Source organism: Kribbella soli, from assembly GCF_004331345.1.
In the GTDB taxonomy this organism is placed as follows: Bacteria; Actinomycetota; Actinomycetes; order Propionibacteriales; family Kribbellaceae; genus Kribbella; species Kribbella soli.
On record NZ_SJJZ01000001.1, the window covers coordinates 1 to 226458 of the forward strand.

Genomic DNA, 226458 nt, shown 5'->3' on the forward strand with positions numbered 1-226458 from the left:
GGGTGAAAAAGATGCCCAATGCCTGTGAACGGGGATACTTCAATTTCGGCATTGACTTTCGGCACGCTGTTGAGTTCTCAAGAATCGGACGCACACCGCAGCTTGGCTTTGCAGCCAGGCTCCCGGGGCAACCTGCATTACTTTACCGGATCAGATCCACCGAGTCAAGACCCAATTTTTCTGACCCTCCACCCGCGTCCAGTCGACCGACCCGAGTCCGAGGACACGTTTCGGCTGCTCTAGCCTTGGGGGGTTCGGAGCGGCCGGCCGCTTTCGCGTCCCGCGCTTCGCTCCAACAAGAAGAACATTACGTGGCCCGCAGGTGACCGGTCAAATCGGCTCCCGGTGTGCTGAATCACAGGCTTGTAATTTGCCTTCGGCAACCCGGATGTGGGAGTGGAGGCCACCCCACACCGGAGCCGTCAGCCCTGTGGCTGCGACGCCAGAACCCCTGCAAATGAACGCTTCCCACGGCGCAGCACCAGCACGCCACCCGGCAGCAGGTCCTCCGCGGCCGGCACGTACTCCGCGTCCTTCACCTTCTCGTTGTTCAGGTACGCGCCGCCTTCGGCGACCGTCCGCCGTGCGGCCGACTTACTCGCCACCAGGCCCGACTTCACCAGCAGGTCGCCGTACGTCGGCATCGGTTCGCCGGCGCCCAGCTCAAGGTGCGGTGCTTCGCGGAGTGCTGCCACGAGCGTCGAGCCGTCGAGCGACCCCAGCTCCCCCTGGCCGAACAAGGCCTTCGAAGCCTCCTGCACCCGCCGAGTCTCCTCGGCCCCGTGGACCAAGGTCGTCACGTCCTCCGCGAGCACCCGTTGCGCTTCCCGAGCCTGTGGCCGTTCCGCAGTCGCCTGCTCGAGCGCGGCCATCTCCTCCGCCGTACGGAACGTGTAGAACCGCACGAGCTGCATCACGTCGCGGTCGTCGCTGTTGAACCAGAACTGGTAGAACGCGTACGGCGTCGTCAGCTCCCGGTCCAGCCACACCGTGCCGGACTCGGTCTTCCCGAACTTCGTCCCGTCGGCCTTGGTCACCAGTGGCGTCGCGAGTGCATGCGCCTTGCCGGTGTCGGCACGACGGATGAGCTCGACACCCGCCGTCAGGTTCCCCCATTGGTCGCTGCCACCGGTCTGCAACGTGCAGTTGTGCCGCCGGTACAGCTCGAGGAAGTCCAGCGACTGCAGCAGCACGTAGCTGAACTCCGTGTAGCTGATCCCCTGCTCCAGCCGCGCCTTCACCACTTCGCGGCCGAGCATCCGGTTGACCGGGAAGTGCTTCCCGATGTCCCGCAGGAAGTCGAGTGTGTTGAGGTCCTTCGTCCACTCGTAGTTGTTGACGATCCGGGCCGGGTTCGGCAGCGACTCGTCGAAGTCGACGAACTTCTCCACCTGGCCGCGGACCTTCTCGACCCACTCGTGGACGATGTCCTTCGGGTTCAGCACCCGCTCGGACGTCTCCTTGGGGTCGCCGATCAACCCGGTGGCGCCACCAACGAGCCCGATCGGGTTGTGGCCGGCCAGCTGGAGCCGCCGCAGCGTCAGCAGCTGCAGCAGGTTGCCCATGTGCAGGCTGGGCGCGGTGGGGTCGAAGCCGACATACGAGGTGATCGGTCCCGCCGCCATCGACGCCCGGAGGGCATCTGGATCGGTGGAGTGGGCGATCAGGCCACGGCTCTCCAGGTCGTCAAGCACCTGAGTGCGGCGTTCGGTCACTAGTTCTCTCCTCGAGTACGTCGGTCAGTACTAGTGTCCCGTACGCGTTGGGGCTTGAGTGATAGCGGTGTCCAGGTGCGTGCATCGGGGTGCTTGGTCAGTGGCCTCGATGCGGAGCATCGTGGGCGCTGGGCAAGTGCCGCGAGGTGCGTGCCTGGGCGCCGATAGCGCCAAGCTCCAACGCGTACGGGACACAAAATGTCCTGTCCGACGAGGTAGGGCGACTCAGGTGGGTTCGGGACGCGTCAGCACCGAGCGGAGCTGTGGACGGAGCGCATGTCCGTCCGGCCCTTGCACCGTGACAGCGGTCGGCCGGTGTGGGTCGTGGGCGCCAGGGTCCGGGTTAGGGACCGGCAGACCGTGCGACAGGACCTGCTCGGCCGGGGTGAGCTGGCGGATGCCGATGGCGAGCACGTGGTCCGGATGCGTCTGCGCGAAGTCGCCGTACAGCTGGGGGTCGTGCTGGCCGTCGTCGCCGACAAGCACCCACCGGACGTTGGGGAACTCCCGCGCGAGCCGGCGCAGGGCGGTCCGCTTGTGCTCCTGGCCGCTGCGGAACCAACCGGTGTTCGTCGGTCCCCAGTCCGTCATCAGCAACGGCCCCGGTGGGTACCCGTGCCGTGCGAGGAAGCGAGCCAGCGTCGGTGCGGTGTTCCACGCTCCTGTGGACAGGTAGAACATCGGAGCGCCCGGGTGGTCCGCCAGCAACTCCTCGTACAGACCGGCCATACCTGGTACGACGCGGCGCGCCTGCTCGTCGCGGACGAACGTGTTCCAGGCCGCGATCAGCGGACGCGGCAGCATCGTCAGGATCACCGTGTCGTCGATGTCGCTGACCAGACCGAACGTGGCCTCCGGATCCGGGACGAAGATCCGCGCCCGCGCCTGCCGGTCGCCGTGGACGCCCAGGACGATCTCGTGCCAGCCCGGCGGCAGCACCACCGGCACGTTCAGGTCGATGAACCCGCCGCGATCGGTGACGGTCTCGAACGTCTGCCCGCTGACGGTCACCGTCACCGGCACCTTGGTCGCCGGCGCGGTCACGAACACGCGCCAGCCGCGCATCACCTGGTCCTCGTCGTACCGCGGCTGGTTGCGCGGGTCGCGTCCAAGCACCACGCGGGCCAGCACCCGGACGAACTCGGTGTTGCCGTAACCGACCTGCGGGATGATCCGCTCCTGCCAGCCACGACGCCGAAGTACCGCCTGCACCCCGAGGTTGAACCAGTCCTCGAGACGGGACGAGTAGTGCGGACGGGCCATACCAGAAACCTACCCGCCGCACGGGCCGCTAGTCGCCCTGCCTCGCGGTCCGCGGACACGTTTGCCGCGTCCTTCACGAACTGTCGGCGCTCTCCCCTACCGTCTCCCCATGACCGCTATCGGAATGTGCTTCCCGCGTACCTACCCGGCCGCGCTCGTCACGGACGTGGCCCGGCGGCTCGACCGTGGTGGCGCGGACGAGCTGTGGATCATCGAGGACTGCTTCTACACCGCCGGCCCGTCGCTGGTGTCGGCCGCGCTGACGTCGACCGAGCGGCTGACCGTCGGTCTCGGGATCGTGCCGGCGGTCGCCCGCACGGCCGCGGTGACCGCGATGGAGTTCGCGACGCTGGAGGCGCTCGGGCCGGGGCGGTTCCTGCCCGGCATCGGTCATGGCGTGCAGTCGTGGATGGGCCAGATGGGGGTTCGGCCGAAGTCACCGCTGACGGCGCTCGAGGAAGTGACCACCAGCGTCACCCGGCTGCTCGGCGGCGAAGAGGTCAGCTTCGAGGGCAAGACGGTCGTCCTCGACAAGGTGAAGCTGGACGCGCCGCCGGCGGAGGTGCCGCCGATCCTGCTGGGTGTCCAGGGCCCGAAGTCGATGGCGCTCGCCGGCCGGGTCGCGGGCGGTGTCGTGCTGGCCGAGCCGGCGACCGCGCCGTACGTGCGTCAGTCGGTGGAGTACGCCGGATCGCCCGAGGGGTTCGTGGTCGCGGTGTTCGCGGCGATGTGCGTGCGCGCGGACCGCAAGTCGGCGTACGAGTGGACCGCGCCGTGGCTCGGGTGGCGGATCGGTGAGCGGCCGCCGCAGCTGACCGCGTTGCCGTTCTTCGACGAGATGACGAAGCTGTACGACGAATCGGGCGAGGCGGGCCTGGTGGGGATGCCGAGCGACTGGTGGACCGCGATCGGGGCGGTCGGGACGCTCGACGACGCGGCCGCGCATCTGGAGACGCTGGAGGCGGCCGGGGTGCAGCACGTCGGTCTGTTCCCGGATCCGGAGGTGGAGCACGGGCTGCCGCAGCTGGATTACGTGCTCGAGCTGGCGAACCGCTAGGCGCGCTTTTTCGGGACGTGCGGGCGGTACGGCGAGACGGTCGGGTCGTCCGGGATCCAGAAGCGCCATGGGCGGTCGGCTGCCTCGCGCAGGCCGACGCGTGGTCCGGTAGCTGGTTCGCCGTCGAAGCCGGGGCCGTCGAGCAGCTCGATGGGTGAGTTCTTCGCCAGCAGGTCGGTGCCGTTGCCTTCACGTTCGATGCCGAGGGCAACACACAACCGCGCCGGACCGCGCGCAAGATCGCGATCGGATTTCTTCGAGGCCGGTTGGTTGCGGCGGAGGCGGGCCAGTTCGATGCCTTCGATCACCTCGCCGGCCCGGAGGAGGACAGCGGACGGCTGTCCCTTCGGGCCGGCGACGACGTTCATGCAGAAGTGCATGCCGTAGGTAAAGTACACGTACAGGAATCCGGCCGGTCCGAACATCACCGCGTTGCGGGCGGTCTGACCTCGGTACGCGTGCGATCCCGGATCGGTCGGCCCGTCGTACGCCTCGACCTCGGTCAGCCGAACCGCGACTGACCCCTCGGAAGTGGTGCTGCGCAGCACCATCCCCAACAGCCTGGGCGCCACCTCCAGCACAGGACCAGCCAGCAGAGAACGGCGCATGCGCAGCACTTTAAGCGAGACGAGTGCTGTGCTCCCCGGCGCGGGTCCGCAACTCCGCAAGTTGTTCAGCCACCCGCTCCTGCGCCGTACCGCCGCGGGTGTTCCGCGAGGCCAGCGAGCCCTCGACCGTCAGGACCGAGCGGACCGAAGGAGTCAAGTCCGGCGAGATGGCAGCGAGGTCCTCGTCGGTCAGGTCCCAGAGCTCGATGCCGCGCTTCTCACACTCCTGGACGCAGGCGCCGGCCAGTTCGTGCGCGACCCGGAACGGGACCTTCTGACGGACCAGCCACTCCGCGATGTCGGTCGCCAGCGAGAAGCCCTGCGGCGCCAGCTCTTCGAGACGGTCCGCGTTGAAGCGCAGCGTGTGGATCATTCCGGTGAACGCGGGCAGCAGCACCTCGAGGGTGTCGATGGAGTCGAAGACCGGCTCCTTGTCCTCCTGCAGGTCCCGGTTGTACGCGAGCGGCTGCGCCTTCAGCGTCGCCAGCAGACCGCTCAGGTTCCCGATCAGCCGGCCGGCCTTGCCGCGGGCGAGCTCGGCGATGTCCGGGTTCTTCTTCTGCGGCATGATGCTCGACCCGGTCGAGAACGCGTCGTCCAGCTCGACGAACCCGAACTCCTTCGTCGCCCAGAGGATCACTTCTTCGGCCTGCCGGGACAGGTCGACCCCGATCTGCGCGGTGACGAACGCGAACTCCGCGACGAAGTCCCGCGAGGACGTCCCGTCGATCGAGTTCGCCGAGGAGTTCGTGAACCCCAACTCGACAGCGACGAACTGCGGATCCAGCCCCAGCGAGCTCCCGGCCAGGGCTCCCGAGCCGTACGGCGAGTCCTCGGCAACCCGAGCGTCCCAGTCGGCGAGCCGATCCAGGTCCCGGATCAGCGGCCAGGCGTGGGCGAGCAGATGATGCGACAGCAGAACCGGCTGCGCGTGCTGCAGATGCGTCCGCCCCGGCATCGCCACACCTAGGTGCTGCGACGCCTGATCCGCCAGCGTGTTCACTTGCTCCACCAGCAACCGGCCGATGATGCGGCCGTGGTCCCGCAGGTAGCTCTTGAACAGCGTGGCGACCTGGTCGTTCCGCGACCGCCCCGCACGCAGCCGCCCACCCAGCTCGGCACCGAGCCGAACGAGCAGACCGTGCTCCAGCGCGGTGTGCACGTCCTCGTCCTCCGCAGCGGGGAGGAACTCTCCGGACAGCACGTCGGCCAGCAGCGCGTCGAGACCGGCCAGCATCGCGGCCAGGTCATCGTCCGTCAGCAGCCCCGCGCGGTGCAGCACCTTGGCGTGGGCCTTAGACCCGGCGATGTCGTACGGCGCCAGCCGCCAGTCGAAGTCCGTCGACTTGCTCAGCGCCGCCAACGCGTCGGCGGGTCCGCCCGAGAACCGGGCCCCCCACAATGCCGAATCCCGGGCGCCGCTCTCTCCAGTACTCAAGACACTTCCTCTACTTCGGTTCGCGGGCTGCGAGGGACAGGAAACGGGCGGCCAGGGCCTCGCCGCCGGTGGGGTTGCGGGAGACGACCATGACGGTGTCGTCGCCGGCGATGGTGCCGAGGACGTCGTCCAGCCCCACGTGGTCGATCGCCGACGCGAAGTACTGGGCCGCCCCCGGCGGGGTTCGCAGGATGACCAGGTTGGCGCTGCCCTCCGCCGACACGAGCAGCTCGGACGCCACCCGGGCCAGCCGAGCTTCGAACGCAGCAGCCTCACCGGCACGCGGCGTACGGTCGCCGCCTTCGCCCGGTACGGCGTACACGAGCTGGCCTGACGAGTCGCGGACCTTCACCGCACCGATCTCGACCAGGTCCCGTGACAGCGTCGCCTGCCCGACCACCAGCCCGGACGCGGCGAGCAGGTCAGCCAGTTCGGTCTGCGACCGCACCGGCTGCCGCCCGAGCAGATCGACGATCCGCTGCTGCCGCGCGGTCTTGGTGGTCGGTACGGCGATGCTCATCCGCTAAAGCTCCTTGCCAACAGCCACGACAGCAGCGCCTTCTGCGCGTGCAGCCGGTTCTCGGCCTCGTCCCAGACGACCGACTGCGGTCCGTCGATCACGGCCGCCTCGATCTCCTTGCCACGATAGGCGGGCAGGCAGTGCAGGACGATCGCATCCGGCTTCGCCTTGCCGAGCAGTTGCTCCGTCACGGCGTACGGCACGAACGGCGCCTCACGGTCGGCGGCCTCGGACTCCTGCCCCATCGACACCCAGGTGTCGGTGGCAACGACATCGGCACCGTCGACGGCCGCGATCGCATCCTCCGTCCAGGCGACCGATCCGCCGGTCGTCTCAGCGATTGCCGCGGCGCGCACCAGCACCTCCGGGTCCGGCTGGTAGTCCGCCGGCGATCCGATCACGACATGCATGCCGGCGGTCGCGCCGCCCAGCAGGTACGAGTTCGCCATGTTGTTGGCGCCGTCGCCCAGGTACACCAGCTTCAGCCCGGCCGTCGACCCCTTGTGCTGCCGCACGGTCTGCAGGTCCGCGAGGATCTGGCACGGGTGGAACTCGTCGGTCAGCGCGTTCACGACCGGCACCGACGACGCGGCCGCCATCTCCTCGATCCGCGCCTGACCGAACGTCCGCCACACGATCGCCGCGACCTGCCGGTCCAGCACCCGCGCCGTGTCGGCGATCGGCTCGCCCCGGCCGAGCTGCGACGTCTGCGCGTCGATGACGAGCGGTACGCCGCCCAGCTCCGAGATCCCGACCGCGAACGAGATCCGCGTCCGCGTCGACGTCTTGTCGAAGATCACCGCCACGGTCTTCGGACCCTCGAGCGGCTTGTGCCCGTGCCGGTCCCCCGCGAGCTGCGCGGCCAGCGTCAGTACCTCGTCCTGCTCGACCGGCGACAGGTCGTCGTCACGAAGGAAGTGTCTGACGGTCATCACGCCTCCACCTTGTCGAGCAGCCCTGGAAGGGCCGCGACGAAACTGTCCGCATCAGCCTTGCTGAGGATGTACGGCGGTGCCAGCCGCAACGCGTCCGGGATCGGATTGTTCACCACGAACCCGGCCTCCAGCGCCAGCGCCGCGACCTGGTCCGACACCGGCTTGGTCAGCTGGATCGCGAGCAGCAGCCCGCGACCCCGGACGCCCGCGATCAGCGGGTGGTCGAGCGCGATGATCGACGACGCGAGGTGGTTGCCGACGGCATTCACCTGCGCGAGCAGGCCGTCCCGCTCGATCACGGTCAGCACCGCCAGCCCGGCGATCGCCGCGACCGGGTTGCCGCCGAACGTGGTCCCGTGGTTCCCCGGCTGCAGCAGGTCCGCGGCCGCGCCGAGACCGATGCACGCACCGATCGGAATCCCGGCCCCGAGCCCCTTCGCGACGGTCACCAGGTCCGGCGTGATCCCCTCGGCCTCGTAGCCGAACCAGGTCCCGGTCCGCCCGATCCCGGTCTGGATCTCGTCCATCCACAACAGCGCGCCGTGCTGCTGGGTGATCCGCCGCGCCGCCTGCAGGTATCCGGCCGGCGGTACGACGACGCCGTTCTCGCCCTGGATCGGCTCGAGCACCACGGCCGCGGTCTGGTCGTCGACCGCCGCGGCCAGCGCCTCGGCGTCGCCGTACGGGACGAACTCGACGTCACCCGGCAGCGGCGCGAAGGCCTCCCGGTACGCCGGCTTCCAGGTGATCGCGAGCGCGCCCATCGACCGCCCGTGGAAGGCGCCGACGGTGGAGACGATCTTGGTCCGCCCGGTACGCCGGGTGATCTTGAACGCGGCCTCGTTCGCCTCGGTGCCGGAGTTCGTGAAGAACACCTTGCCCGGGACGTCGAACAGGCCGAGCAGCTTCTCGGCCAGCGCGATCTGCGGTGCGGAGGCGAAGAAGTTCGAGACGTGGCCGAGGGTCGCGAGCTGCGACGTCACCGCGGACACCACGAACGGGTGCGCGTGCCCGAGGCAGTTCACCGCGAGCCCGCCGAGCAGGTCGAGGTACTTGTTGCCGTCGGCATCCCACAGGTAGGCGCCCTCGCCGCGGACCAGCACCCGCTTCGGCGCGCCGAACGTGTTCATCAGCGCACCGGAGTACCGCTCGGTGAGCGCTGCCTGCGTGCCGTCGACGGTCAGCAGTTCGGTCATGACGGGATCACCTGGGTTCCACTTCCGGCGTCGGTGAAGATTTCCAGCAGCAGCGAGTGCGGCACACGGCCGTCGATGACGGTGGCTCGGGAGACACCGGACTCGACCGCGCGCAGGCAGGCTTCCATCTTCGGCACCATGCCGGACGCCAGCGACGGCAGCAACTCCGCGAGCTCGTCGGTGTCGATCTGGGTGATGATCTCGTCGCTGTCCGGCCAGTTCCGGTACAGCCCGGCGACGTCGGTCAGTACGACGAGCTTCTCCGCACCGAGCGCCGAAGCCAGCGCCGCGGCCGCGGTGTCCGCGTTCACGTTGTGCGCCTGACCGTCCTCGTCCGGCGCGATCGTCGACACCACCGGGATCCGGCCGGCGTCGATCAGGTCGACCACCGCCTCGGGCCGCACCTCGACAACATCGCCGACCAGCCCGATGTCGACCTGCTCGCCGTCGACCAGCGCCGTACGGCGTTCCGCGGTGAACAGGCCGGCGTCCTCACCGGACATCCCGACCGCGAACGGGCCGTGTGCGTTCAGCAGCCCGACCAGCTCCCGGCCGACCTTGCCGACGAGCACCATGCCGACGACGTCCATCGCCTCGGGCGTGGTGACCCGGAGCCCGCCGCGGAACTCGCTGTCGATGCCGAGCCGGCCGAGCATGTCGCTGATCTGCGGCCCGCCGCCGTGCACGACGACGACGCGCACCCCGGCGTACCGGAGAAAGACGATGTCCTCAGCAAACGCTCTCTTGAGTTTCTCGTCGACCATCGCGTTCCCGCCGTACTTCACCACGACGGTCTTCCCGTGAAACTGCTTCAGCCACGGCAGGGCCTCGGTCAGTACGGCGGCCTTCTCGACCGCGTCCGCGTGCGTCGTGGTCATGAGGAGTACGCCGAGTTCTCTTCGACGTACGCGTGTGAGAGGTCCGTGGTCAGGACCGTCGCCGACGCGGGGCCGGCGTGCAGGTCGATCAGCACGTCGATCTCCAGACCGCTCAGGTCCGCCTCGGAGCGGTCGACGCCCTTGCCGCCGGCCTTGCAGATCTGCGCGCCGTTCAGGGTGATGTCGAGCAGCGACGGGTCGAACGCGGTGGGGGCGTTGCCGACCGCCATCGCGATCCGGCCCCAGTTCGGGTCGGCGGCGAAGAACGCGGTCTTGCACAGGTTGTCCTCGGCAACGATCTTGGCGGCGGCCAGCGCCTCCGCCTCGGTCGCGGCGCCCTGCACCGTGATGCTGACGTGCTTGGTGACGCCCTCGGCGTCGGCCTGCAACTGCTTCACCAGGTCAGCAGCCAGGGCCGTGAGGGCCACCTCGAACGCCTCGGGGGTGACCGTGACACCGGACGCGCCCGAGCTGAGCAGCAGGACCGTGTCGTTGGTCGACGTACCGCCGTCGACGTCGAGCCGGTTGAAGGTCTTGCCGACCGCGTTCCGCAGCACGTGGTCGAGGTGCGGCTGGTCGAGGACGGCGTCGGTGGTGATCACGCTGAGCATCGTGGCCATGTTCGGGGCGCACATCCCGGCGCCCTTCGCGAACCCGCCGATGCTCCAGCCGTCCGCATGCTTGAGCACAGCCTGCTTCGGCACGTTGTCGGTCGTCATGACCGCGGTCGCCGCGGCCAGACCAGCCTCCGCGTCGTCGCCCAGAGCCGCGACGGCTGCATCGATTCCGGGAAGCAGCTTGTCCATCGGAAGCCGCTCGCCGATCAGGCCTGTCGAGCAGACCCCGATCTCAGCTGCCCCGACTCCGAGCACCTCAGCCAGCTTCTCAGCGGTCTTGTGCGTGTCCTGGAAACCCTCCGGTCCGGTGCACGCGTTCGCACCGCCGGAGTTCAGCACGACGGCCTTCAGCTTGCCGGCGGTCAGGACCTGCTGCGACCAGAGCACCGGCGCGGCCTTCACCTTGTTCGTGGTGAAGACGCCGGCTGCTACGTCAGCAGGGCCGTCGTTGACCACGACGGTGAGGTCCGGCGTACCGGCTGGTTTGATCCCGGCGATCACCCCGGCCGCGCGGAAGCCGGCCGGCGCGGTAACCCCGGCGCTCCGATCGACTTGAGTGGCTGGGGTAACTGCGACGGTCACGGGGCTACTCCTACGAGGGGCAGGGCCAGGGTCTCGTCGAGACCGGTGGCCAGGTTCATGCACTGCACGGCGGCGCCGGCTGTGCCCTTGGTGAGGTTGTCCATCGCGGCCACGACGACGGCGCGGCCGGCGCGCTGGTCCAGGGCGATCTGCAACTGCACGGTGTTCGCGCCGAGGGTGGCCTGCGTCTGCGGCCATTGCCCCTCGGGCAGCAGGTGGATGAACGGCTCGTCGGCGTACGCGTCCTCGTAGGCCTTCCGGAGCGCGGCGTAGTCGGTGCCATCGGCAACCGGTGCGCTGCAGGTGGCGAGGATGCCGCGAGCCATCGGCGCGAGCACCGGCGTGAACGAGACGCTCACCGGCCTGTCGGCGTACGGCGTCAGGTTCTGCTCGATCTCCGGCGTATGGCGATGCACGCCACCGACGCCGTACGCCGATGCGGATCCCATCACCTCGGCGCCGAGCAGGTGTGCCTTCGGGGCCTTGCCCGCGCCCGACGTACCGCTGACGGCGACGACCACCAGCTGGGTGGGGTCGACGAGCCCGTTCTGGACGGCGGGGAGCAGGGCCAAGGTGGAGACGGTGGGGTAACACCCCGGTACGGCGACCCGGTTCGTCCCGCGGAGCTTGTCCCGTTGACCCGGGAGCTCCGGAAGCCCGTACGGCCACGCGCCGGCGTGCTCGCCGCCGTAGAACTCGACCCACGCCTCGGCCTCGATCAGCCGGAAGTCCGCGCCGCAGTCGATCACGGTGACGTCATCTCCGAGCTGCTCGGCAATGACGGCGGACTGTCCGTGCGGCAGGGCCAGGAACACCACGTCGTGACCGGCGAGATTCTCCGCCGTGGTCTCGACCAGGATGCGCCCGGCCAGCGGCACGAGGTGCGGGTGGTGCACGCCGAGCGCCGTACCGGCGTTCCCGCCGGCGGTCAGGGCGCCGATCTCCACCTCTGGGTGGCTACTCAGCAACCGGAGTAGCTCGCCCCCCGCATACCCGCTGGCACCGGCCACCGCCACCATCACACTCATATGAATGAGTATGCCACGCCCCGGATGAATATCCAATCCCCCGCCATCCCCCTCGTACCCCAAATCCAACTTTGAGAACCCACCAACCACTTTTCCGCCCGTTTCGTGGTTGGTGGGTTCTCAAAGTTGAGGTTGGCGGGTGTGAGCGGGGTCATGTCACAGGGCGGCGGTGGGGCGTGTCCTCGGGGTGACTACGGACTTCGGAGGGTGAGATGGCGCGGGTTGGGATGGTGCATCGGCGGTCGTTGGTGGTGCGGTTGGTGGAGTGGGGTAGCCGGCGGAAGTTCCGGAAGGTGCCGGACCCGGTGAAGGTGGCGTTGCACAACCGGCGGGTATTGCTGTCGACGACGCTGATGGAAGCCACTGCGGAGCGGTGGAAGGCGCTGGATCCGGAGCTGAAGGCGCTGAGTGTGATGGTCGCGTCGGCGCGGATCGGGTGCAGCTGGTGCATGGACTTCGGGTACTGGGAGTTCCATCACAAGGGTGTCGATCCGGTGAAGCTGCGCGATGTGCCAAGGTGGCGGCACAGCGGCGTCTACACGGATCTGGAGCGAGCGGTGATGGACTACACCGAAGCGATGACAGCCACTCCGCCGGAGGTCACCGACGAGCAGGTCGAGCGGCTGCGGCAGGACCTCAGCGAGGAGCAGCTGGTCGAGCTGACCGCGATCGCGGCGCTGGAGAACTACCGCTCGCGGATCAACGCCGCCCTCGGACTCACCAGCCAGGGCTACAAGGAGTTCTGCGAACTGAGGCCGGTCCAGTGACCGACGAGCAACTGGCGCGCGAGTTCGCCGAGCACCGGTCCGTCCTGGTCGGGGCGGCGTACCGGGTCGTCGGCAGTGTGAGCGATGCCGAGGACGTGGTCCAGGAGGCGTGGTTGCGCTGGTCCGCTATCGATCACGACGACATCCGCGACCCGCGGGCGTACCTGATCCGCATCACCACGCGACTGGCGCTGAACCGGTTGCGCGAGCAGAAGTCGCGGCGGGAGCAGTACGTCGGCCCATGGCTGCCGGAGCCGCTGGCGACCGACGACGACCCGGCGGCCGCGGTCGAGCTCGCGGACTCGGTCAGCATGGCGATGCTCGTCGTACTCGAGACCCTCTCGCCGCTCGAACGCGCCACGTTCGTGCTCCGCGAGGTCTTCGATCTGCCGTACGACGAGATCGCGGACACGCTCGGCCGGTCCGAGGCCGCCGTACGGCAGCTCGCGCATCGGGCCCGCGGACATGTGCACGCGCGGCAGCCGCGGCATCACGTCGACAAGGCGCGCCACGACGAGCTGACGATGCGGTTCATGCAGGCGGCCGGGTCGGGCGACTTCGAGCAGGTGGTCGCGCTGCTCGCACCGGACGCCGTACTGATCAGCGACGGCGGCGGGAAGAAGAAGGCCGCGCTCCGGCCGATCCACGGCGCGGAGAAGATCGCCCGCTGGCTGTTCGCGGTGATCGCGGAGAACCCGGACTTCGAGATCCGGATGGGGACGCTGAACGGCGAGATCGCCTATATCGCGTACGACGGCGACGAGCCGGACACCGTCGCGTTCCTCAAGACCGACGACGGCCTGATCAGCGAGCTGTACCTGATTCGGAACCCGGACAAGCTGGAGCATGTCCAGTGAGCCGACCGTAGACTATCTGCAACTCAGTCGCAGATGGAGGTGCGGTGAAATACCTGGTGACGGAACCTGAGGAAGCGCTCGGTCCGGGGTTGCGGGCGGATCTGCTGGACACCTGGGTCGCAGCCACGAACGCAGGCGGCGCGGTCGGGTACACCGCGCCGGCGCCGGTCGAGCAGATCGCGGAGAACCTTGACGGCGCCCTCGGCCGGGTCGCGGCCGGAATGGATCTGCTCGGCGTGCTTCACAACGGTGAGCGGTACGTCGGGATGGGCATGCTGGTGAACCGCGGCAGCGCGCTGCAGGCGCACTGGCGGACGGTGCTACGGGTGATGGTCCACCCGGAGAGCCAGGGCACCGGCGCCGGCCGGATCCTGATGGAAGGTCTGCGCGGGTCCGCCGTCGACCTGGGCCTCGAGCAACTGCAGCTCACCATCCGCAGCGGCCTCGGCCTGGAGAAGTTCTACGGCCCCCTCGGCTACCGCGTAGTCGGCACCCACCCCCGCGCAATCCGCGTGTCCCCGACCGACTACCGCGACGAAATCACGCTGGTCTTGGATCTCTGATCATCTTTGGGCCCCCACCAACCATTTTCGAGCAGCGGAAATGGTTGGTGGGGGCCCAAAGATGATCACTTGCGGGTGCGGGCGAGGGCTATGAGGGTTGCGCCTAGGGCGGCTAGGAGGGTGCCGAGGGTGAGGATGATGGCCGGGGGGCCGCCCGTCGGCGGGAGTTCGGCGCGGTTGAGGGTGCGGGGGTTGTCGGTGGGCTCGGCGCCGACGGTGAACTTGACCGGTGCGGTGACCGTCTCGCCGGTTTCGTCGGTCCGCTCGTACGTGACCTTCGCGGTCCCGGTGAAGGCGGCGACCGGCTTGAGCGTGACGGTGCCATCCGTGCCGACCGACCAGGTGCCCGCGCCGTTCGTGACGCTCTTCGCGCAGGTGCCGGCCGGTGTACGCAGGCAGACCGAGCTCGGCTTGATCGTGCCGCTGTCGTTGAGCAACGGGTTCACCGCGATCGGATTGCCCGGCGTACCGGTTGCCGTGTCGGGTGCCGCCTTCGCGAGCAACGGTCCCGCGACCGTGACGTCGAGGAGCGCGGTGTCCGACGTACCGTTCGCATCGGTGACGCGGTAGGCCAGCGCCCGCGTCGTACCGACGAAGTCCTTCGCCGGCGTGAACCTGACCGAGTCGCCGACCACGAACGTGCCTTCGTGCGGCACGGTCACGGACTTCTTCTCCTTGCCGTCCGCCGGATCCCGCAGTACGACGGAACTCGGGCGGAGCGGCGCCGACGGGTCACCGGCCTTGTCGTTGGCGAGCACGTTCACGTCGACCGCCGTACCGAACGCCGTCTCCGCACTGTCGTTAGTGACGACCGGCCGCACCGGGACGACCGTCACGGTGATGGTCGCACGGGCCGAGTTCTGGTTGCTGTCCTTCACGTCGTACGCCGCCGGTCGCGCGGTGCCGGTGAACGTCGCCTCCGGGGTGAACGTGACCTTGCCGCTCGCGACGACGTACGTGCCCTGCCCCGCGATCGTGACCCGGTCGACCAATGCACCACCCGGCCCGACCAGCAGTACCGAAGCCGGGTCGAGCGTCGCGCCCGGCCCCGGCTTGTCGTTCGCGAGCGGGTCGATCGTCACCGCGACGTGCTGCTTGGTCCGTGCCTCGTCCGGTACGGCGACCGGACGCGCCTGCACCGTGATCGTCAACGCACCGGATCCGACCGTGCCGTTGCGGTCGGCAACCTGATACCCGACCGGGACCGCCACCCCCGCGAACCCGTCCACCGGCGCGAACCGGATCGCACCGGACGGCTGCACCGTGAACGTCCCCTCCCCCGGCACTGCCAGCACTGCTAGCGGATCGCCGTTCACCGGATCGATCAGCCGTACGCCGCCCGCGTCGAGCGGCGCACTCGCATCGCCGGGCTTGTCGTTCATCAGTACGGCGACCGTGATCGCGGCCTCGTACGGCGTGGTCGCCGCGTCGTCCTTGATCACCGGAACCACCGGCGCGACCGTCACCGTGACCGACGCGCTCGCTTTGTTCCCGGTCGTGTCGCTGACCCGGTACGCGACCGACACGACCCCGCGGTACGCCGGCTCCGGGTCGAACGTGATCTTCCCGGACTTCACCGTGAACACGCCCTGCCCCGGAATCACCGCCTTCGGTCCCCACGTCCCGCCGTACAGCTGGACCGACGCCGGATCGAGCTGCGCGCCCGTCCCCGGCTCGTCGTTCGCCAGCGGATCGACGGTGACGGTCACGTTCTGCTTGGTGCCGACCGGATCCGCGACCGCCTTCGGTCCCTTGCCGACCGTCAGCAGCAGCAGGCCTTCCGCGGTCGTGCCGTTGGCGTCGGCGATCCGGTACGTCGTCGGCGTCGTGACGCCCTGGAATCCCTTGGCCGGCGTGAACTTGACCGCGCCGTACGCATCGACTGCGTACGTTCCTTCACCGGCACGTGTCATCGTCTTGCCGTAGTGACCGGCCGCGTCCTTCAGCACCACGCTCGCCGGCTTCAGCGGCGCCGACGCGTCACCGGGCTTGTCGTTCGCCGGCACGTTCACCGTGACCGCATGCCCGTACGGCGTGATCGCGGAGTCGTTGACCGCGACCGGGTTGACCGGTATCACGGTCATGCTCAATGTCGAGGTCGCGAAGTTGCCGTCCGAGTCCGCGACCCGGTACTGCACCGGACTCGCCTTGCCCCGGAACGCGGGCAGCGGATCGAACTCGATCGACCCACTCGGCAGCACCGCATAAGTGCCCTGCTGAGGAACCGTCACCTTCTTGGCCGACCCGTTCAGCCCGACGGAACCCTTGTCGAGCTGCGCGTCAGTGCCCGGCCGGTCGTTGGACAGCACGTTCACCGTCACGGTCACGTTCTGCAGCGTCGACGCGTTGTCGGCGATCGCGACCGGCGGCTGGCCGACGGTGACGGTCAATCGAGCGGTCGTCTTCGTTCCGTTGCTGTCGGCCACCTGGTACGTGATCGGCGTACCAGGACCGCGGAACGTCGCTCCCGGGTCCGCGCGAACCGCTCCCCCGGCCGCGGTGTAGACGCCTTCGTTCGGGATCCGCACCGCTGCCTTCAGCACCCCGTCGGCCGGATCGACGAGCAGCAGACTGCCCGGCACCAGCGGCGCGGTCGGGTCGCCCGGCTTGTCGTTCGCGAGCACCTGCACCGTGACGCTCTTGCCGTACGGCGTCCGCGCGGCGTCGTCGGCCGCGACCGGGGTGATCGGCGTGATCGTGACCGTGATCGTCGACCGCGCCGTCTGACCGAACAGGTCGGCGATCCGGTACGTCACCTTGGTCGCCGTACCGGTGAAGCCCGGCAACGGGTCGACGGTGACCGTGCCGTCCGGGTTGACCCGGTAGTCGGCCTGCCCCGGGATCTTCACGAGCTTCTTCAGCGAGCCGTCTGCCGGATCCACCAACGTGAGGCTGCGCGGATCGAGTGCCGTCCCGAGACCGGCCTTGTCGTTGGCGAGCGGCGTGACCCGCACCGAGAGGTTCTGCTTTCCGGTCGCGGTATCGGGTGCCGCGGTCGGCGCAGGCGGCTTGGCGACCGTGACGGTCAGCGTTGCCGTGGTCGTCGTACCGTTCACGTCCGAGACGCGGTACGTGACCGGCGTCGCGGCGCCGGTGAACTTGGGCAGCGGGTCGACCTCGACCTTCCCGTCCGCCTTCGTCGTGTACGTCGCCTGACCGGGGATCACGAGGGTCGCGGTCGGCAGCTTGGTGGTCGGGTCGATCATCCGCACGGTGCTCGGAACCAGCGGCACCGACGGATCGCCGGCCGTGTCGTTCGACAGGACCGGCACGCTGACGTTCGTGTCGTACGCCGTACCCGTTGTGTCGTCGGACGCGTCGGGCTGCACCTTCGTCACCCGCGCGGTCAACGTCGACTTCCCGATCGCGTCGTTGCTGTCGGCAACCTGGTAGCCGACCGCGGTCGCAGTGCCGCTGAACGTCGGCAGCGGCTCGAACAACACCCCGCCGTCGGCCTTCACCGAGTACTTGCCCTGGCCGGCGATGACGAGCGACAGCACGGGCTGCGTGGGCGTCAGCAGGCGCACGCTGCTGGGCTTCAGCGCAGCACCCGTCGGCCCTGGCTTGTCGTTCGCGAGGACCGCGGCCACCACGGAGCGGCCCTGCAACGTGGTGATCGGGTCCGGGTTCGCGACCGGCGGGCCGGGGGCGGCGACGGAGACGGTCAGCTCGGCGCGCGCCGCCGTACCGTTCTTGTCGAGCACCTGATAGGTCACCGGCGTACCGACTCCGGTGAAGCCGTGCAGGGGCTGGAAGGTCACTTTGCCGGCGGCCACCAGGTAGGTGCCTTGCCGGGCGACCGTCAGCTTGTCGACGAGCTTCTTGCTGACCGGGTCGAGGAGCCGCAACGTCGCGGGCACGAGCGGCGCGTCCGGCGACCCCGGAAGGTCGTTGTCGAGCACGGGTACGACGAGGTCGGTGTCGAACGCGGTCGAGACCGAGTCACCGTTGGCGGTCGGCGTCACCGGCGTGACCGCGACGGCGAGCGTGGACTCGGCCGTCTGGTGGGTGGTGTCGGTGACGCGGTAGCCGATCGACGTACCGACGCCGGTGAACTGCGGTTTCGGGACGAAGTCCACGCCGCCGTCGGGCTTCACGACGTACTGGCCCTCGCCCGCGATCACGACCTTCTTCTTGAACGCGGCATCGGCCGGATCACGCAGTACGACGGAACCGGGCACGAGCTGCACGCCCGCGGCCGCGCGGTCATTGGCGAGCGGCTTGACGGCCACGCTGACGTTCTGCGGCGTGGTCACCGTGTCGGGGGTCGCGACCGGACGATCCGGGAGGGACACCGTGACGGTCAGCTTGGCGGTGGCCGCCGTACCGTTGCTGTCGGCAACGCGGTAACCGACCGGTTTGGCCGCTCCGACGAAGCCAGGCACCGGTTCGACGCGGACGGTGCCGTCGGGCTTGGCGACGTACTTCGCCTGGCCGACAACATTCACCATCTGCACGCACTTGTTGCCGTCGACGAGGCAGAGAGTCGCGGGCGCCAGCGGCGTACTCGGGTCGCCCGGCTTGTCGTTGCCGAGCACCGGTACGACGATCGCTGTGTTGAACCCGGTCGTCGCCGCGTCGTCGGTCAGGACCGGCGGTGGCGGCGGTGTGATCGCGAACGGGTAGTCCTCGACCTCGCCCGCATCAGCCGCGCCGGTCGGCTTCTCGACCTGCGCATCGGTGTACCCGACCCGCACCCGCGCGTACGACGCTCCTGCCTTCGGGGCGAGCTCGGACCACCGCAGCGTGACCGTCGTCTGCTTGGCGGCGAACGCGGCGCAGGCCCGCTCGCCCGCGTCGAAGGCTCCGTTGCCGTTGACGTCGATCCACGCGCACGCCCGCCCGGCCTTCGACGGACCGGCCAGCTGCAGGTCGGCCGTGTACGTCGTCTGGTTGGTACGAAGCGGTGTGAAAACGACACCGTCGTCGGCCTGATCCGGTGTCGCCGGGCCGGTCGTGCCGTTCGCGACGCCGGCGTTGTCCTCGGTGACATCCTTGCCGAGCTGTACGTCGCTCAGCACTGACCACGCCGCCCCGTACGACGCCGGTGCGTCGCCGAAGTCCTCGGGCGCGGACGCGAGGAGCGAGAACGCGTCACCGGACGATCCGTTGTTCAGCGCGGGCAACTTCGGATGCTTCGTGAACAGCGCCGACACGTCGAAGCTGACCTTGGTGACAACGCCGTTGACGCGAACCGATCCGCAGGCAGCGGTCGCGGAGGTGTCGAGGCCGGACGGGGACTTGGTGTTCACGCAGTTCGGGCCGGCGTCGTGGTTCGCGGCGGTGATCGTGTCGCTGGTCACCGAGAGGTTGTTGCCCTGTCCGAGTTTCGTGAGGCTGAGTCCGGCGGTGGTGAGCTTCAGGACCGAGTGCAGTTCGGACTGTGCGGTCGTCTGGCCGTTCACGGTCCGGGTGACGGATCCGCCGAGGCCGCCGAGGTGCAGCACCGGGTTGCGGACGGGCTGGGAGAACGCGATCGTCACCGTGCCGCGGTCGCCGCAGCCGCCGGTGGACGCGCAGTCGCCGGTGTTCACCACCACGTCCTGCGCCGGTGCGTCCTTGCCGATCGCGGGCTGGTAGGTGGCCGGCCCGACGGTGCGGAAGCCGGCCGTCGTCGGGTCGCCGAGCTCGGTCAGCCCGCTCGCGGTGATCGTCTGCCGGAGCCCCGAGCCGGGCATCACGGTGGTAGCGCTGTCCGTGAAAGGCGCCGTTGGCACCTGGTAGGCGGTCGCGGTCAGGGTGCCCAGGCTCAAGAGGCCGGTGGCAAGAAGAATGGCCCCCGGTCGGGTTGCCCGCATGTGTCCCGCCCTCCCGAGCAATTCAGGTGCATTGCTGCGGCCGCGTGGCGGGCGGGCCTGCGTAGACGTTAACGGTCTGCGCAGACTCAATGTTACGGGAGAATCACTCTCCGAGGTCGTAGATCCGGACCTTGCCGACGCTGTGTCGTCGTACGGCGAGCTGGTCGAGCGCCGGCGCAGCGGGTCCGTTGCGCGTGTCGGCGTACAGCCAGCGAACGCCGTACTCGTCGCGCAGCCTGCGCAGCACCTCGGCGGTCGGTGCGGTGAGGGCCTGGTTGGTGAGGGCGACACGGTCCGGCCACGGTGACGGCTGCTCGGTGTAGCGGCGGCCACCGTCGCCCTGCTTGGCCATCGCCTGGTTCGTGTAGGCCCAGCCCTCGATCAGCGTGCGGCGGCCGGCGATCCCGCTGACCAGGTACCCCCGGGCGTCGCATCCTGGCGCGGGCAGGCCCGCCGGACGGCACCAGGTGTTCGTCGCCACCACGTCGGTCGGCGCGGAGTGCTGCCCGAGCCAGAGCGCAGCCTCGGCCTCGTCCGGGTACACCCACCACCGCGCCGCCCGGTACGTCGGCGCCTTCTCGGTGTCACCACGTACCGCGCTCTGCAGGAAGGAGCTGATCGGTGCCGTCGAGAGCAGCACCAGTACGACGAACATGCCGCCACCGGCTTGTCGCAACGTCAGGCGCCAGACGAGCAGCAGGAAGAGCGTGATCCCGAGGACGACGAGCAACATCCGGGTGCTCAACCACAGCTGGCGACCGGTCGACGCCGCCGGCACACCACGCGCCCAGACGATCAGACCGGCATAACCGATCGACAGGACGAACGCGGCGATCGCAATGGGGACCGGACGACCAGAGGCGCGCGCACTGGTCGCTGCGAACCAGCCGGCTCCGGCCAGGCTGAACGGTGCCGCGGTGTAGACGAAGTACGACTCGCTCACCGACGGGTGGTCGATCAGCAGGTAGCCCGCCCACCCCGCGATCATCGCGCCGAGCAGGAACCACGCGATCGGGTCCTTCCTGCCGACGACGCCGAAGCCGGCCCAGGACATCGCCTGCAGAGTCAGCAGCAGTCCGAGCAGCAGGCTCAGCGTTCCGATCACCTCGCCGTGCGCCAGCGCCGGCAGGATCAGTCCGCCGTCGCCCGGCTGCGTCTTGTCGCCAGTGGCAGCGGTGTAGACGGGCAGCGACTTCAGTACGGCGAGAAACTGCAGCCGCGACCCACTGGTGCTGCCGGCCACCGTCAGGAAGGTGATCGCTCCGACGACGAGCAGTGCGACCGTCGTGCCTATCAGGCGCCACGGGAGCCGTCGCGTTGTCACTAGTAGGTACAGGGCAGCAAGGCCAACGCCTGCTACCAGCAACGGGAGCACGGTCGGCTTGGAGCCGCCGCCGACAACAGCGACCGGCACGATGAGCAGCCAGAGCCAGTGGCTGCCGTCCTTGAACAGCAGGTTGATGAGGAGGATGGATGTGGTGACAGCCGCGACCATGCCGAACGTTTGCGACGGGCTGAGCAGGCTGACTGGTGGTGCGAGGTTGACGCTCGTGTCGACCAGCAGGAACAGCTGCGGCGCAGCCAGCGCGAGTGCGGCGAGCACGCCGGTCCACCAGGTGCGGCTGACGACACGGGCGAGTGTCGCGCAGACGAGCAGCGAAACGACCAGCCACGGCAGGACCCAGAGCCGGAACAGCACGACCATCGGAGTGAGCCGCGTGACGTCGACAGCCGCGGCCATGTCGGCGTTCGCGAACCAGTGGTACTCGAGCCGCTCGTTGACGACCTGCGGGATCTGGGGCGGCACGGTGCGGGTCAGCTCTTGCACCATCGACAGGTGGTACAGGAGGTCGGGGTAGTACGCCTCGCCGTACGGCGGCATCGGGTGGTACGCCATCACGCCGAACGTGGCTGCGCCGACCATCACCGCCGCGGACACCGCCAACCCGACCGTCCACGCAACTGGTAGCGGTCTGGGCTCGGCGATCCGGAAGTACTGCCGCCCGACGAGAGCGAAGCCGATCAGGACGAGCGCCGGCCACACGATCAACCAGCGCTGCCAGCCGAGCGCGGTGAAGATCGCCCAGCCGATCAACTGCCAGGTCGCGCCGACGACCGACCCGAGTCCGAGGTCCTCAGCCCAGTTACCGGTACTGCGCCACGCGGCCCGCAACAGCAATGTGCCCGGCAGCGCGATCGCTCCGGCGAAGTAGACGGCGTACTTGACGAGCGGACCGAATCCGACGTCGCCGAGCGATACGAACCCACCGACCGCCACCAGGATCGGCAGCAGCCACGGGGCAGCCCGCTTCATCTGTTAGAGGGCGTCTTGGAACCCAGCGCCGCCGCGAGCAGGTGCCCGCCGAGTGCCGCGCAGTAGGCGCTGGGTTTCAAGACGCTCTCTCGGACTGAGTGCTTTCGTGAACGGGCTCCTGATGCCCGTGGTCCGTCAGGCTGTCGTATCCGACGAGGAACTGCGGTCTGCGCTGGCTCGACTGGAACAAGCGGGCGACGTACTCACCCAGCAGGCCGAGGCACAACAGCTGGATCGCGCCGATCACGCTGACCGCGAGGACCGTCGACGTCCAGCCGGGGATGCTCCGGCCGGTCAGCTTGATCACCAGCGCGCCGACCACGAACAGCCCGGACATCGCGCCACCGAGCAGACCCAGCCAGGTCGCCAGCCGCAGCGGCGCCGCCGAGAACGCGGTCACGCTGTCGAACGCGAGCCGGACCATCTTGGAGAAGCTGTACTTCGTCGAGCCGGCGGCCCGCTCCGCCCGGACGTACTTGACCTCGGCGCTCGGGAAGCCGAGCCACGGGATCACCAGACGGAAGACCCGGCCGTCGTCGGGGAGCGCGTTCACCGCGTCCACCACCCGGCGGGTCACCAGCCGGAAGTCGGCCGCGTCGAACGGGATGTCCTTGCCGACCAGGCGGCACATCAACCGGTAGTACAGCCGCGCCGACGTACGTTTCGCCCAGGAATCGCTCGAGCGGTCGGAGCGTACGCCGTACACGACGTCGACGTCCTGCTCACGGACGGCTTGCAGGAACTCGGCGACGACCTCCGGCGGATCCTGCAGGTCGGCGTCGATCGTGACGACGTACTGGCCGCGGGCGCGGCGGAAGCCGGCCGACTGGGCGGCCTGGTGACCGCTGTTGCGGAGCAGGCGGACGACCCGGAGCTGCGGCCAGACCTTGGCGGCGTCGAGGAGCAGCGCCGCAGTGCGGTCGCGGCTGCCGTCGTCGACGACCAGCAGTTCGTAGGTGATCCCCAGGCCGTCGAGCAGCGGGTGCATCCGCTCGAAGAACATCGGCAGCACCTCTTCCTCGTCGTACATCGGTACGACGACGGAGAGCTCGGGGTGGGTGTCCCGCATCGGCTGCCTTTCGGATCCTGGTGGGCTCTGACCTTACTAGCGCGGTCAGGAGGAGATGGCCACGGCACCGGTTCGGCGCGGGTCGCCGACGGCGAGCAGGCCCTCGGCGGGGTCCCAGAGCGCGGCCGCGACGCCACCGAAGTACATCGAGTGCGGCGGCATCGGGCGGGTCGGGAGCGCGGTCGACCCGGAGACCGGCAGGTCGTCCTCGTAGTCGACGACCACGTCCTCGCGGACGCGGACGTGCAGCCGCGGGTGCTCGACGGCCTCGCGGAGCCGCAGACCACCATGGGTGTACAGCGCGTACACCTGGGCGAGCGCGGTCGGGATGCGGTCGGATCCGGGTGAACTGATCGCGAGCACGGCGCCGTCGCTGTCGCGGCGGGCCACGCTCGGGGCCATGTTCGACGTGAGCCGGGTGCCGGGCGCGAGGCTGTGCGGGCCGCCGTGCAGGAGCTCCTGCTCACCGAGCGCGTTGTTCAGCCAGATCCCGGTGCCAGGCGTGAGTACGCCGGACCCGTAGCCGGACGAGACCGTGATCGCGCACGCGTCGCCCTCGTCGTCGACGACCGAGACGGTCGCCGTACTCGGTGAGGTCAACGCGCGGAGGTCGCCGGCCGCGGCGAGGTCGAGCAGCCTCTGGCCTTCCAGCTTGCGCACGTCCTCCTCGTCGAGCTCGGCGAGCCGCTGCCCGAGTACGGCGTACTGGACCTCGATCAACCGCTCCAGCTCGGACTGCCGCCAGCTGCCGTCGGACGGTACGCCGTCGAGCAGCGAGAGCATCGCGGCGACGGCTACTCCCCCGACCGCGGGCGGCGGGTTGGTGGCCAGGCGCCAGCCGTGCTGGTTGACGACGAGGGCCGGGCGTACGACGGCCTCGTACGCGGCCAGGTCCGCGGCGGTGAGGATGCCTTCGTTCGCGGCCATGTCGTGGATCAGGAGTTCGGCGAGCTGGCCCGTGTACATGGTCTCGGCGCCGTCGCGGGCGATCAGTTCGAGCGCTTCGGCGAGCTCCGGGATCACGACCGTACTGCCCGCCTTGATCACCACGCCGTCCTCGTCGTGCACGACGGCGTGGCTCGGCTGGTGCCAGCCGAAGACGATCTCGTGCGTGTAGCCGAGGTAGTAGCCCGAGGTCCGGCTCAGCGGGAAGCCGTTGCGGGCGACGTCGATCGCGGGCTGCACGACCTCGCGCCACGGTGCCTTGCCGGAGCGGCGGTGGGCGAGGTCGAGGGCCTTCATCCCACCGGGGGTGGCGACGGAGCCGTGGCCGACGGTGGTCGTCGTACCGCCGCCGTAATCGGTGGTGATGTCCCAGACGCCGCGACCGAACCGGTCCGTCGGCAGGCCGCGGCCGGGCATCTCCACCCAGCCGTCGATGGTGACCGCGTCCCCACCCGCGACCTGCAACGTGACGAACCCACCCGAGGCCGGCGACACCACCCCGATCTCGTTCACCATCGTGACGAGCGTGGCGGCAATCGCGGCATCTACGGCGTTGCCGCCCTCGGCAGCCACTCGCACCCCGGCGTCCGCGGCCGCCGCATTAGGCGCCGCCACCGCCACCCGCGGGTGACTGCCTTTCATGTCAGCCGACCCGTTGGACGGCGCCGAAGCGGTCGACGGTGACCTGGACCGCGGCCTGGCGGGCGTCGGCGACCTCGTTCTCCTTCAGCGTCCGGTCCGGCGCCCGGAACCGCAGCGCGAACGCGAGCGACTTCTTGCCCTCGCCGATCTGCTCACCGGTGTACACGTCGAACAGCCGAACCGACTCCAGCAGCTCGCCCGCGCCCTCGGCCAGCGCCGCTTGCACATCGGCCGCCGCGACCTCGGCCGGGACGATCAACGCCACGTCCTCCTTGGCCACCGGGTACGACGAGAACGGGTGCGCGGTGATCGACTCCGGACCCGCCGCGATCAGCGCGTCGAGATCCAGCTCGACCGCACTCGACCGAGCCGGCAGGCCGAACGCCTGACAGACCTTCGGGTGCAGCTCACCCGCGTGACCGACCACGGTGCCTTCGACCGAGAACTCCGCACACCGGCCCGGGTGCCACGGCGCGAGCTCCACGTTCTTCACGACCGGCTCGACACCGACCACCGACGCGATCAGCCGCGCGATCTGTACCGCGTCGGCCCACCCGGCCGGGCGGCCCTTGCCCCACCAGCCGGTCGGCGTCAGCGCACCGGTCAGCACCACTCCGACGTGCAACGGCTGGTCCGGGAGCGCGTCGTACAGCGACTGGATCTCGGCGTCGCTCGGCCGTTGCGCGACCGACGGCAGCGGAGCGGGCTTCGTCTCCGCCTTCGGCAGGAACACCAGGCCGGTCTGGAAGATCGCCAGGTCGTTCGCGCCACGGCCGACGTTGCGCTCGGCGGTCCGGAGCAGGGTCGCGAGCAGGGTCGTCTGCATCGACGGCTCTTCGTCGGAGATCGGGTTGACGAGCTTGACCGTCGTACGGCGGACGTCGTCGGCCGGGACGCCCATCGCGTCGAAGTCGGCGTCACCCGTGAACGGGTACGACACCACCTCGGTCAGCCCCGCACCGACGAGGGCGGTCGCCACCCGGCGGCGCCGGCGCTGCGATACCGTCAGCCCCTGCCCACCCGGCGCGGCCGGCAGGACCGACGGCACATTGTCGAACCCGAACAGCCGGATCGCCTCTTCGGCGAAGTCGTTGGGGTCCCGAAGATCCGGCCGCCACGACGGCGGGGTGACCGTCAGCAGATCGGCGCCCTCGACGTGGGTGGACCCGACGGTGGTGGCGCCGACCTCGGCCAACGCCGGAGCGTGCACACCCGCGGCCAACGGAGCCGCGACCGCATCCGCCGCAGCAGCCTCGACCGTGCAGCCCACCGAAGTCAGGTGCCGAACCGTCTCGTCGAGCGTGATCACGGCACCCGCAACGCGGGCAGCGTGGTCGGCGCGGAGCGTGACCGGGGCCGGCTTCGGGTGGGTGTCGACGACCGTCTCGTCCGGGAGGATCGTGCCGCCCGCGTACTCGGCGAGCAGGTCCGCGACGCGCTGAGCGGCGTACCGCGGCAGGTTCGGGTCGACCTCGCGCTCGAACCGGCGCGACGCCTCCGACGACAGCTTGTGCCGGCGCGACGCCCGCGCGATCACGATCGGGTCGAAGTGCGCGGCCTCGATCACCACGTCCGTGGTGGCGTCCGAGATCTCCGTCGACGCACCACCCATCACACCGGCGACACCGATCGGACCGGAGTCGTCGGTGATCAGCAGGTCCTCGGCGTCCAGCTCACGCGTCTGGTCGTCCAGCGTCATCAGCTTCTCGCCGGCGTTCGCCCGCCGTACGACGATCTCCCCGGACAGCCGCGCCTGGTCGTAGGTGTGGATCGGCTGACCCAGCTCGAGCATCACGTAGTTCGCGACGTCGACCCCGATCGAGATCGGCCGCATCCCGGACGCGAGCAGCCGCTTCTGCATCCATCGCGGCGACAACGCCTTCGCGTCGATCCCGGTGACGGTCCGCGTGACGAACACACTGCACGCCTCGGCGTCATCCACCCGGACCGGGTAGCCGTTGGCACCGGACCCGTTCAGCGTCAGGTCGGCCGGGTCCTTCAGCTCCACGCCGTACGCCGTCGCCGCCTCGCGCGCGACGCCCCGGATCGACAAGCAGTACCCACGATCCGGCGTCACCGCGATGTCCAGTACGTCGTCCCGCAGCGATAGCAACTCGATCGCGTCGTCTCCCGGTGTGCCCTCGCCCGGCTCCAGGACGACGATGCCGTGCATGCCGTCGTCACCGAGACCAAGCTCGGCGCTCGAGCAGATCATGCCGTTCGACACGTGCCCGTAGGTCTTCCGCGCCGAGATCGCGAACCCGCCGGGCAGCACCGCGCCCGGCAGCACGACGACCACGAGATCGCCGACCTCGAAGTTGTGCGCACCGCAGACGACCCACTGCGGCTCGTCCTTGCCGATGTCCAGCGAGCACCAGCGGATCGTCTTGCCGTTCTTCTGCGGCTCGTTCTCGTACGTGAGCACCTTGCCGACCACGAGCGGGCCGGTCAGGTCGGACTCCTCGACGGTCTCCACCTCGAGGCCGGCCCGGATCAGCTTCTCCGCGACGTCGCGGCCGGTGACGTCGCCCGGCAGGTCGACGTACTCACGAAGCCATGACAGTGGGACCCGCATCAGATCTCCATCCCGAACTGGCGGCTGAACCGCACGTCACCTTCGACCATGTCCCGCATGTCCTCGACGCCGTTGCGGAACATCAGCGTCCGCTCCAGGCCCATGCCGAAGGCGAAACCGGAGTACCGGTCGGTGTCGATGCCGTTGGCCTGCAGGACCCGCGGGTTCACGACGCCGCAGCCGCCCCACTCGATCCAGCCCTCGCTGCCACAGGTCCGGCACGGCCGGTCCGGGTTGCCGACGGACGCGCCGCGGCAGACGAAACACTTCAGGTCCACCTCGGCCGACGGCTCGGTGAACGGGAAGAAGTTCGGCCGCAGCCGCGCCTCCAGGCCCTCACCGAACATCGAGACGACGAAGTGGTCGAGCGTGCCCTTCAGGTGCGCGAGCGTGATGCCCTCGTCCACGACCAGGCCCTCGACCTGGTAGAAGACCGGCGTGTGCGTCGCGTCCAGCTCGTCGGTGCGGAACACGCGGCCCGGGCAGATCACGTAGATCGGCGGCTTCCGGGTCAGCATCGACCGCGCCTGCACCGGCGACGTGTGCGTCCGCAGGACCTTGCCGGAGCCGGCCGGCTCGACGAAGAAGGTGTCCTGCATCTGCCGCGCCGGGTGGTCGGGCTGGAAGTTCAGGGCGTCGAAGTTCAGCCACTCGGCCTCGACCTCGGGGCCTTCCGCGACATCCCAGCCGAGCGCGGTGAACACGTCCGCGACCTGCTCGGAGATCAGCGACAGCGGGTGCCGCGCGCCGAGCTGCGGGGTGTGCCACGGCAGCGTCACGTCGACACGCTCGGTGTCCAGCATCCGCTCCTCGTGCTCGGCCTCGAGCACCGCGAGCCGGGACGCGAACCCATCGTTGATCGCCTTCCGGGCCGCGCCGATCCGCTGACCGGCCTCTTTCCGGGCCTGCGGCGGCAGCGCGCCGATCTCCCGGTTGGCGAGCACGATCGGCGACTTGTCGCCCAGGTGCACGGTCTTGGCCTCCTGCAAAGCAGCCAGATCGGCCGCCCCGCTGAACGCCGTCAGCGCCTCGTCGCGAGTCCGCTCCACCTCTTCGGCATGCAGCGGCGTCACTTCAACCGGGTCGTAATCAGTGTTGGGACCGGACATGGCTCGCTCTCAATTCGGAACTACTGCGGATTGCAGTCTAGAAACCCGAACCCCAAGACCGTGAATCGGCTGTCCACAACCACCGCCCTGTCCGAGAGGTCGGGGAGGATTTTGCTCCCGAATCGGCACAAAATCCTCCCCAACCCAGCGACACGGCGAGCGGCGGCGTTGTCCCTCGTCATGTCCCGCCAGCGACTGGCAGAGCGCCAATCGCACGGTTGGCGGTTCGCGAGACGCCTGGACGAGCGAGGACAGGTGGCGATGGCGGGTGACGACGACCCCGGACTTCGGCTCCACGCGACGCGAATGCGGTACTGCGACATGGATCCTCTCGTCCCGCCAGCTCCCGGCAACGCCGTACCTGCGGAGCGCGGTCGGACCCGTCAACGCCGCGTTCGGACCACAAGACAGCCACGCCGCCCACATTCTCGTTTCCCACGGCAGCGGGGACAGCGAGCTTGGGGAGGATTCCTTCCCAATTCGGGACGAAAATCCTCCCCAAGCCGGGGTTAGCCCAGGCGGTGGCGGGCGCGGATGACTCCGACCAGGATTCCGGCGGCGGCTAGGAGGGCGCCGATGCCGATGGGGAGGAAGACGGTTGGGTAGTCGACGACTGCGGCTGGGTCGGCCCAGGGCTCGTGGCCCGGTTTGGGCTCGGCGAGGAGCAGGTAGACCGCTCCGGCCACGTCGTACGCGGTCGAGAGGACGATGGTCAGGATCGCGAGGCCGCGGGCCCACTTCAGCACGCGACGGTTCCCGCGCGACCGGCCGAACAGCATGGTGCCGAGCGCGAACGGGAGCAGCATCAGCATCGACATCAGGACCAGGTTCGCGACCCCCTGATCAGACACGAACCCTCCAGCGGAGCGCACGCACCGCCCAGACCAGGGCCAGCAGACCGATCAGAAGGACCCCGAAGCCGATCGGGAAGAAGAACCTCGATCCGTCGTCCCAAAGACCGGCCGGCTCGTAGGTGAACTGGTCGACCGCACCGGCCAGCAGGTAGATCACCATCAGGATCGTCATCAGCCCGCCGGCCGTGACTCCGGTGACCGGCGCGACCACTTCCGTGCGAACCCTCTCGCGCCGGACGAGGCCGACCATCACCACAGCGGCCACGGTCGGGCCGACGATCGCGGCGATCCACGCCACCACGACCAGCGGGAGGTGGTCCTCTTTGTCGACCCCGCTCAGATCGACCAGCGTGTACGCCAGGAACGACAGAACTGTGCACAGCGCCACGGGCGCGATCGCCAGGCGCGCCCGCAGCGCGACGCGCTCCAGCCGGATCCGTCCGAGCGCGACGGACAGCAAGGCGAACGGGACCAGCACCAGCGCGGCCCAGACCAGCAGGTTGAAGGCGGATTGCTCGGTGCTCGCGTACTCCGGCTGAATGCGCGCGAGCTCCCGCTTGGTCAGACCGGATCGGCCGGCCCAGACGAGGTCGGCCGGGTCCATGTCGTCGATCCGTGCGAGATTCGCCTCGGCCGCGATTCGGCGTACGGCGGCGTGCTCGCCGGACTCCCGCATCAGGTGACCGACCGCGCAGTGCCGGCCGTCGGTGTCCACGAAGTACGGCGTACTGCGCAGGGCGGTGTCGTTGCGTGGGAAGGCACGGCTCTTGCGGTACTCCCGCAGTACGTCGAGATTCCGCAACCGCTCGGGATCGGCAGACGAACGGTGGCGGATCTGGAACTCCGCCGACCAGAGATGGATCCGGGTCGGCAGGTCGATCAGCCACCGTCGCGTCATGCCTGAATGCTGTCAGTGCACGGTGTCAGTGCACTGCGTCATCCACGGCCGGGGCCGTCTCCTGCACCTTCTTCTCGCCCTTCGGGAGGACCGCCAGGGCCACAACCGCCCCGGCGATCGCACCGATCGCACCGACCGTCATCGCGATCGACATGGCGTCGACGAAGGCATGCTTGGCCGCGCCGAGGAAGTCCGGGCCGAGCGCCAGCGTGTCGGCGATCGACTTGCGGGCCGCTTCCGGAACGGAGTCCGGCAGGGCCGACGAGTACGCCGCGGCGAGCACACTGCCCAGTACGGCGACCGACAGCGCGGCACCCGTCTGCTGCACGGTGTCGTTCATCGCCGAGCCGACACCGCGGTGCTCCGCCGGAACGGCCTGCATCAACAGCGTGTACGCCGCCGGGCCGGCCAGGCCACCGCCGATCCCCATCACCAGCAGGCCGATGATCAACAGCCCGTACCCGCTCGTGTCGGACACCTGCGTCAGGATGCCGAAGCTGCCCGCGATGATCAGCAGACCGAGCGAGATCAGCGTCCGGTCCGCGACCTTCTTCCCGAGCGTCGCCCCCAGTCCGTTGAACAGCGCCGCGGACAGTGCATACGGGATCAACGCCAGGCCGGCCTTCAGCGGCGTGTACCCGAGCGCGAACTGCAGGTACTGCGTCAACGCCAGCAGCAACCCACCCGCGGTGAACGACAGCAGCACGATCGAGAAACTCGTACCACTGAACCGCCGGTCCTTGAACAGGGCCAGCGGCACCATCGGATGCGCGCTCCGCTTCTCCCACACCGCGAACGCGGTCAACGCGACCACACCGACCGCGAGCGCGCCGAGCACCCGGGCGGAACCCCAGCCGTGCAGCGGGATCGAGACGATCGCCCAGACGATCGACGCCATACCGACGATCGTCAGGACGGCGCCCGCCGGGTCGACGTCGCGGGCCGGACCTTTCGACTCCGGGATGATCGCGAGCGTGCCGATGATCGCCAGGATCGCGATCGGCACGTTCAGCAGGAAGATCGAGCCCCACCAGAAGTGGTTCAGCAGTACGCCGCCGACCGTCGGGCCGGCCACCACGCCCACCATCGCGACCATCGACCAGCCCGCCATCGCCTTGCGCTGCTCCTCCGGCGGGAACACCGTGAACAGCAGCGACAGCGTGCTCGGCATCAGCAGCGAGCCGCCGACACCCATCAGGCCGCGGCACGCGATCAGCTGCCACGGGTTCTCGGCCAGGGTCGCCAGCATTGACGCCAGGCCGAACACGACCAGCCCGAGCAACAGCATCTTCCGCCGGCCGAACCGGTCGGACAGGCTTCCGGCGGTCAGCAGCAGCCCCGCGAACGCCAGGATGTACGCGTCGATCACCCACTGGATGTCCGCGGGGGTCGCGCCCAGATCGCGCATCAGCGACGGGATCGCCAGGTTGAGGACGGTGTTGTCGACCACCAGCACCATCAGGCTCAGACACAGGATCATCAGGATCCACCAGCGCCGGGGATGTCCCTCGGTGCCGGAGGCTTCGGACTCGAACGGTGTACTAGTCACTCGCACACTGTACGACGATCTCGTACGGTGTGCGAGTCCTTTGTAGGATGGACCTCATGAAGGACTGGATCTGGACGCGGGAGCGCAAGGCCGCGCCCGCGCGGGAGACACTCAGCCGGGACCAGATCGTGGCCGCGGCGATGGCGATCCTCGACACCGAGGGCGTCTCCGGGCTGAGCATGCGGAAGCTGGGCACCAAACTCGGCTCCGGCGCGACCAGCCTCTACTGGTACGTCGACACCAAGGACGACCTGGTCGACCTGCTGATCGACGAGGTCTGGGGCGAGATCGACGTACCCGAGCCGGAGCTGGCCGGGTGGCGGGCGGGTGCACTGCTGTTCGGGCACAGCCTGCGGTCCGCCGTACTGCGGCACCCGTGGCTGCCCGAGGTGATGTACACCCGCCCGAGCATCGGCCCGAACGCGATGTCGATGGGCTCCCGCGGGCTGGTGCTGTTCGGAGCCGCCGGCTTCTCCGAGCACGAGATCGACCTCGCGATGGGCAGCGTGATGTCGTACGTCCTCGGCACGGTCAGCGCCGAGGTCGCCACCCGCGAGATGGTCCGCAAGTCCGGCCGCTCGGAGGAGAACTGGGTCACCGACATCCTCGAACAGGCCCAAGCCGTGGCCGGCGACTACCCGGAAATGCAGAAGTCGGTCCGCCGCCGCACCTCGATGGACCTCGACTCCGGGCTCACCGAGAACTTCGTCTTCGGCCTGGACGCCCTCCTCGACGGCCTCCAGGCCCGCGTCAAGAAATAGATCCCCTGCTCAGCTTGTCAGGCCGAACCAGGGTCCCTTGGCCAGCTCGTCTTCCAGCACCTTGCGGTCACCTTCTCCAGCGACGTGCCCGGTCAGTTCCCGGGCCTGATCCAGCTCGGCGCGTGCGGCGGCCGGCTGTCCGGTCGCCGCCAGCGCACGGGCCAGTGCTTCCCGCGCGAACGGCTCGTCCCAGTCGGCCATCTGCTCCGGGAACGCCTGCACGAGTTCGAGACAGCGGCGTGCGTGCTGCAAGCCGATCTCGGTCCTGCCGATCCGCAGCGCGACCCGCGCGATCAGGTGCTCGCCACGGGCGTGGTTGGCCTCGTTCCCGGCTTCGAGCCAGTGCAGACAGGCGGCGTAGGCGCCGTACAGCAACCGCTCCTGGTCCTCCGTCGGACTGGTCTCGTCGATCTGCTCGAGCAGGTCCCAGGTCTCGTTGTTCAACTCGACCCCGAAGTACCTGTGCAGCTCACGTCCCTCGACGAGCTCGGTGGCGACCTTCTCCATCAACTCGGGCCAGCTCGCCAGGCCGTACTCACGGGCGATCGTCAACTGCGCGTCCCGCAACGTGAAGCCGGCCTCGTCGTACGCCGGGTGGTGTACGCGGGCCCGCTCGATCGCATCCGGCCGCCCTTTGGCGACCGCCTTCCGGAGCTCCTTCGCCCGGGCGCGCAACTGACTGAGACTCGCCTTCGCGGGCAGCGGCATGGTCGACATCGACAGTCCTTCCAGGACAACCCGCTCCGCTGAATCAGGCCGTCCCGAAGGGTCAACCGGCCGACACAAGTACTGCTCTCATCATCCAGGTGCACTCGGTGCTTGCCGCGAAGAGGAGGCGCCCTGGTGCGCGCTACCCCAACGCTGACACGCCCCCCAACCCAACGTCAACCGCGCCCGCCGCCGTGCCAGGGACACACGGCCCGGGCCGCGACACAGGATGATCGGGTTGGTGGCGGCACGGCCCCTCGCGGGCCCTGTGATGTGCAAGCTCGACAGGTAGTACACCGGCGAGACACTGTACACACGAACACGTTCACGCTCAGGTGCACTACCCAGCCACCCGACACATCCTGTCCAGCTGCAGATCACACCAAGTCCGACGCCGCCCTGGAACCCGTCGACCACCCACACATCAGGAGAAGAGCCGAAATAACCTGTGCGCCGCCACCACGACCTGTTCAAACGCCCGGTAGGTGGATCGGGTTGGTCCAGGCGCGGGCGCCGGTTGCGTCTTCGGTGGTGATTCGGCAGTGGGTGTTGCGGAACAGGTGCAGGGGGAACGTGCACTCGGTGAGGTTGGCGCCTTGGATCACCTCGGCGCCGGGGTGGCCGCCAGATAGGAGGATCTTGGTGGCGGGTGAGCAGTGGACGGTGATCTCGTCGCCTTCGATGCGTACGTCGTACAGCTCGGGGCCTGTGCTGGAGTAGAAGTGGCCGGCCTTCAACGCGGTCAGGAGGGCATCCGGAGCGAGAGTTTCGGCGCGGACGTGGATCCAGGCCTGGCAGGGCAGCGGGTCCTGGGGTTGCAGGTGGGCGTCGTCGGCGGCGTACGTCGTCAGTCGGTGACCGCGGTTCAGGAGGACATCGGTGAGGTGCCAGCTGTCGCCGCGGTTCTCGCGGTCGGCGAGGGCGTTGTAGACCTCGACCGAGTGGGCCGCGTCCAGGCTCTCGGCATCGACGACCGTCAGCAGCGACGCCGACGGGTGCGCCATCCCGACCCACGCCCCCGCGGCCCGCGCACGACGCGCCAGCTCGGGGCCGGTCTCCGTCTCCCCCGGCGGCGCGAAATCGAGCGGCAGTCCGACCGCCACGATGTGCCACGCCTGACCCGCCTCGGTCCGCGGCGCGTGCAACTCGGCGCCGATCAGCGTGGTGAATCCGTCCGCCCGCAGCTCCCGCGTGTCCGTCATCGGGAACCCGTACTCCGCGCGGAAGTGATCGGTGATCGCCACGATGTCGTACCCGGCGTCCCGATAGACCTGCGCGGTCTCGGCCGGCGACAAGGCTCCGTCGGAAAGGTTCGAGTGCGTGTGCAGGTTCCCGCGCCAGAACCGCCCCGGGAGATCGAAGATCATCGGCGCTGCGCCCGGGCTGAGGCGTACAAGCAGATCGCGGCGGCGGTGGCCAGGTTGAGGGACTCGGCGCGGCCGTAGATCGGGACCTTCACCGAGTGGTCGACGAGGGCGTTGATGCCGTCCGGCAGGCCGTGGGCCTCGTTGCCGAACAGCCACACGGTCGGCTTCGCGAGCGTGCCGTCGTCGATGCAGGTATCCAGATCGGTCGCGCCGTACCCGTCGGCGGCGAGCACCTGCAGCCCGTGCGCACGCCAGGTCTCCACGGCCGCGACGATGTCGACGTCCGTGCTGATCGGCACGTGGAAGATGCTGCCGACGCTGGCCCGGACCGCCTTCGGGTTGTGCGGGTCGACGGACTCCGACGTCAGTACGACGGCATCGGCGCCGGCCGCATCCGCCGTACGGATCAAGGTGCCGACGTTGCCGGGGTCGCGGACCTGGACGCCGGCGGCGACGAGCTGGAACGAGCTGTCCGGCAGCGGAACGGTCACCAGCGAGCAGACCGCGACGACCCCTTGCGAGGTGACGGTCTCACTCAAGCTCTCGACGGCGGCGCGGTCGACCTCGAACCACGGGACGCCGGCCGCCGCGGCGAGGTCGTAGAGGTCACGATGCCGGGTCGCCAGCGCGGGTTCGGCGTACACCTCGATGACGAGCTCGCGATGCTCGAGGGCCTCCCGGACCGCCTGTGGGCCTTCGACCAGGAATCGTCCGATCTTGCGCCGGAACGCACGAGTGGCGAGCCGCCGGGCCTGTTTGATCCGCGCGGATTGCGCGGTCAGCAGACCGGGACTCGCCACTTGCTTGCTTACTTCAGTGGTCTGCGGCTCAGGCCGCGGCGTCGCTCTTCGGCGCGTTCACGTCGGTCGGCAGGGCGGCCTTGGCCAGCTGCACGAGCGCGGAGAACGCGGCCGGGTCGTTGACGGCGAGGTCGGCGAGGATCTTGCGGTCCACCTCGACCTCGGCCAGGCGCAGACCCTGGATGAAGCGGTTGTAGGTCAGGTCCTCGGCGCGGACCGCGGCGTTGATGCGCTGGATCCACAGCTTCCGGAAGTCGCCCTTGCGCGCCTTGCGGTCACGGTAGGCGTAGACCAGCGAGTGGGTGACCTGCTCCTTGGCCTTGCGGTACAGCCGCGAGCGCTGGCCGCGGTAACCGCTGGCCTGCTCGAGTACGACCCGGCGCTTCTTGTGGGCGTTGACTGCCCGCTTCACGCGTGCCATGAGGTGTTACTCCTTGTATTTCTGCGCCGGAGACAGGATTGCCCACGCGGCGGGGGATGTTCGGGAGGGGCGAGGCGGAGGCCTCAGATGCCGAGAAGCTTCTTGGCCTTCTTGACGTACGCCGGGGCGACCTCGACGGTGCCGGACAGGCGGCGCTTGCGCTTCGAGGACTTCGCCTCGGCGAGGTGGCGGACACCGGTCTGCTCACGGCGGATCTTGCCCGACCCGGTGACCCGGACGCGCTTCTTCATCCCCGAGTGGGTCTTCATCTTCGGCATGGCTGTTGTGCTCCTGATTTTCTTCGTTGACTCGATCGTCGGTACGACGGGCTCCGGCTGCCTCGGGCGGCCGGAGCGTTCCGTCACTCCGGGTCGAGGTTGTCGGCCGGACCCTTCGGCTTCTTGGTGACACCGGCGGCGCGTTCGGCCTCGTGGGCCTGCACCTGCTCGGCGCGCTCCTGGCGCTCGGCCTCTTCATCGGCCTCCCGCGCGGCCTTGCGCTCTGCCTTCTCGGCTTCCACGTCCACGCGCGCTTCGGACTTCTTCTTGTGCGGTCCGAGCACCATGATCATGTTCCGGCCGTCCTGACGCGGCGAGGACTCGACGAAGCCGAGCTCGGTGACGTCTTCGGCCAGCCGCTGCAGCAACCGGAACCCGAGCTCGGGCCGGGACTGCTCACGTCCGCGGAACATAATGGTGATCTTGACCTTGTCCCCGGCCTTCAGGAACCGCACTACGTGACCCTTCTTGGTCTCGTAGTCGTGCGGGTCGATCTTCGGCCGCAGCTTCATCTCTTTGATGACGGTGTTGGTCTGGTTCCGGCGGGACTCGCGCGCCTTCTGCGCGGTCTCGTACTTGTACTTGCCGAAATCCATCAACTTGCAGACCGGAGGCCGGGCGGTTGCGGCGACCTCGACCAGGTCGAGATCGGCTTCCTGGGCCAGCCGAAGTGCGTCCTCGATCCGGACGATGCCTACCTGCTCACCGTTCGGTCCGACCAGCCGCACCTCGGGAACGCGGATGCGCTCGTTGACGCGCAAATCAGTGGTGATGGGTCCTCCTGGGTTGAACTCGTACTGGGTGCCACCTCGCAATCACCGCGAGCCCCCTGAAAAACACGAAGGCCCTCGTGCGATCACACGAAGGCCCAATTCCCAGATGCACGTCGCCCCAACCCTGCGGCTGGTACGCCGTACTGTCGCTGTGATCCTCCGGATGTCCTCCAGTGGCTCTCAGCGTGACCGGGACCCGCCGACTGTTCATCGACTGGGTGGGAGGTGGCCCTCCGCTTAGACTCGAACCACTGGCGGTCCTGAACTATTCCGCTCAGGGGTCACCAATGGACCGGGTCGGTCGCCATGCAAGAGTAGCAGCATGACCGACGCAGATGCCACCTCACAGCCTGACCCCCTCTCGACCGCGTCCCGCGACATCGCCGAGGTCCCCGCCGTGGAGATCATCTCCACCGCCGCGCTGCACCTGATGAGCGCCGCCGCCGTCAACCTCGGCCTGGCCGCGGACCTCCCGAACCACAAGGACCTCGACGAGGCCCGCTCGCTGATCGACTCGCTGGCCGGCCTCCTGGACGCCGCCGCTCCCTCGCTGGGCCACCACCACGCCGCGCCGTTGAAGGACGGCCTCCGCTCCCTCCAGCTCGCCTTCCGCGAAGCCAGCACCATCCAGGACGAGGCCGGCCAGGGTCCCGGCGAGAAGTACACCGGCGCGGTGTACCCCTCGGCCACACAGAGGTCTTGAGTCAGGGGTCTTGAGGCAGGGGTCTTGAGGCAGGGGTCTTGAGGCAGGGGTCTTGAGCTGGAGCGCGCTCCAGCTCCTAGCGTCGGGGAGATGGACTACAAGAATCTCGGAACGACAGGTCTGAAGGTCAGTGAGCTCTGCCTGGGCGCGATGATGTTCGGCGACCGGACGGACGAGCAGGACAGCCGGAAGATCCTGCAGAAGTTCACCGACGTCGGCGGGACGTTCATCGACACGGCCGATGTGTACGGCGCCGGCGCGTCGGAGGAGGTGCTCGGACGCTGGCTGAAGACGCAGCAACGCTCCGACTACGTCATCGCCACCAAGGTCTGGGGACGGGTCGGCCCGCGGCCGACGGATCAAGGACTGTCCCGCAAACACATCCTCGACGCGATCGACGCGAGCCTGCGGCGCCTCGGCACCGACTACGTCGACCTCTACCAACTCCATCTCTGGGACGACAGCGTGCCGCTCGCCGAGTCGCTGTCGACACTGGACGGCCTCGTGCGGGCCGGCAAGGTCCGCTACATCGGGGTCAGCAACTTCCGCGGCTGGCAACTGCAGAAGGCCGTCGACCTGTGCGCGCAGAACGGCTGGGAGCCGCTGTCCAGCCTCCAGCCGCTCTACACCTTGCTGGACCGATCGCCCGAGTGGGAGCTGCTGCCGGTCTGCAGGAACGAGGGCCTCGGCGTCATCACCTGGTCGCCCCTGCGTTCAGGCTGGTTGTCCGGAGCGTTCCGGCGCGGCATGACCGCACCGCCCACGGACAGCAAGGTCACCACGCCTGGCACCCATTCCTGGGACCGCTACGCCAATGAGCACACGTGGCACGTGATCGACGAACTGACGGCGGTCGCGGCCGAGACCGGTCGCACCCTCCCCCAGGTCGCTGTCCGCTGGCTCATGCAGCGTCCGGGCGTGACCGCACCGATCATCGGTCCGCGAACGCCGGAGTACCTGGACGACCTTCTCGGCGCCGCGGAGTTCTCGCTCGCGCCGGAGCACCAGGAGCGGCTCGACGTCGCCAGCCGGCCGGAGTCGGTCCCTTATCCCTACTTCTTCGACTGACCCGCTTCTCCGCGGTAGTGGGCGATCTTGTCGTCCAGTACGCCGAGCGCGAGGTTCATCTTCGCGATCTCACCGTGCAGCCGGGACCGGTGCTCCTCGAGCAGCTCGACCACACCGGTCGGGCCGCCCGAGCGGTCCCGCAACCGGCCCATCAAGCGCTGCAGGTCGCTGATGCCGAGTCCGGCGTTGCGCAGGCACACCAGAAGCCCGACCCAGGCCATGTCATGGTCGCTGTAGACGCGGCGGCCCGTGGTAGTTCGACGTACCGGACCGAACAGTCCGAGACGTTCGTAGTAGCGCAGGGTGTCCAAACTCAGACCGGTGCGCTCGGACGCCTCGGCCGGTGCGTACGTAGTCATGAGGTCCATCCTGTGTCCTGGAGTGCGCTCCAGGTCAACTACGGTGAGGCGTTGTGACTCATGACGGCGTGCCGGCTCCGGTGGCGAAGCTCGATGCGCGGCAGTTGCTGCGGGACGTCAATCAGGCGACCGGTGCCGGGCTGGAGTTCCTGGGGCAGGCGGGCCTGGGCGAGGTCGGTGCCGCGTTCGTGCGGTGGCCGGACGGGCGGGACGGCGTATTGACGCGCGGATACGGTTCCCTCGCCGACCTTCGGCGTACGGCGGAAGCTCTCGAGGCAGCGCGGCGGGGCGGGCTGGCTGTCCCGCAGTACCAGCTACTGGCGGACCTGCCGGATGGCATCGGCATAGTGCAGGAGCGGCTGCCGGGCCGGCCACCGGAGACGGTCGACCGCGCGTTTCTGGAGTCGATGATCGCCCTGACCGACCACTTCACCGGCCTGGCACCCGACCTGCCGGTCCCGTCGATGTACCTGCTCGAAAGCGGTCCCGGCTTCTGTCTGCACGAGTCCCTCCAGCGGTACGACGACCGCACCCGGAGGCTCCTGGACCGGATCCACGAGGTCGGCCGGGACGAGCCGAGCGGCATGACCGGCGACGACCTGGTGCACCTCGACTTCCACGCCAACAACGTGCTGACCGACGCCGGACGGATCACCGGGATCGTCGACTGGGACGGCATCGGCCGCGGCGACCGCCTGTTCGCGCTGGTCACCCTGCGGTTCGACGCCCACGTCCGTCTCCCCGACGCGGACCTGACCTGGTACGACGAGCTCCTCGAGCGCACCCTCGACCCCGCCGTACTGCGCCTCTACTGGGCCCACATGTCCTTGCGCCAGGTCGACTGGTCCATCCGCCACCACACCCCCGCCGACACCACCCAGTGGCTCGACTTCACCGAAACTCGGATGAGCTGACAACCCTTTTCGGGCCTGGCCGAAACGGGCTCGAACCAGATGCCGGCGGCCCTGCCAGCGAACTAGTTTCGGTGGTGGGTCTTCACTCGGGGGGCCCTTGAGGTTAAGGGGAAACCATGCGCAAGATTGCGATGAGCGTGGTCGGGATCGCCGCTGCTGTGATCGGTACGGGCGCGGCGCTGGCGCCGACGGCGAACGCAGCCACGACCGGGACGACGGCGTCCTGCCCGTCGGGTGCGGTCTGTCTGCGGGAGCCCAACGGCAGCATTCTCAGCAAGAACATCTGGTACAGCTACGGCGCGCACAACCTGTCGAACGTGACCGGCACCAAGGTCCTGATCAACAGCCAGACCGGGGGCGCGGGCTTCGCCATCTGCAAGGGCTACAACGGGACGAACTGCTACCCGGTGCAGCGCTACACCGGCGCGTACCTGCCGTACGACTTCACCCCGATCAACTCGATCGTGCTCGTGAAGTAGTTCGACAACAGGAACCGGCTCCGACCTTGCAGGGTCGGAGCCGGTTTCGCTGTGGTCAGAGGCTAGCCCTTGACCGCGCCTTCCTCGACGCCCTTGAAGAAGAAGCGTTGCAGGGTGGCGAAGACGATCACGATCGGGATGAACGCGATCATCGTGCCGGCCGCGATCAGCCGCGGGTTGTTGCTGAACGTGCCGGACAGATACTGCAGGCCGACGGTCAGCGTGTACTTGTTCGGATCGGTCAGCACGATCAGCGGCCACAGGAAGTCGTCCCACGCGCCGATGAACGCGAAGATCGCGACCACGCTGATCGTCCCGCGCACCGACGGCAGGCCGATGTACAGGAACCGTTGCCACGCGTTCGCCCCGTCCACGACCGCGGCCTGGTCGACTTCGACCGGCAAGGACCGGAACGCGTTGTACATCAGCAGCACGTTCAGCGCACCGATCATTCCGGGCAGTGCGACACCGAAGAGCGTGTTCGCCAGCCCGAACTCCCGGACCGTCACGTACTGCGAAATGATCGTGACCTCACCCGGCAGCACGAGTGTCGCCAGGAACAGCCCAAGGACGATCTTGCGGCCGCGGAACTGCAACCGGGACAACGCGAACCCGGCCAGCGACGCCCCGATCACATTGCCGCCGACAACCAGAAAGGCGACCACGAGCGAGTTCCGAGCGTAGTCCCAGACCGGGATGGTGTCGGTGACCTCCTTGTAGTGGTCGAACGTCGGCTGCGCCGGCAGCAGCCGCGGGATCCGGGTGTAGATGTCCTCCCCGGATCCCTTCAGCGACGTCGACAGCTGCCAGAGGAAAGGCCCGATCGTGATCAGCAGCACGAAGACCAGCAGCAAGTACCGCGCGACCTTCTCCCGCGGCGACACCGAGTTGAACCCTGACGAACGACGCCGCCGTACGGACTTCGGCGCCTCTGGCGCGACGGCCGGCCGCGCCGGATCGGTGACAACGCTCATGCTTCGGCTCCCCGGCGGTTGAGACGGGCCAGCACCAGCATCGGTACGACGGTGACGAAGAACAGCACGATCGACAACGCGGACGCGTACCCCAGGTTGCCCTCGAAGCCCTGGCTGTACTGCTGGATCAGCATCACGACCGAGTTGTCCCGGCCACCCGGACCGCCCTTGCCGCCGCTGAGGATGAACAGTTCGGAGAACACCCGCAGCGCCGACACCGAGATCAGGATCGAGATCAGGATCATCGTCCCGCGAACGCCGGGAATGGTCACGTGTACGAACCGCCGCAGCGGTCCTGCACCGTCGACCGCGGCCGCCTCGTGCAGCTCACGCCCGACGTTCCCGAGGGCGGCCAGGTAGATGATCATGTAGTACCCGAGCCCTTTCCAGATCGTCAGACTGATTGCGCTGAGCAACAACAACCACTGGTCGGACAGGAACGGCAGCGGCCCGGAGATGACGCCGAGCTTCTCGGCCAGTCCGTTGACCAGGCCGCGGTCGTCCAGGATCCACTGCCAGATCAGCGCCACCACGACCGCCGACGCCACCACCGGGGTATAGAACGCGGTCCGGAAGAACGTGATCCCGGGCAGCTTCTTCTCCACCAGTACGGCGAGCAGCAGTGGCAGGACGGTCAGGAACGGCAGACAGACCACCATGTAGATGACGCTGTTCAGCAGCGCCCACCGCAACTGTTCGTCGTGCAGCAGGGTCTCGAAGTTCTTCAGCCCGACGAAGTGGCCGCCGCCGATCGGTTTGGCGTTCGTGAACGACAGGATGACGGTGTTGATCGACGGCCAGAGGTTGAACACGAGCAACCACACGAGTGCTGGGATCACCAGCACCCACGGGGTGAACCAACGGTTGTAACGCATCACTGAGTAAGTAGCTGGTTGGCCTTGGCCACCGCGGCGTCAAGAGCTGCCTGGGACGAGATCTTGCCGGAGATCGCCAGCGAGATCTGCTGCCCGATGAAGTCGTTGGTCGCGCCGCTGATCACCGGCGGCTGCAGCACCTTGGCCTTGGCCAGCGACTGGAACGCGAGCACCTTGGCGTCACTTTCCGGCGTGCCGTCGGACTTCGAGAAGTACGGGTCGGAGGCGGACGCCTTGGTGGACGGGAAGATGTTCACGATCTTCGCGAACGCGGCCTGGTTCTCGGCGTTGGTGACGAACCGCGCGAGCGCGATCGCCGCGGCCTGGTTCTTGGTCTTGGCCGAGACCGACAGACCCTGCACGTACAGCGGCGGGGTGTCGAGCGCGGGCGACGGAACGACCTTGCCCTTCAGCGACGGGTTGTCCTTGTTGAAGTCCTGGATCGCGTTGCCACCACCGGTGGTCCAGGCGACCTTGCCCTGGGTGAAGAGCTTGGAGTTGCCCAGGTACTCGTTGGTCAGGATGTCGCGCGGCATGTACCCGGCCTTGTAGGCGTCGCGGTACTTGTCCAGCAGCGCCGCGGCCTCAGGGGTGTTGAAGGTGAACTTCTTGCCGTCGTCGGAGAGGATCTTGATCCCGGCGTTGGTGAAGTCACCGATGCCCGGCAGCCGGCTCATCAGGTATTCCTTGCCGCCGGTCTTGTCGTGCATCGTCTTCGCGGCCGCGAGCAGCTCGTCGAACGTCTTCGGCGGGTTCTTCACGTCCAGGCCGGCCGCGGCGAACTTCGTCGCGTTCCAGTAGTCGATGTCGGTGTTCAGGTACCACGGGTAGCCGAACGTGCCGTCCATGCCCTGGTACTGGTACGCCTGCACGCCGCCCTCGACGTACTCCTCGTTCAGCTTCGGGTCAGCGGCGGCGACGTCGAGCAGCATGTTCTGCTTGGCCAGGCTGAGAGCGAAGTCGGGCGGCAGGTTCGTCACGTCCGGCAGCGAGCCGGCCGACGCCTGGCTCAGCACCTTCTTGTCGTAGCCGTCGCCGGGCTGGTCCAGCCAGGTGACGTGCGTCCCCGGGTACTTCGCCTCGAACGCCTTGATCACGCCTTCGACGTACGACGTGAACTTGGGCTTCAACGCCCAGGTCTGGAAGCTGACCTCACCGGTCACCTGGGCGTTGGCGTCGACGGTCGGCTTGGCGCCGCCGCTGCTGCCGGAGTCCTCGGAACCGAGGCCGCAACCTGCGAGGGTGAGGGCGGCGGCGGCAAGACTTGCCACGAGCGCCGGACGGCGTCTACGCATGGGATCTCCTGGAATTGATAAACCGGTATAGCTCCCGAACTATCCACATCGTAGAATCCGCTGTCAAGGGCAGGAGGTACCACGATGGTTAGACCGACGATCGCTGACATCGCGACCAGGGCCGGGGTGTCCAAGGGTGCGGTGTCGTTCGCGCTGAACGGGCGGCCGGGGGTCAGCGACGCGACCCGGGAGCGGATCCTGAAGATCGCCGAGCAGATGAGCTGGCGGCCGCACAGCGCGGCGCGCGCGCTCGGGGCGTCGCGGGTCGACTCGGTCGGGATGGTGATCGCACGCCCGGCCCGGACGCTCGGGGTCGAGCCGTTCTTCGCGCATCTGCTGTCCGGCGTGCAGTCAGGGCTGTCGGCGGAGTCGATCTCGCTGCAGCTGCTGATCGTCGAGGACACCGCGGCCGAGATCGAGGTGTACCGGCGATGGGCGTCGGAGCACCGGGTCGACGGCGTGATCCTGGTCGACCTGACCGTGAAGGACCCGCGGGTCGACGAGCTCAAGGCACTCGAGCTGCCGGCCGTGGTGATCGGCGGCCGCGGCGGCAAGGGCGCGCTCGCCTCGGTCTGGGCCGACGACCGCGACGCGATGCTCTCGATCGTCGAGTACCTGGCCGCCCTCGGCCATCGCCGGATCGCCCACGTCGCCGGTACGCCGATCTTCCAGCACACGCAGCGCCGGATCCGGGCCCTCCGCGACGCCGCGCCCCGGCTCGGACTGCTCGACGCCCCCTCGCTGACCACGGACTTCAGCGACGCGGAGGGCGCCGCGATCACCCGCAAGCTGCTGTCCCAGTCCGATCGCCCGACCGCGATCGTCTACGACAGCGACGTGATGGCGGTCGCGGGCCTCGGGGTCGCGATGGAGATGGGCGTCTCGGTGCCCGGCGACCTGTCGATCGTCGCGTTCGACGACTCGATCCTCACTCAGCTCATGCACCCGGCGCTGACGGCCCTGTCCCGCGACACCTTCGACTTCGGCCGCCAGGCCGCCGAGGTCCTGCTCGAAACCATCGCTGACCCCGCCACCGTCATCAACCGCCGCACCTCCGACCCGGTCCTCACCGTCCGCGAGTCCACCGCACCCCCGGCCTGATGCGGACACCTCAGTTGCTCTTCCGGCCTAAACCGATTTAGCATCCTCGGCATGGCTTCGGAGACCGTCACGCCCCGGTTCGGTGCGAACTATGTTCCCTCGGCGGGATGGTTCTACAGCTGGCTGGACTACGACCGCGACGCGGTCCGGCGGGACTTCGCGGACCTGGCCGGGATGGGTCTGGACCACGTCCGGGTCTTCCCGATCTGGCCGTGGATCCAGCCGAACCGGGCGATCATCCGCGAGCAGGCGATCGCCGACCTGCTGGACACGATCGACGCCGCTGCGGAGCACGGCCTGACCGTCGCGGTCGACCTGATCCAGGGGCACCTGTCCAGCTTCGACTTCCTCCCGTCGTGGGTGCTGACCTGGCACAAGAGCAGCCTGTTCGAGGACAGCACGGTCCGCGACGGTCTCACGGCGTACGTCGATGCCGTGGCGCGCGCGGTCGCGACGAAGCCGAACGTCTTCGCGATCACGCTCGGCAACGAGGTCAACAACCTCTGGCCGGACAGCCCGACCACGCCCGAGACCTCGACCGCGTGGGCTCAGGAACTGCTGACGACGGTGAAGAAGGCCGCACCCGACGTACTCGCCCTGCACTCGGTCTTCGACGACGCCTGGTACAAGGGCGACCATCCGTTCCACCCCGTCGACGCGGTGGACCTGGGTGACCTGACCACTGTCCACTCGTGGGTTTTCAACGGGGTCTCACGAGTGGACGGTCCCCTGGGTCCGGCCACCCTCACCCACGCCGACTACCTGATCGAGCTCGCCAAGGCCACGGCACTCGAGCACGACCGTCCCGTCTGGCTGCAGGAGATCGGCGTACCGGGACCCGACATCCCCGTCGACCTGCAGGCCGAGTTCACCCGGCGGACCGTCGAGACCGTCCTGCCGAACCCGGCCCTGTACGGCGTGACCTGGTGGTCCTCGCACGACATCGACCGGCGGCTGCTCGACTTCCCGGACCGCGAGTACGACCTCGGCCTGTTCACCGTCGACCACCAGCGCAAACCGGCCGCGCAGGCGCTCGCGGACGTGATCGCCGAGGTGCGCGCGAACGGCGTGACGCAGCAATCACCCGCCACCACGCTGACCGCGCCGATCAACCTCCGCACCGAGCCGGCACGTCGCGCGGAAGTTGCCCCCGGCAGCGAGTTCCACCTGCAGTGGGTCGATGCCCGCAGCAACGGACCGGTACGGATCGCCCTGCCCTAGGGAGACTTCGCGATCAGTACGTCGATGCCGTCGAGGATGCGGGCGAGCCCGAACTCGAGGTCGTCGTCGAGGTCGTCCTCGTACTCCTGGTTGAGGTAGAGCGACACCAGCGTCGGATACCCGCCCTCCATCAGCCGCGGGACGAGGAACTGGCCGACCTGCTCCGACTGCACCGGCGTGCGATCGCTCGCCCCGAGCTGCCGCGCCAGGCCGGCGTAGTTCCGCGCGCACCCGTCCAGCAGCATCAGGCACCCGAGGTTGTCGTGCTGACTGAGCCCGGTCTCCGCCAGCGCCGCCAGCATCACCTCGACCCAGCGCAGCAGGTTGGGAGTGACGGGCGCGCCACGGATCGGTACGTCGAGCAGCCACGGGCGGTCCTCGTACAACTTGACCTGCGCATCCACCCACGCGATCGCCGCCGCGCGCCAGCCGGACGGCAGCTCCGGCGGCAGCCCGACCGCCTTGTCGTGGACCAGGACGATCAGCTCTTCCTTGGACCGGACATAGCGGTACATCGCGTTCGTGGTGACGCCGAGCTGCGCCGCGATCCGCTGCAGCGAGACCGCCTCGAACCCGTACCGGTCACCGAACTCGATGCCGGTGGCGACGATCTGCTCGATCGACAGCGCCGGCTTCGGCCCGCGCCGCTGCACCGGCAGCACGCCCCACGAGAGGGCGAGCCCCGGCGGCAGGTCCGCACGGTCCTCGGTCATACCTCCCATCCTGACGTACACCGGACCACGCCGAACAGGGGAGCTAGGTCTACCTCGGAAACGGGACCTGAGCACCGGGATCCGAAACTGTTCAACCCATACGCTGTTTCACACCAGGACCTCACCTCAGGACCCGCTGAAAGGACCACCTCTCATGAACACGATCCTCGAACCCCTGTTGACGCCCGACCAGGTGCAGCTCACCGACGCCGATCGCCGCGCAGCGATCAGCAAGCTCGAAAGCGCCGTACGGCAGGCAGCGCTGACCCCGTCCCAGGCGACCGACCGCCAGGCGCAGGTCCTCGCGGCCCGGACTCGCGGCGAGCTGCGGAACATCATGTCGGGTGTCGCGAACGCCGCCCCGCCCCGCGGGCTGACCGTGGCGCTCCAGGCCTTCACCGGTGTCTGGCTGGTCGCCTGCGTGGTCCAGTTCGTGGTCTGGCTGGCCCTGGCGGTCCTCGGTCACTTCGACGGCCCGTGGTGGCTCTGGTCGGACCTCGGTCTCGGCGCGATCGTGGCGATCCTGTGGTGGACCAACGAGTCCTACCACCGCAAGAACGACGTACTGGTCGCACCGTGAACGACACCGTGAGCACGCCAGTGCGACTGGATGATGTCCGGAAGGTCTACGGCACCGGACCCGGCGCGGTCGACGCGCTGGCCGGTGTGACCTACGGCTTCGCCGCCGGCAGCTTCACCGCGGTAATGGGCCCGTCCGGCTCCGGCAAGAGCACACTGCTGCATTGCGCGGCCGGCCTCGACACCCCGACGACCGGTGACGTCCAGCTGGCCGGCAGGTCGCTGCAGGGCCTCGACGAGACGTCGCTGACTGAGCTGCGCCGCGAGCACGTCGCCTTCGTCTTCCAGTCCTTCAACCTGATGCCGGCGCTGACGGTGCGGCAGAACGTCGTACTCCCGATGACGCTGGCCGGCAAACAGCCGGACGACACCTGGGTGACCGAGGTCATCCAGCGGGTCGGTCTCGGCGAGCGCGTCAAGCACCGGCCGAGCGAGTTGTCCGGCGGTCAGCAGCAGCGGGTGGCGATCGCCCGGGCCCTCGCCGGACGGACCGCGATCACGTTCGCCGACGAGCCGACCGGCGCGCTGGACACCACCACCGCGCTCGAGGTTCTCACGCTGCTCCGCGACCAGTCCCGCCGGCTCGGTCAAACGATCGTGATGGTCACCCACGACCCGGTCGCGGCTTCGTACGCCGATCGTGTCGTCTTCCTCGTCGACGGCCGGATCGTGTCCGAGGCCGTCCACCCCACCGCCGCGGCTGTCGCCGCCGAGCTCGCCCAGCTGAGCGCCGGCCGCCTCTCACCCACGGAGAGCTGACCCATGTTCCGCCTCGCCGTCACCACCCTGCGCTACCGGACCGCCGCCTTCCTCGCGATCTTCGTCGCGGTCCTGCTCGGCGGGGCGCTGCTCAGCGCCGCCGGCGGTCTGCTCGAGACCGGGCTGCGCCTGAACGCCCCACCCCAACGACTGTCCGCGGCCCCGATCGTGGTCACCGGCGACCCGGCGTACCACCCACCGAACGGCAGCGGCTCCGCCGCCTTCCCGGAACGCCACCGCGTCGACCCGGCCGTACTCACCAAGCTCGCCACCACGCCTGGCGTCGCCAAAGCAATCCCCGACCGCTCCTTCCCCGCCATCGTCACCTCGACCAACGCGGGAACCGCCCAGAGCGCGGGCTCCGGTTTGCTTGCTGGGCATGCGTGGACGTCTGCGGCACTGACTCCCTACGCGTTGATCGCCGGCCAGGCACCCCGGGCGGGGCAGGTCGTGCTCGACCAGCGCCTGACCGGCACCGCGAAACCGGGTGACCACGTGACGGTCACGGTCAGCGGGACGCCCCGGACCTACACCCTCGCGGGTATCGCGGTTGCCCAGCACCAGGTCGACGTACCGTCGGTCTTCTTCGCCGACGCGGACATCCCGGCGGGTGCGGATGCGATCGGGGTGTTTCCCGCGGACGGTACGCCCGTACGGGAGCTCGCGAAGCGGCTCGACCTGCCGACGGGCGTGAAGGCGTACACAGGGGACGAGCGCGGCGTCGCGGAGTTCTCCGGGATCGCGACCGGTCTGCCGCTGATCATCATGTCCGGCGTCTTCGGTGGGATGGTGGCTGTGGTGATGGCGCTCGTGGTCTCGGCCACGATCGGGCTGTCGGTGCGTCAGCGCCGCCGCGAACTGGCGCTGCTCCGGGCCAGCGGCGCGACCCCGCGCCAGGTCGGCAAGATGGTGATCGCCGAGACGATGGTGGTCGGTGTGATCGGGCTGGTGCTCGGGCTGCTGTGCGGCCGGATCGCCGGTACCTGGATCTTCGGGATGCTGGCCGACGGCGGGATCGTGCCGACACAGCTGCGGTTGGACCAAGGCCCGCTGCCGTTCGCCGGCGCTGCCGTCCTCACGTACGCCGTACTGCGGTTGACCGTCGGTTTCGCCGCCGGACGGGCCGCCCGGATCCGCCCGATCCAGGCGCTGGCCGAGGCCGCCGTACCGAACGTGGCGCTGAGCCGGGTACGAATCCTCACCGGTCTCGTCTTCGCCGGTGCGACAGCGGCGATCGCGTTGTCCACGCCGTTCATGGGCCCTGCCAACGCTGCCGCGATCGGTGGGCCGGCCGGCCTGACTGGGTCGATCGCGGTCGCGATCCTCGCACCGCTGGTGATCCAGCGGGCGCTGATCCCCCGCATCACGCGGCTGGTCGAGAAGCGTGGGACCAGCGGAACGCTCGCGGTGATCAACCTGCGGGTCCGCGCGGTGCAGTTCGGCGCGATCCTGGTCCCGATCACCATTGCCACGGCGATTGCCATCGGCAACATCTATTCGCAGACCACACAGCAGCGGGCCGCTGTCGACGCGTTCACCGAGAACCTGTCCGGCGATGTGGTGATCACGTCCACCGCGGGCGGCATCCCGGCGTCGCTGACCGACTCGGCGCGTTCGATGCCGGGTGTCACCGCAGTGTCGGAACTGGTCCGCAGCAAGGGCTGGATCGAGGAGCCGTACGACAAGTCGCACACCAGCGACGCCTGGCCGCTGCTCGGCCTGAGCGGCCCGGTCTACACGGGGAAGGTGAAGCAGGGTTCGCTGGACGACCTGACCGGTGACACCGTGGCGCTCCCGCCGGGTACGGCGAAGAAGCTCAAGGTGGGCGTCGGCTCGGAGATCGGCCTGCGTCTCGGTGACAACGCCCTGGTCAAGGTCAAGGTGGTCGCCCTTGCCGAGGGACCGTCCGGCTACGAGTCGCTCTTGCTGCCCGCACAACTGCTCGCCGCCCACACGACCAGCGGCCTGCCGAGCCAGCTACTGCTGAAGACCGACAACAAGCTGCACCGAGACCTGTCGAAGTGGCCGGGTACGTCGATCGGTGGACGCGAACTGCTCGGCGAAGGCTTGGACACCGGGCTCGGCGTGGACGCGTGGATCGGCTATCTGCTCGCCGCCATCGCGGTCGCGTACACGGCCATCGCGTCGATCAACACGATTTCCGTCGCGGTACTGGACCGGCGGCGCGAGTTCGGTCTGCAGCGATTGACCGGGTCGACGCGGCGCGACGTCTCCCGGATGCTCCGTCTGGAGGGTCTGCTGATCGCGGCGCTCGGACTGGTCGCCGGGCTGGTCACCGCGGCGTTCACCGTGTTCCCGATCGCAATGGCGACCCGCGGCTGGCCCATCCCGTCCGGACCGGTGTGGATCCTGGTCGCCTGGATCGCGGTCGTCCTCCTGCTGGTACTCCCGACCACGGCGATCACTGGCCGGATCGCGATGCGTCCGAAGCCCATGGACGCGCTCAGCTCACCAGTCGGCTGATCTTTCCGGAAAGAAAACGTCACCTGGCGACGAATTCTTTCCGGAAAGCGGTCGTGATCGGCCGGCTCAGCTGGTGGAGGGGTCTGAGCCGGCCGGTTCGATCCACGCGTAGCCGCCGTCTTCCAGGCGCAGCACCTGGAAGCCGGCGGCCAAACGCCGTACGTCGTCGGTTTCGATCACGCCCGCGGCCGGGCCGGCGATGTCCAGCACGATCGCGGCCGCGCCCTCCTGGATCGCCGCGGTGGCGACCAACTGCGCCTGGGCCGGCATCGGGCGCGCCTCCGGACTCCAGCGGGTCAGGGCCTCGGTGCCCGTGAACGCGAGCAGCGCGTTCCGCCCGTCCTGCCCCTGGAGCAGCGCGACGGCCATGTCCGACGTCTTGTCGTGCGCCAGCCCGTTCTCGTCGTACTCGACCTCGCCGAGCATCGCGACCACCGGCACCAGTAGCCGTGCCTTGGTCAGCGCCGCCAGCACCGCTCCCCCGTCGCCGTCGGTGAGCGCAGCGGCCAGCGCCGGGTCCGCCGACCCGTCGTCGTTGTCGAAACCGGTGAAGGCCAATCGCCGCTCTGGTGGTTGCACGGCGCTCATTCTCCCCGGACCGCGGTTTCAGGGGTGCGTCAGGGCTGTTCCCCTCTTGGATCACGCGCCAATTGTGCGAGCCTGGGTATGTGCCTGACTTCGACGTTTCGACGATGCTCCCGCTCTGCGTAGGCCTCACGCTGCTCGGCCTGATCGGCTCGTGGTTCGCCTGGCGACGCCGCGGGATCGCCGCCGGCACGCGCGGTGTGGCTTGGTCCCTGCTCCCGGTCTCGCTGTACCTGACCGGCCTGCTGGAACTGGTCTGGGACGTGGTCCACTCCGCCGTGAGTTGGGTCACGCACCTGATCTTCAGCCCGACCGTGTGGGCCGGAGTCGCATTGTTCGGCGTCTCGGTCGTGCTGTACGTCGTTTCCGGCGTCGCCCGCGGCCGCAGTCCGAAGGCACCCAAGGAAAAGAAACCCGCCTCGCCCGCGGGTGAGCTCACCGCCACAGGCCCCGCGCCTGCGTCGGCCGCTCCCGCCAAAGCTGCCAAGCCGTCAAAGGGGAAGGCGAAGCAGCAGGAATCGTCGGAGTTCGACGAGATCGAGGACATCCTGAAGCGCCATGGAATCAACTGACAAGGCCCTTGACCAAGGCCCGAACCCCCTGACCATCGACTCCCTGCTGGACAACGTCCAGGCCGGTGCGCCGCGCCTCGGCCGGACCAGACTGATCGGTATCGACGGCCCCGCCGGATCCGGCAAGACCACCGTCGCCGCCGCCTTCGAGGCCCGGGCCAAGGCCCGCGACCTGAACACCTACGTCATCCACATGGACGACCTGTACGACGGCTGGGCCGGAGCCGAGCGTGGCTTCGCGCTGCTGCGCGACCACGTCCTGCAACGGCTGGCCGACGGCCGCGAAGGACGGTACCGCCGGTACGACTGGTACCAGGGCGCGTACGCCGAGCTGCACGTCGTACCGAACACCGTGGACCTGCTGATCGTCGAAGGCGTCACCGCCTGCGACCGGGGCGCCGCGCACTGGCAGGCGCTGCGGCTCTGGGTGGAGACGTCGAACGAGGTCCGCCTGGACCGCGGCATCGAACGCGACGGCGAGGCCCTCCGCGACCACTGGCTGGAGTGGATGCGCTGGGAACGCGACCACTTCGCCGAAGAGGCCACCCGCTCCCGCGCCCACGTGATCGTCGACGGCGACCCGTCGACGCCCTTCGACCCGGCGCTCGAACTCGTCACGAAGTCGGTCGCGCTACCGCCTCACGACTCAGCTGCTTCCTAGTCCGTCCCACGACCACTGCGGGACGGGCTGGTCGTCGGCGATGTCGTCGGCATGGTGGCGGTACATCGTGTTGAAGGTCGCCCAGGCGAAGTAGTCGTGCAGCACGGACCGGGTGCGCTCGTCGTCGATGCCGGCCGCGATCACCGCCTCGTCGAAGCAGGCGATCGCGCGGTGGTTCATCTCGTCGTGCTCGCCGTTCCCGGCGTGCCGGCGCTGCACCGACGCCTCGTCGCCGTACGCCTCGGTGTAGGCAGGCGGTCCCCCCAGCGCCTCACCCCAGTACGCCGCGAGTCGCTCGGTGTGATCCGGCCGCGCCCCATCGTGGAACGCATGACTGACGACCTCGTCAGCCATCACCCGCTCGTGCCACTCAGCCGCCAGCCGCAACATGCCTTCGGCCCCACCCGCCGCTTCGTAAACGGTCTCCATACGGCCCAACGGTGCCGCAATCGCCACGACCTGACAATGGCCTTGGTCAGATGCCCCCGAGGCGGCGGCGGACGAGGTTGCGTTCGGGTTCGGAGCCGGCCAGGGCGAGCGCCTGTTCGTAGGCGGTGATTGCCTCGGGCAAACGTCCGAGGCGTTGCAGCAGGTCGGCGCGGGCCAGCGCGAACGGGTGGTAGTCCTGGAGCCGGGGTTCGGCGGCCAGCTCGTCGAGGAGTTCGAGACCCGCCTCGGGCCCGTCGCGGAGCGCGATCGCGGCGGCGCGGTTCAGTGCGATCACCGGCGAAGGGTCGAGGTCCAGGAGGACGTCGTACAGCTGGACGATCTGGGGCCAGTCGGTGCTCTCGAACTCGGCGGCCTCGTCGTGGACCGCGTTGATCGCGGCCTGGACGCCGTACGGTCCGGGCGGGCCGCCGGTGAGTGCGGTGACGACCAGGTCGCGGCCCTCGGCGATCATCTCGTGGTCCCAGCGGCTGCGGTCCTGATCCTCGAGCAGGACGATCTCGCCGTCGGGTCCGGTGCGGGCGTCCCGACGGGCGTGGATCAGCAGCATCAGCGCGAGCAGGCCGGTGACCTCGCGCGCCTCGGGGAGCAGGCGGTGCAGGATCCGGGCCAGGCGGATCGCCTCCTCGGCCAGGTCCAGGCGTTGCAGGTACGGTCCGGAGCTGGCGGCGTACCCCTCGGTGAAGACCGAATAGATCACCTGCAGTACGCCGGGCAGTCGCTCCGGCAGCTCGTCCGGGCCGGGGACGCGGAACGGGATCCGGGCCTCCCGGATCTTCTTCTTCGCCCGGACGATCCGTTTCGCCATCGTCGCGGTCGGGACCAGGAACGCCCGCGCGACCTCCGGCGTGGTCAGGCCGGCCAGGCACCGCAACGTCAGCGCGCCGCGGTCCTCGGCGGCGAGCGCCGGGTGGGTGCAGGTGAAGAACAGTTGCAGCCGCTCGTCGGGCAGTTCGTTCCCGGTCGCCTGAGGCGTGGGGCGGTCCGCCTCGACCTGGAGGATCGCGAGTTTGGCGGCGTACACCTGGTCCCTGCGCAGGCGGTCGACCGCCTTGCGCCGGGCGGTGGTCATCAACCAGCCGCCCGGGTTCGGCGGTACGCCGTCGATGGGCCAGCGCGTGAGCGCCGCCTCGATCGCCTCCGACGTGACCTCCTCGGCCAGGTCGAGGTCCCCGAACCGCCGGGCCAGCGCCGCCAGCAACCGGCCGCGCTCCTCCCGGAAGACCGCCTCGACCTGCTCCATCAGAAGTCGGCGATCGGGCGGACGACGACCGAGCCGCCCCCTCGTGATCCCGGGCACCTCGCGGCCCAGTCGAGTGCCACGTCCAGGTCCGGTACGTCGATCACGTAGAACCCGCCGAGCACCTCCCGGGTCTCCGCGAACGGGCCGTCGGTCACGGTCCGCTTGCCGTCGTTCGCAACCTCGACCCGGGTCGCAGTGACCAGGTCAGCCAGCGACTCGGACGCAACCACCACGCCCGCGTCGGTGATCTCCTTGTCGAACCGCATCCAGTCCTCCGGCTCACACCCCACCGGCGTGTCCTGCAGGTCCAGCTCGCCGGCGTTGATCAGCAGCATGTACTTCACGTCGTACCTCCTGTCAGCGTGTCTACAGCATCACTACGAACGGGGTCGCCCCCGATGGACCGGTCCGTCAGGATTGGGTCATGAATGTTTTGCCTTCGGGTGAGCAGTGGGTCCTTCGCGGCGGCGGGTACGAGGGGACGGTGGTGAGTGTCGGCGGCGGGCTGCGCGAGCTCACGTACGACGGGCGCCCGGTCCTGCTCGCGTACGGCGAGGACGAGGCGGCGCATGCCGGACTCGGACAGCACCTGTTCCCGTGGCCGAACCGGATCACGGACGGGCAGTACACGTTCGACGGCGTCGACCAGCAGCTGTACCTGACCGAACCGGCCCGCCAGAACGCGATCCACGGCCTCACCCGCTGGGCGAACTGGCAGCGCGTCGACGACGGCTCCGATCCGTCGACGGTGGTCGCCGGGCACCAGTTGTTCGGCCAGCCCGGGTACCCACACCAGCTCGAACTACGCCTGAACTACCACCTCACCGACCGTCTCACCGTGACCGCCACGGCCACCAACATCGGCCGGACGTCAGCGCCGTACGGCTATGGAGCGCACCCCTACCTCAGCGTCGGCCGCCTGATCGACGAGTGCGTCCTTGAGTTCACCGCGGCGCAGCGCCTCGAGGTATCGGCGGATCGGATGTCTCCGACGGGCCTGACGCCGGTCGACGGATCGCCGTACGACTTCCGCGAGGGCCGGCTGATCGGGTCGACCTCGATCGACAACGCGTTCACCGAGCTGAACAGCGAGTGGTCGGTGTCGCTGACCGATCCGGACACGGGCGCACGGTCGGTGCTGACGAGTGACACGCCTTGGATGCAGCTGTTCACCGGGGAGGCGGTCGGACGTACGGCGCTCGCGGTCGAGCCGATGACCTGCCCACCGGACGCTTTCCGCACCGGTCAGGACCTCGTCGTACTCAAGCCCGGCGACTCACACTCGACTAGCTTTCAGGTGTCCGTCTAGACGGACCGGCGCCGTGTTCGCGGGCGACCGCTGCCAGCTGCTTGGCGGCGCGGCTCGCCCGCGCACCCTCGGAGGCCTGGACCGCGAGAATGCCGATCCGGTTGTCATCGGCATCGAACAGCTGCAGCCACGCGTCGCCCGGCCGGAACCGCAGCGCGGTGACCTCTGACCACTGCAGCGTGTACGACTTGAACACGTTCCGGATCCGCAGCCGATCCGCGTACGCCGTGACGCGCAGCGTCGTCATCCGGTACAGGATCCACAGGATCGCCCCGAAGAACGCCAGGAGGGTGAGCCGCTGGAACCAGTCGAACGACCCACGGTCCTCCGGCGACAAGCGGAACCAGATCACCCCGAACACGGCGATCAACGACAAGCCCATCCCGGCCGCCATACCCGCAATGATCCGCGGGTGGAACGCGAACAACCGGCCCCCTGGCTTCGTTGCGGACATCGCGGCGGCGGGTTTCAGATCCGGCAGGCGTGGATGTCGGTGGTGAGGATCGCGCGGGCGCCGACGTCCCAGAGCTGGTCCATCAGGCGCTGCGCGTCGGCCCGCTTGACCATGACCCGGACGGCGACCCAGCCCTGCCGGTGCAGCGGCGAGACGGTCGGCGACTCCAGGCCGGGCGCGACCGCGGTGGCCGCGTCGACGTCTTCGGCGCGGATGTCGTAGTCCATCATCACGTAGTTCCGCGCGATCAGGACGCCTTCGAGCCGGCGGACCAACTGGTGCAGGCCGTTCGCCGGGGTCTCGACGCCGTGCCGCTTGATCAGCACCGCCTCGGACTGCAGGATCGGCTCCCCGAACACCTCGAGCCCTGCCTGGCGCAGCGTCGTACCGGTCTCGACGACGTCCGCGATCACGTCCGCGACGCCCAGTTGGACGGCCGACTCCACGGCACCGTCCAGACGCACGACCGCCGCGTCGACACCGTTCTCGGCCAGGTGGTCCTGCAGTACGCCGGCGTACGACGTGGCGATCCTCTTCCCGGCCAGGTCCTTCACGGAGTCCGCGACTCCGGGCCGCCCGGCGAACCGGAACGTGGACGAGCCGAACCCGAGGCCCATGATCACGTCCGCGTCCGCGTGCGAGTCCAGCACCAGATCGCGGCCGGAGATGCCGACGTCGAGCGTGCCCTCGCCGACGTACACGGCGATGTCACGCGGGCGGAGGTAGTAGAACTCGACCTCGTTGGCCGCGTCGGTGAGGGTGAGGTCCTTGGTGGTCCGGCGCTGCTTGTAGCCGGCTTCGACGAGCATCTCGGTGGCGGCTTCGCTCAGCGAGCCCTTGTTCGGTACTGCGACGCGCAGCATGGCGACTGCCCTTTCTGGGAGGTGTGAACCGGTGATCTGTGGGATGGGCTCCTACAGATGTCGGTACACGTCCTCGAGGTCCAGGCCGAGCGCGTGCATCATCACCTGGGCGTGGTAGATGAGCTGCGACAGCTCCTCCGCGGCCCGGTCCTTGCTCTCGTACTCGGCAGCCATCCAGGACTCGGCGGCCTCCTCGACCAGCTTCTTACCGATCGAGTGCACACCGGCGTCCAGCGCCGCCACGGTCCCGGAACCTTCCGGCCGTGTCGCCGCCTTCTCACCCAGCTCGGCAAACAGCTCCTCAAAACTCTTCATCGCGCGCCCAGCCTACGGGTCCCGCTCACGCTCCCCGCTGCCAGGTCCGCTAGCCGGACTGCGCGAGCGCCTCGGAGAGCCGCCGCGGGGGCGAGTGGGCGTCGACGTACCAGTTGTGGCGCTCGGAGAGCAGGCCCTTGACCATGGCGTAGTCGATGGTGTCCTCCGGTGTGCGGAGGTGGTACGGCGGTGGGTAGAAGGCGTCTCCCAGGAGGGCGACACCGTCGGCGAGGACGATGACGGAGTCCGGGGCGTGATTTCCGCCGACGTGCCGGAGTACGACGTCGGTCGGGAGGGTGAGGGTGTCGTCGAAGGTCTGGTTCGGGAGGACGATCCGGAAATCGGTCCAGTCGGGGACGGCTAGGGCGCGGGCTCGGAAGCTCGGGGCGAGCTTGGGGTTGGCCTCGACCTGGTCGTGGAGGTAGCGATGGCTCCAGGGGCGGGCGGCCTCGATCGTGAGGAGTTCGACGGCGGTCGCGTGGGCGATGACGGTGACGTCGGACCAGGCGCAGGCGCCCCAGGTGTGGTCCCAGTGGTGGTGGGTGTAGACGAGCCACTTCGGCGCGGGCAGGCCGGCGGCGGCAATCGCCGTACGGACGGCTCTTGCGTGCTCGGGGCTGTTCCCGGCGTCGACGAGGACGCTGCCGCGGTCGTCGGCGATCACGGCGACGGACGGGCGGATCGCGTCGGGATCGGGGTCGTGCGGGTAGATCCAGACCCGACCCGCCAGGTGCTGCAACATGCCGCCGACGATATCCGCGTCGCAGATGATGGGCGGATGCAGAGTCCTCGGAGAGTGCGCGAGTTGGGTGTTGTCGTCGGAACCCTGCCCACGGGGCCGCTCAACGCGATCACCGACGTACCTGGGGTTCGGGTCGGCCAGACGACGATCACGGGCGACGGGCTGAATACTGGGGTGACAGCGGTTGTCCCGGACGGCTGGGCGGAGACGCTGCCGGCCGCGATTGCTGTCGGCAACGGGTACGGGAAGCTGGTCGGCTCGACACAGCTGGACGAGCTGGGCGTCATCGAAACCCCCATCCTCCTCACCGGGACGCTCAGCACGTTCCGCGTCGCCGATGCACTGCTCACCTGGCTCCTCGACCGCGACCCGCGCGCGACCAGTCTGAACCCGATCGTCGGCGAGACCAACGACGGCTACCTCTCCGACATCCGCCGCCGCCCGCTCACCCCGCTCCACGTCCACACCGCTCTGGACACCGCCTCCCGCGAACTCCCAGCCGAAGGGTGCGTGGGAGCCGGCACCGGCACCTGCGCACTAGGTTTCAAGGCAGGAATCGGCACTGCATCGCGCTCCGTGCTGGCGGAACCCGCCCATGGTGCAGGGTCCGCCGAACACACCGTTGGTGTACTCGTGCAGGCGAACTTCTCCGGCCTGCTGACTGTGCTCGGGCGCCCGGTCCCCGCACGACCGATCGATGCGGACGGCAACTCCTGCATGATCGTGGTCGCGACCGACCTCCCGCTCGACTCCCGGCAGCTCGGACGGCTCGCGCGCCGGGCGATCTTCGCGATGGGCCGAGTCGGCTCCGACTACGCCCCCGGCAGCGGCGACTACGCGATCGCCTTCACCACCGCCCGTACGCCGAACTTCCCCGACCGCGACCTCCGCCCACCATTCCAAGCATTAACCGAATCAGTCGAAGAGGCGCTCCTCAACTCCCTCACCATGGCCCACACCACCACCGGCCACCAAACCCGCACCGCCCACGCCGTACCCCACGACCGCATCGCGAACCTGAGCCATCTTTGAGCACGCACCAACCATTTTCGGAGTCGCGAAGTGGTTGGTGGGTGCTCAAGGTCGATCGGCGAGTACGGGCGTGGGTTGGGTGCGGCGCTGGCTTTGGTGGGTGAGGGCGGATCCGATCAGCGTGCCGAAGGCCAGTAGTGCGGCTGCTGTGCGGATCAGATGCGCGAGCTGCCAACGATCGCGTACGGCGGCCCAGTCGGCCGGCGGGTTCTGCACGGACCACGCGGTCTGGTCCGAGTTGATCGGCAGGTTGATCGCGAGCGTCGTCGCGAAGACAACGACGAACAGCGCGACCGCCACCAGCACCATCCGCCGATCGTTGCCCCGGGCCCTGATCGCCAGCACCACCGTGGTGACGATCGCCGGGATCAACGTCACCGAGGCGAGCGTGTCCAACGCGTCCAGCTCGACCAGTCGGACCTGCGTGTAGACCGACGCTCCGAACCCACGCAACGAGTTCTCCAGCACCAGCACACACACCAGAAACCCGGCAAAGACCCCACTGAACAACAGGCTCAGCCCACGAACAACCCGCGTCATTAGTACGCCACCCCAACCGGCTGACAGACGCTCGCCGGGTTATCTAGCGCCGCTAGCATCAGGTGCGCGACGTCCGCCCGCGAGATCGTGTAGCCCCGCGTCACCGTGCCGCCGACAGCCGTCCGGTAGGTCCCGGTCAGCGCCTTGTTCGTGAGTTTCGGCGGCCGCACGATGGTCCAGTCCGTCGTACTGCTCATGATGTCCGCCTCCATCACCCGCAGATCGGCGTACACATCGGCCGCGAACGCGTTGATCATCGGATAGAGCAGCCGCCGATTGAGGAAGCTCTCATCAGCCGGCACCGGCCCGAGCGGCGCGGCACTCACCGCGACAAAGCGCCGTACCCCGACGGCTTCCATCGCCGCCAGCATGGACCGCGTGCTCTCCGACGCGACCGGCCCGTCCTTCCGCCCGCGGGCCCCGACCCCGGAGATCACCGCCTCGCTCCCGTCCACGGCGTCCCGCAGCGGCTCCGCCGCATTCAGGCCGTCCACGCGGATCACCTCCAGCGCCGGATGCTCCACCTCGTACGCCGACGACGTACGCACCACTGCCGTCACCTTGTGCCCCGCATCGAGCGCTTGCCGTACGACGTGACCGCCGATCCCGCCCGTCGCCCCGAACACCGTGATCCTCATCCCGACCGCCTCCCTGAAATCTTCTCTGTGATTCATATAGTATGGAACTCATAAGATATGGAACAGATACAGGGAGGTGACATGCGCCACCGCCGGCGGACCGGGAACGAGATCAAGGCCGCGCTCCGCGACCTGCGGATCCAGCTCGCCCTGCTGAACCATCAGGTCGGCGGCGAGCTGGCACTGAAGGACATCGACCTCGACTGCCTCGACGTACTCGCCCGCAGCGGTCCGCTGACGCCGAGTGCCCTGGCCCGTCAGGCCGGACTGCACCCGGCGACCCTGACGGGCATCCTCGACCGACTCGAACGCGCCGGCTGGATCGCCCGCGACCGCGCCGGGGCAGACCGCCGCAGTGTCACCATCCGCGTCCTGCCGGACCGCGGCATGGAGGTGTTCCGCCTGTACCAGCCGATGATCGGCGCGATGGACGACCTACTGGCCGGCTACAGCGAGGCCGAGCTCGACTTGATCGCCACGTTCCTCCGGCGGAGTGCCGAGGCCTGCGAGCGTGTGCTGGGGCGCTCAGTTCAGGAGTAGAGGTCGGACAGCGTGCGGCCGAGGTTCGCCAGCTCGGCTCGCAACTCCGCGGGCTCCAGCACCTCGACCGCGTCCCCGAATCGGCAGAGGGAGACGGCCGCGTTCGGGATCGACTCGATCGGGATCGTCACCACCACGCTCCCGTCGGCCTCAGGTTCGGTGGCGGCGACGGCTTTGACGAGCGCCGGGTACGAGACGTCGTACATCTTCGCGGCCAATCGTGTGGACACCCGGATGACGGCCTCCGCGGTGTAGCGGACCTGGTCGAAGCCCTCCAGGTGGTCCTGCCAGAACTGCTGCAGCTCGAACCTCTCGTCGCGCTCGAACTGCTCGTCGGTCGGCGTCAGTTCGAGGATGTTGGAGACGCGGTATGTGCGCAGTCCGCCGGGGGTGGAGGCCACGACGTACCAGCTGCCGTTCTTCAGCACGAGTCCGTACGGTTCGAGGACGCGCTCGACTTCGCGCGGCTCCTCCCAGCGTCGGTACAGGACCTTGATGCGGCGGTCGTGGAGTACGGCGTCGGCGACCGCGGAGAGCTGTGGTGAGGCCTCGGCGTCCTGGTACCAGGCGGGCAGGTCGAGGTGGAAGCGGTTCTTGAGCCGGCCGGCGCGATCCCGCTGATCGGGCGCTAGCGCTGCTAGCAGTTTGAGTTCGGCCGCGCTCGTCTCCGCGGTCAGCCCGAGCGCGGCGGCCGCGCCCGGCATGCCGACGAGGAACAGCGCGGCGGCCTCTTGTTCGGTGAGGCCGGTGAGGCGGGTGCGGTAGCCCTCGACCAAGCGGTACCCGCCTGCTCGGCCTTGGTCGGCGTACACCGGGACTCCGGCCGCGGCGAGCGCCTCGACATCGCGGTAGATCGTCCGCAGCGACACCTCGAGCTCGTCGGCCAGCTCGCGCGCGGTCAACTGCCGGCGCGTCTGCAGCAACAGCAGGATCGACAGCAGCCGGCTCGAACGCATACTCCGAGGTTAGTCCTTATGACTGCCATGGGTTGTCAGGTTTTGCTCGCAGGCTGGGCGGTATGACGACTTGGACCAAGGTGACCGGCGACTTCGACTTCCTCAACGGGTACTTCGACGTCCACCACCGAACCCTGAAGAAAGCCTTCGCGGGCTGCGACGAATGGCTCGAGTACGACGGAACGACGACCGCGCGCACGTACTTCGACGGGCAGATCAGCATCGACGAGATGCGGTTCCCGACGAAGGGGTCGTACGGGCTGTCGCTGCGACTGTTCGACCCGGTCACCGAGCAATGGAGCATCTGGTGGGTCAGCAGCACCACGATGCAGCTGTACCCGCCGGTGCACGGCGGCTGGGCCGCCGACGGTTCACGCTGCCGGTTGGTCGGCGAGGACTCGCACGAAGGGCGGCCCATCCTGTGCAGCTACGAGTGGTCCGACATCACCTCGGAGACCGCGCACTGGGAGCAGGCCTACTCCGACGACGGTGGCGAGACCTGGGAGACCAACTGGACCATGGACTTCACCCGGCGCCACACTCCCCCGCCCGCGCTCGACGTACCGAAGCTCACCGACGACTTCGACTTCCTGGTCGGCCGGTGGTCCTTCCACAACCGCCGCCGGCGCCCGGTCCTCGGCGAACCGTACGAGTGGTACGAGCACGACGCGACGATGGAAGCCACTACGTACTTCGACGGCGCGATCAGCCTCGACGAAGGCTGGTTCCCGAGCGAAGGCTTCCGCGGCGCGACCTTCCGTCTCTACGACCCTTCCACGAAGGCGTGGTCCATCCACTGGATCAACAGCCAACGCGGCCGCCTGGAAACCCCCGTCATCGGCTCCTTCTCCCCCGACGGCACCGGCACCTTCGAAGGCCCGGACGAATGGGACGGCAAACCCATAGACGTCCGCTTCCTCTGGACCCCCGGCACCGACAAAGCCGCCTGGGAACAAGCCTTCTCCACCGACAACGGCAAAACCTGGACCACCAACTGGCAAATGGAACACACCCGAACCGACTGATGATTCTGGCCTCCCCGCGGAACCGGAGAAAGGACGGCGCTCACGCGGGGGGCCAATTCGCTGTGGTAATCTCAACGTCGCAGGCGCGGGTTCAATCCCGGTCGTAGGGCGCAGCGGCAAGCAAGCCGAAAGGGCAAGGCCCACCTACTTCAAGACCGAAGAGGGAGCGCCATGCCCAAGCTCGAAACGTACAAGAAGCAAGCGAAACTGCTCGTTCGCTGGCACCGCGACGGGAACTTCTCGATCGGCGGTCGCATCCGACAGCTCGCGCGCTATCGCACGTTGTCCGACCGCGAAGCACTCGCATTGAAGTTTCCCCTCACCGAAGCCCAAGAGATCATCGCCCTCGAAGCGGGCTGCGCCAGCTGGGCCGAACTCAAGGCGAGCACGGAAGCGGCCCCGCCCACCAGCGAGCAGCCGGAGACTCAGGACACGGCAGTCGCGAGCGCCAACCCGGTGCTGTACGTCGCCGACGTCGATGCCTCGGCCACGTTCTATCGGGAGCAGCTCGGCTTCCGGCTCGACTTCTTGCACGGCAACCCGCCGTTCTACGGCTCGGTGTCGCGCGGCGGCGCGACCTTGCACCTGAAGCTCGTAGACGAGCCGGTGTTCGCGGCCGGTGCCGCGGAACGAGAAGGGCTCATCATGGCGTTCGTCGATACGCCGAACGTCCGCGAGCTTTACACGGAATATCTGGCCGCTGACGCCGAGATCGTGCAGAAGCTGACCAAACAAGCGTGGGGCGGCACCGACTTCATCGTGCGCGACCCGGACGGCAACGCGATCGCGTTCGTCGGCTGAGGCTCGACGCGACCGAGGCATGACCGAGGGCTACACCTTCAGTTGGCGGACTGCGGCGAGGGTTGAGAGGGCTGCTTGGGTGGCTTCGTAGCCTTTGTCTTCGCGGCTGTCGGGGAGGCCTGCTCGGTCCAGGGCCTGGGGGTCGTTGTCGCAGGTGAGTACGCCGAAGCCGATGGGGACTCCGGTAGTGACGCCGACCTGCATGAGGCCGTCAGTCGCCGCCTGGCAGACGTACTCGAAGTGCGGGGTGTCGCCCCGGATCACCACGCCGAGGGCGACCACCGCGTCGTACCCGGACTTCGCGGCGTGCAACGACGCGACGGGAAGCTCGAAGGAGCCGGGGACGCGGATGACGGTGTGGTCGGTGACGCCGGAGTCCTCCAGCGCGCGGAGGGCGCCGGCGAGCAGGCCGTCGGTGACCTTCGGGTGCCACTGGGCGGCGACGATCGCGACCCGGGCGTCTTCCACGCGGGTTACCTCGATGGTGGGTGCTCCACTGCCCGACATCAGCCGGCTCCGTTCTCTTCGGTCAGCAGGCCGCCCGGCAGGTGATGGCCCATTCGATCGCGCTTGGTGCGCAGGTACCGCAGGTTGTGCTCGGTCGGGTCGATGGAGATCCCGCGGCGCTCGACCACGTCGATGCCGTACCCCTGCACGCCCGCCAGCTTGTCGGGGTTGTTGGTCAGCAACCGCACTTCCTTGACGCCCAGATCGGCCAGGATCTGCGCACCGGTCCCGTAGTCGCGCGCATCCGCCGGCAACCCGAGGTCCAGGTTCGCGTCCACCGTGTCCCGGCCCGCGTCCTGCAGCTCGTACGCCTGCAGCTTGTGCAGCAACCCGATCCCCCGCCCCTCATGACCGCGCAGGTACACCACGACACCGCCCTCGGCCGCAACCTGCCGCATCGCCTCGTCCAGCTGCGGCCCGCAGTCACACCGCAGCGACCCGAACACGTCGCCGGTCAGGCACTCCGAGTGCAGGCGCGCCAGCGTCGGCCCGTTCCCGATCTCGCCGCGTACCAGTGCGAGCTGCTCCGACCCGTCCACCGTGTTGCGGTAGCCGTGGGCAACGAAGTCGCCGTACTGCGTCGGCAGCATCGTCGTCGCGACCCGCTGGATCTGGGACTCCGTACGGCGCCGGTACCGGATCAGGTCGTCGATCGACACCAGGACCAGCCCGTGCTCGTCCGCGAACGTCCGCAGTTCGAGCCCGCGCTTCATCGTCCCGTCGTCGTTCACCAGCTCCGAGATCACCGCGGCCGGCGTCAACCCAGCCATCCGCGCCAGGTCGATCGACGCCTCGGTGTGGCCGGGACGGACCAGTACGCCGCCCTCGCGACCGCGCAACGGGAACACGTGCCCCGGCTGCACCAGGTCGTACGGCTCCGAGGCCGAGTCGGTCAGCACCCGGATCGTCCGCGCCCGGTCGGCGGCCGAGATCCCGGTGGAGATCCCGTCCCGCGCGTCGACGGAGATCGTGTACGCCGTCCGCATCCGCTCCCGGTTGTGCGGCGTCATCAGCGGGATCCCGAGCCGGTCGAGCTCCGAGCCCTCCATCGGCACGCACACCACGCCGGAGCTGTACCGGATCAGGAACGCCAGCAACTCCGGCGTCGCCTTGGACGCGGCGAAGATCAGGTCGCCCTCGTTCTCGCGGTCCTCGTCGTCGACCACGATCACCGGCCGGCCGGCGCGGATCTCGTCAATCGCATGCTCGATCGTGTCGAGCTTCAGCACGTCACCCATCTAACCCACCACCACCGGCTCAGGAGCTTGGACCCGCTCACGGTTCTGAATCTTCCACCACGACACGAACCCGACGACGCAGAACAGCCCGTACACGATGTACATCGTCGCCGACGGGTAGAACTTCGCCTGCACCAGCAGCGGTACGCCGACCACGTCGACGGCGATCCAGATCAGCCAGAACTCGACGAAGCCACGCGCCATCCCGTACGTCGCCAGGATCGACCCGGTGAGGATCCACGCATCCCACTGCGGGCCCCACGATCCGAGCTCGCGCAGAACGAAGTACGAGATCGCGTACAGGACCACCGCGATACCGCCGAGCTCGAGCCGCTCGCGCGCGGACGCCCAGCGCGGCTGGACGCCCGTGGCGGCGCCGCCGTGGCGGGTCTGGTACCAGCGGTACCACCCGTAGAGGCTGACGATCGCGAAGAACACCTGGCGGCCGGCCTGACCCCAGAGGTCCTTGTCCTGCGGGGTGTCGAAGATCCCGCCGACGAAAACTGTGAACAGCAAGACGTTGCCGACGATGCCGACCGGCCACGCCGACACCAGCCGGCGCATGCCGAACAGTGCGCTGGCCAGACCGAACACGTTGCCGACGATCTCCCGGACCAGGACCTCCGAGCCGGCGATCGTCACCGTCGAGTGCAACAACCAGTCGATCGGGTTCACCGCACGCCTCCGTTGTCCTTCACGATGTCGTCCTTCAGGATGTTGTCCTTCACGTTGCCTGCGGCAAGAAGTCTTTCGACGTACTTCGCGATCACGTCGACCTCGAGGTTGACGGTGTCGCCGACCTTGTTACCGCCCAGCACGGTCAGCTCCAGCGTGGTCGGGATCAGGCTGACCCCGAACGTGCCGGACGCGTCGTCGACATCGGTCACGGTCAGCGAGACACCATCGATCGCGATCGAGCCCTTCTCGGCGACGTACTTGAGGATCTCCGGGGACGTCGCGATCCGGACGTCCTCCCAGTGCTCCCCCGGCGTCCGGCCGGCGATCGTGCCGGTGCCGTCGACGTGGCCCTGGACGATGTGCCCGCCGAGCCGCTCGTGCGCGGCGACGGCCCGCTCGAGGTTGACCGGGGAGCCCTTCTGCAGACCGCCGAGGCTGGTCCGCTGCAGCGTCTCGCGCATCACGTCCGCGGTGAACGTGCCGCCGCCGTACTCCACCACCGTCAGGCAACAGCCGTTGACCGCGATCGAGTCGCCGTGGTCGGCGTCCTCGGTCACCTTCGGGCCGCGAATGGTGAGCCGCGCGGAGTCGCCATCGAGCAGGTCCAGGGACTCGACGGTGCCGAGTTCTTCGATGATGCCGGTGAACATCTACTTTCCTCCCAGAGGAACCAGGGTCAGCCGGACGTCGTCGCCCAGGCGGGTGACGTCCGCTAGCTTGAACCGCCGCAGGTGGTCGATCGATTCCGCGCCGAGGTCGCCGACCGCGGCGTACCCGGAACCGAGCACGGCCGGGGCGACGTACGCGACGATCTGGTCGACCAGGCCGGCGCGCAGGAACGCGGCGGCCAGGGTCGGGCCGCCTTCGAGCCAGAGGTGCCGGATCTGCTGGTCGTCCAGCTGCCGGAGCACCTCGGCGGGATCGTGGGTCGGCAGCAGCAACGTCTCCGCGCGGTCGTTGCGGACCCGCGCGGTGGGTGGGATCTCACGGTCGCCGACGACCACCCGCAGCGGCTGCCGCGCCGCGGGTACGTCGTTCTCGTCGCGGACCGTCAGCTCGGGGTCGTCGTCCAGCACCGTCTGGGTGCCGACGGCAATCGCATCGCACTCGGCCCGCTGCCGGTGGACGTCGGCGCGCGCGATCGGACCGGTGATCCACTTACTGGTCCGGTCCGGGGCCGCGGACCGTCCGTCGAGCGTGGTCGCGAACTTCCAGGTGACGAACGGCCGCCCCGTCCGGACACTGTGCAACCAGACGTAGTTGACCGCTTCGGCCTCGGTCTGCAGGACGCCCTGCACGACGTCGATGTTCTTGTTCCGCAGCTTGGCGGCGCCACCGGAAGCAGTCCGGTTCGGATCGGGTACGGCGTACACGACGCGCGCGACCTCGGCCTCGATCAGCGCGTCCGCGCACGGACCGGTCCGGCCGGTGTGGTTGCACGGCTCGAGCGTGACGTACGCCGTACCGCCGCGGGCTCGTGCTCCGGCCATCCGGAGCGCCTCGACCTCCGCATGCGGGCCGCCTGCAACGGCGTGGAAGCCCTCGCCCACCGGATGCCCGTCGCGGCCGGTGATCACGCACCCGACAACCGGATTCGGATGGGTGCTGCCGGTACCTTTCGCAGCCAACTCGACAGCACGCCGCATCCAGGCGATGTCGATCGGCGACGCGTCGTTCACTTCTCGGGCCCCTCGTCGTCACGGACGCACTCCGGGGCCTCGACCGGCACGTCTGCTCCGTCGCCCTACCGTCCGGACCACTGGTCCGGCCCGGTCTCGCGGTCCGTCACCGGACCTCTCGCCGCCGCGTCCCGTGGGCTGTGCAGTCCACGCTCCGCGCCGTCGGGCGCCAGAGCACACCCGCCGACCGCGTGCGCCTCCCATCCGGACTTTCACCGTCGGTCCTGGAATTCCACCAGGTCAACCGATCGCCAAACCGCAGCGACCGGGTCGCGGACTGTTACCGCCGGCTCGGAATTACACCGACCCCGGAGCACGCGAGTGGGTTCACTCGTGCTTCAAGTATGCCCCTCCCCGCAACCCACACCACGACCCAGGTCACATCGTGAGCCGTCCCCGGACCCAAGTGCCACGCGGCGGGGGCGGTGAACAAGGTATTTCCTGTTCACCGCCCCCGCGGGGTGACACCTGGGTGCGCTCGGCCGCGCTGCGGAGCTCGGTCGGGCAGTCCTCGGACCCTGTACCTTCTTGCCGGTGGAGGCGTTTGCTGGGCGGTATCGGCTGATCGACCTGATCGGAACCGGCGGGATGGGTTCGGTCTGGCGCGCCTGGGACCTGCGGCGCTCGGCCTACGTCGCGGCCAAGGTTCTCGGCCAGCACGACGCCGGCACGCTGCTGCGCTTCGTCCGGGAGCAGTCGCTGCGGATCCAGCACCCGCACGTCGTCGCCCCGCACGGCTGGGCCGCGGATGACGACAAGGTCGTGTTCGCGATGGACCTGGTCCGCGGCGGCTCGGCCGCCACCCTCCTCGGCGATCACGGGCCGCTCCCGCCGACGTACGTCGCCGTACTGCTCGACCAGCTCCTGCATGCCCTGTCCGCTGTGCACGCGGCGGGTGTCGTGCACCGCGATCTCAAACCCGCGAACCTGCTCCTCGACGCGACCGGCACCGGCCGTCCCCATCTGCGCCTCTCGGACTTCGGTGTCGCCGGCCTGATCGACGAGCCGCGGATGACGCGGAACAGCACGATCCTCGGCACCCCCGGCTACCTCGCCCCCGAGCAACTGTCCGGCGCCGACCCCGACCCCCGCCAGGACCTGTACGCCGTCGGCGCCGTCGCCCACGAACTCATCACCGGCGACCGCCCCACCCCCACCGGCCCCCTCGCACCCGCGGCCGGCCCGTTAGCCGCCTTCATCCACACCTGTACGGCGACCAACCCCTCAGACCGCCCCGCCACAGCCCACGCCGCCGCCCGCCTCCTGTCCGAATCCGGCGCCCTCCCACCCGCGGGCACCCTCCCCTGGACCACCCACCCCGACGCCCCCGAAGTCTTCGACCAACTCCCACCGCTCCCACCCACCTGGACCCCCACCGGCCCAGCCCACCCCCCAACACCCCCTCAGCCCGCCAGCTCAGTCGCCCCCGCCAGCTCAGTCGGCCCCGCCAACTCCACCCGGTCAGGCAGGTCCACCCAGCCTCTCGGGGCGGTCGGGTCCGTCCAGCTCACCGGAACCACCGAGCCCGCCGGAACCAGCCGATCCACCGGTCCTGCCCAACCCGGCGGGCCCACCGGTCCTCCCCAACCCAGTGAGACGGAGCGGTCGGTAGAGGGGTCGCGGCGAGGGCTGGTGTGGTTGGCGGTCGTTAGTTTTGTGGCGGCTGCGGGGCTGATCGGCAGTGCTGTCTGGATCTTGGTGCGCTGAAACCACGAAGCCCGGGATACGGATCGCATCCCGGGCTTCTGATGGTTACCGCGGCCCCTGTGGGCCACCCCAGTTGTTCGACTGCGGCCACTGCGCGGCAGCCGGCTTCTTCCGCAACCGCGCGACGATCAACCCACCGATCAGCAGGAGCAACACACCACCCCCACCAAGCCCAGCGACCAACGCCACCGGCGTCCCGTCATCCGAGTCGGCGCGCCCCTGCACCGGACCACCGGCCTGGTTCTTGTCCCCGGAGTCCCCCGGCTCCGACGGCGTCGAACTCGGCGTCGTGCTCGGTGTCTCGGTCGGCGAAGGTGTCACGGACTCACCCGACACCGGCGTCGCGCCGTCGACGTACTCCGGCTTGCCCGCCCCCGCCGTACCGACCACGCCGACCGTGAGGTTCAGCGGGATCGTGAACGCCTTGTCGTTGGCCTTCCGGGTCAGCGACACAGCCAGGTAGTACTCGCCGGGCGTCGACGTGCCGGTGTCCTGGTTGTTCGCCCCGTTGCGGTTCAGGTACCGGATCTCCTTGGTGGTAAGCCCCTTCACCAGCCCGCGCTTGGTCAGCACAGCCTTCGTGTACGAGCCGCCTGGCACGTTCTTGGCGAAGATCGCGAACACGTCCTCACCGGTCGGCGAGATCAGCGCAGTATCGAGATACCGGATCCCGTCAAGGGCGTCGGCTGCGGCGCCCGCCATCTCCGGGACCGTCATCTGCGCCTGGATCCGCTGGCCCCAGTCGGCCTTCACCCGGTACAGCTGGAGCTCGCCCGGCATCAGCGTCGTCTTGTAGGTGCCCGGCTGCAGCAGCGGCGCGTCCGGGAAGCTGGAGCCGGGCACGATCTCCCGCGGCGTCGACCCGGACATCGGCGTCCAGACCGGGTCGGCGGCCGCCGCCGGCAGGTTCGCGATCGAGTCGACCGGCGGCTCCTCGTCGACCCGCAGCTCGTACGGCACGCCCTTGAGCTGCAGATAGTTCTTCCCCGGGTTCACGGTGAGCACCAGCTGATCGGAGTCGGCGCATTCGTCGTTCTTCTTCTCGTACTTCGACCAACTGGCAGCCGTACCGGTCGCCAGCCCCTGATCTCCGTCGAACCCGCGCGGGTAGCTCCAGCCGCACTGCTCACCGGCGAGCGTGTTGAGCCGCACCTCGGACTGGATCACGAAGCTGCCACCGGCCGGACGCCGGAAGCTCACCCCGGCGCGCAGCGTCGAACCCTTCATGGTCCGCTTGATCAGGTAGTGCTTCGAGGTGTTGTCCACACCGAACGTGTCGGAGTAGTGGCCCGGGGCAAGCACCGGTGCGCCTTCCTGCTGCGGCGCGCCGTGCACCGGCGTACCGGAGATCCGGAACGGGCGGAAGGCTCGGGTCGACAACCTGCCCAGACCAGCCTCGAGGTCGACGGTCGAGTCGGCGTCGTAGTAGTCACCGCGCCCCTCGCGAGCCACACACTGCAGCTGCGTGCGAGCCTTCCCCCCGACCCGGAAGCCGACCACGTCGATCTTCAGATCGATGCCCTGCTGGGCGATCGAACGCGCTACCGCGCACGGCTCCGGCGCACAGGTCGCCTCGCCGTCGGAGACCAGCACGATCGTGCGCTGACCGACCGGGCCGAGATCCTTCGCGGCCTGCTGGAGGGCGTAGCCGATCGGAGTCTCGCCGTACGGCTTGTACTTGGCGATCGCCGTCTGCAGCTGCGGCCGGTTGGCGGTCCCGATCGGGACGGTCAGCTGGGTGTCGGTGCAGGCGCCCGCCTGGGTGCGTTTGAACACAGTGGCGCCGTAGACCCGGAGGCCGACCTCGGCCGCCTCGGGGAGTTTGGTCACCACACTCGACAGGGCCGTCCGGGCGGCGGCGATCTTGGTGTGTCCGTCGCCGGCCGGCTCCGCCATCGAGCCGGACGAGTCGAGGACCAGCACGAGCTTGCCGCCGCTCGGAGCAGGGTCCGCGAGCGCAGCTGGGGCGGTCAGGCCACCCAGGACCGCGGCCAGCGTGACCGCTATGAGCGCCCACACCACGGGCCGGCGGCGGTGTGCCTGGTGAGTCGTCATCGTTTCCTCCGGTGAGATTCGCTGCCGCAAACTTTTGCAGTTTGCTATCGCAAATGTCAAGTCGGTTTCAGGCTGGAATTTCGAGTTCGCAAGTGCGAAGATCTTTGCATGGAGCAGACGGCACACAATCTGCAGCAGCAGGTCGACCTGTACGGCGAGCCGCTGGGCGAGGTGGTACGGCGGATCACCGGAGGGCTCGGCCTGACCCAGGGTGGGCTCGCCCAGGTCATCGGCTTGTCCGCGCCCATGCTCTCGCAGCTGGTCAGCGCGCAGCGGGTGAAGATCGGCAATCCCGCGGTGGTGTCGCGCCTGCGGGCTGTGTCCGAGCTCACCGACCTGGCCGTGGCGGGCGGGATCGAGCCGGAGCACATCGCCCACGAGCTGGACGAGATCCGCGCCGCCACCGGCGCCTACACCCGGCCGACCACAGCACACCTGGCCCGGTCGGCCACGCCCGGTCAGCCCACCGGACATGCCTCAGGACAGCCCGCCGGTCCGCCGGAGCGTTTCCTGCGACCCACTACCTACCCCGGCGAACTGCCCCCGTCACCGTCCGCGCGAAGCGTCGTACGGGAGATCCAGGACCTGTTCCGCGCCGTCGCTTCGGCCGAGGAGATCCAACGAGCAGCGGCTGCCGTGGACTCGCCGGCGATCGCCGAGTTGCTGCTTGCCTACGGCACCGGCAGAACGGCGGATGCACTGGCGCACTACGAGCAGCACCACGGTTGATATAGCACAACCCGAGTAGACATTCGGCGCTGTCTCACGCTTCGTCAGCACGGAATGCGCGTCGCGCGGCTGGTGTTGGCTTGCTTCGGCGGGGCGAACCGTCCTGCCTTCGTTGACGTTGTGAGGAGACAGTTGTGCGCGCGTTCGGCGCTTTTCGGCGGGTTGTCGCAGTGGTCGGGGTCATCACCTTGGCGAGTGCGATGGTTGCCTGTGGCAGCAATCAGGACGATTCCACGGCGGACGGCCAGGATCTGGGGCTGATGACGGCGGGGACGCTGCGGATCGGGACCCTGACCGACGCGCCGCCGAACGTCTACGTGAAGGACGGGAAGTTCACCGGCTTCGACAACGACCTGATCACCGCGGTCGCGGCCAAGCTGAACCTGAAGCCGGAGTTCGTCGGGACCGACTTCTCCGCGCTGCTGTCGCAGGTGAACGGCGGCCAGTTCGACCTCGGCAGCTCGTCGATCACGGTCACCGAGGCCCGCAAGAAGACGGTTGCGTTCAGCAACGGGTACGACTTCGGCTACCTCGGCCTGAACACCACCAAGAGCTCCGGGATCACGTCGTTCGACCAGCTCACCGGCAAGCGCGTCGTGGTCGTCCAGGGCACCGTCCAGGACGACTACGCGACGCAGAAGAACCTGAACCCGGTCCGCGTCCCGAACTACAACGCCGCGCTCGGCCAACTCAAGGCCGGTACGGCGGACGCCTGGGTGAGCCCGGCCGAGATCGGCGAGAAGATGGCGAAGGAGCAGGGCGGCGGAACGGTGATCCTGGCCGCGAAGGAGCTCAGTGACGCGCCGATGGCGTTCGCGGTGGCGAAGAGCAACGACAAGCTCCGCGAGGCCGTGAACAAGGCGCTCGACGAGGTGATCGCCGACGGCACCTGGACCAAGCTGGTCGAGCAGTACTACCCGGGTCGCGCCGTACCGGCGAACTTCAAGCCGGGCAGCGGATCGGTCAAGTTCACGGCTCCCAAAGCCTGATGGACATCTGGTCCACCCTGAGCGACACCTTCCTCGACTGGGAGTCGATGAAGGCGGTCCTGCCCGAGATGCTGAAGGTGGGACTGGTCAACACCTTGATTCTGGCGGCCGCCTCGGTCGTGCTGGGCACTCTGCTCGGCATGATCGTGGCGGTCCTCGCCCTATCCAGCAAACGCTGGCTGCGCTGGCCGGCGAAAATCTACACGGACATTTTCCGCGGCCTGCCCGCGATCCTGACCATCCTGCTGATCGGCCAGGGGCTGTCCCCGATCACGCGGCACTGGTGGGGCCCGAACCCGTACCCGCTCGGCGTCCTCGCGCTCTCGCTGATCGCCGCCGCGTACATCGGCGAGATCTTCCGTTCCGGCATCCAGAGCGTGGAGAAGGGTCAGCTCGAGGCCGCCCGCGCGCTCGGCTTCAGCTACACCAGCGGCATGCGGCTCGTCGTCATCCCGCAAGGGGTACGGCGGGTGCTGCCGGCGCTGGTGAACCAGTTCATCGCGCTCGTGAAGGAGTCGAGCCTCGTCTACTTCCTCGGCCTACTGGCGAGCCAGCGCGAACTGTTCCGGATCGGGCAGGACGCAGCCGCGACCAACGGCAACCTGTCCCCGTTGCTGCTTGCGGGCATCTTCTACCTGGTGATCACCGTCCCGCTGACGCACTTGGTGAACCACTTCGACAAGCGGCTGCGAGAAGGACGGCCGGTCGAGTCGGAGGACATAGAACTGAAGGAGCTCGCGCATGCAAACCGTTGAGGCAGCCAGCCTGGAGGTGAGCGGTGTCGAGCTCGCGTTCGGCAGCAACAAGGTGCTCCGGGGCGTCGATCTCGTCGTACCCGCCGGGCAGACCGCGTGCGTGATCGGCCCGTCGGGCTCCGGGAAGTCGACGCTGCTGCGTGCGATCAACCGCCTGCTCGAACCGGATGCGGGTGATGTGAAGCTCGGCGGCGAGTCGGTACTGCGGGGCGATGCCGACGTACTGCGACGGCGCATCGGCATGGTGTTCCAGCACTTCAACCTGTTCCCGCACAAGAGCGTGCTCGACAACATCACGCTCCCGCTGCGCAAGATCAAGAAACTCGACGCCGAGGCCGCCCAGGCCGCGGCCCGGGCGCAGCTCGAGCTGGTCGGCCTTGCCCACAAGGCTGGAGCGCGGCCCGGGAACCTGTCCGGCGGTCAGCAGCAGCGGGTCGCGATCGCGCGGGCGCTGGCGATGCAGCCCGAGGTCATGCTGTTCGACGAGGCGACGTCGGCGCTCGACCCCGAGCTGGTCAAGGGCGTGCTGGCCCTGATGGCGGATCTCGCCGAGGCCGGGATGACGATGGTTGTGGTCACCCACGAAATGGGGTTCGCTCGCGAGGTCGCCGACCAGGTCGCCTTCATGGACCACGGCGTCGTGGTCGAGTCCGGCGTACCCGAGCAAATCTTCGACGCGGCCGACTCGCCGAGGCTGCGGCAGTTCCTGTCCCAGGTGCTTTGAGACAGTCCAGCCCTGGCAGAAAGGACTGCCAGGGCGCACGATGGAAGGTGGTCCCGCTCTGGGGCTGAGCTACACCTGGGGGTAGCCATGTCGTTCTTCCATCGTTCACCGGCCGCGACTCGCCGACTCACGATCGCAGCAGTCGCCGTCGGATTGATCACCACATCCGGGCTCGTGGCAACCGCCACGCCCCGGACCAACACAACCAGCACGGTCAGCACGACCAGCACGGTGGCGGCCGCGCCTGCCCGTGCCAAGTACGTCTATCTCACCTTCGACGACGGCCCGAGTACGCCGTACACCGCGCAGATACTGAAGATTCTTCGGGCTTACGGGGCACGGGCAACCTTCTTCGAGATCGGCCGGAATGTCGCGCGCTACCCGTACTTGACCCGCCGCGTCTACCAAATGGGCAACAGCGTGCAGAACCACACCTGGTCGCACCCGGATCTGCGGCACGTGTCCTCGTCAGCATTCAGGACCCAGGTCCAGAAGACGGACCGGTACATCCGGGTCCAGACGGGGTACACCCCACGCTGTCTCCGGCCGCCGTACGGCGCGACGAACAAACTGGTCCGCCGACGGGCCGCCGCACTCGGCAAGCAGATCCGCTTGTGGACCATCGACACCCGCGACTGGTCCCGCCCCGGAACGTCGGTGATCGTGCGCCGTGCACTGGCGAAGGTGCACACCGGCTCGGTGATCCTGATGCACGACGGCGGCGGCAATCGCAGCCAGACGGTCGCCGCGCTGCCGAAGATCCTGCGGACCCTGAAGGCCAGGGGCTACAGCTTCACCACCATGTCCTGCACCTGACCCTTGGCGCGGTTACGTCAATTCCTGGCACAAGTGCCTTAGCGTGGGCCCCGAGGATTCAGTGAGGACGTGAACCACCCACCGCCCTGGGGGGACAATGGACGTTCGCTTGACGCGCGCGGGGAACCGGGCCGTCGGCCTGGCGATGATGATGCTGGTGAGCGCGGTGATCGGTACGGTCGTGGTCGCATCCGCGAGGTCACCGGCCAAACCAGTCACGCCCACGCCGCCCACGCCGGCCGCGACAGCACCGGTCACGCCGACGAAAACCCCGCTGCCGGTCAAGTACGTCGTACTGACGTTCGACGACGGGCCCGATGTCGAGTACACCCCGAAGGTGCTCGACATCCTCGCGCAGTACGGCGCCAAGGCGACGTTCTTCGAGGTCGGGCAGAACGTCCGGAAGCATCCCGAGCTGACCAAGCGGATCCACGAATCCGGTCACAGCGTTCAGAACCACACCTGGACGCACGCCGACCTCCGCCACCTCAGCGCGGCCGCGTTCCGGCAGCAGGTGACGTCGACGGACCAGGCCATCCGGGCTCAGATCGGCAGTACGCCGGCCTGTCTGCGACCGCCGTACGGCGGTGTGAACCCGACCGTCCGGCAACGGGCGAAGGCGCTCGGCAAGGACCTCGTGGTGTGGACCGTGGACTCGCGGGACTGGACCAAACCCGGTACGACGGCGATCGTGCAGCGCGTGCTGAAGAACGTGCACAGCGGTTCGGTGATCCTGATGCACGACGGCGGCGGCAACCGCGCCCAGACCGTGGCGGCACTGCCCACGATCCTCAAGAACCTCAAGGCCCAGGGCTACGGCTTCCGTGTGCTGACCTGCTAGGACAGGGCGGTCACCAGCGGTACGACGTCGGCGATCGACTGGACCACGCGGGTCGGGCGGTACGGGAAGCGCTCGACCTCGTGCTCGCCGGTCGATCCGGACAGCACGAGCACGCTCCGCAGACCCGCCTCGAGACCGCTGATGATGTCGGTGTCCATCCGGTCACCGATCATCACGGTGGTTTCGGAGTGCCCCTCGATCCGGTTCAGCGCGCTGCGCATCATCAGCGGGTTCGGCTTGCCGACGAAGTACGGCGCCACGCCCGTGGCCCGGGTGATCAGCGCGGCCACCGAGCCGGTCGCCGGCAGCGGACCCTCCTGTGACGGGCCGGTCGGGTCCGGGTTGGTCGCGATGAACCGGGCGCCTTCGGCGATCAGCCGGATCGCCTTGGTGATTGCCTCGAACGAGTACGTCCGCGTCTCGCCGAGGACGACATAGTCCGGGTCGCGCTCGGTGAGCACGTACCCGATCTCGTGCAGCGCGGTGGTCAGCCCCGCCTCGCCGATCACGTACGCCGTCCCGCGCGGGCGCTGGTCGTCGAGGAACTGCGCGGTGGCGAGCGCGCTGGTCCAGATCGACCGCTCCGGGATGTCGATGCCCGCGGCAAGCAGGCGGGCGCGGAGGTCGCGCGGGGTGAAGATCGAGTTGTTCGTGAGGACCAGGAACTTCTTGCCGGACGCCTGCAGCGCAGCGATGAACTCGCTGGCTCCGGGAATGGCGCGCTCCTCGTGCACCAGCACGCCGTCCATGTCGGTCAGCCAGGTATCCACCGGTTTGTGCTCGCTCACCCGCTCATCGTAGAGGCCTGACCGGCTGGCGCACGGAAACTGTCGGCGGCGGGGGCAAGAATGCGGGCATGGATTTGGCCGGGTACCGCGAGTTGTGGCGAGCGCACGGTGTGATGACGCTGCTGGTGTCTTCGCTGCTCGCCCGGCTGCCCATGCTCGCGACCATGGTGCCGATCGCGTTCCTCGCCAAGGACGCGAGCGGCTCGTTCCGGTGGGCAGGCGTCGTCGCAGGCGCCTACTCGGTCGGCACGGCAGCGGCAGGACCGCTCTGGTCGCGCACGGCCGACCGGCGCGGGCCTCGTGGCGTGCTGCTCGCGACCGGGATCGCCTGGAGTCTGGCGCTGTTCACGATCGCCCTCCTGCCGACCGGCCTGCATCGGTTGCTGCCGCTGCTGGCCTTGATCGCTGGCGCCCTGGTGCCGCCGGTCATGCAGACGTTGCGAGCCGCGTGGCCGCGGGTCGTCTCGGGCCCGGCGCTGCGGACGGCGTACTCGGTGGATGCGACGGCGCAGGAGCTGTTGTTCATGGTCGGGCCGATGCTCGGGGCAACCGCGGTGAGCGTGGCGAGCCCGCGCGTCGGCGTACTGCTCGCAGCCGTGATGTCAGCCGTCTTCATCTGGTGGTATGCGCTCCGACAACCCGAGCCGCTCCCCCGCGACCAGCACACCACAGTGCCGCTGACCGCACGGCAGTTGCTCTGGCATCGGCACCGCTTGCCGCTGATCCTCGCGTTCGGCCTCTGGGTCATGTCGTTCAACGGGATCTCGCTGGCCATCGTCGCGTTCGCCGACGACCACGGTCAGCGGCTGATCGCCGGGATCTTCGAGGCCGTCTGGGCGTTCGGCAGCCTGGTCGGCGGCGCTGTCGCGGGCGCATTGCCCGGCCGGCGTACGTCGTACCTGTGGCGGCGGGCTGCTCTCGTCGCGGTCGGGATGCTGCTGTGCGTGTTCGCGACCTGGTCGTCGGTGTCGCTGGGGATCGCGTTGACGGTGTCGGGGCTGACGTTGGCGCCGGCGATCGGTGCGCTGTACGGGCGGCTGGGTTCGTTGACGCCGGACGTCGCGCGAACCGAGGTGTTCGGGTGGATGGGCAGCGCGGCGACCGGCGGTGCGGCGATCGGTGCCGCGGTGGCGGGGGCGGTGATCGAAGGCTTCGGCGTGCGGTACGTGTGGCTGATGGCGGCCTTGCTCGCGGTGGTGTCGACGGTGGTGCTGCTGCGGGTGCCGCCGGAGGTCGAGCCGGAGCCGAGTGGCCCTGACTTACCGGCCGGCGGACTGCTCGGCGAGACCGCGTAGCTGCTCGACCATCGCGTTCGGGTCGTCGGCGGCGTACACGGCCGAGCCGGCCACGAACACGTCGGCGCCGGCCTCGGCGCAGCGCTCGATGGTGTCGGCCGAGACACCGCCGTCGATCTCGATCCACAGGTCGAGGCCGTGCTTGTCGAGCAGTTGGCGGGTGCGGCGGATCTTGGGTACGCACACGTCGAGGAACTTCTGGCCGCCGAAGCCGGGCTCGACGGTCATGATCAGGATCATGTCGAGCTCGCCCAGCAGGTCCTCGTACGGCTCGATCGGGGTTGCGGGCTTGAGTGCCATCGCGGCCCGTGCGCCCTTGGCCCGGATCTCCCGCGCGGTCCGGATCGGCGCCCGGCAGGCCTCGATGTGGAACGTGACACTCGACGCGCCGGCCTCGACGTACCCGGGCGCCCAGCGGTCCGGGTCCTCGATCATCAGGTGACAGTCGAGCGGCATGTCGGTCGCCTTGGCCAGCGACTCGACCACCGGCATCCCGAGGGTCAGATTCGGCACGAAGTGGTTGTCCATCACGTCGACATGCAGCCAGTCCGCATTCGACACAGCAGTCGCCTCTTCTGACAGCCGCGCGAAGTCGGCGGCCAGGATGCTCGGCGCGATCTGAATCCCCATGGCGTCAATCTATCGACCCACCCACCGGCGCCCGTCAGGTGGTGAGCTCAGCGGCGAGTACCTCACGGAGGGTCGTGGTCGGGCGGCCGAGGAGCGTGGGCAGTGTGGGGTCGACGACGGCGAACTCACCGCGCCGGGCGGCCGCGAAGATGCCCAGCGTCAGGTCGACCAGGAACTCCGGCATCCCACGGCCGAGCGCCGCGCGTTTCCACTCCTCGTCCGGCACCGTGACCCGGGTGATCTTCCGCCCGACCAGGTCCGAGGCGATCGCGGCGATGTCCGCGTAGTCGAGCAGCTCCGGCCCGGTCAGCGCCGGCGTGATGCCGTCAAGGCGCCCCGGCTCGGTGAGCGCGACCACCGCCGCGTCGGCCAGATCCCGGTGCGCTGTCCAGGAGAACGGCCCGTCCTCCGGCAGGATCAGCTCCCCCGTCTCCAGCGCGGACCGGAGCAGGAAGACCGGCGTACTCGCGTAGAAACCGTTGCGGAGCGCCGTGAACGGTACGCCGGAATCGGCAAGATCCTGTTCCGTCGCAGCGTGGCCCCGGGTCGCGAGGAACAGTGAGTCCAGGTTCGCGGCCTGGTGGCTGGTGTAGAGGATGCGCTCGGCGCCGACGGTCTTGGCCGTGTCGATCGCGACGTGGTGCGGCTCCGGGTCGGCCGGGCCCGAGACGATCAGCACCTGGGTGGCGCCCTCGAATGCGTGCGCGAGCGAGTCCTGGTCGCCGAAGTCTCCGCGCCGTACCCGGACACCTCGGGCGGCAAGGTCTGCAGCCTTCTCAGGGTCACGCACGCTGACGCCGAGTTGGTCGGTGGGGAGATGGTCGGCGAGGCGGTCGACGACAGCCCGGCCGAGGCGGCCGGTCGCTCCGGTGACAATGATCATGCACAGCTCCTCGTTATCAGTGGATACAGCTTGACGCTATCACTGTTAACACGGCGAGCCAACCGCTACGGTTGGCGCGTGGAGGAGCTCCAAACCAACGACACGACCACTAGCAGCGACGGCGTAAGTGGGCGGGATCGGATGCGGGCGCACATCGTCGAGGTCGCTGCTGGGCTGCTCGCGACGGGTGGGCGGGACGCTGTGTCGACGCGGGCGGTCGCGGCCGCGGCGGGTACGCAGGCGCCAACGATCTACCGGCTGTTCGGCGACAAGGACGGGCTGCTCGCGGCGGTGCTGGAGTACGGGTTCTCGACGTACCTCGCGGACAAACCACCGCTCGATCCGACGGCAGACCCGATCACGGACCTCCGCGCGGGGTGGGACCTGCACATCGGGTTCGGGCTGGCGAACCCGGCACTCTTCCTGCTGATGTACGCCGACACGCAGCCGGGCCGGCGCCCCGCGGCGGCCGAGGCCGGGCTGGCGATCCTGCGAACCCGGATCCGCAACATCGCAGCCGCCGGACGGTTGCGCGTCGACGAGAACCTGGCCGCGGAACTGGTACAGGCAGCCGGGTCAGGCGCCGTACTAGCACTGCTAGCCGTCCCCGAGGAACGCCGGGATCCACGGCTGGCGGACACGATGTTCGACGCCTTGATCGCAGCAATCGCAACAGCACCCGCAGCACACCACGAGACCGCAAACGGCGAGAGCGCGGACGGCAGGGCGCGGGCGGGTGTTGGGCGGAGTGCGGGGGTGGCGACGGCTGCGAATGCACTAAGGGCGCAACTGGCGGAGCTTGAGATGCTGACGGACGGCGAGCGTCACGTACTCGGTGAGTGGCTCGCCCGCATCACCCACTGAACGGCCTCCTCGACCGTCTCGACCACCTCGAGTCCCGCGGGTAGGGGTGGGCGGTGGATCAGGATGACGGGGATCGCGAGGCGACGGGCTGCGGTGAGTTTTGCGGCTGTGGCGGGGCCGCCGCTGTCTTTCGTGACCAGTACGTCGATGTCGTGGTCGCGGAGGATCGTCTCCTCATCGGCCAGCATGAAGGGGCCGCGGGCAAGGATCAGCGCGCACCAGGTGGGACGCGGTTCGGGCGGGTCGACGCACCGAGCGAGCGTCCACAACCCGGTACCAGCGAAGGCCTCGAGCCCCTGCCGACCGATCGTGAGAAACGCGCGCGTGCCGAGTCCCGCCAGCAACTCGGCGGCAGCGGACGTGGTGTCGACCCAATGCCAGTTGTCGTCAGGGTCCGGCACCCAACCAGGTCGCCGCAGCACCAGCAGCGGCGTACCGACCTCGCGCGTCGCAGCAAACGCATTCGCAGTGATGCTCGCCGCGAACGGATGCGTCGCGTCGACCACCGCATCAACCGGATGCTCCCGCAACCAACTAGCAAGCCCTTCTACCCCACCGAACCCACCAACCCGCACCTCACCAACAGGCACCCGAGCATCGGATGTCCGCCCAGCAAGCGACGACACGACCTCAACCCCGCCCCCGACCAGGACTCCCGCAAGCTCGCGAGCCTCCCCCGTCCCGCCGAGCAGCAGAACCTTCATCGACTGCGATCGGCCGAGTAGAGATGACTGTCTCGAAAGGCCGTTGCCGACAGCACCTTTCCCGCGATGATGACAGCGGTACGGCGGACGCCCGCGGACTTCACCTGCTCCGCGATATCGGCGAGCGTGCCGCGCAGGACGACCTCGTCGTCGCGGGAGGCACGCGCGACGACCGCGACCGGGCAGTCCGCGCCGTAGTTCGGGACGAGCTCCTCGACCACACGGTCGATCTGCTGCACAGCAAGATGCAGAACGATCGTCGCCTGACTGGCGCCGAGGGTCGCGAGATCCTCACCAGCCGGCATCGCGCTGGCGCTGCCGCCGATCCGGGTCAGTACGACGGTTTGCCCGACCTCGGGGACCGTCAGCTCACGGCCGAGGGTGGCAGCGGCCGCGGCGTACGCCGGTACGCCGGGCGTCACGTCGTACGGGATCTCGAGGGTGTCGAGGCGGCGCATCTGTTCGGCCATCGCGCTGAAGACGGATGGGTCACCGGAGTGCAGGCGGGCGACGTCGAGGCCGGCGGCGTGCGCGGTGGCGAGTTCGGCGACGATCTCGTCGAGGGTCAGGTTCGCGGTGTCGACCTTGCGGGCGCCGGGCGGGCAGTGGTCGAGTAGCTCGATCGGCACGAGCGCACCGGCGTACAGACAAACGGGCGACGCGGCGATCAAGTCGCGCCCGCGCATGGTGATCAGGTCCGCCGCACCCGGACCGGCGCCGATGAAGTGGACCGTCATGAGTCGAGGCCCGGCGTCAGAACCGTCACTTGGTCACGCTCCAGATCGTCACCGGCATCGCCGGACGCCAGCCGGTCATCGTGCCGACCGCCGAGGCACGTTGTACGTCGAGGCGGACGAGGTCGCCGCCGACGGCCTTGTACCACTGGGCGATCAGGGACTCGGTCTCCAGCGTGACACCGTTGGCGACCAGTCGACCGCCGGGGCGGAGCGCATTCCAGCAGGCGTCGAACATGCCGGCGGCCGTCGCTCCCCCGCCGATGAAGATCGCGTCCGGGGATTCGAGACCGTCGAGCGCTGTCGGAGCAGCACCTTCCACGATCTCTACGGCTGCACCGAGCGCGGCAACGTTGCGTTCCAGGCGTTTCGCCCGGTCGGCGTCGCGTTCGACGGCGATCGCGTGGCAGGACGGGTGGTGCCGGGACCACTCGATCGCGATGCTGCCCGCGCCGCCGCCGATGTCCCAGAGCAGTTGCCCGGGAACAGGCGCGAGGCGGGACAGCGTGACTGCGCGGACCTCGCGTTTGGTCAGCTGGCCGTCGTTCTCGTACGCGTCGTCGGGCAGGCCGGGTGCTGTCGAGAGGGCGGTGGCATCGGGCGGGCACAGTACGGCGATGACGTTGAGCGGATCGACGTCGTCGGACCAGTTGGCCGCGTTCGCCGTACGGATGCGTTCGGCTGGGCCGCCGAGCTGCTCGAGGACCGTGAACTCGCTGGAGCCGTAGCCGCGGGCGACCAGCAGGTCCGCGACTTCTGCCGGGGTCTGTGCGCCCCGGCTGAGGATCAGGACTCGTCGGCCGGGCTGGAGGTGCGAGTGGAGCCGCTCGACCGGGTTGCTCACCAGGCTCACCACCTGCACCTGATCCTGCGCCCAGCCGAGTCGCGCACACGCCAACGAGACGCTCGACGGCTGCGGGATCACGCGTACGGCGTCGGCGCCCAGCATGCGGACCAGCGTCGTACCGATGCCGTGGAACGTCGGGTCACCGCTCGCCAACACACAGATCCGCCGGCCCTGGTGCTCCTCGAGCAACCGCGGAAGCGCCTCCGACAAAGGCGAAGGCCAAGGAATCTGCACGACATCTTGTTCGGGAATCAGAGCTAGTTGGCGAGGGCTGCCCAGGAGGATCTCGGCGTGCTCGATGGACGTGCGGGCTGCGGTCGACAAGCCGTTCCAGCCGTCGGCGCCCAGGCCTACGACGGTGATGGGGTCAGGCATTGCCGAGGACCTTCGTCACGGTGATCTCGAGGACTACGCGCTGCGGGTTGACCCGTGGCTCCTTGTAGCGCTTGGCGTACCGCCGTTCGGCCTCGTGCACCCGCGCAGGGTCGTCGCTGACCACAGCACGCCCCTCGATCGTGCTCCAGCGCCGGCCGTCCACCTGTGTCACCGCGACCGCCGCCTCCCCGAGCCGCCGGATCGCGCGGGCCTTGTACGACGTACCGGAGCAAATCACCCGCACCAGCCCCGCCTCGACGTCCAAGGTCGCTCCGACCGGCGTCGCGTGCACCGTCCCGTCTGCCCGGACCGTACTGAGCACACACAGGTGCCGCTCGCTCCAGAACTCAACCAGCTGCTCACTGAACACCCAGCGATCGTAGACAAGCCGCCCCGCCCGGCACGGGGCCGGGCGGGGCGGTGGCGCGCTGGACCCCTCAGACCAGCGCTGATCATGGGTCAGCCGAAAACGTCAGCCGAAATCTCAGCCGATGTCGCGGCGGCGGAACGAGGCGAAGCCGGCGACGATGAGCGCGGCGGCGATCGCGGTCAGCCAGAGAACCGGTGCGACGGAGAAGTCACCGCCGGGCAGCCGCGGCGTGTGGCCGTACGGGCTGAGGTTGATCATCCACTGCGGCAGGTTGAAGATCTCACCGAACTGACCGATCAGCAGGAACACGCCGTACAGCGCCCATCCCCCGGTCACCAGCTTGGGCGCGAGCCCGAACAGGATGACGACGAGCGCGGTCACCAGCCAGATCGCCGGCAGCTGTACGGCGGACGCCGCGAGCATCCGTGGCACCTGACGGCCCATGTTGCCGAGCGACGCACCACTCGAGATCCCGGAGCCCAGTCCGGCGACCAGGATCAGTACGCCGGTGCCGAGCAGCGCCATGAGCACGTGGCTCGCCAGCCACTGCGCCCGCGAGACACCGGTCGCCAGCAACGGCTCGGCCCGCAGCGCGGTCTCCTCCGACCGCAGTCGCAACGCCGCCTGGATCCCGAACGCCGACGCCAGCAGCCCGACCATGCCCATCTCGGTCGCCAGGAACGCATCCGTGATGCCTTCCACGCCACCGAGCTTCTGCACCATCTCCTTCGCACTGTCGCTGGTGACGAACCCGTCGACGTTGCTGGCGATGTTGCCGACCAGCAGACCTAGCAACAGGAACGCGAAACCCCAGGCGAGCAACGAGCCCCGGTGCAGCCGCCAGGCCAGTGCGAGCGGGGAGCGCAACGACTTGGCTGCCCGCGGCGGTCCGGGCCGCGGCCGCACCAGACCGGCCCCCAGGTCGCGCCGCCGGATCAGTGCGGTCGCCGCTGCGATCAGTACGGCGAGGAACACCAGCGGCACCAGTAGTACGGCCAACCGGTCACCGGCGTACGCGCGAACCTGCTGCGACCAGCCGATCGGGGACAGCCACGAGACCCACTGCGTGCTGCCGTCTGCGGATGAGTCGCCGATGGCGCGCAGTACGTACGCCACGCCCAGCACGACTGCCGTGAGTCCGTTCGCAGCCCGCGCGCTCTCGGTGACCTGCGATGTCACCGCAGCCACGCCGGCGAACGACAGCCCTGCAGCCGCCCACATCAACCCGAACGCGAACGATCCCTTCGTGTCCAGCCCGCTGCCCATCAGCGACAGCGCGGTCAGCAACCCGAGCACGATCACAGTCGCCCCGGACACGATCAGCGCGGAGGCCAGAGCGGCGTACCGACCGAGTACGCCGGCGCTCAGCAGCTCGAGACGCCCGGACTCCTCCTCACTCCGGGTGTGCCGTACGACGAGCATGCCGCCGAGCAACCCGACCAGTAGCGCGCCGAACGCAGTGAGCTTGAACAGCGAGACCTCCCCGAGCGAGGACTCGTCGAAGATCCGCCCGTAGAGCGAGACCAGCGCGGGTGAGGCGTTCGACGTCCGGGCCGCGTCGACCAGCGCCTTGGGATCCGCGTACAGGTCCATCGTCGCCTTGGCCGAGCCGGCGGCCGTCATCACGAACACGACGATCCAGATCGGGATCAGGATCCGGTCCCGGCGCAGCGCGAGCCGCACCAGCGCCCCGGTACCGACGAAGTCGTTCATCGCACGGCCGCCTCAGGCTCAGCAGGTACGTCGTCCTCGTAGTGCCGCAGGAACAGCTCCTCGAGCGTCGGCGGCTGCGCCACCAGGCTCTTGATCCCGCTCGCGGACAGCTGTCGCATCACGGCGTCGAGCTTGGCGGTGTCCACCTCGCAGCGGACCCGGTTGCCCTGCACATCGAGATCGTGGATCCCCGGCAGCTCCGCGAGGCCGTTCGGCGACCCGGCCAGCTCGGCCTGGATCGACGTACGCGTGAGATGGCGCAGGTCGGCCAGCGTGCCGGTCTCGACCACCTTGCCGCGGCGGATGATGCTGATCCGGTCGCACAGGGCCTCGACCTCGGACAGGATGTGGCTCGACAGCAGCACGGTGCGGTCGCGCTGACGCTCCTCCTCGATGCACTGCCGGAACACCTCCTCCATCAGCGGGTCCAGACCGGAGGTGGGCTCGTCCAGGATCAGCAGCTCGACGTCACTCGCGAGAGCGGCGACCAGGGCGACCTTCTGCCGGTTGCCCTTGGAGTACGTCCGGCCCTTCTTGGTCGGGTCGAGGTCGAACCGGCGCAGCAGTTCGTCGCGCTTCTTCTCGTCCAGCCCGCCACGGAGCCGGCCGAGCAGGTCGATCACCTCGCCGCCGGTCAGGTTCGGCCACAGGTTCACGTCGCCCGGGACGTACGCCAGCCGCCGGTGCAGCTTCGCGGCGTCGTGCCACGGGTCCCCGCCGAGCAGCGAGACATCGCCGGCATCACCGCGCAGCAGTCCGAGCAGGACCCGGATGGTGGTGGACTTCCCGGCGCCGTTCGGCCCGAGGAAGCCGTGCACCTCACCGGTCGTGACCTCGAGGTCGAGACCGTCGAGGGCGTGCGTACTTCCGTACGACTTGTGCAGTCCAGAGACCACGATGGCTGATGTCATGATTCATAACGTACACTTCATTCAGAAGTTTGTGAATCTTGCTAACACGTTTCTCACATGTCAGGTAATCGAGTGACCCAGAGGGGATGATGGGGCGGTGAGTGCACTTCGAGACGACGACGCCGTCCGGCGATACACCGAGCAGTTCGGCAACCTGCTGGCCGAGACCGGCTGGCCGCGGATGGCCGCCCGGGTGTTCGCCGCGATCCTGTCCAGCGTGGACGGGCGGATGACAGCCGCCGAACTGTCCGACCAGCTGCAGGCGAGTCCCGCCGCGGTCTCCGGCGCGGTCAACTACCTCCTGCAACTGCGCCTGGCGACCCGCGAGCGCGAGCCCGGCAGCCGTCGCGACGTGTACGTCGTCCAGGACGACGCCTGGTACCAGACGATGATGAGCGAGGACGCCTCACTGGTCCGCTGGTCCGAATCCCTCCGCAAGGTCCTCGACGCCTCCGGCCAAGGCACCGACGCCCACCACCGCATCCGCGTCTCCCTGGCCTTCATCGACTTCATCAGCGAAGAGGTCAAGGGCCTCACCGAACGCTGGGTAAAACGCAAAGCCGAACTAGACGCCGAAATCGCGGCGGAGTACACCGCCCTCAACCCCTAACCCGCCGTACGCCGGGGGCCTGGACAGGTTGTGGTGGTGCGGTACAGGTTATTGCCTGTGCGCTGCCCCCGGATGGAGTGCACCGGCCCGCGTTGTGGTTGTCCACAGGCGCAGATTCGCGCGCAAATGCAGGCTGTGGTGACTGCACATTGCCCGTATGAATCCAAAGTTGAGTGTGCTGGCCGACGCCCGTGGGGGCTGGTTCACCCGGGCGGACGCGGTGGATTGCGGCTACAGCGACAGCGAGCTCCGGCGACGGCTGCGGTGCGGGCAGTGGTCGCGGCTGTCGCGTGATGTGTACGTCGAACCACCCGGCTCGCCCGCAGGTGAGGCCGCCTGGGATCGCGCCAAACGCCTGCACCTAGTGAAGACCCGAGCCGTCCTCAACCGCTTGGGGCCCGGCGCTGTGGTGAGCCATCAGTCCGCAGCCGTGCTACACGGGCTACCGACCTGGGGCCTCGACCTGTCCCGGGTCCACGTCACCAAGGCCAGCGGTAGAACGCGTTCCGACTCCATCGCCGACGTACACCGATCGCGCTTCGACCCAGGCGAGCTCACGGTCGTCGACGGTTTGCAGGTGGTCACACCGGCCCGCGCCATCGCCGAGACCGCGTGCGTGTCGTCGTACGAGGTCGGAGTCGTGCTTGGCGACGCCGCACTTCATTCGCGTCTGGTCAGTCCGGAGGCGCTCGTGGCGACGGCGGATCGGCACAGTGTGTGGCACGGTTCGCCGGCGGCGCGGGCGGCGGCGCGATTCGCGAACGGGCTGAGCGAATCGGTCGGCGAGTCACGTCTCCGGGTCCTGCTGGCGAACCACGGATTCCCGGAGCCGGAGTTGCAGGTCGAGATCCGGGAGGCATCCGGGCGGCTGATCGCGCGGGTCGACATGTTGCTCGAGCGGGTGTGCGTCGTGGAGTTCGACGGCGCAATGAAGTACGGGAACGCCGACGACCTCGTGGCCGAGAAGTGGCGCGAGGACGACCTCCGGTCGCGCGGCTACCAGGTCATACGCGTCGGCTGGCCAGACCTGGACCACCCGCACACCACAACCCACCACATCCGCCAGGTCCTGCCATCCGTTGTGGGTGCACCGGCGCGGCGGTGGCAGTGAACAGGTTATTCCCCCTCCACCCACACCACTTCCTGTGCAACGGGCGGGGTTGGGCGCGGGGCGCGGGTGGCGCGAGGACGACCTCCGGTCGCGCGGCTACCAGGTCATACGCGTCGGCTGGCCAGACCTGGACCACCCGCACACCACAGCCCAGCGCATTCGCCAAGGCCTGCCACCTGTCGGGGTTGCGCCGGCGCGGCGGGGGCGGTGAACAGGTTATTCCCACTCCACCCACACCAGTTCCTGTGCAGCGGGCGGGTTGGGGCGGGTGCGCGCGAGTGGAGCGGCGGGCGCGCGGGACGCGGGTGGGGCGGGGCGCGGGTGGGGTGGGGCGGGCGGCCGGGGTTAGGGGTCGTGGATGGTGAAGATGGTGCAGTACAGGGGTGGGGACTCTAGGCCGGGGTAGTAGAGGCGGCCGGCTTCGTCGGTGAGTTTGAAGTAGGCGGTGGAGGCGCCTACTTGGCAGGGGGCCTGGAGGGTCATGGTGACCGTGACGATGTCGCCGGGGGCGGCGTCGGGGACGGGGGCTCGGTTTGGGGAGCGGAGCCAGCCGGGGGTTCCGGCGGCGCCTTGGCGGGTGAGCCAGCGGTTGTGCCACGGGCGTTCGCCGCTGTTGCGGAGCTCCCAGGTCTTCTCGAACACCTGCTCCCGGCACACCCGCGTGCCGTCGGGCACCGTCTCCCCGACCAGCTCGGCCCGGTCGTCGGGGTGATGATCGATCGGTACGGATCCGCCGAGCAGCACCGGTTGCACATGCCGGCGCAAGTCCCGCTGCGACATGTCCCGGCCGGCGCGTACGGCGGCGTCGAGCTCCATCAGCTGGTTGACCAGAGCCTGATTCGCTCCGAACGAGTCGTCGTACCACTCGATCAGCTCGCGGCTCGGCTTGGTGTGGCCGCGTTCGACCCGGGACAGGTGCCCCTTGTCCCAGCCGGATTCGGAGGCGGCGCGGGTCAGCGGCACCCCAGCGGCCTCGCGCAACTCGCGCATGCGCGCTCCGATCACGTACCGAGCCTGGGCTGGGCGCACGGCGCACTCTCCGCTCTCGCCGTCACTTATCTACATAAAGTACCAAATCGCAGTGAATCAGCTCCGTTGCCCACTGCGACAATCCGATCACGCTCTGATTGTCTGCACAAAGGAAGAGATTCTCCAAGACAACAGGCTCGTCCATCGCAGTTCAGAGCGAAAGGCAACCACCATGAACCGTTCGTTCACCCGTCTGACCGCCGCTGCCGCCCTAATGGTCCTCGGAGGCACTGCCCTCCCCGCCACGGCCGCACCCGCGCCGGCCCCGGCACCGATCACCAGCACCGCGTTCGGGCCGCAGTCGCGGGCCGACGACGCGATCGCCTGGTTCGCCGCCCGCAACGGATCCACCGCGTACCAGGGCTACTGCGAGAAGGCCGTCGAGAACGCGTACGGAACCACCGGCATCTACGCGTCGGCCATCGCCAACTGGAATGATGCCGTACGGCGGGGCGCCGCGCACAAGGGTGACCTGAACCCGCCGAAGGGTGCGCTCGTGTTCTGGAACATCAGCGCCTACGGACATGTCGGCCTCGCCACCGGCGACGGCAACTTCTGGGCCACCAGCGTCAACTCCCGGATCGGCAAGGCGAAACTGCCCTACTTCTCCAACTACCTCGGCTGGGCGCAGCCGAACTTCTGAGGGCAGCCGAGGCGCCGCCCCGCCTCGTTGCCCACTGCGACAACGCCGTCACTTTTTGGTTCCCTGCGATTACAACTCCAGAAGGGAACACCACCATGCGTACCGCCCTCATGCGCATCACGTCCCGTCTCACTGCCGTCGCCCTCCTCAGCGGCGCCGCCTTCGTCGGCACCGGTGTCCTGCCGGCCAGCGCCGCGACCGGAACCGTGGTCACCGACAGCGGCGCCGGCGTCACCATCCGGTCCGGCAACGCCACCAGCTTCGGCTCGGTCGGCACCCAGCCGGACGGAGCGGTCGAGATCGACTGCCAGATCTACGGCGAGCCGGTGACCGGCAAGTTCGGCCGCAGCCTGATCTGGGACCACATCCCCGGCAAGGGCTTCATCACCGACGCCTACGTCAACACCGGCAGCAGCGGCCTGGTCGCGCCGCTGTGCACGAGCAACCCGCGCGCCGACAAGGCCGTCGCCTGGTACGCCGCCCGCAGCGGGTCGACCGCGTTCCAGGGGTACTGCGAGATGGCCGCCGAGAACTCGTACGGGAAGACCGGGATCTGGGCCTCGGCCATCGCCGACTGGAACGACGCCGTGGCCCGTGGCGTCGCGCACCGAGGCGATCTGAACCCGCCGAAGGGCGCCCTGGTCTTCTGGAACATCAGCGCCTACGGCCATGTCGGAGTGGCCAAGGGCGACGGCACGTTCTGGGCCACCAGTGTCAGCGGCGCCATCGGCACCCGCGCGCTGCCCTACTTCAACAACTACCTCGGCTGGGCCTGGCCGAACTTCTGACCCTCCCCAGACAGCACCCGGACGCGCGTTCCGCCCCTCACGCGTCCGGGTGCTCGATCCTGTCCAGCCAGTCCGCCACGAGTGCGCGATACAGACCCACCCGTTGCACCGGCAGGTCGTGGCCCTCCTGATCCAGCACGGCGTACGTGGCCCGGGGATAGTCCTCGAGGATCGGCCAGGCGTCGGCATAGCCCGTCATCGTGTCCTGCCGGCCGGTCACGATCAGCGTCGGCCCTTCGAAACGCACGGCCGGATCCTCGCGGAGCGCGTAGGTCGCGACGTCGCCCTGGATCCGGCCCAGGAACTCGAGGTCCGCCTGCTCTTCGGCCGGGTCGTAGTAGCGGCGCTGCTTGTCGGTCCAGGCTTCCTGGTACGCCGCGCTCTTGATCAGGTACTCCTCGGTCGGCAACGTCCGCTTGGTGCGGTCGACGACGATTCCCGGCACGCGCAGCAGCAGACCGAGGACGCGAGCCGGGTCGCGCTTCACGATGCCGCGGGCGTGCAGGCCGCCGGCCGACGTACCGGCGAGAGCGAACAGCTCATCGCCGACCAACTCGTCGATCAGTTCCGCGATCGACGAGAGCATGCCGTCCTGGTCGGTGATCGACGGTACGGCGGGCGACTGCCCGGTACCCGGCGGGTCGATGTAGATCCGGCGCCATCCCGGACGCCCTTCGAACACCGGCTCGTGGACGTCGCGGCCTTCGCCGTTGGCGCCGCCCCAGCCGGGCAGGAAGACGATCGGCCGTCCCGTACCGAAGGATTCGTAGTGCACGCGGCGACCCTACCCGCGCGCCCGGCCGTCAGCGGCTGCTTCTCTTCCCGGCAGAATCCGGCGGACGCTCCCCCGACCCGCGCTCGATCAGTGCGCACGGCAGCACGATCCGCTGCGGCGGCCGGGTGTCCGCACCGGACGCGCGATCGAGCAGCAGCCGCGCCGCGCTGCGGCCGAGTTCGGCGATGTCGGAGGCAACGACCGTGACCGGTGTCGGCAGCATGTCGGCGAGCCGGAAGTCGTCGAACCCGACCACCGCGGGCTCCCGACCGAGCTCACCGAGAGCACGCAGTACTCCCTCGGTGAGGAAGTTCGTCGAGGAGAAGATCGCGGTCGGCGGGTTGGGCCGCAGCATCACCTCGCGGGTCGCCTTCTCCGCGGCCTCCGCGTTGCCCTCGGGAAGCTGGATCACCAGCGACTCGTCGACGTCGATCCCCGCGGCCCGGTGCGCGCGCCGGAACCCGCGCAGGCGGCGCCCGATCGTGTAGTACGACGGCGCGAGGATGATCGCGATCCGCTCGTGGCCCTGCTCCAGCAGGTGCTCGGCCGCGATCCGCCCGCCGCCCTCGTTGTCGACCATCACGATATCGGCGTCGATCCCGGTCGCCGGGCGGTCGACGAACACGACCGGTACGCCGGCGCCCTGCAGGAACGCGTGATCGCCCTGGTCGGGCACGATCATCAGACCGGCCACCTGCCGGCTGACCAGCTCCTGGATCGCCCGCTTCTCACCCTCCGGGTCCTCGTCCACACTTCCCAGTACGACGGCGAAGCCGGACTGCCCGGCGACTTCGAGCGACGCCTTCGCGATGCTCGCGTAGAACGGGTTGGTCAGGTCACCGAGCACCAGCGCCAGACTGGTCGACTTCTTGCCCGGCCGCAGCGCCCGGGCCACCTCGTTGCGCTGGAACCCGAGCTCGTCGATCGCGGCCCGGACTCGCTGGGCGGTCTGGTCGCGGACGCCGTGGCCACCGTTCACCACACGCGACACCGTGCCGAGGCCGACACCGGCCCGCCGGGCGACGTCGATCATCGTCGGCCGGCTGACCTCTGGCTGGCTTGGAAACGTTTCGGGCACGGGGTTGACTTCCTTTTCACGACACGGCATCGTCACCCCACAGTAAAACGTTGGAAACGTTACCGTCCAGGAGGCCGGATGAATTCAGTCTCTCCAGGCGGATTCACCACCAAAAGGCGCAGCCGCGGTGGGATGAGCCGGAACGCCGGCTCCGACGTGAGGGCGGCGTACCTGTTCATCGCGCCCGCGGTGATCGGGTTCTTGGTCTTCGTGGGGTATCCGCTGATTCGATCGTTCTATCTCGCGCTGACGAAGTACAACGGGTTGACCGACCCGGTCTTCGTTGGCCTCGGCAACTTCCGGAGGCTGTTCACCACCGACCCGGCGTTCTGGCCGGCGTTGCGGGCGACCGGCTACCTGGTGTTGCTCTATGTCCCGTTGTCGCTGATCCTCGGCCTGGCGCTCGCGATGTTCTGCAACCAGCGCTTCGCCGGAGTACGGATCGTCCGCACGCTGGCGTACCTGCCGGTTGTGCTGCCGGCGGTCGCGACGATCACGCTCTGGAAGTTCATGCTCGACCCGCAGGTCGGGCTGCTGAACACGATCCTCGACCGGCTGGGCCTGCCGACGAGCCTGTGGTTGCAGAGTTCGAGTACGTCGATGCCGTCCGTGGTCCTGGTGATGCTGTGGGGCGTCGGCGGGACGATGATCATCTTCCTGGCCGCGCTGCAGGCCGTGCCGACCGAGCTGTACGAGGCCGCCCGGGTCGACGGCGCCGGTCCGTGGTCGGTGTTCTTCCGGATCACGATGCCGATGATCAGCCCGATCATGCTGCTGCAGGTGATCCTGCAGACCACCGCCGCGCTGCAGACCTTCAACCAGCCGAAGATCCTGACCAACGGCGGACCGGGGTTCAGCACCAAGGTGCTGATGCTCTCGATCTACGAGAACGGCTTCCCGACCCTGGGCCGGATCCCGCAACTGGGGTACGCGTCCGCGCAGGTGTGGGTGCTGTTCGTGATCATCATCGCCGTGATCGCCCTGACCGCGAAGTTCTCCTCGCTCTGGACATACAGTGACAGCACTTCAGACTGAAGCCGCCCTGCCCGACACGGTGCAGGCCGTCCCCCCGGCGAAGAAGAAGCCGCGCGTGATCGGTACGACGGCGTGGTACGTCGTCGCGTTGTTCATCTGCGCGGTGATGGTCGTACCGCTGCTGTGGATGATCACGATCGGGCTGAAGAGCCGGACCGCGGTGTTCGACATCCCGCCGAAGTTGCTGCCGCACGAGTGGACGTGGAGCAACTTCATCAACGGGCCGAAGGCGATCCACTTCCCGAAGCTGCTGCTGAACTCGTTCGTGATCACCGGGTTGAGCGTCATCGGCGGCGTGCTGACCGCGATGATGGCCGGCTACGCGCTGGCCCGGTTGCGGTTCCCGGGACGCAAGACGTGGTTCTACCTGTTCGTCGGCAGCATGCTGCTGCCGGGTGTGGTCGGACTGATCCCGTTGTTCCAGATGTACAAGAGCATCGGCTGGTACGACACCTGGCTGCCGCTGATCGTGCCCGCGTTCCTCGGCGGGAACCCGTTGTTCATCTTCCTGGCCCGGCAGTACTTTCTCGCGATCCCCTATTCCATCGATGAAGCAGCGAAGATCGACGGCGCCGGGCACCTGCGGATCTTCGTCAGCGTGATGCTGCCGTTGACCCGGCCGGCCTGGCTGACGATGGCGATCCTGGCGTTCCAGGCGTCGTGGAACGACTACCTGAATCCACTGGTCTATCTGTACTCGTCCGGCAAGTGGCCGTTGTCGGTCGGTATGGCGTCGTTCATCTCCCCGTTCGCCGGGAAGACGCCGGACTGGAGCTACTACATGGCCACCAACCTGCTCTACATGCTGCCGCCGCTGATCATCTTCTTCGCCGCGCAGCGCTACTTCATCCAGGGCCTCGGCGCTCTCGGCAGCACGAACCAGAAATGAGGATTGTTGTGAAGAGGACATTGGGTGTGACCGCGTTGGCGTGCGCCGGGTTGCTGGCGGCAACGGCCTGCAGCGGCGGGTCGGACGGCGGCTCGAGCGACGGGCCGGTCACCGTCAAGGTGATGACCTGGGAGTCGGCCGAGACGAACGCCGCGATCAAGAAGGCCCTGGCGGACTTCAAGGACGACAACGTCAAGGTCGAGCTGCTCGAGACCCCGAGCGGGCAGTACGGCGACAAGCTCGCGTCGCTGACCCAGGCGAAGCAGCTGCCGGACCTGTTCTGGTGCGGTAACGACACCGAGCAGCAGTACACGTCGCAAGGCCTGCTGGTCGACTGGGCCGACAAGCTCCAGAAGGGCGACGGCGACTTCAAGGCCGACAAGTTCGTGCCGTCCGCGATCGAGAACTGGAAGACCGCCGACGGTCAGATGGGCGGTCTGCCGTCGCTGATGAACACGTACGGCGTCTGGTACAACGCCGACGCGTTCACCGCGGCCGGTCTGCCGCTGCCGAAGGCCGGCTGGACATGGGACGACATGTACGCCGCGGCCGCGAAGCTGGCGAACAAGAACGGGGCGAAGTACGGCCTGGTCGCCGACCAGCTGACCGGTCCGGACGGGCCGTTCACGATGAGCATGTACTCCGTCTCGGCCGGTGGCGCGCCGTTCACCGACAACGTGAACCACCCGACGAAGGCCGAGGCCGACGACAAGTACAAGGAAGGCGTCGAGAAGCTGACCGCCGCGATCAAGAACGGGTCGGTCGCGCCGCCCGGGTACGACGCGGCGAACGTGCAGTCGCTGTTCGCGGCCGGCAAGGTGCCGATGACGTTCGGCGGGCAGTGGCTGGCGGCCGGGTTCCAGACCGACAAGCCGAAGATCAAGTACGGGTTCGCGCCGTTCCCGCAGGTGCAGACGCCGACCACGCTGTACGACTCGGTCGGGATCTGCACGCCGCAGTACACCAAGAACCAGGACGCGACGTACAAGGTGCTCGAGTACATCAACACCAAGGTGTGGGACGCCGTACTGCCGGCATCGCCGGTCGCGCCGCCGGCGTACACGCCCGCACAGACGAGCTACTTCGACGCCCTCACCAAGGCACAGCAGCAGACCGTCGTCGACACGGTCAAGGCGGACCTGTCCGCGGAGAAGACGGTCGGCGTCCGCTTCACCACCCAGTGGGCCTCGCAGGTCGGCGACCTCACGACCGCCAACTACCAGCCCATCCTGAGCGGCAAGAAGCCGATCACCGACCTCCCGGCCTACGTCGACAAGATCAACGGCCTGATCAAGCAGGGCAGCTAACTCCATTTGCCTGGCCGACCCACCAATTTCGCTGGCTGACCCAGCAATTTGGCTGGCTGACCCACGAAGTCAGGGGTTCCCCACCCGGATTCCGGGTGGGGAACCCCTCATTTGCTGGGTCTGCCAGGCAAATTGCTGGGTCTGCCAGGGAAATGGGGACAGGTGGGGAAGGCGCGGGGAAGGCGCGGGGGGTGCTGTCGCTAGATGGATTGCCAGAGGGAGAGGGCGAAGCGGGCTTCGGCGTCGGTCCACCAGGCGGCTGGGGTGAAGCCTGCTTTGTCGAGTTCGGCTTCGACGCCGGAGCGGTGGAACTTGGCGGAGATCTCGGTGCTGATCTCCTCGCCCTCGGCGAAGGTGATCTCCAGGTGGATCTCCGGGATCAGCACCCGCATCGCGCGGGTGGCGCGCAGGTGCATCTCGATCCACTCGTTGTCCGCGTCCCAGAGCGCGACGTGCTCGAACGCGTCGACATCGAAGTCCGCGCCGAGCTGCCGGTTGATCACCCGGAGCACGTTCTTGTTGAACTCGGCGGTGACATCGGCGGAGTCGTCGTACGCCGCCACGAGTGTCGCGGGGTCCTTCACGAGATCGGTGCCGAGCAGCAACCACTCGCCGGGCTCGAGGACCTCGCGCACGGAACGGAAGAACGCTTCGCGCTCGGCCGGGATCAGGTTGCCGATCGTGCCGCCGAGGAACGCGACGACCCGCGGCGGATCACCCGGGAGCTTGTCGAGGTGCGCGGTGAAATCGCCGACCACACCGTGTACGTCGAGATTCGGATAGTCGGCGTTGATGGCGTCGGACGCGTCCCGCAGCGCCGACTCCGACACGTCGAGCGGGACGAACGACGTGAGCGTGCCGTGGGCGCGGAGCCCGTCGAGCAGCAGGCGGGTCTTCTCCGACGACCCGGACCCGAGCTCGACCAGCGTGTGCGCGTTGGTGAGCGCCGCGATCTCCCCGGCCCGCGCGTGCAGGATCTCCCGCTCGGCCCGCGTCGGGTAGTACTCCGGAAGCCGCGTGATCTCCTCGAACAGCTCACTCCCCCGCGCGTCGTAGAACCACTTCGGCGGCAGCCACTTGGGCGTCGCCGCCAACCCCGCCCGAACATCCTCCCGCAATGCCCGAGCCGCGTAGTCCGGCGTGAGATGTACGTCGATGAGGGTCACTCTCGTCCTTCCATCGGGGTGATCTGCAAGGTGGTGGCGGTAGCCACGAGCAGCGAACGATCGGGTACGTCGTCCCAGTCGGCGGACCCGAACGGCTCCGAACTGACGGTCACCGAGTCGGCGGTCTGCCGGACCCGGAGCGAATGTGTCCAGGAAGTGGCGACGATCTGCTCCCCGTCGGTCAGCAACAGGTTCAACCGCGACCCGGGCGCGACCGACTCCACCTCCCGGACGACGGACGCGACCGCGTCGGCGGGCCTGATCCCGTCGCGCAGGCGGTTGGAAACGAGAGCGAACAGCAGCGCCGAGTCGACCGGTGCGTCGAGCTTCAGCAACTCGGCGACCGGCAACTGCTCAGCCAGCTTCACAGTCGACTCCGGGTAGCCCGGGAGCCTTCCGTTGTGACTGAACAGCCAGTTCCCGACCTTGAACGGCGACACCGAGGACTCGGTATGAGGCATGCCGTCGGTCCCGTTGCGGACGGCGGCGATCACGGCGCCGGATCGGATCGAGCCGGCCAGCTCCGGCAGGTTGTCGTCGGTCCAGATCGGCACGTTGCGCCGGTACCGGACCGAGTTGCCGTCGACGTACCAGCCGAGGCCGAAGCCGTCGGCGTTGACCGTGCCGCCGCCGCGCATGTCGCGCGGCGACCAGCTCTGCTCGAACAGCGAGTGGGAGGGTTCTTGGACGAGGGACGCCAGCGTGACCGCCGGCCCCAGGTAGGCGAGGTGGCGGCACATCAGGCGTGCGGCCCCTCAGCGTGCAGTTCTTCGGCGTGCAATTCGTCGGGGCGGGCGTCGCGGGCGCAGCGGAAGCCGGCGAAGATCTGCCGCCGGATCGGGTAGTCCCAGTTCCGGAAGGTGCTGCGGGCAACAACCTCGTCGGTGCCGAACGAGCCGCCGCGGAGAATCTTGTAGTCGGGTCCGAAGAACACCAGCGAGTACTCGTCGTACGGCCATGCGCGGAAGCCTGGGTACGGGCGGAAGTCGCTCGACGTCCACTCCCACACATCCCCGATCAGCTGCTCGACGCCGAGCGGCGAAGCGCCCGCCGGATACGCACCGACCGGTGCCGGCCGGAGGTGCCGCTGGCCCAGGTTCGCGTGCTGCGCACCGGGCGACTCGTCGCCCCACGGGAACCGCCGCGTCCGGCCGCTCGATGGGTCGTACCGTGCCGCGAACTCCCACTCCTCCTCGGTCGGCAGCCGCTTGCCGGCCCACTTCGCGTACGCCTCTGCCTCGTAGAAGCAGACGTGCATCACCGGCTCGTCCAGCGGCAACAGCTCCCGGTGCGCGAACCGCAGCCGCCACCATTCGCCGTCGATCTGCGACCAGAACCGCGGCGCGACCAGCGAGGCCTTCTGGACATGCGCCCATCCGGCCTCGGACCACCACTGCGCGTCCTCGTACCCGCCACCGAGCACGAACCGCAGGTAGTCCCCGTTGGTCACCGGCACGGTGTCGATCACGTACGGCTTCACACGTACGGCGTGCGCTGGCCGCTCGTTGTCCAATGCCCACGGCTCGATCGAAGTACCCATCTCGAACACGCCACCCGGAACGAACACCTCGACCGAAGGCAACCGCCGGCCGGCGGGAGGCGGCGGCGCGTCGAGCACGGGCGCACCTTCCCGGAGCTGGTGCGTCGCCAGCATCGTCTCGTCGTGCTGCTGCTCGTGCTGCGTGATCATGCCGAACGCGAACGCGTTGTGTACCAGCTCACGCTCAGCGCCCAATGCCCCAGGGTCGAACTTCACGTGGTCCAGAACATCCAGCACCTTGTCCCGCACCTCGGTGACATAGGCACGTGTCTCCACCGGCCCCAGCAACGGCAGCGCCGGCCGCTCTGCGCGCGGGTGCTGGAACGCGTCGTACAGCTCGTCGATGTCCTGGCGCACCGGCTCGCGCCCGCCGACGTCGCGGACCAGCCAGAGCTCCTCCTGGTTGCCGATGTGTGCGTAGTCCCAGACCAGCGGCGACATCAGTTTGGAGTGCTGCCTGACCAGGTCGTCGGTGTCGACCGCATCGGTCAGCTGGACCGTCCGTGCCCGGGACCGCTCGAGCTGCTCGCCGACGAACGCGCGCAGGCCCTCAGGCGACAGATCGGACAGTTGGTGATTCATGAAGCTCGCCTTCCGTGGGTGTTGTCGACGACGCGCTGCAGCCGGGTTGCGACGGCAGCGATGAGTTCGGGATCCGCACCGGTCCGGTCCATCACCTCGGTACCCAGCGCGACCACATCGCGCGCGGCACGCAGTACCAAGGCGTCGGTCAGCCCTTCGCGAGCCGCCGGGAACCAGCGGCCGGCAGCAGGCTCGGCCGCGGCCAGCACCTGGTCCATCGGAGCGGACATCAGTGCGGTGAGCAGCAGGGTCGGGGCGATCCACCCGTCCCCCGGCTGCGCGTCGAGGTAGCGCACCTCGAGATACCCGCGCGGCCGGACCGGCGGGAACAGCGTGGACAGGTGGTATTCGAGATCGTCGTACGTCGGTCTGTCGCCGGGCAGCTGTCCGTCCGCCCAGGCCCCGAACGTCAGCCCGGTGGGTGCGTCCCACGTGTCGCCACGCCGCAGACAGAGAACCGGCGCCTCCATCGCTGTCCGCGCCCACGCAGCGGCCGGATCGGTGTCGAGCGGCGGCGGCTCGGTGAAAGGAGCGCAGGTGCCGAACGTCGCCTGCGTGCGAGCCGAGGCCCAACCCGTGTCCGCACCGGCGCGACGGCGGGAGTTGGCGAACAGGCCGACCAGAGCGGGACCGAGGTCGTGCAGCGCGCGCCAGCGCAGTGCAGTCTGGTCCCCGCCTTTTGAATCTGGTCCAGTGCCGGCGTCGAGGCAGATCTGCAGGCCGGCCGTGCTGCACATCATCCGCGGACCGTGCGGTCCGAGGCGCTGGAAGGCGTGTTCCAGGGCGGCGTACCGCGGGACGGTGAGGATGCGGCGAGGTGTTCGGAAGGGGTCCAGGCCGTAGTCGCCCGGGACCAGGTCCGCATCCAGCAGCAGAGCCGTCAGCTCGGCCGCGTCGGCGGCGGTGTCGTCGATCAGCTGCGGGATCGAGTCCGACGCGGGGCCGGAGATCTCCACCTGGCCACCCGGCTCCACGGTGACCAGCGCGCCCCGACTCAGCGGCAGTTGCGGACTGCCTCTCACCAGGGTCGCGGGGGCGTGCACGCCCAGGGCCTTGCTCAGCCGGCCGGCGTCGAGCGGCCGGTGCGGATCATCCGCATGATGCACAGTCCACTCGAGCTCGACGCCGAACAACCGAGGTGGACCGTGCTTGAAACAGACCATCGCGACGTAGCCCTCCGCCTCGGCCCGGGAGCCGATCGGGGTCGTCGCCGGAGAACCAACGGACGAGGTCACGTCAGCGAACCTAGCTCCGGGCCAGGGGCTGGACAACCGACCAGGAATTACCTGCCGGTGACGTCTGGGGTGTGTGTCGACTCATGCCGACCATGCTTCCCGAGGCCACCGACAGTTTCCGGCCGGATCCGGACGAAGCCGGTCCTGGTTCAGCTCTGAGCGAAACCGGGTCAGCGGAAACGCGGGCAGGTGGTGCAGGCAGTCACGTTCGGTAGCACGTAGAAGTAGCAGCAGGACGTGCGCAGTTTCTCCTCCAGCGACACCCCGAACGCCGTCGCGGCGCCCTCGGCGTACGGCGCCTCCTCCGGGAGCCGGATCGCCGCCCGTACCTCGTCGTCCACTGCCCCCAGTCGCTGCAGCGACCCCAGCTTCACCCCTGGCTTGTAGCCGTCCAGAAACGCCCTGGTGTGGTCCTTGAGCTGCACCGCCGCCGTAGCCAACGGCACGACCTCATCGGACAGCAGCGCCACCTCGGCCGGGTAGTGCGCGACCGGGTGCCGCTTGAACGCCAACGACGACGGAGACACGTCCGGTGACATCCCGGTGACTGCACTGGTCACCCCTGCGACCAGCGACGGCACCTGGACGTACCACATGAGCGTGAACATGGCCGCGACCTGCACCGGCGGCTCGATCGAGTAGTCCCGCGCGTAGTCAGCTGCCGCGGCTGCGCGCCACGAGTACGTCGGGTCGCCGCCGGCCTGCTGTTCCGCGATCAGGTCCGCACACGAGACCCAGTCCGGTCCGGGCACCGCATCCGCCGTACGCACGGACATCCAGCTGACCGAGTCAGCCAGGACCTCCGCCAGACGGCTCACGGTGTAGCTCATCCAGCCAGCCTACGATCCGGTACGACGACCGGAGCGCCGCCGACCTCCACCACCGTGGCCTTCAGCCCGAACACCTCGTCGAGCAACGTCGCTGTCAGCACGTCGACCGGACGGCCCTGCGCGGCGATCTGCCCGTCCCCCATCACCACCAGATGGTCGGCGTACTGCGCTGCCAGCGTCAGGTCGTGCAACACCGCCACGACGGTCCGCCCGGACGTTGCGGCCGCGTGGACCACGTTCATCACGTCTACCGCGTGTGCCAGGTCCAGATACGTCGTCGGCTCGTCCAGCAGCAGGTGCTGTGTCCCCTGCGCCAGCACCATCGCAATCCACACCCGCTGCCGCTGGCCGCCGGACAGCTGGTCGACTGGCCTGTCGCGGAGCTCTGTCAGCTCCACTGCCTGCAGTGCCTCGTTGATCGCGGCGTCGTCCTCGCCTGTCAGCCGCCCGAACAGCCCGCGATGCGGATGCCGTCCCCGCGACACCAGCTCGGCAGCCGTGATCCCCTCCGGCGTTACTGGCCCCTGCGGCAGGACACCGAGCCGACGGGCCAGCTCACGCGCCGGCAACGAGTGAATGTCCTTGCCGTCCAGCAGCACCCGCCCACTCTTCGGAGCGAGCAGTCTGCTCATCCCACGCAACAGTGTGGACTTGCCGGACCCGTTCGGCCCGACAACTGCAGTCAGCTGACCGGACGGCACCTCCAGCGTCAGTCCGTCGACCACCGGCACATCAGCGTCGTACGCGAGGGTCAGGTTCTCGACGTGCACGGTTCAGCGTCCCTTCTGCTGACGGCCGATGAGGTGAAGCAGGTACGGCGCTCCGCACGCAGCCGTGAGCACGCCGACAGGTAACTCGTACGGACCGACCTGCGCCCACTGCAACCCGTTCCGCGCCAGCAGGTCAGCCAGGACGACGAACAGCGCACCCAGCATCGCAGTGGTCAGCAACGGCGGTCGTTCCATCCGGGTCAGGCGCAGCGCGACCTGTGGCGCAACCAACGCGACGAACGCGATCGGACCGGCCCCGGCAGTCGCCATCGCGGCCAGCACCGTCGCGATCACCAGCAGCACCATCCGGATCCGCGCCACCCTGACGCCTAGCGACGACGCCACGTCGTCACCGAGCACCAGCGCGGACAGGTCCCGGTTGAACATCATTGCTACCGGCAACAGCAGCACAACCGCGATCAGCACCGGAATCGCATCGCTCCAGGCCCGCGAGTTCAACGAGCCCGCCAACCAAGCAGCCGCCCGGCCGGCGTCGTTGACGTCGCCGATCACGAGCAGCCAGGCGACCAGCGAGTTCGCCGCGGCCGCGATCCCGACGCCGATCAGCACCACCTTTCCCGCGTCCACCACCCCGCGCTGGATCGACAACGCACCGACGATCAGCGTGGCCAGCAGCCCGCCGAGGACCGCGGCCAGCGGGATGCCAACCTTGGCCGCGATGCCCGAGATGTTGCCGCCACCGGTGCCGGCGAGCACGATCACCGCGACGGCGCCCGCGGACGCACCAGAGTTCACGCCGACGATGTCCGGGCTGGCGAGCGGGTTGCGGGACAGCGTCTGCAGGAGCGCACCGGACACGGCGAAGGCGATACCGACGAGCAGCCCGGTGGCAACGCGCGGCAGGCGCAGTTCGAGTACGACGAGCCGGGTGCCGCGGCGGCCGCCACCGAGGAGGACCTCGACCACGTCCGCGAGCGGGAGTTTCGCCGTACCGACGGTCAAGGAGACCAGCGCGACGGCGATCGCGAGGGCCGCGAACAGGATGCTGAGGACGACCGTCCGGGATCTCACAGCGCCACCGCCCGGCGGCGTACGACGATCACGAACATCGGGGCGCCGATGATGCCGAGGACCACACCCGCCTGGACCTCGCCCGCGCCGCCGACGAGACGGCCGACGAGATCCGCGAGTACCAACGCGGTCGCGCCGATGACCCCCGCGGCCGGGATCAGCCAGGTGTTGCGGGCGCCGAAGATCCGCCGCGCGACGTGGCCGGACAGCAAGCCCAGGAACCCGATCGGCCCGCACGCCGCGACACCGGCCGCGGTGAGCAGACCGATCGCGCCCAGACCGAGCAGCCGGGCCCGGCGGATCGACAGGCCGAGGCCCGCGGCCACATCGTCGCCCAAGGCAAGCATGTCGAGGTCACGGGCATTGATCGCGGCGAGCAGCAAACCGATCACCGCGAAGGGCAGGACCTGGCCGGCGACATCCAGTCCGCGGCCGGCAACGGACCCGACCGCCCAGAACCGGTAGCTGTCCAGAGTGTCCGCATCGAGGAGCACGATGGCGGAGGTCAGGGCACCGAGGAGCGCCGCGACGGCCGCACCCGTGAGCGCCAGGCCGACCGGAGTCGATCCGGTGCCTCGCGACGCCAGTTGCTGTACGGCGAATGTCGCGATCAACGCGCCCAGCAAGGCAAACCAGACCGTCGACGCGACTGACTCGACCAGGCCGAGCTGGAGCCCGAGGACGACCGCGAACGCCGCGCCGGAACTCACACCGAAGATGCCCGGCTCGGCCAACGCGTTGCGGGTGTGTCCCTGCATCAACGTGCCGGCGATCCCGAGACAGAGCCCGATCAGGACCGCGACGACCGTCCGCGGAAACCGCAGGCTGCGCACGATCACATCCGGGTCCGAGCCGGTGTTCGCAGTCAGAGCGTGCCACAGGGCGCCCGGCCCGAGCCAGCGCGAACCGAGCGCGAGGCTGGCCGCGAACGCGACCACCAGGACGACTACCAGGGCGAGGAGTGCGGCGGCACGGCGTACCGGTCGACTCGCAGTGGGAGCGGCGGAGCACATATGGTTAGGTTTGCCTTACTTCGCTGAGGTCGTGAGTCACCTTATCCCGTTGCTTGGAGACACCTGTGCGCCTGCCCCGCATCACCGCTCTGCTCGCTGTCGCGGCCCTCGCCCTGTCGGCCTGCGGGTCGTCGGACCCTGGCGATTCCGGCGATTCCGCCGATTCGGCCGGTGCCGCGAGCGCCGGGTTCCCGCGGACGATCGAGCACGCGATGGGCAAGACCGAGATCAAGACCAAGCCGAAGCGGGTCGTCGCGCTCGACACCAGCTACGTGGACGCGACGCTGATCCTGGACACCCCGGTCGTCGGGTACACCGACTACCGCACGATCAACGGGAAGCTGCCGGACTACCTCGGCGACGACCGGACGACGTACGGTTCCGAGGCCCAGTCGGTCGGCACGCTCGCCGAGCCGAACCTGGAGAAGATCGCCGAGCTGAACCCGGACCTGATCATCAGCGCGAAGGTCCGGCACGAGAAGCTGTACGAGCAGCTGTCCGCGATCGCGCCGACGATCATGTCCGAGACCACCGGGGCGACCTGGAAGGACAACATCCGGCTGGAGGCGAAGGCGGTCGGCGCCGAGGAGCTGGCCGAGAAGGAGATCGCGTCGTACGAGCAGGCCGCGAAGACGGTCGGCGCCGCGATCAACGCCAAGGCTGGTGACCCGACCATCTCGGTGGTGCGATTCGTCGACGGCCCGACCCGGCTCTATCAGAACGCGAGCTACTCCGGGATCGTGCTCAAGGACGTCGGCCTGAAGCGGCCGAAGTCGCAGGACGTCGCCGGCTTCGCGCTCGAGATCAGCCCGGAACGGATCAAGGACGCCGACGCCGACGCGATCTTCGTGGCGACGTACGCCGACGACAAAGGCCTGAGCAAGAAGACCGAAGCCCAGTTCAAGGCCAACCCCCTCTGGAAGCCGCTGGCCACGAAGGTCCACGACGTCCCCGACCTCACCTGGATGACCGCCGTCGGCATCCAGGGCGCCTGGTCGATCCTGACCGACCTCGCCAAGACCTTCGACGTCCCCGCACCCGTCAAGGGCGCCTGACCTGCCGGTTAGGGTGCGGGTATGGCGGCTCTCGAGCGGTGGCATGTCGGTCCGTGGACCACTCGGGGGACGCGGGTCGGTGAGGAGCCGGTGCCGGGGCGGCGGCGGACCAATGACGAGTTGAACTTCGATGTCGTCGGGCTGGCGCGGATCCTCGGGCGACGGTTGTCGGGGCGCGACGAGCTGCAGGTGCGGCTGTGGCAGAACGAGCTGCGGCCGACGCACACGCGCCAGTGCGGGGTCCATACGCTGGCGGATCCGGACAACGCCCGGCTGCTGCGCGACACCGCGCAGGAGGCCCTTGCCTGGTTGGGCGAGCGCGCGCCGACCGGCTACGAGTTCGTCCTCACGGACGCGGTCGAGCTGCGTCCGCTCCTCGACCTGTCCGCGGCGGTGGTCGCGGTCGACGCCGTCGTACAACTCGCTGGTTTCCCCCTCCCCGCTGCCCGGTTGGCAACAGCACACGTACGCCGATCCGCCGCAGGCGACTGGTACGCCGGGGACGCGGTCTGCAACTGGTCAGGCCCGCACACCACGCCCGACGAAGCAGTAGCCGCCGTACAGCAAGCACGTGCCGAATTGGTGGAGCAGCTACGTGGAGCAGGCCGTGAAGACCTGGCTGCGACCGCAGAGCGCTGGCCTACTGTGCCTGTGGAGTCCGGGTAACTACCAGGTGCCGGTTGAGGAAGGTGAGTTCCGCCTCGACGACCTGTTCGTGGGCGTCGAGGAAGGGCGCGTAGTGGTTGCCGGGGACCTGGAGTACGTCGGCGTTCGGTGTGCTGGCGGCGGCCTTCAGAGTTGGCGCTGCTAGGGCGGACTGATCGTCCTCGCAGACGACGTACAGGATCGGGCAGCGGACCTTCGCCGCGTGCTTCAACGGGCGGTAGAGCGCAGCGGGCAACACGGAGCGGGCTGCGATCGCCTGCTGCCATTCGGGGTACCGGTTGCCGGGGTTGAGGGTCGCGTTGCTCAGCTGGGCGTCAGGGGTGTTCAGCAGCGCCACCGTCCCGGGCGGGCCGGCGAGGTCCACCAGGCGCGGCGGACGGCCGAGGAGGCTGCCGGCCAGGTCGAGCAGGCTCCGTCGGATCAGACGGATCGCGCTGCCGGGCGTCTGGTAGCGCGAGGCGTTGCGGGTCACGGTCGGCCCGTCGACGTTGGCGGACTGGGCGATCGCCGCCGAGATACCGAGGTCCTCCGCGGCGAGCTGAACGATGTACCCGCCGGGCAGCGAGAACGCCCAGATCGCCACCCGTTCGACGCCTGGAAGAGCCTTGGCGCAGGCGATCGCAGCCCGCCAGTCGGCCAGTTGATCGGACACGCGCGCCACCTGCCGCGGTTCGCCCTCGCTCTCGCCGAGGTTGCGGTAGTCGAAGGCCAGTACGCCGAATCCGGCCGCGGCGAACCGCTCCGCGAACCGGTCCGTCCCCGGCTCCTTCGTGACGCCGAAGCCGCCGGTCATCACCACGCACCCGCCGTTGGTCCCCGGGTAGTGCCAGGCCGCGCACTCGACGCCGCCACTCGTGAAGCTCACCTTCTCGCGCATATCTGAAGTGAACCACGTGGTTCGCAAAACTGTCTAGGCCCGCTCCTCGCGCTCGAGGGCGCGCACGAGCGCGGCGAACCCGGCCTCGATTCCGGCCGCGTCGCCGCTCGTCCGCCACTCGATCAGGAACCCGCGGAGCGTCGCCAGGATCAGCTCCGCGACCTCGGTCTTGCGCTGTTCCTCCCACGCGTCCGGGCACAGCGAGAGCAACGCCGGCAGGTACTGGCGCGAGGCCGACCGCGCGAGGTCGGCGTACCGTCCGGCGTCGTACATCGCCAGCCCGATCGCCTGGTCCAGTACCCCCGACTCGACGCCGATCAGAGTCGGCCACATGGATCGCACCCGGTCCGCCAACGGCCGGTCCGGCCCCTCGCCGGCAGCCTCCATCGCCCGGCTGATCCGGCGTTCGCGCAGTTGCAGGACCGCCTGCGTGAGCAGGTCCTCGGGGCCGTCGAAGTGGTACAGCAGCACCTTGTGCGTCGTACCGGCCGCGCGCGCCGCCCGCCGGAGCGAGAAGTCGACCAGCCCGTTGACCCCGAGCTCGTCCGCCACCTTGTCCAGCAACTCGCGCCGCCGCGCCTCACCCCGCGGCGACTTCGCCGACCGCCGATACCCCGTACGTTCCTCAGTCACCTGGCCAGTATCTCTAGGTAAAGCTGGCGACGAAGTAGCCGACGCCGTACGGCGCTGCTTCGTAGGTCAGGTCGCCGGACAGCGACGTACCTTCGAGGGCTCCGGCGAGCACCTGCCACGGCGCGCGCCCGGCGGCCTGCAGCTCGCCCGCCAGATCGGCATCGAGGGCATTGAGTACGTCGAGATCTCTGTGCTGCAAGGCGTTCGCGACGGTGGTGTCGAAGATCTCCGCGCGCGGATGCAGGTGCACCGGCGAGTGCTCGCTGCGGCGGGCCGACCCGTCGCCCATCACCAGCAGGCCGATGCGATCGTTGCTGCCAGCAATCTCTTGCCCGAGTCGTACGCACACATCTGGCGCGGTGTCGGTCGCAACGGCCCGGTAGGTGCGCGGCAGCCGCGCGGCCTTCGTCTGCTCGAGCAGCCAGCCGCCGATCGCCAGCGACAACGGGAGGACGGGCGGGCCCGAACCGACCCGCACACTTGGCGCACCGTAGGCACCGAACGAGCCACCGGCCGCGGCGTCATAGGTGCCCGAGCCGGCCCCGATCACCACGATGTGCGTTGCGGTGGCGAGCGATTCGGCGGCTGCCAGGCAGGCGGCGCGCAGATCGTCGAGCTCGGATGCGGCGCCGGACGCGACCTCAGGCACGAGGAGCGGCGGATGCGGGCAGACCGCAGCGGCAACGACGGGCACGACTCAGGCCTCCCGGAGGTAGCGGAAGAAGAGGTAGTCGTCCCCCGCGGACAGCGCCGACCCGAGCTTCATCCGCCGAGTGAGTGTCGACGGGGCCCCGGCGGTGATCCGGATGGATCCCGGTCCCGCCAGCAACGGCGCCAGCGCGAGACACAGCTCGTCGACCAGATCGGCCGCGGTCAACGCACCGAGCAGATGCGGTCCGCCCTCGGACAGGATCTGCGGCATCCCGCGCGCAGCGAACTCGTCGACGACCGCCTGCAGATCGACTTCGGCCTCCCCCAGCACGAGCACCTCGGCAACTTCCGCGAGCGCTTCCCGGCGGTCCTCCGGTGAGCTCGCATGCGTGACGACGATCGGCCGTACGGCGGACTTGAACACCGGGTTCACCGGACTCAGCTCGAGCCGCGACGACACGATCGCGAGCGTCGGGTTCTCGGCGAGCCCGGTCGCCGTACGCCATTCGCGGGCCTTCGCCGACAACTTCAGCGGGTTGTAGCCCTCGTCGCGGATCGTCCCCGCGCCGACCAGGACGACATCCGCCAACCGCCGGGCCACGCTGAAAAGCCGGCTGTCGGAGTCGCTCGACAGCGCCTTCGACCGGCCGTCGATCTCGACCGCACCGTCCAGGCTGCTCACGAAGTTGGCGCGCAGGTGCGGCACCGCCCGGTCCGCGACCTCGTAGGCCGCGATCAGCTCCTCGTCGCTCAGATCGTCCAGGCGGCGCATCAGACCAGGCTCCTTCGGGTTCCGGCGGGCTGCGCGGTGCCACGCAGTACGGCGATGAAGTCGAGGGCCTGCCGCGCGGCCGGTACGTCGTGCACGCGGAAGACGCGGGCGCCCAACCAGGCAGAGATGGTGAGCGCCGCGAGGGTGCCGTTGCCGCGCTGACCGGGCGGCAGTTCGAGGGTCTCGCCGATGAAGTCCTTGTTCGACACCGCGACCAGCACCGGCCAGCCGGTGGCCGCGAGCTCGTCGAGGCGGCGGGTGAGCTCCAGCGACTGCAACGTGTTCTTGCCGAAGTCGTGCGTCGGGTCGATCAGGATCCCGTCCCGCCGGACGCCCGCCGCGAGCGCACGGTCCGCGAGGGCCGTGGTCGTGCGGATCACGTCCGCGACCACGTCGTCATACGCCATCCGGTGCGGATCGGTGCGCGGCGAGAGACCGCCGACGTGGCTACAGACCAGCCCGGTACCGGCCTCGGCGGCGGCGTTCACCAGGTCGGGATCGGCACCTGCCCAGGTGTCGTTGATCAGGTCGGCGCCGGCCTCCGCGACCTGCCGGGCGACACCGCTGCGGTACGTGTCCACGCTGATCACCAGGTCCGGATGCCGGGCGCGGATCGCGGCCACGAAGTCCACCGTTCGCCGGAGCTCCTCGGCCTCGCTGACCGGCTCGCCGTACCCGGCCTTCACGCCACCGATGTCGACCAGGTCGGCACCCTCGGCGGCAGCCTTGTCGATCGCCGCGAGCGCCGCGTCGGTCGCGTACGTCGCCCCGCGGTCGAAGAACGAGTCCGGCGTCCGGTTGATGATCGCCATCAGCGCGAATTCGCCGGCCCCGAAGGAGCGGCTGCCCAGCCTCAGCACCCCGTCGCCCGTGTTCACGCGACCGACTGTACGTGGGCGGACCGCCACGCAGGCAGAACCCCCACTTCAGACCCTCAACGGGCAGGAAACCCGGGGTTCTGCCTGCATGGCGGTCCAAGCCAACCTACCGCGGGAGCCCCATATCCTATAGGATCCGTCCCGACAGTCCGCCCACGCAGCAGATCGGGTCCTCGATGCCACGATTCACCGAGTTCGAGACGTATGACGTCCGCTTCCCCACGTCGCTGGACCTGGACGGCTCCGACGCGATGAACACCGACCCGGACTACTCCGCGGCGTACGTGATCCTGCGGACCGACGCCGGCGACGGGCTCGAGGGGCACGGGTTCGCGTTCACGATCGGTCGCGGCAACGACATCCAGACGACCGCGATCGAGGCGCTCCGCGACCACGTCCTCGGGCTCGACCTGGACGCCACGCTGAACGACCTCGGCGGGTTCTGGAAGTCGCTCGTGCACGACTCGCAGCTGCGCTGGCTGGGCCCCGAGAAGGGCGTCATGCACATGGCGATCGGTGCGGTCGTCAACGCGGTGTGGGACCTGGCCGCCAAGCGCGCCGGCGTACCGCTGTGGAAGCTGCTGTCCGACCTGACCCCGGAGCAGATCGTCGACCTGGTCGACTTCCGGTACCTGACCGACGCGCTGACGCGGGACGAGGCGCTCGACATCCTGCGCAAGGCCGAGGCCGGTCGCGCCGAGCGGGAGGCGGTACTGCGGGAGTGCGGCTACCCGGCGTACACGACGACCCCCGGCTGGCTCGGGTACGACGACGCGAAGCTGGTCCGGCTCTGCCACGAGGCGGTCGCCGAGGGGTTCACGCAGATCAAGCTCAAGGTCGGCGCGAACCTGCACGACGACATCCGCCGGATGCAGCTGGCCCGCGAGGCGGTCGGCCCGGACATCCGGATCGCAGTCGACGCGAACCAGCGCTGGGACGTCGCCGAGGCGATCAGCTGGATCGAGGCCCTCGCGCCGTACGACGTCTGGTGGGTGGAGGAACCGACCAGCCCGGACGACATCCTCGGGCACGCCGCGATCGCGAAGGCGATCGCGCCGATCAAGGTCGCGACCGGTGAGCACGTGCAGAACCGGATCGTGTTCAAACAGATGCTCCAGGCCGAGGCGCTGTCGGTGCTGCAGCTCGACTCGGCCCGGGTCGCGGGCGTCAACGAGAACATCGCGAACCTGCTGCTGGCGGCGAAGTTCGGCGTACCGGTGTGCCCGCACGCGGGCGGGGTAGGACTGTGTGAGCTGGTCCAGCACCTGTCGATGTTCGACTACGTCGCGGTGAGCGGTTCGCTGGACGACCGGGTGATCGAGTTCGTGGACCACCTGCACGAGCACTTCCTGGACCCGGTGGTGATCCGGGACGGGCACTACGTGGCACCGGTACGGCCCGGGTTCGGCGCCGAGATGGACGCGGAGACGCTGACCGACTTCCGGTTCCCGGGTGGCAAGATCTGGACCGACCTGAACAAGGAGAAGAACAAGTGAGCGACTTCGACGGGCTGCGTGCGGTTGTCACCGGGGGTGCGTCGGGGATCGGGCTCGCCGCCGCCTCGTTGCTCGCCTCCCGGGGCGCCCAGGTGGTCGTGTTCGACCTGAAGCCGGAGGTCGCCGAGCCGCTGACCGGGATCGCCGCCGACGTCACCGACGACGGCTCGATCCGGGACGCGGTCGCCGCGGCCGCACTGCAGCTCGGCGGGATCGACATCGTGGTGAACAACGCCGGCATCGGCGCGCAGGGCAACGTGACCGCGAACGACGACGACGAATGGCACCGCGTGCTGGACGTGAACGTGGTCGGGATCGCGCGCGTGACCCGGGCCGCGCTGCCGCACCTGCGGAAGTCGGACGCGGCCGCGATCGTCAACACCTGCTCGATCGCCGCGACCGCCGGCCTGCCGAACCGCGCGCTGTACTCGGCCAGCAAGGGCGCCGTCCTGGCCCTGACGATGGCGATGGCCGCGGACCACGTACGAGAAGGGATCCGGGTGAACTGCGTGAACCCGGGTACGGCGGACACGCCATGGGTCGGACGTCTGCTCGACGCCGCGACGGACCCGGCGGCGGAACGTGCGGCGCTCGAGGCCCGCCAGCCGATGGGCCGCCTGGTGTCGGCCGACGAGGTCGCCCAGGCGATCGCCTACCTGGCCAGCCCGCTGTCCGGATCCACCACGGGTACGGCGGTGGCCGTCGACGGCGGGATGCAGAACCTCCGGATTCCGGCGGCCCGCTGATGAAGCTCTTTCCGGAGGGTCAGCGCGTCGGGCTCGGCAGTGCGCCGCTGGGCAACCTGCTCGGCGAGGTGCACGAGGGCGATGCCGCCGCGGCCGTGACCGCCGCGTGGGACGAGGGGTGGCGGTACTTCGACACCGCCCCGCACTACGGACTTGGGCTGGCCGAGGAACGACTCGGTACGGCGCTGCGGGACAAGCCGCGCGACGAGTACGTGCTGTCGAGCAAGGTCGGCCGGATCATCTACGAGGCCTCCGACGCCGCGACCGACGACGAGGGCTTCGAGGTCAGTACGACGCGTCGGCGGCGGTGGGACTTCTCGCGGGACGGCGTACTGCGGAGCATCGAGGACTCGTTGCGGCGGATCGGGACCGATCGGCTGGACGTGGTGTTCGTGCATGACCCGGACGATCACTTCGAGGAGGCGGTCGCGACCGCGTTCCCGACGCTGATCGAACTGCGGGAGCAGGGCGTGATCGGCGCGATCGGGTCCGGGATGAACCAGTCGGCGATGCTGACCCGGTTCGTGCGGGAGATCGACATCGACGTGATCATGCTGGCCGGCCGGTACACGTTGATCGATCCGGACGGTCTGGACGACGTACTGCCGGCGTGCCTGGACAACGACGTCCAGGTCGTTGCCGTGGGCATCTTCAACTCCGGGCTGATGTCGCAGCCGCGGCCCGCGGCCGGGACCACGTTCAACTACGAGCCCGCGGCGCAGTCGCTGATCGACAAGGCCAACAAGCTCGCGGACGTGTGCGAGTCGCACGGCACCACACTTCCGGCAGCGGCCATCGCGTTCCCGTTGGCACACCCCGCGGTCGCCGGGATCGCCGTCGGCTGCCGCACCGCGGAAGAGGTCCGCACCAACGCGGCCCTCGCTCGCACCGAGATCCCCGCGGCGCTCTGGTCCGACCTGAAGTCGGCCGGCCTGCTACGCGAGGACGCACCTACTCCGTAGGGGTCGTGCGGGCGGCCAGGTGGAGCGCCAGGCGTTCGTCCGGGTTGGTGAGGTCGACGCCCAACAGGTGCTGGATCTTGGTGATGCGGGCGGCGGCGGTGTTGCGGTGGATGCCTAGTACTGCGGCTGTTTCCGCCAGGGACGACTCGGTGTCCAGGTAGACGGCCAGCGTGGTGACCAGGTCACCGGGCTGGTCCTTGATGGGAGCCAGTAGGGCCTGCGCGGCGGGCTGGAACGTGTCGGTGCGGGTCCAGGCCAGGAGGAGCTGCGCCAGGCCCAGACGGTCCACGTGGAGGAAGCGACCCGTTTCCGCTCGCCCGCGCGCCAGACCGGCCGCATCACCCGCCTCGGCCAGCGTCGTGGCGATTCCGCTCGGACCCGGCTGCACTCGCCCGACTCCGACGTACGCGTCCACTGTCTGCACCAGTCGGCGGTGCACGCGGCGGATCACGGCAGCCTGCTGCTGCACCTCGGTCGCGGTCGGTTCGCGGACGGCGGTGATCCACCCGGACCAGCCGTCGCCCTGCTCCACCACGACCGCCCGCAAGCCCTCAGCGTCGAACGCCTCTACGACATCGGCCCGTCGACCAGCAACGTCCACTTGTCCCTCGGCGCCGATCCGGATCCCCGTGTGCCACCCGTCGAGTTGCCAGCCGAGATCCACTGCACGCCGCCGCGTCGCCTCGGACGGCTCGCCGTGCAGGAGTTCACCGAGCAACGACGTACGTTGACGGGCGTCTCGCTCCAGCTCCAGCCGGCGCAACGCCAACCGCTCCCCCACTGCGGGTGCCACGACGCTCAGCACATCAGGTACGGCGGCAACCTCAGCCGGCACCACACCGGGCAGCCGCGCGACCAACCAGCACACCGGCCCTACACCGACCACAGCAACCGCGACCATCACCGCACCACTCGGCAGATCAACCCGGTACGGCGCTGCCCACGCCACTGGTACACGCGGCAACTCAGCCACCAACGCCGTACGCTCACCAGCCTCCAATGGCTCACCGGCCAGCGTGCCACCGTCAGCTCCCGCCAACGTGACAGGGCGTTCCAGTACGTCGGACGTTGTCCGCAGTACCGAGGTGAGGTCACCGCCCGCGCGCCGCAACGCTGCGACCGCCCGCAGTACGAGATCCGACCGAACTACCTCTGGCTCGGCTGTCACGCGTCGGAGGTACTCATGTGCTGCCAGCGGGTCCGAGCAACCCAGCACCGGCAGCTGCAACCGCTCCGCCAGCAACTGAGCGCCCCGCCCCAACGGCTCCACACCAGCGAGCAGCAAGGCACCTGCGCCAGCAGCCGACGCCCTACTGATCAGGGCATCGATCCGCCAGTCGGTGTGGTCATCGGCCAGCAGTACGACGAGCAACTGCCCGTCGAGCGACTCCGGATGCGATGACACCTCCAACAACACCCGTGAGCCCGTCAGCCGAGGACCGTCGTCGGCCGCGGCGCCGAGCACCACCACGTTCGTCCAGCCGGGTGAGCTGAGCATCGCCGCCAGCGACGGCGCCAGGTCCCTCATGACGCTTCCAGCAGTTGCGGGGCGCACGCGAGCCCGAACGCTTGTGGGCCGACGTGAGTGAGTCGGTCGGGGCGCCGCCACCAGGCGGGACCCGGGAGGGCCAAGACGAGGACCTCGTCGCCGCTGCGGATGGCGTCGACGGCAATGGGCTGGAGCGTACGGCGGTCCAGGACGCAGAGCAGGTCCGGTGTGGTGACCACGGGGATGCCGTCGACCAGTGCGAGCAGGTACTCGTTCTCGGTCTCGATCCGGATGACTGCGCGACTGCCGGCGTCGACGATGCAGACACTGCCGCGACCGAACGCGGCACCGCCGTCACCGATGAGATGCCGAGCGACCTCCTCGACGCGGCCGGTGCCCAGCAACCGTCCGCCCAGACTCTCGGCGACAACAGCCGGTGTGGCGCCAGGCTCGAGGCCGGCGTGGGCTCGGCCGAGTGCCAGCGCCCGGGTCAGGCTGCCCTGCACCGCGTCTGCCGCCGCAGCCTCCACAGGAGTGGGCGCCAGTGCCAGTACCGCCCACCCGCCGGTGTGAGCGACGAAGCTGCGCACCGCGCGTTCGAGACCGGCGGCGTCGACGTTGTCCACGACGATCACCTGGCCGCTCGGCTCGCTCAGCGCACAAGGCGTCAAGGAGCGGCCCGCCACCGCCCACGAGAACTGGTCGAGCCGCGGCAATGCCCGTCCCATCAGGTCCGCGTCGACGACCGGGAGGCCCAGATCCAGCGCGGCGATCAACGGTGTCAGCCCGTTGAGCCCACCGGCCTCCAGCGACATCAGCCCGGTGACCTCGGTACCCGTCCATCGGCTGACCGCCCGCACCGCCGCGTCGAACTCACCACCACCCGGCAACTTCTCCATCAGCACACTGGTCGCTCCGACCACGCCGATCGGACTCACGGACACACCAGGCACGTCCGCGGCGTCCCGCAGCACCAACTCGCCCGCACCGAGCCGGCGGCGCAGCATCCGGCCGAACGCACCCGTGTCCCCGCCACCACCGGAGCCGAGCAGCGTGACCCCGACAACCAGTGCCCCTAGGTCGTGCTCCTGGATGACCGTGCCCATGGGGGGATCCTGCCACCGGCGGACCTCTGGCACTCAGCAAACGCGCCAAATGAGCCGAGCTGAGCGTGGCGGTCCCAAGATCAGGGCGGTTGGTGAGTGGTGGAACCTCGGCCCGCCGTGGAGGGGTCAACGCGGCGGGCCGAGGGTCAGGGGACGAGCGCCTCGGTACGGCGCTCGACGGGGCTGAACTCGACGTCCAACCCGAAGCAGGACGGGCCGAACACCGCCAACGCCTCAGGGGTTCGCATCAGGTCTGGCGTGGAGATCCCCACCACGGTCACGCGCTGGCCGTAGCGCAGGCCTTCCGTGGTGATCGGCTCCGCGGTATCCGCCTCGAGTACGCAGATCAGGTCCGGCACGGTGCACACCACCTCACCGTCAACCTCCGCGACCAGGTTCTCGTTCTGGAAGCGCAACTCGAGCTGCGACGTCCCGTCGTACCCGGTGAAGCGCGCCCGCCCGCGCGCAAACCCCTCGACGGTACGGCGTTCCACATCGACGACCTTCCCGCGGAACAGCACCCGCAGGTGGTTGTACAGCGTCGGCGCAAGGGCAGCCCGCACAGCCTCGATCGGATCCTCGTGCGCCGCCCGCGCCTCCCGGACCGCCCGCCCGATCGACAACCCGAGCGAGAGCGTCCGCGGTACGGCGGTCCGCTTCACCTCTGCGCCCGTCATCGAGTACTCCGCGATGTGCGCGACCCCGCCGAGCCGGATGGTGATCCCACGCGCCAGCCACTCCATCTGCTGGTTGTCCGCGCCGGTGTCGATCACCACGGTCTCGTCGTGTTCCCCGGCGATCGCCATCGGCGACCCGGGGACGCCGTACACCGAGAACGTCTCCATCTGCAGCTCGGGGAACGCCCGCCCCATCCCGTCCGCGTCGACGACCGGCAACCCGGTCCGCGCGGCGACGAGCAGCGGGATCATCGAGTTGATGCCGCCGCACTCGATCGGCATCGTCGCGTCGGCGCGGCGGCCGAGGTGTTTCTCGAGCGCGCGCAGGGCGCCGACCGGTTCGCTGCCGCGCGGGATCTTCTCCACGATCACGGTCGGCGCGCCCATCTGCGCGGTCGGGATGACGAACGCGTCGTCATCCAGTTCGTCCGGATTGAGCACCGTGATCGGGCCGTGCTCACGGATCGCCTGCTCGACGAGCAGTCGCCCGATCAGCGGATCACCGCCGCCGCCGGTCCCGAGAATCGCCGCCCCGCGGGCGAGATCCTTCAAATGCTCGAGACCGAGCTCCCAACTCATGCTGTCTCCAGGGCGCGGATCGGGTCGAGGTCGTAGCCGAAGTACCGCGGGCCCACCAGCTCGATGCCTTCCGGGGAGTGCCAGCGTTCGTCGGCCGGTGCGACGAGCACGCTGACCCGGTGGCCGTAGCGCAGCGCCTCGGTGGTGATCGGCTCGCCGGACTCGGTGTCGAGCACGATGATCAGGTCCGGCGTCGTCGCCAACGCCGTACCGTCAAGCTCCGCGACCAGGTGCTCGTTCTGGAACCGCAGCACCAGCAACCGGCCGTGTGAGGCATCCAGTCCGTCGACCGCCGCGTCACCGCGTGCGAAGCCGGTCGTCGTACGGCGTTGCACGTCGACGACCTTGCCGACGTGCAGCAGCCGCCCGCCCAACTCGTCCACGACCGCCGCGACCGGATCGGTGTGCGAACGCTGCGCCTGCTCGATCGCGCGGCCGATCGTGACGCACTTGCTGAGGGTGCCGGCGACGAACGATCCGCGGACGTCCGCGCCGGTCATCGCGTACAGCGAGACGATCGCCGAGCAGCCCATGTCGACGGTCGCCGAGCGCGCCAGCCGTTCGGCCCACTCGTTGCTGATCGTGTCGAACACGCCGCGGTTGCCCTTCTCGTCGACGATCGACATCGGCGTGGCCTCGATACCGGCGAGCGTCGGCAGCACCATCTGCAGTTCGGGGAACGCGCGGCCCATGCCGTCGCCGTCCACCAGCGGCAGCCCGAGTTGCGCGGCGGCGATCACCGGGACGGTCGAGTTGACCCCGCCGGCCTCGATACAGGCCAGGTGCGTCGGCGTCTTCCCGACGTACTTCGCCAGCGTCTGCACCGCGACCGAGATCTGATCGGCCGACGGCAGCTTCTCCACCATGACCGTTGGCGCGCCCATCATCGCCACCGGCAGTACGCACGCGTCGTCCGGAAGGTCGCCGACGGCAACGATCTCGACCGGCCCGTGCTCGCGCAACGCCTGCTCGGCCAGCAACCGCCCGATGTGCGGGTCCCCGCCACCCCCGGTGCCCAGCACGGCGGCACCGCGGGCGAGGGGCCCCAGGTCTTCAGCACGCAACTTCATCGCAACCACTCCACCCCGGACGCCCAGCCCATCACAATTGCGTGCTCCGCCGCCCGTCCCGCGGGGCCGGTCGCTTGCGGCTCATTTGTGATGGGCTGGAGATCCGCGCTCATCGGGTTTCCCCCAGGCGGAGGTCGCCGACCGCCTTGCAGCGGATGCGGGTCGCGTTGCCGGGGAGGTACGGGATCGGGACCTCGTCGAAGTCCACGATCCGCACGGCCGCGGGGTCGGCGCCGGCCGCGATCGCGCGGTCGACGGCCTCCTGCCGCGCCTCGTCCACCACCGCGTCCCGGCGGCCCGGGTCGATCGCGTACACGCGGTCGACCTCGCCGCCGACCTGCGCGATCGCGGCACCGATCGCGTTCGCGACCGCGAAGTGGTCCGGCCGATGTACGGCGAGACTGCCGGGAAGATCGTCCGGCAGCAGGATCGACCCGCCGCCGACCGCCACCACGGGCAGCGGATCCGGCGACGTACGCATCCGCTCCACCGCGTCCGCGATGTCCGCCGCCACTCGCGCCAGAGCCGACTTCACCAGCGTCGGATCCAGGTCCGCGACCGCTTCCGCGTCACCCACGACAGCCCGACCGGCCGCGACCGCAATGTCCGTCGCCGTCAGCGTCTTGCCGCCGAAGACCAACGCCTCCTCGGTCAACCGGTAGCCCACCGACCGCGGCCCGACCGTCACCTGGTCGTTGCCCTCGGCCACCAGACTGCCGCCGCCGATCCCGATGCTGAGTACGTCGGGCATCCGGAAGTTGGTCCGCACCCCGGCCACGTCGACCTCGGTCGTCGCCTCCCGCGGGAAGCCGTGGGTGAGTACGCCGACATCGCTCGTCGTACCGCCGACGTCGACGACCGCGCACGTGTCGAGACCGGACAGCAGCGCCGCGCCGCGCATCGAGTTGGTCGGGCCGGACGCGAACGTGGCGACCGGGTACCGGCGGGCGAAGTCGACGTCCATCAGCGTGCCGTCGTTCTGGCTCAGGTACAGCGGTGCGGAGATGCCGTGACCGGCGACCGCACCGGACAGCCCGTCGACGATGCTCGCCGCCAGCTCACGGAGCGCGGCGTTGATGATGGTCGCGTTCTCCCGCTCCAGCAGGCCGATCCGGCCGATCTCGTGCGACATCGAGATCGCCACGTCGTCGCCGAGCTCGGATCGCAGGATCTCGGCCGCGCGGAGCTCGAACTCGTTGCTCACCGGCGAGAACACCGACGAGATCGCCACCGACCGAACGCCGTGCGCCACCATGTCCGCCGCGTGCCGGCGCAGTTCGTCCGGGTCCAGCTCAGCAATGTGCCGGCCGTCGAACTCGTGACCTCCGTGCGCCAGGTAGCTGCGGCCGCTGATCGCCTCGACCAGCCGCTCGGGCCAGTCGACCAGCGGCGGCAGTGACGCGGTGGCGGGCAGCCCGAGCCGCAGCGCCGCAGTCGGTGCCAGCCGCCGCGCCTCGACGAGCGCGTTGATGAAGTGCGTGGTGCCGATCATCACGGCCTGCACCTGCGCCGGGTCGAAGGATCGCTCCGCCTGCAGCCGGTCCAGGGTGTCGATGATGCCGGCCGTCACGTCCGCGCTGGTCGCCGACTTGTTCGCCGCCAGCACGGTCGTGCCGTCCAGCAGCACGGCGTCGGTGTTCGTGCCGCCGACATCGATGCCGATACGCATTCCAGATCCTCCCGTTGAATGACTCAGTTGCTCAGCTGGTGGCGGGTACGGCGTCGACGCCGGCCGGCTCGCTGTCCATCGTGCGGCTGGTCCCCAGGCCGCGGATCAGTCCGAGCCTGCCTGCCACGACGTAGGCCAGGAAGCCGACGACGAGCGAGTTGATGCTCGGCAGGCCCCACGCGACGTACTTGCCGATCAGCGCGGCGCCGATCCAGATCACGATCGTGGCCGGCACCCAGGTCGGGGCGGTCGCGGGCAGCGTGCCGCTCGCGCGGGACGCGTCGAGGTCGGGGCGCCAGCGCTTCACCACGAAGTACTCCGCGACCATGATCCCCGCGATCGGCGGGAACGCGACCCCGAGCACGATCAGGAAGTCGGTGAACTTGTCCAGGATCCCGCCGGCCGCGAGCACACTGCCGAGGACACCGACGACCAGCGTGACGGCCGCCCGGTTGACGTGCCGACCGAAGACGGTGCCGATGAAGTTCACCACGCCGAGGCCGGAGCTGTAGAGGTTCCAGTCGTTGATCTTGATCGTGCCCAGGATGATCACCAGCGTGCCGACCCAGCCGACCGACGAGGTGACGATGGTGACCACGTTCGCCGAGCCGATCGCGTGCGCCAGCAGTACGCCGACCAGACCGATCACGTACTCGCCGAGGGTGATGCCGAGCACGGTCTGCTTGACCACGTCGCCGACCGTCCGGTTGAAGCGGGTCATGTCCGGGGTGATCACCGCGCCGACGATGAATCCGCCGGCGACCAGCGTCGTACCCTCCAGCAGGCTCAGGGGCGGACCGGCCGGTGCGGCGTTGACCAGCGAGCCGAGGCTGTGGTCGGACAGTTCGCTGATGATCGACCAGCCGACCAGGACCAGGAAGGCCGGGACGGTCACGTAGGCGACCCAGGCCATCGAGTGGAAGCCGCGCAGGACTACGAGGGTGACGGCGAGGCCGAAGACGAGCGACCAGCCCCAGGTCGGCAGGATGCCGATCAGCTGGCTCAGACCGGCCGCGGACACCGCCGACTGGATCCCGAACCAGCCGATCAGGCTGATCCCGATCGCCAGGCCGATCAGCGACGAGCCGGCCTGGCCGAACCCGGTCCAGCGCGCGATCACCGAGGTCTGCAGGCCCTCGCGGACGCCGATGACGCCGATCAGGATCGCGACGAGTTCGAGGATCACCGCGCCGAGCGTGAGCGCCCAGAACGCGGTCCAGAAACTCATCCCGAACCCGAGCGTCGCGCCGAGCAGGAACTGACTGAGCGCCGAGATCTGCCCGAAGCGCTGGGTCGCGACCGACCACCACGAGTACCGCGCGTGGTCAGGGACCCTGGCGAGCGCGTAGTCGTCCGCACCAACAGATGTACCGGCCATGGAAACCTCCAGCCCTGGGATTTCATCGAACGTACGACGGTTGATCCCTGGCCTCACCGTGGAATCTGCACACCCGACGGGCGCCGACTGTGCAACCGGCCCAACTCGCTACCCTTGTCGCGATGCCCGGTCACATGCTGCGGTTACTCGGCGTACTCACAGTAGTCGCCGGTGTCTTCGCCATGCATGGACTGACGTCTCACCACGATGCCGCGATGGCCACGCCGGCGATGGCGATGACACATACCGAGCCGGCCGGGGTGCATGTCGATCCGATGGACGAGATGCACGACATGGGCGGGGCCTGTCTGGCGGTCCTGACCGGGCTCGTGCTGTTGCTCGCATTGGCGCTGGGACTGCGGAGTCAGCTGGTCTGGCGGGCGGTGTCGTTGCCTGCCACGAGTGCACGGTTCGTGCTGGGTGAGCGGTCACCGCCTGGGTCGGCGCGGTCGTTGGGTGTACTGCGGATATAGGCCGACGTGCGCCTGTTCCGCCGTACCCGATTTCGACGACCCCTAGGAATGTGATGACGCACGTCTACCGTACGACCGCGGCCTCGGCCGCTCTTCTCGCCGCAGTGTTCGGCGTCGCCGGCTGTGGCGACTCGGAGGCCGGCTCGATGCCGGGGATGAACCATGGCAGCCCTAGTACGCCGGTGTCGGCCGCCGCTGCCTTCAACGCCGCGGATGTGGCGTTCGCGACGCAGATGATCCCGCACCACCAGCAGGCCGTGACGATGGCGGACCTGGCGTTGCGGAAGGCAACGACCGCGGAGGTCAAGAACCTCGCGACCGCGATCAAGGCCGCGCAGGCGCCGGAGATCGAGCAACTCTCCGGGTGGCTGACCGGCTGGGGCAAGCCGGTGCCGACGCCGGGTGAACACAGCGGTCACACCATGACCGGGATGATGAGCCCGCAGGAGATGGACGACCTGAACAAGGCGACCGGCAGCATGTTCGACCGCATGTGGGTCGAGATGATGATCAAGCACCACCAGGGCGCGGTCGCCATGGCCAAGACCGAACAGACCAGCGGTAAGGACGCCGCCTCGGTCGCCTTGGCGAAGAAGATCCAGACCGCTCAAACCACCGAGATCGCCACGATGCAAAGGCTCCTCGGCAGGCTGCCGACCGCCTGACCAGCCCCGTTCTCCGGAAAGAAATCGTCGCCCAGCGGCAAATTCTTTCCGGAGAGCGGGCTAGGGCGCCGGGCTCCAGGTCACCTGCAACCCGTCGCGGCGGGCGATCTGCTCGACCCGCTCCGCGACTCGGGTGCTCTGCTGCTCGAGCTCGCCCGCGTCCGCCGCCTCGAGCCGCAGGACCAGCTCCTCGGGCGTCGCGCGCACCGACCAGGTCGCCGTACCGAGGTCGACGACCAGCTCGTCGTCGGACGTGGACAGCACCTTCAACCCGCCCGGGCCGTGCGCCATGTGGCTCGTCAGCTGGACGAGATACCGATCCGCGCGCGCCGTACCGAGCCGTGCTTCGAGAGCCGCCACGGCATCCTCCTTTTTCGAGACACTGTGTCTCGATCATAGGCAGACTGTCCGGCTAGAATCCAGCCATGCCGAAGTTGTGGAACGACAGCATCGCCACCCACCGCCACGCGGTCCGGGAAGCGATCCTCGACGCCACCGCCGCCCTCGTCGCCGAACGCGGCCTGACCGGTATCACCATGGCCGAGGTCGCGCACCGCGCCGGTGTCGGGCGGGCGACGCTCTACAAGTACTTCGCCGACGTCGACTCGACCCTCGCCGCCTGGCACCAGCGTCAGGTCGCCGGGCACCTGCAACAGCTCTCCGAGATCTGGGAGCGGACCCACCGCATCGACGACGTACTGGAGGCGTACGCGTTCATCTGCCACGAACATCCGCCGACGGAGGCCGCCCAGTCGCTGCATCGGTCGGAGCAGGTCAGTCATGCCCGCGAGCACCTGATTTCCTTTGTCGCGGAGCGGCTGGGTGAGGTGCGCGTCGACGTACCGCCGAAGGAGTTGGCGACGTACTGCGTGCACGCTCTCCAAGCAGCAGGCGCCGTACCGTCGAAAGCCGCGGTACGGCGCCTGGTGATGGTCACGCTGGACGGGCTAAGAAGCGAGCCGCGTGGGTGAGAGGTTGAGGCGGCGGAGCAGTTGGGCGTTGAGGGCTACGACGATCGTGGAGATCGACATCAGGAGGGCGCCGGCGGCGGGTGAGACGACCACCCCGGCGAAGGCGAGGACTCCGGCGGCGAGCGGGACCGTGATCACGTTGTAGCCGGTGGCCCAGACGAGGTTCTGCCACATCTTCCGGTAGCTCGCCTTGGACAGATCGATGACCGAAAGGACAGCGCGCGGGTCGTCGGCGGCGAGGACGACACCGGCGGACTCGATCGCGACGTCGGTGCCGGCGCCGATCGCGATGCCGACCTCGGCCCGGGCCAGCGCCGGGGCGTCGTTCACGCCGTCACCGACCATCGCGACCTTCAGCCCGCGGGCCTGCAGCTCCGCGACCTTGGCGTCCTTGTCCTGCGGCAGCACCTCGGCGAACACCTCGTCGATGCCCAGCTCCTTGGCCACCGCCTCGGCGACCTGATGCGCGTCGCCGGTGATCATCGCGACCTTCACCCCACGCTTGTGCAGCGCGGCGACCGCCTGCCGGGACTCTTCGCGGATCTCGTCCTCGAGAGCGATCGCACCCAGCACCTGCCCGTCCCGGACCACGTGCAGCACGGCCGCCCCGCGAGCCTTCCAACCCGCGACCTCCGCGTCGAGTGCGTCCGGCTCGGTCAAACCGTTCTCCCGCAGGTACGCCGGTCCGCCGACCGCGACCTCCGCACCGCCGACCGTCGCCTGCACACCCCGCCCGGTCAGCGACCGGAAGTCCGACGCAACGAGCTTGCCACTCGCCACCGCACCACCCGGGTTGCCGCCGACCAGCACCCGGGCGTCGCGCTCCCGAACGATTGCCTTTGCCAATGGGTGCTCGCTGTCCGCCTCGACCGCCGCCGCCAGCTCCAGCAACTCGTCGTGCGACACCACGTCGACCGTCGCGACCCCGGTGACGGCCGGCTCGCCCTTCGTCAACGTGCCGGTCTTGTCGAACAGGACCGCGTCGATCGTCCGCATCCGCTCCAGCGCCAACCGGTTCTTCACGAGTACGCCGGCCTTCGCCGCACGCTCCGTGGAGATCGCGATCACCAGCGGGATGGCCAGCCCGAGGGCGTGCGGGCAGGCGATCACCAGGACGGTCACCGTTCGCGTCACGGCCTCGTCGAGCTTGCCGAGCAACGCCCAGACCACGAACGTGATGAGGCCGGCGATCGACGCGAAGTAGAAGAGGAACGCGGCGGCGCGATCCGCCAGCGCCTGCGCACGGGAGGACGAGGCCTGCGCCTCGGCCACCAACCGCTGGATGCCGGCCAGCGCCGTGTCGTCGCCGACCGCGGTGATCTCGACGCGCAGAGCGTTGTCAGTGGCAACAGTTCCCGCGACGACGGCGTCGCCGACGGCCCGCGATACCGGCTTCGATTCGCCGGTGATCATCGACTCGTCGACCTCGGCCTGCCCTTCGACGACGGTTCCGTCTGCCGGCACTCGTCCGCCGGAACGCACCAGTACGACGTCACCGGCCTGCAACTCGTGCAGCGACACCTCGACAACCCCGTCGTCGGTCACCTTCTCGGCCGAGTCCGGAAGCAGCGCGGCCAGCGCGTCGAGCGCACCGGACGCCGCGCCGAGCGCCCGCATCTCCAGCCAGTGCCCGAGCAGCATGATCACGATCAGCAGCGCGAGCTCCCACCAGAAGTCCAGGTCGAACCCGCCGAGCTGGAGCGTGGTCACCCACGAGGCGACGAACGCGACGGTGATCGCCATCGAGATCAGCAGCATCATCCCGGGGCGCCGCGACTTCAGTTCGCTCCAACCACCGGTCAGGAACGGCTGCCCGCCGTACGCGAAGATCACCGTGCCGAGCACCGGCGCGATCAGCCCCGCGCCGGGGAAGTCCGGCCGCATGTACCCCAGCAGGTCCGCGAACATCTCGCTGAAGAACACCACCGGCACCGCCAGCGCCAGGCTGATCCAGAACCGGTCCTTGAACTGCGCCGCATGATCCCCGTGCCCGCCATGACCACCAGGACCACCGTGTCCGCCGTGGTCCATGTGGTCCTCGTGACCACCGTGTTCGTGCTGCTCGTGCTCGCTCATACCCGAGAAGATACCCCTAGGGGGTATCGGAAATCAAGGCATGGAAGAGCCCCGCCACCCGAAGGTGACGGGGCTGACACCCGAACCGGCTACAGCGGATCGATGTCGGTCAGGTTCTCCGGGGTCAGCTCGACCCACCGGGTGATGCCGATGTCGCGCAGGAACGGCACGTCGTGACTGGCGATCACAAGTGCTCCGTTGTACGACGCCAACGCGTCCTTCAACTGCGCCACGCTGGCGAGGTCGAGGTTGTTCGTCGGCTCGTCCAGCATCAGCAGCTGCGGCGGCGGTTCAGCGAGGAGCAGTGCCGCCAGCGTCGCCCGGAAGCGTTCGCCGCCGGACAGCGTGCTGACCAACTGATCCGCCGCCCGCCCACGGAACAGGAACCGCGCGAGCCGCGACCGCCGCTCCTGGTTCTCCGTGCTCGGAGCCAGCAACGCCAGGTTGTCCACGATCGAGAGGTCGTCCCGCAGCAGGTCGAGCCGCTGCGGCAGGTACCGGAACGGCACAGCCGGCAACTCCCCCGCCACGATCGACTGCAGCAGCGTGGTCTTCCCGGCGCCGTTCGGCCCGGTCAGCGCGATCCGCTCCGGACCACGGATCTCCAGGTCGACGTGCGCCCCGGTCCGCAGTACGTGATCCTCCAGCCGCAGCACGACGCGCCCAGCCGGTACGGCGGTCTTCGGCAGGTCGACCCGGATCGCGTCGTCGTCGTGAACCTTCTCCTCCGCGTCCGCGAGCGCTTCCTGCGCCGAGTCGAGCCGCTCGGACTGCATCCCGAGATGCTTGCCGGCCGACACCTGAGCGGACCGTTTCAGCCCGCCCGCGATGATCTTCGGGATCCCGCCCTGCTCGAAGGCACGCTGCCCCCGGGCCCGGCGCTGATCCATCTTCATCCGCGCCTCGACCAGATCCTTCTTCTGCTTGCGTACGTCGGCCTCCGCCGCCCGCAGCATCCGCTCCGCGGCCTCCTGCTCGACAGCGACCGCCTCCTCGTAGGCGGTCAGGTTCCCGCCGTACCAGGTGACGTCGCCCTTGCGCAGGTCCCCGATCTGGTCGACGCGATCCAGCAGTTCGCGGTCGTGGCTGACGATCACCAACGCACCACGGAACTGGTCGACGGCGTCGTACAGATGCCGCCGCGCCCGCAGGTCGAGGTTGTTGGTCGGCTCGTCGAGCAGCAGTACGTCGGGACGCCGCAGCAACTCGGCGGCGAGCCCGAGCAGGATCGTCTCGCCGCCGGACAGCTCGCCGACGCTGCGGTCGAGGTCGATCGCCCCCAGCCCGAGCTTGCCGAGCAACGCCTCGGCGCGTTCGTCGACGTCCCACTCGTCGCCGACGATCGCGAAGTTCTGCTCCGAGGCGTCACCCGACTCGATCGCGGTGATCGCCCGCCGGACGGCCTCGATACCGAGCGCCTGGTCGACCCGCAACGAAGTGTCGAGGGTCAGGTCCTGCGGCAGGTACCCGAGCTCGCCGCTGACCCGGATCGCCCCGCGCTGCGGGGTGAGCCGGCCGGCGATCAACCGGAGCAGCGTCGATTTGCCCGCGCCGTTGCGGCCGACCAGGCCGGAACGGACCGGACCGGCGACGAACGTCAGGCCGTCGAACAGCACTTCGCCGTCGGGCCAGGCGAAGAAGAGGTCGGTACAGGACAAGGAAAAGCTCATGAGTGTCGACTCCAGATGAGGTCTCGAACGAGACCGCACACCAGATGAGGTGGCGATCAATCAGTTGCGGAGAAAGACCTCAGTTCGACAACTCGAACCCCTGCCCTCGGGAATGTGACATCGCCAAGCTTACGGATCCTGGTTGGGTTGATCAACTATTTTCCGAACGCTTGCGCCGGGCAACGATCACCAGGTCGACCAGCGCGACCACGGCAAGCACCCCGAACGCGACCACCCACCCGCCAGGGAGATCGAGCAGGGCGGACAGGACGGCGGCCGCGATCCAAAGCAACAGGCCGAACGTCGCCAGCACGATCCGCAGCGTCAATGCGCTCCGGGGTGGAGGAGGTTCGAAGGCCATACCTCCGATGTACTCCTAGGACGCCTTGCGGAGCCAGGTTTCGACGCCGGCGATGTGGGCGGTCATCCAGGCGCGGGCCGCCTCGGCGTCGCGGATCTCGATGGCGTCCAGGATCGCGGCATGCTCGGCGAGGGTGCGCTCGACCGCGCCGGCCTGGGTGACGCCGCGCCAGATCCGGGCCCGCTGGGTGGCGCCGGAGATCCCGTCGAGCAGCGAACAGACCACCTGGTTCCCGGTCGCCTCGGCGATCCCGCGATGGAACCGCAGGTCGTTCGCGACCAGTTCCTCGACCGAGGCATCCGGCGCCAGATCGCTGGTCAGCAGGCGTAGTTCGGTGACCTGTTCCGGGCTGATCCGGGTCGCGGCCAGCGCCGCCACACCGGGCTCGAGCAGGCGCCGTACCTCGAAGAACTGCAGCACCGAGTCGTCGCGGTGCAGGTCGACCATGAAGTTCAGCGCGTCCAGCAGATGCGCCGAGTCGAGGCTGCTCACGTACGTTCCGTCGCCGTGCCGGACGTCCAGCACGTTGACGAGCGTGAGCGCCTTGACCGCCTCCCGCAGCGAGTTCCGCGACAACCCCAGCCGGGCGGCGAGATCCGCCTCCTTCGGCAACCGGTCCCCCGGCCCGAGCTCCCCCGAGGTGATCATCCCCTTGATCTTGACGATCGCCTCATCCGTCAACGCCATCCGTTCAGTATGCCGCCAGCCGAGCCTAAGAACAGGAGGTAGTGCTCGGCCGGCGAAGCCCTCCCGCCTGAGGCGGCCCGCCGCAGGGCCGATTTCACCCACCACCTCCTGTCCTTAGGTACATCACCCCGTGCCGGCGACCCGGGCGAGGAGGGTGGGGCGGGTGGAGGCGCCGGTCTTGGCGAGGACCGCCTTGACGTGGTCGTTGACGGTGTGTTCGGACAGGACCAGGCGCTGGGCGATGTGGCGGGAGTCGGCGCCGGTGGTCAGCTCGGCGAGGATCTCGCGTTCGCGGGGTGTCAGGGCGTGCGCGAGGGCGAAGACTTCCAGTCGTTCGGCGGGAGTGGATTCCTCGATGGTGACCGCGATGTCGGAGTCGGGTGCGGTGCGGGCGGCTCGGAGGGTGATCCAACGGCCGGCGCCGAGGTGGACGCGCGACCAGGGCGGCCCGACCGGTACGCCGTTCTCGGCGGCAACGAGAGCTGCCGCCAGGTTGTACGCCGCGGCCGGGATCGCCTGCTCGACCACGGCGGGATCATCCGGCGGGTTCAACCGGTGCAGCGCTTCGCGAGCCGCGGGCGTACCGACCTGGACCTGCAGATCCGCGCCGAGAACAAGAACGGCCGGCCCGCCAGCTGGAGGCGGGATCGGGGTGGTGAAGGTTCTTGCCTGGGCGCTTCGGAGGGCGGTGGTCAGGAATGGTGCGACGGACGCGATCAGGTCGCGTTCGTTCGAGGTGAAGGGCGAGCTGCTCGTGCGCCACAGGTCCAGCCAAGCCCAGCAGCCGAAGCGGTCTGCAAAGACCGCAGTCAACACGTCGACGTCATCCGGACGACGCCATACGACTGGCCCATCACCCACCACGAGGTCGGTCCAGCGGGTGCCTCGGTTCAGGTACCGCGCCTGGATGAGGGCGGGGAGGTCCGGCCAGGACAGGCCCGGGATGTCGGCCAGGGGTGAGGTGCCGATCCGGGTGACCGGGTCGGTGAGGGTCCAGACGTGGGCGTCGAACGGCACCGCACGCCGCAGCTCGGTCAGCGCCCGCTCGCGCAGCACCTTGGCGTCGAGCGTGCCGGAACACAGTCGTTCCACCCGATCCCGCACACCGTGAGCGTACGAAAGATCCCCAGGATCGGGGATGGGACAGGCCGCCCGGCAGGCTCACGCTGATCGCATGATCACACTGCACATCGAGAACACCATCGCCGACTACGACGCGTGGAAGGCGGCCTTCGACCGCTACGACCGCGCCCGCCGCGACCACCACGTGCTCGCGTACCGCATCAGCCGTCCCGTCGACGACCCCGCCACGGTCCACATCGACCTCGACTTCGACACCCGCGAGGACGCCACTGCCTTCGTCCAGGTCCTCGAGAAGATCTGGCAGACCCCGCTCTCCGCCGGCGTCTCCAGCACCCACGCCGTCCCCGAGCTACGAACCCTTGAGGAGGCGACCGCCCAGCCTCCGCTGATGAGCACACCGAGTCCGGAGGCTGTCCAGGCAATGAAGGCCAATCATGCCCAGGTGGACTGATTTGGAGCGTGACGTTGACCACACTTCTGCGCAGTGGTGATCGTCACGGGTGGCGAGTGGACAACTGCATACAGTGGGCAGCCACGCTCAGGACGCCGTCCGGACCGGCCCGCGGAGGACCGCCGGAAAGCCACCTCTGCAAGGCGTCCCGGAGCTATGACCGTCGCTCTCCGCGCCGGCGGGCGGTGAGAGGACGGCGTGTGGCCTGAAACACCTTTGTGGGCAGTGTTTCAGGTGCCGATGGATCCGGTCGTGAGAGCCCGACCACTCGACACACTGGTCCGGTGGTCCCGAGCTGTGGAAGTGGTCCCCCTGCTATTAGCCTTTGCTTGGGACACCACCCATAACATCAGGATTAACGAACCGCGGTACCGGACCCGAAATCGGAAGAGGCGAACTGCCAAGTGGCCACCGAGCCATCAGACACCAATCCCCTAGCAGCCTTCGGTGCGAACGAATGGCTGGTCGACGAGCTGTACGAGAAGTACCAGCAGGACCCGAATTCGGTGGATCCGGCGTGGCTCGACTTCTTCAAGACCTACAAGCCAGGTGACGCGACGCCGGTGACCACCGCCCCGGCCGACGCTCCCCGGCCGGATGCCGTGTCCGACAACAAGACGCCCGAGGCGCCGAGCCGCGGTACGGCGACGTCCGCGCCGGCCTCGAGCGCACCCGCGGCGACCACCGCCGCGACCCAGCCGACGCCGGCCGCCGCAGCGGCCGCCGCGCCGAAGACCCAGCCGGCAGCTCAGCCCGCAGCGAAGCAAGCACCGGCCCAGTCCGGCGCCCCGACCGGAGGCAAGGTGAACCAGCCGCCCAGCGGTCAGGCCAAGCCCGCCCCCGCGGCCGGCGCGGACTCCGAGCGGCTGATCCTGCGCGGTGCCCCGGCGCGGACCGCGCAGAACATGGAGGCCAGCCTCCAGGTCCCGACCGCGACCAGCGTTCGCCAGGTGCCGGTCAAGCTGCTGATCGACAACCGGATCGTCGTCAACAACCACCTCAAGCGCGCCCGCGGCGGCAAGGTGTCCTTCACCCACCTGATCGGCTGGGCGCTGGTCAAGGCGCTGAAGACGCTGCCGGACATGAACGCGTCGTACGACGAGACCGACGGCAAGCCGACCCTGGTCCGCCCGGCGCACATCAACCTCGGCCTGGCCATCGACATGCAGAAGCCGGACGGCACCCGGCAACTGCTGGTGCCGTCGATCAAGGCGACCGAGACGATGACGTTCGCCGACTTCTGGATGGCCTACGAGGACATCGTCCGCCGGGCCCGGGACAACAAGCTCGCGCTGCCGGACTTCCAGGGCACCACGATCAGCCTGACCAACCCCGGCACGATCGGCACCCAGCACTCGGTGCCGCGGCTGATGGCCGGCCAGGGCTGCATCATCGGCGTCGGCGCGATGGAGTACCCGTCGGAGTACCAGGGCGCGGCCGAGGAGACGATGGCCAAGCTCGCGGTCAGCAAGGTGATGACGCTGACCTCGACGTACGACCACCGGATCATCCAGGGCGCCCAGTCGGGTGAGTTCCTGCGCCGGATCCACCAGCTGCTGCTCGGCGGCGAGGGCTTCTACGACGAGATCTTCCAGTCGCTGCGGATCCCCTACGAGCCGATCCGCTGGGCCGCCGACCTCCCGCACAGCCACGAGGAGGACGTCAGCAAGCAGGCCCGGATCCTGGAGCTGATCCACGCGTTCCGGGTGCGCGGCCACATCATGGCCGACACCGACCCGCTGGAGTACAAGCAGCGCAGCCACCCCGACCTCGACGTCGCCACCCACGGCCTGACGCTGTGGGACCTGGACCGCGAGTTCGCCACCGGCTCGTTCGGCGGCAACGACCGGCGGTTCATGAAGCTCCGCGAGATCCTCGGCATCCTGCGCGACTCGTACTGCCGGACCACCGGTATCGAGTACATGCACATCCAGGACCCCGAGCAGCGCAAGTGGATCCAGGAGCGGGTCGAGCGCCCGCACACCAAGCCGCCCCGCGAGGAGCAGCTGCGGATCCTGGCCAAGCTGAACGAGGCCGAGGCCTTCGAGACCTTCCTGCAGACCAAGTACGTCGGTCAGCGCCGCTTCTCGCTCGAGGGCGCGGAGACCACGATCCCGCTGCTCGACGAGCTCTGCGAGGAGGCGGCCGGCGCAGGCCTGGACGAGGTCGCGATCGGAATGGCGCACCGCGGCCGGCTGAACGTGCTGGCGAACATCGTCGGCAAGTCGTACGGCCAGATCTTCCGCGAGTTCGAGGGCAACATCGACCCGCGGACCGTGCAGGGCTCCGGCGACGTCAAGTACCACCTGGGCGCCGAGGGCGAGTTCGTCTCCGAGTTCGGCGACAAGATCAAGGTCTCGGTGGCGGCGAACCCGTCGCACCTGGAGACCGTCGACCCGGTGCTCGAGGGCATCGTCCGGGCCAAGCAGGACATCCTGGACCGCGGCGCCGCGTTCCCGGTGCTGCCGGTGCTGGTGCACGGTGACGCGGCCTTCGCCGGCCAGGGCGTGGTGGCGGAGACGCTGAACCTGTCCCAGCTGCGCGGCTACCGGACCGGCGGCACGATCCACGTGATCGTGAACAACCAGGTCGGCTTCACCACCTCGCCGGCCTCGTCCCGCTCGTCGATGTACTCCACCGACGTGGCCCGGATGGTGCAGGCGCCGATCTTCCACGTGAACGGCGACGACCCCGAGGCCTGCATCCGGGTCGCGGACCTGGCCTTCGAGTACCGGCAGGCGTTCAACAAGGACGTCGTCATCGACCTGGTCTGCTACCGCCGCCGCGGTCACAACGAGGGCGACGACCCGAGCTTCACCCAGCCGCTGATGTACGACCTGATCGAGCAGAAGCGCTCGGTCCGCAAGCTGTACACCGAGGCCCTGATCGGTCGTGGCGACATCACGATCGAAGAGGCCGAGCAGGCGATGCAGGACTTCCAGCAGCGGCTGGAGCGGGTGTTCGCCGAGGTGCGGGACGCGAAGAACGAGCCCGACACGCCGCCGCCGTACGTGACGGCTCCGGACTACCCGAACAAGCCGGAGGGTCCGGACGCCACCGCGATCAGCCGCGAGGCGCTGAAGAAGATCGCCGACGCGTACACCACGCTGCCGGAAGGCTTCACCGTGCACCCGAAGGTGCAGCCGCAGCTGCAGCGCCGGGCGCACGCGATCACCGAGGGCCCGCTCGACTGGGCCAGCGCGGAGATGACCGCCTTCGGCTCGCTGCTGCTCGACGGGCGCCCGGTCCGGCTCGCCGGTCAGGACAGCCGCCGCGGCACGTTCGTCCAGCGGTTCGCCGCCGTCATCGACCGGGTCAACGGGCAGGACCACGTCCCGCTGCAGCACCTGGACGAGGGCCAGGGGAACTTCTACGTCTACGACTCACTGCTCAGCGAGTACGCCGCACTCGGCTTCGAGTACGGGTACTCCGTGGCGCGGCCGGAGGCGCTGGTGCTGTGGGAGGCGCAGTTCGGCGACTTCGTGAACGGCGCCCAGTCGGTCATCGACGAGTACATCTCGTCCGGTGAGGCGAAGTGGGGCCAGAAGTCCGGTGTCGTGCTGCTGCTGCCGCACGGCTACGAGGGCCAGGGCCCGGACCACACGTCGGCCCGGATCGAGCGGTTCCTGCAGCTGTGCGCCGAGGACGCGATGACCGTGGCGCAGCCGTCGACCCCGGCGTCGTACTTCCACCTGCTCCGCCGGCACACGCTCGGCGAGGAGCACGTCCCGATGATCGTCTTCACGCCGAAGCAGCTGCTGCGGCGCAAGGAGGCGGTGTCGCAGCCGGAGGAGCTGACCCACGGCACCTTCAAGCCGGTGATCGGCGACACCGAGGCCGAGGCGAGCGCGGCAGGAGTGGAGCGGGTGATCCTGGCCTCTGGCCGGATCGTGTACGACCTGCTCGCGGAGCGGAAGAAGGTCGAGGCGGACAAGATCAGCACCGCGATCCTCCGGGTCGAGCAGCTCTACCCGCTGCCCGCCGACGAGATCGTCGCCGAGCTGGCGAAGTACCCGAATGCGACCGAGATCCGCTGGGTGCAGGACGAGCCGGCGAACCAGGGCCCGTGGCCGTTCATGGCGCTGAACCTGACCGAGCACCTGGGCGGCAAGCCGTTCTACCGGGTGTCCCGGCCGGCCATGTCGGCTCCGGCGGTCGGCTCGCACGGTGTGCACGGCACCGAGCAGGCGACGCTGCTGAAGCAGGCGTTCAGCTGACGTGTACTTCACCGACCGCGGGATCGAGGAGCTCGAGAAGCGGCGTGGCGAGGAGGATGTCACGCTGGCCTTCGTGGCCGAGCGGCTGCGCGAGTTCGTCGACCTGAACCCGGAGTTCGAGACGCCGATCGAGCGGTTCGCCACCTGGCTGGCCCGCTTGGACGACGAGGACGACTGATCCTCTAGCCTGAGTGAATGCCCTTCGCCTCGCAGCCCGTACGACGGGTTGCCGCAGCGGAGGGCATTCACATGTCCGGCCACTGGCCGCACACGATCCCGGCCGTCCGCCAGCTGCTGACCGACGGGCTCGATCTCGACCCGGGCGTCACGTTCCTGGTCGGCGAGAACGGCGCCGGCAAGTCCACGCTCGTCGAGGCGATCGCGGTCGCCTTCGGGATGTCTCCTGAGGGCGGCTCCACCGGCGCCCGGCTGACTACGCGTGCCACCGAGTCGTCGCTCGCCGACGACCTGCAGCTGACCCGCGGCGCCGGCTCCAAGCGCGCCGGGTTCTTCCTCCGCGCCGAGACGATGCACGGGTTCTACACCTACCTGGAGCAGAACCCGCGGCCGTCCGGCCCGCAGGACACGGCCTTCCACGAGCTGAGCCACGGCGAGAGCTTTCTGAGCCTCATCAACGATCGCTTCACCCGCCAGGGTTTCTACTGCCTCGACGAGCCCGAGTCCGCGCTCTCGTTCTCCAGCAGCCTGGCGGTGGTCGGCGTACTCAACAGTCTCGCCGAGACCGGATCGCAGGTCCTGTGCGCGACGCACTCCCCGGTGATCGCGGCCCTCCCCGGCGCGACGATCCTCGAGGTCGGGGAGTGGGGCATCCGGCGTACGACGTGGGAGGACCTGGAGCTCGTGCAGAACTGGAAGGCATACCTACACGCACCCGAGCGGTACCTGCGGCACGTGCTCTAGTCCGTGTGTGGCGGGCGGGTACGGCGTGGTGGGTCGGGGGCCAGGGTGCCGTCGGGGGCGATGTGCTCGAAGATCTGGTCGACCAGGTTCAGCACGTGCGGGTCGTCGACGGTGTAGATGTGCCGGCGGCCTTCGCGGCGCGCGGTGATGATCCCGGCCAGCCGGAGCTTGCCGAGGTGCTGGCTGGCGGTGGCGATACTGACGCCGACCCGCTCCGCCAGGGTGCCGACGTCGTACTCGCCCTGAGCGGCCAGCGACACCAGGTGCAGCCGGACCGGAGCGGAGAGCATGGCGAAGGTGCCCGCGGCGGAATCGAGCTGCGCCTTCGTCGGTTCACGGTTGGTCATCGCGCAGTCATTGTGACCGCTCAGGCGGTCTCCGGGCAGTGCGCCGGGCCGTCGTGAGGACGGTCTCACACTTTCGCAATTGCGAAAGTATCGAAACGGTGGCACGCTGGAAGGCGTGTTCCGAGCTCTCCGCCCTGTTCTGTTGCTGCTCCTGGCGGCGATCCCCGCGGTCGCCCTCCGGGTCACCGGCACCCATCCCCCGGCGCTCGCGTCGATCCTGATCTTCGGCGTTGCCGTGGTCGCCGCGTCGTTCGTGCTGGCCTGGGCGGCAGAAGCGGCGGAGATGGACATCTCGGGCGGTCTGGCGATCGCGCTGCTCGCGGTCATCGCCGTACTGCCGGAGTACGCGGTGGACCTCTACTTCGCGCACACCGCCGGCTCGAACCCGGAGTACGTGCAGTACGCCGCCGCCAACATGACCGGATCGAACCGGTTGCTGCTCGGCCTCGGCTGGTCCAGCGTCGTCCTGATCAGCCTGTACGTCGCTTCGCGGCGGAGCGGGCGCTCGGTCAAGACGCTCGTACTGGAGACCGGGTACCGGCGTGAGCTGGGCTTTCTCGCTGTCGCCGGTGTGGTCGCGTTCGTGATCCCGGTGACCGGCGAGATCCACCTGCTGCTGGGGATCCTGCTGCTCGCGTTCTTCGCGTTCTACCTGTACCGGGCGGCGATGTCGGAGCATGACGACGAGCCGGACCTGATCGGGCCGGCGGCGACGATCGGCGCGCTACCGACGCTCCAGCGCCGGATCACGGTGACCGCGATGTTCCTGGTCTCGGCCGGGGTGATCCTGGCGGCGGCCGAGCCGTTCGCGGACTCGCTCGTCGCGGGCGGTCAGGCGCTGGGGATGGACCAGTTCCTGCTGGTCCAGTGGCTGGCTCCGCTGGCGTCCGAGGCGCCGGAGTTCATCGTGGCGATCCTGTTCGCCTGGCGGGGCAAGGGGGCCGCGGCGCTGGGTCTGCTGATCTCGGCCAAGGTGAACCAGTGGACGCTGCTGATCGGGAGCCTGCCGATCGCCTACGGGATCGGCGGCGGGGGTGCCGCGCTGCACCTGGACGGGCGGCAGGTCGAGGAGTTCCTGCTGACCGCCACGCAGACGCTGCTCGGCCTCGCGATCCTGCTGAACCTGCGCTTCCCGCGGTGGGCGGCGTGGACGTTGCTGGGCCTGTTCGCGATCCAGTTCGCCGTACCGGGTCAGACCGGGCGCTATGTGATCAGCGTGATCTACCTGGTGCTCGCTGCCGGCGCGGCGATCCACAACCGCAAGCAGCTGGTCCCGACGATCCTGGCCCCGTTCCGGCGTACCGAAGAGCCCGCCGACGCAGAGCGCACCGACGAGCTCGTCAAGGTCTAGCTCGCCTGCTGCTCTTCGATGATCGGGCGGGTACGGCGTTCCTGCGGGCCGGGGCGGCCGCGGCGACGGCCGGCGAGGAACTTCTCGCCCGCGGCGGTGCCGGTGAACTTGGTCCGGCGGGCCCACTCGCGGCATTCCTCGATCACCGGGCACGACGTCAGGCAGATGGCCTGGGCCTTCCGCTGCTCCCACGAGCTGGCCGTCTCGTCGTACGACGGCGCCTGACCGACACACGCGGCCTTCGCCATCCAGTTGTCGGCCGGGTCAACAATCACCGTCAAAGTAGGCCTCATGGGCTCCATCGCTCCTCGTCGATCGGGCGGATCGTAGGAACAGAGTGACCCCGTCGCGTTGCCCCGGTGCGACGCCAATGTTTCAGCCGTGAAACGTCACACCGGTTCGGTGTCACAGATGTGCCGCTGGCACTATCTCCGGATCAGCCGGATCTCCCGCAGGTCGAAGTACGGGTCGTGCTTGCCGACGCCGTCGGGCTCGAATCCGTGCCGGTGGTAGAACCGCTGCGCCCGCTCGTTCCCCTCGAAGACCCAGAGGAAGGCCGGCTGCTTGCCGACGGCAACATCGAGCAGCCGGGCGCCGAGGCCGGTCTTCCAGAACGCCTGGCGGGTGTAGATCGCCTCCAGCTCGAACGGGACCGGCGCGTCCTCGTCGCGCCCAGGCCCGGTGCCGACGAAACCGACCACCCGGTCCTGCAACAAAGCGCCTGGATCCGGGTTCAGGGCGATCCAGCGCGTGTCCCCCTCGCCCAGCCGGGTCGCCCAGCGCTCGGTACGGCGATCAATGTCGGAGGTCCGCTCGAGCAGGAGCTCGGCCGGCACCAGACCGGCGTACGCGTCCCGCCAGCACAACAGATGGCACCACGCGGCCGCCTCGGCGTCCTCGACCGTGGCGGGCCGGATCTCAGGCTGCATCTAGACAGTAAAAACGATCTTGCCGAACACGTCGCCCGCATTCATCTTCTCGAAGCCGGTGCGGGCCTCGGCGAGCGGCAGGACGGTGTCGATGTGCGGTGAGATCCCGGCGTTCGCCATGAACTGCACCAGCTCGGCGAGCTCGGTCCGGGTGCCCATCGTCGAGCCTTGCACCCGCAGCTGCAGGAAGAAGATCCGGTTCAGCTCGGCCGACTTCGGCGCCTGGCCGCTCGTCGCGCCGGAGATCACCAGCGTGCCGCCCTGCTTCAGCGACTTGAGCGAGTGCGACCACGTCGCCTGCCCGACCGTCTCCATCACCGCGTCGACCCGCTCCGGCAGTCGCGCCCCGGACTCGAACGCTTCGTGGGCCCCGATCTCGACCGCCTTGGCCCGCTTGCCCTCGTCCCGGCTGGTCGCCCACACCCGGATCCCGCCGGCCCGCGCCAGCGTGATCAGCGCCGTCGCCACGCCACCACCCGCACCCTGCACGAGGACCGTGTCACCCGGCTTCAGCCCCGACTGCGTGAACAACATCCGGTACGCCGTCAGCCACGCCGTCGGCAGGCACGCAGCCTGCTCGAAACTCATCCCGGCCGGCTTCGGTACGACGTTCCGCGCCGGTACGGCGACCTTCTGCGCCAGCGTGCCCTGGTACCGCTCGCTCAGCAGCGACCGCTTCGGGTCGAGCGTCTCGTCGCCCTTCCACGCCGGGTCCGAGACCACCGCGTGCACGACGACCTCGTTCCCGTCCGGGTCCACGCCCGCCGCGTCACACCCGAGGATCATCGGCAGATTCTGCTCAGCCAGCCCGACCCCCTTCAACGACCACAGGTCGTGGTGGTTGAGCGCAGTCGCCCGTACGTCGATCGTCACCCATCCCTCGGGCACCGTCGGGTCGGGCCGCTCCCCCACCTCCAACGCGGCGATCGGGTTGTCGGCGTCGAACTTGGCGGCATAAGCAGCAAGCATGCGGACCACCCTATGCGGTGGTCCGCACAGAGTCAGTTACCGAACTCACCACCCCACCCCTCGCCACCGCCCCCGGCCCCGCCTCCCACCGCGCCGCATTTCCCTGGTCGACCAGGGAAATTGGGGGTTCCTGACCCTTAACCAGGGTCACAAACCCCCAACGGCGTTGGTGGACCAGGCAAATTGCTGGGTGGGCCAGGCAAATGGGGCGGGGCGGTCGGGGGAGGCGGGTGGGGGTCAGGCTCGGGCTACGCCGTCGGTTTCGGCGGCGGCTGCGACCGCGGCGGCTACGGCCGGGGCGACGCGCTCGTCGAAGGGGGACGGGATGATGTAGTCGGGGCGGAGGTCCGACTCCGAGATCAGGCTTGCCAGGGCATCGGCGGCGGCGAGTTTCATACCTTCGGTGATGCGGGAGGCGTTCGCGTCGAAGGCTCCGCGGAAGATGCCGGGGAAGGCCAGGACGTTGTTGATCTGGTTCGGGAAGTCGGAGCGGCCGGTGGCGACCACGGCGGCGTGCCGATGCGCGATGTCCGGGTGCACCTCGGGGTTCGGGTTGGCCAGCGCGAAGATCATCGCGTTGTCGGCCATCTGCGCGACGGCCTCCTCCGGGACGGTGCCGCCGGAGACGCCGAGGAACAGGTCCGCACCCGCGAGCGCGTCGACCAGCCGGCCGGAGATCCCGCCGGTGTTGGTGTCCCGGGCGAGCGACAGCTTCACCGGGTTCAGGTCGGCACGGTCCTCGTGCAGCACACCCTTGCTGTCGACGACCGCGAGGTCGCCAACCCCTGCCTGCAAGAGGATCCGGGCACACGCGACCCCGGCCGCGCCGGCTCCGGAGATCACCACGCGGATGTCCTCGATGGACTTCCCGGTGACTCGCAACGCGTTGCGGAGCGCGGCGAGTACGACGACCGCCGTACCGTGCTGGTCGTCGTGGAAGACCGGGATGTCCAGCCGCTCCTTCAGCCGGCGCTCGATCTCGAAGCAGCGCGGCGCGGAGATGTCCTCGAGGTTGATCCCGCCGAACGACGGCGCCATCCGCGCGACCGTGTCGACGAACTCGTCCACGTCGGTGCAGTCCAGCGCGATCGGCACCGAGTCGACGCCGCCGAACTCCTTGAACAGCAGGGCCTTGCCCTCCATCACCGGCAGCGACGCGGCCGGGCCGATGTCGCCGAGGCCGAGGACCGCGGTGCCGTCGGTGACGACCGCGACCACGTTCGACTTCCAGGTGTAGCGGCGTACCAGCGACGGGTCTTCGGCGATCGCGGTGCAGACCCGGGCGACGCCGGGCGTGTACGCCTTCGACAGGTCGTCGGCGTCGTTGACGTGGATCGAGGACGTGACCTCGATCTTTCCGCCGCGGTGCAGTTCGAAAACGGCATCGCCGGCGTACTGATCGGAGGGAATGGTGGGCTCAACAGCCTGGGCGACCATACGGGGACCCTTCGGGGGAAAATCGAGCGGAACGTGCGGTGGTGGGCGTTCGATGAGGGTGCGTCGAACGGCGCCGTTGCCAGGGGGTCACCCGTCAGTCGAGTAAACCACAGGCCCACTGGTCTGCTCTGTGAGGGCCACCACAGGAGCCTGCGACGGTGACGATCGAGTCTCGTCGGGAGTCGACAGCCGACACGCGGTTGCTTGCTGTGTCAGGATGCGGGAATCCAGCCTCGGTACCGTCCGGGCCGGCGTTCCACAACCAGTGTCGAGGAGTACCAGCGATGAACATCGTCTCCACCCTCCGCAAGAGTCGCCTGACTGTCGCCGCTGCATCGGTGGCGGTGTTCGCGCTCGCGCTATCGGCCTGCGGCAACGACTCGGACAGCGGTGGAGGAGGCGAGGACAAAGCGAAAGCCGCCGGCATCACCTTGGTGAAGCCCGGCAAACTGACGGTCTGCACGCACCTGTCCTACAAGCCCTTCGAGTACAAGGAGGGCACCAAGGTGGTCGGCTTCGACGTCGATCTGCTCGACCTGCTCGCCAAGGACCTCGGCATCGAGCAGGAAGTGATCAGCATCGAGTGGGCCCAGGTCACGTCCGGCGCCGCCTACCAGGCCAAGAAGTGCGACATGGGCATGGGCGCGATGACGATCAACGCGTCGCGCAAGGCCGCGATCGGGATCAGCGACCCGTACATGGACGCGACCCAGGTCCTGCTGGTGAAGAAGGGTGCGCCGTACAAGTCGCTCGAGGACCTGAAGGGCAAGAAGGTCGGCGTCCAGGCCGACACCACCGGTAAGGACTACGCCGACGCGGCGTCGAAGAAGATCGGCTTCGAGGTCGTGGTGTTCAACGATCTCGCCCTCCAGACCAACAACGTCAAGTCGGGCCGCGTCGACGCCGCCATCAACGACAACGGCGCGCTGTACAACTTCGTCACGTCGAACCCGGACACCGAGGTGACGGCCGAGTTCAACACCGGCGAGCAGTACGGCTTCGCGGCCAAGAAGGACGACCCCAGCGGCACCAAGCTGCTGACCAAGTTCAACGAGCTGCTGGCCAAGGCCAAGTCCGACGGCACCTACAACCAGATCTTCAAGAAGTGGTTCGGGGTGGAGCCGAAGAAGTGACGGTCTCCGACGCGGTAGTCGAGAAGCGCCGCGGGCTCAGCCCGCGGCAACGGGCCCAGCGCTCGCGCGGCATCCAGTACGCCGTCCTGATCGTCATCGTCGTGGTGGCGGCCTTCACCGCCAACTGGAGCCAGATCGCAGAAGTCTTCTTCAAACCGGAGTTCGTGAAGTCCGCGTTCACCAGCGGGCTGCCCGGAGCGTTCCTGAAGACCATCGAGTACACGGCCGGGGCCTTCGTCATCGGCCTGCTCGGCGGCACCCTGCTCGCGTTGATGCGGCTCAGCCCGGTCGCGCCGTACCGCTGGCTCGCGACGGCCTACATCGAGTTCTTCCGGGGGCTGCCGGCGATCGTCGTGTTCGTGGCGTTCAGCCTGCTGCCGTTGGCGTTCGCCGACCTGGTCATCCCGCTCGACCCCTACGGCACCGTCTGGCTGGCGCTCGGCATCGTCGCCGCCGCCTACATGGCCGAGGTGATCCGGGCCGGCATCCAGGCGGTGCCGAAGGGGCAGATCGAGGCCGCCCGGTCGCTCGGCATGCCGGCCGGCGTCGCGACCCGCAAGATCGTGCTGCCACAGGCGTTCCGGATCGTGCTGCCGCCGCTGGCCAACGACCTGATCCTGCTGGTGAAGGACTCGTCGCTGGTCTTCATCATCGGTACCTCCGCGGCGGCGTACGAGCTGACCGGTTTCGGCCGCGACCTGGCCAACACCGAGTCGAACCTGACTCCGCTCGTCACCGCCGGCTTCTGCTATCTGATCATCACCCTGCCGCTCGGCCTGCTGGTCCGCTGGCTGGAGGCCAAGGCTGCGAGGGCACACTGATGGCGCTGGTGGAGATCCAGAACCTGCACAAATCGTTCGGCAGCAACCACGTCCTGCGCGGTATCGACTTCACGGTCGAGGAGGGCGAGGTGGTCTGCGTGATCGGGCCGTCCGGCTCGGGCAAGTCGACCCTGCTGCGTTGCGTCAACCTGCTCGAGGTACCGCAGCAGGGCCAGGTCTTCGTCCGTGGTGAGGACATCACCGACCGGGACTGCCACCTGGACGCCGCCCGGCAGCAGATCGGCATGGTGTTCCAGCAGTTCAACCTGTTCCCGCACCTGTCGGTGCTGGACAACTGCACGGTGGCGCAGACGACCGTACTGAAGCGCAGCAAGGCCGCGGCGGAGCAGATCGCCCGGGACACCCTGGATCGGGTCGGCCTGAGCGACAAGGTGAGCGCCTATCCCATGCAGCTGTCCGGTGGGCAGCAGCAGCGGGTGGCGATCGCCCGCGCGCTGTCGATGGACCCGGCGCTGATGCTGTTCGACGAGCCGACGTCCGCGCTCGACCCGGAGCTCGTCGGCGACGTGCTCACGGTGATGCGCAAGCTCGCACTCGACGGTATGACGATGCTCGTCGTCACCCACGAGATGGCGTTCGCGCGCGAGGTCGCGGACCGGGTCGTGTTCATGGACGCCGGCGTCATCGTCGAGCAGGGCCCACCCGCCGAGGTGATCGGCAACCCCAAGGAGGAACGCACCCGCACCTTCCTCCGCCGCGTCCTCGACCCAACCCACGTCGAACCGACGCCCTGACCCACCGAGGCAACTTTGAGAAGCCACCAACCATTTTCGCGCCGCGATTCTGGTCGGTGGCTTCTCAAAGTTGGACCGTTGGGGGGCGGAGGGGGGCGGGGGGGCGTCGTTACGGTGTGTGGTGGGGTGGCGACTGGGGGGTGGGATTGAGGCGGGACGGCTACGAATCGGTCTCTGTTCGGGGTTGGTCCGTGCACGCTCTGCAGGGCGCTGTGTCAAGATGCGGACACATGGCACCGGGCAGACCGGTGCCCGGTCTTGGAGGACTAGATGTCTGTCCTGCGGAGGACGCTGGTGCTGTCCGGCGTCCTGGTTCTCGCAGCCGCCGGGTGCGGCTCGAACACTCTCGAAGGTAGTACGCCCAGTTCGTCGTCGAGCGCCTCCTCCAGCGCACCGGCGAGCAGTGGTCCGGACCTCAGCGGTTCGCTGCCGGCGAAGATCAAGTCGGCCGGCAAGATCGTCGTCGGCGTCGACGCGACGTACCGGCCGAACGAGTTCCTGCAGGGCGGGAAGACCGTGGTCGGCATGGACGTCGACCTGTTCAACGCGGTGGCGCAGAAGTTCGGCGTCACGGTCGACTGGCAGCCGGCCGGCTTCGACACCATCATCACCGGTGTGCAGAGCGGCAAGTACGACGTCGGCGTCTCGTCGTTCACGATCAACGACAAGCGCAAGCAGCAGGTCAACATGGTCAGCTACTTCAGCGCCGGCACGCTGTGGGCGACCGCGAAGGGCAACCCGAAGGCCGTCAAGGCCGACGACGCGTGCGGCAAGACGGTCGCGGTGCAGAAGGGTACGACGCAGCTCGAGGACGACATCCCGAAGCGGCAGGCCGCGTGCAAGACGGCCGGCAAGCCGGAGATCAAGCTGGTGGTGCGGGAGAAGCAGGACCAGGCGACCGCGGACCTCGTCGCCGGCAAGGCCGACGCGATGCTGGCCGACTCCCCCGTCGTGCTGGACGCGATCAAGCAGACCAACGGGCAGCTCGAGCAGCTCGGCGAGATCTACGACGCAGCGCCGTACGGGTACGTGATCCCGAAGGCCGAGACCCAGTTCGCGCAGGGGATCGTGCAGGCCCTGCAGGCGCTGAACACCGAAGGCACGTACAAGAGCACGCTGCAGAAGTGGAACAACGACTCGGGCGCGATCACCGACTTCGCCGTCAACCCGTGAGTCGTCATGAGTGAGCGAAGCGAACTCATCAGACAGCACAGCCCATCTCGTGTCTCATCCGCGCCCGGAGCGAAGCGAGGACGTGGATGAGCACTGAGGCTGAGGCCCGGCCGGCGGACGCGGCGCCCGAGCGGCCGGGTGCGATCAACGCCGTACCGGTGCGGCATCCCGGTCGCTGGGTGGCGATCGTGGTGATCGTCGTCCTGGTAGCGATGCTGGTGCACCTGCTGGTGACCAACAAGGCGTTCGACTGGAAGTTCGTCTTCGAGGCGATGAACCAGCAGCCGGTGATCAACGGGTTCCTCAAAGGCACCCTGCTGGTCACCGTGCTGTCGATGATCGTCGGCGTCGGCGGCGGTGTGCTGCTGGCCGTGATGCGGCTGTCGGACAACCCGATCCTGTCCGGGGTGGCGTGGGTGTTCACCTGGTTCTTCCGGAGCATCCCGCGCTACATCCTGCTGTTCACGATGGGCACGCTGGGGATCCTGTTCCCGCAGGGCATCGCGTTCGGGGTGCCGTTCGACTGGAAGATCATCGACTGGCTCGGGATGTCCGGGGACTGGCGGTTCTTCACCCTGGACGCGAACCAGGTGTTCACCGGGCTCGTCGCCGGTGTCATCGGGCTCGGGCTGTCCGAGGCGGCGTACATGGCCGAGATCGCCCGGGCCGGGATCATGAGCGTGGATCCGGGCCAGGCCGAGGCCGCGGAGGCGCTCGGGATGAGCCGCGGCAAGGTGATGCGCCGGGTGGTGCTGCCGCAGGCGATGCGGGTGATCGTGCCGCCGACCGGCAACGAGACGATCGCGATGCTGAAGGACACCTCGCTGCTGCTCGCGGTCCCGGTGATCGGCGAGCTGTTCTACCAATTGCAGTCGATCGGCAGCAACTTCTACAAGACGTTCCCGATCGCGGTCGCCGCGACGCTGTTCTACCTGCTCGCGACGAGCGTGCTGATGGTCGGGCAGTACTTCCTCGAGCGGCACTTCGGTCGCGGCTTCGGGAACAAGGCCCCGCGGGCCGCCCGCCCGGCCGGCGCAGGAGGTGCGTGATGCCACTCGTTCATGCGGTGAACGTGACGAAGTCCTTCCACCACAACGAGGTGCTGAAGGGGATCGACCTGGACGTCGACCGCGGCCAGGTGGTGTGTCTGCTCGGTCCGTCCGGTTCCGGCAAGACGACCTTCCTGCGGTGCATCAACCAGCTCGAGACGATCGACGGCGGCCGGATCTGGGTCGACGACGAGCTGATGGGGTACGCCGACCGCGACGGGAAGCTGTACCGGCTGAAGAACAAGGAGATCGCGGCGCAGCGGCGTGAGATCGGGATGGTGTTCCAGCGGTTCAACCTGTTCCCGCACAAGACCGCACTGGAGAACATCGTCGAGGCGCCCACCCAGGTCAAGGGTGAGCCGCGCAAGACTGCCCGGGAGCGGGCGATGAAGCTGCTCGACCGCGTCGGCCTCGCGGACCGGTGCAACGCCTACCCCGCCCAGCTGTCCGGCGGCCAGCAGCAGCGGGTGGCGATCGCGCGGGCCCTGGCGATGCAGCCCAAGCTGATGCTGTTCGACGAGCCGACGTCCGCCCTCGACCCCGAACTCGTCGGTGAGGTGCTCGCGGTGATGCGCGAGCTCGCCCTGGACGGGATGACGATGATCGTGGTGACGCACGAGATGTCGTTCGCGCGGGAGGTCGCGGACACGGTCGTGTTCATGGACGGCGGCGTCGTGGTCGAGGCAGGCCCGCCGAAGGACGTGATCAGCAACCCGCAACACTCCCGGACCCAGGCATTCCTCTCCCGCCTGCGCTCGGAGCACGAACACCCGTAGACACCCTCTGAAAGTTCTTTCCCTCGGTCGGCCCGTTCGCCGTGCATCAAGCTCGTTGAGGTTGGATGATGTACGGCGTGGTGGGTCGATACGAGGGAGACGATGTGAGCAGCACGGGACGAGCCGCTGAGGTCCGCCTGAGTATCCCGGCGGACAGTGCCTACATCGCCGTACCGCGGTCGGTGGTCGGAAACCTCGCGGCCCGGAACGACTTCACGCTGGACGCCATCGACGACCTGCGGATCGCGGTCGACGAGGCGTGCGCGCTGTTGCTGCCGCAGTCCGCCGACGGGGTGCTGGAGTGCGTCTTCGAGATCGCGCCGCCGCAGTTGACGGTGCGGACGAGTGCCGTCGTACCCAACGGCTGGCAGCCCGACACCACCTCGTTCGGCTGGACGGTGCTGACCGCGCTGGTGGAGACGGCCGCCGCCGAGACCGTCGACGGCCGGCTGACCATCACCGTGACGGCCACCGCGACCGCCACGGAGAGCCTGTGAGCGAGCGTAGCGAGCGAACGATGAGCAGAGCACGGTTGTCTGTCGCGCCGGAGCCGAGCGCCAGCGAGGCGGAGGCGTGACGGACGAGAGCGGCCTGGAAACCCAGGAGTCCCCGGACCTGCGTACCCGGACGGCCGCGTTCTTCCGGCAGATGGCGGCCGGTCCGGAGGATCCGGGGTACGCCGGGGCGCGCGAGGGCCTGGTCGCGCTGCACATGCCGCTGGTGGAGCACCTGGCGCGCCGGTTCCGCAACCGGGGCGAGCCGTACGACGACCTGGTGCAGGTCGCCACGATCGGACTGATCAAGGCGATCGACCGGTTCGACTCGGACCGTGGCGTCGAGTTCTCGACGTACGCGACGCCGACGATCCTCGGCGAGATCAAGCGGTACTTCCGGGACAAGGGATGGGCGATCCGGGTGCCGCGGCGGCTGCAGGAGCTGCGGTTGTCGCTGACCGCGGCGACCGCGGAGCTGACCCAGGAGCTCGGCCGGGCGCCGACGGTGGCGGAACTGTCGGAGCGGCTCGGCCTCTCACCGGATCTGGTGATCGAGGGCCTGGAGTCCGCGAACGCTTACAACACCTTGTCCTTGGACGCTCCCGATCAGAACGAGACGGACGCGACCACGGTCCTGGACGGCCTCGGGGGCGAGGACGAGGCGCTGGAGAGTGTGGAGTACCGGGAGTCGCTGAAACCGCTGCTGGCACAGCTCGACACCCGGGAGAAGCGGATCCTGACGCTGCGGTTCTTCCGCGGGATGACGCAGTCCCAGATCGCCGAGGAGATCGGGATCTCGCAGATGCACGTCTCCCGGCTGCTCGCCCGGACGCTGACCGAACTCCGGGCCGGCCTGCTCAAGGAGTAGTGCTCCTAGAGCACCGGGTGATCGTTGGAGCCACCAATCAGGGCGTCGGTGGAGGCCTTCTGGAACACGCAGACCAGGATCACGACGGCCAGCACGGCGAGCACGACCGCGATCGCCTGACCGCCCCCGTTCCAGACGCTGTAGGCGATCAGGAGCTGGATCAGCTGCGTGAAGACTGTCGGTCCGCGGCTCCAGCGCCGGGCCTTCCACAGGCCCCGCACAGCAACGAAACCGAGCCCTGCGCCGTACAGGATGAAGAAGCCGCTCGTGGTCAGACCGAGCACCAACCGGGAGCTGTGAATCGTCAAGGCTTCGGTAATTCCGAGAACGATGAGCACAAGCCCTTCCACAGCGACCACTGCCGCGGCTAATTTGAGCGGTCTCGGGACGGCGGCAACTGGGGAGTCGGTCGGCACTTCGCCAGCTTAGTGCCCGGCTCGGTACACGGTCCCCGAGAGGTTCGCCAACCCCAGCCCCACAGGGATTTGAGGTTGTGCGTAACCAAAAGAAGGTTGCAACGGTTACTTGCAGTGAACGGGTGCTTGCGGAAGGGCCGCTCCGTCCGATAACCGGATGGAGAGAACCGCCGCGCTCCAGTTCGAAGTGTTAAGGAAGCGTTGTGATCGGATCGACAACTGCATAACCCTTGTTTCGATCCCCCAAGATTGGGAACATGGACTCGTTCGTGAATGCGTTCACAACGGACGCGGCACCAAACCCCCCGTGCTACACGAACCGACGAGTACAGCACCGCTGTTCGGGTACAGACCTGACCCGCAGCATACGTCAACTACTGAGAGAGATGGGATCCGCCATGGATTGGCGCCACCGGGCCGTATGCCTCGACGAGGACCCGGAACTGTTCTTCCCCATCGGCAACACCGGGCCTGCGATCATGCAGATCGAAGAGGCCAAGCAGGTGTGCCGACGCTGTGACGTGCGTGAGCAGTGCCTGGCGTGGGCTCTCGAAGCCGGCCAGGACCACGGTGTCTGGGGCGGTCTGAGCGAGGACGAGCGTCGCGCTCTCAAGCGCCGCAACGCCCGCCAGCGCATCCGCACCGCCTGAGCAAGTCCTCCTTCGAGGCCCCGCGGAGACCCGCGGGGCCTTTGTGTTTCCAGTCCAACCACCAGCCCCCTCCCCCATTTCCCTGGCAGACCAACCAATTTGCCTGGCTGGCCAGCGAAATCCGGGGTTCCACACCCGTATCAAGGGTCAGGAACCCCGCATTTGCCTGGCTCACCCAGCAAATGCGGGTGGGGGAGACGAGGGGAGCGCAGGGCAGGGGAAGCTGGTCAGTCCTTCACCGGGATGTCCAGTGTTACCTGGGCGCCGGGGTGGCCGTCGTGACGGTTGCCGAACACCAGGGTGCCGTCCAGCTCCCCGATGACGAGGGTGCGGACGATGGACAGGCCCAGATTTCCGGACAGTTCGGAGTCGAAGTTCGCCGGCAAGCCGGAACCGTCGTCGATCACGTCGATGTGCAGCCGGCCGACCGAGCGTTCGGCGGTGAGCTCGATCGTTCCGCTCGCCGCTCCCCCGTCCCGGGCCCCGAACGCGTGCTCCACCGAGTTCTGCATCAGTTCGGTCAGCACCATTGCCAGTGGGGTCGCGATCTCCGAGTCCAGTACGCCGAACGACCCGCTCCGCCGCGTCTCCACCGCGGTCGCCACCGTCGACACGTCGGCGACCATCGCGCCGACCCGGTCCGCGACGTCGTCGAAGTCCACGTGCTCGTCGAACGACTCCGACAGCGTCTCGTGGACGATCGCGATCGACCCGACCCGCCGTACCGCCTCAGCCAGGGCGACCTGTCCTTCCGGGACGGTGATCCTTCGGGCCTGCATCCGGAGTAACGCGGCGACCGTCTGCAAGTTGTTCTTGACGCGATGATGAATCTCCCGGATGGTCGCTTCCTTGGTGACCAGCTCCCGTTCCCTGCTGCGCAGCTCTGTCACGTCCCGGAGCAGGATCAGTGCCCCCACGTGCTGTCCGTCGGCCCGGAGCGGGATCGCGCGCAGGAACAGCGTGGCGTCGGAGTTCTCGATCTCGATCTCCTTGGCCGCGCGCCCGGTGACCACCGACGCCAGCACGTCGTCGACCTTGTGCCCGGACTGCAGCAGGTCCGCGGTGACGTCCTTCAGCCGCGAACCGACCAGGTCGGTGACAAGTCCCATCCGGCGGTACGCCGACAACGCGTTCGGGCTCGCGAACGTCACCATCCCGTGCCGATCGACCCGGATGCAGCCGTCACCGACCCTTGGCGTCGTGGACAGCAGCCGTTCCCCGCCGTACGGGAAGATGCCGTCGGTGATCATCCGGGCCAGGTCCGTCGCGCTCTGCAGGTACGCGATCTCCAGGCGCGACGGCGTCCGGACTCCGAGGAGGTTGGTGTTCCGCGCGATCACCGCGATCACCCGGGAGCCTCGGCGTACCGGGATCGTCTCGACCCGGACGGGTACGTCGTCGCGCCATTCCGGGTCGCCCTCACGGCAGATCCGGCCGCCGTCGTACGCCTGGTCCAGCAGATGGCGGCGGCCGCGCGGGATGAAACTGCCGACGATGTCGTCCAGGTATGCCGTGGGTCCGGTCGTCGGCCGCATCTGCGCACCGGCCCAGAACCCCAGTCCTTCGGTGTCCGGCAGCCAGAGCACCAGGTCGGCGAACGAGAGGTCGGCCAGCATCTGCCAGTCCGAGACGAGCAGTTGCAGGCGATCCAGGTCGGCCTGGTCGAGCGTGGTGTGGTTGCGCGCCACATCGGTCAAAGACGGCACGACCCGATGCTACCCAGCGCTTATACCAGCGGCTGCGGTGGTCCGCTCGACAAGAGGGCGGGTGTAGGTGTTGATTGATCAGGCACAGATGAAAGGATGCTCGGGTGGAGTCGACGTACTGGCAGGACGTGATGGCCGCGGACTACGCGGTACCGCACGACCGTACGCTGACCGAACTCACCGAGGAGCTCGTGCGCGGCCTGGCGAGCACCAACCCGCAGGTTCGCGACGCCCTGGCCTACCCGACGCTCGCCACCTGGCTGGAGCGCGGGGTGTACGACGACCTGCTGCCGGGGTTCGGTGACGGCCTCTGCGCCGGGCTGAACTACGGGCTCGGTGAGGACGGCACGGACACGGTCTTCCGGCGCTCGTTCACGGCGCTGACGCTGGCGGAGGTGATCCACCGCGACAACGCCGAGTTCCTGGTGCACGACGAGGTGGTGATGCGCTGGGGCGACCGGCTGGCGACCTGGCTGCTGCGGGAACGCGACCTGCGCGGGTACGTCGCGGACTGCGGCTGGGCGCATGCCGTTGCCCACGGCGCCGACGCGATCGGCGCGCTGGCGAGGTCCCGGCACTGCGACGCCGGCGTCCTGCGGGCGCTGCTCGACGTCCTCGCGGACCGGATCGTCAAGGACACGCCGTACCGCTGGGTGCACGAGGAGCACGACCGGGTCGCGCACGCGGTGATGACGATCCTGCACCGGAACATGCTGACCAGCGACGAGCTCGAGCGCTGGCTGAAGCCGATCGCGGCGACCGCGGCCGAGCAGCCGTTGATGCACGAGACGCTGCCGGAGTGGCCGACACCGAACGTGTTCAACGCCCGCGGCGTCCTGCACGTCCTGCTCAGCCAGCTGGCGATCGGCGTGAAAGGCTTCCCGATCCCCGGCGACGACGACCTGTTCGGACGTCCGATCGAGGCACGCGCCGACCTGCTGCTGATGCTGACCGAAGCGGTCCAGTCCTCACAGCCGTACATCTACCGCCCTGCAACAAGTTCGTCCTAAGGCATTACCGCGGCCGTTGCCACGACGGCCCGGTGATCGGTCCCCTCGATCGGGTACGTCGTGAACCGGCCGGGCTCGAGCTGCCGCGACACCACCACATGGTCGATCTGCGTCCGCAGCACGGCCGGCTGATCCGCGGGCCAGGTGCCGTGCAGCCCACCGCCCACGGTCGGGCCTACGCTGCGGCAGTAGCCGCCCAGCGCCTGCCGGAAGTCCGCGTGGTCGAGGGTCGCGTTGAAGTCGCCCGCGACGACCGTCGGCGGATCCTGTGCGCACCACCGCCGTACCGCCTGCAGGTCGGTCTTCCAGGTGGTGACCGAGTCCGGCAGCGGCGGGAAGCCGTGGTACGCGACCAGACGGACCGCGCCGAGGTTCCCGCCCGTCACGACGATGTTGCCGAAGGTCGTGCCGGCCTCGGAGGCGAACGCGACGTCGCCGAGTGCCGAGGAGACCAGCACACTCGTCGCGCTCTCGACCGCCCGGCTCGGCTGGGCCGTGAATCCCCGGTACTGCTGGTCCTGCAGCTGCGCCCGGATCTCCTCCCGGACGTCGACCTGGGCCTCCGGCAACGAAACCAGGTCGGGTCTGCGGTCCCGGATCACCTGCGCGACGTCCGCGGCGCGGGCGCCGCCACCCAGCACGTTGGCGACCATGATCGTCAGCACCCGGGCCCCGGCCGGAGCCGGGCGCGCGTCGGAGAACTGCCGCGGTGCAGTCACCGCGGCACCGATCAGCGCCAGTACGGCGATCAGCGCGGCGGCGATCCGCCAACCCCGGCGTACCAGCATCAGCAGGGCCAGCGCCAGGACGACGACCAGGCCCTGCGGACGGAACGCGGCCAGCTGGGCGAACGGCGTCACCTCGTCCAGGCCGAAGAGCTCCGGATACAGCGGCACGGCAACGACGAGGAGGAACAGTACGGACAGCACGACGCGCCGTACGAACCATGCCTTTTCGTTATCCATGCACCAACCTGTTGGTCTAGTGGCCGCTCTTGTCGAACGGTAGCGTGCTGCGTTGCGCCTGTGTCCCGAGGAGGTTTGCAGTGTCCCGATTGTCCGCGGTCAAACCCGCGTACTGGATCTCCGGTGTGCTTCTGGTGGTGGCTGTCGTCGTACCGCTGCTGGTGCCGACGTACGCCAAGGTGGACCCGCACCTGTGGGGTTTCCCGTTCTTCTACTGGTACCAGCTGATGTGGGTCTTCCTCTCCGCGATCCTGGTCAGCATCAGTTACAAGCTGCTCCGCACCGAGGAGCGCAGGCGGCGAGCGGCCCAGGGACTTGGTGACCCCGAGGCGCCGGACGCCGGTGCGGCGAAGGAGGGTGACCAGTGAACACCACGGTCGACTGGGTGCAGCTGATCATCGTCGTCGTCATCTTCGGCGGTGTCACGGTCATGGGCTTCATGGCGTCCCGCTGGCGGAGCGCCGGCCATCTGGACAACCTCGACGAGTGGGGTCTGGGCGGGCGCAGCTTCGGCACGTTCATCACCTGGTTCCTGCTGGGCGGCGACCTGTACACGGCGTACACGTTCATCGCGGTCCCCGCGGCCATGTACGCGACCGGTGCGATCAGCGGCTTCTTCGCGGTGCCGTACACGATCGTCGCCTACCCGATCGTGTTCATGTTCATGGCCCGGCTGTGGTCGGTCTCGCACCGGCACGGGTACGTGACGCCGGCGGACTTCGTCGGTGGCCGCTACGGCAGCAAGGCGCTGTCACTGGCGGTGGCCGTGACGGGCATCCTGGCCACGATGCCGTACATCGCGCTGCAGCTCGTGGGTATGCAGGCGGTGTTCGAGACGATGGGTCTGGGCGGCAACAACACGCTCGCCAAGGACCTGCCGTTGCTGATCGCGTTCGCGGTGCTGGCGGCGTACACGTACTCCTCCGGTCTGCGCGCACCGGCGATGATCGCGTTCGTCAAGGACATCCTGATCTACCTGGTGATCCTGGTCGCGATCTTCTACCTGCCGCACGTGCTCGGCGGCTGGGACTCGATCTTCGGTGCAGCGCAGGAGAAGCTGGCCAAGCCGAACCCGGCGACGGGCAAGCCGACCGGGACGTTCATCCCGGGCGAGGCCGGCTACGTGTCGTACTGGACGCTGGCACTGGGATCTGCGATGGCGCTGTTCATGTACCCGCACTCGGTGACGGCGGTGCTGTCCACCAAGACGCGGAACGTCGTACGGCGGAACGCGACACTGCTCCCGGCGTACTCGCTGCTGCTGGGTCTGCTCGCCCTGCTCGGCTTCATGGCGATCAAGGCGAACGTCAACGTGAAGGGCCTGGACGGCCTGGCGAACCCGCAGCTGGCGATCCCGCGGCTGTTCGACCAGGAGTTCCCGTCCTGGTTCGCGGGGATCGCGTTCGCGGCGATCGCGGTCGGCGCGCTGGTGCCGGCGGCCATCATGTCGATCGCGGCGGCCAACCTGTTCACCCGCAACATCTACCGCGACTTCATCAAGAAGGACGCGACGCCGGCGCAGGAGGCCAAGGTCTCCAAGCTCGCCTCGCTGCTGGTGAAGGTCGGGGCGCTGGTGTTCGTGCTCGGGATGGACAAGACGGTCGCGCTGAACCTGCAGCTGCTCGGCGGGATCTGGATCCTGCAGACGTTCCCGGCGATCGTGGTCGGTCTGTACACCCGCTGGTTCCACCGCTACGCGCTGCTGGCCGGCTGGGCGGTGGCGATGCTGTTCGGGACGATCTCGGCGTACAACGTGGTGAACCCGGCGACCAAGAAGCACTTCGGTGGTTCGATCGCGAACATCCCGGGCACCGAGACGCCGGCCTACATCGCGCTGACCGCGTTCGTGCTGAACCTGGTCGTCGTGATCGCGCTGACGTTCCTGTTCCGGGCGCTGAAGGTGCCGGACGGCAAGGACAGCACGCACCCGACCGACTTCGTCGCGGACCGCGGCGACCCGGGTGTGAAGGACCTGCCGGAGATCCTCGACGACGGCGGGGCGGCAACCGCCAAGTCTTGAGGCGTTAGGGACGGCGGCCCGGAGGTTCCGGGCCGCCGTTACCTTTTGCGGTTAAGTCGACACGCTGCGGGGTCAGCTTGCCCGGTTTCGGGCCGTTGATTCGGCAGAATCGCACACGTGCTGCTGGTCCTCCTCGTCATGGTGCTCGCTGCCGGGGCGGCGGTCGCGACCGGCGGACGGTTCGGCCGATTGGCCGACAACACCTTGACCGGCGTGCACTGGCTGGCCGCGGCGGCGATCGGGCAGCTCCTCGGGTCCCTCTTCGGCGGTACGGCGTACCCGGTCGGCCTGATCGGGTCGGCGGTCTGCATCGCGGTCTTCCTGCGGATGAACCTGCGGCATCCGGGCGTCGGCCTGACGGCGCTGGGATTCTTCAGCAACGCCGTCGTCGTCGCGTTGAACGGCGCCATGCCGGTGTCGCTGAACGCGTTGGCGCGCGCCGGGGTCAGCGGCGCAGGCGTGACCGATCCACGACACGAGATCTCCGGCGCCGCGACGCGACTGCCCTGGCTCGGCGACGTCGTACCGGTCGCGCTTCCCGGTCTGGGGCAGGCGATCAGCCCAGGCGACGTACTGATAGCCGCCGGCGCCGGTCTGCTGCTGTACGCCGGGATGGGCGGCTCGGGCCGCGTGCCGGCCACGACCGCCCCGATCTGGGCCGAACTGGAACCGTGCGCCGGTACGCCGGCCCTGCTCCACCTGTCGCCGAAAGCGAGCCAGGAGCTGTCAGAACCGACTGCGCTTTCAGAACCGAAAGCCGCGGCCGACGATCCGGCGGAGTGACTCGACCACGACCGGGTCGTACTCCGCGCCGATCCCCAGCCCGATCGACTCCATCGCCTTGTCCGGCGACTGTCCCGACCCCTCGCCGACGAGCTGTTCGTAGGCCAGGGCAACGTTCACGATGCCGCTCTCCACCGGGATGGCCGAGTTGTTCGCCCGCCCGTGCCGGTACGGATCGTTGGAGTGCCGAACGATCTCCGCGACATGATCCAGTACGCCGGACCGCTCGATGACCGACGCCCCGATCTCCGCGGCCCGCTGCCGCTCCTCCCGCGTCCGGAGCAGCGACGCACCGCCAGGACTGGGATCCGCCAACGCCAACTGTCCGACGCCCGACAGCAGAGCGGCGTACTCCAGCGCCTCCATCCGCGCCGGTGTCAGCCCCAGATCGTTGCCGATAGCCACCGCCAACGCCGCCGTCCGCGCATTCTGCCCCGGACTACTGAACCCGGCAATCTCCGTACTCCGAGCCATCGACCGCACCGTCGCCCGATACGTCCGCTGCGCCGACGAGTACCGCCGAAACGCGAACTGCGTCAGCAACAACGGCACGAGGACGACCGGAGGACCCCAGAGTCCGAGCAACGCCGTCGCCGCGGCCAGCAGCATCCCGGTGATGCCCATCGCCAGCCCGATCCTCGTCATGACACTCAACTCATCACGAAGCGCCGCCGGAAACGGGCGGTTGTAGCGCTCTGTTGCCTGTCCGGCACCGATCAACGCGTCACTGATGCCTGCGCTCAGCACGGCGGCCAGCATGGCCCCGGCGATCCAGATCGCTTCCTGCCAGCGGCCGGTCCAGACGAGGTCCGGGGTCGTCAGCACGGCGAAGGCGACCGCCGCACAGGCCACCGAGATGCCACGGCGGCACGACACGACGATGTCCCACCACAGGCCGGCGATCGCCCGCGGCACGATCCCGGCCGCCGTCGCGACCGCCGTGACGGCGATGATCTGGGCGACCTCCGGAGGAACGCCGACCGCGGGCCCACGCAGTACGGCGTACGCGAGCGCGGCGCTGGTCGCGATCGGGGCGCGGTTGCGAATCCTGTCGACGCGGAACTGCACCATCTCGCCCACCGCGATCAGGACCCCGAACACCAGCGCGTACTGCCACTCGGTGACACCGTGCCGAGCCGTCAGCACGATCGCGATCAGCGCCAACGCACCGCCGGTCGCGACGATGACGACGCCGCTCCCCATCCGCCGGAGCTCCAGCCCCTCGGTCATGGCGTTCCCGGTCATGAAGCAGGTCCTGCCGCGTTACCGGACGCACCGCCGCCGCTGCCGAGACTGAGGTCGTCGTGATCGATCGCGACCGTCACGGAGCCGTCCGGCGCCGGCTGGTCGGCCGCCGTCTTCCAGCCGCGGGCCCGGATGACCTCGACGAACGCGTCCACCAGCTCCGGGTCGAAATGCGAGTACCGGTCGTGGATCAGGATGTCCAGCGTCTCCTCGACGTCGCGGGCCGGCCGGTACGACCGGGTCGAGGTCAGCGAGTCGAACGCGTCGACGATCCCGATGATCCGCGCGAAGTACGGAATGTTGTCGCCACTGAGGCCGGCCGGGTAACCCGTCCCGTCGTACTTCTCATGGTGATGCAGGACAGCGGACTTCACTTCCTCGAGGAACGGGATGTTCCCGATCAACTCGACGCCGCGCGCCGGGTGCAGCCGGATCGCATCCATCTCGGAGTCGTCCAGGCGCCCGGGTTTCTGAATGATGCTGGTCGGTACGCCGACCTTCCCGACGTCGTGCAGCAACCCGGCGTGCTCGAGTGCCTGCTGTCTGTCCTCGGGAAGCCGCAGTTGGCGGCCCAGCATGCCGACGCCTTCGCTCACCCGCTCGGAATGTCCACGGGTGTAGAGATCCTTGGTCTCGATCACCTGGATGAAGGCCCGCATCGTCGCCGCCTGCGCACGGCGCTCGGCCTCGTACTGCGACAACGCCCAGCGGCTGACGTACAGCGGGATGAAGATCAGCAGAACGGACAGGAAATTCAGTCCGGACAACCAGGCGACGGCAAGCAGCAGGCCGAGGAGGCCGTAGCCGAGCAGCGAGGGCGAGGTCGGCAGAGCGACCTTGCGAAGGAACGCGAGCGGGGTCGGATCTCCGGGCTCGAGCGAGAGCACGACACACAGCAGCAGCGCGTTGACAACGAGCCAGGTGGCATTGGCAGCGGTGGTGCTCCACACGGCATCCCAGGGGTGCCGCAGCACGTCGTCGCCGCTCGGTCCGCCGGCGAGGTTGAACACCGCGCCACCGGCCGCAGCACAAATCACGGACTGGGCGCCGTTGAAGATCTTCTTCTGCAACGGATGCCGCCGGTCCTGACCCAGCGCGCCGACCGCACCGACCAGGATCGCGGAGCTGACACCGGACAGGAGATACAGGGCGATGACAACGACATAGTCGAGGGAAGTTCGGTAAATCTGCCCAACGCGAGGCCGGAGCACGGTTCCGGCAAGCATCAGGAGACCAAGGCACACAGCGGGTGCGTCGACCCGGGCATTCGCCACGGCGAAGCCCAGAATGACCACAGCCGTGATCGTTGTCACGACCACCACCAGCTGAAGCAGCACGCGCCGATTCACGGGCGCAACGCTACCCGTACAGCGATCATCGGACTACCAGTCCCAACCGCTAGTAGCCACGGAACTCCTTCACCCAACACTCGTAGGGATAGGGCACTGCAACGGGGCAGTTCCGTGAGCGGACTACCAGTCCCAACCGTCACCAGACATGTCACACCTCCGTTCAGCGCTCGCAGTCTTACGCCCCGCAGATCGACAGGGCGCAGGGGGGCAGACAGCACGTCGCTGACTCTTCAGTATTTTTGCTCAGACCGACTGCGCCGAAACACTGTAAGCCAGAGCGTGACCTACCCGTAGGACAAGCGAAGACCGGCCGGATATGAGAGACTGTGACTCTTTGCAGTTGTTTCAAGGAGGCTTTGGAATGGGAAAGACCGGCCGGAAGCGCCGCGCACGCAAGAAGAAGGGCGCAAACCACGGCAAGCGCCCGAACGCCTGACCGTTGGCGGCTACAGACAGCGAGGACCTCGGAGAAATCCGGGGTCTTTGCGATTTGGTCACAGCTTTACAGCAGACCACCTTTATCAGAGGTTCTGTATTCGGAGAGTTCCCAATCGCATACTGAATGCTATCTTTCAAACGACCGTTTAGCATTCGGTGGCCTTCTCGACCGACGCTGTGGACAACGGCCGACGGGCGTCCGCGGATCCCCCTAGAGTTGGGCCCGGAGGTTTCCGGTACTGACCGATATCGGGCCTGGGTCCGAGGAGGGTGAGGACGTTGAGCGAGTCGGCGATGCCAACGCTGAGCGAGCTCCTCCGCACCTTCCGCATCCGCGCCGGCCTCACCCAGGCCGCTCTCGCCGAGAAGGCCGGCCTCAGTGAGCAGGCCATCAGCGTGCTCGAACGCGGCACTCGCAGCCGCCCACGCATCGACACGGTCCGCTCGCTCACCGCAGCCCTCGCCCTTACACCCACCGAAGCCGACCAGTTCCTCTCCGTTGCCCGCGGCAAGGGCAAGCAGTCCGGTGCACCCAGGAGGCCCGAGCCGTCTGCGACCGCCGACGCCTCTCTGGTGCCATGGCAACTACCTCCGGCCGCACGGGACTTCACCGGCCGCGCCGCCCAGCTCGACGCCATCCTGTCCGTGCTGCGGAACCTCACCGGGACCGGACCGGTCGGCCTGGTCGCGGTCACCGGGATGGGTGGCATCGGTAAGACGACGCTTGCCGTCCAAGCCGCGCACAAGCTGACCGACAGCTACCCGGACGGCCACCTCTACCTCAATCTCCGCGGCTACGGACCGGGCGATCCGATGTCCGTCGCGGACGCTCAGCGACAACTTCTGCGTTCCCTGGGAGCGGACCCGCAACGCGTTCCCGCCGATGTGGAGGAAGCTGCCGGCCTGCTCCGGTCCCGGCTCGCCGGCCGCCGGATGCTCGTGCTGCTGGACAACGCCGCCGACGCCTCGCAGGTGCTGCCGTTGCTGCCCGGGAGTTCAGGGTCGGCTGTGATCATCACCAGCCGCGGATCGTTGGCGACCTTGCCCGGCGCCCGGCAGATCCATCTCGACGCGCTCTCGGAGGCGGAGTCCGTCGAGCTCCTGTCCGGAGTCGTCGGCGAGGCACGGATTGCGGCCGAGCCGCAGGCGGCGAAGAGTCTGGCCGGTATCTCGGGTCGCCTGCCACTCGCCGTCCGCCTGATCGGAGGCCGGCTGACGGCCAGGCCGAACTGGCCCATCCAGCACCTCGTCACGCTCCTCGAGGACGAGGAGCGCCGGCTCGACAGCTTCGGCTCGGACGAGACCGGTGTCCGCGCCAGCATCACCAGCTCGGTGGACTTTCTCGAGCACAGCGAGCGTCCGCTCGACCGCGAGGCTGCTCGATCCCTTGCCCTGCTCAGCATTCCGGACGGCTCCGACCTGGTCGTTGCCGTCGCCGCAAGCATCCTGGAGCTCCCGGCCCATCGGACGGAGGCGATCCTCGACCGTCTGGTCGACCTGAATCTGATGGAGGCGGTGGCGCCGGAACGCTACCGCTTCCACGATCTGATCCGCGCGTTCGGGCGCGAACGCAGCGACGACACGCTCGATCAGGATCAACGCGACGCCGTCCTCGAACGCGTCCTGCGCTTCTACGCCGATTTCGCCTGGGCGGTCCAGAGCAGGAGCCATCCGACCAGCCCTCGCATCGCCATGGCGACGACGCCCTTCTCACCGTTGCCTGCAACAACAAGCGCCGAATCGGCCGCCGGTTGGCTCGATGCCGAGCACCGTAATCTGATGGATCGCTATCACCAGGCGATCGCGTCCGGGCTGGCCACGGCGCTGATCATTCCCGAGCTCACACTGGCGCTGTTCGGTTACCACGAGTACCGATCGCGATGGGTGGAAATGGGTGAGATGTGCCGTGCCGCACTCGGGGTCGCCGAGACGTCCGGGCTGCAGTTGATGGCGGCCTGGCTGGAGCACGACAGCGCCATTCCGGAAGTCGAGACCGGCAGCCTCGAAGCCGCCGCGAACCACCTGCTGCGTGCCCTGGAGCTGTTCCGGGCGATCCCGGACCTCCACGGTCAGGCCCGGTGCTGCACGTCAGCCGCCCATGTCCTCGGCAGACTCGACCGTGTGGTGGAGGCCATCGAACTCGCGACCGAAGGTCTGGAGATCAGCCGCCAGCTCGCCGACACCACGGTGGAAGGTGTTTCGTATCTCGCACTCGGTGGTCTCTACGACCGCAATGGAGACTACGCCCTGGCCGACGATGCCTATCGGCGCGGCATCGCGCTGGCCGAGGCATCCGGAGACCTACGGTCGGTCGCGAAGAGATACCTCAGCACGGGCTTCTCACACCTGCTGGTCGGCCGCACGGACGACGCCCTCGAGCCGATCCTCCAGGGCTTGGAGGTTGCCCGGCGCGGCAAGAACAAGGAGCTGCAATCGCAGGCGCTGCAGCACCTGGCCGCGGTTTTCGCCCTTCGAGGCGAGTACCGGAAGGCTCACGAGACCGTCGAAGAAGCCATCGACCTGATCCGCCCGCTGGGCAATCGCGTACGCCTCGGGTATTTCACCCTCGAGCTCGGCAGGATCGGCCTCGCGGCGGGTCAGTTCACCGCCGCCGCCCGCTATCTCCAGGACTCCATCGAGATCCTGCACGACCTGTCACCGCATTTGGAGATCGCCGCCAGGGAATTACTCGATGTCGCCCGCCGGGAACAGCCACAGCCCTACAGTTACAGAGATCCGCAGACCACCTAGGCGGTTAGCGGTAACTCAGTCCGTCGTCGTGATGGTGGTTTCGATTTGGATTTGGGTCAGGCGGAGGAGGATTTTCTGGCGGAGGGCGTCGGGGGCGTGGTCGGAGCCGCAGGAGCGGTGGACCAGCTTCTTGACGCAGCGTTCCAGGTCGTACTCGTCGAGGCAGGGGGCGCACTCTTCGAGGTGCTGGCGGATCTCGTCGGTACTGGCGTCCTCGAGTTCGTTGTCGATGAAGACGTAGACCCGTTGCAGGATCTCTCCGCAGTCGACGTCGTGGTGCTCGCCGCAGCTCACGACTCCTCCTTCTCCGCAGCTTCGTCGGTGCTCGACGCGGCCGCGTCCGTGCTGTCGTCCGCCGGGATCAGGCCGCGGTCCCGGGCGTAGTCGCCGAGCAGCTCACGCAGCTGGCGCCGGCCGCGGTGCAGCCGTGACATCACGGTGCCGACCGGTGTGCCCATGATCTCGGCGATTTCCTTGTACGCAAAGCCCTCGACATCGGCCAGGTACACGGCCAGCCGGAAGTCCTCCGGGATGGCCTGCAGCGCCGACTTGACGTCGGAATCGGGCAGGTGCTCGAGGGCGACCGCCTCGGCCGACTTCAGCCCACCGGGAGTGTGCGACTCGGCGGCGGTGAGCTGCCAGTCCTCGATCTCCTCGGTCGGCGACTGCGTCGGCTGACGCTGCCGCTTCCGGTATCCGTTGATGAACGTGTTGGTCAGGATCCGGTACAGCCACGCCTTCAGGTTGGTGCCCGGCGTGAACTGGTGGAACGAGCTGTACGCCTTCGCAAAGGTGTCCTGCACCAGGTCCTCGGCGTCCGACGGATTACGGGTCATCCGCATCGCCGCGGCGTACATCTGGTCCAGGAAGGGCAGCGCTTCGCGCTCGAACCGCGCGGTGCGCTGCTCGGGTGTCTCGGTCGTGGTGGGAGTCGGCATCGGGATCGAGAATACCGGGGTCTTCCCAGCAGTTCGCTCCGGAGCCACTCTCGTCGCCATCATGTTCGTCACAACACGCCCGGCAGCGGGGGCATTCCCGCCCGGCGCGCCGCTATCCGGACACCTCGCGGCTCACCCATTCGAACACGGCTTCGATCAGCAGGTCGTACGTCTCCTGCTGGTCCAGCTCGGCCCGCTTCGGCACCTTGAAGGAATGGTCGGCGTCCGGCACCACGGCCATCTCGGTGAGCGGCGGGAACTCCTCCGGCGTACCGAACGGATCCCGCTCCCCCTGCACGACCAGCGTCGGCAGCCCGGCCGCCTGGAGCTCGTCGACGCGCGACTTCTCCGGCTTCCCCGGCGCGTGCAGCGGAAACGCCATCGCCAGTACGCCGGAAGCGCCCAGACTGCTCGCGGTGCGGCAGGCGACCCGCGCGCCCGCGCTCCGGCCGCCGATCACCAGCGGCGTCCGGACCCGGAGCTGCCCGATGATCGCGATCCACGCCTCGTCGAGCGCCTTCGGGGCGGGCGCCAGCTTGCGGCCGGCGCGCCGCCAGGGCTGCTCGATCAGGAACACGTTGATGTCCTGCTTCGGCAGCCGGGCGGCCAGTGCGGCCAGGTCACCCGACTCGATCCCGGCCCCGGCGCCGTGCCCCAGGGCGAGCGTCGCCACCGGGCGGCGGGCGCGGTGCGCCACGATCCGGGCCTCTCCGTGCGGCGTCGCCACAATCCGTTCGTCGGTCACCCGGCCCATCCTGTCATCACGACCGGTGAAGAGCGGGCACGAAACTCAGAAGAGAGTGGTCGGGCTGTCCTGCGGGTCCTCGCCGTCGGGCGGCAGCGGATCGAGCAGGTGCGGGCCGTTGTTCTTCACCGAGCTGACCGCCTTCGACACGGCGTACGCCTCGAGGCGGCCGGGTGCGGCGGGGACGAGGAGTTCGAGCACGTCGTCGGTGTCCGAGGACAGCGGGTCCAGCCAGGCGTCGTACCGCTCGCGCTCGACCAGGAGCGGCATCCGGTCGTGGATGCGGCCGAGGTCGTCGGTGGCCGATGTGGTCAGCACGGTGCAGGTCCAGAGCCAGGCCTCGTCCTTGTCCGGGTCCTCGACCGACTTGTCCCGCCAGATCTCGTACAGCCCCGCCATCGACAGGATGCTGCCGTCCGGCGGGTGGATGAAGTACGGCTGCTTGACCGGCTTGCCGTTCACCTTCTCCTCGGCGGTGTACCACTCGTAGTAGCCGTCCGCGGGCAGGATGCAGCGGCGGGTGGCGAACGCCTTCTTGAAGGCGGGCTTCTCCGCGACCGTCTCCATCCGGGCGTTGATGAGCCGCGAGCCGATCGAGGTGTCCTTGGCCCAGGACGGCACCAGCCCCCACTTGACCGTGGTGAGCTTCCGGATCGTCTCGTCGGGCTGCTCGCGATTCTTCCGCTCGACCACCGCGACCACCTGGTTGGTCGGCGCGACGTTGTAGTTCTCGCCGAGCTCCTCGACCGTCTCTCGCACGTTGCCCGCCTCGATCTCGAACTCCGCAACGAGATCGGACGGCTCCCGGCTGGACGCATACCTACCGCACATACCGACAGCCTAGGCCGAACTTCTCGGCGTCTGCTGCGTCAAACCGCAGGGCGGCGTACGCCTTCCCGCGGACAGCTACCAGCAGTAGGAGGAGACGACGTGCGAGTCGCGGTGCTGTGCGGTGGCGAGAGTTCGGAGCGCGATGTGTCGCGTTCGTCCGGCTGGGCGGTGGCCCAGGCCCTCGCCGGTCGCGGTCATGACGTGGTGCTGATCGATCCGGCCGCGGAGGAACCGGTGCTGGCTGATCCCGTGCCGGCCGGCGATTCCGTCGTACCCGTGCCGAAGGAGCCCCCGGCGCCGACGGACCGTGCCCTGCTGCGCCAGCGGATGTACGCCGCTCTCACCGGCGGACCCGCCCTGGAGCAGCTGCGGCGGGCCGATCGGGTCTTCATCGCACTGCACGGCGGCTGGGGAGAGGACGGGCACGTCCAGGCATTGCTCGAGCTGGCGGGCATCCCGTTCACCGGTGCGGGCCATGACGTCTGCGCCGTTGCCTGGCACAAGGGCCGTTGCCAGGCAGTGCTCGAAGCCGCCGGGATCCCGGTGCCGGCGCGGGTGCTCTACAACCCCGCTGAGCAACCTGAGCCGCCGATCGGGGTCAAGCAGCTGCTGGCGAGCGGACCGGTGGTGGTGAAGCCAGTCGCTGACGGATCGAGCGTGGCCGTCCGCAAGGTCGACTCGCTGGACGGGCTGCCGACCGAGGGCGAGCTGCTCGTCGAGCCGTTCCTGAGCGGCCGGGAGTTCACCGTCGCGGTGATCGGTGCGACGGCGCTGCCGGTGGTGGAGATCGAGCTGACCACGGCCGTGTTCGACTACGAGGCGAAGTACCAGCCGGGTGCGGTGCGGGAGGTCTCCCCCGCCGACATCCCCGGACACTTCGCCGAGCGGTTGCAGGAGCTCGCGATCGGAGCGCATCGAGCCCTCGGGTTCGGTACGACGTACTCCCGGGTCGACTTCCGCTGCGATGCCGCCGGTACGCCGTACTGCCTGGAGGTCAACGCACTGCCCGGGCTCACGCCGGGCAGTCTCGTCCCGGTCGCCGCGAAGGGCGCGGGGATCACGTACGGCGAACTCGTCGACCGGTTGCTGACGGCAAGCGGCGGCGGATCGCCCACCCCGTGTTAGGCGATCCGCCGCCGGACTGATGCGCCCGGCCGCCCCCCTGTAGGCGTCCGGACGCAAGCCTCAGGTTCTGGCCAGCTCGTCGAGCAACCTCCCGGCCATCTCGTCGCTACCGGGCAGTCCCTCGATCCAGATCCGGGCGAGCTGGGGTACGTCGGTGTCCAGCCGCCACTGGGTGATCAGGGCTCGTACCGTCGCGACCTGCTCCGGCAGGTTCGGCTCGCGGCCGACGAGCGCCGCCGCGCGGCGTGCGCCGACGCGGCCCAGTACGTCACCGCCGCAGAAGACGATCCGCAGGCACTCCGCGACGTCGACGAGCGTGAGCTCGCGGTCGAACGGCGACGTACCCGCGGGATGGAGCGGTTCGACAACCACCAGTGCGTGGGTTTGCGGTACGGAAGTTCCACGGAGTTCCGCCTCTCGGTAGAGCTCGCCGAGCCGGGACCGCAGGTGCGCCAGGCTGGACAGCCCGGTCAGCGGGTCCTCGCAGGACAGCGAGTGCAGGTAGACCAGGGACGCCTCGGCCCAGCTGGAACTGAGTGCGCGTACCGCGGCGAAAGCCGGCTCGCCCCCGGCGATCGAGCGGTACAGCGCACTCAGCCCATCAAGTGCCTCCACCAGCGAGATCCCGTCGGCCGCGAGGCGGCGTCCGGTCTCGTCCGATGCAGGCACGACATCGGCACCGTCCCGAAGCGCCTCGGCAATCGCGAGATAGGCGCTGTGGTCGATGCCAGCTGTGCCGTGCGGCTCCCTCCGGCCGCGCGGTTGATCTGGGGACGACACTTCCGGCCGGGTCCGGGCGGGCGACCCCGCCAGGTTCAGGGACTTGGCCGGACGCAGGTCGAACCGTCTGCGGATGTCCGCGAACAGCGACATGGCCCTCCTCGAATAGCCCCGTCAGTCTCCCGACCGGTCGGCCGGAAGCGTCGTACGGCGATGAGACAGAGCTGGACGGAGTTCATGACGCGGATTCGCAGAACTTTTTTCGGGCGTAACTTCGGCCCTGGCGTTCTCGTAAGGAAAGGAGCACAGTTCCGCGTCAGGAAACGTGCGCTCGACCGTCCTATCTGGGAACCTTGTTCCCGGCAGCACGTGACGGTTAGTCACAAAGCTGCACACAGAGTTGTCAGAGCCCACGGGGGAGATGGATGGAGACGCCGGACGGCCAGCCCGATCCGCTGAGCGACGCCGAGCTGATCGCGAGCGTTCGCAACGGCGACCTCGAGGCGTACGGCGAGCTGTACGCGCGGCACCACCACGCCGCCGAGCGGATGGCCCGCCAGCTGGTCCCGGCCAACGACGCCGACGACCTGGCCAGTGACGCGTTCGCCAAGGTCCTGGACGCGCTCCGGGCCGGCGGTGGGCCGGACGTCTCCTTCCGCGCCTATCTGCTGACGACCGTACGGCGGGTGCACGTCGACCGGATCCGCTCCGGGAGGAAGGTGCAGACCACCGACGACATCGCGTCGTACGAGCGGGAGCCGGAGACCTTCGACGACCCGACCGTCACCGGATTCGAGAGCGGCGCGGCTGCGAAGGCGTTCGCCAGCCTGCCGGAACGCTGGCAGGCGGTGCTCTGGCACACCGAGGTCGAGGGTGAGAAGCCGGCCGCGATCGCTCCCCTGCTCGGCCTGACCGCGAACGGCGTGTCCGCGCTCGCCTACCGGGCCCGCGAGGGCCTGCGGCAGGCGTACCTGCAGCAGCACCTGGCCGATGTCGCCGGAGATCGCTGCCGCTGGACGACCGAGCGCCTCGGCGCGTACGTCCGCGGCGGCCTCACCAAGCGCGAGAACCGGAACGTCCGCGAGCACATGGACGACTGCGCGAAGTGCACCGCGGTGTACCTCGAGCTCGTCGAGGTCAACAGCGCGCTGCCGGCGCTGCTCGCCCCGGCCCTGCTGGGCACCGCGGGCATCGGCTACCTGGCCGCCGCTTCGGGCGCCAAGGTCGGCCTGGTCGGCTTCTTCGTCACCGGCTGGAAGAAGGCCACCGAGAACAGCACCCGGGCGGCAGTCAGCGGCGGCGCGGTCGTGGTCGTCGCGATCGCCGCCGTACTCGCCGCGATGGCGCTGACCGGCAACGACACTCCCCCGGCCGCGATCAACCAGCCGTCGACGCAGCCGACGCAGCAGCCGACCCAGCCGCCCGCGCAGAAGCCCACCGTTCCGCCGGTCAAGCCGCCGGTGAAACCGCCGTCGGCCAAGCCGCCGGCGTCCAACCCGACGCAGGCTCCGACGAGCGCGCCGACGACGGCTCCGACCACGACCGCCCCGACTACCGCTCCGACGCAGCCCAGTGTCACGCCGACGCCGACGGTCCCGACGCCGCCTCCGAGTACGCCGACGCCGCCCAAGCCGACCCCGACCACTCCGGTGCTCGACGAGGGTCTGGTGACGATCAGCATCCCGCAGGGCGGCGGCAACCCGGTGCTCGATGAGACCCCGGCGCCGCAGCCCCGGTCGGCGCAGGCCGAGGCGCGCACCGCCGGCGTACGGTTCGTGATCACGATCAAGACCCCGGCCGGGAACGCGAATCCGGTCGTGATCGGGCTCAAGTACGGCGCCGAGCTCGAGTGGCCGCTGAAGTCCAACCCGGCCGGCTGGACCTGCACCCAGGCGTCCGGCTCGTGTACGGCGAGCGACCCGGCGAACCCGAAACCGCTGGCAATCACGTTCGACTCCCCGACCGGCGGCTCGACCGCCGGTCGCACCTTCACCGTCTCGGCGAAGACCGGCCGGCTGTACGACGACGACTCGGCGACCGTCGACGCGAAGCCGACCACCGACGAGAACCTGCTGAAGATCCTCGACGGCAAGGCCGATCCGGACGTCCACCACCGCATCCTGACCGTTGCCCCGCGCACCAACCGCAAGAGCGTCACGCTGAAGCTCATGTACGGCGAGGCGCTGGAGTGGCCGATCGCGGCGACCCCGGCCGGCTGGAAGTGCTCCAAGTCGACCAAGACGTGTACGGCGACCAACCCGGACAAGCCCGCTCCGCTGGCGGCGGACTTCGACGTACCGGACAAGTCGTCGGATGCGGCGCGGACGTTCACCGTCGCGGCGACCGCGGACCTGGTCAGCGACACCGACTCCGATGTGCTGCCTGCGCTCCAGCAGGACGAGTCGCTGCTGCAGATCCTCACGCCGACGCCGCAGACCGACCCGAACCCGTTCGTCTACAACCGGTTCCTGAAGGTCAACGGCGCACAAGGGCGGACGGTGACTCTCGACATCTCGTGGGGACGCAACCTGACCTTCCTGCCGTCGTACGCCCAGGGCTGGACCTGCGAGCGGACCAGCGACATCCGCCGCGCGACCTGCACGACGACGAACTACAAGAAGCCGCTGAACTCCGAGTGGAACGCCTGGCTCCCCGGCAACGGCTCCAGTAACGCCATCACCGTCCACGCACGGGTAGGCGGCCGCGAAGACACCGACACCGCCCAGATCCCGCCCTCAACCTCCCGGCGGTGAAATGGGGTTGCCGGGTCGCCTATCCTGGTGGTGTTCGCGTTGAGGGAACCAAGTAACGCCGTACGCCACGTCAGAGAGAGTCGCCGGTAGCTGGGAAGGCGAAACGTGGAGCGGTCGTGAAGACACTCCTGAGCGACTGTTGTGCAAGAGGCCGGACCGAGCCGTAGGGCGTGGTCCGGTGAAGGTGTGGTGGCACCGCGAGATTCCCCTTCGCCCACACCTCCGGGGTTCGGATGTAGACCTGGAGGTGAAAACAGCGATGCGAATTCTCAGCCATGAGATCCCCTCAGCAGTAGGCCAGACCGTTACGGTGGCCGGCTGGGTGCACCGAAGACGACGGCTCGCCGCCGTCAGTTTCCTGATCCTGCGCGACCGGTCCGGCCTCAGCCAGATCGTCGTGAAGGCGCCGGAGACCCAAGCACAGCTGGACGAACTCGGTGAGGAGACCGTGGTCCAGGTGACCGGTACGGTCGCCGCCAACCCGCAGGCTCCCGGTGGCGCCGAGATCGTCGACCCGGTGATCGAGCCGCTGACCGAGCCGGCCGCGACGCCGCCGATCGAGCTGTGGCGTCCGACGGTCGGCGCCGGGCTGCCCGTCGTCCTCGACAACGCACCGGTCGCGCTGCGACACCCGGCGGTGCGGGCCGGGTGGGAGATCGCCGCGGCCGCCCTGCACGGGTTCCGGTCCGCGCTGGACGGTCAGGGCTTCACGGAGATCCAGACGCCGAAGATCGTCGGTACGGCGACCGAGTCCGGGGCGAACGTGTTCGCGCTGGACTACTTCGGCGGTCCGGCGTACCTGGCGCAGTCGCCGCAGTTCTACAAGCAGACGATGGTCGGCGTGTTCGAGCGGGTCTTCGAGGTCGGTCCGGTGTTCCGGGCCGAGCCGCACGACACGGTCCGGCACCTGGCCGAGTACGTGTCGCTGGACGCGGAGTTCGGCTTCATCACCGACCATCGCGACGTTCTCGCCGTACTGCGTTCCGTGATCGCCGAGATGTTGTCGGCGGTGGGTACGCGAGCGGGTGGGGCGTTGGAGCGTCTCGGGGTGACGGTGCCGGAGATCCCGGTCGACGTACCGGTGGTGCACTTCAGCGAGGCGCTGAAGATCGCCGGGGCGGACCCGGAGGAGCCGGACCTCGCGCCCGCGGACGAGCGCGCTATCGGCGAGTGGGCGCTGCGTGAGCACGGCAGCGACTTCGTCGCGGTCGAGGGCTACCCGATGGTGAAGCGGCCGTTCTACACGCATCCGCAGCCGTCGGACCCGCGGTGGTCGAACTCGTTCGACCTCCTGTTCCGCGGGGTCGAGCTGGTCACCGGCGGCCAGCGCCTGCACAGGTACTCCGACTACGTCGCGGCCCTCGCGGCGCGCGGCGAGTCGGCGGACGCTCCGGCGTACAGCTCGTACCTGCAGGCGTTCAAGCACGGGATGCCGCCGCACGGCGGGTTCGCGATCGGGCTGGAGCGGTTCGTGGCGCGACTGACCGGGGCGGAGAACGTCCGCGAGGTCACGCTGTTCCCCCGCGACCTGCACCGGCTGACGCCCTGATGGACACCACCGAGTCGGTTGTCGCCGAGCTGAACGTTGCCCTCGGCACCAAGTATCAGCTCGTGCGGCAACTGACCGGTGGTCTGCAGTCGACTGCGTACGAGCTGACCGGCGGCGTGGTCCTGAAATGGACCGACAACCCCGGGTGGGCACCACGCGTCCGGAAGGCGGCCGAGCTCGTCCGCCGGGCGCGTGCCGTCGGCTATCCCACGCCGGCCTGGCTTGCCGTCGGCACGACCGCCGCCGGGTCGCCGTACCAACTGCAGGAGCTCGTCCCCGGCAGCCCACCGACGTTGGACGACGCACTGGCACGGCAGCTGATCGAGATCTGTGAGCTCCAGCGGGACCTGCTCCCGGAGAATCACGAGGTGACCTGGTCGGGCTGGTCGAGCGGCGTCGTCTTCGACGGCTGGGACGGCGTGTGGGAGCGAGTGCAGGCGTACGACGGTGAGGCCGCCGAGCTCCTCGAACGGTACGGCGAACTCTGTCGCCCGTATCGAGACGAGGAGCTCCCCCGCCACGACTTCGTGCACGGGGATCTGAACATGGGCAATCTGCTCGTGGCCGACGGGCGGATCACCGGGATCGTGGATATCGAGGCAGCCGGCGGCGGGGCGCGCGCGTACGACCTCGTCGGGCTGGCGACGTCCGCGGCACGGGACGGTGCGGAGGCCGGCGTCGACGAACTGTTCCTCGAGGCGGCACTGCGAGCGAATGGGCGCGCCGCGGTCGCGGTGTGCGCGGCGGCGGCGTTCGCGAGCGTCGCGGAGTTCGTCCACGAGCGTACGACGTACTCGCAGGAGCGGGTGAATCACGGCGGCCGGCGGCTGCTCGAGATGATGGGCGCATGCTGAACGAGGTGGAGCTGGCCGTTCTCGATGCGATCGACGACGAGCGGATCGTTGCGGAATTGCGGGAGCTGGTGCAGATCCCGAGCGTGGACGGGACCGCGGCCGAGATCGACGTACAGGCGTGGTGTGCTGCGCGGTTGGAGGCGCTGGGGCTGGCCGTCGATCACTGGCGGCTCGAGTTGGCGCCCGACGATCCGGAGTTCCCCGGGATGGAAGTCGAGCGCGACGAGGCGTGGGGCTGTGTCGGCGTACTGGGCGGCGATGCGAGGCCGGGGCTGATTCTCAACGGGCATGTCGATGTGGTTCCGGGTGGCACGTTCGACGCCCGGATCGAGGACGGCGTGATGTGGGGCCGCGGGACCTGTGACATGAAGGGCGGTGTCGCGGCGATCCTCGGCGCGGTGGCGGCGATCGTTGCCGCGGGCATTCGGTTGCGGAAACCGTTGGCGGTGCACACCGTGATCGGCGAGGAGGACGGCGGCGTCGGCGCGTTCGCGACCCTGCGCCGCGGCCATCGCGGCGAGGCCTGCCTGATCGCGGAACCCACCGCAGGCACGGTGATCCCAGCGAACGCAGGCTCGCTGACCTTCCGCTTGGAGGTGCCGGGACTCGCCACCCACGGTTCGACCCGCAGCCGCGGGGTGAGTGCGATCGAGAAGTTCACCGTGATCCAGGCCGCGCTGCAGGAGCTCGAACGCGAGCGCAACCGGGACCCGCATCCACTGCTCGCCCATCTCGACCTCGCCAACCCGCTGTCGGTCGGCACCATCGCGGCCGGCGACTGGGCGAGCACCGTCCCCGACCACCTGATCGCCGAGGGCAGATACGGCGTACGCCTCGGTGAATCACTCGCCGACGCACGGACCGCCTTCGAGACCGCGATCGCAGAGGCTTGCGCGAAGGACGACTGGATGCACGAGCACCCCGTTGCGGTCAGCTGGCCGGGCGGCGAGTTCGCCTCAGGCCTGCTCCCCGAAGGCGACCCCCTCCTCGCCGACACCCTTCAGGCAGTGACCGACGCGGGCGGCCCGGTTCCAGCGGTCAAGGGAGCGCCGTACGGCTCAGATCTACGCCAATACGCCGCAGCGGGCATCCCCACCCTGCAGTACGGACCTGGAGACGTGAGGTACGCGCATGCCGCCGACGAGCACGTGGTGCTCTCGGACGTGCTGCATGCCGCACGCACGTACGCCTTACTCACCGTGCGCCGCTGCTCATAACGCGAACTCACCGGAAGCATCCGGTCGACCCTCAAGGGTCGGTCAGGCAGTCCCTGGCAGGTCGTCAGATTCAGGCGAGGGCGTGCGGTAACGCCTGCCGGTGGGGCCGGTCCAGGTGGTAGTGCCGTCGCGGTTCGGTTCGACCGTCCATCCGCCTTCGTGCTTCAGGCGGTGATGATGTCGGCAGAGGCAGTGGAGATTGTCTGTGGTGGTGCGACCACCGGCCGCGAAGGCGACGCGGTGGTCGAGATCGGCGAACTCGGCCGGACGGTTGCAGCCAGGGAACTGGCAGGTGCGATCGCGCAGTCGAACGAAGCGATCGACGGCCGCGCCGGGTGTATAGGTGTCTGAATTGCCGGGCGGCGGTTCGTCGGTAATGCGGACATCGAGGTGGGACCGAGCCGAGCGCCCGAGCTTTCCGAGGAGGTTGCGGGCGAGGGTTCGTGTGAGGTGCTTGCGCAGGGATTCTTGAGGAATCGGCCCGTAGTGTTCGGCGGTCCCGCCGGTGCTGTTCTCGCCGTTGATCAGGGCGCGGATCTCGGCGCCGGTCGCGTGGATGACGACACTCGCCTCCGCGCCGATGGCGGATTCGTCGCGCAGATCGCAGACGTCCTGGTCGACGGTCTCTGCGGCCGCGTCGACGGCCGAACTCTCATCGACCGGCTCGTCGGCGGGATGGGTCTGCGATCCGGCGTGGCTACCGGTCTTGGTGCGGGGGAGGAGCCGGTCCAGGGCGATGTCGGCGCGCAGCTGATCCATGGAGCGGGGGTCGCCGTGACGACGCCGGTACGCCGCCGCGCGAGTAAGACTGTTCATCACCGCGCCCGCATCCAAAGCGTCCTGGGTATGGATCAGCTCAGCCGTACCGTCACTGCTCGGAAAGATCCGCACCGACCGCTCATCCATCGCCCGCGCATGTGACTTGCTCCGCGCGTCCGGCGAACGCCGAGCGGCCTCCCGCTGCGCTTCCTGCTTCACCTTCTGCAACGGATGCTTCCCGGCCCACTCCAGCACCGCCGTCTCGGCCGCACGCCTCGCTTCCGGCTCCTCCAGGACCGACAACTCCCGCACGATCGTGAACGCGGCCCGCTCGGTCAGCTGCCCCACCTCCAGCGCCCGCAACGTCGCCGGAAAATTGTGCACCAATTCGCACGACGTATGAATCCGCGCCATCGCAGCGCCCCTGTGCATCTGCCACACCAACGCGAGCTCATCGGCAGTCGACCGCAGATCCCCTGCCACCCAACGTCGCTCCCCAGGAGCAGCTGCTCTGTCTCCAGGCTCGGGGTAGCGGTGACCAAGGTCGGCTGACGCACCATGCAACGAGGCCTCGTACCCAGCGGTCGCCTCTGCCTTCATCGCGGCCAGCCGCGCCTCCAACCGGCCGATCGCCTCCTGCCGATTCAACCAGCCCGAATCGCTCAACTCAGACGTGTCCTGGAACGCAACCGCCTCGAACAACCCGACACCGCGCTCAGGGTCGTCCTCTTCGTCATACCGGCCGAGCAGTCCATGCCGAGCTGCGAGCCGCGCATCAGTGCGCACCCGGTCGACCAACGCGAGGAACGCGGCATCCCAGTGCTCGTCGTCACCCCGACCTGCCTCATCCGCAATTGCTGCTCCCGCCACACCAGGCACGACAGACAGCGCAGGTCCGACCGACGCCCCCAACGGGCCGCTGGCCTCGTCGGCTGGCCGATCGACCGGACACTCACTCATGCAATCGATCATACGTTCGAATAACCGCCGAGCCAAATCGTCCCGCGGCCACGGCCAGGGCTGCACCATCGCGCAGCCCGGCCGAGACCTGGCGACTCAGTCCTCGAGGGCCTGGTAGAGCGTGGTCCAGAAGTCGTTCATGAGCTGGACCGAGGACGGCACGGTCGTACCGACCTGGGTGAGCAGGATGCCGGTGACCTGGTGGACCGGGTCCGCGTACGTCGACGTACCGGCGCCGCCGTCCCAGCCGAACTGGCCGATCGGCGCGTAGTCGCCCCGGTAGGTGCGCACGGCCATCCCGAAGCCCCAGCCGCCCTGCTGACCCTGGCCGAACGAGATGTGCACGTTGTCCCTGGCCAGCGTCTCCCGGGCCGCCAACTGCTCGGCCGTGAGGCTGTTGGTGGTCATCAGCTCCACCGCCGGCCGGGAGAGGATCCGCTCGCCCTGGTGTACGCCGTGGTTCAGCAGCATCCGGAAGTAGGCGTGGTAGTCGTCGGCGGTGGAGTTCAGCCCGCCGCCACCGCCCTGGAAGGCCGGCGGAGCGCTGTGCCGGCCGCCCTCGGCCTCGTCCCACACCTGGAACTCACCGGTCGCCGGGTCCGGCGCGTACAGCGGTGGCAGCCGGTGCAGCTGATCGGCGGGAACGGAGAACCCGGTGTCCTTCATACCCAGCGGCCCGAAGATCCGCTCCTGCAGGAACTCGTCGTACGACTGACCGGTGACCCGGGAGACGAGGACGCCGATCAGGTCGCTGCTGATCTGGTACTGCCAGCGCTCGCCCGGCTGGTACATCAGCGGCAGCGTGCCGAGGCGCTTCATCCACTCGTCCTGCTCCGGCATCGGCACCGGCCCGTTGGGCGTGATGCCCTGCTCGAACAGGGCGGCCATGATCGGCGTACCGATCATCGTCATGTCCATGCCGAGCCCGAACGTGGAGGTCAGCACGTCCCGGACGGTGATCGGGCGCTTGGCCGGCACGGTGTCGTCCACCTGGCTGTCGATCCGCTTCAGCACCTGACGGCCGGCCAGCTCGGGCAGCCACGGCTCGATCGTGTCGTCGAGCCGCAGCCGGCACTCGTCGAGCAGCACCATCGCCGCCGACACCGAGACCGGCTTGGACGTCGAGGCCATCCGGAAGATCGTGTCCCGCTGCATCGGCGCGCCGCCCTCGTGACGCAGCGTCCCGAGCGTCTCGACGTACGGCTCACCGTCGCCGCGGCTGACCAGGGCGACGACGCCGGGGATCTTCCCGGAGTCGACGTGCCGGGCCAGTACGTCGTGCAGTCGGCGCAACCCGGCCTCGGTGAAGCCGGAGGGAGTCGTTGACATCGTGGTGTGCTCCTTTGATTGAAACGTTCAGGTTAGAGACTACGGGCGACGATGTCGCCGACCGAGGTGGTCGCGCGGATCGTGAGCTCGGCGCCTGCGCCCTCGCTGTTCTTGAGCGCGTTGTTGATCCGGCCGGTGGCGGTGCCGGCGTCCAGCGTGGCCGAGACTCCGGCGGCGGCGACGATCTCCACCTCGCCGACCTCGGTGCGCAGTACGACGGCGCCGCGGACGGCCTCGGCGATCCGGATGTCGCCCTTGCTGGTGCGGATGTCTGCGGGACCGTTGAGGCGGCCGACGGACACGTCACTGGCGGAGCTCTTGATCCGGGCGCTCGCCACGTCGGCGAGGTCGATCGGACCCTGAGCGCTCTCGATGACGACATCGCCGAAGCGTCCGGTCGCCCGGAGATCGGCGCTGGCAGCCTTCACCTCGGCGTGGGAACCGGCCGGCAGCTGTACCGTCACTGCGACGGCTCCGGAGGGTCCGAAGTACTCGTTCTTCGTGACGACCGCGATCCGCAGGACGCCGTCGGCGAACTCGACCGTGGTCCGCTCGACGGCCTTCACGTCGCGGCTCTTCGTGGGGTCCACGGGGAGCACCTCGACGGTGGTGTCGGCCCGGTCGGCGGCAAGCTGGATCCGTCCGGCGGGGATGTTCAGGACTGCGGAGATCGGCTCGGGGGTGCTGTACGTCGGCATGGTGGTGCCTTCCTGGTGTGTGCTTGGCGTTGCTGACAAACACCAAGATCCAGGTCCGTCCTGACACCGGACCGCCGCGGCCCTGACACGGCTACTGACACCGCTACAAGACACCGCCGCTGACGCGGCCGGTCAGAGCAGTCGGTCGAGGGCCGCGTGCCCGATCGGGCCCCAGTGGGTCTTCCCGCCCGGGATGCCCTTTTCCCCGTTGATGCCCATGGCGATCAGGAACAGTGCGCGCGTCAGGGCCCAGCCGCGAGCTCGTCGTACCGTCGCCTCGTCGGCTCCGTAGGCGTCGAGGAAACGCTCCGGCTCCGGGAGCAGGATCCAGGCGGCCGCGAGGTCGCTGGCCGGCTCACCGGCGCCGATCTCCTCGAAGTCCACGACGCCGGTGAGCATGCCGTCGGCAACGACCACGTTCGCCGGGTGCAGGTCGCCGTGCAGCCACACCGGCGCCCCGTCCCACTTGGGTGCCGAGATCGCGTCGTCCCAGACCGCACGGATCTCGTCGGCGCGGCCGAGGTGCGCCTGTACCTCGTCCCAGCCTGGGCTCGGCGCGAGCGTGCTGCGTTCGCTCACCGGCGCGCCGGCCGGCGGCTCGGTGTGCAGCGCCTTCAGGAAGTCCGCGAGTACGTCGGCAGCGGCCGGATCCGTGATCGGCGCATGGTCCGCGGGTTCGCCGTGCACCCAGGTGGTGATCATCCACGTCCGCGGGAAGGCGTCGGACGGGTCACAGAGGTGGAGTGGTGTCGGGACGGGCAGCGGGAGCTGGGCGGCGAGGCTCGGCAGCCACTGGTGTTCTCTGCGGAGGGGTTCGGGGCCCTGGTTCCCGCGGGGCATTCTGACGGCCAGGTCATCGCCCAGGCGCCACATCTGGTTGCCCCAGCCGCCGACGATCTCCTTCAGCTCCAGGTCAGCAAGGTCCGGGTGCTGCTCTTTCAACAGGGTCCGCACGAGTTCCTCGTCCATGGACCGTCAGACGCGTCACACCGGCGGCTGGTTGGGAATAGGTCCAGAGAACGGACAGTTGCCGACAGTTATGCGCATTGATGTGTGGTCCGACGTCGTCTGCCCGTGGTGCTACATCGGGAAGCGGCGTCTCGAAGAGGCGCTCGCGGACAGCGGTGAGAGCGCCGAGATCGTCTGGCACAGCTTCCAGCTCGACCCGTCGTCGACGAACGACGACCCGCGGGACCTGCCGACCCGGCTGGGCGAGAAGTACGGTCGCGGCCGCGAGTGGGGCCTGCAGGCGAACGCCCACGTCACCGAGGTGGCGGCCGAGGTCGGGCTCGAGTACCACCTGGACCAGGCGAAGGCGGTCAACACCGTCGACGCGCACCGCATCCTGCACCTGGCCCGCGACCTCGCGGAGGCCGGTGAGGTGCCCGCGGACACGCAGGGCCGCCTCAAGGAGCGTCTGCTCAAGGCCTACTTCACCGACGGCCTCCCGGTCGGTGACCAGGCCACGCTGACCGAGCTGGCCACCGAGGTCGGCCTCCCCGCCGAGCGAGTGCGTGAGGTTCTCGCGAGTACGACGTACACCGACGACGTCGCCGCGGACCAGGCGCAGGCACTGGCGTACGGCGCCAACGGCGTACCGTTTTTCGTCATCGACGAGAAGTACGGCGTGAGCGGCGCCCAGCCCGTCGACGTCTTCAAGGAAGCACTGCGCCGGGCGAACGCGGACCGCAAGCCGGTGACGCTCATCACCGCACCGGGCGCGACGACCGACGGTGACGTGGAATGCGGGCCGGACGGCTGCCCCATCTGAGCACCAGGTTCAGCGGTGGGTACCGGAAGTCGTACGAAACGTGGTGTATGAAGGAGGCATGACTGTCGTGCGCGCACTGGCCAGGCCGTTGCTGTCCGTCATTTTCGTCGTGCAAGGCGCTAACGCGATCCGCAATCCCGAGCCGCTCGTCCCCAAGGCGCAGCCGGTGACCGACCGAATGATGCCGATGGTGAAGAAGGTCGCTCCGCCGCAGGTGAGCGACCGGATCCCCGACACGACCGCCAACCTCGTCCGGCTGAACGGTGCGGCTCAACTGCTCGGCGGTGTCGCGCTGGCAAGCGGCAAGGGCCGTCGGCTCGCCGCCGGCGTGCTGGCCGTGTCCCTGGTACCGACGACGCTCGCCGGCCACCCGTTCTGGCTGGAGAAGGACAAGACGGTCCGGAACCAGCAGCGCATCTCGTTCATGAAGAACCTGGGGATCCTCGGCGGTCTGCTGCTCGCCGCGGTCGACACCGAGGGCAAGCCGGGCGTCGCCTGGCGCGCCACGCACGGTGCGCGGGCGGCGAAGCGCGAGACCAAGCGCGGCGCGAAGGCCGCCAAGCGCGAGGCGAAGCAGCTGGCCCGCGAGGCGAAGCACGCCGCCCGTCTCGCGAAGGCGGAGCTCAGCTGATCCCGATGCCCTAGGCTCAGGGGCGTACAAACCTGAGCAGAGGAGTGGGATGAGCGAGCAGGGCTGGCCGGCGCCGCGGGTCGATGGAGCGGTCACCGGTACCGTCACGGTGCCCGGATCGAAGTCGATCAGCAACCGCGCGCTCATCCTCGCCGCGATCGCGGACGGCCCGTCGCACCTGACCGGCCTGCTCGCGGCTCGCGACACCGAGCTGATGCGGTCCGCCCTGGTCTCCCTCGGGGTCGGCATCAGTGAGAGCGGTACGACGGTGACCGTCACCCCGGGCTCGCTCAAAGGCCCAGCGAACGTCGACTGCGGTCTGGCCGGCACTGTGATGCGGTTCGTCCCGCCGGTGGCCGCGCTCGCCGACGGTGTGGTCGCCTTCGACGGTGACGAGTACGCGCGGGAGCGGCCGATGGGCGTCATCCTGGGCGCCTTGCGGAGCCTCGGCGTACAGATCGACGACGGCGGGACCGGCCGGATGCCGTACACCGTGTCCGGCACGGGTTCGGTGCGTGGCGGCAAGGTGACCCTGGACGCGTCCGGGTCGAGCCAGTTCGTGTCCGCGCTGCTGCTGGCCGGCGCGCGGTACGACGAGGGCGTCGACATCCGGCACGACGGGAAGCCGGTGCCGTCGCAGCCGCACCTGGACATGTCGGTGGCGATGCTGCGGGAACGCGGCGTCACGGTCGACGACGCGGAACCGAACCGGTGGGTGGTTGCCCCTGGCCCCATTCGGGCGCTGGACACCGCGATCGAGCCCGACCTGTCGAACGCGGCGCCGTTCCTGGCCGCGGCCGTCATCACCGGCGGCGAGGTGACCGTGACCGGGTGGCCGTCGGAGACCACGCAGCCGGGCGGCCAACTGCCCGAGATCTTCACGCGGTTCGGCGCCGAGGTGACCCGCACCGAGGACGGTCTGACCGTGCGCGGGACCGGACAGGTGCAGGGCTGCGACCTCGATCTGAGCGAGGTCGGCGAGCTGACACCCGTGATCGCCGCGGTGGCCGCCTTCGCCGACGGACCGTCGTACCTGCGGGGTATCGCGCATCTGCGCAACCACGAGACCGACCGGCTGGCGGGGCTCGAGACCGAGTTCAACGCACTCGGCGGGGACGTCACGCAGCTCGAGGACGGACTGGCGATCCGGCCGAAGCCCTTGCACGGCGGACTTTTCCACACGTACGACGACCACCGGATGGCGCACGCCGCGGCCGTCGTCGGCCTGCTCGTCGACGACCTGCAGATCGAGAACATCGGCACCACGGCGAAAACCCTGCCCGAGTTCCCCCAGATGTGGTCGGAGCTCGCCGGCTGATGTCGCGGTACGACGAGGAGGCCAAGTACGACCGTCCGAGGCGCCACACCCGGCCACGGACCAAGGACCGCCCCTCGTACGACGAGGCCGCGATCGGGTTCGTCTTCACCCGCGACCGTGGGCGCTACGCCTGCTGGGTCGAGGATCCGGAAGGCGGCCGCGAGGTGACCGCGATGAAGGCCCGGCAGCTCGGCCGCACCGGCGTGATCGTGGGCGACCGGGTGAAGCTCGACGGCAACGCCACCGGCGACCAGGGCTCGCTGGCCCGGATCGTCGAGGTTCTCCCCCGGACGACGCTGCTGCGCCGCTCCGCCGATGACGACGACCCGGTCGAGCGGCCCCTGGTCGCGAACGCGGACCAGCTCGTCATCGTCGTCGCAGTCGCCAACCCGGAGCCCCGCACCGGGTTGATCGACCGCTTCCTGGTCGCGGCGTACGACGCCGGCATGCGGCCGCTGCTGTGCCTCACGAAGACCGACCTGGCCGACCCGGACCCGTTGCTCTCGATCTACCGCCCGCTCGGCGTCGAGTCGGTCGCCACGCAGCAGGGCGGCGACCTCAGCGAGCTCCGTGAGCAGCTCGACGACCGTACGAGCGTTCTGGTCGGCCACTCCGGGGTCGGCAAGTCCACGCTGGTCAACGGCCTCATCCCGGGCGCGGACCGGGCGATCGGCGTCGTCAACGAGGTCACTGGCCGCGGTCGTCACACGTCGACGAACACCCTGGTCCTGCGGCTGCCGGAGGGTGGCTGGATCATCGACACCCCCGGCATCCGCTCCTTCGGCCTGGCCCACGTCGAGCCGGAACAGCTGATCCACGCCTTCCCGGATCTCGCCGAGATCGCGGAAACCTGTCCCCGGGGATGCACCCATACCGCCGACGCCCCCGACTGCGCGCTGGACGACGCCGTGGCCGCGGGCCGCGCCGACGCCGCCCGCGTCGACTCCTTCCGCCGGCTGCTGGCCTCCCGCGAAGGCCGGGAGCTGCGCGAATCCGACGAACCTACTTAGCCGGCAGCTGGCCTTCCCACACGGCCTTCGCGCCGGCGTCGCCGGTGCGAATGGTCTGCCAGATGACCAGTACGCCGATCACCACGACGGCGGCCTGCGTCAGCAGCTCGAGCGGTCGGCTCTTCGTTGCCTTGTCACCCTTGATACCTGCCAGCAGCAGGAAGGCGGCGACGGCAACGATCGCAAAGATCAGGCAGTACCAGAACAGCAGATCGCCGCGCTTCGCGTGCAGTTCGACGGCCTTCTGCAGCGTCGGCACCGCCTCGACGAACGCCTTGCCGCTCTCCTTCGCCACGAACGCGCACACCACCGTGCCGACGCCCAGCAACAGCGCCGGCCAGCGCAGCAGCCGGCGCCACCGCGGCACCAGCGCGAACACGATGACGGTGAGCGCGGCCACCGGGAGCAGCACCACGGTCAGATGGATCACCAGCACGTGCAGCGGCAGGTCCCCGAAGCGCTCGAACATGGACAGCCTCCATGGCAGTCGTGTGACGTGATCAGACACTAATGGCACGTTCAACGACTGCGTTTGGTTCAATCCACACCGCAATCGATCCGCAACTGATCCCGGACACCCGGTCCGCTCACGAGCGGTTCAGGCTAGCCTTCCGGCATGCCTTCGCACACGGATGACCTGCGGCTCGCCCACATCCTTGCCGACGACGCGGACTCGACCACGATGGACCGCTACAAGGCGCTCGACCTGCACGTGGCCACCAAGCCCGACCTCACCCCGGTGAGCGAGTCGGACAAGAAGGTCGAAGACGTGATGCGTAAGACGCTCGCCCGGGCCCGTCCGCGGGACGCGTTCGTGGGCGAGGAGGACGGCACCAGCGGCTGGGGCGTGCGGCGCTGGGTGGTCGACCCGATCGACGGCACCAAGAACTACATCCGCGGCGTCCCGGTCTGGGCCACGCTGATCAGCCTGATGATCGAGGACCAGGTCGTCGTCGGCGTGGTCTCCGCCCCGGCGCTCGGGAAGCGCTGGTGGGCGTCGTACGGCGACGGCGCCTGGACCGGCCGCGCGCTGCACTCGTCGCAGCCGTGCCGGGTCAGCGACGTGAGCAAGATCGAGGACGCGTCGCTGTCCTACGCCTCGCTGAAAGGCTGGGAGAAGCTCGGCAAGAAGAACCAGTGGGCGGACCTGATGGACTCGGTCTGGCGGACCCGCGCGTACGGCGACTTCTGGTCGTACATGCTGGTCGCGGAAGGCGCGGTCGACATCGCGGCCGAGCCCGAGCTCAACCTGTACGACATGGCCGCGCTGGCGATCATCGTCGACGAAGCCGGCGGCAAATTCACCTCCGTCGAAGGCGCCCCCGGCCCCAACGGCCCGAACGCCGTAGCCACCAACGGCCGCCTCCACGACGAAGTCCTCAAACGCCTCGAGTAACCCCCCCCCCCGCCAGCGGGCAACACAACACCTGCACGTCCGGCAGAGGACCGGAGAGCCGGAAACCTCTTTGGGCACGGGTCAATCAGATCTCGCGGCGGAGTTTGGTTGGTGGGGGCTCAAGGTGGGTGGGGCGTGGTTGGTGGGGGCTCAAAGTCGTGCTCGCTGCTGCAGGAACTCTGCTTCGGCGGGGTTGGTGGTGAAGGCGAGTGCTTCTTCGTACGCCGCGCGTGCCTCGCCCGTGCGGCCGAGTCGGCGGAGCAGTTCGGCGCGGGTCGACGCGAGATACGGGTACGTCGCCAGCGCCGGGTCGTCCGGTAGCTCGTGGAGCGCGGCCTCGGGGCCTGCCACATAGCTGAGTGCCACCGCGCGGTTCAGTGCGACCACCGGCGACGGCCATTGTGCAAGCAGTACGTCGTAGAGCCCGAGGATCTCGGGCCAGTCGGTGTCCTCCCACCGCACCGCCTCCGCATGCACCGCGGCAATCGCGGCCATCAACCCGAACCGCCCAGCCGGTCCCACTGCACCCGGCACCAACTCAAGCGCCTCGGCGATCAATGCCTGATCCCACAGCGCCCGATCTTGATCCTCCATCAACACCAACTGCCCGTCGACCTGTGCGGGCCGCCGTGCCTCGGTCAGCAACAGCAACGCCAGCAGGCCTGCTGCCTCAGCGCTGTCCGGCAACAGCAAGCGAATCATCCGTGCAAGATCGATCCCCCGCTGGCTTGCGGTGTCATTCGCGGTGTATCCGGCTGTGTAGACCAAGTGCACGACGTCCAGCACGGCGTCGATGCGGTCCGGGAGGTCTGTCAGGCGTGGGATGCGGTAGGGGATGCCGGTGCGGGTGATCTTTTGTTTGGCTCGGGTGATGCGGGCCTGCATTGTGGCTTCCTTGACCAGGAACGCCTTCGCGATCTCGGCCGAGGACAGACCGCACACCAGGCGCAGCGTCAGCGCGATCTGAGCTTCCTGCGACAGCGCCGGGTGGCAGCAGGTGAAGACCAGTCGCAAACGATCGTCCGGGAACGTCTCGTCGACGACGTCCTCTTCCGGGATCAGCAACGGGAACTTCCGCCGTACGACGTCTGCGCGCCGCCGGTGTTCCAGCGCTCGCCTCGTCGCGACCGTCGTCAGCCATGCACCCGGCCGCCTTGGCACACCCTGTTCCCGCCAGTGCACCAGCGCCTTCGCGTATGCGTCCTGCACACAGTCCTCGGCCAGGTCGAGGTCCGCCGCCACGCGAGCAGTTGCAGCGAGGACGGCTGCCCATTCCGTCACATGGGCCGCCGCCACCGCCTGCGCTATCTCCTGGGCTGTCGGGTCAGCCACCGTTGACCAGTGGACGGACCTCGACACCGCCCATCGGCGACGGGACCTGCTTGGCGATCGCGAGCGCCTCGTCCAGGTCGGCGGCCTCGATGATGTAGTACCCGCCCATCACTTCCTTGGTCTCCGCGAAGACGCCGTCCGTGACGACGTACCCGCCGTTGCCGTCAGCGCGGATCGAGGTCGCGGTGGTGCTCCCGTCGAGCTGCCCGCCGCCGCGCAGGGCCGCACCGTTCGCCTCGGCGAAGGCCTGGTGGTTCTTGTGGTTCTGCTCCATCACCGACGGCTCGGCCGCGTCCCACTTGGCTTCGTCGTCGTAGATCATCACCAAATACTTGCCCACTGAAGTCACCTCTCTTGTGCGGGTCGGTCCCAGCATCTACCACCCCGATGCACGACCACCGCCGAGATCGACATCTCACCCGAACGAATTTCGGGACCACGTATGGTGGCCGGTATGCCCTTGACGTACCCCATCGCGGAGCAGACGCTCGACAACGGCCTCCGGGTCGTCGTGAGCTCGGACCGCGCCGTCCCGATCGTCGCCGTCAACCTCTGGTACGACGTCGGGTCGCGCCACGAACCACCGGGGCTGACCGGGTTCGCGCACCTCTTCGAGCACCTGATGTTCCAGGGATCGCGCAACGTCGCCTCCGGTCAGCACTTCAGCCTGCTGGAGACCGCCGGCGCCAGTCTGAACGCGAGCACGTTCTTCGATCGCACCAACTACTTCGAGTCGCTGCCCGGCGGCGGTCTCGACCTCGCGCTCTGGCTCGAGGCGGACCGGATGGGCTACCTGCTCGACGCGGTCAACCAGGAGAACCTGGACAACCAGCGTGACGTGGTCAAGGAGGAGAAGCGGCAGAGCTACGACAACCGCCCGTACGGCGATTCGTACGAGCGGCTCGTGAAGCTCGCGTTCCCCGAGGGCCACCCGTACGCGCACATGACGATCGGGTCGATGGCCGACCTGGACGCGGCGTCGCTGGAGGACGTGCACGCGTTCTTCCGCAAGTACTACGGCCCGAACAACGCCGTCCTGACGATCGTCGGCGACGTGTCCGAGGAGGACGCGTTCGACGCCGCCAAGCGGTACTTCGGCCACCTGCCCGCGATCACCACGCCGCCGCCGGCGCCGGACGGGACGATCGGCCCGATGACCGACGTACAGCGTGACGACGTGGAGTCCGACGTACCGTCCGACCTGATCACGATGATGTTCCGGCTCCCGGTCGACGGGACGCCCGAACTGGACGCGGCCGGGCTCGCGCTCGACATCCTCGCCGCGGGGCAGAGCGGCCGGCTGAACCGGCGGCTGGTCCGCGACGAGCAGATCGCGCAGTCGGTGTCCGGTGGTGCGCTGCCGCTGATCGGCGGGGTGTCGTTCGGGACGCTGACCGGGATCGCGTCGGACGGTATCGAGCTGCAGAAGGTCGAGGACGCGCTGCTCGAGGAGATCGAGAAGCTGGCCGCGGACGGGGTCACCTCGGAAGAGCTGGCCACGGTGCAGGCACAGGCCGAGCGGGACTGGCTCGAGCAGTTGGCGACGTGCGCAGGCCGGGCCGACGAGATCTCGCACCACGCGTTGCTGTTCGGCGATGCGAACCGGATCAACACGCGCATCGACCAGGTGCAGGCGGTGACCGTCGAGCAGGTGCAGGCGGCGGCGCAGAAGTGGATCCGCGCTTCCGGGCGCGTTCAGGTCACTTACCGCCGCAGCGAGTCGGGAGAACAAGAATGAGCCAGGTTCTGACCACCCCGCCGGCCGTCGGCGCGCCGCGTCCGTGGAGGTTCCCGGAGGCGGTGACCACGCAGACCAGCGTCGGCGCACCGGTGCACGTCTTCGACCGTCCGGGGCAGTACGTCGCCACCGTCCGGGTGACGATCGCGATGCCGCTGATCGCCGAACCGCGCGAACTCGAAGGTGTCGCGACGATCATGTCGCGGACGCTCGACGAGGGCACCGAGCTGCATTCGGCCAACGAGTTCGCCGCCGCGCTGGAACGGCACGGAGCGGCGTACGGCGTGGACGTCAGCTCGGACGCCCTGCACGTGGAGATCTCGGTGCCGGTGTCGCATCTCGCGCCGGCGGTCGAGCTGCTCGCCGAGGCGATCACGCGGCCCGCGTTCAACCAGGCCGATGTCGGGCGGCACGTGACGATCCGGCTCGGCGAGATCAACCAGGAGCGGGCCAACGCCGGGTACCGGGCGCGGGAAGCGTTCGCGGCGCACCTGTTCGACGCGTCGACGCGGCGGTCCCGGCCGACCGCGGGCCGGCCGGACACGATCCGTCCGCTGACGAACGTCGAGGTGGCCGACTTCTACCGGAACAACATCGGCCCGGAGCGGGCGGAGATCCTGTTCGCCGGCGACGCGACCGGTGTGGATGTCGCCGGCATCATCGACGCGGCCTTCAGCAACTGGACGTCGTCGGCCGGTACGGCGCTGGCCACGCCGGAGCCGATCTACCTGCCGGGCAACCGGGTCGTGCTGGTCGATCGGCCGGGCTCGGTGCAGAGCCAACTGCTGATCGGGTGCGCCGGTCCGGACCGGCGGGACCCGGCGTGGGGTGCGGCCGCGGTCGCGAACCACGTCGTCGGCGGGACGATCACCTCCCGGGTCGACACCGTGCTGCGCGAGGAGAAGGGGTACACGTACGGGACGCGGACCAGCTTCGCGGCTCCCCGCAAGGGCGGGACCTTCAGCCTCGGCGGCGCCGTACGGACCGAGGTGACCGGTGCCGCGATCGGTGACGCGCTGCGGATCCTGCGGGAGGCCCGCGACGGCCTCACCGAGAAGGAGGTGCAGGAGGCGAAGGACAGCCTGATCCGCACCGCGCCGCTGCGCTACGAGCAGGCCGACTCCGTGGCCCAGCAGGTCGGCAGCAACATCGCGAACGGCGTACCGATCGACTTCGCCGACACGTACCTGACCAACATCGCCGCCACCACGGCGGCCGAGGCAACCGACGCCTACCGCCGGTACGTCGGCACCGACGGCCTGCTCGTGGTCGTGGTCGGAGAAGCCAAGGACGTCCGCCCGCAACTGGAGTCCCTCGACCTCGGCGACCTGATCGAGCTCAGCTGATCTACCTGGGCTGATCGGGGTTCCGCTGCCCCCGGCACGGTCGGGGGCAGCGGGACCGCCCGGTCACCTGCTGATGTAGTTGGAGAGTTGTTCGGTCTCGAACTCGAGTTCGCCGATCCGGGACTTGACCACGTCACCAATGCTGACCAGGCCGGCAAGGTTGCCGTCGACAACGACCGGGACGTGCCGGATCCGGCGGTCGGTCATCAACCGCATCAGGTTGTCGATCAGGTCGTCCGGCGTACAGGTGTGTACCTCCGACGTCATGATCGCGCTGACCCGGACCTCGCCCGCGTCCGGCGTACCGTTCCAGAGCCGGACGATGTCGCGCTCGGAGACGATGCCGTCCACCGACGCTCCGTCCGCGCTGACCACGACCGCACCGATGTTGCGTTCGGCCAGCAGCGAGAGCAGTTCGGTGACAGTGGCTTCTGGGGAGATGGTGACGACCTGGTTGCCCTTACCGCGCAGTACGTCATTGATCTTCACGGAGCCTCCTGCAAGTTCGAGGACCAATACCCCAAGGTACCGGCATTCCCCCGGTCACCCCCAGTGACAACGACGGACAACCGTCCACCCCACGAGCGCACGCCTGCCGCGTTTAGCTGTTTGAACGCTCAAGTTGGGGCTCGGGGGTGGTTCTCCGGCCGTTCGCTACTTAGTGTGATCGCAGAGCGTGTGCGCGGAGGGGTGCACATGGTCGGTCGGGAGGGTCCGATCGTGGGGGCGGTGAAGAGGGGGGATCGCCCGCACGGTCGGCACCTCCTAGCGTTCGTCCTTCAGCAGGTCGATGGCAGCCTGGCGGTCCTTGACCCGGAGTTTGCGCAGTACGGACGAGATGTGGACGCGGACCGTCGTCGGTGAGAGGAACAGTCGCTTGGCGACCTCCTCGGTCGTGAGGCCTTCGCCGAGCAGGCCCATCACCTCCCACTCGCGGGACGTCAGCAGGGCCGCCTTCGATCGCCGGACCGTGCGCCGGCGCCCCGGCTCCCGGAACTCGTCGAGGATGCGCGCGACCAGCGACCGCGGGATCGCCGCCTCGCCCGACAGCACCCCGCGCAGCGCCGCAGGCAGCCGGCCGGGATCCGTGTCCTTCAGCAGATAGCCGGAAGCGCCCGCACGGAGCGAGTCGAACAGGTCGTTGTCGTCGCGGGACACGGTGAGCATCACGATCGCGATCTCGGGCAGCAGCCGGGCGACCTCCGCGGCAGCCCGAATCCCGCCGCCGGGCATGTGGATGTCGAGCAGTACGACGTCCGGCCGGTGCTCCTCGGCGAACCGGACGGCCTGCGGCCCGTTACCGGCCTCGGCGCAGACCTCGAAACCGCCCGCCTCCAGGGCCTGCCGGATGTGCGCCCGGAGCTGAGGGTGGTCGTCCGCGATCACCACCCGGCTCGCATCCGCGTTCACCACCTGACCACCACCGTCGTCCCCTCGTCCGGCCGCGATGTCAGGTCGAACATCCCGGGCAGCGCCTCCGCACGCTCCCGCATGCTGATCAAACCGAACCCGGTCCGCGATCCCCCCGGATCGAACCCGGCCCCGTCGTCGGAGATCCGCAGCCTGCTCCCCTCGCCGTCACGGCCCAACTCGACCCTGACCCGATCCACCTTGCCATGCCGGACCGCGTTCAGGACGGCTTCCCGGGCGATTCGGACGAGGGAGTGCCGCTGCGCCCGGTCGACCACGATCGACTCGTCGAGCTCGAGATCCAGCGTCACGCCGTACCGCTGGGCCAGTTGCTCGACTGCCCGGTGCAGGACGAGACCGAGCGGCTCGTCGTCCGACCGCCCAAGGGCCTCCAGCATCTGCCGCGCCTCGTCCAGCGCGCGGTCGCTGGCGCCGAGGATCCGGTCGACGCGCGGGCGATCGTCGGTGAAGGACGAGACCTCGGAGCGGATGTAGCCGAGCTCCTGCAGTACGCCGTCGTGCATCTCGCGAGCGAGCCGACGCCGGTCCTCGACCACCGCGGCCTCCGCCTGCAGCGCCCAGTGCCGGCTGATCTCGCGGCCCGCGGCGACGAGCAGCAGCAGGTACGACGCGGTGCGCAACACGCTGCCCGAGTACAGCCAGTCCTCGCGCGCCGGCGGAAAGACCAGGTAGTTCAGCCGCGCGAACGCACCCACCGCGCAGGCGGGACCGAGCCAACGCAGCAGTACGTCGTCCCGGCTGCGAGCCTGCATCGTGAACCCGACCGCGGCCACCGCGAAGCAGGTGAACGTTACGAGTGCCGGGATCAGGGGTGCATTCGTGGTGGAGAACTCCGGCAGCGAGTCCCTCCGCCAGTACAGGACCGCACTGATCACGAGCATCACTGCGATGACCGGTGCCAGCGCCCAGTGCCGCCAGCCGCGCCGCCGTGTCTGACGGTCCGGGACGAGGGCCGATGCGGCGATCAGCAGCGTCCCCACGATCCGCAGTCCCGGCGGCAGCCAGTTGCCGAACCCGCCGACCGGCTCGTTCTTGGCGAGCGTGACGCTCAGCAGCGCGTTCGCCGTACCGAGAACCACCAGTCCTTGCAGCAGCAGAAGATCCTGCCAGGTGTTCGTACGCCGGAACCGTCCGTAGACCAGGTACGCGAGCAGTAGCGCGACGCACGCGTTCACGGTCTCGAGCACGAGGTACGCCGCTGCGCTCTGGTACCCGAACTCGCGCTCCCACCGCCCCACCGCGACAGCCGCCGCAGCCATCCCGCCAACGAGCAAAGCGAGCGTCACGCTTCCCCGTGCCGCCCAAAAGCCACCCAGACGCCCCCTCACAGCTACTGACCGTACGCCGATCCCCCACACACCGAAAACGCTCCGCCCGCCCACCGAACAGCACCGGTTGTGGAATGCTCTGGGCGTATGGACGTGGTGGAGCCGACCCGGGTCGTCCGGCACGAGGCTCGGACCTGTGTCGGGATCCGAGTGGTAACGCCGTTCCGGGGGATGCTGGGGAAGCGGAACGAACTCCTGGACGAGCTCATCGCCTGGGTCGCCGATCAGGGCATCGACGATGCCGGCCCGTTCTTTCTCCGGTTGCACGTGATCGACATGAGCGGGCCGATGGATCTGGAGGTCGGCGTCCTGACACCGACCGCCCTGCCCGGCGACGAACGGGTGCGGCCCGGCGTGCTGCCCTCCGGACGGTACGCGACGCTGACCTACCGCAATCATTCGCTCCGGGCCAACCGCGCGCTGCTCGACTGGGTTGCCGACCAAGGGCTGACCCTCGACCGGCACGAGATCGCGACCGGCGATGTCTTCGGCTGTAGGTACGAGGCCTACCGCACCGATCCGCGTACCGAGCCGCGTAAGACGAGGTGGGAGGTCGAGCTGAGTATGCGGCTGGCAGACGAGCCGGAGATTCGCCCGCATGAGACCCGCCGGAGACCGTAAGCTCTGCAGGTTCGTCGGGCAACAAGGGGGATGCGGTGACTTGGCGGCAGGATCTCGCCGTACTCCGGCACCGAGACGTCCGCATCTTCGTCTCCGCTCGCTTCATCTCGATCCTCGGATCGGCGATCGCCCCGGTGGCGTTGGTGTTCGCAGTGCTGGACGTGTCGCATTCGGCCAGTGCGGTCGGGACCGTGCTGGCGGCGCGGAGCATCCCGAACATCGTGTTCCTGCTGATCGGCGGCGTGATCGCCGACCGGCTGCCCCGGCACCTGGTGCTGGTCGCGGCCAACACGATCAGCGGACTCACCCAGGGACTGGCCGCTGCGCTCGTCCTCACCGGGCACGCGACGATCTGGCAGCTCGCAGCGATCGAAGCGGTGAACGGGGTGGCGGCCGCGTTCGTGATGCCCGCGATGACCGGGATCCTGCCGTCGATCGTGGACCGGTCGGAGCTCCCCCAGGCCAACGCGATCGCCGGGTTCGCACGCTCGACGGCGATGATCGGCGGCGGCGCGGTCGCGGGTGTGATCGTCGGCCTGACCGGTCCGGGGGTCGGGCTCGCGGTGGACGGCCTGACGTTCCTGATCGCTGCGCTGTTGCTGTTCCGCTTGACGATCCCGCGGATCGAGCGGGCGGCGAGCTCGGTCCTCACCGACCTGCGAGAAGGCTGGACGGAGTTCGTGTCCCGGCAGTGGGTCTGGGTGATCGTGCTCGCGTTCGCACTGCTCAACCTGATCTTCACGGCCTGCTACCAGGTCCTCGGCCCTGTGATCGCGGACCGCACCTTCGGCAGAGCCGGCTGGGGTCTGGTCAGTGCCTGCTTCGGCGCCGGACTCATCGCGAGCGGCCTCATCATGCTCCGTCTCAAACCAAGCCGCCCGCTCCGCACCGGGATGCTCGGCATGCTCCTCACGGTCCCGGTGATGCTGTGCCTGGCGCTGGTGCCCCAGCTCTGGGCGATGGCGATCGCGGCGTTCCTTCTCGGGGTCGGCTTCGACATCTTCGGGATCACCTGGGAGACCGCACTCGGCCAGCATGTGCCCATCGACAAGCTGTCGCGCGTGGCGTCGTACGACATGCTCGGCTCGTTCATCGCCGGCCCCGTCGGCCAACTCACCGTTGGGTACGTCGCCGTGTCCATCGGCGCGAAAGCCGTCGAACTGTACGGCGCCGCACTGTTCGTCCTGATCACCGTCATCACGCTCGTGGTCCCCTCGGTTTGGAACCTGCGTAGGGTGGACGTGTGAGCTCAATCGTTCCGGGACCTCAGAAGAAGATCGGCGAAGAGATCGACGCGGCTCGCTCCGGCGCCAAGCCGCTCGACCCGAGCGCCCTCAACGCAACCGCGCCCCGTCAGGAGGCGTTGAACGGTCTCGACGACTGGCCGGAGTCGCTGCGCGCGGCGATCGAGGCGGAGCACAAGCGCGTCGCTGCGTTGGACTCGAACCGTCGCAGGACGGCCGACAAGGCCGTACCTGAGCTCGTCAAGTGCCTCGACACGCTCCTGGACGAGATCGCCAACCGCCTCCAGGCCGACAAGCCCCGCCTGTTCGGCAAGGCAACTCCTGCCGCCGAGCCGTCGGAGGACGTCGCGGAACTGCTGGGCATCCCGGCCGACGAACTCGACCAGCCGTCAGGCCGCGGCGAACACCGTACGGCGCTGCGCACGATCAAACAGCTCCACGGCCAACTGAAGGACCTGGAGACCACCCCGGACCACTCCCGCCTGACCCGCCTGGCGACCTTCACCATCCGCCTGGCCCTGGTCGTCGAGGCCGCGCCGGAAACCGCCGGCGCGCTGGCCCCGATCGCCCTCGCCCGCTTCACTCAGGGCGTCTCCGACTTCCAATGGGAAGCCACCTTCCAGGAAAAACTGAACTCCTGGCGAGAAGCCCACGCCACCCTCACTAGCCCTTGATGGCGCCGCCGAGGGCGAAGGCGCCGCCGAGTTTGCGGCTGAGGAGGAGGTAGAGGAGGAGTACGGGCATGGTGTAGATGAGGGAGTACGCCGCCAGCTGCCCGTAGTTCGGTTCGCCGTACTGGCCGAAGAACGTGAAGATGCTGACCGACGCCGGCAACCGCTCCGGTGACAGCAGCAGCATGAACGGGACGAAGAAGTTCCCCCACATGCCGATGAAGGTGAAGATCAGCACGACCGCGATCCCGGGCCACATCAACGGCAGCACGATCGCCCGCAGCGCCCGCATATTCCCGGCGCCGTCGACCCAGGCCGCTTCCTCGAGCGAGATCGGTACGCCGTCCATGAACGTCTTGGTCAGCCAGATCGCGAACGGCAACGCACTCGTCGCCATGAACATGATCGTGCCGCCGAGCGTGTCGACCAGGTTCAGCTGCACGAACAACCCGTAGACCGGCACCATCACCGCGGTGATCGGCAGCCCGGTGCAGAACAGCACGGTGAGCAGGAACGGCCGGTTGAACCGCGTCCGGAACCGCGACAACGGGTACGCCGCCAGCACCGCACAGACCATCGTCAGCAACGCGGCCCCACCGCACAGAATGATGCCGTTCAGCACCGGCCGGTACGTCGTGTCGGTGTTCAGCACCGCCTTGAAGTTCCCGAGCGTCGGATGCGTCGGGAACTCGACCCGCAGCCCCGCGGTCCGGTTGATCGAGGCGAACAACACCCACAGCAGCGGAAGCACGAACAGTACGCCGATGGCCAGCAGGATCAGGTTCGATGCCAGCTTGCTCATCCGGTCGCGGGCAATCATGCGGCCTCCGAGTTCAGTCCACGCAGGTAGATCAGCGAGAAGACCGCGCCGATCGCCAGCATCACCAACGCGATCGCGGTGCCGTAGCCGATCTGGGAGAAGCTGAACGCCTGCTCGTACATGTACAGCGGCAACGTCTGGCTTTTGGTTCCCGGGCCGCCGCGGGTCATCGCGAAGATCAGGCCGAACACGCTCAGCGTCTGCAGCGTGATCAGCATCAGGTTGGTCATGATCGCGCGGGTGATCATCGGCAGCGTCACGAACGCGAGCCGCCGCCAGCCGCCCGCGCCGTCCATCTCGGCGGATTCCTCGATCTCCTTGGGAATCTCGCTCAGAGCGGCCGAGTACACCAGCATCGAGAACGCCGTACCACGCCAGATGTTGGCCAGCGAGACCGCGATGATCGGTGCCGCGTACAACCAGTCCTGACCGGGCAGGCCGACCGCGTGCAGCATCACGTTCAGCGTGCCGTCGTCGTTGAAGAACGCGCTCAGCAGGTACGCCGCGACCACCTCGGGCAGCACCCACGCGCCGATCACCGCCGTACCGACGAAGTTCCGGACGAGCTTCGTGGACTTCCGCATCAGCAGCGCGAGGCCGAGGCCGAGCGTGTTCTGACCGATGATCGCGGAGATCAGCGTGAACACCAGCGTCAGCCAGATCGCGTTCGTGAACGCGCCGCTGCCGAACGCCTTGCGGAAGTTGTCCACGCCGACGAACTTCACGTTCGCGGCACCGGTTCCGGTCAGCGCCATGTTGGTGAACGCGGCGTACACGCAGTAGAGGATCGGGCCGGCCAGGAAGACCAGCATGAGTCCGATGGCCGGCGACAGCGGCAGCATCCGGATCAGGTTGGCGGCCCGCGGCTTCCCGCTCCGTCCGGACGTCTTGCCGGAGGGAGCGGGAGTGGAGGCCGTGGGAGCGACAGTCGTCGTCACAGGCAAGGTTCCTTCGTCGGTTCGGCTACTGGCCCGAAGTCGTCTTGTCCTTGCCGACGATGCCTTCGACCGCTTCGTCGTAGTTCTTGGCGGCCTTGTCCGGCGAGGACTGCCCGGTCATCACCGCCTCCATCGCGGTGATGATCTCGTTGGAGACCTTCGGGTACTCCGCGAACGCCGGCCGGTACACGGTCACCGACACCAGGTCGGTGAAGAACTTCGTGCTCTTCGACGAGTTCTTGTAGCCGGCGTCGTCGGCGACGTCCTTGCGGACCGCGATCTGCGCGCCGTCGGTCGCGTACTTGGTCGCGTTCTTCTGCGTCTGCAGGGTCTTGATCAGGTTCCAGGCCGCGTCCGGGTTCTTGGACTTGGCCGGGATCGCCCAGGTCCAGCCGCCGGAGAGGCTGACCTTGCCCTTGCCGCTGCCGTCCTGGGTCGGCATCGCGGTCTGGCCGAGCACCGTGCTCCACTGCGGCCACGGCTTCGCGCCGGTCTTCTGCCAGTTGCTGTAGATCCAGGAGCCGTCCAGGTCGATCGCCAGCTTGCTCTGCGGCAGCAGCTCGGTGCCGACCTTGCTGCCCATGTTCGGGTCGAGCGCCTGCTTCGGCGACGGCGCGAGGCCCTCGCCGTAGATGGTCTTGATGAAGTTCAGCGAGTCCTTGAAGCCCTGGCTGCCGACGACCCACTTCTGCTGGTCGTTGTTGTACAGCGTGTCCTTCGTGCCGTACAGCAGCATCTCGAAGCCCTGCATCGCCGACGCTTCACCCATCGGCTTGCCCGAGTACACGTTCATCGGGATGACGCCGGGGAGCTTCTGCTTGATCGTCCGGGCCGCGCTGAGCACGTCGTCCCAGGTCTTCGGCTGCCAGTCCTCGGGCAGGCCGGCCTTCGCGAACAGCTGCTTGTTGTACCAGAGCGCCCGCGTGTCGGTGCCGTCCGGGACGCCGTACGTCTTGCCGTCGAGCGCCTTCGCCGCGCCCTTGGCGGTGTCCTGGAACTGGCTCCACTGGTCCCACTTGTTGATGTAGTCGTCGAGCGGCTTCAGGTACCCCGCGGTGATGTCGGAGTTGATCAGGAAGGTGTCCTCGTAGACCACGTCCGGTGCGGTGTTCGGCGACCGCATCATCAGCTGCAGCTTGGTGTAGTAGTCGTTCTCCGACGCAACGATCGGCAGGATCTCGACCGTCGAGCCGGGGTTCGCGGCTTCGTACTCGGTCTTCACGCCGGCGAGGAAGTTCTTCATCACCGTGCCCGGACCCCACTGCTGGTACGCGATCTTGATGTGCGCCGGACCGGCGCTCTGCGAGCTGCCGGCGTCCGGCTGCTTGGTCGTCGACCCCTGGCTGCAGGCCGTCACCGCGAGCAGCAGCGCACTCGCCAGAGCTGCCACTTTGAAACGTTTCCTAGACATCATTCACGTCCACCTTCGGGCAATCGTTGTCATCCCGGTACCACGGCCCAAACCCTGCGGGCTTTCCCGCGACCGTAGGAGGCCGCATCGACCGAAGTCAATGCTTGACAGACAACGTTGTCGCGGTAGGAGCACGGTAACGCGGCGACCGGGACGTAACGATCCGGTCACCGCGTTGTCATACCCCTACTTTGTCAGGCCGCGACCGCGGACGCCTCACGCCGAGCCGGTACGGCGCGTCCCCGGGAGCGCAGCGCGCCGAGTCCGCAGAGCACCACTCCGGCGAGTAACCAGCACGCCAGTACGACGAGTGGCCGGGCCGCGCCGGCGCCGTCGAAGAAGCTCACCGAGCGCAACGCCGTACCGGCTGCTCCGGGCGGCAGGAGCTGACCCAGCGTGCCCCATCCGCTCGGCAGCATCTCGGGCGCGCTCGTCATCCCGGAGAGCGGGTTGCCGAGCAGCATCATCACGGCGCCGCCGAGCGCGAGTCCCGCCGTACCGAGCAGCCACTCGAGTCCGAGCAGCGTGAGACTGATGGCCGCGATCGACATCGCGATCACGCCCGCGTTGCCGAGGTAGCTGCCGTCGAACGAGCCGAGCCAGTACTGCAGTACGGCGGCCAGCGCGAGCCCGCCGGTGACCGCGAACGTGACGGCGCCGATCATCCGCTTCGCCCCGGATCGCACCAGCTGGGTGAGCGCGGCGGCGGCGATGATCCCGCCGAGCACGAGCGGCAACGCGCCTGCAGCGAGACCCGCACCCCGCGGATCGTCCTTCGGCAGCGGCACGATGTCGGTCACCTTGGCCGGGTTCTCCGGCGACATCCGGGCAGACAACTGCGTCAGAACCTGCGCGATGGCCGGCCCGCCCGCGGAGGCGGTCAGTACTTCGGGCTGCGCCGCGTCCAGCACGATCGCGCCGTACGCGTCCCGGTCCTCGATCCGCTGCACGGCCGCCTGCCGGTCCGGTACGGCGGTGATCTCGAAGCCACCGGGCATCGCCTGCTCGAGCCCGGCCTCGATCTGCGCGACCGCCGGCGTCGGGCCGGACACCGCGAGCGGGACGTTCCGCGGCTCGGAGCGCGCGGACGGCCACGCGAAGGCGATCAGGAACACCGTGAGGACCGCGGTCAGCAGCGTGATGACGGCGATCAGGGGCGGCCGGCGACGTTCGGCCGCGTGCGCCTCAGTGGTCATGGTTGGCACTCCCTCAGGCTTAAAAACCGAATGATCGTTCTTTATAGATCCGAGCCTGGCAACGGCTCGGCGACTTGTCAAGAACGGACATTCGTTTTATGTTGCGAGCGTGCCCAAGGTCACCGAGGAACACCGGCTGGCGCGCCGCGCCCAGATCGTCGCGGCGGCGCGTACCTGCGTGGTCGGGGAGGGCTTCCACAAGACGACGATGGCCGACGTGATCCGCGAGTCCGGGCTGTCCGCGGGCGCCGTCTACGGGTACTTCAAGAGCAAGGAAGAGATCGTCGCGGCGATCGCCGAGGACGCGCTCAGCACCGTGGACGAGGTCTTCCAGAACATCCTCGCCACCGAAGCGCCGCTGACGCCCCTGATGGCTCTGGAGACAGCGCTCGATCACGTGGTCGAGGTGGCCGGACGACCCGGCGGCGACGTCACGCGGGTCGGCGTCCAGGCCTGGGCCGAGGCGCTGCACAACCCGGCGATCATGACCACCGCCTGCGGCAAGTACACCCAACTGCGGGACCGGTTCGAAGAAGTCGCCCGCCGCGCCCAGGCCGACGGCACGATCGACGCCGATGTCGATCCCCGCTACGTCGCCCAGGTTCTGTTCGGCCTGATCCCGGGCTTCGTCCTGCAGCGACTGATCATCGGTGATGTCACTCCCGCGACCTACAGCGCCGGCCTCCGCGCCCTCCTCCGCCCCTAGGTGGGGTTTCGTCCACCATCAGGGGTGGCTCAGCACCATGGGTTGGTACGCCGCTGATCCGTAGCGTCGGCGGCATGAAGAAACGGACGCAGGAAGCAGTCGACGGGACCGGGTACTCGGTCGTCCTGCAGGAGGTACGACGGGTCTACGGCCGTGGCGGGAACGCCGTCACCGCCCTCGACGGGATCTCGATGAAGTTCGCCCCCGGCACCTTCACCGCGGTGATGGGTCCGTCCGGATCGGGCAAGAGCACCTTCCTGCACTGCGCCGCAGGGCTCGACCGGCCGACGTCCGGCAGCGTGTACATCGACGGCCAGGCGCTGGCCGGGCTGAGTGAGCGCAGGCTGACCGAGCTCCGGCGGGAGCGGATCGGCTTCGTGTTCCAGTCCTTCAACCTGCTGCCCGCGTTGACCGTCTGGCAGAACGTCTGCCTGCCGCAGGAGCTCGACGGGCGCCGCGCGAACAAGGCCGCCGTACGCCAGGTCCTGGAGCGCGTCGGACTCGCCGACCGGGCCAAGCACCGCCCGGGCGAGCTGTCCGGCGGCCAGCAGCAGCGGGTCGCGATCGCCCGCGCACTCGTCGCCCGGCCGGCCGTGATCTTCGCCGACGAGCCGACCGGCGCTCTCGACACCCAGACCGCTGCCGACGTCCTGGAGCTCCTGCGCGAACCGGTGCGGACCCAGGGCCAGACGGTCGTCATGGTCACCCACGACCCGGTGGCCGCGTCGTACGCCGACCAGGTGGTCTTCCTCGCCGACGGCGCGCTCGCCGGCAGCCTGACCGCACCGACCGCCGAAACGGTCGCCGACCGGATGACCCACCTCGGCGCGCGCTCGACCCTGCAGGCGGTGGCGGGATGATGCGCCTCGCCGTCCGCACCTTGCGCCATCGCAAGAGCGGATTCATCGCCACGTTCATCGCGGTCGCCTTCGGTACGGCGATCGTGATGGCCTGTGGCGGCCTGATGGAGACCGGCATCCGCTCCAACGTGGAGCCGCAACGCCTCGCGGGTACTTCGCTCGTTGTCACCGGCAAGCAATCCCATCTTCGACCGGGCACCGAAGACGCCACTCCCCTGCCGGAGCGCGTCGGCGTACCGATCGACCAGCTTGCCAAGATCCGTTCCGTACAAGGCGTTTCGTCCGCTGTCGGTGACTACACCTTCACCGCCGTCGGCCCGTCGATCACCGAAGGCCACAACTGGTCGAGCGCCTCCCTCGCCCCCTATCACCTGAGCACTGGGCGCTCGCCACGTTCCGGTCAGGTAGTCGCGTCGTCCGGCGAGGTCGGCGAGCACCTCACCCTCCTGATCAACGGCGAGCCGAAGACCTTCACCATCAGCGGAATCGCCCCACAGGCCGCCGGCCACGCCTTCTTCTCCGACCACGACGCCGCCCAACTCGTCCGCAACCCGGCCCGTTTCGCCGACGTCGGCGTACAAGTTGCCCCCGGCACCAATGTCGACGACGTGAAGGACCGGCTGGAGCAGCTGGACGGCAACCTCACTGCCCGCGCGGGTGTCGACCGCGGCCTCGCGGAACACCCCGACGCCGAATCCCACCGTACGGCGTTGATCGCGATCGCCGGATCGTTCGGCGGGATCGCGGCGATGACGATGATGTTCGTGGTCGCGTCCACGCTGGCGCTCGCGGCGCAGCACCGCGAGCGGGAGTTCGCACTGCTCCGCGGGATCGGCACGACGCCCGGTCAGGTACGGCGGATGATCCTCGGCGAGGCGCTCATGGTCTCGCTGCCGGCCGTCGTGCTCGGATGCCTACCGGGGATCTTCCTCGGCCGGTTCCTGTTCGATCAGCTCAGCTCGCACGGCGTCGCCTCGCCGGTGATCGAGTTCTCGCAGGGGTGGATCCCGTTCGCGGCTGGTGCCGGTGCGGCCGTCCTCGCGGCGATCGGCGCGGGGCTGATCGCGGCGCGGAAGTCGGCGAAGATCAAGCCGGTCGAGGCGCTGGTCGAGGCGTCGTTACAGCGGAAGTGGTTCAGCTGGATCCGGTTGCTGTTCGGCCTGCTGTTCCTCGGTGGCGGGCTGGCGTTGCTGATCGTCACCGCGACGGTGATGTCCGGGCCGCTCGCCGCCTCGACCGCGGGTCCGTCCATCCTCTGCTGGGCGATCGGTGTCGCGGTGCTCGGGCCGTTCTGGACCAAGGCTGTGCTGGGCATCTGGCGCTGGCCGGTCCAGGCCCTGACCCGGGTGAACGGTCGGCTCGCGATCCGCAACCTGTCGGCGCGCTCGGTGGCGCTGTCGGCCGCGGCGATGCCGGTGATGCTTGCCGTCGGCATCTCGACCGCCAACTTGTACATGCAGACTACGCAGGTGCACGCATCCTCGGAGGCGTTCACGCGGGATCTGCGTGCGGACGCCGTACTGGTGTCGGACGCTGGTCTCTCGCCGACGGTGCTCTCGCAGGTTCGGGCGGTGCCTGGTGTGGCGAGTGCTTCCTCGTTCGTGCGCAGTATGGGTGCGGTCGACGAGCCTCGCAATGCGCCGTTCGACGAGGACGGTGCGCCGGTGATCGGCGTGGATGCGCAGGGCGCGAACGGTACGGCGCCGGTTCGGTTGACGAGCGGATCGCTGGCCGGTCTGACCGGGTCGACGGCCGCGGTGCCGGAGTACATGGCGACCAAGACCGGCCGCGGCGTCGGCTCTGAGATCACGATGACGTTGGGCGACGGGACCACGGTGAAACTGCTGGTGGTCGCGACGTTTGCGGCCGAGCGCGGGTACGAGACGATCATCCTGCCTGCGTCGCTGGTCGCGGCACACACGACGGACGGGTTGACCAAGCAGATCTTGGTACGATCCGCGCCGGGTGCCGACATACGATCGGGCTTGGCCAAGGTCGCGTCCGCCCATCCAGGCGTGCAGGTCGCGGACCGCAGCACGCTGGTCGCCTCGAACGTCGAGGACCTGCAGACTCAGGCGTGGATCAACTACATGCTCGTCGGCATGCTGATCGCCTACACCGCGGTCTCGGTCGTCAACACGCTGGTGTCCACCACGTTGCGCCGCCGCCGCGAGTTCGCCCTCCAACGGCTGACCGGCTCGACCCGCTTCCAGGTGCTCCGCATGCTGACCACCGAAAGCACGCTGGTCACCCTCACCGGCGTCACCCTCGGCACCGCAGTCGCCCTGGCCTGTCTCCTCCCCTTCTCCGCCAAGGTCTCCAACGACGCCCTCCCCACCGGCCCGATCTGGATCTACCTCGTAGTAGTAGGCGCCGCCGCCCTCCTCACCTTCGCCTCAACCCTCATCCCAGCCACCACAACCCTCCGCCACTCCCCCACCCAACCGAGCTATACCGACTAACCGGGTTTGTGTCGGTGATGGATAGCCGCGAGGAACCGGGGCCGGTGTGCGGAAGCACAGGAGGTACCAGGGCCACCCGCACGAAGGGCCACGGCGTGCGGTGGGTTTGCGCTATCGGGCAGGGGTCGGTTCGGCGACCGGCTGGAGGGCGATGGTGGTGGCCTGGACGATGCCCGCGTTGTCTCGGATCCAGCCGGACAGCACGACCTGCAGGTCCTCGAGGTCACGCTCCTCCAGGATCACGCCGGGCACCGGGACGCTCGCGCCCAGCTCGGCCAGCACAGGACGGATGTGCTGATCGGCCAGCAGCTTGTGACTCGGCGCGGCCGACACCGTCACCGGCACAACCACGGAGCCTGCCAACGCGGAGGGGCGCAGTACGTCGAGGAAGCTCTTGAGCAACCCGGTGTAGCTGCCCTTGTAGACCGGAGTCGCGACGACGATCACCGACGCCGACGACACCAGATCGATCGCGCTCTCCAGCGCCGCCTGCGCCTCGGCGCCGGCATGCTCACCCTGGAAGATCGCCGGGGCGATCGTCACCAGATCGATCAGCTCGTCGATCCGGTACGGCGTACCGAGCTCGGAGGCGAGCAGCTCCGCGACGGACGCCGCCGCGGCCGCTGTCCGCGACCCCGCCCGCGGATTGCCCACCAGCGTGACCACCGACTGCGGCCAGACCGGCGGTTCTTGCGCACTCTGGGGCGCGACCTGCGACTCGAACGCGACTGACGGCATCTGACCCATCTCCTGAACCTCGACGGCAACTACCTCGAGCGTAGTCAAAGTCGAGCCGCTTACTTGACTTTCTCAGAATCCGAACGCCGGGCCCGGAGCTGCACCACGACGAACCACCCGACCGCGCCCACCGCGACGGCGATCACCAGCTTCTGGAACACCCCCACCGACGACTCCACCAGATGCCACCGCTCGCCGAGCTGATAGCCGGCCAGGATCAGCAACGAGTTCCACACCAGGCTCCCGACTGCCGTCAGCGGGAGGAACAGCGCCACCGGCATTCGCTCGACGCCGGCCGGCACCGAGATCAGGCTGCGTACCACCGGAACCAGCCGCCCGATCAGTACCGCCTTCGCACCGTGCCGGGCGAACCAGTCCTCGGCCTTGTCGACGTCCCGCAGCTTCACCAACGGCAGCTTCCCGGCGAGCGCCCGCGTCCGGTCCCGCCCGAGCACCGCGCCCACGCCGTACAAGGCGAGCGCACCCACGACCGACCCGAGCGTGGTGAACACGATCGCGGCGACCAGCCCGAAATCGCCCCGCGCCGACGCGAACCCGGCCAGCGGCAGGATCACCTCACTCGGCAACGGCGGAAACAGGTTTTCCAACGCCACTGCAAGCCCCGCCCCCGCCGGTCCCATCCGCTCCATGAGATCGATCGCCCAGCCTGCCACTCCGCCAGTCGGCTCCTGCACTGCGCTCGTCAGCACCAGATTCGTCATACCCACGAAGCTATTCGCGCGGACAACCCCGCACACTCCGGCCAGCCACCAACCCAACCTCCGGCAAACCACCGGCCCACCCGGGGGCTAACCCCCGGCCGATGAACGCCGGATGTCGGCAGACCCGCCGGTGACTGGGGACAAGCTATTGCCTATTCCCGGTCCCCGGCGGTTGTTCGCAGTTCGGCATGGCGCGACGGTGATCCGGAGGGTGTGCGAGCCTTTCCCCATGACTGTTGAGCATGCTCCGCGGGTCGGCACCTCCTCGGATCGCACCGAGCTCGGGCGCGCTGCGGGCGCCGCGGCCGCCGAGCGGCTGAGGAAGGCCATCGCAACGACCGGGAGGGCGCGCGTCATGCTCGCCGCCGCGCCGAGCCAGACAGCCACCCTGGCCGCGCTCGCCGGCGCACCGGACCTCGACTGGAGCCGGGTCGAGTGCTTCCACATGGACGAGTACGTCGACCTGAAGCCCGATGCACCGCAGTCGTTCCGCAACTGGCTGCACCGGAGCTTCCTCGACAAGGTGCCGCAGGCAACGTTCCACCCGCTCGCCCCCGACGACGGCCCGGACGCCTACACGGAGCTGATGGGCGACGACCCGTTCGACCTGGTCCTGTTCGGCCTCGGCGTCAACGGCCACCTCGCGTTCAACGACCCGCCGGCCGACTTCGCCGACCCCGACGCGGTGCGGCTCGTCGCGCTGGACGAGACCAGCCGCCAGCAGCAGGTCGACGAGGGCAATTTCCCGGCGCTCACCGACGTACCTACCCACGCGATCACCGTAACCATCCCCCGCTTGCTGAACGCGCACGCACTGATCGGTTCGGTCCCGGGATCAGTCAAACGCCAGGCCGTCCACGACACCCTCATGCAACCGATCGGGCCCAATTACCCCGGTACGGCGCTGCGCACGCACCCCGACGTACAACTCTTCCTGGACGCCGAGTCGACGCCCTAACCGACCCCGAGGTGCAAACCACCGGACGCGTCCACGACCTGCCCGGTGACCCACCGCGCCGCGGGTGAGGCAAGAAACGCGACCACCTCGGCGACATCGTCGGCGCTGCCCAACCGGCCGAGCGCCGTCTGCGCGACGATCAGCTCCGACAACCCGGGCGTCTCGAAGATCGCCCCGTTCGCCTCGGTCCGGGTCGCACCGGGCGCGACGGCATTGACGGTGATGCCCCGCGCTCCCAGCTCCTGCGCCAAGCTGAGAGTCATCGTCTCGAGCGCGCCCTTGGTCATCGCGAACGAGGTCTGCGCCGGGTTCGCCATCCGGGTCGCGACCGACGAGATCGACACGATCCGGCCGCCGTCGGACAGCACCGGCAGCAACCGCTGGATCAGGAAGTACGGCGCCCGCACGTTGACCGCCATCAACCGGTCGAACGCTGCCTCCGTGTCCGCACCGATCGGACCCGCCGGCGAAGCCGCCGCGTTGTTCACGAGCACATCCAGCCGCCGGCCGGCCAGGCCCGCGGCCAACTGACCGACGACGAGCTCGGCATCCCCAGGCACCCCGAGCTCGGCCCCGATCACGAACCCGCGACCGCCGATCCGCTCGAGCGTCTCCTCCGCACCGGCCTTGTCCTGGTGGTAGTGCACGGCCACCTCGGCCCCCGCCGCGGCCAGCCGCTCCGCGATCGCTCGCCCGATGCCCCGGGAGGCGCCCGTCACCAACGCACCCTTGCCGTCCATGTTAGAAACTATCATGTTGTTAGTATCTACCACATGAACTTGAGAGACCGCCAGCGCGCCGACACCCGGCAACGCATCCAGCGGCAGGCGCTCCGCCTCTTCACCGACCGCGGGTACGACGCGACCACGGTGAACGATGTCGCCGACGCGGCCGGCGTCTCGGCGATGACGGTCTACCGGAACTTCCCCACCAAGGAAGATCTGGTCCTGTACGACGACTTCGACCAGCTGACCGCGACCACGCTCACCGAGCTGCCCGCGACGGGATCACTCACCGACCGGATCGGCCGGACCGTCCTGACCATCCTCGACCTGGCGGCCACGAACGAGCACGACCTGCTCCTCACGCGGCTCCGGCTGATGATCTCGACCCCGGCACTCCAGGCCCGGCACCTGGACAGCCAGTTCCGCCTCCAGGAGGCTTTCGTCGGCGCGATCTGCGCCGACGACCCCACCCTCGAGTACGGCGCCCGCGCCGCCGCAAGCGCCGTACTGGGCGTAACTCACACTGCCTTACTCCGTTGGGCTGCCGGCGACGGCGAGCCCGACCTGGCCGAACTGTTCCGCGAGGCGTTCACGGCGGCATTCGGTCATGCGCCGTGACGCAGCGATCAGGTCAGCTCAGGGACCCGTAAATGGGCGATGGTTAGCTCGAACTCACCGACGTCCAGCATCTCGGCGCCGGCATCCTTGGCGGTCGAGGCACGCATCGAGGCGGCCGCTTCACGGCTGCCGTCCAGCGTCTCGTGGCTGTCGTAGGTGACCGACGAGACCGCTCGGCCGGACGCCCGGTCGACCAGCAGGCTCGCGCTGCAGAACCCGGCCAGGTCCTCCAGCCGCGGCAGTGAGGCGAGCTTGTAGACGTCGATCGCCCGGTCCAGGTTCGCGGGGTCCACCTTCACCCAGGTCGCCCGGACGCACGCGCCGGCCGTCGAACGGTGGTCACGGTGCAGTACGGCGATCTCCCACTCCTGCACCATCGGACTGCCGCCGATGTCCGCTGCGATCTTTTCCCGGATCGGCTGCAGTGCTTCGTTCGTGGCCCGCATCGCCTCCTCCGACTGCCAGGCGCTGGTGGTGATGCAGCGACCCGACTCCCGGTCGACGAGCATGGACAGGCCGATACAGCCGTCCATCGTCATCAGCATGGGCATCACCTCGTCGCGCACCTGCGCGACGCCGGCGTCGATCGACGCCGGGGCGGCATTGATCGTGGTGGAGCGCGCGTACACGATCCACCCCCTTACCCTCAGGGCAGCGCCCCGCCGGCGCCGCCGGACACTCCTCACCCTCCTCCCGGATCAGATGGCTGGCAAGGGCCGTGCTCAGTTGTGCTCGGCGACGTCGAAGACGTTGCCTTCCGGGTCGGCCAGCGTGATCCAGTGGGCGCCGTACTCGGTGTGCTCGTCGAGCCGCTTGGCGCCCAGTCCGACCAGGCGATCGACCTCGGCGGACCAGTCGCCGGCGGCCAGGTCGACGTGCAGGCGGTTCTTGCCGTTGCGCGGCTCCGGGACCTGGAGGAACATCAGCGTCGGCCCGGTCGCGGCGCGGTTCACGGTGGCGAAGAACTCGTTGGCCTCGGCATCGACCTCGGTCGACAGCACGCCGGCCCAGAAGGTGGCGAGCGCCTGCGCGTCGGCGCAGTCGAAGGCGATGTTCTCGAGCGTGACAGACATGGTTCAGCCTTTCAGGACGGGGATCCGCTGGATCGGCCAGCAGACCTCGGTTCGGTAGTCGGCCGGATCGGGGACGTCCCCCGGGCCGATGGGGTACAGCTCACGGATCGGACCGGGCGCGACCTCGCAGTACTCCGCGACGTGGCTGCCGAGTGCGCCGTAGGTACGGTCGAAGTCGGTCATCGGCCCGGCGTGAACGGCGATCGCGAAGTACCCGCCGGGCAGGTCGACGAGTTCGACCCCGTCGGCCGGCGGCTGGTCGGGGGCCACCGGGAGGAAGGTCACCACCTCACCCGCGTCGTCGGTGAAGAACTCGTCGCTGTACGTCGCTCCGGAAGTCGCCCGGATGTCACCGGCGACGCCGTCGAGCTTCCCGAACGCGTACTCGCACCAAGGCCCGATCTCGTCCCGTACGACATGCCCGGACACGCCGTACGCACGGAACGGCGGGATGAACCGGTACTGCACGTCGAGGACCGGCCGGCCGGGCGTCAGCAGTTCACGCAGTGACGTGACGACGTCGCGCGTGTGGGCGAGCTCCTGCTCCATCCGCTCGAGATGAGCCCGCAACGTCTCTTCCCGGGCCGGACCGTCGGACGCCTCGACCACCGCGCGGACGTCCGGCAGCGGCATCCGCAGTTCCCGCAGCCGCCGGATCAGCAAGGCGGTGTCGACCTGATCGGTCCCGTACCGCCGATAGCCCGACGACGCGTCGATCGCGACCGGCGCGAGCAGGCCGATGTCGTGGTAGTGGTGCAGGGTCTTCACACTCAGATGCGTCAGGCGGGAGAACTCCCCCACCGTCACCGTCGCCGTCATGCGACAAGCTTCCACCCTCCGGTAGCCGGAGGGTCAAACCGCGGACGCCCAGGCCATCTCAAATGGCAGGCCCGCGGCGGCCGCCCGTGGAGGCGAGCCGTCGCGGGCCGATTGTGATGGCCTGGCGATCCGCTATCCCCGGTAGCGTCCGATCACCTTCGAGAAGTCCCACGGGTTCTGGGAGACGCCGGAGCAGGTGTCGGCGCCGCCGCCCGTGCACGGACGGTCGCGGTTCACCGACCAGAACGTGAACCGGGCCAGGTGGTGCTCGGACGCGTAGGACAGCATCGACTCGAAGTCCGACAGGTTGACGCGCTCACCGGCCACGTCGGTGATGCCGTTCATCGAGGAGATGCCGATCTTGCGGTACGCCGCGTCGTCGGTCAGCCCGTACTTCGCCTTGACCTGGTTCTTCAGTCCGTCGGCCGCCTGCCGGGTCAGCGTGCCCATGTTGGTCGACCCGCCGCCGAAGTCGAACGGCATGATCACCCAGCCGTCCAGGTTCAGCCCGGAGTTCGCACCCCGCTGGATCAGGTCCTGTCCGTTCCCGTCCGGACCGGACGTCGTGGTGCCGAACGTCAGGTACGTCGCGATCCCAGGGTTGTTCTGCTCGACGATCTTCAGCGCGTCGACGACCTTCTGCCGGACGGCCGGCTGCGAGAACTCCTGGTCCTCGATGTCGACGTCGATCGCCTTCAGCGACAGCGCGTTGATCACCTTCTGGTACGCCGCCGCAAGCTCGCTCGCCGTCCCGCAGCTCTGCCCGAGCTTGTTGCCGGACCAGCCGCCGACCGAGACCACGACGTCGCCGCCGTTGGACCGGATCGTGTTGATCGCCTGCTGGTCGACGCCACCGGTCAGCGGCCGGTTCCCGTCCCACTGCGGGTTGCAGTACCCGTTGGACAGGATGAACGCCATCGTGAACCACTTCACCCCGGCCGCGTTCATCACGGTCGCCGGGTTCGGCGGCTCACCCCAGCCCTGATAGAGGTACGGCGCCGCCGCCATCGGCGCACCGCCCGCAGGCGGAGGCCCGTCGTCCGCGGCCGGCACGTTCCACTTCTGGTTCGCCGCACCGGTGCACGTCCACAACTGCAGCGGGGTGGCATTCGCGGAATTGTTGCCGGTGACATCGAGGCACTTGTTCGCCTGCGGGTTCACGAGGTCGCGGCCGGACGTGTACGTCCACTGCTGCGCCGCGGACCCGTTGCACGTCCACAGCTGGACCTTCGCACCGTTGGCGACGGAGCCCGCGTTGACGTCGAGGCACTTGCCCAGCGCCCGCAGTGTCCCGTCACTCGACCGGGTCCACTGCTGCGCGCTCGTCCCGTTGCAGTCGTACAGCTGGACCGCCGTACCGTCCGCACTGTTCGCGCCTGCTACGTCCGCACACTTCCCGGCCAGGCCGGTGATCGTCCCGGTCGCTGCCTGCGCGGGACTGGCCGTCATCAACAGACCACCGCCGAGCACCAGGGCCGCGGCGGCCGCCGCCACCCGCCTCATGAGACGGTCCACTTCTGGTTCGCAGCGCCCGTGCAGGTCCAGATCTGCAGCGGGGTCGCGTTGGCAGAATTGTTGCCGGTGACATCAAGACACTTGTTCGCCTGTGGATTCACCAGATCTCTCCCACTCGTATAGGTCCATTGCTGGGCGGCGCTGCCGTTGCACGAATACAGCTGCACTCGCGCGCCGTCGGCCACGGAGCCGGCATTGATGTCGAGGCATTTGCCGAGAGCACGGATCGTCCCGTCGCCAGGGCGGGACCACTGCTGGGCCGTCGTACCGTTGCAGTCGTACAGCTGGACCGCCGTACCGTCCGCGGCGTTGGCGCCGGCGACGTCCATGCACTTGCCGGCCAGCCCCGTGATCTGTCCGCCACCGCCACCGCTGTCACCGCTCTGCGAACCGGACCAGGTGAAGGTGGCCGACGTCTTGGTCGGCAGCGTGTAGACGAAGGACTGCGAGCCCCAGTTCACCCGCACGGACTGCGAGCTCCCCGTGGTGTTGAAGGCGATCAGGGCCTTGGAGCCGTCCGGGTTCTTCCAGGCCACGTTCTTCACCGAGCTGTTCGCGGTCGAGTCGATCCGCAGCGCGCCCGGCTTCACGAACTTCGTCAGGTGGCCCATCGTGTAGTACTCGACGGTCTTGGTGACCTGACCGCGCTGGCTGTCGTTGCGGTGCACCGTGACGAGACCGGTGCAGACGTTGCAGCCGGCGCCGACGTACGGCAGGTGGTTCTCGTCCAGGGCGATACCCCACTTGACCCACGACTTGTCCCAGTTGCGGGTGTAGTCGACCAGGTTGTTCATGTCCTCGGCCTGCTGGTTCGCGATCCACGTACCGCCGGAGTGCTCGGTCATGTAGGCGTTCACGCCCGGGTACTGGTTGTGCACCTGGGTCTGCAGGTTCACGTCGCCGCCGTACCCGTGCCAGGCGATGCCGCCGAAGTTCGGGTGGTTGCGCAGCGCGGCGTCCGCGATCGGGACCGAACCGAGGTCGTTGTAGTTGCCCCAGTTGTAGTCGAGGATCAGCACCTTCGTGGTCAGCCCGGCGGCCTGCAGCGCGGGCATCAGGTTGTTCTTGGTGAACTCGAGCAGGCCGGAGCCGTTCCAGTTCATCGACGCGTACCCGGTCGAGTCCGAGCCGCAGCAGGTCGGCTCGTTCTGCACCGAGATGTAGTCGATGTGGTTGCCCTGGGCCTCGTTCTGCTGCAGGTACTTGACGAAGTACTGCGCGTACGTCGGCGCGTACTCCCACTTCAGCCAGCCGCGGTGGACGAAGTCGTTGTTGTCCTTCATCCAGGCCGGCGCGCTCCACGGCGAACCCATGACCTTCAAAGCAGGGTTGAGCTGCCGCGCCTGCTTGGTGAGCGGTACGACGTCCGCGAGGTCGTGCTGGATGCTGAAGTCGTTCAGGTCGCAGCAGGTGTCGTCGTAGGAGTAGTTGAACCGGGCCAGGTCGGAGGCGCCCATCGGGTTCCGGACGAAGGCGAGGCCGATCCCGTTGACCGGGTCGAACAGGTCCTTCATCACCTGGTCGCGGGTTGCGGCCGAGATCACGTTGCTGCTGTTCAGCAGCCACGCCGAACTGTCGGCGAACGACGCACCGCCGCCCTCGAAGGACTGGTACGTCGTGTTCTCGTTGACGGTGACGGTCTGGTTCGCCGAGCCGCCGGCCGGGCCGAAGTTCACCGGCGTCTGCTGCTGCAGACCGCGGGTCACGTTCTGGCCGGCCGAGTCGTTGGTGGTGGTCAGCCAGATGTTGACCTGTTCACCGGCGGCCTGGGCGGGTGAGGCGGTTCCGAAGCCGATCCCGGCGGCGGCCACGCAGAGCGCAGCAACCGCGAGCGGCAGGAGACGTTTCGCGGGCATGGGGCGGTTCTCCCTGTTATTAAAGGAGTTTCGGGGCGGTGAAGTTGTCGGCGTCTGCCCGCGCCGCAACAGCTGGTCAGCACGAGGTAACCATCCGTGCTGACCGCTGTCAACGCCGGAACCGAGACTTTTTTCAGATCTTTTAATTAGTCCCGGGGTTGACGTGGGAGCGTTCTCACGGCACGCTGCGGGCCATTCCTCGCCCTCATTCAGACGCCCCCGAAATGAGGTACTCATGAAGCGTCCCCGCTTGCTCGCGCTCGTCGGGATCGGTGCCGCACTGATCGGCACCGCCCTCCTCCAGCCCGCGGCCTCCACGCACCAGCAGGCCGCCGCGGCAACGACCGCAACGGTCTGGGAGGACAACTTCGACGGCCCGTCCGGCCAGGCCCCCGATCCCGCCAAGTGGCGGTACGACATCGGCGGCAGCGGCTGGGGCAACAACGAGATGGAGTACTACACCAACAGCACCCGCAACTCCGCGCTGGACGGCAACGGCAACCTGGTGATCACCGCCCGGCAGGAGAACGGCGGCTTCCAGTGCCACTACGGCCCGTGCCAGTACACGTCGGCCCGGTTGCTCACCGCGCAGACCTTCACCCAGACGTACGGCCGCTTCGAGGCCCGCATCAAGATCCCCCGCGGGCAAGGGATCTGGCCCGCGTTCTGGATGCTCGGCGGCGGCAACTGGCCGAACGACGGCGAGATCGACATCATGGAGAACATCGGCAAGGAGCCCGCGACCGTGCACGGCACGATCCACGGACCCGGGTACTCCGGCGCCGGCGGGATCGGTGCCGCGTACAACCATCCGAACGGCTGGTCGTTCGCCGACGACTTCCACACCTTCGCGGTGGACTGGGCCCCGGACTCGATCACCTGGTACGTCGACGGCGTGCAGTACCAGCGCCGTACGCCGGCCGACCTGAACGGCAACGCGTGGGTCTTCAACCACCCGTTCTTCATGATCCTGAACCTCGCGGTCGGCGGCTACTGGCCGGGCTACCCGGACGGTACGACGCAGTTCCCGCAGACCATGACCGTCGACTACGTCCGCGTCTCCACCCTCGGAAGCTCCGGCGGCACCGGCTCGCAGATCACCGGCCTCGCCGGCAAGTGCCTCGACGTGGCCGGCGCGAACGCCGCTGACGGTACGACGGTGCAGCTGTACGACTGCAACGGCACCAACGCGCAGAAGTGGACCCGTCCGGGCGACGGCACGATCCGTGCCCTGGGCAAGTGCCTCGACGTGGCGAACGCCGCCACCGCCGACGGCACCAGAGTCCAGATCGCCACCTGCAACGGCAACGCGGCCCAACAGTGGACCTACACAGGTGGCCACGATCTAGTGAATCCGCAGGCGAACAAGTGCCTCGATGTCACCGGCAACAACGCCGCCAACGCAACCCCGACCCAGATCTGGACCTGCTCCGGCGGCGCGAACCAGAAGTGGACCGTCTAACGGACCACGCCTCCGTCACGAAGTAGTCGTACGACGGGAAGGGTCGCGGCGCCGAGTGCGACGGCGTCGCGGCCCAGCTCGCACAGGACGATAGACACCTGTGCGTACGGGCGCCGGAGCGCATGCTTGCCTACCTCGGTGCGCAGCTCGTCCAGGTGCTTCTCGCCCAGCAACAGTCCTGCCCAGCCGCCGAGGACGATGCGCTCGGGGTTGACCAGGTTGACCAGGTTCGCGAACCCCGCGGCCAGGTAGCCGATCGTGTCGTTGACGATTGTCGTCGCCGGCTCGGTCGTAGCCTCCAGCAGCTCGACGAACGCCGTCTCTTCGTCGCCGTCGACAGTCCCGCCGGCGAGGCGGTACCGGTCGAGGACGCCTTCCGCGCCGACGTACGCCTCGAGGCATCCCAAAGCGCCGCAGCGGCATTGGCGGCCGCCGTACACGATCGTCATGTGACCCCATTCGCCCGCGCTGCTGCGTGCGCCGCGGTAGCTGGATCCACCGGCCACCAGGGCCGATCCGACACCGGAGCCGACCAGTGCGACGACGGCGTCGGTCGCGCCGCGGCCCGCGCCGAACCACATCTCCGCCTGACCGAGCATGTTCGCGCCGTTGTCCACGTGCACCGGAATATCGGTGCCCTCGGCAAGCAGCTCGGCGAGCGGGACGGCCTCCCAGCCGAGCGTCTGCGCGTCGACGATCGCGTTGTCCTCGACCACACCGGCGACCGCGACACCGAGCCCCAGCACCTGCTCGGACTGGATGCCGGAGGCAGCGACCACGGTCGAAAGCCCTTCCAGTACGTGCTTCACGACCTCTTCGGGCGTCGGTGTGGCGATCGGGTGGTCGGCGCGCGCCAGCACGTTCATAGCCAGGTCGAACAGTTCGACCCGGACCCGGGTCTCCCCGACCTCGGCGCCCACGACGTACCGGAATGTTGGTGCCACCCGCAACAGCACGCGCGGCCGGCCGCCCTCGGACTCGACCGAGCCGGCTTCCTCGACCACGCCTTCGGCGATCAGTTCGGCGACCAGGTTGCTGACGCTCGCCGCGCTGAGTGAGGTCCGGACGGTCAGCTCCTGGCGGCTCAGCGGGCCCTCGCGGTAGATGCCGGTGAGGATCACCGAGCGGTTGGACCGGCGCATGTCACGCACCGTGGTCCGGCGTACTTCCATCCCACTACCTCACACCTGGCATCGCGCGCGGCCCCGGGCAGGCTGCTCGACCCCGAGTTCATCATGCCGCCCCGCGTGGCGGAAGAGGTCCCTTCTTCCAACTCGTGAACTAAGCCGCGATTCGTTACCACTCCGTGATTGACGGCCCGTTGCGGTCTCGGCTTTGATCTACGGAACCGCTTCCGAAACCGGTTCCGGCCCGCAGACGTTGCACCACCCCGACCGCCCGAGGGGAGAGTCAGCATGTCCATCACGATCGCCGATGTCGCGGCCCGTGCCGGTGTCAGCAAGACGACCGTGTCACGCGTCCTCAACGGCAAGGGCGAGCTGGATCTGCGCACCGCCGAGCGGGTCCGGCAGGTGATCGCCGAGCTCGGCTACGTGCCGAGCGCCCGCGCGGTCGGACTGGCCCGCGGCCGGACCCGGATCGTCGGGATGCTGGTCCCCTCGCTCACCTGGCCCTGGATGGGCGAGGTGCTGCAGGGCGCGGTCGACGTGGTCGAGAGCGAGGGCTACGGGCTGCTGCTGTTCACCTTCAACCGGGGTGAGGAATCCATGCAGCAGTTCGCGTCCCAGGTCTCGGCGCAGTCGTTCGACGGCCTGCTGGTGATCGAGCCCGAGGGCACGCTCACCTACATCGAGCAACTCCACGCGCGTGGTCTGCCGGTGGTCCTGATCGACGACCGCGACAAGCGCCCGCAGTTCCCGTCCGTCGCCACCACGAACTACGCCGGCGGCGAGTCCGCCGCCCGGCACCTGCTGGAGCTCGGCCGTCGCCGGCCACTGGTGATCACCGGCGTCGAACGCTTCGGCTGTACCCACGAACGCCTGGACGGTTTCCGCGACACCTACGCGGAAGCCGGCGTCGAGCTCGACCCGAGACTCGTGTTCGAGGGCGACTTCACCCACGAGAGCGGACGCCGCGGCGTCCAGTACGCGCTCGACGAGCGACTCGAGTTCGACGCGGTCTTCGCCCACAACGACCTCTCCGCCGGCGGTGCCATCCAGGCCGTCCGGGAGACCGGGCGGAACGTGCCGAACGACGTGTCGGTGGTCGGGTTCGACGACATCCCGTACGCCGAGCACACCGAGCCGCCGCTGACCACGGTGCATCAGCCGATGCGCCAGATGGGTCAGGCCGCGGCCCGGATGCTGATGGCCTACTTCGGCGGCACGCCGCTGCCCGAGACCCCCCAAGTGCTGCCGACGACCCTCATCGTCCGCAGCTCAACCGCCCCGAAGACTCGGTCCCACTAGAAGCTCCGGCGGCGGGGCAGCTGCCCTTGTCCCGCCGCCGGCGTACCCCTCGATATCGATCCGTTAAGGCGTCCGCTCTTCCCATGAGAGCGTTCTCACGCCACGATGCAGTCGCCCTCCCGGCTCAGGGGAGGGCATCCGCCAACAGATTCACAGGAGGAACCGATGCGAGCACGACGTACAGTCGCGCTGGCCCTCACGGGCTTGCTCGCGGCAGCCGCTCTGGCTGCTTGTAGCAGCGGGGACGGGAAGTCCGGCAGCTCCGGCGACAACGGCTCGGGCACCGCCGCGACCGTTCTGAACATCGGCATGCCCAACGGTCCGCAGACCGAGAACCACAACCCGTTCCTCGGCTCCTCCTCGGGCGCCTCCTTGGGCTACCGCTGGATGATCTTCGAGCCGCTGGTGATGATCAACGGGATCAAGCCGACCGAGCCCGGCAAGCCCTGGCTGGCGACCGAGTGGAAGTGGGACGCCAACTACACCAAGCTCTCGCTGACGATCCGCGAGGGCGTGAAGTTCTCCGACGGTCAGCCGATGACCGCCGACGACGTGGCGTACTCGTTCCAGATCCGCAAGGACAACGAGGGCCTCAACCAGGACGCGATCCCGTACGGCACGATCACCGCGTCCGGCAACAAGGTCGACCTGACCTTCACCCGGTCGCAGTTCACCAACCAGAACAAGATCCTGACCGTGTTCGTGATCCCGAAGCACCAGTGGTCAACGCTCAAGGACCCGAGCCAGGACACCCTGAAGAGCCCGATCGGCACCGGTCCGTACACGGTGAAGTCGTTCACCCCGCAGACCACCACGCTGACGTTGCGCGACTCGTACTGGCAGGACCTCCCGAAGGTCAAGGAGCTGCGGTACACGTCGTACAACGACAACAACGCGCAGACCACCGCGCTGGCCAACGGCGCGTCGGAGTGGAGCTTCGTCTTCGTCCCGAACGTGAAGGCCGTCTACCAGGACAAGGACCCGAAGAACCACAAGCTGTGGTTCCCGGCGAACCTCGGCATCCACGGTCTGTGGATCAACACCACCCGCAAGCCCTTCGACAACCCGGCGTTGCGGCGCGCGATGAACCTGGTGATCAACCGCGACGACATCTTCCAGCAGGGCGAGGCCGGGTACTTCTACCCGAAGGTCGAGTCCATGACCGGCATCCCGACGCCGGCCGGTGAGTCCTTCATCGCCCCGGAGTACAAGGATCTGAAGCACAAGGTCGACGTGGACGCGGCCAAGAAGGAACTCACCGACGCCGGGTTCAAGCTCGAGGGCGACGCGCTCAAGGACCCGACCGGCAAGCCGGTGACGATCACGCTGACCGACCCGGCCGGCTGGTCCGACTACGTCACCGACCTGGAGATCATCAAGGACAACCTGTCCACGATCGGGATCAAGGCGACCGTCGACAAGGCCAACCAGGACGCCTGGTTCAAGAACATCGACGAGGGCAACTTCGACGCCGCGATGCACTGGACGAACGGCGGCGCGACGCCGTACGACATCTACCAGAACATCATGGACGGCAAGATCCTGAAGCCGGTCGGCAAGGGCGGCGTGAGTGGCAACTACGGGCGGTTCAACAGCCCGGAGGCGACCAAGGCGCTCGACCAGTACGCGAACGCCGCGGACGACGCGGCCCGCACCGCCGCGCTGAACACGCTGCAGAAGATCATGGTCGAGCAGATGCCGATCATCCCCACCTCGGCGTCCAACGTCGGCGGTCTCTACAGCACCAAGAACTGGGTCGGCTGGCCCGACGAGCAGAACCAGTACGGGCCGGCACAGCCGACCCAGCAGAACGCTCTGCAGATCATCCTGAACCTCAAGCCGGCCGGCAGCCAGTAATTCGGACCGCGGCGCCGGAGGGCTCTCCTCCGGCGCCGCGAGCCGTGATTGGAGTCTTATGACGGTCACCGAGACCGAGGTTGTCCTGGAGGCCGAGGGCCTCACCAAGCATTTCCCGGTACGGCGCGGACTCCGCGACCTGCTCACCCGCGAGCACAAGGCCGTGCACGCGGTGGACGACGTGAAACTCACGCTGCGCCGGGGCCGGGTGACCGCGCTGGTCGGCGAGTCCGGTTCGGGCAAGTCGACCGTGGCCCGGCTGCTCGCCCAGTTGTACGCGCGGACGTCGGGTGACATCCGGCTGCACGGCGAATCGGTGACGGTACGCGGCGGCCGCAAGTTCCGCGCGTACTGCCGCCAGGTGCAGATGATCTTCCAGGACCCGTTCGCCTCGCTGAACCCGACGCACACCGTGCGGTACCACCTGACCCGGTCGCTGCGCATTCACGGTCGCGCGGGCGACCTCGAGGACAACCTGCGCGACCTCCTGGTGCAGGTGCAACTCACTCCCCCGGAGCGCTACCTGGACAAGTTCCCGCACGAGCTCTCCGGTGGTCAGCGGCAGCGCGTGTCGATCGCCCGCGCGCTCGGCGCGGACCCGGAGGCGCTGCTCGCCGACGAGCCGGTCTCGATGCTCGACGTGTCGATCCGCCTCGGCGTACTGAACCTGCTGCGGGACCTGAAAGAACGACTCAACCTCGCCATCCTCTACATCACCCACGACATCGCCTCGGCCCGGTATTTCGCCGACGAGACGCTGGTGATGTACGCCGGCCGCATGGTCGAGGGCGGCGACTCCGAGACCGTCACGCAGAACCCCGCGCACCCGTACACGCGACTGCTGATCGAGAGCGCGCCGGATCCCGATCGACTCGGCGAGCTGAGCAAGCCCGAGGACCAGGCCGGCGGCGAACCGCCCAGCCTGATCGCGCCGCCGGGCGGTTGCCGGTTCAATCCGCGCTGCGTGCACGCGATGCCGAAGTGTGCGACCGATCTCCCGCCCCGCTTCGAGCTGCCGGCCCAGGGTCACTGGGCCGCGTGCTGGCTCTACGAAGAGGGGGCCACGAAGTGAAGTTCCTCCTGCAGCGGCTGGCGTTCTACGTCTTCACCGCATGGGCCGCGCTGACCATCAACTTCTTCATCCCGCGGCTGATCCCGGGTGACCCGGTGACGTCGCTGATCAACAAGTTCCAGGGCCAGATGAGCACCGACGCGATCAACTCGCTGTACGTGCTGTTCGGCCTGGACAAGAACGCGTCGATCGGGAGCCAGTACGTCGACTACTGGGGGCAGGTGTTCCACGGCGACCTCGGGCTGTCTTTCACGTTCTTCCCGACCCCGGTCTCGGAGATCCTCCGGCAGAGCCTGCCGTGGACGATCGCACTGGTCGGCATCACCACGTTCGCCAGCTTCATGATCGGTACGTCGCTCGGCGTGCTGGCCGGCTGGCGGCGCGGCTCGATCATGGACGGACTGTTGCCGGTGACAACATTCCTGTCGTCGATCCCGTACTTCTGGCTCGGTCTGCTGGCGATCACGCTGCTCGCCGGACCGGACAGCTTCTTCCCGTCGTCCGGTGGGTACGAACCGGGGTTGGTCCCGTCGTGGAACGCCGAGTTCATCGGCAGCGCCGTACAGCACAGCCTGCTGCCGGCGATCACGATCCTGATCTCGTCGGTGAGCGGCTGGATCCTCACCATGCGGAACATGATGGTGACGGTGGCCTCCGAGGACTACATCACCGTCGCGCACGCCAAGGGCTTGCCCGAGCGCCGTGTGATGGTCAGCTACGCGGCCCGGAACGCGCTGCTCCCGAACGTTTCCGGTTTCGCGCTGTCGCTCGGCTTCATCGTCGGCGGCACGCTGCTGGTGGAGATCGTGTTCTCCTACCCGGGCATCGGCTACAACCTGTTCCAGGCCGTCGGCGCGAAGGACTACCCGCTGATGCAGGGCGTCTTCCTGGTGATCACGCTGTCGGTCCTGGTGGCCAATCTGCTCGCCGACGTCGCGTACCTGCTCCTCGACCCGCGTACCCGGAAGGAGGGCTGACGTGTCCGCACCCACCAGCACCATCACCGCGGTCACGCCGGAGGGCCCGGAAGTCGCGGCTGTTCCGGCCAAGCGCCGCCGGTTGCGGTTCGTCGCGAACCCGAAGGCCGCGACCGGTCTGGTCGTACTCGCGTTCTTCTGCCTGATCGCGATCATCGGCCCGTGGATCGCGCCGTTCGACCCGTCCGCCCGGAGCAGCGACCTGATCCAGGCTCCGTCCGGCAAGCACTGGTTCGGTACGACGCACCTCGGCCAGGACATCTTCAGCCAGGTGCTCGTCGGCACCCGCGGCGTGATGTTCGTCGGTCTCCTGGCAGGCCTGGTCGCGACCACGTTGTCGATCCTGATCGGCGTCAGCGCGGGCTTCCTCGGCGGCGCCGCGGACGACAGCCTGTCCGCGTTGTCCAACGTTTTCCTGGTGATTCCGGCGCTCCCGCTGATCATCATCGTCGCCTCGACGATCCCGTCGGCCGGTGACCTGATGGTTGCCTTGGTCATCGGTTTGACGTCGTGGGCGTGGGGCGCTCGGGTACTGCGGGCGCAAACGTTGTCCTTGCGCCGGCGGGACTACGTCGAGGCCGCGCGGGCGACCGGTGAGAGCACTTGGCGGATCATCACGTTCGAGATCATGCCGAACCTGACCGCGATCATCGCGTCCGGATTCGTCGGCACGGTGATCTTCGCGGTGATGTCCGAGATCACTCTGGCCTTCATCGGAATCTCGACGATCTCCGAATGGAACTGGGGCACGATCCTGTTCTGGGCGCAGAGCCAGCAGGCGCTCGCGCAGGGCGCGTGGTGGTGGTTCGTCCCGGCCGGGCTCGCGATCGCGGTCCTCGGTACGGCGCTGTCGCTGATCAACTTCGGCATCGACGAGTTCGTCAGCCCGCGGTTGCGGTCGAGCGGTCACACCCGGGTAAAGACGAAAGACGGGCACTCGGTGCGGATGCGGGTCGGGTTCACGCCCGTCCTGTCGTCGAAGGCCGCGCCGGTGACTCCCGTCGTACCCCGTCGTGAGGAGGAGGTCGCGTGAAGACGCCGGTGCTGGAGATCAAGAACTTTCACGTCGACTACGGGCTCGGGGACGAAGCGGTGCAGGCGGTGCGGGACGTCACGCTGACACTGCACCGCGGCGAGGTACTCGGGCTGGCCGGCGAGAGCGGCAGCGGGAAGTCGACGCTGGCGTACGGCGTGACACGGCTGCTGCCGCCGCCCGGCGTGATCAGCGGCGGGTCGGTCGTCTACCACCCGCCGAGCGGCGATCCGTACGACGTGATGGCGCTGACCGACACGGAACTGCGGAAGTTCCGCTGGGCCGAGACGTCGATCGTGTTCCAGGGCGCGATGAACTCGCTGAACCCGGTGCACAAGGTCTCGACCCAGATGCTCGACGTGATCAAGGCGCACGAGCCGCAACTGACGCCGCAGGCCCGGATCGCCCGGGCTCAGGAAATGCTGAAACTCGTCGGGATTTCCGCGGACCGGATGGACGCGTACCCGCATCAGCTGTCCGGCGGGATGCGGCAGCGGGTGATGATCGGGATGGCGCTCGTCCTCGAGCCGCAGGTCGTGATCATGGACGAGCCGACGACCGCGCTGGACGTCGTGATGCAGCGGCAGATCCTCGCGCAACTGGTCGAGCTGCGCGAGCGGCTCGGGTTCTCGGTGCTGTTCATCACGCACGACCTGTCGTTGCTGGTCGAGTTCTCCGACCGGATCGCCATCATGTACGGCGGCCGCATCGTCGAGGAAGCCCGCTCTGCGGATCTGTACAAGGACTCCCTGCATCCTTACAGCGAAGGTCTGCTCAAGTCCTTCCCCGCCTTGCGTGGCGCCCGCCGGGAGCTCGCCGGAATCCCAGGCTCCCCGCCGGACCTCCGCGGAATGCCTTCTGGGTGTTCATTTCATCCGCGCTGTCCGCAGGCGTTCGACCGTTGCTCCGCCGAGATTCCTGTCCTGGGCATTCCCTCGGCCCGCAACGATCCCAACCGTTCCGTCGCGTGCTGGCTTCCGGGCCGCACTGCTTAGAAGGGCGACCTATGAACGAGCGAAGCGAGTTCATCATCAAGCACAGAGCATCTCGTGTCTCATCCGCGCCCGGAGCGAAGCGAGGACGTGGATGAGCACAACATCTGTCTCGGGGGCGGCCGAACTGGTCGCGGGGCTTCCGTCCGGATTCCGCTGGGGAGTCGCGACGTCGGCCTACCAGATCGAGGGCGCGATCGCGGAGGACGGCCGGACGCCGTCGATCTGGGACACGTACTGCCGGGTGCCGGGTGCGATCGACAACGGCGACGTGGGTGACATCGCCTGCGACCACTACCACCGGATGCCGCAAGACGTTGCCCTGATCAAGGACCTCGGCCTGGACACGTACCGGTTCTCGGTGGCGTGGCCGCGGGTCCAGCCGCGCGGCAAGGGCCCGGTGAACCCAGCCGGGATCGGGTTCTACGACCGGCTCGTCGACGAGTTGCTTGCCCAGGGCGTCGATCCCTGGGTGACGCTGTACCACTGGGACCTGCCTCAGGAGCTCGAGGACGCGGGCGGCTGGCCCGTGCGCGACACGGCGTACCGGTTCGCGGAGTACGCGATGCTGGTGTTCGACGCGTTGAAGGACCGGGTCAACACCTGGACGACGCTCAACGAGCCGTGGTGCTCGGCGATGCTCGGCTACGCGTACGGCGCGCATGCTCCGGGACGGCGCGAGTACCCGGCAGCGTTGGCCGCCGTACATCATCTGCTGCTCGGGCACGGTCTGGCGACCCGGGCGATGCGCGAGGCGTCACCGCGCAAGCTCGATATCGGCATCACGCTGAACGTCGCGACGTCGTACCCCGCTTCCGATGCGGAGCCGGACGTCGACGCGGCGCGGCGCGCGGACGGGATGGGGCGGCGGATCTACCTCGACCCGCTGGTGCACGGGCACTACCCGGCCGACGTGGTCGCGGACCTCGCGCGGGAAGGGGTCGAGCTGCCGATCGAGGACGGCGACCTGGAGATCATCGCGGCCCCGATCGATGTCCTCGGGGTGAACTACTACTTCAGCCAGAAGTTCACCGGGTACGCCGAGGACGGCAGCACCGAAGACGCTCAGGGCCTTCCAGTAAGTCGCGACGTACCGCTGGGCAAGCCACGCACCGCAATGGACTGGGAGATCGTCCCCGAGGGATTCACCGACCTCCTGCTCAGCATCGCCCGCGACTACCCCGGCCTCCCGATGGTCATCACCGAGAACGGCTCCGCCTTCGAGGACGTGCCCGACGAGAACGGCTACGTCGACGACACCGACCGCACGGCGTACTTCACGTCTCACCTCGGCGCGGTAGCCGACGCCATAGCCCAAGGCGCCGACATCCGCGGCTACCTGGCCTGGTCCCTGCTGGACAACTTCGAATGGGCCTACGGCTACGTCAAACGCTTCGGCATCATCCGAGTCGACTACGAAACCCAGAAGCGAACCCCCAAAGCCAGCGCCTACTACCTCAAGGAGCTCGCCGAGCGGCACCGGAGCGAGTAGGCCTTAGCTGGCGAATGTGGAGAACTCGTGGAGATTGTGGTCTCCACGGGCTCTCCAAGTTTCGGGGCTCCGGGCGGCGGAGAGTCGACCCCATCACTTGAGGATGGGGGCGGACGATGTACGACGTGGTGGTGGTCGGGGCCCGGTGCGCGGGGGCTGCGACCGCGAGATTGCTGGCCGGGACCGGCCGCGACGTGGTGATCGTCGACAAGGCGCGGCTGCCGAGCGACACGGTGTCGACCCACGGGCTGCTGCGCGGCGGCGTGGTCCAGCTGTCCCGCTGGGGCCTGCTCGATCGCGTCTTCGCGACCGGCGCACCCGCGATCACGCAGGTGCTTTTCGACATCGAGGGGGACTCGAAGGTACGGCGGATCAAGCAGCGGGCCGGTGTGGACAGCCTGGTCGCACCACGCCGGTACGTGCTGGACGAACTACTCGCGGACGCCGCCGTGGAGTCGGGCGCGGAACTCCGGACCGGGGTGACCGTGACCGGACTGCTGCGCTCGGACGACGGCCGGGTCGCCGGCGTCGCCGGCCATGACGCGAACGGCGGCCGAGTCGAACTGCCCGCCCGCCTCGTGATCGGCGCGGACGGCCGCGGGTCACGGATGGCCGACCTCGTCGGCGCCGAGAAGCTCGAGCAGTTCACCTCGCCGTGCGCCGTCTTCTACACCTATGTATCCGGTCTCGCACCGGATACCTACGCGTTCCACATCGGGAAGGACACGTTCGCCGGTGTCTTCCCGACCAATGACGCCGCCTGCGTCTGGCTGATCCGGCCCACCCCGCTGCTCGAACCGGTCCGTACGGCCGGCTCCCACCGGTCGAAGGCCTTCGTCGAACAACTCGACCTGCTCGTTCCCGACCTCGGCGAACGAGTGCGCGCGGGCCGCATCACCGAGCGACTCCGCGGTACGGCGAACCTGCCGAACTACCGCCGTCGATCCCACGGTCCGGGGTGGGCGCTGGTCGGAGACGCCGGTTACCACCGGGACCCGATCACCGGGCACGGCATCACCGACGCTTTCCGGGACGCCGAACTGCTGGCGACCGCTGTCGACCAGGACGATCTGCCGTCGTACCAGGGGATCCGGGACGTGATGGCTCGCGAGGTCTTCGACCTGACCCGCGCACTGACCGCCTTCCCGGCACCGGAGCGCTTCGTCGAGCTGCAACTGCAGCTCAGTGACGCGCTCGAACGCGAGGCCGACACGCTCGCCTCGTTTCCAGAACTCACCGCACTTGCCGCTTGAAGGGACCAGCACCATGACCGCAACCACGACCGACAAGAGCCGCAACGGAGTCGACGTCGCCACCTTGTTCGCAACGCTCGACGCCGTCAAGGCCCAGCCGGAGATCGCCCGCTTCCAGTTCCGCGCCACCAACCGGTGGATCAGCGGCACCCACAACCGCGGCACGATCAACGGGTACTACGGAGCAGGCCAGGAGAACACGCGCTCCGCCGACTTCACCTTCGACGCCGATCACCCGCCGGTACTGGTCGGCGGCGACAACGGCCCGACCCCGGCCGAGCACCTGCTGCACGCCCTCGCGGCGTGCCTGACCGCGGGTCTGGCCAACATCGCGGCGGCGCGGGGCATCGACCTCGAGGAGGTCACGTCGACGGTCGAAGGCGACATCAACCTGCTCGGCATCCTCGGGCTCGACCCCGAGGTCCGCAACGGGTACGAGGCGATCCGCGTCGTGTTCCACGTGAAGGGCGACGCCGAGGCGGAGAAGCTCCGCGCCCTCGTCGAGCAGTCCCGCAGCCGCTCGGCGGTGTACGACGTGATCACCCACGGCGTACCGGTATCGATCGACGTCGCGACAGCCTGAGGGGTCGCGCAAAGAGGTGGCGCGCAGCAGGCGTCACCTCTTTGCGGACCTCTAACTCACCGCGGCGCGCAGAAGACGCCGTCGGCGACCGGCTCCGTCGCGATGCCCGAGCCGGCCAGCAGGTCACGTACCCCCGAGGTCAACCACACCGACCCCGGGGGTGCGTCGTCGGCGAGCCCGATCGCGACCTGTACGCCGTACGCGTCGAGCTCGCGTTCGTCCTTGGGTACTTCGGCGATCGCGACACCGAGCCGGTCGCCGTCCCGCAACTGGGCAAGCCCCGCGCGCACCGCGGTGGCCGGACCGTCGAACAACACCACCGGCCGGCCGGCCGGGCCGACGCGGCGACGGCCACCTGCCGCGGACAAGCCGGCCACCATGTCGTCCGACCGGGTGCCGGCCGGTACTACGACCGCGGCGAGCGCCAGCGGGCGCGCAACCGGATCGGGAAGATCGCGCAGAAACCCCTCGATCGCGTCGAGGATCTGATCCGGGTTCCCGGAGACGAAGTGGTCGTTGCCTTCCAGCTGCTCGAACCGCGCACCGGGGATGCGATCCGCGAGGTACCGCGAACCGCCGATGTCGACCAGTGCGTCACCGGACCGATGCAGTACCAGCGTCGGAACCCGTACGGCGGGCAACGCGTCGCGGACGTCCACGAGCGAGTTCATGTCCATCAGCGCCCGGACGGTCGACGGTGTCGCAGACGCTCGCATCCGCTGCGCCCACCAGCGCCGCATCGGCTCGTCGGCCGACGGACAGCGCAGCACCATGTCGGCTTCCCAGTCCCACTTGTTCACGAGGAGCTGGGTGTACGCCTCCCGCTCCTCCTGGGGCTGCGCCCACGGATAGTCCTCGGACCACACCCGCTTGGCGTAGGTGCCGTACAGGACCAGCCCGGCCACCCGCTCCGGGTGCGCAGCCGCGCCCAGGATCGACATCGGGCCGCCCTCGGAGTACCCGACCAGCACGGCCCGGCGCGAGCCGACCGCGTCCATCACCGCGAGGACGTCGTGCATCCGCGTCTCGACGTCGGGGATGCCGGACGGCCGGTCCGACATCCCGGTGCCGCGCTTGTCGAACCGGATCAGCCGCCCGAAGGACCCGAGCCGGTGCAGGAAGTGCGCGTGCCGGGGATCCGCCCAGTCGAGCTCGAGGTGCGAAATGAAACCCGACACCAGCACGATGTCGAGATCGCCGCCGCCGGTCACCTGGTAAGCGATGTGGAGCCCATCGCTGACCGTGTACCTGATCGGCTCGGCCGGCCGCAGCCCGGACTGCGTCTCGACCGGCGCGACGAACCGGTAGCCGCGGCCGTGCAGCGTGCGGATCATCCGCTGGCTGTGACCGTCGTCCCCGAGCGCCCGCCGTACCTGCTTGATCCGGCTGGTGACGGCCGTCTCGCTGACGAAGCGACCACCCCAGACGCTGTCCATCAGTTCCTCTTTCGGAACCACCCGATCACGGTGCGAGACGAGATACGCCAATACGTCGAACGCCTGCGGCTCCAGCGGCACAGGGGCCCCACCCCGCCGTACCTCGAACAACGCCGGGTCGAACTCCAGGTCCCCACCAAACCCAAGCACCACACTCCGACTATGCCGAACCAACTACCCGAAGTCAGCAAGTCGCAGTTCAACTCCGAGGTCCTCGGTGCGTTGGCGGGTGTCTTCGGACAGCTCGCTGTCGGTGATGATGACGTCGAGCTCCTCCAGCGGCGCGACCTGGAATTTCGAGGCGGTGCCGTACTTCGTGCTGTCTGCCAGGAGGACCGTGGTGGCGGCGGATGACATCGCGGCGCGTTTTAGGTCGACCTCGTCGAGGGTGGGGGCGCTGTGACATCGGTGCTAGTGGTACCCCGGACGCGTTGTATTGCCGCAGACTCGTCCCATGATCCCTGTACCCGCTCTCCTCTCCCCCGCCGACGGATCCTTCACCCTCACCGCATCCTCCGGAGTCGCCGCGCCGCCTGAACTCGCCGGCCCCGTTGCCCGCTTCGTCGAGGATCTGCAGCTCGACTGCGGTCTCGCGCTGGCCGGCGACTCGGGTATCACCGTGGAGCTCGGCCCGGTGGACGACGTACCGCCGGCTGCTGGTGTGCGTGCTGACGGTTCGGATGTTGACGAGCGCCACGGGCTGGAGGTGACGGTCGAGGGCGTCCGGATCTGGGGGCCGACGCCGGAAGCTGTCCATCGAGGCCTCACCTCGCTTCGCCAGCTCGTCTCCGCTCAGTTGCAGGACGGTACGGCGGTGCTGCCGGCCGCTCGGATCGTCGACGGGCCGCGGTTCGCGTGGCGTGGGTTGTCGCTCGACGTCGTACGGACGTTCCACGCGCCGGCCGAAGTACGGCGAATCATCGACATGCTCGCGCTGTACAAGCTCAACGTGCTGCACCTTCATCTCACCGACGACCAGGGCTGGCGGGTCGAAGTACCGTCGCGGCCCGCGTTGACCGAGGTGGGTGCAACCGGCGCGATCGGGGATCGTCCCGGTGGGTTCTACAGCCTGGCGGAGCTGGCCGAGCTCGTCGCGTATGCGGCCGACCGGTACGTGACCGTCGTACCCGAGATCGACATGCCCGGGCACACGTCGGCGGTGTTCAAGGCGTACCCGGAGCTGGGGCCGTCGGAGGCGCAGTCGATTGACCTGGGCAACGGCGACAGTCTGCATCTCGGCACGCTCGATCCCGGCCGGGATGAGACGTGGGCGTTCGTCGAGGAGGTTCTGGACGCGGTCATCCCGCAGTTCCCGCGGAGTGCGTACGTGCACATCGGCGGTGACGAGACCTGGGGCATGGCCGACGAGGACCACGCGGCGTTCGTCGAGAAGGCGTCTGCGCTCGTCCGGGAGCGCGGGAAGAAGGTTGTCGGCTGGCAGGAGATCGCGCGCGCGAAACTCGACTCCGAGGATGTCGTGCAGTACTGGCTGGATCTCGACATCGACAAAATGGGCGAGAACCCGGACGCCCCGACGCCGCCCGCGGACCTGCTGCCGGTGCTGGTCGAGGCGCTACGCAAGGCGAAGTACGACGCCCCGAAGGCGCTCGAGCAAGGCGCGAAGCTGATCGTCTCCCCGGTGACCTGGCTGTACTTCGACCGCCCGCACGCCGACACATCCGCCGACCCCGAACAGGAGAAGGCCCGCGAACGCCTGGGCCTCGAGTTCTACGGCGCCGCCTCCATCGAACACGGCATCTCCTGGGACCCGGCCGACATCGTCGACCCCGACCAGATCGCCGGCATCGAGGCCGCCATCTGGTGCGAAACGGTCACCAGTTCCGACGACCTGGAACTCCTGCTGCTCCCCCGCATCCCCGGCCTCGCGGAAAAGGCCTGGTCCCGCCAGACCACCAACTGGCCCGAGTACGCCACCCGGCTCGCCCAGCAGTCCCCCACCTGGCGCAACCGCACCTGGACCTGGTTGCAGTCAACCGAGGTGGACTGGAAGTAGGAACTGCGGACCTGTGCCACTGACCAACCCAGCGGACGGGGCATCGCCGACACGCTGTCGAGCGTGGGCCCGCGGGACCACGGGCAGTTGGTGAGTGCCACACGTCCGGATCTGCAGGCCATCACAATCGCCCGCCCAGGGCCGGTCCCCGCGGGCCGTCCTTTGGAGGCGGTGATTGTGATGGCCTGGCGATCCGCGCCCAGTCCACTCAGGTCGCCAGCAGGTGGCAGTAGGTGCGGCCCAGTCGGCGCGGTCGTTGTAGCCGCCGTCACAGGTGGCAATATTAATTCGTAAATTACTAGCAAATCGCTTGACCGGGCACTGTGGTTCACGGTCAACTGATGCCTCGTTCATCGGTTGGAAGCGGCCTGCCTCCGTGCTTGGGCAGGAGCGGATCGAAGGAGGCGCGGGTGCGGCTGGCTGGGCGGGTGATCGTGGTGACCGGAGCCGCGTCGGGGATCGGCGCGGCCTGCGTCGAGCGGGCTCTGACCGAGGGCGCGCAGGTCGTGCAGGTCGACGTACATCCCTGCAAGGACGTGCCGGGCAAGGCGATCAGCGTCGTCGGCGACGTGTCGTCGCAGGACACCTGGGCGGAGGTCCGGTCCCGCGGCCGTGACGAGCTCGGCCCGATCGACGGCCTGGTCAGCAACGCGGTCGTCGTCGACGTGAAGCCGGCTCACGAGCTGTCGCCGCCGTCCTGGCAACGCCAGCTCGACGTCAACCTGACCGCGGCCTTCCTCGGTTTCCAGGCCGTGTACGACGACCTGGTCGCGAACGCCGGCTCCGTCGTACTGGTCTCCTCGGTCCACGCGATCGCAGGCCTCCCCGGACATCCGGCGTACGCCGCGACGAAGGGCGCACTGATCTCGCTCGGACGCCAACTGGCTGTCGAATACGGTCACTCGATCCGGGTGAACACCGTGCTTCCGGGCCCGGTCGTCACCGCGATGTGGGACCGCGTCGACACCGAGGGCCGCGAACGCAGTGCACAGGCGACGGCACTCGGACGGCTCGGCCAGCCGGACGAGGTCGCCCAGGCGGTGGCGTTCTTACTGTCGTCCGAGGCGTCGTTCGTGACGGCAGCCAGCCTGGTGGTCGACGGCGGATGGTCCGCGGTGAAGGACTCGGCGTGAGGGAGAGCGGTGTGACGGGGATTCAGCGCGGGGTTTCGCGCGGGCTGCACGGGCAGATCGTGGAGGTGATGGCGGAGCGCATCCTGTCCGGCCAGATCCCGGAGAGGGCGACCATCAACGTGACCGAACTGCAGTCCGACCTCGGGGTCAGCCTGACCGCGGTCCGGGAGGCGTTGAAGGTACTGACCGCGAAGGGCCTGGTCGACGCGCGGCAGAAGCGTGGCACGTTCGTCCGGCCGCGCTCCGACTGGAACCTGCTCGACGCGGACATGATCCGTTGGCACTTCAAGGACGCCGACGCCCGGCCCGAGCTGCTCGAGGAGCTGCACGAGGTGCGCGGGATCGTCGAGCCGGCAGCGGCTCGGCTGGCCGCGCTGCGATCCGACGACGCGGACCTCACGGCACTTGACGAGGCACTCGCGGCGATGGAATCCGCGGGTGACAACGTGGCCGCGGCGGCCGCGGACCTCGCGTTCCACCGCGCGCTGCTCGCGGCAACGGGCAACGAACTGCTGACCAAGATGGAAGTGATCATGGAAACCGGGCTCGCCGACCGCGATCGGCTGGTGCACAAGCTGAAGCCGTCGGACGATCCGGTGCCGAGCCACCGGCGCGTCGTGGATGCGGTCCGCGCGCACGATCCCGAGGCCGCCGAACTCGCGATGCGGGAACTGCTCGCGAAGGCGGCCGAGGACCTCACCGAGGTCCGCGGATCGACCCGGCGGCGGCGCCGGTGAAGATCGAGAGGATCGAGACGTTCCTGGTTCCGCCGCGCTGGTTGTTCTGCCGGATCGAGACGAGCGACGGTGTGGTCGGGTGGGGCGAGCCGGTCGTCGAAGGGCGCGCCGAGGTCGTCCGGGCCGCGATCGACGTACTGTCGGAGTACCTGATCGGCCAGGATCCGCTGCAGATCGAGCGACACTGGCAAGTGCTGACGAAGGGCGGCTTCTACCGGGGTGGGCCGGTGCTGAGCAGCGCGGTCGCCGGGCTCGATCATGCGCTGTGGGACATCGCCGGGAAGGTGTACGGCGCTCCCGTCGCCGCGCTCCTCGGCGGGCGGGTCCGGGATCGGGTCCGCGTCTACGCCTGGGTCGGCGGGGACGAACCGTCCGCGATCGGTGAGTCCGTCGCGGAGCAGGTCGCGGCCGGGATGACGGCCGTGAAGATGAACGCCAGCGGGCAGATCCAGACCTCGCCGTCCGTTGCCGAGGTCAACGACATCGTCGACCGGCTCGCTGCCGCTCGTGCGGTCCTCGGGGATTCCCGCGACGTCGCGATCGACCTGCACGGACGGGTCGGCGTGGCCGCGGCGCGGCGGATCCTGCACGCGGTCGAGGACCTGCAGCCGATGTTCGTCGAGGAGCCGGTGCTGCCGGAGCAGATGGCACACCTGGCCGAGGTGGTCGCGACGTCGACGGTGCCGGTTGCTCTCGGCGAGCGCCTGTACCACCGGTCCGACTTCATGGCGCCGCTGAACGCCGGCGTCGCGGTCGTGCAGCCCGATGTCTCGCACGCCGGCGGGATCTCCGAGCTGCGACGCATCGCCGTACTCGCGGATTCCCATGGTGCACTGCTCGCGCCGCATTGTCCCCTCGGGCCGATCTCGTTGGCGGCCTCGTTGCAGGTGTCGTTCGCGACGCCGAACTTCCTGATCCAGGAGCAGAGCCGGGGCATCCACTACAACGTGACGAGCGACCTCACGTCGTACGTCGTGGATCCCGCGCCGTTCACCTGGGTCAATGGTCACGCGGAGTGGAATCCCCTGCCCGGCTTGGGAATCACGGTCGACGAGGAGGCCGTCCGCGCCGCGGACCGAACCGGCCACGCCTGGCGCAATCCGGTGTGGACCCACGAAGACGGATCATTCGCCGAATGGTGA

At 68.7% G+C, this 226458-nt stretch carries 223 protein-coding genes, 1 pseudogene and 1 riboswitch (1 of these 225 only partly in view); of the genes and pseudogenes, 100 read left to right on the plus strand and 124 right to left on the minus strand.

Features of this window, described 5'->3' with window-relative positions:
• Window positions 1-422: 422 nt before the first annotated feature.
• Window positions 423-1715, minus strand: coding sequence for a tyrosine--tRNA ligase (gene tyrS / locus E0H45_RS00005; protein WP_131334207.1), 1293 nt, complete (start codon window positions 1713-1715; stop codon window positions 423-425).
• Window positions 1716-1940: 225 nt separating this feature from the next.
• Window positions 1941-2978, minus strand: a complete 1038-nt coding sequence (locus E0H45_RS00010; RefSeq protein WP_131334208.1) for an App1 family protein — start codon at window positions 2976-2978, stop codon at window positions 1941-1943.
• Window positions 2979-3087: 109 nt separating this feature from the next.
• Here E0H45_RS00010 and E0H45_RS00015 point away from each other — a divergent pair, with 109 nt between their 5' ends.
• Window positions 3088-4035: an LLM class flavin-dependent oxidoreductase gene (locus tag E0H45_RS00015; RefSeq protein ID WP_238154708.1), complete on the plus strand. Its 948-nt coding sequence runs from the start codon at window positions 3088-3090 to the stop codon at window positions 4033-4035.
• Here the strand turns inward: E0H45_RS00015 and E0H45_RS00020 are convergent.
• Genes E0H45_RS00020 through argC form a run of 8 tightly spaced genes read right to left on the minus strand, consistent with a single transcriptional unit; the run spans window position 4032 to window position 11837 of the window.
• Window positions 4032-4643 (minus strand): DNA-3-methyladenine glycosylase, encoded by a 612-nt coding sequence (locus E0H45_RS00020; protein WP_131334209.1) that lies wholly within the window; start codon window positions 4641-4643, stop codon window positions 4032-4034. The genes E0H45_RS00015 and E0H45_RS00020 overlap by 4 nt on opposite strands.
• 10 nt (window positions 4644-4653) lie before the next feature.
• The gene (gene argH, locus E0H45_RS00025) at window positions 4654-6081 is read right to left on the minus strand and encodes an argininosuccinate lyase (protein ID WP_131334210.1); all 1428 of its coding nucleotides are present in this window, start codon (window positions 6079-6081) and stop codon (window positions 4654-4656) included.
• A 10-nt stretch (window positions 6082-6091) separates the two neighbouring features.
• The gene (locus tag E0H45_RS00030; protein WP_131296260.1) at window positions 6092-6601 is read right to left on the minus strand and encodes an arginine repressor; all 510 of its coding nucleotides are present in this window, start codon (window positions 6599-6601) and stop codon (window positions 6092-6094) included.
• A complete protein-coding gene (gene argF, locus E0H45_RS00035) occupies window positions 6598-7533 on the minus strand; it encodes an ornithine carbamoyltransferase (protein ID WP_131334211.1) in 936 nt (311 codons plus the stop codon). Before argF ends, E0H45_RS00030 begins: the two co-directional genes overlap by 4 nt.
• On the minus strand, window positions 7533-8732 hold the full coding sequence (locus tag E0H45_RS00040) for an acetylornithine transaminase (protein WP_131334212.1): 1200 nt from the start codon (window positions 8730-8732) through the stop codon (window positions 7533-7535). Before E0H45_RS00040 ends, argF begins: the two co-directional genes overlap by 1 nt.
• On the minus strand, window positions 8729-9610 hold the full coding sequence (argB, locus tag E0H45_RS00045; RefSeq protein WP_131334213.1) for an acetylglutamate kinase: 882 nt from the start codon (window positions 9608-9610) through the stop codon (window positions 8729-8731). Before argB ends, E0H45_RS00040 begins: the two co-directional genes overlap by 4 nt.
• Complete coding sequence (argJ, locus tag E0H45_RS00050) at window positions 9607-10809, minus strand: bifunctional glutamate N-acetyltransferase/amino-acid acetyltransferase ArgJ (RefSeq protein WP_131334214.1); 1203 nt, start codon at window positions 10807-10809, stop codon at window positions 9607-9609. The genes argB and argJ overlap by 4 nt, the downstream gene beginning before the upstream one ends.
• A complete protein-coding gene (gene argC / locus E0H45_RS00055; protein ID WP_131334215.1) occupies window positions 10806-11837 on the minus strand; it encodes an N-acetyl-gamma-glutamyl-phosphate reductase in 1032 nt (343 codons plus the stop codon). The genes argJ and argC overlap by 4 nt, the downstream gene beginning before the upstream one ends.
• 212 nt (window positions 11838-12049) lie before the next feature.
• Between argC and E0H45_RS00060 the strand changes: the two genes are divergently transcribed.
• The 3 genes from E0H45_RS00060 to E0H45_RS00070 are packed head-to-tail and all read left to right on the plus strand — an operon-like array spanning window position 12050 to window position 14024.
• Complete coding sequence (locus E0H45_RS00060; protein ID WP_131334216.1) at window positions 12050-12604, plus strand: carboxymuconolactone decarboxylase family protein; 555 nt, start codon at window positions 12050-12052, stop codon at window positions 12602-12604.
• On the plus strand, window positions 12601-13461 hold the full coding sequence (locus E0H45_RS00065) for an RNA polymerase sigma-70 factor (protein ID WP_131334217.1): 861 nt from the start codon (window positions 12601-12603) through the stop codon (window positions 13459-13461). The genes E0H45_RS00060 and E0H45_RS00065 overlap by 4 nt, the downstream gene beginning before the upstream one ends.
• A 44-nt stretch (window positions 13462-13505) precedes the next feature.
• Entirely contained in the window at window positions 13506-14024 is a 519-nt protein-coding gene (locus tag E0H45_RS00070; protein WP_131334218.1) for a GNAT family N-acetyltransferase, read from the plus strand.
• A 65-nt stretch (window positions 14025-14089) separates the two neighbouring features.
• On the opposite strand, the gene E0H45_RS00075 is transcribed toward E0H45_RS00070, so the two are convergent.
• The 9 genes from E0H45_RS00075 to E0H45_RS00115 form a co-directional block, all read right to left on the minus strand.
• Entirely contained in the window at window positions 14090-19822 is a 5733-nt protein-coding gene (locus E0H45_RS00075; protein ID WP_131334219.1) for an Ig-like domain-containing protein, read from the minus strand.
• A 103-nt stretch (window positions 19823-19925) separates the two neighbouring features.
• Window positions 19926-22136: a hypothetical protein gene (locus tag E0H45_RS00080; RefSeq protein ID WP_131334220.1), complete on the minus strand. Its 2211-nt coding sequence runs from the start codon at window positions 22134-22136 to the stop codon at window positions 19926-19928.
• A gap of 76 nt (window positions 22137-22212) precedes the next feature.
• On the minus strand, window positions 22213-23205 hold the full coding sequence (locus tag E0H45_RS00085; RefSeq protein ID WP_131334221.1) for a glycosyltransferase family 2 protein: 993 nt from the start codon (window positions 23203-23205) through the stop codon (window positions 22213-22215).
• 45 nt (window positions 23206-23250) lie between these two features.
• Window positions 23251-24792 carry a gamma-glutamyltransferase gene (locus E0H45_RS00090; protein ID WP_165546320.1) on the minus strand — a complete coding sequence of 514 codons (1542 nt, stop codon included), beginning with the start codon at window positions 24790-24792 and terminating at the stop codon, window positions 23251-23253.
• Window position 24793: 1 nt separating this feature from the next.
• The gene (gene pheT / locus E0H45_RS00095) at window positions 24794-27367 is read right to left on the minus strand and encodes a phenylalanine--tRNA ligase subunit beta (RefSeq protein ID WP_131334222.1); all 2574 of its coding nucleotides are present in this window, start codon (window positions 27365-27367) and stop codon (window positions 24794-24796) included.
• On the minus strand, window positions 27367-28476 hold the full coding sequence (pheS, locus tag E0H45_RS00100) for a phenylalanine--tRNA ligase subunit alpha (RefSeq protein ID WP_131334223.1): 1110 nt from the start codon (window positions 28474-28476) through the stop codon (window positions 27367-27369). The genes pheT and pheS overlap by 1 nt, the downstream gene beginning before the upstream one ends.
• 509 nt (window positions 28477-28985) lie before the next feature.
• Entirely contained in the window at window positions 28986-29327 is a 342-nt protein-coding gene (locus E0H45_RS00105) for a hypothetical protein (protein ID WP_131334224.1), read from the minus strand.
• Complete coding sequence (locus E0H45_RS00110; RefSeq protein ID WP_131334225.1) at window positions 29320-30228, minus strand: hypothetical protein; 909 nt, start codon at window positions 30226-30228, stop codon at window positions 29320-29322. Before E0H45_RS00110 ends, E0H45_RS00105 begins: the two co-directional genes overlap by 8 nt.
• A 25-nt stretch (window positions 30229-30253) precedes the next feature.
• Window positions 30254-31777, minus strand: coding sequence for an MFS transporter (locus E0H45_RS00115; protein ID WP_238154709.1), 1524 nt, complete (start codon window positions 31775-31777; stop codon window positions 30254-30256).
• A gap of 56 nt (window positions 31778-31833) precedes the next feature.
• Between E0H45_RS00115 and E0H45_RS00120 the strand changes: the two genes are divergently transcribed.
• Window positions 31834-32538 carry a TetR/AcrR family transcriptional regulator gene (locus E0H45_RS00120; RefSeq protein WP_131334227.1) on the plus strand — a complete coding sequence of 235 codons (705 nt, stop codon included), beginning with the start codon at window positions 31834-31836 and terminating at the stop codon, window positions 32536-32538.
• A gap of 9 nt (window positions 32539-32547) precedes the next feature.
• Here the strand turns inward: E0H45_RS00120 and E0H45_RS00125 are convergent, their stop codons facing one another.
• From E0H45_RS00125 to infC, 6 genes are all read right to left on the minus strand, one after another.
• On the minus strand, window positions 32548-33255 hold the full coding sequence (locus tag E0H45_RS00125; RefSeq protein WP_131334228.1) for a hypothetical protein: 708 nt from the start codon (window positions 33253-33255) through the stop codon (window positions 32548-32550).
• Between the two features lie 461 nt (window positions 33256-33716).
• Window positions 33717-34613 (minus strand): CehA/McbA family metallohydrolase, encoded by an 897-nt coding sequence (locus E0H45_RS00130; protein WP_131334229.1) that lies wholly within the window; start codon window positions 34611-34613, stop codon window positions 33717-33719.
• Window positions 34610-35413: a TrmH family RNA methyltransferase gene (locus tag E0H45_RS00135; protein WP_131334230.1), complete on the minus strand. Its 804-nt coding sequence runs from the start codon at window positions 35411-35413 to the stop codon at window positions 34610-34612. The genes E0H45_RS00130 and E0H45_RS00135 overlap by 4 nt, the downstream gene beginning before the upstream one ends.
• Window positions 35414-35441: 28 nt before the next feature.
• Window positions 35442-35834 (minus strand): 50S ribosomal protein L20, encoded by a 393-nt coding sequence (rplT, locus tag E0H45_RS00140; protein WP_130383712.1) that lies wholly within the window; start codon window positions 35832-35834, stop codon window positions 35442-35444.
• A gap of 83 nt (window positions 35835-35917) precedes the next feature.
• Window positions 35918-36112, minus strand: coding sequence for a 50S ribosomal protein L35 (gene rpmI / locus E0H45_RS00145; protein WP_130383713.1), 195 nt, complete (start codon window positions 36110-36112; stop codon window positions 35918-35920).
• A gap of 83 nt (window positions 36113-36195) precedes the next feature.
• Entirely contained in the window at window positions 36196-36873 is a 678-nt protein-coding gene (gene infC / locus E0H45_RS00150; RefSeq protein ID WP_272948921.1) for a translation initiation factor IF-3, read from the minus strand.
• A gap of 334 nt (window positions 36874-37207) precedes the next feature.
• On the opposite strand from infC, the gene E0H45_RS00155 reads away from it, so the two are divergent.
• Both E0H45_RS00155 and E0H45_RS00160 read left to right on the plus strand, forming a co-directional pair.
• Entirely contained in the window at window positions 37208-37588 is a 381-nt protein-coding gene (locus E0H45_RS00155) for a DUF1844 domain-containing protein (RefSeq protein WP_131334231.1), read from the plus strand.
• A 90-nt stretch (window positions 37589-37678) separates the two neighbouring features.
• Window positions 37679-38656: an aldo/keto reductase gene (locus tag E0H45_RS00160; protein ID WP_131334232.1), complete on the plus strand. Its 978-nt coding sequence runs from the start codon at window positions 37679-37681 to the stop codon at window positions 38654-38656.
• Here the strand turns inward: E0H45_RS00160 and E0H45_RS00165 are convergent.
• On the minus strand, window positions 38641-39015 hold the full coding sequence (locus E0H45_RS00165; RefSeq protein WP_131334233.1) for a MerR family transcriptional regulator: 375 nt from the start codon (window positions 39013-39015) through the stop codon (window positions 38641-38643). The two genes, E0H45_RS00160 and E0H45_RS00165, sit on opposite strands and share 16 nt — an antisense overlap.
• Window positions 39016-39068: 53 nt before the next feature.
• On the opposite strand from E0H45_RS00165, the gene E0H45_RS00170 reads away from it, so the two are divergent.
• Together E0H45_RS00170 and E0H45_RS00175 are read left to right on the plus strand one after the other, a co-directional pair.
• Window positions 39069-39929, plus strand: coding sequence for a phosphotransferase enzyme family protein (locus E0H45_RS00170; protein ID WP_238154710.1), 861 nt, complete (start codon window positions 39069-39071; stop codon window positions 39927-39929).
• Between the two features lie 116 nt (window positions 39930-40045).
• Window positions 40046-40408 (plus strand): hypothetical protein, encoded by a 363-nt coding sequence (locus tag E0H45_RS00175; protein WP_130383718.1) that lies wholly within the window; start codon window positions 40046-40048, stop codon window positions 40406-40408.
• A gap of 62 nt (window positions 40409-40470) precedes the next feature.
• On the opposite strand, the gene E0H45_RS00180 is transcribed toward E0H45_RS00175, so the two are convergent.
• The 3 genes from E0H45_RS00180 to E0H45_RS00190 are packed head-to-tail and all read right to left on the minus strand — an operon-like array spanning window position 40471 to window position 43552.
• Entirely contained in the window at window positions 40471-41382 is a 912-nt protein-coding gene (locus E0H45_RS00180; RefSeq protein WP_131334234.1) for a carbohydrate ABC transporter permease, read from the minus strand.
• Entirely contained in the window at window positions 41379-42257 is an 879-nt protein-coding gene (locus E0H45_RS00185; RefSeq protein WP_131334235.1) for a carbohydrate ABC transporter permease, read from the minus strand. The genes E0H45_RS00180 and E0H45_RS00185 overlap by 4 nt, the downstream gene beginning before the upstream one ends.
• A complete protein-coding gene (locus E0H45_RS00190; protein ID WP_131334236.1) occupies window positions 42257-43552 on the minus strand; it encodes an ABC transporter substrate-binding protein in 1296 nt (431 codons plus the stop codon). The genes E0H45_RS00185 and E0H45_RS00190 overlap by 1 nt, the downstream gene beginning before the upstream one ends.
• Before the next feature lie 84 nt (window positions 43553-43636).
• Between E0H45_RS00190 and E0H45_RS00195 the strand changes: the two genes are divergently transcribed.
• Together E0H45_RS00195 and E0H45_RS00200 are read left to right on the plus strand one after the other, a co-directional pair.
• Entirely contained in the window at window positions 43637-44653 is a 1017-nt protein-coding gene (locus E0H45_RS00195; RefSeq protein WP_131334237.1) for a LacI family DNA-binding transcriptional regulator, read from the plus strand.
• A 51-nt stretch (window positions 44654-44704) separates the two neighbouring features.
• Window positions 44705-45874, plus strand: coding sequence for a glycoside hydrolase 5 family protein (locus tag E0H45_RS00200; RefSeq protein WP_131334238.1), 1170 nt, complete (start codon window positions 44705-44707; stop codon window positions 45872-45874).
• Here E0H45_RS00200 and E0H45_RS00205 read toward each other — a convergent pair.
• Window positions 45871-46587: a TetR/AcrR family transcriptional regulator gene (locus tag E0H45_RS00205; protein WP_131334239.1), complete on the minus strand. Its 717-nt coding sequence runs from the start codon at window positions 46585-46587 to the stop codon at window positions 45871-45873. The two genes, E0H45_RS00200 and E0H45_RS00205, sit on opposite strands and share 4 nt — an antisense overlap.
• A 154-nt stretch (window positions 46588-46741) precedes the next feature.
• Between E0H45_RS00205 and E0H45_RS00210 the strand changes: the two genes are divergently transcribed.
• Genes E0H45_RS00210 through E0H45_RS00220 form a run of 3 tightly spaced genes read left to right on the plus strand, consistent with a single transcriptional unit; the run spans window position 46742 to window position 50409 of the window.
• Window positions 46742-47167 carry a DUF1707 SHOCT-like domain-containing protein gene (locus E0H45_RS00210; protein WP_131334240.1) on the plus strand — a complete coding sequence of 142 codons (426 nt, stop codon included), beginning with the start codon at window positions 46742-46744 and terminating at the stop codon, window positions 47165-47167.
• An 8-nt stretch (window positions 47168-47175) separates the two neighbouring features.
• Complete coding sequence (locus E0H45_RS00215) at window positions 47176-47925, plus strand: ABC transporter ATP-binding protein (RefSeq protein WP_131334241.1); 750 nt, start codon at window positions 47176-47178, stop codon at window positions 47923-47925.
• Window positions 47926-47928: 3 nt separating this feature from the next.
• Entirely contained in the window at window positions 47929-50409 is a 2481-nt protein-coding gene (locus E0H45_RS00220) for an ABC transporter permease (protein ID WP_131334242.1), read from the plus strand.
• A gap of 66 nt (window positions 50410-50475) precedes the next feature.
• On the opposite strand, the gene E0H45_RS00225 is transcribed toward E0H45_RS00220, so the two are convergent.
• Window positions 50476-50988 carry an SseB family protein gene (locus tag E0H45_RS00225; protein ID WP_238154711.1) on the minus strand — a complete coding sequence of 171 codons (513 nt, stop codon included), beginning with the start codon at window positions 50986-50988 and terminating at the stop codon, window positions 50476-50478.
• Between the two features lie 89 nt (window positions 50989-51077).
• Between E0H45_RS00225 and E0H45_RS00230 the strand changes: the two genes are divergently transcribed.
• Complete coding sequence (locus E0H45_RS00230) at window positions 51078-51566, plus strand: hypothetical protein (protein ID WP_131334244.1); 489 nt, start codon at window positions 51078-51080, stop codon at window positions 51564-51566.
• Window positions 51553-52227, plus strand: coding sequence for a uridine kinase family protein (locus E0H45_RS00235; protein ID WP_131334245.1), 675 nt, complete (start codon window positions 51553-51555; stop codon window positions 52225-52227). Before E0H45_RS00230 ends, E0H45_RS00235 begins: the two co-directional genes overlap by 14 nt.
• Here the strand turns inward: E0H45_RS00235 and E0H45_RS00240 are convergent.
• Genes E0H45_RS00240 through E0H45_RS00250 form a run of 3 tightly spaced genes read right to left on the minus strand, consistent with a single transcriptional unit; the run spans window position 52213 to window position 54252 of the window.
• A complete protein-coding gene (locus tag E0H45_RS00240; RefSeq protein ID WP_131334246.1) occupies window positions 52213-52656 on the minus strand; it encodes a globin domain-containing protein in 444 nt (147 codons plus the stop codon). The two genes, E0H45_RS00235 and E0H45_RS00240, sit on opposite strands and share 15 nt — an antisense overlap.
• 46 nt (window positions 52657-52702) lie before the next feature.
• Entirely contained in the window at window positions 52703-53917 is a 1215-nt protein-coding gene (locus E0H45_RS00245; protein WP_131334247.1) for an RNA polymerase sigma factor, read from the minus strand.
• A complete protein-coding gene (locus E0H45_RS00250) occupies window positions 53917-54252 on the minus strand; it encodes a YciI family protein (RefSeq protein WP_238154966.1) in 336 nt (111 codons plus the stop codon). Before E0H45_RS00250 ends, E0H45_RS00245 begins: the two co-directional genes overlap by 1 nt.
• A gap of 89 nt (window positions 54253-54341) precedes the next feature.
• Between E0H45_RS00250 and E0H45_RS00255 the strand changes: the two genes are divergently transcribed.
• Window positions 54342-55226: an aldose 1-epimerase family protein gene (locus E0H45_RS00255; protein WP_131334249.1), complete on the plus strand. Its 885-nt coding sequence runs from the start codon at window positions 54342-54344 to the stop codon at window positions 55224-55226.
• Here the strand turns inward: E0H45_RS00255 and E0H45_RS00260 are convergent.
• Genes E0H45_RS00260 through E0H45_RS00275 form a run of 4 tightly spaced genes read right to left on the minus strand, consistent with a single transcriptional unit; the run spans window position 55204 to window position 57600 of the window.
• Window positions 55204-55680 carry a PH domain-containing protein gene (locus E0H45_RS00260; RefSeq protein ID WP_131334250.1) on the minus strand — a complete coding sequence of 159 codons (477 nt, stop codon included), beginning with the start codon at window positions 55678-55680 and terminating at the stop codon, window positions 55204-55206. The two genes, E0H45_RS00255 and E0H45_RS00260, sit on opposite strands and share 23 nt — an antisense overlap.
• 14 nt (window positions 55681-55694) lie before the next feature.
• Entirely contained in the window at window positions 55695-56543 is an 849-nt protein-coding gene (hisG, locus tag E0H45_RS00265; protein ID WP_131334251.1) for an ATP phosphoribosyltransferase, read from the minus strand.
• Between the two features lie 51 nt (window positions 56544-56594).
• Window positions 56595-56858, minus strand: coding sequence for a phosphoribosyl-ATP diphosphatase (locus E0H45_RS00270; RefSeq protein WP_131334252.1), 264 nt, complete (start codon window positions 56856-56858; stop codon window positions 56595-56597).
• Between the two features lie 49 nt (window positions 56859-56907).
• Window positions 56908-57600, minus strand: coding sequence for an MBL fold metallo-hydrolase (locus E0H45_RS00275; RefSeq protein WP_131334253.1), 693 nt, complete (start codon window positions 57598-57600; stop codon window positions 56908-56910).
• Between the two features lie 36 nt (window positions 57601-57636).
• Here E0H45_RS00275 and E0H45_RS00280 point away from each other — a divergent pair, with 36 nt between their 5' ends.
• Window positions 57637-58632 (plus strand): P1 family peptidase, encoded by a 996-nt coding sequence (locus E0H45_RS00280; RefSeq protein ID WP_131334254.1) that lies wholly within the window; start codon window positions 57637-57639, stop codon window positions 58630-58632.
• Window positions 58633-58677: 45 nt separating this feature from the next.
• Here E0H45_RS00280 and E0H45_RS00285 read toward each other — a convergent pair whose 3' ends face one another.
• Together E0H45_RS00285 and E0H45_RS00290 are read right to left on the minus strand one after the other, a co-directional pair.
• Window positions 58678-59172 carry an anthrone oxygenase family protein gene (locus E0H45_RS00285; protein ID WP_131334255.1) on the minus strand — a complete coding sequence of 165 codons (495 nt, stop codon included), beginning with the start codon at window positions 59170-59172 and terminating at the stop codon, window positions 58678-58680.
• Window positions 59172-59810, minus strand: coding sequence for an NAD(P)-dependent oxidoreductase (locus E0H45_RS00290; RefSeq protein ID WP_131334256.1), 639 nt, complete (start codon window positions 59808-59810; stop codon window positions 59172-59174). Before E0H45_RS00290 ends, E0H45_RS00285 begins: the two co-directional genes overlap by 1 nt.
• 81 nt (window positions 59811-59891) lie before the next feature.
• Here E0H45_RS00290 and E0H45_RS00295 point away from each other — a divergent pair, with 81 nt between their 5' ends.
• Entirely contained in the window at window positions 59892-60350 is a 459-nt protein-coding gene (locus tag E0H45_RS00295) for a MarR family transcriptional regulator (protein WP_131334257.1), read from the plus strand.
• Here the strand turns inward: E0H45_RS00295 and E0H45_RS00300 are convergent.
• The gene (locus tag E0H45_RS00300) at window positions 60341-61306 is read right to left on the minus strand and encodes a helix-turn-helix transcriptional regulator (protein ID WP_131334258.1); all 966 of its coding nucleotides are present in this window, start codon (window positions 61304-61306) and stop codon (window positions 60341-60343) included. The genes E0H45_RS00295 and E0H45_RS00300 overlap by 10 nt on opposite strands.
• 62 nt (window positions 61307-61368) lie before the next feature.
• On the opposite strand from E0H45_RS00300, the gene E0H45_RS42760 reads away from it, so the two are divergent.
• Window positions 61369-62331 (plus strand): hypothetical protein, encoded by a 963-nt coding sequence (locus tag E0H45_RS42760; protein WP_202872153.1) that lies wholly within the window; start codon window positions 61369-61371, stop codon window positions 62329-62331.
• A 171-nt stretch (window positions 62332-62502) separates the two neighbouring features.
• Window positions 62503-63132: a VOC family protein gene (locus tag E0H45_RS00310; RefSeq protein WP_131334259.1), complete on the plus strand. Its 630-nt coding sequence runs from the start codon at window positions 62503-62505 to the stop codon at window positions 63130-63132.
• A 30-nt stretch (window positions 63133-63162) separates the two neighbouring features.
• On the opposite strand, the gene ribH is transcribed toward E0H45_RS00310, so the two are convergent.
• Genes ribH through ribD form a run of 5 tightly spaced genes read right to left on the minus strand, consistent with a single transcriptional unit; the run spans window position 63163 to window position 67234 of the window.
• Window positions 63163-63639 (minus strand): 6,7-dimethyl-8-ribityllumazine synthase, encoded by a 477-nt coding sequence (gene ribH, locus E0H45_RS00315; protein WP_130383747.1) that lies wholly within the window; start codon window positions 63637-63639, stop codon window positions 63163-63165.
• Window positions 63639-64877, minus strand: a complete 1239-nt coding sequence (locus E0H45_RS00320) for a bifunctional 3,4-dihydroxy-2-butanone-4-phosphate synthase/GTP cyclohydrolase II (RefSeq protein ID WP_131334260.1) — start codon at window positions 64875-64877, stop codon at window positions 63639-63641. Before E0H45_RS00320 ends, ribH begins: the two co-directional genes overlap by 1 nt.
• The gene (pnuC, locus tag E0H45_RS00325; protein WP_131334261.1) at window positions 64878-65552 is read right to left on the minus strand and encodes a nicotinamide riboside transporter PnuC; all 675 of its coding nucleotides are present in this window, start codon (window positions 65550-65552) and stop codon (window positions 64878-64880) included.
• Window positions 65549-66205 carry a riboflavin synthase gene (locus E0H45_RS00330; protein WP_131334262.1) on the minus strand — a complete coding sequence of 219 codons (657 nt, stop codon included), beginning with the start codon at window positions 66203-66205 and terminating at the stop codon, window positions 65549-65551. The genes pnuC and E0H45_RS00330 overlap by 4 nt, the downstream gene beginning before the upstream one ends.
• On the minus strand, window positions 66206-67234 hold the full coding sequence (ribD, locus tag E0H45_RS00335) for a bifunctional diaminohydroxyphosphoribosylaminopyrimidine deaminase/5-amino-6-(5-phosphoribosylamino)uracil reductase RibD (protein WP_202872154.1): 1029 nt from the start codon (window positions 67232-67234) through the stop codon (window positions 66206-66208).
• Window positions 67235-67422: 188 nt separating this feature from the next.
• A riboswitch (FMN riboswitch) is annotated at window positions 67423-67554 on the minus strand.
• A 214-nt stretch (window positions 67555-67768) separates the two neighbouring features.
• Between ribD and E0H45_RS00340 the strand changes: the two genes are divergently transcribed.
• A complete protein-coding gene (locus tag E0H45_RS00340) occupies window positions 67769-68941 on the plus strand; it encodes a serine/threonine-protein kinase (RefSeq protein WP_238154712.1) in 1173 nt (390 codons plus the stop codon).
• Between the two features lie 45 nt (window positions 68942-68986).
• On the opposite strand, the gene E0H45_RS00345 is transcribed toward E0H45_RS00340, so the two are convergent.
• The gene (locus E0H45_RS00345) at window positions 68987-70996 is read right to left on the minus strand and encodes a vWA domain-containing protein (protein ID WP_131334264.1); all 2010 of its coding nucleotides are present in this window, start codon (window positions 70994-70996) and stop codon (window positions 68987-68989) included.
• Window positions 70997-71104: 108 nt separating this feature from the next.
• Here E0H45_RS00345 and E0H45_RS00350 point away from each other — a divergent pair, with 108 nt between their 5' ends.
• From E0H45_RS00350 to E0H45_RS00375, 6 genes are all read left to right on the plus strand, one after another.
• Entirely contained in the window at window positions 71105-71725 is a 621-nt protein-coding gene (locus E0H45_RS00350; RefSeq protein ID WP_131334265.1) for a DNA-binding protein, read from the plus strand.
• A gap of 134 nt (window positions 71726-71859) precedes the next feature.
• Window positions 71860-72714, plus strand: coding sequence for a substrate-binding periplasmic protein (locus E0H45_RS00355; RefSeq protein ID WP_131334266.1), 855 nt, complete (start codon window positions 71860-71862; stop codon window positions 72712-72714).
• Window positions 72714-73469 carry an amino acid ABC transporter permease gene (locus E0H45_RS00360; RefSeq protein ID WP_131334267.1) on the plus strand — a complete coding sequence of 252 codons (756 nt, stop codon included), beginning with the start codon at window positions 72714-72716 and terminating at the stop codon, window positions 73467-73469. The genes E0H45_RS00355 and E0H45_RS00360 overlap by 1 nt, the downstream gene beginning before the upstream one ends.
• Complete coding sequence (locus E0H45_RS00365) at window positions 73456-74193, plus strand: amino acid ABC transporter ATP-binding protein (RefSeq protein ID WP_131334268.1); 738 nt, start codon at window positions 73456-73458, stop codon at window positions 74191-74193. The genes E0H45_RS00360 and E0H45_RS00365 overlap by 14 nt, the downstream gene beginning before the upstream one ends.
• Window positions 74194-74280: 87 nt before the next feature.
• Window positions 74281-75009 carry a polysaccharide deacetylase family protein gene (locus E0H45_RS00370; RefSeq protein WP_131334269.1) on the plus strand — a complete coding sequence of 243 codons (729 nt, stop codon included), beginning with the start codon at window positions 74281-74283 and terminating at the stop codon, window positions 75007-75009.
• Window positions 75010-75106: 97 nt separating this feature from the next.
• Entirely contained in the window at window positions 75107-75850 is a 744-nt protein-coding gene (locus E0H45_RS00375) for a polysaccharide deacetylase family protein (protein ID WP_238154713.1), read from the plus strand.
• On the opposite strand, the gene E0H45_RS00380 is transcribed toward E0H45_RS00375, so the two are convergent.
• On the minus strand, window positions 75847-76599 hold the full coding sequence (locus E0H45_RS00380) for an HAD-IIA family hydrolase (protein WP_238154967.1): 753 nt from the start codon (window positions 76597-76599) through the stop codon (window positions 75847-75849). The genes E0H45_RS00375 and E0H45_RS00380 overlap by 4 nt on opposite strands.
• A 107-nt stretch (window positions 76600-76706) precedes the next feature.
• On the opposite strand from E0H45_RS00380, the gene E0H45_RS00385 reads away from it, so the two are divergent.
• Complete coding sequence (locus E0H45_RS00385; protein ID WP_131334271.1) at window positions 76707-77933, plus strand: MFS transporter; 1227 nt, start codon at window positions 76707-76709, stop codon at window positions 77931-77933.
• Here the strand turns inward: E0H45_RS00385 and rpe are convergent.
• The gene (rpe, locus tag E0H45_RS00390; protein WP_131334272.1) at window positions 77898-78563 is read right to left on the minus strand and encodes a ribulose-phosphate 3-epimerase; all 666 of its coding nucleotides are present in this window, start codon (window positions 78561-78563) and stop codon (window positions 77898-77900) included. The two genes, E0H45_RS00385 and rpe, sit on opposite strands and share 36 nt — an antisense overlap.
• Window positions 78564-78597: 34 nt before the next feature.
• Complete coding sequence (locus E0H45_RS00395; RefSeq protein ID WP_131334273.1) at window positions 78598-79446, minus strand: SDR family oxidoreductase; 849 nt, start codon at window positions 79444-79446, stop codon at window positions 78598-78600.
• A 78-nt stretch (window positions 79447-79524) separates the two neighbouring features.
• Here E0H45_RS00395 and E0H45_RS00400 point away from each other — a divergent pair, with 78 nt between their 5' ends.
• On the plus strand, window positions 79525-80310 hold the full coding sequence (locus tag E0H45_RS00400; RefSeq protein WP_238154714.1) for a TetR/AcrR family transcriptional regulator: 786 nt from the start codon (window positions 79525-79527) through the stop codon (window positions 80308-80310).
• Here the strand turns inward: E0H45_RS00400 and E0H45_RS00405 are convergent.
• The 6 genes from E0H45_RS00405 to E0H45_RS00430 all read right to left on the minus strand — a co-directional run bounded on the left by E0H45_RS00405 (window position 80271) and on the right by E0H45_RS00430 (window position 85964).
• Complete coding sequence (locus E0H45_RS00405) at window positions 80271-81014, minus strand: cobalt-precorrin-6A reductase (RefSeq protein ID WP_131334274.1); 744 nt, start codon at window positions 81012-81014, stop codon at window positions 80271-80273. The genes E0H45_RS00400 and E0H45_RS00405 overlap by 40 nt on opposite strands.
• On the minus strand, window positions 81011-81751 hold the full coding sequence (gene cobM, locus E0H45_RS00410; RefSeq protein WP_131334275.1) for a precorrin-4 C(11)-methyltransferase: 741 nt from the start codon (window positions 81749-81751) through the stop codon (window positions 81011-81013). Before cobM ends, E0H45_RS00405 begins: the two co-directional genes overlap by 4 nt.
• 25 nt (window positions 81752-81776) lie before the next feature.
• A complete protein-coding gene (gene cbiE / locus E0H45_RS00415; protein ID WP_131334276.1) occupies window positions 81777-82970 on the minus strand; it encodes a precorrin-6y C5,15-methyltransferase (decarboxylating) subunit CbiE in 1194 nt (397 codons plus the stop codon).
• Entirely contained in the window at window positions 82963-83340 is a 378-nt protein-coding gene (locus E0H45_RS00420) for a PPOX class F420-dependent oxidoreductase (RefSeq protein WP_131334277.1), read from the minus strand. The genes cbiE and E0H45_RS00420 overlap by 8 nt, the downstream gene beginning before the upstream one ends.
• Before the next feature lie 114 nt (window positions 83341-83454).
• Window positions 83455-85053: an ABC transporter permease gene (locus E0H45_RS00425; protein ID WP_131334278.1), complete on the minus strand. Its 1599-nt coding sequence runs from the start codon at window positions 85051-85053 to the stop codon at window positions 83455-83457.
• Complete coding sequence (locus E0H45_RS00430; RefSeq protein WP_131334279.1) at window positions 85050-85964, minus strand: ABC transporter ATP-binding protein; 915 nt, start codon at window positions 85962-85964, stop codon at window positions 85050-85052. Before E0H45_RS00430 ends, E0H45_RS00425 begins: the two co-directional genes overlap by 4 nt.
• A gap of 97 nt (window positions 85965-86061) precedes the next feature.
• On the opposite strand from E0H45_RS00430, the gene E0H45_RS00435 reads away from it, so the two are divergent.
• Both E0H45_RS00435 and E0H45_RS00440 read left to right on the plus strand, forming a co-directional pair.
• Window positions 86062-86574, plus strand: coding sequence for a GbsR/MarR family transcriptional regulator (locus E0H45_RS00435; protein WP_202872155.1), 513 nt, complete (start codon window positions 86062-86064; stop codon window positions 86572-86574).
• Between the two features lie 157 nt (window positions 86575-86731).
• The gene (locus tag E0H45_RS00440) at window positions 86732-87685 is read left to right on the plus strand and encodes a type IV toxin-antitoxin system AbiEi family antitoxin domain-containing protein (RefSeq protein WP_131334280.1); all 954 of its coding nucleotides are present in this window, start codon (window positions 86732-86734) and stop codon (window positions 87683-87685) included.
• 345 nt (window positions 87686-88030) lie between these two features.
• On the opposite strand, the gene E0H45_RS00445 is transcribed toward E0H45_RS00440, so the two are convergent.
• Window positions 88031-88675, minus strand: coding sequence for an NBR1-Ig-like domain-containing protein (locus E0H45_RS00445; RefSeq protein WP_238154715.1), 645 nt, complete (start codon window positions 88673-88675; stop codon window positions 88031-88033).
• 211 nt (window positions 88676-88886) lie between these two features.
• Between E0H45_RS00445 and E0H45_RS00450 the strand changes: the two genes are divergently transcribed.
• The gene (locus tag E0H45_RS00450; protein WP_131334282.1) at window positions 88887-89357 is read left to right on the plus strand and encodes a CHAP domain-containing protein; all 471 of its coding nucleotides are present in this window, start codon (window positions 88887-88889) and stop codon (window positions 89355-89357) included.
• A gap of 95 nt (window positions 89358-89452) precedes the next feature.
• Window positions 89453-90145 carry an SH3 domain-containing protein gene (locus E0H45_RS00455; RefSeq protein WP_131334283.1) on the plus strand — a complete coding sequence of 231 codons (693 nt, stop codon included), beginning with the start codon at window positions 89453-89455 and terminating at the stop codon, window positions 90143-90145.
• Window positions 90146-90182: 37 nt separating this feature from the next.
• On the opposite strand, the gene E0H45_RS00460 is transcribed toward E0H45_RS00455, so the two are convergent.
• On the minus strand, window positions 90183-90920 hold the full coding sequence (locus E0H45_RS00460; protein ID WP_131334284.1) for an alpha/beta fold hydrolase: 738 nt from the start codon (window positions 90918-90920) through the stop codon (window positions 90183-90185).
• 28 nt (window positions 90921-90948) lie between these two features.
• Window positions 90949-91998 carry a LacI family DNA-binding transcriptional regulator gene (locus tag E0H45_RS00465; protein WP_238154716.1) on the minus strand — a complete coding sequence of 350 codons (1050 nt, stop codon included), beginning with the start codon at window positions 91996-91998 and terminating at the stop codon, window positions 90949-90951.
• A 78-nt stretch (window positions 91999-92076) separates the two neighbouring features.
• Here E0H45_RS00465 and E0H45_RS00470 point away from each other — a divergent pair, with 78 nt between their 5' ends.
• From E0H45_RS00470 to E0H45_RS00480, 3 genes are read left to right on the plus strand one after another with little or no spacing between them, the layout of a single operon-like run.
• Window positions 92077-93033, plus strand: a complete 957-nt coding sequence (locus tag E0H45_RS00470; RefSeq protein WP_202872157.1) for a carbohydrate ABC transporter permease — start codon at window positions 92077-92079, stop codon at window positions 93031-93033.
• Window positions 93014-93922, plus strand: a complete 909-nt coding sequence (locus E0H45_RS00475; protein WP_238154718.1) for a carbohydrate ABC transporter permease — start codon at window positions 93014-93016, stop codon at window positions 93920-93922. Before E0H45_RS00470 ends, E0H45_RS00475 begins: the two co-directional genes overlap by 20 nt.
• Before the next feature lie 8 nt (window positions 93923-93930).
• Complete coding sequence (locus tag E0H45_RS00480) at window positions 93931-95229, plus strand: extracellular solute-binding protein (protein WP_131334285.1); 1299 nt, start codon at window positions 93931-93933, stop codon at window positions 95227-95229.
• 200 nt (window positions 95230-95429) lie between these two features.
• Here E0H45_RS00480 and egtD read toward each other — a convergent pair whose 3' ends face one another.
• The 8 genes from egtD to E0H45_RS00520 form a co-directional block, all read right to left on the minus strand.
• Window positions 95430-96395, minus strand: coding sequence for an L-histidine N(alpha)-methyltransferase (egtD, locus tag E0H45_RS00485; RefSeq protein WP_131334286.1), 966 nt, complete (start codon window positions 96393-96395; stop codon window positions 95430-95432).
• A complete protein-coding gene (gene egtC, locus E0H45_RS00490; protein WP_131334287.1) occupies window positions 96392-97135 on the minus strand; it encodes an ergothioneine biosynthesis protein EgtC in 744 nt (247 codons plus the stop codon). The genes egtD and egtC overlap by 4 nt, the downstream gene beginning before the upstream one ends.
• Window positions 97135-98517: an ergothioneine biosynthesis protein EgtB gene (gene egtB / locus E0H45_RS00495; protein WP_131334288.1), complete on the minus strand. Its 1383-nt coding sequence runs from the start codon at window positions 98515-98517 to the stop codon at window positions 97135-97137. Before egtB ends, egtC begins: the two co-directional genes overlap by 1 nt.
• Complete coding sequence (locus tag E0H45_RS00500; protein WP_131334289.1) at window positions 98514-99752, minus strand: glutamate-cysteine ligase family protein; 1239 nt, start codon at window positions 99750-99752, stop codon at window positions 98514-98516. The genes egtB and E0H45_RS00500 overlap by 4 nt, the downstream gene beginning before the upstream one ends.
• Window positions 99753-99922: 170 nt before the next feature.
• Window positions 99923-100582 (minus strand): (2Fe-2S)-binding protein, encoded by a 660-nt coding sequence (locus tag E0H45_RS00505; RefSeq protein ID WP_131334290.1) that lies wholly within the window; start codon window positions 100580-100582, stop codon window positions 99923-99925.
• The gene (locus E0H45_RS00510; RefSeq protein ID WP_131334291.1) at window positions 100579-101352 is read right to left on the minus strand and encodes an ABC transporter ATP-binding protein; all 774 of its coding nucleotides are present in this window, start codon (window positions 101350-101352) and stop codon (window positions 100579-100581) included. The genes E0H45_RS00505 and E0H45_RS00510 overlap by 4 nt, the downstream gene beginning before the upstream one ends.
• Window positions 101353-101355: 3 nt before the next feature.
• Window positions 101356-102384 carry a FecCD family ABC transporter permease gene (locus E0H45_RS00515; RefSeq protein WP_131334292.1) on the minus strand — a complete coding sequence of 343 codons (1029 nt, stop codon included), beginning with the start codon at window positions 102382-102384 and terminating at the stop codon, window positions 101356-101358.
• Window positions 102381-103397: a FecCD family ABC transporter permease gene (locus E0H45_RS00520; protein WP_131334293.1), complete on the minus strand. Its 1017-nt coding sequence runs from the start codon at window positions 103395-103397 to the stop codon at window positions 102381-102383. Before E0H45_RS00520 ends, E0H45_RS00515 begins: the two co-directional genes overlap by 4 nt.
• Before the next feature lie 65 nt (window positions 103398-103462).
• On the opposite strand from E0H45_RS00520, the gene E0H45_RS00525 reads away from it, so the two are divergent.
• A complete protein-coding gene (locus E0H45_RS00525) occupies window positions 103463-104452 on the plus strand; it encodes an ABC transporter substrate-binding protein (RefSeq protein WP_131334294.1) in 990 nt (329 codons plus the stop codon).
• Between the two features lie 21 nt (window positions 104453-104473).
• Window positions 104474-105118 (plus strand): hypothetical protein, encoded by a 645-nt coding sequence (locus E0H45_RS00530; RefSeq protein WP_131334295.1) that lies wholly within the window; start codon window positions 104474-104476, stop codon window positions 105116-105118.
• Here the strand turns inward: E0H45_RS00530 and E0H45_RS00535 are convergent.
• The 5 genes from E0H45_RS00535 to folP are packed head-to-tail and all read right to left on the minus strand — an operon-like array spanning window position 105093 to window position 108863.
• On the minus strand, window positions 105093-105995 hold the full coding sequence (locus tag E0H45_RS00535; protein WP_131334296.1) for an alpha/beta hydrolase: 903 nt from the start codon (window positions 105993-105995) through the stop codon (window positions 105093-105095). The two genes, E0H45_RS00530 and E0H45_RS00535, sit on opposite strands and share 26 nt — an antisense overlap.
• Window positions 105996-106028: 33 nt before the next feature.
• Window positions 106029-106628: a TetR/AcrR family transcriptional regulator gene (locus E0H45_RS00540; RefSeq protein ID WP_131334297.1), complete on the minus strand. Its 600-nt coding sequence runs from the start codon at window positions 106626-106628 to the stop codon at window positions 106029-106031.
• Window positions 106629-106641: 13 nt separating this feature from the next.
• Window positions 106642-107322 (minus strand): class III extradiol dioxygenase subunit B-like domain-containing protein, encoded by a 681-nt coding sequence (locus E0H45_RS00545; RefSeq protein WP_131334298.1) that lies wholly within the window; start codon window positions 107320-107322, stop codon window positions 106642-106644.
• 3 nt (window positions 107323-107325) lie between these two features.
• Window positions 107326-108051: a pyrimidine reductase family protein gene (locus E0H45_RS00550; RefSeq protein ID WP_131334299.1), complete on the minus strand. Its 726-nt coding sequence runs from the start codon at window positions 108049-108051 to the stop codon at window positions 107326-107328.
• Window positions 108051-108863, minus strand: a complete 813-nt coding sequence (gene folP / locus E0H45_RS00555; RefSeq protein WP_131337576.1) for a dihydropteroate synthase — start codon at window positions 108861-108863, stop codon at window positions 108051-108053. Before folP ends, E0H45_RS00550 begins: the two co-directional genes overlap by 1 nt.
• Window positions 108864-109105: 242 nt before the next feature.
• On the opposite strand from folP, the gene E0H45_RS00560 reads away from it, so the two are divergent.
• From E0H45_RS00560 to E0H45_RS00570, 3 genes are read left to right on the plus strand one after another with little or no spacing between them, the layout of a single operon-like run.
• Window positions 109106-110425 carry an L-fuconate dehydratase gene (locus tag E0H45_RS00560; RefSeq protein WP_131334300.1) on the plus strand — a complete coding sequence of 440 codons (1320 nt, stop codon included), beginning with the start codon at window positions 109106-109108 and terminating at the stop codon, window positions 110423-110425.
• Window positions 110422-111171, plus strand: a complete 750-nt coding sequence (locus E0H45_RS00565; protein WP_131334301.1) for an SDR family NAD(P)-dependent oxidoreductase — start codon at window positions 110422-110424, stop codon at window positions 111169-111171. The genes E0H45_RS00560 and E0H45_RS00565 overlap by 4 nt, the downstream gene beginning before the upstream one ends.
• Entirely contained in the window at window positions 111171-112133 is a 963-nt protein-coding gene (locus E0H45_RS00570) for an aldo/keto reductase (protein ID WP_131334302.1), read from the plus strand. Before E0H45_RS00565 ends, E0H45_RS00570 begins: the two co-directional genes overlap by 1 nt.
• Here the strand turns inward: E0H45_RS00570 and E0H45_RS00575 are convergent.
• The 6 genes from E0H45_RS00575 to E0H45_RS00600 all read right to left on the minus strand — a co-directional run bounded on the left by E0H45_RS00575 (window position 112123) and on the right by E0H45_RS00600 (window position 120101).
• Entirely contained in the window at window positions 112123-113661 is a 1539-nt protein-coding gene (locus E0H45_RS00575) for a PucR family transcriptional regulator (RefSeq protein WP_131334303.1), read from the minus strand. The genes E0H45_RS00570 and E0H45_RS00575 overlap by 11 nt on opposite strands.
• The gene (locus tag E0H45_RS00580) at window positions 113658-114728 is read right to left on the minus strand and encodes a DUF917 domain-containing protein (protein WP_165546321.1); all 1071 of its coding nucleotides are present in this window, start codon (window positions 114726-114728) and stop codon (window positions 113658-113660) included. The genes E0H45_RS00575 and E0H45_RS00580 overlap by 4 nt, the downstream gene beginning before the upstream one ends.
• A gap of 146 nt (window positions 114729-114874) precedes the next feature.
• Window positions 114875-115984 carry a DUF917 domain-containing protein gene (locus E0H45_RS00585; protein ID WP_131334304.1) on the minus strand — a complete coding sequence of 370 codons (1110 nt, stop codon included), beginning with the start codon at window positions 115982-115984 and terminating at the stop codon, window positions 114875-114877.
• Window positions 115981-117054, minus strand: coding sequence for a DUF917 domain-containing protein (locus E0H45_RS00590; RefSeq protein WP_131334305.1), 1074 nt, complete (start codon window positions 117052-117054; stop codon window positions 115981-115983). The genes E0H45_RS00585 and E0H45_RS00590 overlap by 4 nt, the downstream gene beginning before the upstream one ends.
• A gap of 109 nt (window positions 117055-117163) precedes the next feature.
• Window positions 117164-118723, minus strand: coding sequence for a hydantoinase/oxoprolinase N-terminal domain-containing protein (locus E0H45_RS00595; RefSeq protein WP_131334306.1), 1560 nt, complete (start codon window positions 118721-118723; stop codon window positions 117164-117166).
• Window positions 118724-118754: 31 nt separating this feature from the next.
• On the minus strand, window positions 118755-120101 hold the full coding sequence (locus tag E0H45_RS00600; protein WP_131334307.1) for a purine-cytosine permease family protein: 1347 nt from the start codon (window positions 120099-120101) through the stop codon (window positions 118755-118757).
• 122 nt (window positions 120102-120223) lie between these two features.
• On the opposite strand from E0H45_RS00600, the gene E0H45_RS00605 reads away from it, so the two are divergent.
• Together E0H45_RS00605 and E0H45_RS00610 are read left to right on the plus strand one after the other, a co-directional pair.
• Complete coding sequence (locus E0H45_RS00605; protein WP_131334308.1) at window positions 120224-120574, plus strand: DUF6153 family protein; 351 nt, start codon at window positions 120224-120226, stop codon at window positions 120572-120574.
• A gap of 53 nt (window positions 120575-120627) precedes the next feature.
• Window positions 120628-121239, plus strand: coding sequence for a DUF305 domain-containing protein (locus tag E0H45_RS00610; RefSeq protein ID WP_131334309.1), 612 nt, complete (start codon window positions 120628-120630; stop codon window positions 121237-121239).
• Between the two features lie 60 nt (window positions 121240-121299).
• Here E0H45_RS00610 and E0H45_RS00615 read toward each other — a convergent pair whose 3' ends face one another.
• The gene (locus E0H45_RS00615) at window positions 121300-121599 is read right to left on the minus strand and encodes a DUF2218 domain-containing protein (RefSeq protein WP_131334310.1); all 300 of its coding nucleotides are present in this window, start codon (window positions 121597-121599) and stop codon (window positions 121300-121302) included.
• 65 nt (window positions 121600-121664) lie between these two features.
• On the opposite strand from E0H45_RS00615, the gene E0H45_RS43550 reads away from it, so the two are divergent.
• Entirely contained in the window at window positions 121665-122210 is a 546-nt protein-coding gene (locus E0H45_RS43550; RefSeq protein WP_131334311.1) for a TetR/AcrR family transcriptional regulator, read from the plus strand.
• Here the strand turns inward: E0H45_RS43550 and E0H45_RS00625 are convergent.
• From E0H45_RS00625 to E0H45_RS00645, 5 genes are all read right to left on the minus strand, one after another.
• A complete protein-coding gene (locus tag E0H45_RS00625) occupies window positions 122187-124286 on the minus strand; it encodes a heavy metal translocating P-type ATPase (protein ID WP_131334312.1) in 2100 nt (699 codons plus the stop codon). The two genes, E0H45_RS43550 and E0H45_RS00625, sit on opposite strands and share 24 nt — an antisense overlap.
• 89 nt (window positions 124287-124375) lie before the next feature.
• Window positions 124376-125956, minus strand: a complete 1581-nt coding sequence (locus E0H45_RS00630; protein WP_131334313.1) for an ABC-F family ATP-binding cassette domain-containing protein — start codon at window positions 125954-125956, stop codon at window positions 124376-124378.
• 151 nt (window positions 125957-126107) lie between these two features.
• Window positions 126108-126317: a DUF6343 family protein gene (locus E0H45_RS00635; protein WP_131334314.1), complete on the minus strand. Its 210-nt coding sequence runs from the start codon at window positions 126315-126317 to the stop codon at window positions 126108-126110.
• 15 nt (window positions 126318-126332) lie between these two features.
• Window positions 126333-127004 (minus strand): FadR/GntR family transcriptional regulator, encoded by a 672-nt coding sequence (locus tag E0H45_RS00640; protein WP_131334315.1) that lies wholly within the window; start codon window positions 127002-127004, stop codon window positions 126333-126335.
• A gap of 123 nt (window positions 127005-127127) precedes the next feature.
• A complete protein-coding gene (locus E0H45_RS00645; protein ID WP_202872158.1) occupies window positions 127128-128108 on the minus strand; it encodes a helix-turn-helix transcriptional regulator in 981 nt (326 codons plus the stop codon).
• A gap of 70 nt (window positions 128109-128178) precedes the next feature.
• On the opposite strand from E0H45_RS00645, the gene E0H45_RS00650 reads away from it, so the two are divergent.
• The 4 genes from E0H45_RS00650 to E0H45_RS00660 all read left to right on the plus strand — a co-directional run bounded on the left by E0H45_RS00650 (window position 128179) and on the right by E0H45_RS00660 (window position 133676).
• Complete coding sequence (locus E0H45_RS00650) at window positions 128179-128538, plus strand: hypothetical protein (RefSeq protein ID WP_131334316.1); 360 nt, start codon at window positions 128179-128181, stop codon at window positions 128536-128538.
• 404 nt (window positions 128539-128942) lie between these two features.
• Window positions 128943-132755 carry a multifunctional oxoglutarate decarboxylase/oxoglutarate dehydrogenase thiamine pyrophosphate-binding subunit/dihydrolipoyllysine-residue succinyltransferase subunit gene (locus E0H45_RS00655; RefSeq protein ID WP_131334317.1) on the plus strand — a complete coding sequence of 1271 codons (3813 nt, stop codon included), beginning with the start codon at window positions 128943-128945 and terminating at the stop codon, window positions 132753-132755.
• A gap of 1 nt (window position 132756) precedes the next feature.
• Window positions 132757-132933 carry a DUF6104 family protein gene (locus E0H45_RS42280; protein ID WP_165546322.1) on the plus strand — a complete coding sequence of 59 codons (177 nt, stop codon included), beginning with the start codon at window positions 132757-132759 and terminating at the stop codon, window positions 132931-132933.
• 17 nt (window positions 132934-132950) lie between these two features.
• Window positions 132951-133676: an AAA family ATPase gene (locus tag E0H45_RS00660; protein WP_131334318.1), complete on the plus strand. Its 726-nt coding sequence runs from the start codon at window positions 132951-132953 to the stop codon at window positions 133674-133676.
• Here the strand turns inward: E0H45_RS00660 and E0H45_RS00665 are convergent.
• Window positions 133673-134023, minus strand: coding sequence for an ArsR/SmtB family transcription factor (locus E0H45_RS00665; RefSeq protein WP_131334319.1), 351 nt, complete (start codon window positions 134021-134023; stop codon window positions 133673-133675). The two genes, E0H45_RS00660 and E0H45_RS00665, sit on opposite strands and share 4 nt — an antisense overlap.
• Before the next feature lie 79 nt (window positions 134024-134102).
• Between E0H45_RS00665 and E0H45_RS00670 the strand changes: the two genes are divergently transcribed.
• A complete protein-coding gene (locus tag E0H45_RS00670; RefSeq protein WP_238154719.1) occupies window positions 134103-135374 on the plus strand; it encodes a sodium:proton exchanger in 1272 nt (423 codons plus the stop codon).
• On the opposite strand, the gene E0H45_RS00675 is transcribed toward E0H45_RS00670, so the two are convergent.
• The 4 genes from E0H45_RS00675 to E0H45_RS00690 all read right to left on the minus strand — a co-directional run bounded on the left by E0H45_RS00675 (window position 135371) and on the right by E0H45_RS00690 (window position 138709).
• Window positions 135371-135667, minus strand: coding sequence for a WhiB family transcriptional regulator (locus E0H45_RS00675; RefSeq protein WP_131334320.1), 297 nt, complete (start codon window positions 135665-135667; stop codon window positions 135371-135373). The two genes, E0H45_RS00670 and E0H45_RS00675, sit on opposite strands and share 4 nt — an antisense overlap.
• 132 nt (window positions 135668-135799) lie before the next feature.
• Window positions 135800-136303 (minus strand): GNAT family N-acetyltransferase, encoded by a 504-nt coding sequence (locus tag E0H45_RS00680; protein WP_131334321.1) that lies wholly within the window; start codon window positions 136301-136303, stop codon window positions 135800-135802.
• Entirely contained in the window at window positions 136304-137272 is a 969-nt protein-coding gene (locus E0H45_RS00685) for a zinc-binding dehydrogenase (protein WP_131334322.1), read from the minus strand. It lies immediately after the preceding gene.
• Between the two features lie 237 nt (window positions 137273-137509).
• Window positions 137510-138709, minus strand: a complete 1200-nt coding sequence (locus tag E0H45_RS00690) for an NAD(P)-dependent malic enzyme (protein ID WP_131334323.1) — start codon at window positions 138707-138709, stop codon at window positions 137510-137512.
• 284 nt (window positions 138710-138993) lie between these two features.
• Between E0H45_RS00690 and E0H45_RS00695 the strand changes: the two genes are divergently transcribed.
• The 8 genes from E0H45_RS00695 (at window position 138994) to E0H45_RS00730 (ending at window position 145778) form a co-directional block, all read left to right on the plus strand.
• On the plus strand, window positions 138994-139842 hold the full coding sequence (locus tag E0H45_RS00695; protein ID WP_131334324.1) for a transporter substrate-binding domain-containing protein: 849 nt from the start codon (window positions 138994-138996) through the stop codon (window positions 139840-139842).
• Entirely contained in the window at window positions 139839-140663 is an 825-nt protein-coding gene (locus E0H45_RS00700) for an amino acid ABC transporter permease (protein WP_131334325.1), read from the plus strand. The genes E0H45_RS00695 and E0H45_RS00700 overlap by 4 nt, the downstream gene beginning before the upstream one ends.
• Window positions 140663-141418 (plus strand): amino acid ABC transporter ATP-binding protein, encoded by a 756-nt coding sequence (locus tag E0H45_RS00705; RefSeq protein ID WP_131334326.1) that lies wholly within the window; start codon window positions 140663-140665, stop codon window positions 141416-141418. The genes E0H45_RS00700 and E0H45_RS00705 overlap by 1 nt, the downstream gene beginning before the upstream one ends.
• Before the next feature lie 270 nt (window positions 141419-141688).
• Complete coding sequence (locus E0H45_RS00710; RefSeq protein ID WP_131334327.1) at window positions 141689-142591, plus strand: ABC transporter substrate-binding protein; 903 nt, start codon at window positions 141689-141691, stop codon at window positions 142589-142591.
• A gap of 86 nt (window positions 142592-142677) precedes the next feature.
• Window positions 142678-143640 carry an amino acid ABC transporter permease gene (locus tag E0H45_RS00715; RefSeq protein WP_131334328.1) on the plus strand — a complete coding sequence of 321 codons (963 nt, stop codon included), beginning with the start codon at window positions 142678-142680 and terminating at the stop codon, window positions 143638-143640.
• Window positions 143640-144416, plus strand: coding sequence for an amino acid ABC transporter ATP-binding protein (locus E0H45_RS00720; RefSeq protein ID WP_131334329.1), 777 nt, complete (start codon window positions 143640-143642; stop codon window positions 144414-144416). Before E0H45_RS00715 ends, E0H45_RS00720 begins: the two co-directional genes overlap by 1 nt.
• A gap of 104 nt (window positions 144417-144520) precedes the next feature.
• Window positions 144521-144913, plus strand: coding sequence for an ATP-binding protein (locus tag E0H45_RS00725; protein WP_131334330.1), 393 nt, complete (start codon window positions 144521-144523; stop codon window positions 144911-144913).
• 76 nt (window positions 144914-144989) lie between these two features.
• Window positions 144990-145778 (plus strand): RNA polymerase sigma factor SigF, encoded by a 789-nt coding sequence (locus E0H45_RS00730; RefSeq protein ID WP_131334331.1) that lies wholly within the window; start codon window positions 144990-144992, stop codon window positions 145776-145778.
• A 5-nt stretch (window positions 145779-145783) separates the two neighbouring features.
• Here E0H45_RS00730 and E0H45_RS00735 read toward each other — a convergent pair whose 3' ends face one another.
• On the minus strand, window positions 145784-146086 hold the full coding sequence (locus E0H45_RS00735; RefSeq protein ID WP_131334332.1) for a hypothetical protein: 303 nt from the start codon (window positions 146084-146086) through the stop codon (window positions 145784-145786).
• A gap of 506 nt (window positions 146087-146592) precedes the next feature.
• On the opposite strand from E0H45_RS00735, the gene E0H45_RS00740 reads away from it, so the two are divergent.
• On the plus strand, window positions 146593-146844 hold the full coding sequence (locus E0H45_RS00740) for a WhiB family transcriptional regulator (RefSeq protein ID WP_130383822.1): 252 nt from the start codon (window positions 146593-146595) through the stop codon (window positions 146842-146844).
• Between the two features lie 227 nt (window positions 146845-147071).
• Here the strand turns inward: E0H45_RS00740 and E0H45_RS00745 are convergent, their stop codons facing one another.
• Window positions 147072-148550, minus strand: coding sequence for a sensor histidine kinase (locus E0H45_RS00745; protein ID WP_131334333.1), 1479 nt, complete (start codon window positions 148548-148550; stop codon window positions 147072-147074).
• A gap of 104 nt (window positions 148551-148654) precedes the next feature.
• On the opposite strand from E0H45_RS00745, the gene E0H45_RS00750 reads away from it, so the two are divergent.
• Window positions 148655-149560 carry a DUF2785 domain-containing protein gene (locus E0H45_RS00750; RefSeq protein WP_131285197.1) on the plus strand — a complete coding sequence of 302 codons (906 nt, stop codon included), beginning with the start codon at window positions 148655-148657 and terminating at the stop codon, window positions 149558-149560.
• Here E0H45_RS00750 and E0H45_RS00755 read toward each other — a convergent pair.
• A complete protein-coding gene (locus E0H45_RS00755; protein ID WP_131334334.1) occupies window positions 149557-150525 on the minus strand; it encodes an endonuclease/exonuclease/phosphatase family protein in 969 nt (322 codons plus the stop codon). The two genes, E0H45_RS00750 and E0H45_RS00755, sit on opposite strands and share 4 nt — an antisense overlap.
• An 80-nt stretch (window positions 150526-150605) precedes the next feature.
• On the opposite strand from E0H45_RS00755, the gene E0H45_RS00760 reads away from it, so the two are divergent.
• The 3 genes from E0H45_RS00760 to E0H45_RS00770 all read left to right on the plus strand — a co-directional run bounded on the left by E0H45_RS00760 (window position 150606) and on the right by E0H45_RS00770 (window position 153328).
• Window positions 150606-150893: a DUF3311 domain-containing protein gene (locus E0H45_RS00760; protein ID WP_131334335.1), complete on the plus strand. Its 288-nt coding sequence runs from the start codon at window positions 150606-150608 to the stop codon at window positions 150891-150893.
• Entirely contained in the window at window positions 150890-152545 is a 1656-nt protein-coding gene (gene mctP, locus E0H45_RS00765) for a monocarboxylate uptake permease MctP (protein ID WP_238154720.1), read from the plus strand. Before E0H45_RS00760 ends, mctP begins: the two co-directional genes overlap by 4 nt.
• A gap of 117 nt (window positions 152546-152662) precedes the next feature.
• Window positions 152663-153328 (plus strand): DUF5317 domain-containing protein, encoded by a 666-nt coding sequence (locus E0H45_RS00770; RefSeq protein ID WP_238154722.1) that lies wholly within the window; start codon window positions 152663-152665, stop codon window positions 153326-153328.
• Here E0H45_RS00770 and E0H45_RS00775 read toward each other — a convergent pair.
• Together E0H45_RS00775 and E0H45_RS00780 are read right to left on the minus strand one after the other, a co-directional pair.
• Window positions 153290-154573, minus strand: coding sequence for an HD-GYP domain-containing protein (locus E0H45_RS00775; protein WP_238154723.1), 1284 nt, complete (start codon window positions 154571-154573; stop codon window positions 153290-153292). The two genes, E0H45_RS00770 and E0H45_RS00775, sit on opposite strands and share 39 nt — an antisense overlap.
• Window positions 154570-155922 (minus strand): HD-GYP domain-containing protein, encoded by a 1353-nt coding sequence (locus E0H45_RS00780; protein ID WP_238154726.1) that lies wholly within the window; start codon window positions 155920-155922, stop codon window positions 154570-154572. Before E0H45_RS00780 ends, E0H45_RS00775 begins: the two co-directional genes overlap by 4 nt.
• A 364-nt stretch (window positions 155923-156286) precedes the next feature.
• Here E0H45_RS00780 and E0H45_RS43820 point away from each other — a divergent pair, with 364 nt between their 5' ends.
• Both E0H45_RS43820 and E0H45_RS00785 read left to right on the plus strand, forming a co-directional pair.
• Entirely contained in the window at window positions 156287-156361 is a 75-nt protein-coding gene (locus E0H45_RS43820) for a 50S ribosomal protein bL37 (RefSeq protein ID WP_369759046.1), read from the plus strand.
• A gap of 296 nt (window positions 156362-156657) precedes the next feature.
• Window positions 156658-159114 carry an XRE family transcriptional regulator gene (locus E0H45_RS00785; RefSeq protein WP_131334336.1) on the plus strand — a complete coding sequence of 819 codons (2457 nt, stop codon included), beginning with the start codon at window positions 156658-156660 and terminating at the stop codon, window positions 159112-159114.
• A gap of 15 nt (window positions 159115-159129) precedes the next feature.
• On the opposite strand, the gene rsrA is transcribed toward E0H45_RS00785, so the two are convergent.
• From rsrA to E0H45_RS00805, 4 genes are all read right to left on the minus strand, one after another.
• The gene (gene rsrA / locus E0H45_RS00790; RefSeq protein ID WP_131334337.1) at window positions 159130-159408 is read right to left on the minus strand and encodes a mycothiol system anti-sigma-R factor; all 279 of its coding nucleotides are present in this window, start codon (window positions 159406-159408) and stop codon (window positions 159130-159132) included.
• Window positions 159405-160052, minus strand: a complete 648-nt coding sequence (locus E0H45_RS00795; protein ID WP_131334338.1) for a sigma-70 family RNA polymerase sigma factor — start codon at window positions 160050-160052, stop codon at window positions 159405-159407. Before E0H45_RS00795 ends, rsrA begins: the two co-directional genes overlap by 4 nt.
• A gap of 112 nt (window positions 160053-160164) precedes the next feature.
• Complete coding sequence (locus E0H45_RS00800; protein WP_131334339.1) at window positions 160165-160806, minus strand: alpha/beta hydrolase family protein; 642 nt, start codon at window positions 160804-160806, stop codon at window positions 160165-160167.
• Between the two features lie 36 nt (window positions 160807-160842).
• Window positions 160843-161628, minus strand: coding sequence for an SOS response-associated peptidase (locus E0H45_RS00805; protein ID WP_131334340.1), 786 nt, complete (start codon window positions 161626-161628; stop codon window positions 160843-160845).
• Window positions 161629-161727: 99 nt separating this feature from the next.
• On the opposite strand from E0H45_RS00805, the gene E0H45_RS00810 reads away from it, so the two are divergent.
• Window positions 161728-162753, plus strand: coding sequence for a D-alanine--D-alanine ligase family protein (locus E0H45_RS00810; RefSeq protein WP_131334341.1), 1026 nt, complete (start codon window positions 161728-161730; stop codon window positions 162751-162753).
• Between the two features lie 60 nt (window positions 162754-162813).
• Here E0H45_RS00810 and E0H45_RS00815 read toward each other — a convergent pair whose 3' ends face one another.
• Entirely contained in the window at window positions 162814-163626 is an 813-nt protein-coding gene (locus E0H45_RS00815; protein WP_131334342.1) for a hypothetical protein, read from the minus strand.
• A gap of 272 nt (window positions 163627-163898) precedes the next feature.
• Here E0H45_RS00815 and E0H45_RS00820 point away from each other — a divergent pair, with 272 nt between their 5' ends.
• The 4 genes from E0H45_RS00820 to E0H45_RS00835 all read left to right on the plus strand — a co-directional run bounded on the left by E0H45_RS00820 (window position 163899) and on the right by E0H45_RS00835 (window position 169846).
• The gene (locus E0H45_RS00820) at window positions 163899-166226 is read left to right on the plus strand and encodes a sigma-70 family RNA polymerase sigma factor (protein WP_131334343.1); all 2328 of its coding nucleotides are present in this window, start codon (window positions 163899-163901) and stop codon (window positions 166224-166226) included.
• Between the two features lie 259 nt (window positions 166227-166485).
• Window positions 166486-167775, plus strand: coding sequence for an aspartate--tRNA(Asn) ligase (gene aspS, locus E0H45_RS00825; protein WP_131334344.1), 1290 nt, complete (start codon window positions 166486-166488; stop codon window positions 167773-167775).
• Window positions 167775-168629: a phosphotransferase family protein gene (locus E0H45_RS00830; protein ID WP_131334345.1), complete on the plus strand. Its 855-nt coding sequence runs from the start codon at window positions 167775-167777 to the stop codon at window positions 168627-168629. Before aspS ends, E0H45_RS00830 begins: the two co-directional genes overlap by 1 nt.
• The gene (locus E0H45_RS00835) at window positions 168623-169846 is read left to right on the plus strand and encodes a M20/M25/M40 family metallo-hydrolase (protein ID WP_131334346.1); all 1224 of its coding nucleotides are present in this window, start codon (window positions 168623-168625) and stop codon (window positions 169844-169846) included. Before E0H45_RS00830 ends, E0H45_RS00835 begins: the two co-directional genes overlap by 7 nt.
• A 42-nt stretch (window positions 169847-169888) precedes the next feature.
• On the opposite strand, the gene E0H45_RS00840 is transcribed toward E0H45_RS00835, so the two are convergent.
• The 4 genes from E0H45_RS00840 to E0H45_RS00855 all read right to left on the minus strand — a co-directional run bounded on the left by E0H45_RS00840 (window position 169889) and on the right by E0H45_RS00855 (window position 174546).
• Window positions 169889-171634: an HNH endonuclease signature motif containing protein gene (locus tag E0H45_RS00840; RefSeq protein WP_131334347.1), complete on the minus strand. Its 1746-nt coding sequence runs from the start codon at window positions 171632-171634 to the stop codon at window positions 169889-169891.
• 27 nt (window positions 171635-171661) lie between these two features.
• Window positions 171662-172894: a serine hydrolase domain-containing protein gene (locus E0H45_RS00845; RefSeq protein ID WP_131334348.1), complete on the minus strand. Its 1233-nt coding sequence runs from the start codon at window positions 172892-172894 to the stop codon at window positions 171662-171664.
• A 32-nt stretch (window positions 172895-172926) separates the two neighbouring features.
• Window positions 172927-173592, minus strand: a complete 666-nt coding sequence (locus tag E0H45_RS00850) for a DUF4097 family beta strand repeat-containing protein (protein ID WP_131334349.1) — start codon at window positions 173590-173592, stop codon at window positions 172927-172929.
• Window positions 173593-173724: 132 nt separating this feature from the next.
• Window positions 173725-174546, minus strand: coding sequence for an aminoglycoside phosphotransferase family protein (locus E0H45_RS00855; RefSeq protein ID WP_202872159.1), 822 nt, complete (start codon window positions 174544-174546; stop codon window positions 173725-173727).
• An 85-nt stretch (window positions 174547-174631) separates the two neighbouring features.
• Here E0H45_RS00855 and E0H45_RS00860 point away from each other — a divergent pair, with 85 nt between their 5' ends.
• The 4 genes from E0H45_RS00860 to rsgA are packed head-to-tail and all read left to right on the plus strand — an operon-like array spanning window position 174632 to window position 178322.
• Entirely contained in the window at window positions 174632-175363 is a 732-nt protein-coding gene (locus E0H45_RS00860; protein ID WP_131334351.1) for a DsbA family oxidoreductase, read from the plus strand.
• Window positions 175364-175421: 58 nt separating this feature from the next.
• Window positions 175422-175994 carry a DoxX family protein gene (locus tag E0H45_RS00865; RefSeq protein ID WP_131334352.1) on the plus strand — a complete coding sequence of 191 codons (573 nt, stop codon included), beginning with the start codon at window positions 175422-175424 and terminating at the stop codon, window positions 175992-175994.
• A 49-nt stretch (window positions 175995-176043) separates the two neighbouring features.
• The gene (gene aroA, locus E0H45_RS00870; protein WP_131334353.1) at window positions 176044-177312 is read left to right on the plus strand and encodes a 3-phosphoshikimate 1-carboxyvinyltransferase; all 1269 of its coding nucleotides are present in this window, start codon (window positions 176044-176046) and stop codon (window positions 177310-177312) included.
• Window positions 177312-178322, plus strand: a complete 1011-nt coding sequence (rsgA, locus tag E0H45_RS00875) for a ribosome small subunit-dependent GTPase A (RefSeq protein ID WP_131334354.1) — start codon at window positions 177312-177314, stop codon at window positions 178320-178322. Before aroA ends, rsgA begins: the two co-directional genes overlap by 1 nt.
• On the opposite strand, the gene E0H45_RS00880 is transcribed toward rsgA, so the two are convergent.
• Window positions 178315-178791, minus strand: coding sequence for a DUF2231 domain-containing protein (locus E0H45_RS00880; RefSeq protein WP_131334355.1), 477 nt, complete (start codon window positions 178789-178791; stop codon window positions 178315-178317). The genes rsgA and E0H45_RS00880 overlap by 8 nt on opposite strands.
• A 147-nt stretch (window positions 178792-178938) precedes the next feature.
• Here E0H45_RS00880 and hisN point away from each other — a divergent pair, with 147 nt between their 5' ends.
• Window positions 178939-179718, plus strand: coding sequence for a histidinol-phosphatase (gene hisN, locus E0H45_RS00885; protein WP_131334356.1), 780 nt, complete (start codon window positions 178939-178941; stop codon window positions 179716-179718).
• 150 nt (window positions 179719-179868) lie between these two features.
• On the opposite strand, the gene E0H45_RS00890 is transcribed toward hisN, so the two are convergent.
• The gene (locus tag E0H45_RS00890; RefSeq protein WP_202872160.1) at window positions 179869-181050 is read right to left on the minus strand and encodes an RNA polymerase sigma factor; all 1182 of its coding nucleotides are present in this window, start codon (window positions 181048-181050) and stop codon (window positions 179869-179871) included.
• Entirely contained in the window at window positions 181043-181390 is a 348-nt protein-coding gene (locus E0H45_RS00895; RefSeq protein ID WP_238154727.1) for a YciI family protein, read from the minus strand. Before E0H45_RS00895 ends, E0H45_RS00890 begins: the two co-directional genes overlap by 8 nt.
• A 114-nt stretch (window positions 181391-181504) precedes the next feature.
• Between E0H45_RS00895 and E0H45_RS00900 the strand changes: the two genes are divergently transcribed.
• Together E0H45_RS00900 and E0H45_RS00905 are read left to right on the plus strand one after the other, a co-directional pair.
• A complete protein-coding gene (locus E0H45_RS00900) occupies window positions 181505-182788 on the plus strand; it encodes a M16 family metallopeptidase (protein ID WP_131334357.1) in 1284 nt (427 codons plus the stop codon).
• Window positions 182785-184134, plus strand: a complete 1350-nt coding sequence (locus E0H45_RS00905; protein ID WP_131334358.1) for a M16 family metallopeptidase — start codon at window positions 182785-182787, stop codon at window positions 184132-184134. The genes E0H45_RS00900 and E0H45_RS00905 overlap by 4 nt, the downstream gene beginning before the upstream one ends.
• A gap of 63 nt (window positions 184135-184197) precedes the next feature.
• Here the strand turns inward: E0H45_RS00905 and E0H45_RS00910 are convergent, their stop codons facing one another.
• From E0H45_RS00910 to E0H45_RS00920, 3 genes are all read right to left on the minus strand, one after another.
• Window positions 184198-184623: a CBS domain-containing protein gene (locus E0H45_RS00910; RefSeq protein ID WP_131334359.1), complete on the minus strand. Its 426-nt coding sequence runs from the start codon at window positions 184621-184623 to the stop codon at window positions 184198-184200.
• A 276-nt stretch (window positions 184624-184899) separates the two neighbouring features.
• Entirely contained in the window at window positions 184900-185547 is a 648-nt protein-coding gene (locus tag E0H45_RS00915) for a response regulator (RefSeq protein ID WP_131334360.1), read from the minus strand.
• On the minus strand, window positions 185541-186851 hold the full coding sequence (locus E0H45_RS00920; RefSeq protein WP_131334361.1) for a sensor histidine kinase: 1311 nt from the start codon (window positions 186849-186851) through the stop codon (window positions 185541-185543). Before E0H45_RS00920 ends, E0H45_RS00915 begins: the two co-directional genes overlap by 7 nt.
• 129 nt (window positions 186852-186980) lie before the next feature.
• Between E0H45_RS00920 and E0H45_RS00925 the strand changes: the two genes are divergently transcribed.
• The 3 genes from E0H45_RS00925 to E0H45_RS00935 are packed head-to-tail and all read left to right on the plus strand — an operon-like array spanning window position 186981 to window position 189432.
• The gene (locus E0H45_RS00925; RefSeq protein WP_131334362.1) at window positions 186981-187514 is read left to right on the plus strand and encodes a GyrI-like domain-containing protein; all 534 of its coding nucleotides are present in this window, start codon (window positions 186981-186983) and stop codon (window positions 187512-187514) included.
• 35 nt (window positions 187515-187549) lie between these two features.
• A complete protein-coding gene (locus E0H45_RS00930; RefSeq protein WP_131334363.1) occupies window positions 187550-188761 on the plus strand; it encodes an MFS transporter in 1212 nt (403 codons plus the stop codon).
• The gene (locus tag E0H45_RS00935) at window positions 188758-189432 is read left to right on the plus strand and encodes a hypothetical protein (RefSeq protein WP_131334364.1); all 675 of its coding nucleotides are present in this window, start codon (window positions 188758-188760) and stop codon (window positions 189430-189432) included. The genes E0H45_RS00930 and E0H45_RS00935 overlap by 4 nt, the downstream gene beginning before the upstream one ends.
• On the opposite strand, the gene E0H45_RS00940 is transcribed toward E0H45_RS00935, so the two are convergent.
• The 4 genes from E0H45_RS00940 to E0H45_RS00955 all read right to left on the minus strand — a co-directional run bounded on the left by E0H45_RS00940 (window position 189422) and on the right by E0H45_RS00955 (window position 193794).
• Window positions 189422-190249, minus strand: coding sequence for a carbohydrate ABC transporter permease (locus E0H45_RS00940; RefSeq protein ID WP_131334365.1), 828 nt, complete (start codon window positions 190247-190249; stop codon window positions 189422-189424). The two genes, E0H45_RS00935 and E0H45_RS00940, sit on opposite strands and share 11 nt — an antisense overlap.
• Window positions 190246-191187 carry a carbohydrate ABC transporter permease gene (locus E0H45_RS00945; RefSeq protein ID WP_202872161.1) on the minus strand — a complete coding sequence of 314 codons (942 nt, stop codon included), beginning with the start codon at window positions 191185-191187 and terminating at the stop codon, window positions 190246-190248. The genes E0H45_RS00940 and E0H45_RS00945 overlap by 4 nt, the downstream gene beginning before the upstream one ends.
• A gap of 25 nt (window positions 191188-191212) precedes the next feature.
• Window positions 191213-192577: an extracellular solute-binding protein gene (locus E0H45_RS00950; RefSeq protein WP_238154728.1), complete on the minus strand. Its 1365-nt coding sequence runs from the start codon at window positions 192575-192577 to the stop codon at window positions 191213-191215.
• 215 nt (window positions 192578-192792) lie between these two features.
• A complete protein-coding gene (locus E0H45_RS00955; protein WP_131334366.1) occupies window positions 192793-193794 on the minus strand; it encodes an ABC transporter permease in 1002 nt (333 codons plus the stop codon).
• A gap of 109 nt (window positions 193795-193903) precedes the next feature.
• Here E0H45_RS00955 and E0H45_RS00960 point away from each other — a divergent pair, with 109 nt between their 5' ends.
• From E0H45_RS00960 to E0H45_RS00970, 3 genes are all read left to right on the plus strand, one after another.
• Complete coding sequence (locus E0H45_RS00960) at window positions 193904-194500, plus strand: TetR/AcrR family transcriptional regulator (RefSeq protein ID WP_131334367.1); 597 nt, start codon at window positions 193904-193906, stop codon at window positions 194498-194500.
• A 74-nt stretch (window positions 194501-194574) separates the two neighbouring features.
• Entirely contained in the window at window positions 194575-195360 is a 786-nt protein-coding gene (locus E0H45_RS00965; protein WP_131334368.1) for an ABC transporter ATP-binding protein, read from the plus strand.
• Window positions 195357-197822, plus strand: a complete 2466-nt coding sequence (locus tag E0H45_RS00970; protein WP_238154729.1) for an ABC transporter permease — start codon at window positions 195357-195359, stop codon at window positions 197820-197822. The genes E0H45_RS00965 and E0H45_RS00970 overlap by 4 nt, the downstream gene beginning before the upstream one ends.
• A 111-nt stretch (window positions 197823-197933) precedes the next feature.
• On the opposite strand, the gene E0H45_RS00975 is transcribed toward E0H45_RS00970, so the two are convergent.
• Both E0H45_RS00975 and E0H45_RS00980 read right to left on the minus strand, forming a co-directional pair.
• On the minus strand, window positions 197934-198560 hold the full coding sequence (locus E0H45_RS00975) for an NADPH-dependent FMN reductase (RefSeq protein ID WP_131334369.1): 627 nt from the start codon (window positions 198558-198560) through the stop codon (window positions 197934-197936).
• A gap of 59 nt (window positions 198561-198619) precedes the next feature.
• Window positions 198620-199282: a DedA family protein gene (locus E0H45_RS00980; RefSeq protein WP_131334370.1), complete on the minus strand. Its 663-nt coding sequence runs from the start codon at window positions 199280-199282 to the stop codon at window positions 198620-198622.
• A gap of 229 nt (window positions 199283-199511) precedes the next feature.
• On the opposite strand from E0H45_RS00980, the gene E0H45_RS00985 reads away from it, so the two are divergent.
• Window positions 199512-200240, plus strand: coding sequence for a 6-phosphogluconolactonase (locus tag E0H45_RS00985; RefSeq protein ID WP_131334371.1), 729 nt, complete (start codon window positions 199512-199514; stop codon window positions 200238-200240).
• Here the strand turns inward: E0H45_RS00985 and E0H45_RS00990 are convergent.
• Window positions 200237-200995: an SDR family NAD(P)-dependent oxidoreductase gene (locus tag E0H45_RS00990; protein ID WP_238154730.1), complete on the minus strand. Its 759-nt coding sequence runs from the start codon at window positions 200993-200995 to the stop codon at window positions 200237-200239. The two genes, E0H45_RS00985 and E0H45_RS00990, sit on opposite strands and share 4 nt — an antisense overlap.
• Before the next feature lie 18 nt (window positions 200996-201013).
• Here E0H45_RS00990 and E0H45_RS00995 point away from each other — a divergent pair, with 18 nt between their 5' ends.
• On the plus strand, window positions 201014-201583 hold the full coding sequence (locus tag E0H45_RS00995) for a TetR/AcrR family transcriptional regulator (protein ID WP_131334372.1): 570 nt from the start codon (window positions 201014-201016) through the stop codon (window positions 201581-201583).
• Between the two features lie 8 nt (window positions 201584-201591).
• On the opposite strand, the gene E0H45_RS01000 is transcribed toward E0H45_RS00995, so the two are convergent.
• From E0H45_RS01000 to E0H45_RS01020, 5 genes are all read right to left on the minus strand, one after another.
• Window positions 201592-202212 carry an antibiotic biosynthesis monooxygenase family protein gene (locus E0H45_RS01000; RefSeq protein WP_131334373.1) on the minus strand — a complete coding sequence of 207 codons (621 nt, stop codon included), beginning with the start codon at window positions 202210-202212 and terminating at the stop codon, window positions 201592-201594.
• Between the two features lie 93 nt (window positions 202213-202305).
• The gene (locus E0H45_RS01005) at window positions 202306-202656 is read right to left on the minus strand and encodes a VOC family protein (protein WP_131334374.1); all 351 of its coding nucleotides are present in this window, start codon (window positions 202654-202656) and stop codon (window positions 202306-202308) included.
• Between the two features lie 3 nt (window positions 202657-202659).
• Entirely contained in the window at window positions 202660-203475 is an 816-nt protein-coding gene (locus E0H45_RS01010; RefSeq protein ID WP_131334375.1) for a MerR family transcriptional regulator, read from the minus strand.
• A gap of 132 nt (window positions 203476-203607) precedes the next feature.
• Window positions 203608-204978, minus strand: coding sequence for a chitinase (locus E0H45_RS43070; RefSeq protein ID WP_131334376.1), 1371 nt, complete (start codon window positions 204976-204978; stop codon window positions 203608-203610).
• A complete protein-coding gene (locus tag E0H45_RS01020) occupies window positions 204975-206846 on the minus strand; it encodes a ricin-type beta-trefoil lectin domain protein (protein WP_131334377.1) in 1872 nt (623 codons plus the stop codon). Before E0H45_RS01020 ends, E0H45_RS43070 begins: the two co-directional genes overlap by 4 nt.
• A 235-nt stretch (window positions 206847-207081) precedes the next feature.
• Between E0H45_RS01020 and E0H45_RS01025 the strand changes: the two genes are divergently transcribed.
• Complete coding sequence (locus tag E0H45_RS01025) at window positions 207082-208308, plus strand: glycoside hydrolase family 16 protein (RefSeq protein WP_131334378.1); 1227 nt, start codon at window positions 207082-207084, stop codon at window positions 208306-208308.
• Here the strand turns inward: E0H45_RS01025 and E0H45_RS01030 are convergent.
• A complete protein-coding gene (locus E0H45_RS01030) occupies window positions 208305-209480 on the minus strand; it encodes an ROK family transcriptional regulator (protein ID WP_131334379.1) in 1176 nt (391 codons plus the stop codon). The genes E0H45_RS01025 and E0H45_RS01030 overlap by 4 nt on opposite strands.
• 243 nt (window positions 209481-209723) lie before the next feature.
• On the opposite strand from E0H45_RS01030, the gene E0H45_RS01035 reads away from it, so the two are divergent.
• The 9 genes from E0H45_RS01035 (at window position 209724) to E0H45_RS01075 (ending at window position 219996) form a co-directional block, all read left to right on the plus strand.
• Window positions 209724-210737 carry a LacI family DNA-binding transcriptional regulator gene (locus E0H45_RS01035; RefSeq protein ID WP_131334380.1) on the plus strand — a complete coding sequence of 338 codons (1014 nt, stop codon included), beginning with the start codon at window positions 209724-209726 and terminating at the stop codon, window positions 210735-210737.
• Window positions 210738-210902: 165 nt separating this feature from the next.
• On the plus strand, window positions 210903-212594 hold the full coding sequence (locus tag E0H45_RS01040) for an ABC transporter substrate-binding protein (RefSeq protein ID WP_131334381.1): 1692 nt from the start codon (window positions 210903-210905) through the stop codon (window positions 212592-212594).
• 58 nt (window positions 212595-212652) lie between these two features.
• Window positions 212653-213666, plus strand: a complete 1014-nt coding sequence (locus E0H45_RS01045) for an ABC transporter ATP-binding protein (protein ID WP_131334382.1) — start codon at window positions 212653-212655, stop codon at window positions 213664-213666.
• Entirely contained in the window at window positions 213663-214643 is a 981-nt protein-coding gene (locus tag E0H45_RS01050; RefSeq protein WP_131334383.1) for an ABC transporter permease, read from the plus strand. The genes E0H45_RS01045 and E0H45_RS01050 overlap by 4 nt, the downstream gene beginning before the upstream one ends.
• A 1-nt stretch (window position 214644) precedes the next feature.
• Entirely contained in the window at window positions 214645-215676 is a 1032-nt protein-coding gene (locus tag E0H45_RS01055; protein WP_131334384.1) for an ABC transporter permease, read from the plus strand.
• Window positions 215673-216671: an ABC transporter ATP-binding protein gene (locus E0H45_RS01060; protein WP_131334385.1), complete on the plus strand. Its 999-nt coding sequence runs from the start codon at window positions 215673-215675 to the stop codon at window positions 216669-216671. Before E0H45_RS01055 ends, E0H45_RS01060 begins: the two co-directional genes overlap by 4 nt.
• Window positions 216672-216762: 91 nt before the next feature.
• Entirely contained in the window at window positions 216763-218160 is a 1398-nt protein-coding gene (locus E0H45_RS01065; RefSeq protein WP_131334386.1) for a GH1 family beta-glucosidase, read from the plus strand.
• A 116-nt stretch (window positions 218161-218276) separates the two neighbouring features.
• On the plus strand, window positions 218277-219413 hold the full coding sequence (locus tag E0H45_RS01070) for an NAD(P)/FAD-dependent oxidoreductase (protein WP_131334387.1): 1137 nt from the start codon (window positions 218277-218279) through the stop codon (window positions 219411-219413).
• Between the two features lie 13 nt (window positions 219414-219426).
• Window positions 219427-219996, plus strand: coding sequence for an OsmC family protein (locus E0H45_RS01075; protein ID WP_131334388.1), 570 nt, complete (start codon window positions 219427-219429; stop codon window positions 219994-219996).
• Between the two features lie 56 nt (window positions 219997-220052).
• Here the strand turns inward: E0H45_RS01075 and E0H45_RS01080 are convergent, their stop codons facing one another.
• Both E0H45_RS01080 and E0H45_RS01085 read right to left on the minus strand, forming a co-directional pair.
• Entirely contained in the window at window positions 220053-221585 is a 1533-nt protein-coding gene (locus E0H45_RS01080) for an alpha/beta hydrolase (RefSeq protein WP_165546323.1), read from the minus strand.
• 21 nt (window positions 221586-221606) lie between these two features.
• Window positions 221607-221816: pseudogene (locus E0H45_RS01085) on the minus strand (hypothetical protein); the annotation flags it as partial.
• A 70-nt stretch (window positions 221817-221886) separates the two neighbouring features.
• On the opposite strand from E0H45_RS01085, the gene E0H45_RS01090 reads away from it, so the two are divergent.
• Window positions 221887-223446: a beta-N-acetylhexosaminidase gene (locus E0H45_RS01090; protein ID WP_131334391.1), complete on the plus strand. Its 1560-nt coding sequence runs from the start codon at window positions 221887-221889 to the stop codon at window positions 223444-223446.
• Between the two features lie 410 nt (window positions 223447-223856).
• Window positions 223857-224579 (plus strand): SDR family NAD(P)-dependent oxidoreductase, encoded by a 723-nt coding sequence (locus E0H45_RS01095; protein ID WP_202872163.1) that lies wholly within the window; start codon window positions 223857-223859, stop codon window positions 224577-224579.
• A gap of 11 nt (window positions 224580-224590) precedes the next feature.
• On the plus strand, window positions 224591-225316 hold the full coding sequence (locus E0H45_RS01100; protein ID WP_238154731.1) for a FadR/GntR family transcriptional regulator: 726 nt from the start codon (window positions 224591-224593) through the stop codon (window positions 225314-225316).
• Window positions 225313-226458 carry a galactonate dehydratase gene (dgoD, locus tag E0H45_RS01105; RefSeq protein ID WP_131334394.1) on the plus strand — a complete coding sequence of 382 codons (1146 nt, stop codon included), beginning with the start codon at window positions 225313-225315 and terminating at the stop codon, window positions 226456-226458. The genes E0H45_RS01100 and dgoD overlap by 4 nt, the downstream gene beginning before the upstream one ends.
• A protein-coding gene (locus tag E0H45_RS01110) for a hypothetical protein (RefSeq protein ID WP_131334395.1) crosses the window boundary here: on the plus strand, window positions 226452-226458 show its beginning. 773 nt of this gene lie beyond the right edge of the window; only the first 7 of its 780 coding nucleotides appear in the window; the start codon lies at window positions 226452-226454; its stop codon lies beyond the right edge, outside the window. Before dgoD ends, E0H45_RS01110 begins: the two co-directional genes overlap by 7 nt.

Bases quoted from the DNA above. Each gene is read 5' to 3' on its own strand.
- E0H45_RS00010 (WP_131334208.1), bottom strand. From the start codon at position 2,978: ATGGCCCGTCCGCACTACTCGTCCCGTCTCGAGGACTGGTTCAACCTC.
- E0H45_RS00015 (WP_238154708.1), top strand. From the start codon at position 3,088: ATGACCGCTATCGGAATGTGCTTCCCGCGTACCTACCCGGCCGCGCTC.
- E0H45_RS00020 (WP_131334209.1), bottom strand. From the start codon at position 4,643: ATGCGCCGTTCTCTGCTGGCTGGTCCTGTGCTGGAGGTGGCGCCCAGG.
- E0H45_RS00030 (WP_131296260.1), bottom strand. From the start codon at position 6,601: ATGAGCATCGCCGTACCGACCACCAAGACCGCGCGGCAGCAGCGGATC.
- argF (WP_131334211.1), bottom strand. From the start codon at position 7,533: ATGACCGTCAGACACTTCCTTCGTGACGACGACCTGTCGCCGGTCGAG.
- E0H45_RS00040 (WP_131334212.1), bottom strand. From the start codon at position 8,732: ATGACCGAACTGCTGACCGTCGACGGCACGCAGGCAGCGCTCACCGAG.
- argB (WP_131334213.1), bottom strand. From the start codon at position 9,610: ATGACCACGACGCACGCGGACGCGGTCGAGAAGGCCGCCGTACTGACC.
- argC (WP_131334215.1), bottom strand. From the start codon at position 11,837: ATGAGTGTGATGGTGGCGGTGGCCGGTGCCAGCGGGTATGCGGGGGGC.
- E0H45_RS00060 (WP_131334216.1), top strand. From the start codon at position 12,050: ATGGCGCGGGTTGGGATGGTGCATCGGCGGTCGTTGGTGGTGCGGTTG.
- E0H45_RS00075 (WP_131334219.1), bottom strand. From the start codon at position 19,822: ATGCGGGCAACCCGACCGGGGGCCATTCTTCTTGCCACCGGCCTCTTG.
- E0H45_RS00080 (WP_131334220.1), bottom strand. From the start codon at position 22,136: ATGAAGCGGGCTGCCCCGTGGCTGCTGCCGATCCTGGTGGCGGTCGGT.
- E0H45_RS00085 (WP_131334221.1), bottom strand. From the start codon at position 23,205: ATGCGGGACACCCACCCCGAGCTCTCCGTCGTCGTACCGATGTACGAC.
- E0H45_RS00090 (WP_165546320.1), bottom strand. From the start codon at position 24,792: ATGAAAGGCAGTCACCCGCGGGTGGCGGTGGCGGCGCCTAATGCGGCG.
- pheT (WP_131334222.1), bottom strand. From the start codon at position 27,367: ATGCGGGTCCCACTGTCATGGCTTCGTGAGTACGTCGACCTGCCGGGC.
- pheS (WP_131334223.1), bottom strand. From the start codon at position 28,476: ATGTCCGGTCCCAACACTGATTACGACCCGGTTGAAGTGACGCCGCTG.
- E0H45_RS00110 (WP_131334225.1), bottom strand. From the start codon at position 30,228: ATGACGCGACGGTGGCTGATCGACCTGCCGACCCGGATCCATCTCTGG.
- E0H45_RS00120 (WP_131334227.1), top strand. From the start codon at position 31,834: ATGAAGGACTGGATCTGGACGCGGGAGCGCAAGGCCGCGCCCGCGCGG.
- E0H45_RS00125 (WP_131334228.1), bottom strand. From the start codon at position 33,255: ATGTCGACCATGCCGCTGCCCGCGAAGGCGAGTCTCAGTCAGTTGCGC.
- E0H45_RS00130 (WP_131334229.1), bottom strand. From the start codon at position 34,613: ATGATCTTCGATCTCCCGGGGCGGTTCTGGCGCGGGAACCTGCACACG.
- rplT (WP_130383712.1), bottom strand. From the start codon at position 35,834: ATGGCACGCGTGAAGCGGGCAGTCAACGCCCACAAGAAGCGCCGGGTC.
- rpmI (WP_130383713.1), bottom strand. From the start codon at position 36,112: ATGCCGAAGATGAAGACCCACTCGGGGATGAAGAAGCGCGTCCGGGTC.
- E0H45_RS00155 (WP_131334231.1), top strand. From the start codon at position 37,208: ATGACCGACGCAGATGCCACCTCACAGCCTGACCCCCTCTCGACCGCG.
- E0H45_RS00160 (WP_131334232.1), top strand. From the start codon at position 37,679: ATGGACTACAAGAATCTCGGAACGACAGGTCTGAAGGTCAGTGAGCTC.
- E0H45_RS00165 (WP_131334233.1), bottom strand. From the start codon at position 39,015: ATGACTACGTACGCACCGGCCGAGGCGTCCGAGCGCACCGGTCTGAGT.
- E0H45_RS00175 (WP_130383718.1), top strand. From the start codon at position 40,046: ATGCGCAAGATTGCGATGAGCGTGGTCGGGATCGCCGCTGCTGTGATC.
- E0H45_RS00180 (WP_131334234.1), bottom strand. From the start codon at position 41,382: ATGAGCGTTGTCACCGATCCGGCGCGGCCGGCCGTCGCGCCAGAGGCG.
- E0H45_RS00185 (WP_131334235.1), bottom strand. From the start codon at position 42,257: ATGCGTTACAACCGTTGGTTCACCCCGTGGGTGCTGGTGATCCCAGCA.
- E0H45_RS00190 (WP_131334236.1), bottom strand. From the start codon at position 43,552: ATGCGTAGACGCCGTCCGGCGCTCGTGGCAAGTCTTGCCGCCGCCGCC.
- E0H45_RS00195 (WP_131334237.1), top strand. From the start codon at position 43,637: ATGGTTAGACCGACGATCGCTGACATCGCGACCAGGGCCGGGGTGTCC.
- E0H45_RS00200 (WP_131334238.1), top strand. From the start codon at position 44,705: ATGGCTTCGGAGACCGTCACGCCCCGGTTCGGTGCGAACTATGTTCCC.
- E0H45_RS00205 (WP_131334239.1), bottom strand. From the start codon at position 46,587: ATGACCGAGGACCGTGCGGACCTGCCGCCGGGGCTCGCCCTCTCGTGG.
- E0H45_RS00210 (WP_131334240.1), top strand. From the start codon at position 46,742: ATGAACACGATCCTCGAACCCCTGTTGACGCCCGACCAGGTGCAGCTC.
- E0H45_RS00220 (WP_131334242.1), top strand. From the start codon at position 47,929: ATGTTCCGCCTCGCCGTCACCACCCTGCGCTACCGGACCGCCGCCTTC.
- E0H45_RS00235 (WP_131334245.1), top strand. From the start codon at position 51,553: ATGGAATCAACTGACAAGGCCCTTGACCAAGGCCCGAACCCCCTGACC.
- E0H45_RS00240 (WP_131334246.1), bottom strand. From the start codon at position 52,656: ATGGAGACCGTTTACGAAGCGGCGGGTGGGGCCGAAGGCATGTTGCGG.
- E0H45_RS00245 (WP_131334247.1), bottom strand. From the start codon at position 53,917: ATGGAGCAGGTCGAGGCGGTCTTCCGGGAGGAGCGCGGCCGGTTGCTG.
- E0H45_RS00250 (WP_238154966.1), bottom strand. From the start codon at position 54,252: ATGCTGCTGATCAACGCCGGCGAGCTGGACCTGCAGGACACGCCGGTG.
- E0H45_RS00255 (WP_131334249.1), top strand. From the start codon at position 54,342: ATGAATGTTTTGCCTTCGGGTGAGCAGTGGGTCCTTCGCGGCGGCGGG.
- E0H45_RS00260 (WP_131334250.1), bottom strand. From the start codon at position 55,680: ATGTCCGCAACGAAGCCAGGGGGCCGGTTGTTCGCGTTCCACCCGCGG.
- hisG (WP_131334251.1), bottom strand. From the start codon at position 56,543: ATGCTGCGCGTCGCAGTACCGAACAAGGGCTCGCTGAGCGAAGCCGCC.
- E0H45_RS00270 (WP_131334252.1), bottom strand. From the start codon at position 56,858: ATGAAGAGTTTTGAGGAGCTGTTTGCCGAGCTGGGTGAGAAGGCGGCG.
- E0H45_RS00275 (WP_131334253.1), bottom strand. From the start codon at position 57,600: ATGTTGCAGCACCTGGCGGGTCGGGTCTGGATCTACCCGCACGACCCC.
- E0H45_RS00280 (WP_131334254.1), top strand. From the start codon at position 57,637: ATGCAGAGTCCTCGGAGAGTGCGCGAGTTGGGTGTTGTCGTCGGAACC.
- E0H45_RS00285 (WP_131334255.1), bottom strand. From the start codon at position 59,172: ATGACGCGGGTTGTTCGTGGGCTGAGCCTGTTGTTCAGTGGGGTCTTT.
- E0H45_RS00290 (WP_131334256.1), bottom strand. From the start codon at position 59,810: ATGAGGATCACGGTGTTCGGGGCGACGGGCGGGATCGGCGGTCACGTC.
- E0H45_RS00295 (WP_131334257.1), top strand. From the start codon at position 59,892: ATGCGCCACCGCCGGCGGACCGGGAACGAGATCAAGGCCGCGCTCCGC.
- E0H45_RS00300 (WP_131334258.1), bottom strand. From the start codon at position 61,306: ATGCGTTCGAGCCGGCTGCTGTCGATCCTGCTGTTGCTGCAGACGCGC.
- E0H45_RS42760 (WP_202872153.1), top strand. From the start codon at position 61,369: ATGACGACTTGGACCAAGGTGACCGGCGACTTCGACTTCCTCAACGGG.
- E0H45_RS00310 (WP_131334259.1), top strand. From the start codon at position 62,503: ATGCCCAAGCTCGAAACGTACAAGAAGCAAGCGAAACTGCTCGTTCGC.
- ribH (WP_130383747.1), bottom strand. From the start codon at position 63,639: ATGTCGGGCAGTGGAGCACCCACCATCGAGGTAACCCGCGTGGAAGAC.
- E0H45_RS00320 (WP_131334260.1), bottom strand. From the start codon at position 64,877: ATGGGTGACGTGCTGAAGCTCGACACGATCGAGCATGCGATTGACGAG.
- E0H45_RS00330 (WP_131334262.1), bottom strand. From the start codon at position 66,205: ATGTTCACCGGCATCATCGAAGAACTCGGCACCGTCGAGTCCCTGGAC.
- E0H45_RS00345 (WP_131334264.1), bottom strand. From the start codon at position 70,996: ATGACGACTCACCAGGCACACCGCCGCCGGCCCGTGGTGTGGGCGCTC.
- E0H45_RS00350 (WP_131334265.1), top strand. From the start codon at position 71,105: ATGGAGCAGACGGCACACAATCTGCAGCAGCAGGTCGACCTGTACGGC.
- E0H45_RS00360 (WP_131334267.1), top strand. From the start codon at position 72,714: ATGGACATCTGGTCCACCCTGAGCGACACCTTCCTCGACTGGGAGTCG.
- E0H45_RS00365 (WP_131334268.1), top strand. From the start codon at position 73,456: ATGCAAACCGTTGAGGCAGCCAGCCTGGAGGTGAGCGGTGTCGAGCTC.
- E0H45_RS00370 (WP_131334269.1), top strand. From the start codon at position 74,281: ATGTCGTTCTTCCATCGTTCACCGGCCGCGACTCGCCGACTCACGATC.
- E0H45_RS00375 (WP_238154713.1), top strand. From the start codon at position 75,107: ATGGACGTTCGCTTGACGCGCGCGGGGAACCGGGCCGTCGGCCTGGCG.
- E0H45_RS00380 (WP_238154967.1), bottom strand. From the start codon at position 76,599: ATGGACGGCGTGCTGGTGCACGAGGAGCGCGCCATTCCCGGAGCCAGC.
- E0H45_RS00385 (WP_131334271.1), top strand. From the start codon at position 76,707: ATGGATTTGGCCGGGTACCGCGAGTTGTGGCGAGCGCACGGTGTGATG.
- rpe (WP_131334272.1), bottom strand. From the start codon at position 78,563: ATGGGGATTCAGATCGCGCCGAGCATCCTGGCCGCCGACTTCGCGCGG.
- E0H45_RS00395 (WP_131334273.1), bottom strand. From the start codon at position 79,446: ATGATCATTGTCACCGGAGCGACCGGCCGCCTCGGCCGGGCTGTCGTC.
- E0H45_RS00405 (WP_131334274.1), bottom strand. From the start codon at position 81,014: ATGAAGGTTCTGCTGCTCGGCGGGACGGGGGAGGCTCGCGAGCTTGCG.
- cobM (WP_131334275.1), bottom strand. From the start codon at position 81,751: ATGACGGTCCACTTCATCGGCGCCGGTCCGGGTGCGGCGGACCTGATC.
- cbiE (WP_131334276.1), bottom strand. From the start codon at position 82,970: ATGCCTGACCCCATCACCGTCGTAGGCCTGGGCGCCGACGGCTGGAAC.
- E0H45_RS00425 (WP_131334278.1), bottom strand. From the start codon at position 85,053: ATGAACGACTTCGTCGGTACCGGGGCGCTGGTGCGGCTCGCGCTGCGC.
- E0H45_RS00430 (WP_131334279.1), bottom strand. From the start codon at position 85,964: ATGACATCAGCCATCGTGGTCTCTGGACTGCACAAGTCGTACGGAAGT.
- E0H45_RS00440 (WP_131334280.1), top strand. From the start codon at position 86,732: ATGAATCCAAAGTTGAGTGTGCTGGCCGACGCCCGTGGGGGCTGGTTC.
- E0H45_RS00445 (WP_238154715.1), bottom strand. From the start codon at position 88,675: ATGCGCGAGTTGCGCGAGGCCGCTGGGGTGCCGCTGACCCGCGCCGCC.
- E0H45_RS00450 (WP_131334282.1), top strand. From the start codon at position 88,887: ATGAACCGTTCGTTCACCCGTCTGACCGCCGCTGCCGCCCTAATGGTC.
- E0H45_RS00455 (WP_131334283.1), top strand. From the start codon at position 89,453: ATGCGTACCGCCCTCATGCGCATCACGTCCCGTCTCACTGCCGTCGCC.
- E0H45_RS00470 (WP_202872157.1), top strand. From the start codon at position 92,077: ATGAATTCAGTCTCTCCAGGCGGATTCACCACCAAAAGGCGCAGCCGC.
- egtC (WP_131334287.1), bottom strand. From the start codon at position 97,135: ATGTGCCGCCACCTCGCCTACCTGGGGCCGGCGGTCACGCTGGCGTCC.
- egtB (WP_131334288.1), bottom strand. From the start codon at position 98,517: ATGAATCACCAACTGTCCGATCTGTCGCCTGAGGGCCTGCGCGCGTTC.
- E0H45_RS00505 (WP_131334290.1), bottom strand. From the start codon at position 100,582: ATGAGCTACACCGTGAGCCGTCTGGCGGAGGTCCTGGCTGACTCGGTC.
- E0H45_RS00520 (WP_131334293.1), bottom strand. From the start codon at position 103,397: ATGTGCTCCGCCGCTCCCACTGCGAGTCGACCGGTACGCCGTGCCGCC.
- E0H45_RS00530 (WP_131334295.1), top strand. From the start codon at position 104,474: ATGGCGGCTCTCGAGCGGTGGCATGTCGGTCCGTGGACCACTCGGGGG.
- E0H45_RS00535 (WP_131334296.1), bottom strand. From the start codon at position 105,995: ATGCGCGAGAAGGTGAGCTTCACGAGTGGCGGCGTCGAGTGCGCGGCC.
- E0H45_RS00550 (WP_131334299.1), bottom strand. From the start codon at position 108,051: ATGCGCCGCCTGGACGATCTGAGCGACGAGGAGCTGATCGCGGCCTAC.
- folP (WP_131337576.1), bottom strand. From the start codon at position 108,863: ATGGCGATCATCAACCGGACGCCGGACTCGTTCTTCGACCGCGGGGCG.
- E0H45_RS00560 (WP_131334300.1), top strand. From the start codon at position 109,106: ATGCCACGATTCACCGAGTTCGAGACGTATGACGTCCGCTTCCCCACG.
- E0H45_RS00570 (WP_131334302.1), top strand. From the start codon at position 111,171: ATGAAGCTCTTTCCGGAGGGTCAGCGCGTCGGGCTCGGCAGTGCGCCG.
- E0H45_RS00575 (WP_131334303.1), bottom strand. From the start codon at position 113,661: ATGAGGGACCTGGCGCCGTCGCTGGCGGCGATGCTCAGCTCACCCGGC.
- E0H45_RS00580 (WP_165546321.1), bottom strand. From the start codon at position 114,728: ATGGGCACGGTCATCCAGGAGCACGACCTAGGGGCACTGGTTGTCGGG.
- E0H45_RS00585 (WP_131334304.1), bottom strand. From the start codon at position 115,984: ATGAGTTGGGAGCTCGGTCTCGAGCATTTGAAGGATCTCGCCCGCGGG.
- E0H45_RS00590 (WP_131334305.1), bottom strand. From the start codon at position 117,054: ATGAAGTTGCGTGCTGAAGACCTGGGGCCCCTCGCCCGCGGTGCCGCC.
- E0H45_RS00595 (WP_131334306.1), bottom strand. From the start codon at position 118,723: ATGCGTATCGGCATCGATGTCGGCGGCACGAACACCGACGCCGTGCTG.
- E0H45_RS00600 (WP_131334307.1), bottom strand. From the start codon at position 120,101: ATGGCCGGTACATCTGTTGGTGCGGACGACTACGCGCTCGCCAGGGTC.
- E0H45_RS00605 (WP_131334308.1), top strand. From the start codon at position 120,224: ATGCCCGGTCACATGCTGCGGTTACTCGGCGTACTCACAGTAGTCGCC.
- E0H45_RS00610 (WP_131334309.1), top strand. From the start codon at position 120,628: ATGACGCACGTCTACCGTACGACCGCGGCCTCGGCCGCTCTTCTCGCC.
- E0H45_RS43550 (WP_131334311.1), top strand. From the start codon at position 121,665: ATGCCGAAGTTGTGGAACGACAGCATCGCCACCCACCGCCACGCGGTC.
- E0H45_RS00625 (WP_131334312.1), bottom strand. From the start codon at position 124,286: ATGAGCGAGCACGAGCAGCACGAACACGGTGGTCACGAGGACCACATG.
- E0H45_RS00630 (WP_131334313.1), bottom strand. From the start codon at position 125,956: ATGAGCTTTTCCTTGTCCTGTACCGACCTCTTCTTCGCCTGGCCCGAC.
- E0H45_RS00635 (WP_131334314.1), bottom strand. From the start codon at position 126,317: ATGGCCTTCGAACCTCCTCCACCCCGGAGCGCATTGACGCTGCGGATC.
- E0H45_RS00640 (WP_131334315.1), bottom strand. From the start codon at position 127,004: ATGGCGTTGACGGATGAGGCGATCGTCAAGATCAAGGGGATGATCACC.
- E0H45_RS00650 (WP_131334316.1), top strand. From the start codon at position 128,179: ATGATCACACTGCACATCGAGAACACCATCGCCGACTACGACGCGTGG.
- E0H45_RS00660 (WP_131334318.1), top strand. From the start codon at position 132,951: ATGCCCTTCGCCTCGCAGCCCGTACGACGGGTTGCCGCAGCGGAGGGC.
- E0H45_RS00665 (WP_131334319.1), bottom strand. From the start codon at position 134,023: ATGACCAACCGTGAACCGACGAAGGCGCAGCTCGATTCCGCCGCGGGC.
- E0H45_RS00675 (WP_131334320.1), bottom strand. From the start codon at position 135,667: ATGAGGCCTACTTTGACGGTGATTGTTGACCCGGCCGACAACTGGATG.
- E0H45_RS00680 (WP_131334321.1), bottom strand. From the start codon at position 136,303: ATGCAGCCTGAGATCCGGCCCGCCACGGTCGAGGACGCCGAGGCGGCC.
- E0H45_RS00685 (WP_131334322.1), bottom strand. From the start codon at position 137,272: ATGCTTGCTGCTTATGCCGCCAAGTTCGACGCCGACAACCCGATCGCC.
- E0H45_RS00690 (WP_131334323.1), bottom strand. From the start codon at position 138,709: ATGGTCGCCCAGGCTGTTGAGCCCACCATTCCCTCCGATCAGTACGCC.
- E0H45_RS00695 (WP_131334324.1), top strand. From the start codon at position 138,994: ATGAACATCGTCTCCACCCTCCGCAAGAGTCGCCTGACTGTCGCCGCT.
- E0H45_RS00705 (WP_131334326.1), top strand. From the start codon at position 140,663: ATGGCGCTGGTGGAGATCCAGAACCTGCACAAATCGTTCGGCAGCAAC.
- E0H45_RS00710 (WP_131334327.1), top strand. From the start codon at position 141,689: ATGTCTGTCCTGCGGAGGACGCTGGTGCTGTCCGGCGTCCTGGTTCTC.
- E0H45_RS00715 (WP_131334328.1), top strand. From the start codon at position 142,678: ATGAGCACTGAGGCTGAGGCCCGGCCGGCGGACGCGGCGCCCGAGCGG.
- E0H45_RS00720 (WP_131334329.1), top strand. From the start codon at position 143,640: ATGCCACTCGTTCATGCGGTGAACGTGACGAAGTCCTTCCACCACAAC.
- E0H45_RS00740 (WP_130383822.1), top strand. From the start codon at position 146,593: ATGGATTGGCGCCACCGGGCCGTATGCCTCGACGAGGACCCGGAACTG.
- E0H45_RS00755 (WP_131334334.1), bottom strand. From the start codon at position 150,525: ATGGATAACGAAAAGGCATGGTTCGTACGGCGCGTCGTGCTGTCCGTA.
- E0H45_RS00775 (WP_238154723.1), bottom strand. From the start codon at position 154,573: ATGACCGGGAACGCCATGACCGAGGGGCTGGAGCTCCGGCGGATGGGG.
- E0H45_RS00785 (WP_131334336.1), top strand. From the start codon at position 156,658: ATGCCAACGCTGAGCGAGCTCCTCCGCACCTTCCGCATCCGCGCCGGC.
- E0H45_RS00795 (WP_131334338.1), bottom strand. From the start codon at position 160,052: ATGCCGACTCCCACCACGACCGAGACACCCGAGCAGCGCACCGCGCGG.
- E0H45_RS00800 (WP_131334339.1), bottom strand. From the start codon at position 160,806: ATGGGCCGGGTGACCGACGAACGGATTGTGGCGACGCCGCACGGAGAG.
- E0H45_RS00805 (WP_131334340.1), bottom strand. From the start codon at position 161,628: ATGTGCGGTAGGTATGCGTCCAGCCGGGAGCCGTCCGATCTCGTTGCG.
- E0H45_RS00815 (WP_131334342.1), bottom strand. From the start codon at position 163,626: ATGTCGCTGTTCGCGGACATCCGCAGACGGTTCGACCTGCGTCCGGCC.
- E0H45_RS00820 (WP_131334343.1), top strand. From the start codon at position 163,899: ATGGAGACGCCGGACGGCCAGCCCGATCCGCTGAGCGACGCCGAGCTG.
- aspS (WP_131334344.1), top strand. From the start codon at position 166,486: ATGCGAATTCTCAGCCATGAGATCCCCTCAGCAGTAGGCCAGACCGTT.
- E0H45_RS00830 (WP_131334345.1), top strand. From the start codon at position 167,775: ATGGACACCACCGAGTCGGTTGTCGCCGAGCTGAACGTTGCCCTCGGC.
- E0H45_RS00835 (WP_131334346.1), top strand. From the start codon at position 168,623: ATGCTGAACGAGGTGGAGCTGGCCGTTCTCGATGCGATCGACGACGAG.
- E0H45_RS00840 (WP_131334347.1), bottom strand. From the start codon at position 171,634: ATGGTGCAGCCCTGGCCGTGGCCGCGGGACGATTTGGCTCGGCGGTTA.
- E0H45_RS00845 (WP_131334348.1), bottom strand. From the start codon at position 172,894: ATGTCAACGACTCCCTCCGGCTTCACCGAGGCCGGGTTGCGCCGACTG.
- E0H45_RS00850 (WP_131334349.1), bottom strand. From the start codon at position 173,592: ATGCCGACGTACAGCACCCCCGAGCCGATCTCCGCAGTCCTGAACATC.
- E0H45_RS00860 (WP_131334351.1), top strand. From the start codon at position 174,632: ATGCGCATTGATGTGTGGTCCGACGTCGTCTGCCCGTGGTGCTACATC.
- E0H45_RS00865 (WP_131334352.1), top strand. From the start codon at position 175,422: ATGACTGTCGTGCGCGCACTGGCCAGGCCGTTGCTGTCCGTCATTTTC.
- aroA (WP_131334353.1), top strand. From the start codon at position 176,044: ATGAGCGAGCAGGGCTGGCCGGCGCCGCGGGTCGATGGAGCGGTCACC.
- rsgA (WP_131334354.1), top strand. From the start codon at position 177,312: ATGTCGCGGTACGACGAGGAGGCCAAGTACGACCGTCCGAGGCGCCAC.
- E0H45_RS00880 (WP_131334355.1), bottom strand. From the start codon at position 178,791: ATGTTCGAGCGCTTCGGGGACCTGCCGCTGCACGTGCTGGTGATCCAT.
- hisN (WP_131334356.1), top strand. From the start codon at position 178,939: ATGCCTTCGCACACGGATGACCTGCGGCTCGCCCACATCCTTGCCGAC.
- E0H45_RS00900 (WP_131334357.1), top strand. From the start codon at position 181,505: ATGCCCTTGACGTACCCCATCGCGGAGCAGACGCTCGACAACGGCCTC.
- E0H45_RS00905 (WP_131334358.1), top strand. From the start codon at position 182,785: ATGAGCCAGGTTCTGACCACCCCGCCGGCCGTCGGCGCGCCGCGTCCG.
- E0H45_RS00925 (WP_131334362.1), top strand. From the start codon at position 186,981: ATGGACGTGGTGGAGCCGACCCGGGTCGTCCGGCACGAGGCTCGGACC.
- E0H45_RS00940 (WP_131334365.1), bottom strand. From the start codon at position 190,249: ATGATTGCCCGCGACCGGATGAGCAAGCTGGCATCGAACCTGATCCTG.
- E0H45_RS00955 (WP_131334366.1), bottom strand. From the start codon at position 193,794: ATGACCACTGAGGCGCACGCGGCCGAACGTCGCCGGCCGCCCCTGATC.
- E0H45_RS00965 (WP_131334368.1), top strand. From the start codon at position 194,575: ATGAAGAAACGGACGCAGGAAGCAGTCGACGGGACCGGGTACTCGGTC.
- E0H45_RS00970 (WP_238154729.1), top strand. From the start codon at position 195,357: ATGATGCGCCTCGCCGTCCGCACCTTGCGCCATCGCAAGAGCGGATTC.
- E0H45_RS00975 (WP_131334369.1), bottom strand. From the start codon at position 198,560: ATGCCGTCAGTCGCGTTCGAGTCGCAGGTCGCGCCCCAGAGTGCGCAA.
- E0H45_RS00980 (WP_131334370.1), bottom strand. From the start codon at position 199,282: ATGACGAATCTGGTGCTGACGAGCGCAGTGCAGGAGCCGACTGGCGGA.
- E0H45_RS00985 (WP_131334371.1), top strand. From the start codon at position 199,512: ATGACTGTTGAGCATGCTCCGCGGGTCGGCACCTCCTCGGATCGCACC.
- E0H45_RS00990 (WP_238154730.1), bottom strand. From the start codon at position 200,995: ATGATAGTTTCTAACATGGACGGCAAGGGTGCGTTGGTGACGGGCGCC.
- E0H45_RS00995 (WP_131334372.1), top strand. From the start codon at position 201,014: ATGAACTTGAGAGACCGCCAGCGCGCCGACACCCGGCAACGCATCCAG.
- E0H45_RS01005 (WP_131334374.1), bottom strand. From the start codon at position 202,656: ATGTCTGTCACGCTCGAGAACATCGCCTTCGACTGCGCCGACGCGCAG.
- E0H45_RS01010 (WP_131334375.1), bottom strand. From the start codon at position 203,475: ATGACGGCGACGGTGACGGTGGGGGAGTTCTCCCGCCTGACGCATCTG.
- E0H45_RS43070 (WP_131334376.1), bottom strand. From the start codon at position 204,978: ATGAGGCGGGTGGCGGCGGCCGCCGCGGCCCTGGTGCTCGGCGGTGGT.
- E0H45_RS01020 (WP_131334377.1), bottom strand. From the start codon at position 206,846: ATGCCCGCGAAACGTCTCCTGCCGCTCGCGGTTGCTGCGCTCTGCGTG.
- E0H45_RS01025 (WP_131334378.1), top strand. From the start codon at position 207,082: ATGAAGCGTCCCCGCTTGCTCGCGCTCGTCGGGATCGGTGCCGCACTG.
- E0H45_RS01030 (WP_131334379.1), bottom strand. From the start codon at position 209,480: ATGGAAGTACGCCGGACCACGGTGCGTGACATGCGCCGGTCCAACCGC.
- E0H45_RS01035 (WP_131334380.1), top strand. From the start codon at position 209,724: ATGTCCATCACGATCGCCGATGTCGCGGCCCGTGCCGGTGTCAGCAAG.
- E0H45_RS01040 (WP_131334381.1), top strand. From the start codon at position 210,903: ATGCGAGCACGACGTACAGTCGCGCTGGCCCTCACGGGCTTGCTCGCG.
- E0H45_RS01045 (WP_131334382.1), top strand. From the start codon at position 212,653: ATGACGGTCACCGAGACCGAGGTTGTCCTGGAGGCCGAGGGCCTCACC.
- E0H45_RS01065 (WP_131334386.1), top strand. From the start codon at position 216,763: ATGAGCACAACATCTGTCTCGGGGGCGGCCGAACTGGTCGCGGGGCTT.
- E0H45_RS01070 (WP_131334387.1), top strand. From the start codon at position 218,277: ATGTACGACGTGGTGGTGGTCGGGGCCCGGTGCGCGGGGGCTGCGACC.
- E0H45_RS01075 (WP_131334388.1), top strand. From the start codon at position 219,427: ATGACCGCAACCACGACCGACAAGAGCCGCAACGGAGTCGACGTCGCC.
- E0H45_RS01090 (WP_131334391.1), top strand. From the start codon at position 221,887: ATGATCCCTGTACCCGCTCTCCTCTCCCCCGCCGACGGATCCTTCACC.